The 225,911-nt window shown below is 68.8% G+C and carries 200 protein-coding genes, 2 tRNA genes and 1 pseudogene (2 of these 203 cut by a window edge); 92 read left to right on the top strand and 111 right to left on the bottom strand.

Annotated elements, in window-relative coordinates; all coding sequences use genetic code 11:
* The 4 genes from AB7878_RS05180 to AB7878_RS05165 all read right to left on the bottom strand — a co-directional run.
* Window positions 1–285: the 5' portion of a twin-arginine translocation signal domain-containing protein gene (locus AB7878_RS05180; RefSeq protein ID WP_369493332.1), read on the bottom strand. 222 nt of this gene lie to the left of the window's left edge; the window shows 285 of its 507 coding nt (coding positions 1–285); it begins with the start codon at window positions 283–285; the stop codon falls past the left edge of the window.
* Window positions 282–818 (bottom strand): (2Fe-2S)-binding protein, encoded by a 537-nt coding sequence (locus AB7878_RS05175; protein ID WP_369493331.1) that lies wholly within the window; start codon window positions 816–818, stop codon window positions 282–284. The genes AB7878_RS05180 and AB7878_RS05175 overlap by 4 nt, the downstream gene beginning before the upstream one ends.
* Before the next feature lie 51 nt (window positions 819–869).
* On the bottom strand, window positions 870–2,192 hold the full coding sequence (locus AB7878_RS05170) for an APC family permease (RefSeq protein WP_369493330.1): 1,323 nt from the start codon (window positions 2,190–2,192) through the stop codon (window positions 870–872).
* A gap of 340 nt (window positions 2,193–2,532) precedes the next feature.
* A complete protein-coding gene (locus AB7878_RS05165) occupies window positions 2,533–4,455 on the bottom strand; it encodes a S53 family peptidase (RefSeq protein ID WP_369493329.1) in 1,923 nt (640 codons plus the stop codon).
* A 317-nt stretch (window positions 4,456–4,772) separates the two neighbouring features.
* Here AB7878_RS05165 and AB7878_RS05160 point away from each other — a divergent pair, with 317 nt between their 5' ends.
* Complete coding sequence (locus AB7878_RS05160) at window positions 4,773–6,290, top strand: fumarate hydratase (RefSeq protein WP_369495720.1); 1,518 nt, start codon at window positions 4,773–4,775, stop codon at window positions 6,288–6,290.
* Window positions 6,291–6,482: 192 nt separating this feature from the next.
* On the opposite strand, the gene AB7878_RS05155 is transcribed toward AB7878_RS05160, so the two are convergent.
* Window positions 6,483–7,898, bottom strand: coding sequence for an FUSC family protein (locus AB7878_RS05155; protein ID WP_369493328.1), 1,416 nt, complete (start codon window positions 7,896–7,898; stop codon window positions 6,483–6,485).
* Window positions 7,899–8,078: 180 nt separating this feature from the next.
* Between AB7878_RS05155 and AB7878_RS05150 the strand changes: the two genes are divergently transcribed.
* The 5 genes from AB7878_RS05150 to AB7878_RS05130 all read left to right on the top strand — a co-directional run bounded on the left by AB7878_RS05150 (window position 8,079) and on the right by AB7878_RS05130 (window position 14,518).
* Window positions 8,079–10,706 (top strand): bifunctional aspartate kinase/diaminopimelate decarboxylase, encoded by a 2,628-nt coding sequence (locus AB7878_RS05150; protein ID WP_369493327.1) that lies wholly within the window; start codon window positions 8,079–8,081, stop codon window positions 10,704–10,706.
* A 130-nt stretch (window positions 10,707–10,836) separates the two neighbouring features.
* Complete coding sequence (locus AB7878_RS05145; RefSeq protein WP_369493326.1) at window positions 10,837–11,232, top strand: endonuclease domain-containing protein; 396 nt, start codon at window positions 10,837–10,839, stop codon at window positions 11,230–11,232.
* A 3-nt stretch (window positions 11,233–11,235) separates the two neighbouring features.
* The gene (gene murL / locus AB7878_RS05140) at window positions 11,236–12,618 is read left to right on the top strand and encodes a UDP-N-acetyl-alpha-D-muramoyl-L-alanyl-L-glutamate epimerase (RefSeq protein WP_369493325.1); all 1,383 of its coding nucleotides are present in this window, start codon (window positions 11,236–11,238) and stop codon (window positions 12,616–12,618) included.
* A gap of 123 nt (window positions 12,619–12,741) precedes the next feature.
* Complete coding sequence (gene murD, locus AB7878_RS05135; RefSeq protein ID WP_369493324.1) at window positions 12,742–14,100, top strand: UDP-N-acetylmuramoyl-L-alanine--D-glutamate ligase; 1,359 nt, start codon at window positions 12,742–12,744, stop codon at window positions 14,098–14,100.
* A 70-nt stretch (window positions 14,101–14,170) separates the two neighbouring features.
* Window positions 14,171–14,518 carry a RidA family protein gene (locus AB7878_RS05130; RefSeq protein WP_077485881.1) on the top strand — a complete coding sequence of 116 codons (348 nt, stop codon included), beginning with the start codon at window positions 14,171–14,173 and terminating at the stop codon, window positions 14,516–14,518.
* A 19-nt stretch (window positions 14,519–14,537) separates the two neighbouring features.
* Here the strand turns inward: AB7878_RS05130 and AB7878_RS05125 are convergent, their stop codons facing one another.
* The 4 genes from AB7878_RS05125 to AB7878_RS05110 form a co-directional block, all read right to left on the bottom strand.
* The gene (locus AB7878_RS05125; RefSeq protein ID WP_369493323.1) at window positions 14,538–14,915 is read right to left on the bottom strand and encodes a YciI family protein; all 378 of its coding nucleotides are present in this window, start codon (window positions 14,913–14,915) and stop codon (window positions 14,538–14,540) included.
* A gap of 157 nt (window positions 14,916–15,072) precedes the next feature.
* On the bottom strand, window positions 15,073–17,139 hold the full coding sequence (locus tag AB7878_RS05120) for a M13 family metallopeptidase (protein ID WP_369493322.1): 2,067 nt from the start codon (window positions 17,137–17,139) through the stop codon (window positions 15,073–15,075).
* Between the two features lie 109 nt (window positions 17,140–17,248).
* Window positions 17,249–20,995 (bottom strand): translocation/assembly module TamB domain-containing protein, encoded by a 3,747-nt coding sequence (locus AB7878_RS05115; RefSeq protein WP_369493321.1) that lies wholly within the window; start codon window positions 20,993–20,995, stop codon window positions 17,249–17,251.
* 22 nt (window positions 20,996–21,017) lie between these two features.
* The gene (locus AB7878_RS05110) at window positions 21,018–22,796 is read right to left on the bottom strand and encodes an autotransporter assembly complex protein TamA (RefSeq protein WP_369493320.1); all 1,779 of its coding nucleotides are present in this window, start codon (window positions 22,794–22,796) and stop codon (window positions 21,018–21,020) included.
* Between the two features lie 718 nt (window positions 22,797–23,514).
* Here AB7878_RS05110 and AB7878_RS05105 point away from each other — a divergent pair.
* The gene (locus tag AB7878_RS05105) at window positions 23,515–24,678 is read left to right on the top strand and encodes a hypothetical protein (RefSeq protein WP_369493319.1); all 1,164 of its coding nucleotides are present in this window, start codon (window positions 23,515–23,517) and stop codon (window positions 24,676–24,678) included.
* A 44-nt stretch (window positions 24,679–24,722) separates the two neighbouring features.
* On the opposite strand, the gene AB7878_RS05100 is transcribed toward AB7878_RS05105, so the two are convergent.
* The 3 genes from AB7878_RS05100 to AB7878_RS05090 form a co-directional block, all read right to left on the bottom strand.
* Entirely contained in the window at window positions 24,723–25,574 is an 852-nt protein-coding gene (locus AB7878_RS05100; protein WP_369493318.1) for an SDR family oxidoreductase, read from the bottom strand.
* Entirely contained in the window at window positions 25,574–27,316 is a 1,743-nt protein-coding gene (locus tag AB7878_RS05095) for a hypothetical protein (RefSeq protein WP_369493317.1), read from the bottom strand. Before AB7878_RS05095 ends, AB7878_RS05100 begins: the two co-directional genes overlap by 1 nt.
* Before the next feature lie 400 nt (window positions 27,317–27,716).
* A complete protein-coding gene (locus AB7878_RS05090; protein WP_369493316.1) occupies window positions 27,717–29,858 on the bottom strand; it encodes a RelA/SpoT family protein in 2,142 nt (713 codons plus the stop codon).
* 114 nt (window positions 29,859–29,972) lie between these two features.
* Between AB7878_RS05090 and AB7878_RS05085 the strand changes: the two genes are divergently transcribed.
* The gene (locus AB7878_RS05085; RefSeq protein ID WP_369493315.1) at window positions 29,973–30,188 is read left to right on the top strand and encodes a hypothetical protein; all 216 of its coding nucleotides are present in this window, start codon (window positions 29,973–29,975) and stop codon (window positions 30,186–30,188) included.
* Here the strand turns inward: AB7878_RS05085 and hrpA are convergent.
* Window positions 30,180–34,328, bottom strand: a complete 4,149-nt coding sequence (gene hrpA / locus AB7878_RS05080; RefSeq protein WP_439653767.1) for an ATP-dependent RNA helicase HrpA — start codon at window positions 34,326–34,328, stop codon at window positions 30,180–30,182. The genes AB7878_RS05085 and hrpA overlap by 9 nt on opposite strands.
* 125 nt (window positions 34,329–34,453) lie before the next feature.
* On the opposite strand from hrpA, the gene AB7878_RS05075 reads away from it, so the two are divergent.
* Entirely contained in the window at window positions 34,454–34,921 is a 468-nt protein-coding gene (locus AB7878_RS05075; RefSeq protein ID WP_369493313.1) for a Dps family protein, read from the top strand.
* 15 nt (window positions 34,922–34,936) lie between these two features.
* Here AB7878_RS05075 and AB7878_RS05070 read toward each other — a convergent pair whose 3' ends face one another.
* Window positions 34,937–35,989, bottom strand: a complete 1,053-nt coding sequence (locus AB7878_RS05070; RefSeq protein ID WP_369493312.1) for a class I SAM-dependent methyltransferase — start codon at window positions 35,987–35,989, stop codon at window positions 34,937–34,939.
* 133 nt (window positions 35,990–36,122) lie between these two features.
* On the opposite strand from AB7878_RS05070, the gene AB7878_RS05065 reads away from it, so the two are divergent.
* A complete protein-coding gene (locus AB7878_RS05065; RefSeq protein WP_369493311.1) occupies window positions 36,123–36,815 on the top strand; it encodes a helix-turn-helix transcriptional regulator in 693 nt (230 codons plus the stop codon).
* Between the two features lie 95 nt (window positions 36,816–36,910).
* On the opposite strand, the gene AB7878_RS05060 is transcribed toward AB7878_RS05065, so the two are convergent.
* Genes AB7878_RS05060 through AB7878_RS05030 form a run of 7 tightly spaced genes read right to left on the bottom strand, consistent with a single transcriptional unit; the run spans window position 36,911 to window position 44,602 of the window.
* On the bottom strand, window positions 36,911–39,577 hold the full coding sequence (locus tag AB7878_RS05060; RefSeq protein ID WP_369493310.1) for a M16 family metallopeptidase: 2,667 nt from the start codon (window positions 39,575–39,577) through the stop codon (window positions 36,911–36,913).
* Window positions 39,578–39,634: 57 nt separating this feature from the next.
* The gene (locus AB7878_RS05055) at window positions 39,635–39,958 is read right to left on the bottom strand and encodes a hypothetical protein (protein WP_369493309.1); all 324 of its coding nucleotides are present in this window, start codon (window positions 39,956–39,958) and stop codon (window positions 39,635–39,637) included.
* The gene (locus tag AB7878_RS05050; RefSeq protein WP_369493308.1) at window positions 39,955–40,275 is read right to left on the bottom strand and encodes a hypothetical protein; all 321 of its coding nucleotides are present in this window, start codon (window positions 40,273–40,275) and stop codon (window positions 39,955–39,957) included. The genes AB7878_RS05055 and AB7878_RS05050 overlap by 4 nt, the downstream gene beginning before the upstream one ends.
* Window positions 40,276–40,285: 10 nt before the next feature.
* Complete coding sequence (locus tag AB7878_RS05045) at window positions 40,286–41,824, bottom strand: hypothetical protein (RefSeq protein WP_369493307.1); 1,539 nt, start codon at window positions 41,822–41,824, stop codon at window positions 40,286–40,288.
* 3 nt (window positions 41,825–41,827) lie between these two features.
* Window positions 41,828–43,294, bottom strand: coding sequence for a hypothetical protein (locus AB7878_RS05040; RefSeq protein WP_369493306.1), 1,467 nt, complete (start codon window positions 43,292–43,294; stop codon window positions 41,828–41,830).
* A complete protein-coding gene (locus tag AB7878_RS05035) occupies window positions 43,291–44,184 on the bottom strand; it encodes an ABC transporter ATP-binding protein (RefSeq protein ID WP_369493305.1) in 894 nt (297 codons plus the stop codon). The genes AB7878_RS05040 and AB7878_RS05035 overlap by 4 nt, the downstream gene beginning before the upstream one ends.
* Before the next feature lie 34 nt (window positions 44,185–44,218).
* On the bottom strand, window positions 44,219–44,602 hold the full coding sequence (locus AB7878_RS05030) for a GntR family transcriptional regulator (protein WP_369493304.1): 384 nt from the start codon (window positions 44,600–44,602) through the stop codon (window positions 44,219–44,221).
* 118 nt (window positions 44,603–44,720) lie between these two features.
* Here AB7878_RS05030 and AB7878_RS05025 point away from each other — a divergent pair, with 118 nt between their 5' ends.
* From AB7878_RS05025 to AB7878_RS05010, 4 genes are all read left to right on the top strand, one after another.
* Window positions 44,721–46,211, top strand: a complete 1,491-nt coding sequence (locus AB7878_RS05025; RefSeq protein WP_369493303.1) for an alpha-L-fucosidase — start codon at window positions 44,721–44,723, stop codon at window positions 46,209–46,211.
* A gap of 159 nt (window positions 46,212–46,370) precedes the next feature.
* Window positions 46,371–48,968 carry a glycosyltransferase family 2 protein gene (locus AB7878_RS05020; RefSeq protein ID WP_369493302.1) on the top strand — a complete coding sequence of 866 codons (2,598 nt, stop codon included), beginning with the start codon at window positions 46,371–46,373 and terminating at the stop codon, window positions 48,966–48,968.
* Between the two features lie 229 nt (window positions 48,969–49,197).
* On the top strand, window positions 49,198–51,555 hold the full coding sequence (gene mrcB / locus AB7878_RS05015; protein WP_369493301.1) for a penicillin-binding protein 1B: 2,358 nt from the start codon (window positions 49,198–49,200) through the stop codon (window positions 51,553–51,555).
* A 2-nt stretch (window positions 51,556–51,557) separates the two neighbouring features.
* Window positions 51,558–52,088, top strand: coding sequence for a tetratricopeptide repeat protein (locus AB7878_RS05010; protein WP_369493300.1), 531 nt, complete (start codon window positions 51,558–51,560; stop codon window positions 52,086–52,088).
* An 18-nt stretch (window positions 52,089–52,106) separates the two neighbouring features.
* Here the strand turns inward: AB7878_RS05010 and AB7878_RS05005 are convergent, their stop codons facing one another.
* Window positions 52,107–52,496, bottom strand: a complete 390-nt coding sequence (locus AB7878_RS05005; protein ID WP_369493299.1) for an MAPEG family protein — start codon at window positions 52,494–52,496, stop codon at window positions 52,107–52,109.
* Between the two features lie 430 nt (window positions 52,497–52,926).
* Here AB7878_RS05005 and yoaA point away from each other — a divergent pair, with 430 nt between their 5' ends.
* From yoaA to AB7878_RS04970, 7 genes are all read left to right on the top strand, one after another.
* On the top strand, window positions 52,927–54,918 hold the full coding sequence (yoaA, locus tag AB7878_RS05000; protein ID WP_369493298.1) for a DNA repair helicase YoaA: 1,992 nt from the start codon (window positions 52,927–52,929) through the stop codon (window positions 54,916–54,918).
* 118 nt (window positions 54,919–55,036) lie between these two features.
* The gene (locus AB7878_RS04995; RefSeq protein ID WP_369493297.1) at window positions 55,037–55,405 is read left to right on the top strand and encodes a VOC family protein; all 369 of its coding nucleotides are present in this window, start codon (window positions 55,037–55,039) and stop codon (window positions 55,403–55,405) included.
* A gap of 26 nt (window positions 55,406–55,431) precedes the next feature.
* Window positions 55,432–55,824: a nuclear transport factor 2 family protein gene (locus tag AB7878_RS04990; RefSeq protein ID WP_369493296.1), complete on the top strand. Its 393-nt coding sequence runs from the start codon at window positions 55,432–55,434 to the stop codon at window positions 55,822–55,824.
* 7 nt (window positions 55,825–55,831) lie between these two features.
* Window positions 55,832–56,596, top strand: coding sequence for an ABC transporter substrate-binding protein (locus tag AB7878_RS04985; RefSeq protein ID WP_369493295.1), 765 nt, complete (start codon window positions 55,832–55,834; stop codon window positions 56,594–56,596).
* Window positions 56,597–56,642: 46 nt separating this feature from the next.
* Window positions 56,643–57,788, top strand: coding sequence for an FMN-dependent L-lactate dehydrogenase LldD (gene lldD / locus AB7878_RS04980; protein WP_369493294.1), 1,146 nt, complete (start codon window positions 56,643–56,645; stop codon window positions 57,786–57,788).
* A gap of 227 nt (window positions 57,789–58,015) precedes the next feature.
* Window positions 58,016–58,708, top strand: coding sequence for a tRNA (adenosine(37)-N6)-threonylcarbamoyltransferase complex dimerization subunit type 1 TsaB (gene tsaB, locus AB7878_RS04975; protein ID WP_369493293.1), 693 nt, complete (start codon window positions 58,016–58,018; stop codon window positions 58,706–58,708).
* Window positions 58,709–58,852: 144 nt separating this feature from the next.
* Entirely contained in the window at window positions 58,853–59,245 is a 393-nt protein-coding gene (locus AB7878_RS04970) for a hypothetical protein (protein ID WP_369493292.1), read from the top strand.
* Between the two features lie 50 nt (window positions 59,246–59,295).
* Here AB7878_RS04970 and AB7878_RS04965 read toward each other — a convergent pair whose 3' ends face one another.
* Window positions 59,296–60,321, bottom strand: a complete 1,026-nt coding sequence (locus AB7878_RS04965) for a YeiH family protein (RefSeq protein WP_369493291.1) — start codon at window positions 60,319–60,321, stop codon at window positions 59,296–59,298.
* 90 nt (window positions 60,322–60,411) lie between these two features.
* Here AB7878_RS04965 and AB7878_RS04960 point away from each other — a divergent pair, with 90 nt between their 5' ends.
* Complete coding sequence (locus AB7878_RS04960) at window positions 60,412–61,299, top strand: LysR family transcriptional regulator (RefSeq protein WP_369493290.1); 888 nt, start codon at window positions 60,412–60,414, stop codon at window positions 61,297–61,299.
* A gap of 60 nt (window positions 61,300–61,359) precedes the next feature.
* Here the strand turns inward: AB7878_RS04960 and ptsP are convergent, their stop codons facing one another.
* From ptsP to AB7878_RS04900, 12 genes are all read right to left on the bottom strand, one after another.
* Window positions 61,360–63,090: a phosphoenolpyruvate--protein phosphotransferase gene (ptsP, locus tag AB7878_RS04955; RefSeq protein WP_369493289.1), complete on the bottom strand. Its 1,731-nt coding sequence runs from the start codon at window positions 63,088–63,090 to the stop codon at window positions 61,360–61,362.
* A 5-nt stretch (window positions 63,091–63,095) separates the two neighbouring features.
* Window positions 63,096–63,365, bottom strand: coding sequence for an HPr family phosphocarrier protein (locus tag AB7878_RS04950; RefSeq protein ID WP_369493288.1), 270 nt, complete (start codon window positions 63,363–63,365; stop codon window positions 63,096–63,098).
* Entirely contained in the window at window positions 63,358–63,750 is a 393-nt protein-coding gene (locus AB7878_RS04945; RefSeq protein ID WP_369493287.1) for a PTS sugar transporter subunit IIA, read from the bottom strand. The genes AB7878_RS04950 and AB7878_RS04945 overlap by 8 nt, the downstream gene beginning before the upstream one ends.
* Window positions 63,751–63,793: 43 nt before the next feature.
* Window positions 63,794–64,696, bottom strand: a complete 903-nt coding sequence (rapZ, locus tag AB7878_RS04940) for an RNase adapter RapZ (RefSeq protein WP_369493286.1) — start codon at window positions 64,694–64,696, stop codon at window positions 63,794–63,796.
* Between the two features lie 4 nt (window positions 64,697–64,700).
* Window positions 64,701–65,651: an HPr(Ser) kinase/phosphatase gene (hprK, locus tag AB7878_RS04935; RefSeq protein ID WP_439653766.1), complete on the bottom strand. Its 951-nt coding sequence runs from the start codon at window positions 65,649–65,651 to the stop codon at window positions 64,701–64,703.
* 128 nt (window positions 65,652–65,779) lie between these two features.
* Window positions 65,780–66,103: a ribosome hibernation-promoting factor, HPF/YfiA family gene (hpf, locus tag AB7878_RS04930; RefSeq protein WP_369493285.1), complete on the bottom strand. Its 324-nt coding sequence runs from the start codon at window positions 66,101–66,103 to the stop codon at window positions 65,780–65,782.
* Window positions 66,104–66,525: 422 nt separating this feature from the next.
* Entirely contained in the window at window positions 66,526–67,992 is a 1,467-nt protein-coding gene (locus AB7878_RS04925; protein WP_369493284.1) for an RNA polymerase factor sigma-54, read from the bottom strand.
* An 84-nt stretch (window positions 67,993–68,076) separates the two neighbouring features.
* Window positions 68,077–68,796 (bottom strand): LPS export ABC transporter ATP-binding protein, encoded by a 720-nt coding sequence (gene lptB / locus AB7878_RS04920; RefSeq protein ID WP_369493283.1) that lies wholly within the window; start codon window positions 68,794–68,796, stop codon window positions 68,077–68,079.
* 2 nt (window positions 68,797–68,798) lie between these two features.
* Complete coding sequence (gene lptA, locus AB7878_RS04915) at window positions 68,799–69,383, bottom strand: lipopolysaccharide transport periplasmic protein LptA (RefSeq protein ID WP_369493282.1); 585 nt, start codon at window positions 69,381–69,383, stop codon at window positions 68,799–68,801.
* Window positions 69,349–69,957 carry an LPS export ABC transporter periplasmic protein LptC gene (gene lptC, locus AB7878_RS04910; protein ID WP_369493281.1) on the bottom strand — a complete coding sequence of 203 codons (609 nt, stop codon included), beginning with the start codon at window positions 69,955–69,957 and terminating at the stop codon, window positions 69,349–69,351. The genes lptA and lptC overlap by 35 nt, the downstream gene beginning before the upstream one ends.
* The gene (locus tag AB7878_RS04905) at window positions 69,954–70,496 is read right to left on the bottom strand and encodes a KdsC family phosphatase (protein ID WP_369493280.1); all 543 of its coding nucleotides are present in this window, start codon (window positions 70,494–70,496) and stop codon (window positions 69,954–69,956) included. The genes lptC and AB7878_RS04905 overlap by 4 nt, the downstream gene beginning before the upstream one ends.
* 70 nt (window positions 70,497–70,566) lie before the next feature.
* On the bottom strand, window positions 70,567–71,577 hold the full coding sequence (locus AB7878_RS04900; RefSeq protein ID WP_369493279.1) for a KpsF/GutQ family sugar-phosphate isomerase: 1,011 nt from the start codon (window positions 71,575–71,577) through the stop codon (window positions 70,567–70,569).
* Between the two features lie 176 nt (window positions 71,578–71,753).
* Between AB7878_RS04900 and AB7878_RS04895 the strand changes: the two genes are divergently transcribed.
* The 4 genes from AB7878_RS04895 (at window position 71,754) to AB7878_RS04880 (ending at window position 74,054) form a co-directional block, all read left to right on the top strand.
* Entirely contained in the window at window positions 71,754–71,996 is a 243-nt protein-coding gene (locus AB7878_RS04895; protein ID WP_369493278.1) for a BolA family protein, read from the top strand.
* 98 nt (window positions 71,997–72,094) lie between these two features.
* On the top strand, window positions 72,095–73,354 hold the full coding sequence (gene murA / locus AB7878_RS04890; protein ID WP_369493277.1) for a UDP-N-acetylglucosamine 1-carboxyvinyltransferase: 1,260 nt from the start codon (window positions 72,095–72,097) through the stop codon (window positions 73,352–73,354).
* A 47-nt stretch (window positions 73,355–73,401) separates the two neighbouring features.
* Window positions 73,402–73,740 carry a hypothetical protein gene (locus AB7878_RS04885; protein ID WP_369493276.1) on the top strand — a complete coding sequence of 113 codons (339 nt, stop codon included), beginning with the start codon at window positions 73,402–73,404 and terminating at the stop codon, window positions 73,738–73,740.
* A complete protein-coding gene (locus AB7878_RS04880; protein WP_369493275.1) occupies window positions 73,737–74,054 on the top strand; it encodes a hypothetical protein in 318 nt (105 codons plus the stop codon). The genes AB7878_RS04885 and AB7878_RS04880 overlap by 4 nt, the downstream gene beginning before the upstream one ends.
* A 6-nt stretch (window positions 74,055–74,060) precedes the next feature.
* Here the strand turns inward: AB7878_RS04880 and AB7878_RS04875 are convergent, their stop codons facing one another.
* From AB7878_RS04875 to purM, 3 genes are all read right to left on the bottom strand, one after another.
* Window positions 74,061–74,759 (bottom strand): DUF3108 domain-containing protein, encoded by a 699-nt coding sequence (locus AB7878_RS04875; protein WP_369493274.1) that lies wholly within the window; start codon window positions 74,757–74,759, stop codon window positions 74,061–74,063.
* 37 nt (window positions 74,760–74,796) lie between these two features.
* On the bottom strand, window positions 74,797–75,456 hold the full coding sequence (gene purN, locus AB7878_RS04870; protein ID WP_369493273.1) for a phosphoribosylglycinamide formyltransferase: 660 nt from the start codon (window positions 75,454–75,456) through the stop codon (window positions 74,797–74,799).
* Between the two features lie 117 nt (window positions 75,457–75,573).
* Window positions 75,574–76,608 (bottom strand): phosphoribosylformylglycinamidine cyclo-ligase, encoded by a 1,035-nt coding sequence (gene purM, locus AB7878_RS04865; protein ID WP_369493272.1) that lies wholly within the window; start codon window positions 76,606–76,608, stop codon window positions 75,574–75,576.
* Between the two features lie 148 nt (window positions 76,609–76,756).
* Here purM and AB7878_RS04860 point away from each other — a divergent pair, with 148 nt between their 5' ends.
* The 4 genes from AB7878_RS04860 (at window position 76,757) to AB7878_RS04845 (ending at window position 80,315) form a co-directional block, all read left to right on the top strand.
* The gene (locus AB7878_RS04860) at window positions 76,757–77,752 is read left to right on the top strand and encodes a DUF8605 domain-containing protein (protein ID WP_369493271.1); all 996 of its coding nucleotides are present in this window, start codon (window positions 76,757–76,759) and stop codon (window positions 77,750–77,752) included.
* Window positions 77,753–77,876: 124 nt separating this feature from the next.
* Window positions 77,877–79,070, top strand: coding sequence for an AI-2E family transporter (locus AB7878_RS04855; protein ID WP_369493270.1), 1,194 nt, complete (start codon window positions 77,877–77,879; stop codon window positions 79,068–79,070).
* Complete coding sequence (gene hda, locus AB7878_RS04850) at window positions 79,067–79,774, top strand: DnaA regulatory inactivator Hda (protein ID WP_369493269.1); 708 nt, start codon at window positions 79,067–79,069, stop codon at window positions 79,772–79,774. The genes AB7878_RS04855 and hda overlap by 4 nt, the downstream gene beginning before the upstream one ends.
* A gap of 46 nt (window positions 79,775–79,820) precedes the next feature.
* On the top strand, window positions 79,821–80,315 hold the full coding sequence (locus tag AB7878_RS04845) for a CYTH domain-containing protein (protein ID WP_369493268.1): 495 nt from the start codon (window positions 79,821–79,823) through the stop codon (window positions 80,313–80,315).
* Between the two features lie 19 nt (window positions 80,316–80,334).
* Here AB7878_RS04845 and AB7878_RS04840 read toward each other — a convergent pair whose 3' ends face one another.
* Window positions 80,335–81,153, bottom strand: a complete 819-nt coding sequence (locus tag AB7878_RS04840) for an inositol monophosphatase family protein (RefSeq protein WP_369493267.1) — start codon at window positions 81,151–81,153, stop codon at window positions 80,335–80,337.
* Window positions 81,154–81,220: 67 nt separating this feature from the next.
* The gene (locus AB7878_RS04835) at window positions 81,221–81,730 is read right to left on the bottom strand and encodes a hypothetical protein (protein ID WP_369493266.1); all 510 of its coding nucleotides are present in this window, start codon (window positions 81,728–81,730) and stop codon (window positions 81,221–81,223) included.
* 146 nt (window positions 81,731–81,876) lie between these two features.
* Between AB7878_RS04835 and AB7878_RS04830 the strand changes: the two genes are divergently transcribed.
* A complete protein-coding gene (locus AB7878_RS04830; protein WP_369493265.1) occupies window positions 81,877–82,686 on the top strand; it encodes an RNA methyltransferase in 810 nt (269 codons plus the stop codon).
* A gap of 103 nt (window positions 82,687–82,789) precedes the next feature.
* Here the strand turns inward: AB7878_RS04830 and AB7878_RS04825 are convergent, their stop codons facing one another.
* The gene (locus tag AB7878_RS04825) at window positions 82,790–84,115 is read right to left on the bottom strand and encodes a hemolysin family protein (RefSeq protein ID WP_369493264.1); all 1,326 of its coding nucleotides are present in this window, start codon (window positions 84,113–84,115) and stop codon (window positions 82,790–82,792) included.
* Between the two features lie 218 nt (window positions 84,116–84,333).
* Here AB7878_RS04825 and AB7878_RS04820 point away from each other — a divergent pair, with 218 nt between their 5' ends.
* Window positions 84,334–84,963, top strand: coding sequence for a DUF47 domain-containing protein (locus tag AB7878_RS04820; protein ID WP_369493263.1), 630 nt, complete (start codon window positions 84,334–84,336; stop codon window positions 84,961–84,963).
* 10 nt (window positions 84,964–84,973) lie between these two features.
* Window positions 84,974–86,098, top strand: coding sequence for an inorganic phosphate transporter (locus AB7878_RS04815; protein ID WP_369493262.1), 1,125 nt, complete (start codon window positions 84,974–84,976; stop codon window positions 86,096–86,098).
* A 37-nt stretch (window positions 86,099–86,135) separates the two neighbouring features.
* Here the strand turns inward: AB7878_RS04815 and AB7878_RS04810 are convergent, their stop codons facing one another.
* On the bottom strand, window positions 86,136–86,540 hold the full coding sequence (locus AB7878_RS04810) for a hypothetical protein (RefSeq protein WP_369493261.1): 405 nt from the start codon (window positions 86,538–86,540) through the stop codon (window positions 86,136–86,138).
* A gap of 81 nt (window positions 86,541–86,621) precedes the next feature.
* On the opposite strand from AB7878_RS04810, the gene AB7878_RS04805 reads away from it, so the two are divergent.
* Window positions 86,622–86,957 carry an MGMT family protein gene (locus AB7878_RS04805; RefSeq protein ID WP_369493260.1) on the top strand — a complete coding sequence of 112 codons (336 nt, stop codon included), beginning with the start codon at window positions 86,622–86,624 and terminating at the stop codon, window positions 86,955–86,957.
* Window positions 86,958–86,963: 6 nt separating this feature from the next.
* Here AB7878_RS04805 and AB7878_RS04800 read toward each other — a convergent pair whose 3' ends face one another.
* Window positions 86,964–88,217: a polyhydroxyalkanoate depolymerase gene (locus tag AB7878_RS04800; protein ID WP_369493259.1), complete on the bottom strand. Its 1,254-nt coding sequence runs from the start codon at window positions 88,215–88,217 to the stop codon at window positions 86,964–86,966.
* A gap of 285 nt (window positions 88,218–88,502) precedes the next feature.
* Between AB7878_RS04800 and AB7878_RS04795 the strand changes: the two genes are divergently transcribed.
* Window positions 88,503–89,525, top strand: coding sequence for a cupin-like domain-containing protein (locus tag AB7878_RS04795; RefSeq protein WP_369493258.1), 1,023 nt, complete (start codon window positions 88,503–88,505; stop codon window positions 89,523–89,525).
* Between the two features lie 3 nt (window positions 89,526–89,528).
* On the opposite strand, the gene AB7878_RS04790 is transcribed toward AB7878_RS04795, so the two are convergent.
* On the bottom strand, window positions 89,529–90,020 hold the full coding sequence (locus AB7878_RS04790; protein WP_369493257.1) for an RDD family protein: 492 nt from the start codon (window positions 90,018–90,020) through the stop codon (window positions 89,529–89,531).
* Window positions 90,021–90,064: 44 nt separating this feature from the next.
* On the opposite strand from AB7878_RS04790, the gene xerD reads away from it, so the two are divergent.
* The 6 genes from xerD (at window position 90,065) to AB7878_RS04760 (ending at window position 98,728) form a co-directional block, all read left to right on the top strand.
* Entirely contained in the window at window positions 90,065–90,979 is a 915-nt protein-coding gene (xerD, locus tag AB7878_RS04785) for a site-specific tyrosine recombinase XerD (protein ID WP_369493256.1), read from the top strand.
* A 104-nt stretch (window positions 90,980–91,083) separates the two neighbouring features.
* On the top strand, window positions 91,084–91,890 hold the full coding sequence (locus AB7878_RS04780; RefSeq protein WP_369493255.1) for a DsbC family protein: 807 nt from the start codon (window positions 91,084–91,086) through the stop codon (window positions 91,888–91,890).
* Between the two features lie 127 nt (window positions 91,891–92,017).
* A complete protein-coding gene (purL, locus tag AB7878_RS04775; protein ID WP_369493254.1) occupies window positions 92,018–95,905 on the top strand; it encodes a phosphoribosylformylglycinamidine synthase in 3,888 nt (1,295 codons plus the stop codon).
* The gene (locus tag AB7878_RS04770; RefSeq protein WP_369493253.1) at window positions 95,863–96,657 is read left to right on the top strand and encodes a hypothetical protein; all 795 of its coding nucleotides are present in this window, start codon (window positions 95,863–95,865) and stop codon (window positions 96,655–96,657) included. Before purL ends, AB7878_RS04770 begins: the two co-directional genes overlap by 43 nt.
* 72 nt (window positions 96,658–96,729) lie before the next feature.
* A complete protein-coding gene (locus AB7878_RS04765) occupies window positions 96,730–97,614 on the top strand; it encodes a glycosyltransferase (protein ID WP_369493252.1) in 885 nt (294 codons plus the stop codon).
* Window positions 97,615–97,831: 217 nt separating this feature from the next.
* A complete protein-coding gene (locus tag AB7878_RS04760; protein ID WP_369493251.1) occupies window positions 97,832–98,728 on the top strand; it encodes a DMT family transporter in 897 nt (298 codons plus the stop codon).
* A gap of 71 nt (window positions 98,729–98,799) precedes the next feature.
* On the opposite strand, the gene AB7878_RS04755 is transcribed toward AB7878_RS04760, so the two are convergent.
* The 3 genes from AB7878_RS04755 to AB7878_RS04745 form a co-directional block, all read right to left on the bottom strand.
* Window positions 98,800–99,336, bottom strand: a complete 537-nt coding sequence (locus AB7878_RS04755) for a DUF2127 domain-containing protein (RefSeq protein WP_369493250.1) — start codon at window positions 99,334–99,336, stop codon at window positions 98,800–98,802.
* A gap of 164 nt (window positions 99,337–99,500) precedes the next feature.
* Window positions 99,501–99,701, bottom strand: a complete 201-nt coding sequence (locus tag AB7878_RS04750) for a YbdD/YjiX family protein (RefSeq protein WP_369493249.1) — start codon at window positions 99,699–99,701, stop codon at window positions 99,501–99,503.
* 4 nt (window positions 99,702–99,705) lie between these two features.
* Complete coding sequence (locus AB7878_RS04745) at window positions 99,706–101,781, bottom strand: carbon starvation CstA family protein (RefSeq protein WP_369493248.1); 2,076 nt, start codon at window positions 101,779–101,781, stop codon at window positions 99,706–99,708.
* Between the two features lie 180 nt (window positions 101,782–101,961).
* Between AB7878_RS04745 and AB7878_RS04740 the strand changes: the two genes are divergently transcribed.
* Window positions 101,962–102,798 (top strand): DUF4197 domain-containing protein, encoded by an 837-nt coding sequence (locus tag AB7878_RS04740; protein WP_369493247.1) that lies wholly within the window; start codon window positions 101,962–101,964, stop codon window positions 102,796–102,798.
* A 143-nt stretch (window positions 102,799–102,941) separates the two neighbouring features.
* A complete protein-coding gene (gene def, locus AB7878_RS04735; RefSeq protein ID WP_369493246.1) occupies window positions 102,942–103,478 on the top strand; it encodes a peptide deformylase in 537 nt (178 codons plus the stop codon).
* Here the strand turns inward: def and AB7878_RS04730 are convergent.
* Both AB7878_RS04730 and AB7878_RS04725 read right to left on the bottom strand, forming a co-directional pair.
* Window positions 103,420–104,676 (bottom strand): MFS transporter, encoded by a 1,257-nt coding sequence (locus tag AB7878_RS04730; protein WP_369493245.1) that lies wholly within the window; start codon window positions 104,674–104,676, stop codon window positions 103,420–103,422. The two genes, def and AB7878_RS04730, sit on opposite strands and share 59 nt — an antisense overlap.
* Window positions 104,673–105,134 carry a YybH family protein gene (locus AB7878_RS04725; protein WP_369493244.1) on the bottom strand — a complete coding sequence of 154 codons (462 nt, stop codon included), beginning with the start codon at window positions 105,132–105,134 and terminating at the stop codon, window positions 104,673–104,675. The genes AB7878_RS04730 and AB7878_RS04725 overlap by 4 nt, the downstream gene beginning before the upstream one ends.
* A gap of 110 nt (window positions 105,135–105,244) precedes the next feature.
* On the opposite strand from AB7878_RS04725, the gene AB7878_RS04720 reads away from it, so the two are divergent.
* The 4 genes from AB7878_RS04720 to AB7878_RS04705 all read left to right on the top strand — a co-directional run bounded on the left by AB7878_RS04720 (window position 105,245) and on the right by AB7878_RS04705 (window position 108,335).
* Window positions 105,245–106,141: a LysR family transcriptional regulator gene (locus AB7878_RS04720; protein ID WP_369493243.1), complete on the top strand. Its 897-nt coding sequence runs from the start codon at window positions 105,245–105,247 to the stop codon at window positions 106,139–106,141.
* A 68-nt stretch (window positions 106,142–106,209) separates the two neighbouring features.
* A complete protein-coding gene (locus AB7878_RS04715) occupies window positions 106,210–107,403 on the top strand; it encodes an acyltransferase family protein (protein WP_369493242.1) in 1,194 nt (397 codons plus the stop codon).
* A 220-nt stretch (window positions 107,404–107,623) separates the two neighbouring features.
* Window positions 107,624–107,998: a hypothetical protein gene (locus AB7878_RS04710; protein ID WP_369493241.1), complete on the top strand. Its 375-nt coding sequence runs from the start codon at window positions 107,624–107,626 to the stop codon at window positions 107,996–107,998.
* A gap of 97 nt (window positions 107,999–108,095) precedes the next feature.
* Window positions 108,096–108,335 (top strand): hypothetical protein, encoded by a 240-nt coding sequence (locus tag AB7878_RS04705; RefSeq protein ID WP_369493240.1) that lies wholly within the window; start codon window positions 108,096–108,098, stop codon window positions 108,333–108,335.
* A gap of 109 nt (window positions 108,336–108,444) precedes the next feature.
* Here the strand turns inward: AB7878_RS04705 and AB7878_RS04700 are convergent.
* From AB7878_RS04700 to AB7878_RS04675, 6 genes and pseudogenes are all read right to left on the bottom strand, one after another.
* Window positions 108,445–108,565: pseudogene (locus AB7878_RS04700) on the bottom strand (uroporphyrinogen decarboxylase family protein); the annotation flags it as partial.
* Between the two features lie 5 nt (window positions 108,566–108,570).
* Window positions 108,571–109,074: a hypothetical protein gene (locus tag AB7878_RS04695; protein WP_369493239.1), complete on the bottom strand. Its 504-nt coding sequence runs from the start codon at window positions 109,072–109,074 to the stop codon at window positions 108,571–108,573.
* Window positions 109,075–109,194: 120 nt separating this feature from the next.
* On the bottom strand, window positions 109,195–110,280 hold the full coding sequence (gene hemE, locus AB7878_RS04690; RefSeq protein ID WP_369493238.1) for a uroporphyrinogen decarboxylase: 1,086 nt from the start codon (window positions 110,278–110,280) through the stop codon (window positions 109,195–109,197).
* A 1-nt stretch (window position 110,281) separates the two neighbouring features.
* Window positions 110,282–110,542, bottom strand: coding sequence for a hypothetical protein (locus tag AB7878_RS04685; RefSeq protein ID WP_369493237.1), 261 nt, complete (start codon window positions 110,540–110,542; stop codon window positions 110,282–110,284).
* A gap of 132 nt (window positions 110,543–110,674) precedes the next feature.
* Window positions 110,675–111,769 carry a 3-dehydroquinate synthase gene (gene aroB, locus AB7878_RS04680; protein WP_369493236.1) on the bottom strand — a complete coding sequence of 365 codons (1,095 nt, stop codon included), beginning with the start codon at window positions 111,767–111,769 and terminating at the stop codon, window positions 110,675–110,677.
* Complete coding sequence (locus AB7878_RS04675) at window positions 111,766–112,320, bottom strand: shikimate kinase (RefSeq protein WP_369493235.1); 555 nt, start codon at window positions 112,318–112,320, stop codon at window positions 111,766–111,768. Before AB7878_RS04675 ends, aroB begins: the two co-directional genes overlap by 4 nt.
* 292 nt (window positions 112,321–112,612) lie before the next feature.
* Between AB7878_RS04675 and AB7878_RS04670 the strand changes: the two genes are divergently transcribed.
* Both AB7878_RS04670 and AB7878_RS04665 read left to right on the top strand, forming a co-directional pair.
* The gene (locus tag AB7878_RS04670) at window positions 112,613–113,446 is read left to right on the top strand and encodes an NAD-dependent epimerase/dehydratase family protein (RefSeq protein WP_369493234.1); all 834 of its coding nucleotides are present in this window, start codon (window positions 112,613–112,615) and stop codon (window positions 113,444–113,446) included.
* A 31-nt stretch (window positions 113,447–113,477) separates the two neighbouring features.
* Window positions 113,478–113,822, top strand: a complete 345-nt coding sequence (locus tag AB7878_RS04665) for a YbjQ family protein (RefSeq protein ID WP_369493233.1) — start codon at window positions 113,478–113,480, stop codon at window positions 113,820–113,822.
* A 223-nt stretch (window positions 113,823–114,045) separates the two neighbouring features.
* Here AB7878_RS04665 and AB7878_RS04660 read toward each other — a convergent pair whose 3' ends face one another.
* The gene (locus AB7878_RS04660) at window positions 114,046–114,885 is read right to left on the bottom strand and encodes a kinase (RefSeq protein WP_369493232.1); all 840 of its coding nucleotides are present in this window, start codon (window positions 114,883–114,885) and stop codon (window positions 114,046–114,048) included.
* A gap of 136 nt (window positions 114,886–115,021) precedes the next feature.
* Between AB7878_RS04660 and pdxH the strand changes: the two genes are divergently transcribed.
* Together pdxH and AB7878_RS04650 are read left to right on the top strand one after the other, a co-directional pair.
* Complete coding sequence (gene pdxH, locus AB7878_RS04655; RefSeq protein WP_369493231.1) at window positions 115,022–115,609, top strand: pyridoxamine 5'-phosphate oxidase; 588 nt, start codon at window positions 115,022–115,024, stop codon at window positions 115,607–115,609.
* Window positions 115,610–115,622: 13 nt separating this feature from the next.
* Window positions 115,623–116,063 (top strand): secondary thiamine-phosphate synthase enzyme YjbQ, encoded by a 441-nt coding sequence (locus tag AB7878_RS04650; RefSeq protein ID WP_369493230.1) that lies wholly within the window; start codon window positions 115,623–115,625, stop codon window positions 116,061–116,063.
* A 490-nt stretch (window positions 116,064–116,553) separates the two neighbouring features.
* Here AB7878_RS04650 and AB7878_RS04645 read toward each other — a convergent pair whose 3' ends face one another.
* From AB7878_RS04645 to proC, 4 genes are all read right to left on the bottom strand, one after another.
* Window positions 116,554–117,069 (bottom strand): hypothetical protein, encoded by a 516-nt coding sequence (locus AB7878_RS04645; protein ID WP_369493229.1) that lies wholly within the window; start codon window positions 117,067–117,069, stop codon window positions 116,554–116,556.
* Between the two features lie 87 nt (window positions 117,070–117,156).
* On the bottom strand, window positions 117,157–117,459 hold the full coding sequence (locus tag AB7878_RS04640) for a hypothetical protein (RefSeq protein WP_369493228.1): 303 nt from the start codon (window positions 117,457–117,459) through the stop codon (window positions 117,157–117,159).
* Between the two features lie 601 nt (window positions 117,460–118,060).
* Window positions 118,061–118,636 carry a YggT family protein gene (locus AB7878_RS04635; protein WP_369493227.1) on the bottom strand — a complete coding sequence of 192 codons (576 nt, stop codon included), beginning with the start codon at window positions 118,634–118,636 and terminating at the stop codon, window positions 118,061–118,063.
* Window positions 118,633–119,460 (bottom strand): pyrroline-5-carboxylate reductase, encoded by an 828-nt coding sequence (gene proC, locus AB7878_RS04630; RefSeq protein ID WP_369493226.1) that lies wholly within the window; start codon window positions 119,458–119,460, stop codon window positions 118,633–118,635. The genes AB7878_RS04635 and proC overlap by 4 nt, the downstream gene beginning before the upstream one ends.
* 260 nt (window positions 119,461–119,720) lie before the next feature.
* Here proC and AB7878_RS04625 point away from each other — a divergent pair, with 260 nt between their 5' ends.
* Both AB7878_RS04625 and AB7878_RS04620 read left to right on the top strand, forming a co-directional pair.
* Window positions 119,721–120,758, top strand: a complete 1,038-nt coding sequence (locus tag AB7878_RS04625) for a type IV pilus twitching motility protein PilT (RefSeq protein ID WP_369493225.1) — start codon at window positions 119,721–119,723, stop codon at window positions 120,756–120,758.
* Between the two features lie 69 nt (window positions 120,759–120,827).
* Window positions 120,828–121,994, top strand: a complete 1,167-nt coding sequence (locus AB7878_RS04620) for a PilT/PilU family type 4a pilus ATPase (protein WP_077484864.1) — start codon at window positions 120,828–120,830, stop codon at window positions 121,992–121,994.
* Window positions 121,995–122,094: 100 nt separating this feature from the next.
* Here the strand turns inward: AB7878_RS04620 and AB7878_RS04615 are convergent, their stop codons facing one another.
* The 6 genes from AB7878_RS04615 to gshB all read right to left on the bottom strand — a co-directional run bounded on the left by AB7878_RS04615 (window position 122,095) and on the right by gshB (window position 127,853).
* Complete coding sequence (locus AB7878_RS04615) at window positions 122,095–123,888, bottom strand: hypothetical protein (RefSeq protein WP_369493224.1); 1,794 nt, start codon at window positions 123,886–123,888, stop codon at window positions 122,095–122,097.
* Window positions 123,889–124,021: 133 nt separating this feature from the next.
* A complete protein-coding gene (locus tag AB7878_RS04610) occupies window positions 124,022–124,948 on the bottom strand; it encodes an aspartate carbamoyltransferase catalytic subunit (protein ID WP_369493223.1) in 927 nt (308 codons plus the stop codon).
* On the bottom strand, window positions 124,945–125,403 hold the full coding sequence (gene ruvX, locus AB7878_RS04605; protein ID WP_369493222.1) for a Holliday junction resolvase RuvX: 459 nt from the start codon (window positions 125,401–125,403) through the stop codon (window positions 124,945–124,947). The genes AB7878_RS04610 and ruvX overlap by 4 nt, the downstream gene beginning before the upstream one ends.
* Entirely contained in the window at window positions 125,400–125,969 is a 570-nt protein-coding gene (locus tag AB7878_RS04600) for a YqgE/AlgH family protein (protein WP_077484858.1), read from the bottom strand. Before AB7878_RS04600 ends, ruvX begins: the two co-directional genes overlap by 4 nt.
* 49 nt (window positions 125,970–126,018) lie before the next feature.
* Entirely contained in the window at window positions 126,019–126,879 is an 861-nt protein-coding gene (locus AB7878_RS04595) for an energy transducer TonB (protein WP_369493221.1), read from the bottom strand.
* Window positions 126,876–127,853 (bottom strand): glutathione synthase, encoded by a 978-nt coding sequence (gshB, locus tag AB7878_RS04590; protein WP_369493220.1) that lies wholly within the window; start codon window positions 127,851–127,853, stop codon window positions 126,876–126,878. Before gshB ends, AB7878_RS04595 begins: the two co-directional genes overlap by 4 nt.
* 366 nt (window positions 127,854–128,219) lie before the next feature.
* Between gshB and AB7878_RS04585 the strand changes: the two genes are divergently transcribed.
* The 7 genes from AB7878_RS04585 (at window position 128,220) to AB7878_RS04555 (ending at window position 140,063) form a co-directional block, all read left to right on the top strand.
* Entirely contained in the window at window positions 128,220–128,630 is a 411-nt protein-coding gene (locus AB7878_RS04585) for a response regulator (RefSeq protein ID WP_077484853.1), read from the top strand.
* Window positions 128,631–128,652: 22 nt separating this feature from the next.
* Entirely contained in the window at window positions 128,653–129,024 is a 372-nt protein-coding gene (locus tag AB7878_RS04580) for a response regulator (RefSeq protein ID WP_369493219.1), read from the top strand.
* Window positions 129,021–129,566, top strand: coding sequence for a chemotaxis protein CheW (locus tag AB7878_RS04575; protein WP_369493218.1), 546 nt, complete (start codon window positions 129,021–129,023; stop codon window positions 129,564–129,566). The genes AB7878_RS04580 and AB7878_RS04575 overlap by 4 nt, the downstream gene beginning before the upstream one ends.
* A 128-nt stretch (window positions 129,567–129,694) precedes the next feature.
* The gene (locus AB7878_RS04570; protein ID WP_369493217.1) at window positions 129,695–131,725 is read left to right on the top strand and encodes a methyl-accepting chemotaxis protein; all 2,031 of its coding nucleotides are present in this window, start codon (window positions 129,695–129,697) and stop codon (window positions 131,723–131,725) included.
* Between the two features lie 337 nt (window positions 131,726–132,062).
* Window positions 132,063–137,999: an Hpt domain-containing protein gene (locus tag AB7878_RS04565; protein ID WP_369493216.1), complete on the top strand. Its 5,937-nt coding sequence runs from the start codon at window positions 132,063–132,065 to the stop codon at window positions 137,997–137,999.
* Window positions 137,992–139,557: a chemotaxis protein CheB gene (locus AB7878_RS04560; protein WP_369493215.1), complete on the top strand. Its 1,566-nt coding sequence runs from the start codon at window positions 137,992–137,994 to the stop codon at window positions 139,555–139,557. Before AB7878_RS04565 ends, AB7878_RS04560 begins: the two co-directional genes overlap by 8 nt.
* Window positions 139,554–140,063 (top strand): chemotaxis protein CheW, encoded by a 510-nt coding sequence (locus AB7878_RS04555; protein ID WP_369493214.1) that lies wholly within the window; start codon window positions 139,554–139,556, stop codon window positions 140,061–140,063. The genes AB7878_RS04560 and AB7878_RS04555 overlap by 4 nt, the downstream gene beginning before the upstream one ends.
* A 158-nt stretch (window positions 140,064–140,221) precedes the next feature.
* On the opposite strand, the gene AB7878_RS04550 is transcribed toward AB7878_RS04555, so the two are convergent.
* Window positions 140,222–140,959, bottom strand: a complete 738-nt coding sequence (locus tag AB7878_RS04550) for a 16S rRNA (uracil(1498)-N(3))-methyltransferase (RefSeq protein WP_369493213.1) — start codon at window positions 140,957–140,959, stop codon at window positions 140,222–140,224.
* Between AB7878_RS04550 and AB7878_RS04545 the strand changes: the two genes are divergently transcribed.
* The gene (locus tag AB7878_RS04545) at window positions 140,939–141,430 is read left to right on the top strand and encodes a hypothetical protein (protein WP_369493212.1); all 492 of its coding nucleotides are present in this window, start codon (window positions 140,939–140,941) and stop codon (window positions 141,428–141,430) included. The genes AB7878_RS04550 and AB7878_RS04545 overlap by 21 nt on opposite strands.
* A gap of 27 nt (window positions 141,431–141,457) precedes the next feature.
* On the opposite strand, the gene AB7878_RS04540 is transcribed toward AB7878_RS04545, so the two are convergent.
* A complete protein-coding gene (locus AB7878_RS04540) occupies window positions 141,458–142,837 on the bottom strand; it encodes an adenosylmethionine--8-amino-7-oxononanoate transaminase (protein ID WP_369493211.1) in 1,380 nt (459 codons plus the stop codon).
* A 57-nt stretch (window positions 142,838–142,894) separates the two neighbouring features.
* Here AB7878_RS04540 and AB7878_RS04535 point away from each other — a divergent pair, with 57 nt between their 5' ends.
* From AB7878_RS04535 to AB7878_RS04510, 6 genes are all read left to right on the top strand, one after another.
* A complete protein-coding gene (locus tag AB7878_RS04535) occupies window positions 142,895–143,689 on the top strand; it encodes a type II secretion system protein N (protein WP_369493210.1) in 795 nt (264 codons plus the stop codon).
* Entirely contained in the window at window positions 143,686–144,462 is a 777-nt protein-coding gene (locus AB7878_RS04530; protein ID WP_369493209.1) for an inositol monophosphatase family protein, read from the top strand. Before AB7878_RS04535 ends, AB7878_RS04530 begins: the two co-directional genes overlap by 4 nt.
* Window positions 144,463–144,492: 30 nt before the next feature.
* Window positions 144,493–145,050, top strand: coding sequence for an ADP compounds hydrolase NudE (gene nudE, locus AB7878_RS04525; RefSeq protein ID WP_369493208.1), 558 nt, complete (start codon window positions 144,493–144,495; stop codon window positions 145,048–145,050).
* Complete coding sequence (cysQ, locus tag AB7878_RS04520; RefSeq protein ID WP_369493207.1) at window positions 145,047–145,868, top strand: 3'(2'),5'-bisphosphate nucleotidase CysQ; 822 nt, start codon at window positions 145,047–145,049, stop codon at window positions 145,866–145,868. Before nudE ends, cysQ begins: the two co-directional genes overlap by 4 nt.
* 133 nt (window positions 145,869–146,001) lie before the next feature.
* Window positions 146,002–146,808 carry a nucleoside triphosphate pyrophosphohydrolase gene (gene mazG / locus AB7878_RS04515; protein ID WP_369493206.1) on the top strand — a complete coding sequence of 269 codons (807 nt, stop codon included), beginning with the start codon at window positions 146,002–146,004 and terminating at the stop codon, window positions 146,806–146,808.
* Between the two features lie 202 nt (window positions 146,809–147,010).
* Window positions 147,011–147,784, top strand: coding sequence for a DUF4097 family beta strand repeat-containing protein (locus tag AB7878_RS04510; RefSeq protein ID WP_369493205.1), 774 nt, complete (start codon window positions 147,011–147,013; stop codon window positions 147,782–147,784).
* 56 nt (window positions 147,785–147,840) lie between these two features.
* Here the strand turns inward: AB7878_RS04510 and AB7878_RS04505 are convergent, their stop codons facing one another.
* From AB7878_RS04505 to AB7878_RS04490, 4 genes are all read right to left on the bottom strand, one after another.
* Complete coding sequence (locus tag AB7878_RS04505; protein ID WP_369493204.1) at window positions 147,841–148,965, bottom strand: SLC13 family permease; 1,125 nt, start codon at window positions 148,963–148,965, stop codon at window positions 147,841–147,843.
* Complete coding sequence (locus tag AB7878_RS04500) at window positions 148,966–149,460, bottom strand: AmiS/UreI family transporter (RefSeq protein ID WP_369493203.1); 495 nt, start codon at window positions 149,458–149,460, stop codon at window positions 148,966–148,968.
* A gap of 55 nt (window positions 149,461–149,515) precedes the next feature.
* Window positions 149,516–151,999: an ABC transporter permease gene (locus AB7878_RS04495; protein WP_369493202.1), complete on the bottom strand. Its 2,484-nt coding sequence runs from the start codon at window positions 151,997–151,999 to the stop codon at window positions 149,516–149,518.
* 913 nt (window positions 152,000–152,912) lie between these two features.
* Window positions 152,913–153,614: an ABC transporter ATP-binding protein gene (locus AB7878_RS04490; RefSeq protein ID WP_369493201.1), complete on the bottom strand. Its 702-nt coding sequence runs from the start codon at window positions 153,612–153,614 to the stop codon at window positions 152,913–152,915.
* On the opposite strand from AB7878_RS04490, the gene AB7878_RS04485 reads away from it, so the two are divergent.
* The 3 genes from AB7878_RS04485 to AB7878_RS04475 all read left to right on the top strand — a co-directional run bounded on the left by AB7878_RS04485 (window position 153,613) and on the right by AB7878_RS04475 (window position 156,050).
* Window positions 153,613–154,230: an arylesterase gene (locus tag AB7878_RS04485; protein ID WP_369493200.1), complete on the top strand. Its 618-nt coding sequence runs from the start codon at window positions 153,613–153,615 to the stop codon at window positions 154,228–154,230. The genes AB7878_RS04490 and AB7878_RS04485 overlap by 2 nt on opposite strands.
* Before the next feature lie 88 nt (window positions 154,231–154,318).
* Window positions 154,319–155,050 carry a response regulator transcription factor gene (locus AB7878_RS04480; RefSeq protein ID WP_077484555.1) on the top strand — a complete coding sequence of 244 codons (732 nt, stop codon included), beginning with the start codon at window positions 154,319–154,321 and terminating at the stop codon, window positions 155,048–155,050.
* 13 nt (window positions 155,051–155,063) lie between these two features.
* Complete coding sequence (locus tag AB7878_RS04475; RefSeq protein WP_369493199.1) at window positions 155,064–156,050, top strand: histidine kinase dimerization/phospho-acceptor domain-containing protein; 987 nt, start codon at window positions 155,064–155,066, stop codon at window positions 156,048–156,050.
* Window positions 156,051–156,124: 74 nt separating this feature from the next.
* On the opposite strand, the gene AB7878_RS04470 is transcribed toward AB7878_RS04475, so the two are convergent.
* A complete protein-coding gene (locus AB7878_RS04470; protein WP_369493198.1) occupies window positions 156,125–157,483 on the bottom strand; it encodes a 3-oxoacid CoA-transferase in 1,359 nt (452 codons plus the stop codon).
* A 167-nt stretch (window positions 157,484–157,650) separates the two neighbouring features.
* Between AB7878_RS04470 and AB7878_RS04465 the strand changes: the two genes are divergently transcribed.
* The 3 genes from AB7878_RS04465 to AB7878_RS04455 all read left to right on the top strand — a co-directional run bounded on the left by AB7878_RS04465 (window position 157,651) and on the right by AB7878_RS04455 (window position 160,664).
* Window positions 157,651–158,016 carry a BlaI/MecI/CopY family transcriptional regulator gene (locus AB7878_RS04465; protein ID WP_369493197.1) on the top strand — a complete coding sequence of 122 codons (366 nt, stop codon included), beginning with the start codon at window positions 157,651–157,653 and terminating at the stop codon, window positions 158,014–158,016.
* The gene (locus AB7878_RS04460; protein WP_369493196.1) at window positions 158,009–159,559 is read left to right on the top strand and encodes a M56 family metallopeptidase; all 1,551 of its coding nucleotides are present in this window, start codon (window positions 158,009–158,011) and stop codon (window positions 159,557–159,559) included. Before AB7878_RS04465 ends, AB7878_RS04460 begins: the two co-directional genes overlap by 8 nt.
* Window positions 159,560–159,659: 100 nt before the next feature.
* Entirely contained in the window at window positions 159,660–160,664 is a 1,005-nt protein-coding gene (locus AB7878_RS04455) for an isoaspartyl peptidase/L-asparaginase family protein (protein WP_369493195.1), read from the top strand.
* A gap of 126 nt (window positions 160,665–160,790) precedes the next feature.
* Here the strand turns inward: AB7878_RS04455 and AB7878_RS04450 are convergent, their stop codons facing one another.
* The 6 genes from AB7878_RS04450 to AB7878_RS04425 all read right to left on the bottom strand — a co-directional run bounded on the left by AB7878_RS04450 (window position 160,791) and on the right by AB7878_RS04425 (window position 168,404).
* Window positions 160,791–161,258, bottom strand: coding sequence for a thioredoxin domain-containing protein (locus tag AB7878_RS04450; protein WP_369493194.1), 468 nt, complete (start codon window positions 161,256–161,258; stop codon window positions 160,791–160,793).
* A complete protein-coding gene (locus AB7878_RS04445) occupies window positions 161,258–162,427 on the bottom strand; it encodes a sialidase family protein (RefSeq protein ID WP_369493193.1) in 1,170 nt (389 codons plus the stop codon). The genes AB7878_RS04450 and AB7878_RS04445 overlap by 1 nt, the downstream gene beginning before the upstream one ends.
* A gap of 95 nt (window positions 162,428–162,522) precedes the next feature.
* Complete coding sequence (locus tag AB7878_RS04440) at window positions 162,523–164,769, bottom strand: TonB-dependent receptor (protein WP_369493192.1); 2,247 nt, start codon at window positions 164,767–164,769, stop codon at window positions 162,523–162,525.
* A gap of 88 nt (window positions 164,770–164,857) precedes the next feature.
* Entirely contained in the window at window positions 164,858–165,448 is a 591-nt protein-coding gene (locus AB7878_RS04435; protein ID WP_369493191.1) for a response regulator transcription factor, read from the bottom strand.
* 76 nt (window positions 165,449–165,524) lie between these two features.
* Window positions 165,525–166,799 (bottom strand): ATP-binding protein, encoded by a 1,275-nt coding sequence (locus AB7878_RS04430; protein WP_369493190.1) that lies wholly within the window; start codon window positions 166,797–166,799, stop codon window positions 165,525–165,527.
* Window positions 166,800–166,853: 54 nt separating this feature from the next.
* Entirely contained in the window at window positions 166,854–168,404 is a 1,551-nt protein-coding gene (locus AB7878_RS04425) for a peptide MFS transporter (protein WP_369493189.1), read from the bottom strand.
* A gap of 221 nt (window positions 168,405–168,625) precedes the next feature.
* On the opposite strand from AB7878_RS04425, the gene AB7878_RS04420 reads away from it, so the two are divergent.
* The 4 genes from AB7878_RS04420 to AB7878_RS04405 are packed head-to-tail and all read left to right on the top strand — an operon-like array spanning window position 168,626 to window position 171,072.
* On the top strand, window positions 168,626–169,000 hold the full coding sequence (locus AB7878_RS04420; protein WP_369493188.1) for a diacylglycerol kinase: 375 nt from the start codon (window positions 168,626–168,628) through the stop codon (window positions 168,998–169,000).
* A 57-nt stretch (window positions 169,001–169,057) separates the two neighbouring features.
* Window positions 169,058–169,678 (top strand): LemA family protein, encoded by a 621-nt coding sequence (locus AB7878_RS04415; protein ID WP_369493187.1) that lies wholly within the window; start codon window positions 169,058–169,060, stop codon window positions 169,676–169,678.
* 1 nt (window position 169,679) lies between these two features.
* Window positions 169,680–170,567, top strand: a complete 888-nt coding sequence (locus AB7878_RS04410) for a TPM domain-containing protein (RefSeq protein ID WP_369493186.1) — start codon at window positions 169,680–169,682, stop codon at window positions 170,565–170,567.
* Window position 170,568: 1 nt separating this feature from the next.
* Window positions 170,569–171,072, top strand: a complete 504-nt coding sequence (locus tag AB7878_RS04405) for a TPM domain-containing protein (protein WP_369493185.1) — start codon at window positions 170,569–170,571, stop codon at window positions 171,070–171,072.
* 127 nt (window positions 171,073–171,199) lie between these two features.
* Here the strand turns inward: AB7878_RS04405 and AB7878_RS04400 are convergent, their stop codons facing one another.
* Both AB7878_RS04400 and AB7878_RS04395 read right to left on the bottom strand, forming a co-directional pair.
* Entirely contained in the window at window positions 171,200–174,334 is a 3,135-nt protein-coding gene (locus AB7878_RS04400; protein ID WP_369493184.1) for a TonB-dependent receptor, read from the bottom strand.
* A gap of 689 nt (window positions 174,335–175,023) precedes the next feature.
* Window positions 175,024–176,976, bottom strand: coding sequence for an alpha/beta hydrolase family protein (locus AB7878_RS04395; RefSeq protein ID WP_369493183.1), 1,953 nt, complete (start codon window positions 176,974–176,976; stop codon window positions 175,024–175,026).
* A gap of 150 nt (window positions 176,977–177,126) precedes the next feature.
* Here AB7878_RS04395 and lgt point away from each other — a divergent pair, with 150 nt between their 5' ends.
* From lgt to AB7878_RS04375, 4 genes are all read left to right on the top strand, one after another.
* Entirely contained in the window at window positions 177,127–178,029 is a 903-nt protein-coding gene (gene lgt, locus AB7878_RS04390) for a prolipoprotein diacylglyceryl transferase (RefSeq protein ID WP_369493182.1), read from the top strand.
* The gene (locus tag AB7878_RS04385) at window positions 178,026–178,820 is read left to right on the top strand and encodes a thymidylate synthase (protein ID WP_369493181.1); all 795 of its coding nucleotides are present in this window, start codon (window positions 178,026–178,028) and stop codon (window positions 178,818–178,820) included. Before lgt ends, AB7878_RS04385 begins: the two co-directional genes overlap by 4 nt.
* Before the next feature lie 228 nt (window positions 178,821–179,048).
* Window positions 179,049–179,537 carry a dihydrofolate reductase gene (locus tag AB7878_RS04380; RefSeq protein ID WP_369493180.1) on the top strand — a complete coding sequence of 163 codons (489 nt, stop codon included), beginning with the start codon at window positions 179,049–179,051 and terminating at the stop codon, window positions 179,535–179,537.
* 8 nt (window positions 179,538–179,545) lie between these two features.
* On the top strand, window positions 179,546–180,499 hold the full coding sequence (locus AB7878_RS04375) for a Nudix family hydrolase (protein ID WP_369493179.1): 954 nt from the start codon (window positions 179,546–179,548) through the stop codon (window positions 180,497–180,499).
* A gap of 61 nt (window positions 180,500–180,560) precedes the next feature.
* On the opposite strand, the gene yjgA is transcribed toward AB7878_RS04375, so the two are convergent.
* Together yjgA and AB7878_RS04365 are read right to left on the bottom strand one after the other, a co-directional pair.
* Window positions 180,561–181,106 (bottom strand): ribosome biogenesis factor YjgA, encoded by a 546-nt coding sequence (gene yjgA / locus AB7878_RS04370; RefSeq protein WP_369493178.1) that lies wholly within the window; start codon window positions 181,104–181,106, stop codon window positions 180,561–180,563.
* A 28-nt stretch (window positions 181,107–181,134) separates the two neighbouring features.
* Complete coding sequence (locus AB7878_RS04365; RefSeq protein ID WP_369493177.1) at window positions 181,135–181,374, bottom strand: DUF1653 domain-containing protein; 240 nt, start codon at window positions 181,372–181,374, stop codon at window positions 181,135–181,137.
* A 107-nt stretch (window positions 181,375–181,481) separates the two neighbouring features.
* Here AB7878_RS04365 and pmbA point away from each other — a divergent pair, with 107 nt between their 5' ends.
* On the top strand, window positions 181,482–182,849 hold the full coding sequence (gene pmbA / locus AB7878_RS04360) for a metalloprotease PmbA (RefSeq protein WP_369493176.1): 1,368 nt from the start codon (window positions 181,482–181,484) through the stop codon (window positions 182,847–182,849).
* A gap of 371 nt (window positions 182,850–183,220) precedes the next feature.
* Window positions 183,221–183,595 (top strand): DUF4870 domain-containing protein, encoded by a 375-nt coding sequence (locus tag AB7878_RS04355; RefSeq protein WP_369493175.1) that lies wholly within the window; start codon window positions 183,221–183,223, stop codon window positions 183,593–183,595.
* Between the two features lie 51 nt (window positions 183,596–183,646).
* On the opposite strand, the gene AB7878_RS04350 is transcribed toward AB7878_RS04355, so the two are convergent.
* From AB7878_RS04350 to AB7878_RS04250, 21 genes are all read right to left on the bottom strand, one after another.
* Window positions 183,647–184,543, bottom strand: coding sequence for a polyprenyl synthetase family protein (locus tag AB7878_RS04350; RefSeq protein WP_369493174.1), 897 nt, complete (start codon window positions 184,541–184,543; stop codon window positions 183,647–183,649).
* Window positions 184,527–184,784 carry an exodeoxyribonuclease VII small subunit gene (locus AB7878_RS04345; protein WP_077481563.1) on the bottom strand — a complete coding sequence of 86 codons (258 nt, stop codon included), beginning with the start codon at window positions 184,782–184,784 and terminating at the stop codon, window positions 184,527–184,529. Before AB7878_RS04345 ends, AB7878_RS04350 begins: the two co-directional genes overlap by 17 nt.
* 94 nt (window positions 184,785–184,878) lie before the next feature.
* The gene (gene tilS / locus AB7878_RS04340; protein ID WP_369493173.1) at window positions 184,879–186,183 is read right to left on the bottom strand and encodes a tRNA lysidine(34) synthetase TilS; all 1,305 of its coding nucleotides are present in this window, start codon (window positions 186,181–186,183) and stop codon (window positions 184,879–184,881) included.
* Window positions 186,180–186,914: an NYN domain-containing protein gene (locus AB7878_RS04335; RefSeq protein ID WP_369493172.1), complete on the bottom strand. Its 735-nt coding sequence runs from the start codon at window positions 186,912–186,914 to the stop codon at window positions 186,180–186,182. Before AB7878_RS04335 ends, tilS begins: the two co-directional genes overlap by 4 nt.
* 59 nt (window positions 186,915–186,973) lie before the next feature.
* Window positions 186,974–187,930, bottom strand: a complete 957-nt coding sequence (locus AB7878_RS04330; RefSeq protein WP_369493171.1) for an acetyl-CoA carboxylase carboxyltransferase subunit alpha — start codon at window positions 187,928–187,930, stop codon at window positions 186,974–186,976.
* Between the two features lie 267 nt (window positions 187,931–188,197).
* Entirely contained in the window at window positions 188,198–191,830 is a 3,633-nt protein-coding gene (gene dnaE, locus AB7878_RS04325; RefSeq protein WP_369493170.1) for a DNA polymerase III subunit alpha, read from the bottom strand.
* Window positions 191,831–191,957: 127 nt separating this feature from the next.
* Window positions 191,958–192,506 (bottom strand): TlpA family protein disulfide reductase, encoded by a 549-nt coding sequence (locus tag AB7878_RS04320; protein ID WP_369493169.1) that lies wholly within the window; start codon window positions 192,504–192,506, stop codon window positions 191,958–191,960.
* Between the two features lie 68 nt (window positions 192,507–192,574).
* Window positions 192,575–192,781: a hypothetical protein gene (locus AB7878_RS04315; protein ID WP_369493168.1), complete on the bottom strand. Its 207-nt coding sequence runs from the start codon at window positions 192,779–192,781 to the stop codon at window positions 192,575–192,577.
* Window positions 192,782–192,975: 194 nt separating this feature from the next.
* Window positions 192,976–193,602 (bottom strand): ribonuclease HII, encoded by a 627-nt coding sequence (gene rnhB, locus AB7878_RS04310; protein ID WP_369493167.1) that lies wholly within the window; start codon window positions 193,600–193,602, stop codon window positions 192,976–192,978.
* A gap of 184 nt (window positions 193,603–193,786) precedes the next feature.
* On the bottom strand, window positions 193,787–194,998 hold the full coding sequence (gene lpxB / locus AB7878_RS04305; RefSeq protein ID WP_369493166.1) for a lipid-A-disaccharide synthase: 1,212 nt from the start codon (window positions 194,996–194,998) through the stop codon (window positions 193,787–193,789).
* 120 nt (window positions 194,999–195,118) lie between these two features.
* Window positions 195,119–195,907, bottom strand: a complete 789-nt coding sequence (lpxA, locus tag AB7878_RS04300; RefSeq protein WP_369493165.1) for an acyl-ACP--UDP-N-acetylglucosamine O-acyltransferase — start codon at window positions 195,905–195,907, stop codon at window positions 195,119–195,121.
* Window positions 195,904–196,377 (bottom strand): 3-hydroxyacyl-ACP dehydratase FabZ, encoded by a 474-nt coding sequence (gene fabZ / locus AB7878_RS04295; protein ID WP_369493164.1) that lies wholly within the window; start codon window positions 196,375–196,377, stop codon window positions 195,904–195,906. The genes lpxA and fabZ overlap by 4 nt, the downstream gene beginning before the upstream one ends.
* A complete protein-coding gene (lpxD, locus tag AB7878_RS04290; protein WP_369493163.1) occupies window positions 196,370–197,416 on the bottom strand; it encodes a UDP-3-O-(3-hydroxymyristoyl)glucosamine N-acyltransferase in 1,047 nt (348 codons plus the stop codon). The genes fabZ and lpxD overlap by 8 nt, the downstream gene beginning before the upstream one ends.
* 100 nt (window positions 197,417–197,516) lie before the next feature.
* Complete coding sequence (bamA, locus tag AB7878_RS04285; protein WP_369493162.1) at window positions 197,517–199,943, bottom strand: outer membrane protein assembly factor BamA; 2,427 nt, start codon at window positions 199,941–199,943, stop codon at window positions 197,517–197,519.
* 186 nt (window positions 199,944–200,129) lie between these two features.
* Entirely contained in the window at window positions 200,130–201,476 is a 1,347-nt protein-coding gene (gene rseP, locus AB7878_RS04280; protein WP_369493161.1) for an RIP metalloprotease RseP, read from the bottom strand.
* A 36-nt stretch (window positions 201,477–201,512) separates the two neighbouring features.
* Window positions 201,513–202,688, bottom strand: a complete 1,176-nt coding sequence (locus AB7878_RS04275; protein ID WP_369493160.1) for a 1-deoxy-D-xylulose-5-phosphate reductoisomerase — start codon at window positions 202,686–202,688, stop codon at window positions 201,513–201,515.
* Window positions 202,689–202,827: 139 nt separating this feature from the next.
* Window positions 202,828–203,646: a phosphatidate cytidylyltransferase gene (locus AB7878_RS04270; RefSeq protein WP_369493159.1), complete on the bottom strand. Its 819-nt coding sequence runs from the start codon at window positions 203,644–203,646 to the stop codon at window positions 202,828–202,830.
* Window positions 203,647–203,648: 2 nt separating this feature from the next.
* Window positions 203,649–204,377 carry a polyprenyl diphosphate synthase gene (gene uppS, locus AB7878_RS04265; RefSeq protein ID WP_369493158.1) on the bottom strand — a complete coding sequence of 243 codons (729 nt, stop codon included), beginning with the start codon at window positions 204,375–204,377 and terminating at the stop codon, window positions 203,649–203,651.
* Between the two features lie 209 nt (window positions 204,378–204,586).
* Complete coding sequence (gene frr, locus AB7878_RS04260; RefSeq protein WP_369493157.1) at window positions 204,587–205,144, bottom strand: ribosome recycling factor; 558 nt, start codon at window positions 205,142–205,144, stop codon at window positions 204,587–204,589.
* A 79-nt stretch (window positions 205,145–205,223) separates the two neighbouring features.
* Entirely contained in the window at window positions 205,224–205,943 is a 720-nt protein-coding gene (pyrH, locus tag AB7878_RS04255; RefSeq protein ID WP_369493156.1) for a UMP kinase, read from the bottom strand.
* Window positions 205,944–206,073: 130 nt separating this feature from the next.
* Window positions 206,074–206,667: a superoxide dismutase gene (locus tag AB7878_RS04250; protein WP_369493155.1), complete on the bottom strand. Its 594-nt coding sequence runs from the start codon at window positions 206,665–206,667 to the stop codon at window positions 206,074–206,076.
* Between the two features lie 111 nt (window positions 206,668–206,778).
* On the opposite strand from AB7878_RS04250, the gene grxD reads away from it, so the two are divergent.
* The 6 genes from grxD to AB7878_RS04220 all read left to right on the top strand — a co-directional run bounded on the left by grxD (window position 206,779) and on the right by AB7878_RS04220 (window position 214,092).
* Window positions 206,779–207,105 (top strand): Grx4 family monothiol glutaredoxin, encoded by a 327-nt coding sequence (gene grxD / locus AB7878_RS04245; RefSeq protein WP_077481523.1) that lies wholly within the window; start codon window positions 206,779–206,781, stop codon window positions 207,103–207,105.
* A complete protein-coding gene (locus tag AB7878_RS04240) occupies window positions 207,102–207,872 on the top strand; it encodes an SDR family NAD(P)-dependent oxidoreductase (protein ID WP_369493154.1) in 771 nt (256 codons plus the stop codon). The genes grxD and AB7878_RS04240 overlap by 4 nt, the downstream gene beginning before the upstream one ends.
* Before the next feature lie 43 nt (window positions 207,873–207,915).
* Window positions 207,916–208,515, top strand: coding sequence for a YhgN family NAAT transporter (locus AB7878_RS04235; protein WP_369495718.1), 600 nt, complete (start codon window positions 207,916–207,918; stop codon window positions 208,513–208,515).
* Between the two features lie 453 nt (window positions 208,516–208,968).
* Entirely contained in the window at window positions 208,969–212,325 is a 3,357-nt protein-coding gene (locus tag AB7878_RS04230; protein ID WP_369493153.1) for a TonB-dependent receptor, read from the top strand.
* Window positions 212,326–212,546: 221 nt separating this feature from the next.
* The gene (gene ppnN / locus AB7878_RS04225; protein WP_369493152.1) at window positions 212,547–213,947 is read left to right on the top strand and encodes a nucleotide 5'-monophosphate nucleosidase PpnN; all 1,401 of its coding nucleotides are present in this window, start codon (window positions 212,547–212,549) and stop codon (window positions 213,945–213,947) included.
* 68 nt (window positions 213,948–214,015) lie between these two features.
* Window positions 214,016–214,092, top strand: a tRNA-Asn gene (locus tag AB7878_RS04220).
* Between the two features lie 63 nt (window positions 214,093–214,155).
* Here the strand turns inward: AB7878_RS04220 and AB7878_RS04215 are convergent.
* Window positions 214,156–214,713, bottom strand: a complete 558-nt coding sequence (locus AB7878_RS04215) for a GspH/FimT family pseudopilin (RefSeq protein ID WP_369493151.1) — start codon at window positions 214,711–214,713, stop codon at window positions 214,156–214,158.
* A 152-nt stretch (window positions 214,714–214,865) separates the two neighbouring features.
* Between AB7878_RS04215 and uvrB the strand changes: the two genes are divergently transcribed.
* Together uvrB and AB7878_RS04205 are read left to right on the top strand one after the other, a co-directional pair.
* Window positions 214,866–216,884 carry an excinuclease ABC subunit UvrB gene (uvrB, locus tag AB7878_RS04210; protein ID WP_369493150.1) on the top strand — a complete coding sequence of 673 codons (2,019 nt, stop codon included), beginning with the start codon at window positions 214,866–214,868 and terminating at the stop codon, window positions 216,882–216,884.
* 77 nt (window positions 216,885–216,961) lie between these two features.
* Window positions 216,962–217,036, top strand: a tRNA-Val gene (locus AB7878_RS04205).
* Between the two features lie 319 nt (window positions 217,037–217,355).
* On the opposite strand, the gene AB7878_RS04200 is transcribed toward AB7878_RS04205, so the two are convergent.
* From AB7878_RS04200 to AB7878_RS04180, 5 genes are all read right to left on the bottom strand, one after another.
* Window positions 217,356–219,344 carry a PstS family phosphate ABC transporter substrate-binding protein gene (locus AB7878_RS04200; RefSeq protein ID WP_369493149.1) on the bottom strand — a complete coding sequence of 663 codons (1,989 nt, stop codon included), beginning with the start codon at window positions 219,342–219,344 and terminating at the stop codon, window positions 217,356–217,358.
* A gap of 99 nt (window positions 219,345–219,443) precedes the next feature.
* Window positions 219,444–220,958, bottom strand: a complete 1,515-nt coding sequence (locus AB7878_RS04195; protein WP_369493148.1) for a hypothetical protein — start codon at window positions 220,956–220,958, stop codon at window positions 219,444–219,446.
* The gene (locus tag AB7878_RS04190; RefSeq protein WP_369493147.1) at window positions 220,955–221,902 is read right to left on the bottom strand and encodes a YncE family protein; all 948 of its coding nucleotides are present in this window, start codon (window positions 221,900–221,902) and stop codon (window positions 220,955–220,957) included. Before AB7878_RS04190 ends, AB7878_RS04195 begins: the two co-directional genes overlap by 4 nt.
* 119 nt (window positions 221,903–222,021) lie before the next feature.
* Window positions 222,022–223,182, bottom strand: a complete 1,161-nt coding sequence (locus AB7878_RS04185) for a PstS family phosphate ABC transporter substrate-binding protein (RefSeq protein ID WP_369493146.1) — start codon at window positions 223,180–223,182, stop codon at window positions 222,022–222,024.
* Window positions 223,183–223,211: 29 nt separating this feature from the next.
* Entirely contained in the window at window positions 223,212–225,200 is a 1,989-nt protein-coding gene (locus AB7878_RS04180; protein WP_369493145.1) for a TonB-dependent siderophore receptor, read from the bottom strand.
* A 22-nt stretch (window positions 225,201–225,222) separates the two neighbouring features.
* On the opposite strand from AB7878_RS04180, the gene AB7878_RS04175 reads away from it, so the two are divergent.
* On the top strand, window positions 225,223–225,696 hold the full coding sequence (locus tag AB7878_RS04175; RefSeq protein ID WP_369493144.1) for a hypothetical protein: 474 nt from the start codon (window positions 225,223–225,225) through the stop codon (window positions 225,694–225,696).
* A gap of 133 nt (window positions 225,697–225,829) precedes the next feature.
* Here the strand turns inward: AB7878_RS04175 and AB7878_RS04170 are convergent, their stop codons facing one another.
* Window positions 225,830–225,911: the 3' portion of an MFS transporter gene (locus tag AB7878_RS04170; RefSeq protein WP_369493143.1), read on the bottom strand. Its footprint extends 1,319 nt past the window's final position; 82 of the gene's 1,401 nt are visible here — the last part of the coding sequence; the start codon falls outside the window, past its right edge; it ends in the stop codon at window positions 225,830–225,832.

The following is a 225,911-nucleotide window of genomic DNA, read 5'->3' as shown; positions in this document are numbered from 1 at the left end:
GTTCCAGTCGGCGTCCAGTTCGTCGGCGATGATCATCGGCAGCGCGGTGGCGACGCCGGTGCCGGTGTCGGGATCGCGCGCGCCGATCAGCACGTTGCCTTCGGCGTCGATGCGCACGTAGGCGCCGAGTTCCTGGAAATGGTTGCCCAGCCATTCCGGCGGCAGCGGCGGCTCGTCGGCACGGGCCATGCGCACGCCCACCACCAGCGCGCCGGCGGTGCCGGCGAGGACCTGCAGGAAGCGCCGGCGTGACAGCCGGATGCCGTTCGAGGCGTTCGCGCTCATGCCTGGCCCGCCTTGCCGGCGGCGGCGCGCTTGATCGCGGCGCGCACGCGGGTCTGGCAGCCGCAGCGGCAGGTGTTGGTCAACTGGTCGATGTCGGCGTCCGTGGGTTGCGGCTTGCGTTTCAGCAGGTCCACGCCCGCGATCAGCCAGCCCGGCGTGCAGTAGCCGCAACCGATCGCGTCCTCGTCGATGAAGGCCTGCTGCAGCGGGTGCAGGGCGCCGTCGTTCGCGGCCAGGCCTTCCACCGTGGTGATGCGCTTGCCGTCCAGCTTCACCATCGGCTGGGTGATCGCGGACACCGGCTTGTCGCCCACCAGCACCAGGTCGGAACCGTTCTCGCCGTGCGCGCCGCCGTACTTGGTGCCGGTGAGCCACAGCACGTCGCGCAGGTACCACAGGAGCGGCATCTGCGGGTCGCCGGTGTGGACGAAATGCTCGCCGTTGATCTCGACCGCGATGCCGCTGCGCACCGCCGCGGGCACGATGTTGTTGTCCGGGGTGACCGGCACACCGTGGGCTTGGGCTGGCGCCATGCGGGATCTCCTCAGAACCGTATCCGCGCATTGTGGCATTGCCGCGGCCGGCTAGGAACGCGTGGCGCTGAACAGGCGGCGCCAGCACCAGTAGACCGGCACGCCGGCCAGCATGATCAGCACGCCCATGCCGGTGTTGTACGGACTGTCGCGCAGGCTTTGCACCACCACGAGCGCAACGGTGGCGATGAACAGCAGGGGTGTCAGCGGGTAGCCGGGGACGCGGTAGCCGGGCTCGGCGAGGTCGCGGCGGCGGTAGAGGAACAGCGTGGCCACGCCGATCGCGCACGCCAGCCAGTCGCCGAACGTGGCGTAGTCCAGCAGTTGTCCGTAGCTGCCCGACAGCGCCAGCACGCTGGCCCAGCCGGCCAGCAGCAACAGCGCGAGGTTCGGGGTGCGGTGCCGCGGATGCAGGCGGCCCACCACGCGGAAGAACAGCCCGTCCTCGCCCATCACCTGCAGCACGCGCGCACCGGCGAGCAGGGTGATGTTGCAGAAACCCAGCGTGGAGATCGCGATGCCGATGGCGATCAGCCTGGCGCCCGTGCCGCCGGCCACGCGTTGCATCACGTCCGCCGCCGGCGTGCGGCTGGCGGCCAGTCCGGCGTGGCCGAGCACGGCGAGATAGGCCACGTTGACCAGCGCGTATGCGGCGATCACGCCCAGCATGCCCAGCAGCAGGGCGCGTGGCAGCGTGCGCTGCGGCTCGCGTACTTCGCCGGCGAGGTTGTTGAGATAGGTGAAGCCGGAATACGCGAACAGCACCGGCAGCGCCGCGCCCATGAAGCCCGCGCCGGCATGTGCGGGATCGCCGGCCAGCACCGGTGTGCCCGCGCCGGCGAGAAACAGGCCGCAGACCACCAGCACCGCCACGGCCAGCAGCTTGAGCACGGTGAACAGGTTCTGCAGCTGCACGCCCAGCCGCAGGCCGAACAGGTTGATGCCGGCCACGAACACCAGCGCGCCCACGGCCAGCGGTGTCGTGGCCGCCGCCGGCAGGTCGAACACGGCCGCCGCATAGCTGGCGAAGATCGTCGCCACCGCCGCGGTGGAACCGGAATAGATCACCAGCAGCATCGTCCAGCCGAACAGGAAACCCGCCAGCGGCCCGAACGCTTCGCGCAGGTATACATAGCTGCCGCCCGCCTGTGGCCGACGCGCGCCCAGCTCCGCGTAGCACAGCGCGCCGAGCAGGGTGAGCACGCCCGCGCCGATCCACACCGACAGCAGCGCCAGCCCCGAGCCGGTGCGCTGTGCGGCAATGCCGGGATTGAGGAAAATGCCGCCGCCGATGATGCCGCCCATCACCACCAGCGCGGCATCGCGCATGCCGAGACGGCGGACATAGCCGCCGGACGAAGTCGATACGCTCATGGAATCCCGCCGCGGGAAAGGACCGCGGCGAGCATGGCGGGAGCCCGGTCGTGCGGCAAGTCCCCGCCAACGGACGCGGCATCGGCGCCGCTGCGCAGGGCCCGATGTTCATGCCGAATGGCGGCTGCAAGTGTGCTGCCGCATTCCCGGGAATGCGCGGCCCGCGCGCATGGGGCACGCGGGCACACCATCGGAAAACATCAGACAGGGAAGCCATGAAGGCGAGAACATCGACATGTTCCCGGTGTTCGCCGAATTCCGCTTCTGGGTTTTTACCGGTGGAAAAGACAACGGCCGCTCGCGCGGCCGTTGTCCCGACGATGGAAGTCGTGCGTGGGTCTCAGCGACCGCCCAGGAACAGGTTGAGGTTGGCCACGTTGAGCGTACCGATGCCGGCGCCCGGCGTGTAGTTCGGTGCGCCGTAGTAGAACCAGTTGTCGCCTGCGTTCACGCTGTTGAAGGCCGACCACGGGCCGTAGCCGAAGATGTTCTGCAGCAGGTACACCTGCGGATTCCAGAAGCCCACGCGGTGGCCGGTGCTCTGCGTCAGCAGGGCGCTGATGCCGTTGAGCTGGGGCGCCACGAAGCTGGTGCCGCCCGCCGAACCCAGTCCGCCGTCGGTGGTGGAATACAGCACGTAGCCGGTTTCCGGATCGGCATTCAGCGCGATGTCCGGCACGTTGCGGCCGCGGAAGTTCGCGGGCAGGGCGAGCAGGGTGGTGGGGCCCGCGCTGGGGTCGTTGTAGACCAGCGCCTGCTTGCGCTCGCTGCGGCGGATGCCGCGGGTGAACCACTGGTAGAACGGTTCGTTCCAGTACACGCTCACGCCGCCGCCGCCGCCGACCGAGAACAGCTGGGCGCGCCAGCCGCCGGGGATCGGGGCATAGGCATCGAGATAGACCTGCAGATAGTCCCAGCCCCACACGCTCTCCTGCGTGATGGAGGTGGTGGGGTCGCCCTGGATGCCGAAGGTGAACGGCACGGTGGTGCCGCCGGCGGCCGTGATGAACGGATCGGAGGCCGGCGAATCCACGGTCAGCGGCGCGCTGAACTCACCCGGGCCGGTGCCCGTGCCCAGTCCGCGCACGGTGTCGTAGGCGCCCGAATCGCCGGAGGCGGCGAACACCGACTGTCCCTGCACGGCCGCTTCGAGGAAGATCTGGTGGAAGGCGCGCAGATCGCCGACGTCGGTGGTGTCGGTGTCGCTGGCGCCGTTCACGTTGAGCGCGGCGAAGTTGAAGATTTCCGGCGCGCCCCAGCTGGTGGAAATGCTGTCGGCCTTGTTGTCGGAAACGGCTTGCGCGAACGCGTCGGTGAAGCCGTTGCCGGCGTTCGGCGCGTCGTAGACGACGATGTTCGCCCACGGCGCGATGCCGCCGGACTGCTCCACGTCCAACGCCGTCTCGCCGCTGCCGCCGTCGAAGACGCCGCCGCCGTCCACGTGCACCTGGGTGATGCGGTTCGGCTTGGTGGCCAGGCCGATGTCGCTCCAGTAGGTCTGCGCATCGGACGGATAGAAGTTGGACAGGGTCACGATCGCCACCGTCGAACCCTTGCCGTTGATGCCGTGCTGGTACAGCGGATTGATGTTGTAGAAGTTCGCCACGTCGCCCACGGTGTAGTCGCCCGGTATGCCGGTGGCGGTGGGGTTGCCGCCGGGCGTCTTGGCGAGCGCCTTGAGCGTGAAGGTTCGCTGCGCCGTCGCCGGCAACTGGGGCAGGTTGATGCGGTGTGACAGGAACTGCCGCTCGTTGCTGAGGCCGCTGACGAAGATCACGCTGCCGGCCAGCGCGGCGGGCATCCGTGGCGCGGTGGCGGGGCGATGGAAGCGCCGGCCGCTGCGCGCGGAGACGTACTCGTGGATCGGCGCCTGGAACATCGCGCCGAGCTGGGCCGGCGTGGCGCTGGTCTCGATCGCCAGGTGGCTGGCCAGCACCGTGCTGGAGAGGCCTTGCTGGCGCAGGAAGGCCTGCACCCGTGCGATGTCCGCATCGCTGGCGCCGTACTGGCTGGCGAACTCGGCGGTGCCGAGGAACTGGCGGTAGTGCGCCGAGCCGGGAGTGATGGTCTGCCGGATGTAATCCTCGAGCGCCGCCTCGTGGCGCAATTTCAGGATCAAGGTGACGTGCACGGGCTGGTTCGAAGCGGCCAGGCCCATGTCGACGTTCGGCCGCACGTCGGCGGCCCACGCGGCGGTGCCCACGCCTGCGAACAGCAGGGCGAGGCAGGTGGCCAGGGATTTGCGATGCAGTTTCGCGAACATTGCGCTTCCTCCTGATGGCAAAGATTCGGGCGTGCACGGGCGACGACGCGTCGCCGCCACGCCTTACGGTTGATCCGCAAGAGCGTTTCGTCGAGATGAACTGATGAAGGGTTGCCCCAGCGACGTCGTCGGTCTCCCCTGACGACTGGCGTTGCGCCGCCCGGCGAGCCTACTCCGGAGCCTACGGCGCCGATAGCCGTGCAAGAAATTGCGAGAAGATCGCAAGTTTGGGTGCGCGTGCGGGCTGCGGCACAATAAGGGGTTCGCGCCATGGATTCATCGCCATGGCGTCCCTCATTCCCGCCCAAGCCATCGCCATGACCGCCATCAAGCAAGCCGACCTGATCCAGTCCGTCGCGGACGCCCTGCAGTACATCAGCTACTACCACCCGGTGGATTACATCAAGGCGCTGGCCGCCGCGTACGAGCGCGAGGAATCGCCCGCGGCGAAGGACGCGATGGCGCAGATCCTGATCAATTCGCGCATGGCCGCCGAAGGCCACCGCCCGCTGTGCCAGGACACCGGCATCGTCACCGTGTTCCTGAAGATCGGCATGGGCGTGCGCTGGGACGACGCCACCATGGGCGTGGAAGACATGGTCAACGAAGGCGTGCGCCGTGCCTACATGGACCCGGACAACAAGCTGCGCGCCAGCGTGCTGGCCGACCCGGCCGGCCGTCGCCTCAACACGAAGGACAACACGCCATCGGTGGTGAACGTCTCGGTGGTGCCCGGCGACACCGTGGAGGTGATCGTGGCGGCCAAGGGCGGCGGCTCGGAGGCGAAATCGAAGTTCGTGATGCTGAACCCCTCCGACTCCATCGTGGACTGGGTGCTGAAGACCGTGCCGACCATGGGCGCCGGCTGGTGCCCGCCCGGCATGCTCGGCATAGGCATCGGCGGCACCGCGGAGAAGGCGATGCTGCTGGCGAAGGAATCGCTGATGGAGCACATCGACATCCAGGAGCTGATTGCGCGTGGGCCGTCGAACCGCGTCGAGGAACTGCGCATCGAGCTGTACGAGAAGGTCAATGCGCTGGGCATCGGCGCGCAGGGCCTGGGCGGTCTCACCACCGTGCTCGACGTGAAGATCAAGGACTATCCCACCCACGCGGCGAACCTGCCGGTGGCGATGATCCCGAACTGCGCCGCCACCCGCCATGCGCACTTCACGCTGGACGGCTCCGGTCCGGCGACGCTGGAGCCGCCCTCGCTGGAAGACTGGCCCAGGCTCACCTACAACCCGCAGAACGCGCGCCGGGTGAACCTCGACACCATCACCCAGGAAGAAGTCACCAGCTTCAAGCCGGGTGAGGTGCTGCTGCTCAACGGCAAGCTGCTCACCGGCCGCGACGCCGCGCACAAGCGCATGGTGGAGATGCTCAACAAGGGCGAGCCGCTGCCGGTCGACTTCAAGGGCCGCTTCATCTACTACGTGGGCCCGGTCGACCCGGTGCGCGAGGAAGTGGTCGGCCCCGCCGGCCCCACCACCGCCACCCGCATGGACAAGTTCACCGAACAGGTCTTGGCGCAGACCGGCCTGCTCGGCATGGTTGGCAAGGCCGAACGCGGCCCGGCCGCGATCGAGGCGATCAAGAAGCATCGCTCCGTCTACCTGATGGCGGTGGGCGGCGCCGCCTACCTCGTGTCGAAGGCGATCAAGGCTTCGCGTGTCGTCGGTTTCGCCGACCTCGGCATGGAGGCGATCTACGAGTTCGAGGTGAAGGACATGCCGGTCACTGTGGCCGTAGACAGCGCCGGCACCTCGGTGCACCAGACCGGGCCGAAGGAATGGCAGGCGCGAATCGGGAAAATCCCCGTCTTTGTTCAATAAAGCAGTGCGCGTAGCGCACTCGTTCGTCTCCTCTCCCGCTTGCGGGAGAGGATTGAGGTGAGGGGCCAAGGCTTGCGCAGAGTCCCTCACGCGCGCAGCGCACGCCTTCGCCTCCTCTCCCGCTTGCGGGAGAGGATTGAGGCGAGGGGCGGGGCTCGCGAGAGCGCCACATCGAAGCCACGCGATGCTTCGTCAGAGGCTTTCGCCGGATTGCCCCCTCATCCCAACCCTCTCCCTGGCGGGGAGAGGGAGTGCATCGCGTAGCGCCCTCAGCGCATCGAGCAGCCGCTCCGGCTCCCGCAGTGCCTGCCTTGCCGCACCCACCGCACGCCGCACGTTCCCCGGCGTAGCGCCTTGTTCGATCAAGGCCAGCGCAGGCGCACGACAAGCGGACAGCGCATCGATCCAGTCCGCCGGCTGGCGCAGCCCGAGCACACGTGCCGCGCGGAACGCCGGCGTCAGCGATTCCACATCATTGAGTGCACGCACGAAGGCCGTCGTCCCGCGTCGTTCGATCGTCGGGTCCAGCGCCTCGCCCAGCGCGGCCAGCGCGTCGGCCAAACGCCGGCGCAACACATCGGTGGAACGCACCGGCACGACCAGCCACGCGGTGGCCACGCCGATGGCCGCGCCGGCCGCGATCGCCGTCAGGCGCAGTGCCATTTCCGAAGTTGCGGGCAAGCCGGCGTAGTTCTGCAGCAGGGCCAGCGCCACGGTGACGAACAGCGCCCACCATGTGTAGTTGAGCTGGCGCAGCCAGGTGCCGAGGAACAGCGCGAGCAGGATCAACGCCACGCTGCCGTGCGCACCGGCCGGCGTGACGAGCAGGGCCGCGGCGACGCAGCCGCCCGCTGCACCGGCCAGGCGCAGCAGGCTCTTGTACGCCACCTCCAGCCGGCCGCGGTTGCCGCTGTGCACGATGAAGGCAGTCAGCACCACCCACGGCCAGTGTTCGCCGAAACCGAGATGGCCCACGGCGAACGCGAGCGCCAGCGCCACCATCATCTGCAACGCCATGCGCGTGGTGGCGGAAAGCCGCGCATGGGTGGATGGGGCGCGAACTGGCGCAGTCGCGTGGTGTGTGCGCCCGTCGGCCAGCCAGCCCATGCGCCGGCCCAGCACGTCGAGCAACGACACCCATGCCAGCGCCAGCAGTGCCACCAGTATCGGCACCACGGCGGCAGGCAGCCGCCCGTGCTGCGTGCCGGACAAATGCGGCACGGTGAGCACGGTCACGAAGGGCAGGGCAATCAACCGGCTGGCGCGTCGCGCCAACTCGCCGAACTGGCGCAGCCACACCGATGCCGCCACGCCCGCGGTGAACGCCGCGGCGCCGATCCACGGAGCGTGCAACAGCAACCAGCCGACGCCGGTCGCAGCCAGTCCCACCACGGGCAGCGCGATGGCCGCTTCCAGGCGGCCGCGACGGTCGCGGTCGAGCCGGCTGCGCGCCAGCGACAGGCTCAGCACCACCGCCAGCACGGCGCTGCCGGGGCCGGGCGCGAACCATTGCGCGCAAGCCAGGGCGAGCAGGGCGGCTGCCATTGCCACGACCGCCTCGGGCAGTGCCCGCAGCACGGTGGGCAGGACGGATGGCGCGGCAGTCATGCGCTGGCGGGTTCCTGGTCGGCAGCGCGCAGTCTAGCAGCGCGCCGGCAAGCCGCCGGGTGGCTCGACAAGTGGACGTCTGGACGTCCAAACGAAGTCACTTGCAAAAAATCTTGCAATCGCTTTGACGCGGCGCAACACTGGCGGGATCGTTTCCTCACCAGCCACCCATAGAGACCCGTGAATCCCAACGCCCCCGCGCCGCTGCCTGCGGACGCCCCCTGGATCGTGATGAAGTTCGGCGGCACCAGTGTCGCCACCCTGCCGCGCTGGCAGAACATCCGCGAGCTGGTCGCCAGCCGCCGCGCCGAAGGCGCGCGCGTGCTGGTGGTCGTGTCCGCGCTCACCGGCATCACCGACGCGCTGAAACAGCTGTGCGGCGAGGGCGACCAGGGCAAACGCAAGGCGGCGGCCGGCGCGATCGCGCAACGCCACTACGACCTGCTTGCGCACATGCAGCTGCCGCTGCCAGCCACGCTGGGCGCGCGCCTGGACGAACTGGCGGCGCTGGCCGCGGAAGGTCCGGCGCGGTTGGGCGAACTGGCCTGGTCGGCGCGGGTACAGGCGCATGGTGAATTGATGTCCAGTGCGCTGGGCGCGGCCTTCCTCAGCGAGAGCGGCCTGCCCACGCAGTGGGTGGACGCGCGCGATTGCCTCGCCGCGGCCGCGCTGCCGAACCAGAACGAGCGCACCCGCCTGCTGTCGGCGATGGTCGAGGCCCGCCCCGATCCCGCGCTCAACGCGCGCCTCGCCGCACGGGGCGAGGTGTTCATCACCCAGGGCTTCATCGCGCGCGAGCCCATCTCCGACCAGGGCGGTGGCCGCACCGTGCTGTTGGGCCGCGGTGGCTCGGACACCTCGGCGTCCTACTTCGGCGCGCTGCTGAAGGCGGCGCGGGTGGAGATCTGGACCGACGTGGCCGGCATGTTCACCGCCAACCCGCGCCAGGTGCCGGGCGCACGCCTGCTGCAGAAACTGGATTACGAGGAGGCGCAGGAAATCGCCTCCACCGGCGCCAAGGTGCTGCACCCGCGCTGCCTGTCGCCGCTGCGCGAGCCGCGCGTGCCGCTCTTGGTGAAGGACACCAACCGTCCCGAGCTGGAAGGCACCGTGATCGGTCCCGAGGTGCGCGACCACGCGCCGTCGGTGAAGGCGATCAGCGCGCGCAAGGGCATCACCCTGGTGTCGATGGAATCGGTGGGCATGTGGCAGCAGGTCGGCTTCCTCGCCGACGTGTTCGCGCACTTCAAGCAGCACGGCCTGTCGGTGGACCTGATCGGCTCGGCCGAGACCAACGTCACCGTGTCGCTGGATCCCACCGAGAACCTGCTGGACTCCGACGCGATCGCCGCGCTGGCCGGCGACCTCGCCAAGGTATGCCGGGTCAAGGTGATCGCGCCGTGCGCCGCGATCACCCTGGTCGGCCGCGGCATGCGCTCGATGCTGCACACGCTGTCCAGCGTGCTGGCCGAGTTCGACCAGCTGCGCGTGCACCTGATCTCGCAGTCGTCGAACAACCTCAACCTCACCTTCGTGGTGGACGAGGACGTGGTGGACGAGCTGCTGCCGCACCTGCACGAGCTGCTGATCGCCGCCGGCGCGTTGCGTACCGACGACAGCGTGCTGTTCGGCCCCAGCTGGCAGGCGTTGTACGGCAGCGGCGAGGCGCTGGCGCAGCCCTCGTGGTGGCGCGACGGCGAACGCCAGCGCCTGCTGGCCATTGCCGCCGAGGCCACGCCGCGCTACGTCTACCACCTGCCCACCGTGCGTGCGCAGGCGCGTGAACTGAAGGCGCTGGCGGCGGTGGATCGCTTGCACTACGCGGTGAAGGCGAACACGCATCCGGCGATCCTGCGCGCATTGGCGGAAGAAGGCTTTGCGTTCGAATGCGTGTCGCCGGGCGAGCTGGAGGCGGTCTCCGCGGCGGTGCCGGCAAGCGCACCGCTGCTGTTCACGCCGAACTTCGCCTCGCGCGCGGACTTCGAGCATGGCCTGGCCACCCGCGCCACCATCACGCTGGATGCGCTGCACCCGATCGAGCACTGGGGCGAGTTGTTCCGCGGCCGCGAGATCGCGCTGCGCGTGGACCTCGGCCGCGGCCTGGGCCACCACGAGAAGGTGCGCACCGGCGGCAGCGGCAGCAAGTTCGGCCTGCCGCTGGAACAGCTCGACGCGTTCCTCAGGCATGCCGATGCCCACGGCGTCACCGTGCGCGGCCTGCACGCGCACCTCGGCTCCGGCGTGCTCGACGCGAGGCACTGGGGCGAGGTGTTCAACCAGCTCGCCAGCCTCGCCGAGCGCATCGGCAGCATCGCCTTCCTCAACATCGGTGGCGGCCTGGGCGTGCCCTCGCACCCCGGCGAGGCGAAGCTGGACATCGCCGAGCTGGACAAGGTGCTGCGCGAGGTCAAGGCGGCCTACCCGCACTACCAGCTGTGGATGGAGCCGGGCCGCTACCTCGTGGCCGACGCCGGCGTGCTGCTGGCGCGCGTCACCCAGACCAAGGGCAAGGGCAGCTGGCGCTACCTCGGCGTGGACACCGGCATGAACAGCCTGATCCGCCCCGCGCTGTACGACGCCTGGCACGAGATCGCCAACCTCACGCGGCTGGACGAGGAAGCCACCGGCCTGTTCCAGGTGGTCGGCCCGATCTGCGAATCCGGCGACGTGCTGGGCAGCGACCGCCGCCTGCCGGAGCCGCAGGAAGGCGACGTGATCCTGATCGCCCAGGCCGGCGCCTACGGCAAGGTCATGTCCTCGCGCTACAACCTGCGTGGCGAGACCGAGGAAGTCGTGATCGACGCCTGAAGCTCTGCTCCCTCTCCCCTTTGGGACGCGGGGAAGGGCCATGGATGGCCCTGCTCTGAGGAGCGAGGAAGAGGGCTGGGGTGAGGGGCGGGTGCTCGCGATGGATTGCCAACGGAGCGAGGTTTCAAGGATGAAGCGTCTGCATGTGGATCGAGCGCGGCGGCTGAGGGTTGGGCAAACCGACGCCGAGCGGAAGCTCTGGTTCTTTCTGCGCAATCGCCAGTTGCAAGGCTGGAAATTCCGCCGCCAACACGAGATAGACCGCTACATCGCTGATTTTGCCTGTCCGGATGCAGGCGTGATCGTGGAGCTCGACGGCGCACAGCATGGCGAGCAGGTGGCATACGACGAAGCACGAACGCGCGAGCTGGCATCCATGGGATACCGCGTGCTGCGTTTCTGGGACAATGATGTACTGACGAATATTGATGGCGTGTTGGAGGTGATCGTGGAGGCTTTGGCAAGCTCCGGCCCCTCACCCCAGCCCTCTCCCCAGCGGGGAGAGGGAGCATGCGATGGAGACTGAGGCGTGACGACGATCCACAACCCCCGCCTGACCCAGGTGTTCCGCTTCCTCCACGCGCGCTATGCCGACGGCGTGGCCGAGCTGGCCTATGCCTTCGACGATGGCGAGGCCATGGTGGAGCGCATCCGCTTTCCGCACGCGCCGGCGCTGCCGCGCGAGCGGCAGGCCGCGTTCGACGCCGCGCTGAAGCTGCTGCACCTGATCGCCGGCGTGAGCTACTACAAGGCCGGCGTGCCGCCGAAGATCGAGGTCGCCGATGGTTCGCTCGACGCCGCCACCGCCGATCTGCTCGACGCGTTGTATCTGCACGGTTTGGCCGAGTTCGCCTACCGCAATGGGCTGGATCTGCGTGGGCGCATCGCCTTCCCTCGCCACACTCCCTCTCCCCTGGGGGGAGAGGGTCGGGGTGAGGGGGCAACCCCGCCACAAGCTCCATCGCTCGGCCTCCCCAAGCGCACCCTCGTCCCCATCGGCGGCGGCAAGGATTCCCTCGTCGCGGTGGAGGCGATCAAGTCCATCGGGGGCGACGGCACCGCGGTGTGGGTCGGCAACTCGGCGCTGATCGCCGCCTGCGCCGAGCGCACCGGCCTGCCCACGCTGAACATCCAGCGCGAGCTGGCGCCGGCGCTGTTCGAGCTGAACCAGCGCGGCGCGTGGAATGGCCACATCCCGGTCACCGCGGTGAACTCGGCGATCCTCGCCGTGGCGGCGATCCTGTACGGCCACGACTCCATCGCCTTCGCCAACGAGCGCTCCGCCTCCGCCGCCACGCTGGAATACGAAGGCCAGCAGGTGAACCACCAGTGGAGCAAGGGCTACGCCTTCGAGCAGTTGCTGGGCAACTGGCTGCACACGCACGTGGCCGCCGACCTCGACTACTGCTCGCTGCTGCGGCCGTACTCGGAACTGGCGATCACCCGTGCGTTCGCGAAGCTCACGCCGTACTTCGACGTGTTCTCCAGCTGCAACCGCAACTTCAAGCTGCTCGGCCCCAAGCCGGCCGACCGCTGGTGCGGGCAGTGCCCGAAATGCCACTTCGTGTTCCTCGCGCTGGCGCCGTTCCTGCCCAAGCCGCGGCTGCTGGGGATCTTCGGCCGCAACCTGCTGGACGACGAGACGCAGGCCGCCGGTTTCGATGCGCTGCTCGAATACCAGGACCACAAGCCGTTCGAATGCGTGGGCGAGGGCGCCGAGGCGCGCGCGGCGATGCGCGCGCTGAGCCAGCGGCCGGAGTGGCAGGAAGACGCGCTGGTCGAACGCTTCCGCAGCGAGATCCTGCCGCAACTCGATGCCGCGCAGTTGGCGCTGGAGCCTTGGCTGGAACCCTCCGCCGAGCATCGCGTACCGGCGCGTCTGCAGGCGGCGCTCAAGGCCATCGGCGCATGACGGCCGGTGACCCACGCCATGGCCATGTCCGTAGGAGCGGCTTCAGCCGCGATTCCTCCGCCATTGCCGTCCCGGCCAACGTGCGCTGGTCGCGGCTGAAGCCGCTCCTACGGGGCGCACGTCATGCGCATCGCTGAGCTGGCGGGCAAGCGCGTCGCGGTCTGGGGTTTCGGCCGCGAAGGCCGCGCCGCGATCCGCGCGATCCGCGCGCAGCTGCCGCAACAGCCGCTCGCGCTCTACTGCGGCGAGGCCGAAGCCGGCGCCGCGCGCGAACTCGATGCCGCGCTCACCGTCTACGCGCACGAGCCCGACGCGGTGGCGCTGTCCGCCTACGACGTGGTGGTGAAGTCGCCGGGCATCTCGATCTACAAGCCGGCGGTCACTACCGCGCAGGCGCAGGGCACCGTGTTCACTTCCGGCACCGCGCTGTGGTTCGCGGAGCATCCGGATGCGCGCGTGGTCGCGGTCACCGGCACGAAGGGCAAGAGCACCACCACCGCCCTCGTGGCGCATCTCGCGCGCGCGCTTGGCGTGCGCACCGCGCTGGCCGGCAACATCGGCCTGCCCATGCTGGAGCTGCAAGGCCAGGCGGCCGACCTGTGGGCGATCGAGCTGTCCAGCTTCCAGACCGGCGAAGCCGGTCCGCTGGAGCTGGGCGTGGTCACCAGCCTGTACGAGGAACACCTGGACTGGCACGGTTCGCGCGAGCGCTACGTGGCCGACAAGCTGAAACTCGCCGATGCGGCGCGCACCTTGCTGGTCAACGCCACGCAAGCGGCCTTGCTGGAGCGCGTGCAGCGGCATCCGCGCCTGCTGCGCTTCGGCCACGACGCGGGCTGGCACGTGGCCGATGGCCACATCCGGCGCGGCACGCAGGCGGTGTTTCCGCTGGCACGCATGGCGGCGCCGGGCGAGCACAACGCGCTCAACGCCTGCGCCGCGCTCGCCGCGCTGGCCGATCTCGGCATGGACGCGCTCGCCGCCGCCCCAGCCTTGGCCACGTTCCGCCCGCTGCCGCACCGCCTGCAGCCGCTGGGCGCGCACGACGGCATCGAATGGATCAACGATTCCATCAGCACCACGCCGCAGGCCACGCTGGCCGCGCTGGACAGCCTCGCCGGGCGCGAGGTCACGGTGATCGTGGGCGGCCACGACCGCGGACTGGACTGGTCGGTATTCGTGGCGGCCGTGAAGGATCGCAGCGGCCTGCGCATCGTCGCGCAAGGCGCCAACGGCCCGCGCATCGCGCAGGCGTTGCGGCAGGCGAAGACCGAGCTGCCGCTGGGCGAAGCCGAGAGTTTCGACGAGGCCGTGGAGATGGCCCGCATCGTGACGCCGCAAGGCGGCGTGGTGCTGCTCTCGCCCGGCGCGCCCAGCTTCGACCAGTTCAAGGATTACGCGGAGCGCGGCCGGCATTTCGCCGAGCTGGCCGGCTTCGATGGCGCGGCCATCGCGGGCATCGAGGGGCTGGGGGTGGCATGACGGCCCCGCCGAGTGGCCGACCCGCGTTGCGCGACGAGGCGCGGCGCGACATTTTCGAGGAGGTATTGTCGTGATCCAACGCATCGAACCCGGCCCGCGCATGTCCGAGGCCTGCATCCATGGCGGCATGGTCTATCTGGCGGGGCAGGTGCCCGAAACCGCGGGCGCCGACATCGAGACCCAGACCGGCGAGGTGCTGGCGGCGATCGACGCGCTGCTGGCGCAGGCCGGCAGCGACAAGACGCGCATCCTGCGCGCGCAGATCTTCCTGGCCGACATCGCCGACTTCGCGGGCATGAACCGAGCGTGGGATGCCTGGGCGACGCCGGGCCACGCGCCAGCACGCGCCACCGTGGAGGCGCGCCTCGCCAACCCGGCGTGGAAGGTGGAGATCGTGGTGACGGCGGCGCAGGCGTAGCCGCCACCCTCGCCCAAACTCAGGCGCCGGTTTCGCGCTCCTTGCGTCGGCGCGGTTCCTCTTCCACGTCCAGGGGCCAGTACGGCCGCAGCTCGATGCTGCCGAAACGCGCCATCGGGTGGCGCGCGGCGATCGCGATCGCCTCTTCGACGCTGGCGCAGTCCAGCAGGTCGAAGCCGGCGATCCATTCCTTCGTCTCGGCGAACGGGCCGTCGCTGACCAGTGTCGTGCCGGCGCGCACGCGCACGGTCTTCGCGTGTGACGGCGGCCGCAGCCGGTCACCAGTGATTCGCGTGCCGCCGACCGTGGTGTCGGCCACCCATTCCGCGATGTTGTCCTGCTCGGGGACGTAGGGCTCGGCCGCGGGGTCCGACACCACGAACATCATGAACTGCATGGGCTGCTCCTCTCCGGTGGGCTGTGCCGATGCGACGAACGGGAGAGGACGGGATCGACATGCCGGAGCCGGCGTCCGCTGCGCCCCTTGCATGTACGCAAGGGGCGCGCCTCGTGCGAAGCAAACGCCTGCTTCCCGGCACGATGACCGGCAGTTCCTACCAGATCTTCACCCGCTGGTCCGGCGCCAGGTACAGCTTTTGCCCCGGCTGCACGTTGAACGCCGGATACCACGCGTCGAGGTTGCGCACGGTGAGCGCGCGGAATTGCGCGGGTGCGTGCACGTCGGTGGCGAGGCGCTGGCGCAGCGCGGCGTCGCGCATCTTCGAGCGCCAGGCCTGGCCGAAGGCGAGGAAGAAGCGCTGGTCGCCGGTCAGTCCGTCGATCACCGGCGCGGGCTTGCCGTCCAGCGACTTGTGGTAGGCCAGATACGCGATGGTGAGGCCGGAGACGTCGGCGATGTCCTCGCCCAGGGTCTGCTCGCCGTTGACGTGCAGGCCGGGCAGGGCTTCGTACTGGTCGAACTGCTTGGCCAGCTGGGCGGTGGCGGACTTGAAGTGGGCCTCGTCGGCCGGCGTCCACCAGTTCTCCATCTTGCCCTGCGCGTCGAAGTCGGCGCCGGTGTTGTCGAAGCTGTGGCTGATCTCGTGGCCGATGATGGCGCCGATCGCGCCGTAGTTCGCGGCGGCGTCGGCCTTCGGGTCGAAGAACGGCGGCTGCAGGATCGCGGCGGGGAAGTTCAGCGCGTTTTGCAGCGGCAGGTTCACCGCGTTCACCAGTTGCGGGGTCATCCACCACTCGCCGCGGTCCACCGGCTGGCCGAGCTTGGCGAGCTGATATTCGTACTCGTGCTTCACCGCGCGCAGGTGGTTGCCGAGCGGATCGTCGGCGCCGATCTTCAGCTTGGAGTAATCGCGCCACTTTTCGGGATAGCCCACGCCGACCTTCAGCGTGACCAGCTTTTCCTTGGCCTTGGCGCGGGTGGCCGGTGTCATCCAGCTCAGCGTGTCGAGGCGCTCGTCGAAGGCGGCGATCAGGTTCTTCACCAGCTGCTGCACTTCGGCCTTGGACGAGGCGGGGAAGTACTTCTGCACGTAGAGCTGGCCCACCGCGTCGCCGAGGTCGACGTTGGTGGCGCCCACGGCACGCTTCCAGCGCGGCTGCTGCTGCGGCGTGCCCTGCAGGGCGTGGCCGTAGAAGCCGAAGTGCAGGTCGGCGTAGGCCTTGGGCAGCAGCGGCGCGGCGTTGTCCAGGGTGTGGAAGACGAGCAGGTCCTTCCAGGCATCCAGCGGTTCGCTGGCGACCAGCGCGGCGAGGCCGGTGGTGGCGGCGGGTTGCCACGCGTCGATCGCCTTCTGGCCGTCCAGCCCGGCGGCCTTGAAGTAGGCGGCCCAGTCGAGGCCCGGCGCCTTCTGCGCGAAGTCGGCCATCGTCCACAGGTTGTTCGCCTTGTGCACGTCCTGGCTGTCGATCAGGCTTTCCTGCGCCTTGGCGATCTTGGTCTCCAGCGCGATCACGGCGTCCGCCTTCGCCGCGGCGTCGGCGATGCCGGCCTGCTTCAGCAGCGCCACCACGTAGGCGTGGTACTGCGTGCGGAACGCCGCCATGTGCGGATCGGTGGAGAGGTAGTAGTCGCGGCTGGGCATGGCCAGGCCGCCCTGCAGCAGGTAGGCGATGGTGTGCGAGGGATCTTCCAGGCCCTGGGTCACGAACAGGCCGAACAGGTTTTCGGTGTGGAAGTTGGTGGCGTTGACCGGGTCCACGTCGGCGCGCAGGCGGCTGCCCAGCACGCGGGCGAGGTCGCCCTTCGAGGCGATCGCGGCTACCGCGGCCAGCTCGGGCTTCAGCGGCGCGAGGCCGTGCTTGGTAATTGCGGCTTCGTCCATGAACGCGGCGTAGTAGTCGGCGATCTTGCGCGTGTTGCTGCCCGCGGCGGGATGGCTGGCGCCGGCGTGCTGGATCAGCTCGGCGGTGTGCTTCTCGGTGAGCTCGAAGATCTTCAGGAAGGTGCCGGTGCTGGAACGGTCGGCGGGGATCTGCGCGGTCGCCAGCCACTTGCCGTTCGCGTAATCGAAGAAGTTGTCGCCCGGCTTCACCGCGTGGTCGATGCCGGCGAGGTCGATGCCGATGTCGGGGCCGTGCGTGGCGGGCGTCGCCGCCAAGGCAGGGGAGCCGCAGAGCACGGCGGCGATCGCCGCGGCCAGGATCCATCGGGTGCGTTGCATGGGATCACCTCGTCAGTGTCAGGGAAGTGGCGCGGCCGTGGCCGACGCGCCAGCATGCCACCGCGCGGCGCGGCGGGCATGCGGCGTTGCAGGATGGCGGCGCAGGTTTTTACTTTTCGAGCCGGTAGTTGAAGCTGGCGCGGCTGAATTCGGTGGCGCTCTGCGCCTCGAAGTTCCAGCGGTGGCTGAGCCGGTAGCGCAGGGTGACCACCTCGCCGGGTTCGAACAAGCCCACGCCGTAGCTGAGGTAGAGCCGCGGCGAGAGGTACTTGCCCACGGTGAACGCGGAGTTGCCGCCCAGCGCCGCGTTGCTGGAGACGCCGATGTCGTCCACGCCGATCTTCGAGCCGATGCTCTTGGCCAGCAGGTTGCCGGCCGCCGAGCCCAGTGCCTGCGCGGCGGCGCCCAGCATGTCGCCCTCGCCGCCCTTCACCTGCGACAGCGGCTTGCCGGTGACCAGGTAGGACAGTGCGTCGGACTGCTCCATCAGCGGGTTCGAGAACACCGTGAGCACCGGCCGCTGCGCGGTGCCGGAAATCTGCAGGCCCACTTCCTGGCCTTCGTCGATGGTGGCGTTGGGGTAGAGCTTGCGGATCGCGCGGATGTCCAGGCCGGGGTTGTCGATCGGCGTGCTGGCGAACAGCAGCTTGCCGCGCTGGATCGCGAGGTTCTGGCCGTAGGCCTTGTAGGTGCCGCTCACGGCGACCTGGCCCTGGCCGGTGGCGGCGCGGCCGGGGCGCTCGTTCACTGTCAGCGTGCCGGCGAGGTGGCCGTCCAGGCCCATGCCGACCAGGTGCGTCTTGCGGCCCAGGTCCACCTTCACCGTGGCGGTGAACGGCAGCGTGCTGCCGGGTTCGGGCTGCGGGCGGTCGACCACCACCACGTCAGGCGAGGCCTTGCTGGCCCCGCCGCCGGGCAGCTTGTCGAGGTTCACGTCGGCGCTGTCCAGCAGCACCGAGCCGCCGAGGGCCAGGCCTTGCGCATCGCGTTGCAGGCGCAGGTCGGGCGTGATCACCACCTTGGCGGCGGGAATGTCGGCGGCGGTGAACTGCTTGCCGGTGATCGCGAGGTCGGTGAGCACGTCACCGCCCAGGCCGGCGACGCCGTTCACCGCGAGCGTGCCCGCGCCGGACTGCACGCTGCCGTCGACGCGCAGACTGCGCATGTCGAGCGCATTCACAGTCAGCCGGCCCTGGCTGAGCTTGAGTCCGGCGGCCGGCACTTCGGTGGCGAAGTCGCTCAGTGTTGCCCCACCCGTCACTGACGGCTGCGCCAGCGTGCCGCCAAGGCGGAAGCTGCCGCTGGCCTGGCCGTGCACGTTCGCCAGCGTGTTGCCGAACAGTTCGAGGAAGGCGAGGCTGTTGAGGCGCAGGTCGAGCTGGCCGGCCAGCGCCTGCTGCTTGCCGCTGAGGCTCAACTGGCCGTCCAGCCGTCCGCCGTGGTCGAGGCCGGCGCGCAGGCTGAAGCGCTGGCTGCCCGCGCCGAGCTGGGCATCCAGCGCGAAGCCGTCGTAGCTCAGCAGCGGCGCGTCGGCATGCTCGGTGTACGTGATGCTGCCGCGCGCGGGGCCGAGGCTGGCATGGCCGCTGAGCACGCCCGCGGCGCTGCGCCGCAGTTGGCCATCGCCTTGCAGGTTGCCGTCCACACGCAGCGGCAGGTCGGCTTCGCCGGCAGCATTCAGCAGCAGCGCCAGCGGCAGTGCGCGCAAGCGGTAACTGGCGTCGAGGTTGCCGGCCTTGTCCTGCTTCGCGCTCGCGCACAGCAACGGATCGCCCGCCGTTAGGCACAGTTCGCCGAGGCTGAAGGCGCCGTCGCGCCACGCCAGCTGGCTGGGATGCTGCAGGCGCCAACCCGGCAGGCCTTGCGGTTCGAGGTTCAGCGCGGTGAGCGTGCCGCTCCACGCGTCGTTCTTCAGCGCGCCGTGCAACGCCAGCGTGCCGGAGAGCTGGCTGCCGCGCGTGTCCAGTTCCAGCCGGTGGTCGCCTTCGCTGCCTTCGGCCAGCAGGTGGATGCGCTGGAACGCGAGGCCGCCCAGGTGCGCGCCGCCGGTTGTGAGTTCCAGCTTGCCCGCGAGTCGGCTGAGGTCGGGCAGGCCCGCGATCAGCTGCAGCGTGTCCACGCGCTGCTGCTGCCAGCTCAGCGTGCTGCCGCGCAGATGGCCGTTGACGGACAGTTTCGGCAGCAGCCCGCGTATGGCGAATTGGCCGTCCAGACGTCCGCCGGCATCCGGCAGCCAGTCGCCCAGCGAAGCGATTGCGAGCTTGAGCTCGGCGTCGTTGCTGCGGCCCGGCTTGGCATCGAGTTGCACCGTGCTGCCGCCGGAGACCAGCCGCAGCCGGCCGTCGATCACCTTGTCGGGCGACAGGTGCAGCTTCGCCTCGCCGCCGACGTTGCGTTCGCGCAGGCGGCCGGCGAGCTGCGTGAGGTCCAGCGTGGCGTCGGGGCCGGCCGGCGTCAGCTTGCCTGTGCTCGCCAGCGCGAAATCCAGTGCGCCGCTCCAGCCCGCGAACAGCTGGCCGGGATCGAAACGTTTGGCCTTGGCGTCGAGCTGCCAGCCCAGTGCGGGCTGCAGCTGCAGCGTGCCCTGCGCCTGCAACTGACCCTGCGGCTGCTGCAGGGTCAGCGAGTGCAGGGCGATCGCCTGCGGCGTGCCATCGAGGTTCAACGTGAGGTGCGCGGGCTTGCCGGGCGGGCCGAGCGTGACATCGCCCGTGGCGTGGAAACGCTCGGCATTGCCCTGGGCATCGAGCTTGCCGGCGCTGGCCAGTGGTTGGCCGACCAGGTCAGCAGGCAATTGCAGGCCGCTCCATTGGATCGCCAGCTGGCCGCCCAGCGGTTTCGCGTCCAGCTGCAGCGTGCCGTTGGCGTCGAGCCGGCCCGGGATCTGCGGCGAGCTCACGGCGAGTTGCTGCAGTGTCAGCGTCTTGCCGTCGTCGCTGAGGCGCGCGCGCAGCGGTTGCAGCAGCACGCGGTATTGGTTGAGATCCAGCGTGCCGTCGAGTTCGCCGCCGTGGCGGTCGCCGTGGCCTTGCACGGCCAGCGCCAGCGATTTCAGTGTGCCGTCGCCCAGCCATGGTTTCGGATCGAAGCGCGGTGCGCTCAGCGTGGCCTTCCAGTCGTAGCTGCGGTTCTGGCTCAGCTCGAGATGCAGGCGCGCGGTCATCGGCTGCTGCAGGCTCAAATCCAGTTGCGCCTGCTTGCCGTTGCCGCTGGCGACAAGCTGGCCCGCATACGTGGCGTCGCCCAGCTTCCACGCGAAGTCGGCCTTGCCGTCGCCGCGCTCGCGGCGCGCGAACACGAGCCGGCCTTGGAGATCCGCATGACCGTCCGGCGCGCGCAGTTTCAGCGTGTCGATGGCGATACCCGCCTGCGTCCATTGCCCGGCGAGGTCGAGGCTGTCGGAGGCGAACACGGGCTGGCCGCCCTGGCTCACCTGCACCGCGCCCACGTGCACGCGGTCGAGCAGCAGGTCGATCGGCGGCTTGAGCGAAAAACCGCCGGAGCTTGTCTCGCTGCTGGCCGCGCTCTTCGGCAGCGCGATGGTGACGCCTTCCACGTCGAGATCGCGCACGTGCACGCGGCCCGCCAGCAGCGGCCAGAAGCGCAGGTCGAGTCGCGCCTGTGCCGCAGCGATCACGGTGCCCTGGCCGTCGTCGTAGCGCAGGCCGGTCAGTTGCAGCGGCCCGATCAGCGAACCTTGCGCCTGCTTCCACTGCAGCGCGCCGTGCGTGGCCGATTGCGCCCGCGCCAGCGCGAAACGCAGCCCTGCGCCGGTGGCCAGCAACCACCACACGGTGGCGGCCACGATCAGCAGCAGGATCGCGATGGCGATGGCGAGGCGCTTCAGCCACTTCATGCTGGCGGGGTCCTCCACGGGGTCATAGGTCGGGTCCTATCACCAGATGCAGCACGACGCCGTGCCGCTGCGAGTCGTGGATCGGCGTGCCCAGATCCACCCGGATCATGCCCACCGGCGAGCGCCAGCGCACGCCGACGCCGGTGCCGAGCTTCGGGCGGTAGTCGATGGCGTCGAACGCGTTGCCGGCGTCGATGAAGGTGGCGATGCCCCAGTTGCGGGTGAAGTAGTGCTCCACCTCGGCGCTGGCGACCAGCAGGTTCACGCCGCCGAGCACGCGGCCGTAGCTGTTCTCGGGGCCGATGGACTGGTAGCCGTAGCCGCGCACCGAGCGGTCGCCGCCGGCGAAGAAGCGCAGCTGCGGCGGCAGCGCGGCGAAGTCGTCGGTCCAGGTCTTGCCGGCGCTGCCGCGCAGGATCAGCCGGTTGCGCCGCTTCGCGCCGAACGCGTGGATCCACTTCGCGTCGGCGGTGAGCTGGCTGAAGCTGGCCGAGGAGAGCAGGCCGCCCGCCGTGCTGCGCGCCGCGAAGTTCAGCGACCAGCCGTCATGCACGAAGTCGTAGTTGTCCGCCTGCTTGCGCGACAGCGAGCCTTCCGCGAACACCAGCGTGCTGCTGCCACGCTCGATGCCGGGCGTCGAGTCCGGCTCGTCGCCGCGCTTGCCCACCGTGAAGGTGCCGGACAGCGCGTGCAGGCCCACGGTGCGCGTCCAGCCGTGCCACAGCCGCGTCTCGTTGCCCACCAGCTCCAGCGTGCGCGACTGCGAGGTGCTGGTGTTCGCATCGCGGAAATTCGCGCCGACGTTGAAGCTGCGCTGGTCGTCGCCGGGCATCGGGATCGAATACAGCGTGGACAGCGTCTTCAGCCGCTGCGCCACCACCAGCTCGTTCTTCCACTTGTGGCCACGCCGGTTCACCCAGCGCCGCTCCATGCCGGCGCGTGCGCCGAAACCGGTGTCGGTGCCGATGAACGGGCCGCCGGTGTAGATCGTGCGCTTCGCCGGCGCCAGCTCGACGTTGATGTCGACCCGGCCGTCGGCCTTCTCGTCGAACTGCGGCAGCACGTTGACCACGGCGAAGTAGTCCGCGCCGTTCAGTGCCTGCTGCAATTGCAGCAGCTGGCCCTGGTCGAACCAGTCGCCGGGCTTGAACGGCACGTAGCGGTCGAGGAAGCCCTCGTTGAACTGCGAGCCCTCGAAATGCACCGCGCCGTAGCGATAGCGCTGCCCCACCTGCCAGGCCAGCCGGATCGCCGCGCTGTGCTGCGCCGCGTTCACCTCCACGCGATGCGTCACCAGCTTCGCGTCGAGGAAACCGCTCGCAGTGAGCGCGGCGGACAGAGCATCGCGCGCGGCATCGTAGCTGGCATCGTCCAGCTGCTTGCCGCGCATGCGCACGATCGCGTTGCGCGCGCGGCGGATAGCCGGCAACGCGAGCGCAGTGGCGTCGAGCTGCACGTCCACCGTGGCGACCTTCACCGGCTCGCCGGCGCGCACGTCCAGCGTCACCTTCCAGTCCTTGCCCGCCGCTTGCAGCTGCGCGGTGACATCCGCCGCGTAATAGCCGTAAGGCTCCAGCGCCGCCTTCGCCTGCACCGGCGCCTGCGCGACCAGGCGCCGGATCTGCGCCTCGCTGACCTCGCGATGCGCGTACTGCGACAGCCCCACCGACGCCGTCACCGCCTGCTGCAGCGGCTCGTCCACCCCGCGCACCACCAGTTGCACGCCCGCCTGCGCCAGCGTTGCGAACAGCAGCAACGGCAGCACGGCAAGCAAGGCCAGGCGTCGGTGGGGGCGGCGCATGCGGAGGGGATCCATCCTCGGGTGGGGGCGAAGCTGAGGACAGCTTACCGAAGGGGGATGGGTGGCGGATGAATCCGCGACGTGTTCGTGGCTCGCGATGCATTCACGAGCGCACCAGATTCTTCCCTCTCCCGCTTGCGGGAGAGGGGTTAGGGGAGAGGGGCTCTTCTTGCACGATTCGCGAGATTCAAAGCGTTTCGTGCGCCTGTCGGCGCCCGAGTTACTTCTCCTTTGCTTGTCCAAAGTAGAAGTAACCAAGAGGAAACGACACCCCGATGGCGCGCCCTCCGGGCATCCTGCCCTGGGGTGCGCGGGCGGGTTCCGGGGTTTTTCGACGGCACGTCCCTGTACCGGCGAAAAACTGGCCGGCATCCCTGCCGGCCATCCTGCGGACTTTCCTCCACCCACCCGCCGCGCCATAGGGGCCCCGGGTAAAACAGCGCGCTCCCGGCGCGCACTCGGACGCAGCCGCTGCGCGGCTGCGGAAACACGAAGATTCTAATTGCCTTCGTCCCCTTTACGAACATGTACCCTCATCCCGCTGTATCCTCCCTGCTGCATCCTTAATTAGCGGGGGAAGGCAATGTGGGACGAGAAGACGCCGTGTGCCATAGTGCGTGCCAGACTGTTACGAATGCCGCCACACAGGGTTTACGACGAGCTAAGGGAATATGGCACTTACATTAACTCTCGTGGCTGGTTATTCGGGAACGATGACTTGGAACAGGCGCTGTACGGTCAGGCTGAGCCTCTGATCGACTTGGGCCTCGCCCAGTTCGGAGTAAATCGAAAAGTCACGTCAGAGCTTTATGCACGTTCCTTTTTGAAGGCCAGCGATCCAGATTACAGTCGTGCGATCCGGCTTGCGGTGCTTGGCAATCAAGGCTTGGCGCGTTCGAGCTGGGCTGCCAGCCATTGCCCCGTCGACGACTATGAGTTGGCACGCCTCATTTCGACGGATGGCCAAGACAGATTGGATGAGTTGGACGTACTGTTACGTAATCCGGGCGCAAAGGCGACACTGGCACGCTTGTTCAATCGGGGCGCACCCTTCGACCGGGCGACCCACGAACGCCAGTCGTGGATGATCGGAGTCGCCGCCTACAATCCGTGCATTAATGAGGATGAAAGCAGTCCGGATGGCCCCGACCTTGCTGCTTGGGACCTGCAGAATGGGATCTGGAAACTGGTGCAGACACTGCCGGTCAGCCAAGCTTCCATCGGGGCGCTTTGCCAGCTTCTAGTGGTGGTCGACCCGCGACGAACGCACTCTCCAGACGAAGATCCCATCCCGGCAGTCAAACGGTGGCAGGCGGTCGCACTAGACGATCAGTTCAAGGAATATCACGCCGGTTACACGACTCTTAACTATGCCGAGGAATTTTGTTGTCTTGCCGCCGCGTTATTTGGGCGCTGGTACGACCGGACAACCAAAAAACTAGTTTACGCAGGCGCAATCGACAGTCCTGAACTTACCCGACGCTGCGCGTATTACGGCCACGCGGTACTTACCATCGAACAGATGAGACAGGCACACGACAAGGATGCGGCCGCATTCACGCTCGCTGCTCTATGTAACGCGCAACTCATCCAAAGCCAAAAAACGCGAGAAGTTTTCGAGAACACCTCGATGCTGGAAAACAGCGCACTTTGGGATCTTTACCACCAACGTTGCAAGGAGCTGCTTGGCATGAAGCCTCCGGCAGAAGAGTGCGCGTCACTGTCGACGTCAGAGCAGGCAAGCTTGGAACGAATTGAGAGCGGGTTCGCGAGTCTTGCAGCTGATCTCGCACAGCGGCTCAAGGCGCAATCGACGAATGCATGGTGGGTGCTCGCGTTGCTTGTCGTGATCTTGATCACGGTGTGGTCGCGACATTCCTAAGTTTTCCCACGCTGCGAAATCCGTCTGGGAAGATCAGCGTCGCGTTATCTCTTCACCGGAAACCACATCTCCGCCTCCGGCCGAAACGCCCGCGGCGTCACGCCGAGCAACCGCTCCAGCTCGCCGTTGTCGGCGATCAAATCCGCATCAAGCCTCGCGAGCGGCCCGCGCAGCTTCGCGGGCGCGAAGCGTTGGCCCGCGTGCAGCAGCCACGAAGGCAGCGGCAGCAGGAGATTGGCGTGGGGCAGGGTGTTCCGGACGCGAGCGAACATCTCGTGGGCGGTGAGGCGTTCGCCGCCGCCGATGGGGAGGATGCGGCCGGCGCTGGCGGGGCAGGCTAGGGCGGCGAGTACGGCGAGGGCGATGTCGTCGGCGTGCACGGGTTGGCGCAGGCCGCGGCCGGCGGGGAGCGGGAAGACGCGGGTGCGCCAGGCGCGGCGGGCGATGGGGCTGAGGCTCTTGTCGAGGCCGGCGCCGTAGATCAGGGTGGGGCGCAGCACGGTCCACGGCGCGCCGTGGCGGGCGCAGGCGGCGGCGAGCGCCTGTTCGCCGTCGCGCAGCTGCTGGGCGAGCGCGCGTTCGGCGGGCATGGCGGAGTCGCGCTTGGTTTCCGCGCTCATCGAGCTGGTGGCGATCACGCGCGGTGGTTCGCTGCCGAAGTCGGTGCGGGCCAGCCACTGCGCGAACGGGCCTAGCGGGCCGAAGCTGATGATGGCCGCGGGGCGGGGCAGTTCGCGGGGCAGGGCGTCGGGCAGGCTGCCTTGCAGCCAGCGCAGACCGGTTTGCGAGGTGCGGGCATGGCGGCTCAGCGCCGTCACCGTGGCGCCGTGGGCGAGCAGGCGCGGCAGGAGGAAATGGCCGATCTGGCTGCTGCCGCCGAATACCAGGACCGTCATCAGGTCCCCGACTGCAGGCGGGCGGTGAGGTCGAGCACGCGGGGGTGGTTCGGCGCGAGCTTGCGCGCCTGTTCCAGCGCTTGCATGGCGCCGGCGCGGTTGCCGCTGGCGAGCTGGCGGTCGGCCTGGTCCAGCCAGGCGCCGGCGAGGCGCTGGCGCAGGATGTTCTGCGAGGCGTCGCCAGGGGCGAGGTCGGCGAGGTTGTCCAGCATCTGGCCGGCGCGCGCGAGGTCGCCGGCGGCCAGTGCGCGGTTGAACAGTTGCAGCACTACGCCCGGCAGGGCTTGCAGGCCGTGTTGCGCGACGGCGCTGTTGCCGTCGATCGCCAGTGCGTTGCGGTAGAGGTCGTAGGCACTCTTGCCGGGCGGCAGCATGATGTCGCCGCGTTGCGTGGCGGCCTGCGCCTGCTGCAGCAGGCTGGCGATCTGCTCGCTCTGCTGCGGCGTCAGCGCGGGATGCAGCAGGCCGGCGTCGGCGGCGGAATCTTCGTCGGCGGGGGCGGTGGCTTTCGGCGCGGCGCCGGGCTTGATGCCGGTTTGGGGGCTGGACTTGGCTTGCGCCATGCCTTGCAGGCGTGCGCGGGCGGCGGCGAGGTCGGCGGATTTCGGCGCCAGCGCCGCGGCATGGTCGAGCAGGGTGCCGGCCTGCGCGGCGTCACCGGCGTCCATCGCCGCGTTGGCCTGCACGGTCAGCGCCTGCGCCACCTTGCCCAAGCCGGCTTCGGCCTGCGGGTTGTCGGGGGCGAGCGCGAGCGCGGCCTTGTAGTGCGCCAGCGCGGTGTCGTCGCCGGGGCCGTCGATGCGGCCGGCGCGCAGCGCGTCGTCACCCTGCTGCAGGGCGGCGTCGAGCGCGGCGCTGTCCTGCTGGCGTACCTGTGCGCGGGCGGCGCGCAGGCCGGGCAGGGCGGCGTTGTTGGGCTGCAGCGCGGCGAGTTGTTCGATGTCGGCGTCGGCGGTGGTGCCGTCGTTCGCGTCCAGCGCCTTCTGCGCCTGCGCGGCCAGCGCGTCGCCGACCTGGTCCAGGCCGTGGCGCGCCACCGCGTTGCCGGGATCGGCCGCGAGCACCTGCCGGTACAGCGCGCCAGCGCCGTGCTCGCCGCCGTACTGGCCGGCGGCAAACGCCTGCTGCGCCTGATCCACCAGGGTCGAGACCTGCACCTGCGAGCCGCGTTTCGCGGCGATCATCTTGTCGAGCCGGTCGACGTCGCTGCCGCCGCCCAGCAGTTCGCGCGCCACCGCGGCTTTCTGCGCGGCCACGTCGAGCTGGCCGGCTTGCAGCGCGGCGTCGGCCTGCGAGACTTCGGCCATGCCGACCTGGTGCAGGCCGTTGCGCGCGGCGTCGTTGTCCGGCTCCAGCGCCACCGCGGCCTGGAACAGTTCGCGCGCGCTGTTGCCGTCGTCGCCGTCCAGATGGCCAGCGGCCAGCGCCTGCTGCGCGCGGCTGAGCACGTCGTTGAGTTCGGTGCGCGGCAGCAGGTTGCGCAGGCGGTTCTGCTCGATCCACGCGCCACCCACCACGCCGATCAGCGCCAGCACCAGCACGGGCACCAGCCAGCCGCGACGACGGGAGCGGCGCGGCAGCTTCGAGGCACGGCGCCAGCCGCGCGGCTCGGCGTCCACCGAGGGCAGGTCGTCGGGCGGTGCGGCGCTGCGCGGCGGTTCGTCGAGCCCGCCCAGATCGCCCAGCGTGGGCTCGGTGCGTCCGCGGTGGTCGGATTCGTGCTGGTCGCGGCGTCTGCTCATGGGGTTGGGAAGTTCAAATGAACCATATTGAAGAGTGCGGCCATGGATGGCCGCCCGTGTGACTCATGCGATCAAGGATGATCGCAGTGAAACCCGAGTGCGGCCATGGATGGCCGTCCGTGTGACTCATGCGATCAAGGGTGATTGCAAGGAAACTTCCTGATTGGCAACATGGATCAGCCGGTACCTCCACCGTTCACCCCCGGATCAAGTCCGGGGCAGGCTCTGAGCGTAGGCCCGCAGGGCCGAAGTCGAAGGGTTGCAGTTGGGCGCTTCGACTTTGCTTGCTGTCGCAAGCTACGCTCAGCGCGAACGGAACTTTCTGGCTGAGCGTCGCGGCTCATCGTGGGGAACTTTAGCATCGTGTTGCCGCGGTGCCGCATCGCGCGGGAACACGCGTTCAGGCTGGCGTGCGCGAGCCACCGATGCGCCGCGCCTCCAGCACGTTCGGCAGCGCCAGCAGACGGCCCAGCAGGGTGGAGAGCTGCTCGAAGTCGCGCACGCGCAGCGCGAAGCGCATCCCCACCTCGCCGCTCCTGGCGTCGGCGCGGCTGGAGGAGGCGATGATCGGGATGTTCGCGTTGCTGATCGTGCCGGTGACGTCCTTCTGCAAGCCCTTGCGGTCGTAGCCGCGCAGCTCGATGTCCACCTCGTAGGCCTGGGCGCTGGCCTTGCCCCAGTTCACCTCGATCACCCGGTCCGGATCGCGCCGCGCCAGCCGCGCGAGGCTGGCGCAGTCGGCGCGGTGCACCGACACGCCGCGGCCCTTGGTGACGTAGCCGCGCACCGGGTCGCCGGGCAGCGGCTGGCAGCAGCGCGCCAGCGTGGTGAGCAGGTTGCCGATGCCCTCGATGCTGAGCGCGCCGGGATCGCGCGCCGGCGCCGGGCGCACGGGCGCCAGCGGCAGTGCCGGCTCGGCGTCCTCCGGCTGGGCGATGTCCTGCAGCGCGCGGGCGATCTGGCCGGTGCTGATCTCGTTGAGCGCCAGCGCCACCAGCAGCTCGTCCTGGTTCTTCAGGTGGAAGTGCGCGGGCAGTTTCGTCAGACCCACCTCGGCCAGGGCGAGGCGCTTCAGTTCGCGCTCGAACATCACGCGGCCCACCGCGAGATTGGCGTCGTGCGCCAGCCGGCGGAACCACGCGCGCACCTTGTCGCGCGCCCGCGAGCTGTTGAGGTAGCCGTGGTGCGGCGACAGCCAGTCGCGGCTGGGCTCGGCCTGCTTTGCGGTGAGGATCTCCACGCGGTCGCCGCTCTGCGGCTGGAAGGTGAGCGGCACGATGCGGCCGTTGACCTTGGCGCCGCGGCAACGGTGGCCCACCTCGGTGTGCACGTGGTAGGCGAAGTCCAGCACGGTGCCGCCGTGCGGCAGGTCCACCACCTCGCCCTTCGGCGTGAGCAGGTAGACGCGATCCTCCATCAGCGCGGTCTTGAGGTCGGCGGCCAGCGCGCCCTCGTCCTCGCTGCGCGTGTCCAGCAGCTTGCGCATCCAGGCGATCTTCGCCTCGAACTCGGCATCGGCACCGCCGCCTTCCTTGTAGCGCCAGTGCGCGGCCACGCCGAGCTCGTTCGCGCGGTGCATCTCGTGGGTGCGGATCTGCACTTCCAGCGTGCGGTCGCGCGGGCCGATCACCGCGGTGTGCAGCGAGCGGTAGCCGTTGCCCTTGGGACGCGCGAGGTAGTCGTCGAATTCGCGCGGCAGGTGCGGCCACAACGTGTGCACCACGCCCAGCGCGGCGTAGCAGTCGGCCACCGAATCGACCAGCACGCGCACCGCGCGGATGTCGTACAGCTCGGCGAACTCAACGCCCTTTTTCTGCATCTTCTTCCAGATGGAATAGATGTGCTTGGGCCGCCCGGCCAGCTCGGCGCGGATGCCGGCGGCCACGAGCGCGTCGCCCAGCATGGCCAGTGATTCGCGGATGAAGGCCTCGCGGTCGGCGCGGCGCTCGTCCAGCAGCTTCGCGATGCGCCGGTAGGTATCCGGCTCCAGGTGGCGGAAGGCGAGATCCTCCAGCTCCCACTTCAGCTGCCAGATGCCGAGGCGGTTCGCGAGCGGCGCGTGGATGTCGCGGGTGAGCCGCGCCAGTTCCAGCCGCTCGGCCTCGGGCAGCGCCGCCGCCGCGCGCATGCGCGCGAGCTGGCGCGCCAGCAGCACGAACACCACGCGCAGGTCGCGGATGATCGCCAGCAGCAGCCGGCGCAGGCCTTCGGAGCCGCCGTCCCTGGCGTGTTGCGCGTGCAGCGCCCATACCTGCTCGGCGGCCTGCTGGCCTTCCACCAGCCGGCGCACGTCTGCCGGCAACCGCGGGGCCTCGGCCTGCCACAGCGCGGGATCGACGCGCGACAGCGCGAACCACAACGCCGCCGCCTGGGTGGGCGCGTCGCAACCCAGCATCGCCAGCAGGTCGAGCACGTCGGCGCATTCAGCCTGGTCCACCGGCCGCGCCAGGCAGGCTTCCAGCGCCGCGGCCAGCGCGGGCGGCAGCGTGCCGGCGCGGTCGCGCCAGGCTTGCAGGCGAGCAGATTGCGGGTGCGTGGTCATGGCCGGGACCGTATCGGGTGCATCCATTTTAGGTGGATTGCCGGCGCTTGGCTTTGCCGGCCACCGGCCACAGAATCATGCCGATCCACCTTTCGGTTTCGGCAGGACTTGTCCATGCGCTGGTTGCGTTCCCTGTTGGCGGTATTGCTGGCCGCCGGCGTCACCCTGGTGGGTGCGTGGCTGCTGATGGCGTGGAGCGACGCGGGCGCGCCGTCGCTGCTCGACTTCACGCAGCAGCATCCGGTGTTGGGCGCCGTGTTCGGTGTGCTGTCCACCGTGCTCGTGCTGATGTCGGCGCTGTGGCAGCGACGCAAGCGCAAGTCACGCTGAGGCGATCGCTTCCAGCGCCTTCGCGAGGCGCTTGGCCGATACCGGCTCGGCGGTCTTCAGTTCCTGCGCGAACAGCGACACGCGCCATTCCTCGATCAGCCAGCGCAGTTCGCCGAGGCCTTCGTCGCCGGCGGCGCGGTGCTTCAGGTACTCGCGCCAATACGGCAGCACCTGCAGCATGCGCTGCTGGTCCTTCGCGGGGTCCTGGCGCAGGCGTTCGCCGCGCAGGCGCATCGCCTTGAGGTAGCGCGGGTAGTGGGCGAGGCGATCCGGCGGCAGTTCGCGCAGGAAGCCGGGCGCGAGCAGGGCGTCGAGCTGCTCGCGCAAGTCGTCGTAGCTGGCGCGGGCGAAACCCAGCAGCGGCGGTTGCAGCCAGGGCCGCAGTTCGGCCTGCGCCTCGATGATCGGTTCGGCGAGTTTCAGCCGTTCGATGGCGCCGGCGAACAACTCGCGCGCAGCCTGCGTGTGCAGTGCGGCGAACGCGCCCGCGCTGCACACGTCGAGGTCGAGCCGCGCCACGAGATCGGCGAGGCCGCCTTCAACCAGGTCTTCGCGCAGGCCGTCCACGCCGCCCAGCGAGGCGTATTTCAGTGCCAGCGGGTTGCTGATCGGCAGGCGGCGGCGCGCCTGTTTCAGCTCGCTGGCCAGCGCGTTGCGCAGCAGGCGCAGCACGCCGTCGAGGTGGGCGGCAGCGGCCTCGTCGCGACGCTCGAACACGCGCAGCGCCACGGCGTCGCCAAGGTCGACCAGCGCGGGGAAGGCGAGCAGGTTGCCCTTGGAGCGCACCTCGCGGGGGATCTCCTCGAAGTCCCACGCGGTGACGTCCTCGCGGGTGAGCTCCACGTCGGTCTTCTTCGAGAACGCTTCGCGCGCGCGGCCTTCCCATTCGGCGCGCAGCGCGGCGAGGTCGCGGCTGGCGGCGAGCGTGCGGCCGCTGTCGTCGTGCACGCGGTAGCGCATCAGGAAGTGCGGCGCGAGTTCCACCGCAGCGAATTCGCCGGCGTCGATGGCCACGCCGGTGGCGCGCTTCAGGAACGCAGCCAGCGCCGTGGCCAGCGGCTCGTCGCGCGGCGCCTCGGCTTCGGCGAAGGCGCGCGCGAAGTCCGGCGCGGGCACGAAGTTGCGGCGCAGCGCCTTGGGCAGGCCGCGGATCAGTTCGGCGGCCTTGTCGGCCAGCAGGCCCGGCACCAGCCATTCGCAGCGTGCGGCGGGCAGGGCGTTCAACATCGCCAGCGGCAGGTGCAGGGTGACGCCGTCGGCCTCGTCGCCGGGCACGAAGCGGTATTCGAGGCGGTAACGTTGCGCTGCCCCACCCTTCGGTGCGATCTCCAGCGTCGCGGGAAACGCTTTCGGATCGAGCCCCGCGCCGCCGACCATCACGTCATCCAGCGACCAGCGCAGCGCGGCCTGCTCGGCGGGACGCGCGTGGCGATACCACGCATCCAATGCACGGCTGGATGAAATGTCTTCCGGCAGCTTGTCGCGGAAGAAGTCGACCAGCTCGTCCTCGTGGCGGATCAGGCCCTCGCGGCGCTGTTTCGCTTCGATGCCCTGGGCGTCTTCGAGCACGCGCTGGTTCGCGCGCACGAAGTCGGCGCGCGCCTCGATGTCGCCGCGCGCCAGTGCCTCGCGCAGGAAGATCTCGTGGGCCAGCGTGGGATCCTGTTTCTCGAATGTCACCGCCCGGCGCTCGACCAGGTTCAGGCCAAACAGACTCACCTGCTCGTAGGCCACCACGCAGCCGCGCTTCTTCGACCAGTGCGCGTCGCGGCAGGAGGATTTCAGCAGATGCGCAGCCTGCTGCTCGACCCATACGGGCTCGATGCGTGCGCACATCATCGCCCACACCTTGCCGCCCACATCGAGGATCTGCGCGGCGAAGATCCAGTTCGGCGGCACCTTCGCCAGCGCCGAGCCGGGGAAGACTTGGAACTTGCGCTCGCGCGTGCCCTGGTAGATGCCGCGCTCGTCCTTGCGGCCGACTTGGGTGGGCAGGCCGGCGAGGAGGGAGCGGTGAATGTTTTCGAATTGGCGCGCCGCCTCATCCTCACTCCCTCTCCCCTCCTGGGAGAGGGTTGGGGTGAGGGGTTGGGGCTTGCGTGAGCGTCCGTGCGAAGCGTCTTTGTTCTTGTCAGTTCTCCGCGAGCTTGCCCCCCTCACCCCAGCCCTCTCCCCCAAGCTCTGCTTGGGGGAGAGGGGGCCAAGAGCAGGCGAGGGAGAGGGAGCTTGAGCATCCAGCTTCCACCCCAACTCCTGCACCACCAGCAGCAACTGCCGATGCAGCTCGCGCCATTCGCGCATGCGCATGAAGCTGAGGAAATGCCGCGAGCACCAGTCGCGCAGTTTCGATTGCGTCAGTTCCTCGTGTGCCTTGTGGTAGTCGCGCCACAGGTTCAGTACGCCGACGAAATCCGACTTGGGATCGGCAAACGCCGCATGCGCCTGATCGGCCTGCTGGCGCGCGTCGGCGGGGCGTTCGCGCGGATCCTGGATGCTGAGGAAGGAGACCACCGTCAGCAGCTCGCGCAGCGCGCCGAGTTTTTCCGCCTCCACCAGCATGCGCGCGAGCTGCACGTCGATCGGCAGCTTCGCCAGCGTGCGGCCGGTGGCGGTGAGCGCGCGCGCCGCGTCGATGGCGCCGATCTCGGCGAGGCGGCGGTAGCCGTCGGCGACCACGCGCGGATCGGGCGCGTCGAGGAAGGGGAAGTCGTCCACGTCGCCCAGCTTCAGCGCCAGCATGCGCAGGATCACGTTGGCCAGCGAGGAGCGCAGCAGTTCGGGGTCGGTGAAGGCGTTGCGCACGGCGAAATCCGCCTCGTCGTAGAGGCGATAGCAGATGCCCGGGCCGATGCGGCCGCAGCGGCCCTTGCGCTGGTCGGCGGCGGCCTGCGAGATGGGCTCCACGTGCAGGCGTTCCAGCTGGCTGCGCTGGCTGTAGCGCTTCACCCGCGCGCTGCCGGTGTCGACCACGTAGCGGATGCGCGGCACGGTGAGCGAGGTCTCGGCCACGTTCGTCGCCAGCACCACGCGACGCTTCGGGCCGGGCTTGAACACGCGGTCCTGGTCGGTGGCGGACAGCCGCGCGTACAGCGGCAGGATCTCGGTTTCGCGGTACTGGCGGCGCGACAGCAGCAGGTGCGCGTCGCGGATCTCGCGTTCGCCGGGCAGGAACACCAGCACGTCGCCGGGGCCGCCGCCCAGGCTGCGGTCGGCGATGATCTCGTCCAGCACGGCGGCGATGTGTTCGGCGCTGCCTTGCTGGAAAGCAAAACCGGGGTCAGAGTGGCCTTTCGCCTGCGAAAGGCCACTCTGACCCCGGTTTTGCCCTGCCGGCCGCCAGCGCAATTCCACCGGATACGCGCGCCCCTCAACCGACACCACCGGTGCGCCGCCGAAGTGCTCGGCGAAGCGCGCGGTGTCGATGGTGGCCGAGGTGACGATGATCTTCAGCTCGGGCCGCTTCGCGGCGAGCCGCTTGAGATACCCGAGCAGGAAGTCGATGTTGAGGCTGCGCTCGTGCGCCTCGTCGATGATCAGCGTGTCGTAGGCTGACAGCCACGGATCGCCCTGCGTCTCGGCGAGCAGGATGCCGTCGGTCATGAACTTCACCAGCGTGCGTTCGCTCACCTGGTCGGTGAAGCGCACTTGGAAGCCCACCTGGTCGCCGAGTGGCGTGCCCAGTTCCTCCGCCACGCGGCGCGCCACCGAACGCGCGGCGAGCCGGCGCGGCTGGGTGCAGCCGATCAGTCCCGCCTCGCCACGACCGGCGGCGAGGCACAGCTTGGGCAACTGCGTGGTCTTGCCCGAACCGGTCTCGCCGGCGATCACCACTACCTGGTGCTCGCGGATCAGCTTGACGATCTCGTCCGCACGCGCGGTGATCGGCAGCGATTCGTCCAATCGGATCGCGGGCTTGGCCGCGGCGCGGGTGCGGCGTTTCGCGGCGGAGATTTCGATATCCGCGGCGAGCATCGCCAGCTTGTCCGCGTCCGGCCGTTTCGACAGCCCGCGCCAGCGCCCCAGCAGGCGACCGAAGTCGTGGCTGCACACGCCGTCCAGCGCCCGGCGCAGTTCGCGCAGGGGGCGGTCGGCGGCGGGCGCGGGGCGCTGGCGGTTCGGGTCGTTCATGGGACCGCACATGATAGCGGCAGGCCGGTGGCGGCTCGATAGCCTGCCGCTATCGACAGCATCGCAAGGATTCATTTCACCGGCACGCGACGTATCGCTACCGTAAGCCCATCCACTCACGCCACGAGGAGCACACCATGGCCACGAACATCGGTATCGCCAGGAAGGATCGCGAAGCCATCGCCAGGCAGTTGTCCAAGCTGCTGGCCGACACCTATTCGCTGTACCTCAAGACGCACAGCTTTCACTGGAACGTCACCGGCCCGCAGTTCAACAGCCTGCACGCGATGTTCGAGACCCAATACAACGAGCTGTGGCTGGCCGCCGACGAGGTGGCCGAGCGCATCCGCACGCTGGACATGTTCGCGCCCGGTTCCTACAGCCAGTTCGCCAAGCTCGGCTCGATCAAGGAGGAGGCCGGCGTGCCGGAATGGAAGGTGATGGTGGGCCAGCTGGTGGAAGGCCACGAGATCGTGGCGCACACCGCGCGCAGCGCGATCAAGCTGGCCGACAAGGCCGGCGACGAGGGCACCGCCGACATGCTGACCGGCCGGTTGAAGGCGCACGAGAAGACCGCGTGGATGCTGCGCTCGCTGCTGAAGTGAGCCCGCACGGCGCGGCTACGGCCGCGCCTCCAGCACGATGTTGAATGGCGTCTCGGTGGCGCGGCGGAAGCGGCGGAAGCCGCCGCCGTCGACCATCACCGCGCGCAGGCGCGCCTCGCCGGCCTGCGCGCCCAGCGCCGGCCCCTTGCGGGCCAGCGAGACCGGCACGCAGATCTGCGAGGAGGCGCCGTAGTACACGCGCCCGACCGGGTTGAGGTTGTCCTGCACGCGGTCGCCCGCGAACGGCTCCACCAGCATGCAGTTGCCATCGTCCTTCAGAGCCTGCCGCGCGTGCCTGGCCGCGCCCACCGGGTCGCCCATGTCGTGCAGGCAGTCGAAGAAGGTGATCAGGTCGTAGTCCCGGCCCGGGTAGCTCGTGGCATCGGCTACTTCGAACGAGGCGTTTGCCACGCCCGCCGCCTTGGCGCGGTCGCGCGCCACGTCGATCGAGGGCGCGTGGTAGTCGTAGCCGACGAAGCTCGAATGCGGGAACGACTTCGCCATCAGCACCGTGCTGGCGCCGTGGCCGCAGCCGATGTCGGCCGCGCGGCCGCCCTTGCCGAGCTTGTCCATCACACCATCGAGTGCCGGCAGCCAGCTGCCGACCAGGTTCGCGTTGTAGCCGCCGCGGAAGAAACGTTCGCAGCCGCGGAACAGGCAGGGATGGTGCTCGCCCCACTCCATACCCTCGCCGTTGCGGAAATGTTCCAGCGTGCGCGACTTGGCATGGAATACCGCCTCGACGAGTTCGTACGCCCCCGGCAGGTCGGCCGGTCCGTTCGGGTCGGCCAGGCACAGCGCCTGTTCCTCATTGAGGCCGTACTTGTCGTTCGCGGCGTCGTATTCGACGTAACCGCCGGCGGCCTGGTTGCCCAGCCACTCGCGCACGTAGCGCTCGGCGGTGCCGGTGCGCTTCGCCAGTTCGGCCGCGGCAAGTGGTCCGGCGGCCAGCGCCTTGTAGAAACCGAGTTCGTCACCGATCAGGATCAGGCTGGCGCTGATCGCCGCCCCGAGATCGCCGACCGCCTTGCCCAGAAAGGCATGCAAACGCTCTGTATCGACAGCCATGGGACCGCTCCGGATCGCTGCCGCCACGGCGGCAGCGGAGTAGGATGAATGCCCTGTTTACGCCGTCGTTCGTGCCGCAGCCTGTCCCAAACGGGATGGGGCGAATGAGGGCAGCGGTGGCCGCGAAGTCATCATGGGCAAGCGCCCGCAACAGCTGGTTGCCTGGGAAATTCCCGCATCGCCGTTCGATGCGCCGGATTTTTCCGTGCCAGCGATTCCCGCCACCGTCCTGCAGCAGGTGCTCGACCGACTGGTGACCGGCGTGATCCTCGTCGACGCGGCAGCGCGTCCCCGTTACCTGAATCGGCAGGCGCGCGCGATCCTGGCGGAACACGACGGCCTGGTCGTGCGACCCGGCGGCTTGCACGCCGCCACCGCCGGCGACACGCAGCGCCTGCGCCGTGCCGTGGCGCTGGCCGGATGTGGCCTGCCGGACGACGGCAGGCTGCTGCGAGGCCGGATGCGGCTCGCGCTGCCGCGCCCTTCGGCGCGGTTGCCGCTGCTGCTCAATCTCAGCTCGCTGACTTCCCGGCCACCGTCGTGGGTGGCGATCTTCATCACCGTCCCCGATGGTCGCCTCTCGATGTCCCGTGAGGCGATCGCCGAGGCGTTCGGACTGACTCCGCGCGAAGCCGCACTGGCCGGTCTGCTGGCCGAAGGCCATCCGCTGCGCGACTGCGCCCGCCTGCTGCGCTTGGGCGAGGGCACCGCCCGCAACCACCTCAAGCACGTGTTCGAGAAGACGCTGATGCACAGCCAGATGCAGCTGGTGACCCGGCTGCAGCGCTGCGCCGCACCGTGCCGTCAGCCTCGCGGGTCGGGATGAATCCCGACCTGCGTCAGCCATCCCCGTGGGTCGAGATTCATCCCGACCGTGCATGAGGAGTCGGGACAAATCCCGACCCACGTCATCAGAAAGGGTCAGCCCTTCGGCGCCGGCCCCTTCACCGCGGTGACCAGTCCATCCGGCCGCAGGTATTTCGCGAACGCCTGCTGCACCTCGGGCGCGGTCAGCTGCAGGTAGTGCTGGCCGGCGATGGTCATCGCATCCAGCGGCTTGCCTTCCTGCGACAGCGTGAGCAACTGGCCGCCGATTGCGCCGAAGCTGGATTCGCCCAGCGGGATGCGCCGCAGCAGGATGCCCTTGGCCTGCTTCAGCTCGGTGTCGGTCACCGGCTGCTGCTGCATCTGCCTGAGGTTCTGCACCACCAGCGCGCTGGCGGCGCCCACCTTGTCGGGATCGCAGCCGAAGAACACCTTGTAACTGCCGCGGTGCTTGCGTGCATCCAGACCCACGCCCACGGTGTAGACCAGGCCGTGCTTCTCGCGCAGGTCGCGGGTGAGCCGCGAGGCGTAGAAGCCGCCGCCCAGCACCTGGTTGCCAAGGTTGATCGCGAAACGGTCCGGGTTATCGAAGGTGATGGCGATGGTCTGCGCCATGTCCACGCTGTCCTGCACCGCGCTGGCGTCGGGCACGTGCAGCTTGCCGGGTTTGTTCGCGGGTACGGCGGCGTAGTTGGTATCGGGCTTCGGCCCTTGTGCCTTCCAGTCGCCGAAGGCCTGCTCGATCACGTTCTTTGCCTGCGCCGGATCGACCTTGCCGACCACCACGATGATGGTCAGGTCGGGGCGGAAGGTCTGCGCGTAATACGCCTTTACCTTGTCCAAGGTCAGCGCCATCACGTTCTGCGGCGTGGGATGGCGCAGTGCGGGATCATTGGCCGGCAGCAGCGCCTTGTCCAGCCCCTGCTCGAACAGGAAGCCGGGCGACTGCAAGATGCCGGCCGCCGCACCTGCGACTTGCCGCTGCACCACCGAGAAGGCCTGCGCGGGCAGGGCGGGACGCAGTTCGTTGTCGGCGAGCAGCTTCACGCCCTCGGCGAAGTGCGCGGACGGCACCGCCAGCGAGAAGCTGGCGCCGGCGCTCTCGTGCGCGCTGATCGCATCCAGCGCCTGCTGGAACGCGAGCCGGTCCAGGTGTTCGGTGCCGAACGGAAACAGGCCTTCCAGCACGTCGGCCACGCCTTCCTCGCCCTTGGGCGCCTGCAGGTCCTGGTTGGTCTGGACGGCGCCGTAGAGTTCCACCGTGTCGCTGATCGTTTCCGGCTGCACGATCAGCTTGAGGCCGTTCGGCAAGGTGTAGGCGACGGGCTGCAGTGAGGACTTCGGCACTTCGAGCTTCGCGAACGCCTGCTCGGCCCAGGCCGGCAGCTGCACCGGCTTGTCGGGTGTCGAAGCGAAGCTCTCGGCGCCGCCGAAGCCCTTGCCCGCCACCGGCTTGCCCGAGCTTTCCGGGGTGAGGATTGCGGTGATCGCATGCGCGTGGTCGAAGGTCTGCTTCGCCAGCGCATCCACCGCGGCAGGCGTCACCGCCTCGATCGCGGCCTTGATCGCGTCGGGCGATTCGGCGTCCTGGAACGCAAGCGCGTGCGACCACGCGTTGGCGAGGCCGTCCACCGAATTCTTCTTGAACTCCAGGTCGGCGATCGCCTTGCGCTTGGCCGCGTCGACCAGCGCGGGGTCGATGCCCTTGCTCGCCGCGTCGGCGAGGATCGCCTGCATCTTCTTCAGGATCGGCGCGGGATCGCCGCCCTTGGGGAAGACGCCCACCGCCATGCCCACGCCGGCCTGCGGCATGCCCTGGTCGAAGAAGCCGCCGTACAGCGCGGTGCCGTCGAAGCCCATGCCGGCCAGCGCGGCGCGCTGCGAGCCCAGCGCCTGGCTCATGACCAGCGCGGTGGCGTAATCCTTCGAGGTGAGGCCGGGCATGCGGTAGCCCAGATAGACCGAGCCGTAGGGATTGTCGGTGGGCAGCTGCACCGTCTTCGCCTGCACCGGCTTGAACGCGAACGCCGGCCGCGCGGGCAGCGTCTTCTTCGCGATGCCACCGAATTCCTGCTTCACCTTCGCCAGCGTGGCGGCGGGATCGACATCACCGGCGATCACCAGGATCGCGTTGTTCGGCGCGTACCAGGTGTCGTGGAAGTCCTTCAGCATCGCCGCCGTGGTCTTGTCGAACGAGGGGCGCGTGCCCAGCGGCGTGTGCGCGTACGGCGTGCCGGAGAACATCTGTTCCAGCATCTGCGTGTAGAACTTGAAGTCGGGGCTGGAGAGGTCGCGCGAGACTTCCTGCTCGATCGCGCCGCGCTCCTTGTCCCATTCCTTGGCGCTCATGTCCACGCCGCGCATGCGCAGCGCCTGCACGTGCAGCGCCACATCCAGGTCCTGCGTGGGCGCCACGAAGTAGTATTGCGTCACGCTTTGCGTGGTGTCGGCGTTGAACGCGCCGCCCATGTTCGCCGCGATCGCCGCGAGCTGGTCCTTCGACAGGCCCGGACTGCCGCGGAACATCATGTGCTCCACCGCGTGCGCGGTGCCGGGGAAGCCCGCAGGCACCTCGTCGGAGCCCGCGAGGTAGTTCATCTCCGTGGTGACGACCGGCGCCAGCGTGTCGCGCACGATCACCACGCGCAGGCCGTTGTCCAGCGTGGCGCGGGTGACGTCGGAGTCGTTGGTGGCAGCGAACGCGCCGCCGGTGGCCAGGGCCAGGCCGATCGCGGCGGCCAGTCGCAGTACTCGCTTCTTCATCGTGCTTCCTTGGATCGTTCGAGAAGGCGGACGCGGGCCTCGCGTCCCGAGGTGAAATCATTCGTCGGGTTTGCTCGTCGCGCCGTCGCGCCATGCGCGTGCTGCCGCGAGTATCGGCGCACGCGCATCACGGTGAATGAGGTATAGCGTCAGGAAGACCAGCACCAGCCCCGCCAGCCAGAGCGCTTCGACCATGGCTGTCGGCCAGTGCAGGTCGGCAATGATTGACGCACCCGACGCCAGCACGCACGCCGTCGTCGCCAACCGCAGCAGGCGGTGGCGTCTGGATGCCGTACTGCGCTGCGACGCGATGAGGGTGGATGCCTCGAGAACCGGCATGCCGAACTCTTGCTGCAGTTGCCTGACGGTGATGAATCTCATGGGGCGTTGCCTGCGTCGGTGGTGTCGGCTGCGCGCTGGCGGCTTGGCATGCCCGGCTGCATCGCGGCCCAGACGAGGCCGAGGCTGGCTCCGAGCACCAGTGCGTGCCAGGCTGCCAGCGCAGGCCACAGCAAGGGCAAGCCTGCGCCCAGCAGCGCGCCGATCAAGGCGAAGCAGATGCCGTGTAGCAGGCGCTCACCGTGCCGGCCGCCATGGCGACGTGCCAGCCAGCGCAGACCGGTGATCAGCGCGGCTGCCAGCAACGCGGCCAGCACGCACGATACAGCGCCGCTCACGATGGCCAGGATAGGGCTCATGACTTCCTCCTCAATTCACCAGAAACGGATGCGGCCGCTGCTGCATGCCCAGCCAGCCGCGTCGCCCCAGCCACAGCAGCAGCGTGGCAGCGCCGGCCCACGCGATGGCCAGTCCTGCGACGATGCCTTCGCCCAGCGGCTGCGGGTGGCGTCCCAGTGTGGTGAACATCGGCACGAAAGTGCTTGCGGATACGAGCAGGCCCATGCCGGTCATCAGCACGGCCAGTCCCCAGCCCGGTAGCGGCGAGCCGCCGAACACGCCCAGCACCAGCGCAACGACGGTGGCGGCGCAGCCCAACTGGGCCAGCGCCACGAACAACAACATCAGCGGGCCGGTATGCATGGCGAGCGCCGCGCCCAGCACCAACGCCAGCAGCAGGGCCTGCAGCCCAAGCGGCCGGCCCAGCGCCGCGCGCAACAGGTGGCGGCGCAGCGGGGCGGCCTCGCCCAGGCCAGGCAGCAGGGCGAGCAGGGGCAGTTCGGCATTCGCGCGGTGCCAGCGCGCCCAGGGCAGCAGGCTACCCATCGCCATCAGCGCCAAGCTGCCCATCACACCCAGCCAGCCCACCACGTTGACGCCCACGCCAAGCATCAGCTCGCGCAGCACGTCGCCATGCGCCTCGCCGGCCTGCATGACCGCCATGAGCGGGATGAACAGCAGCAGGGGCAGGCCGAGGCGGGCGAAGCGCCGCCAGTGACCACGCAGGTTCTGCGGCGCATAGCCTTCGCCCAGCGCCACGCGCAGCGCGAGCACCGGCGAGTTCGGGCCGACGCCATCGAGGCGCACCGATGGCGCGGCCCTGCCCTGTCGCAGGCGGGCCGCTGCGGCATCGTCATGCCGCAGCGTGTTGCCCCAGGCTGCGCCCAGCACGCCGTAGCTCCCAGCCATCGCGCCGTTGCGGCGGTACTGCATCACCATCGCACTGCCCATGCCCGTCTCTGCGGTCGTTTCGGCGTGCAGCAGTTGCCGCCAGCGGATCGCGCACACCGTCACCAGCACGGCGAGTATCACCAAGCCCGGTGGAATGAAACCCGATTGGCCGGGAAATGGAATGTGCACAAGATGCCGCGCACCAATGGCCAGCGCCGGCAGGAAGCCGAGCACCATGGTGAAGTAGCGCGGCAGCAAAGGTGAGGCCAGGCCGATGCTCGCCGCCAGCGCCGCCACCAGCGCAATGGTGGTGGCATCGCCACCCATCGGCACGAAGAGCGCCAGCGGCAAGGCCATCGAGGCGAGGCCGTACAGCAGCAAACTTCCCGCGATGGACCGCCCGATGCCGGGCAAGCGCATGCGCCGCGCGTCGATGTCCACCAGCAGCAGGCACGCCATCACCGTCATCCAGAAATATCCCGCTCCGAAGGCGTAGAGCGCCAGCCCGAAATGCCAGCCGTGCGCGCCGCCCACGGTGAAGGCGACGCCCATGGCGGCCACGCATAGCAACAGACTGAATACGCCACCCAGCCAGCGCAACGAGCGGTGCACGGTGCGCCACGGCGTGATGAAGATGGTGAACGGAGACACGCCTGAGTACGGGTTCGTCTTGGTCATGGCTCAAGCCACCGGCAGGAACGGATGCGGCCTGTTTCGCAGGCGATGCCAGCCGAGCACGCCAAGTCGCAGCAGTGGCACGAACAATCCCGCCCATGCAATGGCGGCGGCCCATGCAACGGCGGGCTGGTGTATGAATGGCTGGTTGTCGACCATCGGCAGCGCGAGGACGACGCTGATGTTGACGAGCAGGTAGCCACAGGTGCACAGCACCATCAGCCAGCCATCGCGGACATGCACGCCGCCCAGCGTGACCAGAGCCAGGGTTGTCAGCATACCCATGCCGGTGAGCTGGCCCAGCAGCAACATGATGTCGGAGCCGGCATCCAGATGCAGGCTGGCGGCGAGTCCGAGCATGGCCAGTATCAGCAACGCCTGCACGCCGAGCGTGGGAAGCAGGTTGGCAAGCAGCAATTCACGCTTGATACGCATGGCGTCGCCCAGTCCCGGCAGCAAGGCCAGCAGCGGCAATTCCGCGTTGTGGCGGCTCCAGCGGCGCTGCAGCGTCTGCACCTGGGCCAGCGCCAGTACCGCACCCACGATGCACAGCGCGAAGACCAGTACGTTGGCGTTGTCGAAAATGCTGCGCAAGACGTCGTCGCCGTGCGAGGCCACCGCCATGACGAAGATGGGCAGGAGCATGCTGGCGAGCAGGATGCCAAGTTGCCGCCATCGACTGGTGGATGTCTGCGGCATGCTCCAGCCACCCATCGCGATGCGCAGGCTGTACATGGGGCGATCCGGGCCGCAATGGCGCAAGTCGGCCACGGGCTGCGCCCAGCGCCAGCGTCGGCGGATCTGCTGGACCTCCAGGTAGCTGCCGCGGCAGCGGCCGTACCACGCCAGCGTGCGCAGGTTGAGCATGATCGGCTTGCGCGCGCCGCTCAGGCCGAAATCGCGTCGCACGGCGCTGCGCCAGAAACCACCGATCAGCAGCCACAGCAGGACCGCGCAGGGCACGGCCCATGCGAGAAAGCGATCAGGCGAGGCCGAAGGCATGGGCAGCCACGGCCCCGCATGGTCGCTCAACATCGGGGTGAAGCAAACGATGATGCCGAGGTACGGCGGCAAGGTGGCGTAGGCCATGCCGAGGCCGGCACCCATCCCGATTTCGGTCAACGTCACGGCGACATTGCCGCCCAGCCATGCCAGCAACAGCGCGGGCAGGGCGATGGTGAGCAAGGCATACAGGGTCAGGCTTGCGGTGACCTCGCGGTCCAATACAGGCAGGCGCAGGCGATGGGCCTCGCGCGCCAGCAGCAGCGATTGCGACAGCACGCCGGCCCAGAAGATACAATCGATGAAGGCCATGGCGTGTCCGATATGGAACAGCCAGGTCGAGCGCTGGCGAGCGATCATGCCGCTGATCGCCACCACGGCGAGCAGGATGGCGAAGCAGATGCCGATCCCCTTGCGCCATGGCCTGGACAGCGCCATCCACGGCAAGGCCAACAGGCGCGCGAGTTTCATTCCGCGATCTCCACGAACAAGTCTTCCAGCCCCAGCGCATCGATGCGGGCACCAAGCAGGCTGGCGGCTTCGGGCCAGTGGTCTTGCGCGTCGCGTTCCACCACCAGGCTCAAGCTGCCGTCCTCATGGCGGCGACGGCTCAGCGCCTGGGTGGGCGCGGCGGCGCTCTTCGCTGCGGGCAGCCACAGCCGCGCGTAGCGTTCCTTGGTGTCGTCCACGCCGCAGCGCAGGATCAGCCGGCCTTCGTGCAGGAAGGCGATTTCCGAGGCCACGCGTTCCAGGTCCGAGACGATATGCGTGGAGAACAGCACCGTGGTGCCGCTCTCGCCCGCGCGCAGCGCCACCTCGCGCAGCAGTTCGCGGCGGGCCACCGGGTCGAGCGCGGCGGCCGGTTCATCCAGCACCAGCAGTTCGGGCTGCGAGGCGAGCGCGCGGATCAGGTCCACGCGCTGGCGTTCGCCGGGCGAGAGCTTGGCCAGCAGCTTGTTCGGCTGGAGCTTCCAGCGCTCCAGCGTCCTGTGCGCGAAGTCGGCGTCCCAGCGCGGGTAGAAGCGGCCCACGTAATCCAGCATCTGTTGCGCGGTGAGCCAGGCCAGCGCCTCGGGCTGTTGCGGCACGTAGGCGAGGCGGGCCTTGGCGTCATCGGAAAGTTTCAGCGCCGGCTCGCCGAATACACGTGCCTCGCCGGACAGGGGTTCGAGCAGGCCCAGCATGGCGCGGATCAGGGTGGACTTGCCTGCGCCGTTGCGCCCGATCAGGCCCAGCACGCTGCCGGGCTCCAGCGCGAGATCGACGCCGCGCAGCACGTTGCTGCCTTCATAGCAGTGGGTGAGGCCGCGCGCGGTGAGCGGCGCGATGGTGCTGGCGGTTTCCTTCAGTATGGCGTTCATGATCTTCCCCGGTTCCGTGGTGATGCGTTGAATGTCAGTCGTCCAGCAACCTGGTCAGCCGCCGCAATACCGGTTCGGCCGACAGTTCCAGTTCGCGCGCATGGCGGGCGAGTTCCAGCAGCTGCGGTTCGAGCAGGGCGAGGCGCTGGTTCTCGCTCTGGCTGGCGCGGCGCGTGGCAGCCACGGCCATGCCCTTGCCGCGCAGGCGTTCCAGCAGGCCTTCCGCCTCGGCCAGGCCGTAGGCGCGCGACACCGTCATCGGGTTGATCGCGTGGAAGCCCGCCACGTCGCGTACGGAAGGCAGCAGCTCGCCCGCGGTGAGTTGGCCGCCGGCGATCAGGCGGCGCAGCTGCTCCACGATCTGCCGGTAGATCGGCTCAGGCGCAGTGGGCTGGATCGTGAGCAGGGAGGCATCCATGTGTATCAATACAACAATACACTTGGACTGGCGTCAAGCATGACCGTTGGCAGGGGCCGCCGTCCGCGTGGAGCCTGTGCAAGACTTGGAGCCTGTCTGCAATCGTGAGGAATTGCCCATGGTCACCCGTCGCCGCATGCTGCAAGGGGCCGGAGCGCTGGCCCTGCTGTCGCCCTTCGGCAAGGGCTTCGGCCATGAGCAGGCCAAGGACGCGGCGCAGGTCGCGCAGCAGGAACATGCCAAGCCCGTGGGCGACGGATACGTGCCGGTCACCGATCCGCTGGTGCAGAAGAAGCTGGCGCAATGGTCGGACTGGAAATTCGGCCTCATCCTGCACTGGGGCCTCTACAGCGTGCTGGGTATCGTCGAGTCGTGGACGCTGTGCTCGGAGGACTGGATCAAGCGTCCTGGTGGCGTGCGGTACGTGGAGTGGAAGCGGCGCTACGAGCAGTTGCGCACGCAGTTCAACCCGGTGAAGTTCGATCCGGCGCAGTGGGCGGAGGCCGCGCACGCCGCCGGCATGCGCTACCTGGTGTTCACCACCAAGCATCACGACGGCTTCTGCATGTTCGACACGGCGCAGACCGGTTACCGCGTCACCGCGCCCGATGTGCCGTACCACGCGAACCCGCGCGCGAACATCGCCAAGGCGGTGTTCGATGCGTTCCGTCGGCGCGATTTCGGCATCGGCGCGTATTTCTCCAAGGCCGACTGGCACCATCCGGACTACTGGTCGCCGCTGTGGGCCACGCCGGACCGCAACAACAATTACGACGTGCGCAAGTACCCGGATCTGTGGAAACGCTTCGTAGCTTTCACCCACGCGCAGATCAACGAACTCACCACGCAGTACGGCGGCATCGACCTGATGTGGCTGGATGCCGGCTGGGTGAACGCGCACGAGCACCCCGACGCCAAGGCCCATGGCATGGAAGTGCCGTGGGCGCAGGACATCGACATGCCGGGGCTGGCCGCGATCGCGCGCCGCAACCAGCCGGGCATCGTGCTGGTCGACCGCGACGTCAGCGGTCCGTACGAGAACTACCGCACGCCCGAGCAGGCCGTGCCGGACCAGCCGCTGCCGTATCCGTGGGAAACCTGCATGACGATGGGCGGCTCGTGGTCGTGGAACCCGCACGACACCTACAAGTCGCCGCGCGAACTGGTGCACACCCTGGTCGGCATCGTGGCCAAGGGCGGCAATCTGCTGCTGGGCGTCGGCCCGCAGCCCGACGGCGAGTTGCCCGCGGTGGCGCTGGAGCGCCTGCGCGCGATCGGCGCATGGATGCAGGTCAACGGTTCGGCCATCCACGGCAGCCGGGTCATCGCGCCCTACAGCGAGGGCCGGTTCCGCTTCACTCAGGGCAAGGACGGCAGCGTCAACGCGATCTGGCTTGCCGACGAGGGCGAACAGGGGCCGCCGGCCAGCGTCGTGCTGCGCGCGTTCAAGCCGGCGCCGGGCGCGCGCCTGCAGGTGCTGGGCGCGGGTGGCGAACTGACGTGGCAGCAGCACGACGATGGCGTCCACGTCGACTTGCCGGAGGCCGTGCGCCGGCAACTGGCGGGTTCGCCTGCCTGGACGCTGCGCATTTCGGCCGTGCGCGCCTGATCCCCGGCGAGGCGTTTCCGGACGGAGCAGCTCGCCACCCGAGGCCTGGCCTGAGCTTGCGCTGACCGCCGTGGCCGGTATTTATTGAGGCCGCCGCCGTGCATTGGTTAAGCTCACGAGGCTTGGCCCGCCTCTGGAGAGGCACCCACGGGGACTTTCTTGAGCGCCGACCCTTCCAATCTTCACCGCCGTCCTTCGCTGTTTGCCGCTGTCGTGCTGGCCCTGGTGGTGGCCGCGCTGAACATCGGCCTGTGGTGGTGGAGCAACCGCCCGCACGGCCCCGAGGATTGGCACGGCCCGATCGGTGGTTTTGCGTTGTCGGCGTTCCAGCGCTACCAGAGCCCGCTGAAGAACGATTTCCCCAGCGACGAGCAGCTTGACGGCGACCTCCGCCTGCTGCGCGGCTACAGCTCGAACATCCGCACCTACTCGATGCTGCAGAACCCGCAGATCCCGCGGCTGGCCGAGCGCGAGGGGCTGAAGGTGCTGGCCGGCGCGTGGATCGACACGCGGCTGGACAACAACGACAAGGAAATCGCCGCGCTGATCGCGCAGGCGCGGCGCTACCCCGGCACCATCAACCGGGTGCTGGTGGGCAACGAGGTGCTGTTCCGCAACGACATTCCCCCCGAGCAGCTGATGGCCTACCTGGACCGGGTGCGCGCCGCGCTGCACCAGCCGGTGTCCACCGCCGAGCCGGACTACATCTGGGTGAAGTATCCCGAACTGGCCGAGCACGTGGACTTCATCACCGTGCACCTGTTCCCGTACTGGAACGGCATCCCGCGCAAGGACGCGATCGGTGCCGCGCTGGGCAGCTACGAGAACCTGCAGCGGCTGTTCCCGAACAAGCACATCGTGATCGGCGAGATCGGCTGGCCGTCGAACGGCGACCGCCACGAATACGCCTATCCGTCGGTGTCCGACGAGGCGATCTTCCTGCGCCAGTGGTTCAACGTGGCCAAGCAGCTGCACCTGGACTACTACGTGATGGAGGCGTTCGACCAGCCGTGGAAGGAGCAGCTCTCGGGCCGCACCGAGGCGTACTGGGGCATGTTCAACGCCGATCGCCAGCCGAAGTTCCCGTTCACCGGCCCGGTGACCGAGGACACCGCCTGGCCGTGGAAGGCGCTGGCGGCGAGCCTGCTGGCGCTGCTGCCGATGGTCTGGTTCGCGCGGCGCTTCGCGCGCTTCAAGCTCACCGGGCGCTTCTTCTTCGCCGCGCTGATCCAGCTCGCCTGCGGCCTGATCGTGTGGTCGGCCACGCTGCCGTTCCAGTTCTACCTGAGCTGGGTGGACTGGACGATGCTGGTGCTGCTGTTCCCGGCGCAGATCGCGATCCTCGCCATCCTGCTGATCAACGGCTTCGAGTTCACCGAAGTGTTGTGGCGGCGCGGCTGGGTGCGCCATGCCGGCATGCTGCGGCCGGACATCCCGGAGAAGCAGCCGTTCGTATCGATCCACCTGGCCTGCTACAACGAGCCGCCGGAGATGGTGATCGCCACGCTGGATTCGCTGGCCGAGCTCGACTACCAGAACTACGAAGTGCTGGTGATCGACAACAACACCAAGGACCCGGCGGTATGGGGCCCGGTGAAGGACTACTGCGAGAAGCTGGGCAAGCGCTTCCGCTTCTTCCACCTGGAGCCCTGGCCCGGTTTCAAGGCCGGCGCGCTGAACTTCGGCCTGAAGGAGACCGCACCCGAGGCCGACGTGGTGGCGGTGATCGACGCCGACTACGTGGTGCGCCCGGACTGGCTGTCCACCCTCACCGGCCACTTCCACGACCCCAAGGTGGCCGTGGTGCAGTGCCCGCAGGCGCACCGCGATTTCGAGCACAACCGCTTCCGCCGCATGACCGCGTGGGAGTTCGACGGCTTCTTCCGCATCGGCATGCACCACAGGAACGAGCGCAACGCGATCATCCAGCACGGCACCATGACCATGGTCCGGCGCAGCGCGCTGGAAGGCACCGGCGGCTGGTCGGAATGGACGATCTGCGAGGACGCCGAGCTGGGCCTGCGCCTGATGCATGCCGGTTACGAGCTGGTCTACGTCGACGAGCTGATGGGCAAGGGCCTCACGCCGGCCGACTTCAAGGCCTACAAGAGCCAGCGCTACCGCTGGGCGTTCGGCGCGATGCAGATCCTCAAAGGGCGCTGGCAGTGGATGACGCAGAAGGGGCCGCTCTCGGCCGGCCAGCGCTTCCACTTCCTCACCGGCTGGTTCAGCTGGTTCGCCGACGCGCTGCACCTGATCTTCACCCTGATGGCGCTGTTCTGGACCGCCGGCATGGTGGCGTATCCGCAGTACTTCAGCCTGCCGATGCAGCTGTTCCTGATCCCGGTGATCGGCTTCTTCTTCGCCAAGGCGATCTTCGGCATCGTGCTGTACCGCGCCCGTGTGCCCTGCAGCTGGTACGACACCTTGATGGCCTCGCTGGCCAGCATGGGCCTCAGCCACGCGATCGCGCGCGGCATCCTGCACGGCCTCACCCGCGAGAAAACCTCGTTCGTGGTGACCGCCAAGAGCCGGCGCATGGGCGGGTCGAGCTTTGCCGCGTTCGCGCCGGTGCGCGAGGAGCTCCTGATGGCGATCGCCCTGGTGCTGTGCATCGTGGGCATGGCGCTGGGCTACGGCACGCGCTACATCGAAGGCACCTTGTGGATGTTCATCCTCGCCGCGCAGTCGATACCCTACGTGTCGGCCGTGGTCGGCGCCTGGATCGCGCACACGGCGGGGGACAAGGCTGGCTGATCCCGGCGTCGCCTTGGCGACGCCGGAAAATCAGGCACGGCGCTTTTCCGCTCTTCGCCACCCTAGGTCGGGCTTCAGCCCGACTTGCCGGGTCAGTCGGGATGAATCCCGACCCACGGGCACGGCGCGGGGCACTGCCGCCCCGGATTGCGCCCCATTCGTTCATATCCGCGCCGGGTAGCACGCCCTATCATCCCGTGCTTATGACCGTCATGACCCCACATCGGCCGTGCTGACCCGAACCCGCTCGTTCCTGCGTGCTGCGTGGCCGTGGCTGCGCATTCCGTTCTGGATCTGCCTGGGCCTGCTGGTCGGCTTCGTGCTGCCGTACACGCTGGTGCTGAACAAGCGCGTGCAGGAGCGCTTCAACGACCTGGTGTTCGCGGTGCCCACGCGGGTGTTCGCGCGGCCGCTGCCGCTGGAGGCGGGCGAGCCGATGACCCCGGCCGCGCTGCAGCTGGAGCTCACCTTCGCCGGGTACAGCGACGACGGCCACGGCCAGGTGCCGGGCAGTTGGGCGAAGCAGGGTACGCGCTACACGATTTCCTCGCGCGGCTACGCGGGGCCGGAAGGCGGCGAGTTGCCCAAGCGCATCGAGGTGCGCCTGGGCAACGGCACGATCGCGTCGGTGCGCGACCTCGCCACCGGCAAGGCTGTCGAGCTGGCCCATCTCGACCCCGCGCGCATCGCCACCGTGTACGGCGCCCAGCAGGTCGACCGGCGCATCGTGCGCCTGGCCGACCTGCCGCCGCTGCTGGTCAGCGGCCTGCAGGCGGTGGAAGACCGCACTTTCAAGCACAACATCGGCATCGACTTCGGCGGGATCCTGCGCGCCGCGTTCGCGAACCTGCGTGCCGGGCGCACCGTGCAGGGCGCCTCCACGCTCACCCAGCAGCTGGTGCGCAACCTCTACCTCAGCCGCCAGCAGACCTTCACGCGCAAGATCAACGAGGCGTTGATGTCGCTGCTGCTGGAGCTGCACTACAGCAAGGACCGCATCCTGGAGGCCTACGTCAACGAGGTCTTCCTCGGCCAGCAGGGCGGCCAGGCGGTGCACGGTTTCGCGGCCGCCTCGGAGTTCTACTACGGCCGTCCGCTGCGCGACCTGCGCCCGCAGGAGATCGCGATGCTGGTGGGCCTGGTCAAGGGGCCGAGCTACTACGATCCGCGCCGCTCGCCGGAGCGCGCGCTGGCGCGGCGCAACCTGGTGCTGCAGGAGTTCGTCGACACCGGCCTGCTCTCGGCCGCACAGGCCAAGGAAGCGCAGGCCGCGCCGCTGGACGTGATCAGGAACGGCCAGCTGCCGCATGACCGCTTCCCCGCCTTCATGCAGCTGGTGCGCCAGCAGATCACCAGCGATTTCGACGAGGACACGCTGCGCGCGGGCAACCTGTCGATCTTCACCACGCTGGACCCGGCCGCCCAGCTCTACACCGAGCAGGCGGTGACAGAGACGGTGAACAGCCTGGGCAAGCGCGGCGACGACCTGCAGGCGGCCGGCGTGGTCACCGATGCGCATGACGGCAGCGTGCTGGCGGTGGTGGGCAGCAAGATCCCCGGCGACCAGGGCTTCAACCGCGCGCTGGATTCGCAGCGGCCGATCGGCTCCACCATCAAGCCTTTCGTCTATCTGGTGGCGCTGACCGATCCCTCGCGCTGGAACCTCGCCACCGCGCTGGACGACAGCCCGATCAGCATGCGCATGCAGAACGGCACGCTGTGGGAGCCGCACAACGACGACAACCAGAGCCACGGCATGGTGCCGATGGTGGACGCGCTGGCCAAGTCGTGGAACCTCGCCAGCATCCGCCTCGGTCTCGCGGTGGGCTTGCCGCGGATTCGCGCGTTCCTGCAGTCCTTCGGCCTCACCGACGTCAATTCCGGCCCCTCGCTGCTGATCGGCGCGCTGGACCTCTCGCCGCTGCAGGTGGCGCAGCTGTACGAGTACATCGCCTCCGACGGCCATGCGCTGCCGCTGCTCGCCGTGCGCGGCGTGGTGGACGGCAACGGCCGCACCATCAAGCGCTATGAGGTGCAGAGCGGCAAGGGCGAATACCAGGAGGCGGTGCGCCTGGTGACCTGGGCGATGCAGCAGGTGGCCACCTACGGCACCGCGAGCTCGCTGGGCAATTCCAGCCTGGCGTCGCTGCACGTGGCGGGCAAGACCGGCACCAGCAACGACTTGCGCGACAGCTGGTTCGCCGGCTTCACCGGCGAGCACCTTGGCGTGTTCTGGATGGGCCGCGACGACAACAAGCCCGCCCACCTGTTCGGCGCCACCGGCGCGCTGCGCGTGTGGCGCAACCTGTTCGCCAAGCTGCCGACCCGGCCATTGTCCGCCGCGCCGGGCGACGGCCTGCAGATGGCGTGGGTCAACCCTGCCGACGGCAAGCCTACCGAGCAGCAGTGCTCGGGCGCCAAGCAGGTGCCGGTGGTGACCGGCTCGCTGTCCGGCGACATCGAAGGCTGCGGTTTCTGGCAGAGCCTGTTCGGCGGCGGCAGCCCGGCGTCGTCGTCGTCGAGCGGCGCCCCGGTCAATCCCGGCACGGCCCCGGTGGCCATTCCCTCCCTGTCCAGCGGAAACTGAGCATGTTCCTCGTACGTCGATTCCTGCGCGCATGGCCGCTGCCCGTGGCGGCGGCCATGCTGGCGGCCTGCACCACGCCGGCGCCGATCGAGTCGCCGAAGCGCCCCGCGCTGGCGCCCACCGCCATGATTGCGGCGATCCGCGCCGCCGGCGAACGCGAGCAGTCCGTGATCGCGGTGCAGCCGCTGGCTGATCCCGGCATCAGCGCCTGGAAGCAGGCCGCCCAGGCCGACAGCGACGCCGGCCATTACGACGCGGCTGCGGCCAAGCTCGACCAGGCGCTCAAGCACAGCCCGGATTCGCCCGAGCTGCTGCAGGATCGCGCCGAGGTGGCGGTGTACCAGCGTGATTACGCGTTGGCGCAGAAGCTGGCCCAGCAGTCGTGGACGCTGGGCCCCAAGCTCGGGCCGCTGTGCGCGCGCAACTGGGAAACCATCACCCAGCTGCGCCAGGAAGCCGACGACGAGGCCGGCGCCGCCACCGCGCAGAAGTGGCTGGCGAAGTGCCACGTGCAGGGCATCAACCGGTACTGAGCCGGGGCCGGCATCCGCTCAGAACAGCGCGCCGAGCAGGATCACGATGCCGACGAGGCTCGCCGCCCACACCAGCGTGCGCAGGTACGGAATGCCCGCCGCGTAGATCGGCACGTAGGCCAGCCGCGCCCAGAAATACAGCTGGGCGCCGAGCGCGGTCGTCGCATCGTGCCGTTGCAGGGCGATCGTGGCGAGCACCACGGCGACGAAGAACGGGAACGTCTCCAGGAAGTTCGCGCGGGCGCGGTCCAGCCGCCCCGCCAGGCCGGCGAGCGCGGGCGGAGTCGTGTCGCGCGCACCGGCGGCCCAGCCCAGCCCGCGCTGGCCGAGCAAACCCAGGGTGGCGATGCCTATCTGCACCAGTCCCAGCACGACGCTCCAGGCCAACATCCGCAGCTCGATGCTCACGACGCGTCTCCCGATGGCGATGTGGCGGCATGGTGAGCCCGAAACGCCCGCCACGCCAGACGCCTGTGACGCATGACGGCCGCCATTTCAATTTTCCGCCGCTCGAACGTCTGACTATCCGAGACGGGCCGGAACGCCTGTCGTGGCTGGCGATGGTCCGGGCGTTCCGGAGCCGTCGCGGCGGCCCGTGGCGTTCCGCGGCGTGCCGGCGTGTCCGGGACACGCCGCCGGCCCGGCAGCTTGGAGTGGTATGCATGTCTTGCCTGCAAGCATGCAGGTCTGCGCCGGGAGGGCGCATTCCGGCAACCCGGTGGTGCCCCCGCGCCACCGGGTTGTCGGAGGGTTTTCGCCGGGCAGGGGCGCTGGCTGCCATCACGCAACTGGCACGAAACGGGTTTGCCGCGTGCAGGCGCTGGGCGATACTGCGGCGATGATCGAATTCGACGATACGCAGCCGGACAGTGTCGCCGCGCTGCTGGGCGCCGACGGCCCGTTCGCGCGCGAGCTGCCGAACTTCGCGCCGCGCGCCGCGCAGCAGGCGATGGCCGCCGCGGTGGCCGAGGCCATCGCCGGGCGCGAGACGCTGATCGCCGAGGCCGGCACCGGCACCGGCAAGACCTACGCCTACCTCGTGCCCGCGCTGCTGTCCGGTGAACGCGTGATCGTCTCCACCGGCACCAAGGCGCTGCAGGACCAGTTGTATTTCCGCGACCTGCCGAAAGTGCGCTCGGTGCTGGATGCGCGCGTCAAGACCGCGCTGCTGAAGGGGCGCGCGAATTACCTCTGCCTGTACCGGCTCGACCAGACCGTGCGCGAGGGGGCGAGTTTCGACAAGGCGCAGGCCGCGCAACTGGCGACGATACGCGCGTGGTCCGCGCGCACGCGCCGTGGCGACCGCATGGAGCTGGCCGAGGTGCCGGAGGAATCTCGGCTGTGGCCGCGCGTCACCTCCACGCCGGAGAACTGCCTGGGCGTGGAGTGTCCGTTCTACGACGACTGCCACGTGGTGAAGGCGCGCCGCGAGGCGCAGGAGGCGCAGCTGGTGGTGGTCAATCATCACCTGCTGTTCGCCGACCTCGCGCTGAAGCAGGAGGGTTTCGGCGAGATCCTGCCGGGTGCCTCGGCCTTCATCCTCGACGAGGCGCACCAGGTGCCCGAGCTGGCCGGGCAGTTCTTCTCGCAGAGCGTGAGCGCGCGCCAGCTTGCGGAACTGGCGCAGGACGCCTTGCGCGAATGCAGCGGCGTCACCGGCGCGATCGGCCTGCTGCTGGAGCCGGTGGAGGCGCTGCAGGACGCGCTGAAACGCCTGCGCCTGGCGATGGATCCGCTGCCGTCGCGCGGCGCGTTCGGTGCGCTGGAAGCTGTCGACACGGTGCGCGAAGGCCTGCACGAGGTGGGCGAACTGCTGGCCACGCTGGCCGACCTGCTGGCCTCGCAGGCCGAGCGTTCGCGCGGCCTGGCCAACGCGCACGAGCGCGCCGCGCTGCTGGCCGAGCGGCTGGAGCGCATCGTCGAACGGGGTTCCGAACGCGACGTACGCTGGTACGAGCTGTTCCCGCGCGGCTTCGCCCTGTACGCCACGCCGCTGGATCTCGCGGCGCCCTTGCGTGCGATGCGCGAGCGCAGCGGAGCCGCGTGGGTGTTCACCTCGGCCACGCTGTCGGTGGCCGGCCGGTTCGAGCACTTCGCCCGCCAGCTTGGCCTGGACGAGCCGCAGGCGCTGCTGCTGGAAAGTCCGTTCGACTACGCGCGGCAGGCGTTGTGCTACCTGCCGGAAGGCCTGCCCGATCCGGCCGCGCGCGACTACACCGAGCGCGTGCTCGACGCCGTGCTGCCGGTGCTGCAAGCCTCGAACGGCCGCGCCTTCCTGCTGTTCACCTCGCACCGCGCGCTGCGCCGCGCCGCCGAGCTGCTGCGCGCGCGCGTGCCGTGGCCACTGTTCGTGCAGGGCACGGCGCCGCGCCACCAGTTGCTGGAGGAGTTCCGCCACTCCGGCCACGGCGTGCTGCTCGGCGCGGCGAGTTTCTGGGAAGGCGTGGACGTGGCCGGCGATGCGCTCAGCGTGGTGGTGATCGACAAGCTGCCGTTCGCCGCGCCCGACGATCCGGTGCTGGTGGCGCGGCTGGAGGCGCTGGAGCAGCAGGGCATCAACCCCTTCATGGGCTGGCAGGTGCCGGCCGCGGCGATCGCGCTGAAGCAGGGCGCCGGCCGGCTGATCCGCAGCGTCACCGACCGCGGCGTGCTGGTGCTGTGCGATCCGCGCCTCACCGGCAAGAACTACGGCAAACTGTTCCTCGCCAGCTTGCCGGCCATGCCGCGCACCCGCGCACTGGCCGACGTGCAGGCATTCTTCGGGAATGCCCTCCCGCGTGCCGCGATTGATCCCCTCTCCCCCATCGCTTGCGATGGGGGAGAGGGTTAGGGTGAGGGGGTAGCTCTTGCTCTTCAGAAACTTCAAGATCAAGTGCGCCCCCTCACCCCCAACCCTCTCCCCCGACAAAGTCGGGGGAGAGGGAGCACAACCCAGCGAGGATTGAACGATGGCAAAGGTCACCGGACTCGGCGGCATCTTCTTCAAATCGCGCGACCCCGCCGCACTCGGCGCGTGGTATGCGCAGCATCTGGGCCTGGACGTCGAGGAGTGGGGCGGCGCCCGCTTCGCCGAGGACGAACGGCGCGCCGGCTATACCTTGTGGTCGCCGTTCGCCGCCGACACCGGCTACTTCGGCGGCGGCCCGCAGTCGTACATGCTGAACTTCCGCGTCGACGACCTCGACGCGCTGCTGGCGCAACTGCGCGCCGCCGGCGTCGCGGTGGACGAACGCGTCGAGCAGAGCGAGTTCGGACGCTTCGGCTGGATCACCGACCCCGAAGGCAGCCGCGTCGAACTGTGGCAGCCGCCGGCCTGATGCACCGCCGCCGGGAGGAAGTCGACGTGGAACCGAACCTGGTCACCGATCCCCGGCTCGCCGGTGTGCTGGACGAGCTGCGCCGGCGCGAGCCGATCTTCCATCGCCCGGAATGCGGGAGCAGCCGCGCCGATCATCTGGTGATGACGACGGAGGATTTCTGGGAAGTGGGCGCCTCCGGCCGCCGCTACAGCCGCGAGCATGTGCTCGATGTGCTGGACGAGCGCCAGCGCGATCCGTCGCCCGACCCGTGGGAAACCAGTGATTTCCACTGCCGCCAGCTTGCCGGCGCGGTCTACCTGCTCACCTACACGTTGCGGCAGGGCGAGCGCGTGACGCGCCGCGCCACGATCTGGCAGCGCGATCCGGACGGCTGGAAGATCGTGTACCACCAGGGCACCGTGGTGGCCGATGCCTGATCCAGCCATGCGCGTCTTCTCCCACACCTGCTCCAACACCGAGATCGTCTGCGCGCTGGGCTGCGGCGGCATGCTGGTGGGCGTGGATGCGGATTCCGACTATCCGCCCGAGGTCGTGGCCGACTTGCCCAAGACCGGGCGTGATCTCGACCTCGATATCGAGGCCGTGCTGAAGCTCGAACCCGAGCTGGTGCTGACTTCGCTCACCGTGCCGGGCCACGAGCGCGTGGTGGCGGAGCTGGAAGCCGCGGGGCTGCGGACGCTGGTGTGCGATCCGCAATCGCTGGCCGACGTGTACGGAGATATCCGTCGCATCGCCGCCGCGCTGGGCGTGGCGGCGCGCGGTGAGGCGTTGGTGGCGAAGATGGAGGCGGCGATGCCGACGGTGGAGCCGACGGGACAGCGGCCGCGCGTGCTGGTGGAGTGGTGGCCCAAGCCAGTGATCGCCGCGGCGAGGCGCTCCTGGGTCAACGACCTCATCCAGCGCGCGGGCGGCAGCAATCCCTGGGGCGACGTAGATGCCAAGAGCGTGCCGCTGGAGCTGGCGGACGCAGCGGCGCAGCGGCCCGACATCGTGGCGATGAGCTGGTGCGGGGTGAAGGTCGAAAACTATCGCGCCGACAAGGTGCGTGCCCGCGAGGGTTGGCGCGAGGTGCCGGCGGTGGCGAACCATCACATCCACGCGATCAGCGAAGCCTTCCTCGGCCGGCCCGGCCCGCGCCTGGTGGAAGGCTACCGGCAGCTGCGCGCGGCGATCGCCGCGGTGGAGTGATCCGCGGCGTTGCGTGCCATGGCGCGGCGGTGCAGAGTGGCGAACCATGATCATTTCCTCCGCGATGGATTACCGCGCCGCCGCGCAGCGCCGCCTGCCGCCGTTCCTGTTCCACTACATCGACGGCGGCGCCTACGACGAGGCGACGCTGCGTCGCAACGTCGAAGACTTGCGCAGCATCGCCTTGCGCCAGCGCGTGCTTGGGGAGGTCGGCACGGTCGATCTCTCCACCGAGTTGTTCGGCGAGAAGCTGGCCCTGCCTGTGGCGCTGGCGCCGGTGGGTCTCACCGGCATGTACGCGCGCCGCGGCGAGGTGCAGGCGGCGCGAGCGGCGGCGAGCCGCGGCGTGCCGCTCACCCTGTCCACGGTGTCGGTGTGCCCCATCGAGGAAGTGCAGCGCGCGGTGTCGCGGCCGATCTGGTTCCAGCTCTACGTGCTCAAGGACCGCGACTTCATGCAGAGCGTGCTGGAACGCGCGTGGGTGGCCGGCGTGCGCACCCTGGTGTTCACCGTGGACATGCCGGTGCCGGGCGCGCGCTACCGCGACGCGCATTCGGGCATGTCCGGCCCGCATGCCGGCTTGCGTCGCATCTGGCAGGCCATGTGTCATCCGCGCTGGGCGTGGGACGTGGGCCTGCGGGGCCGTCCGCATGACCTCGGCAACGTGTCGGCCTACCTCGGTCATCGCATCGGGCTGGAGGATTACATCGGCTGGCTGGGCAAGAACTTCGACCCCGCGATCGGCTGGCGCGATCTGGAATGGATCCGCGAATCGTGGAAGGGCTCGATGGTGCTGAAGGGCATCCTCGATCCCGCGGACGCGAAGCAAGCGGTGCGCTTCGGCGCCGACGGCATCGTGGTGTCCAACCACGGCGGGCGCCAGCTCGATGGCGTGCTGTCCTCGGCGCGCGCGCTGCCGGCCATCGCCGATGCGGTGAAGGGTGAGTTGAAGATCCTCGCCGACTCCGGCGTGCGCTCGGGGTTGGACGTGGTGCGCATGCTGGCCTTGGGCGCTGACGGCGTGCTGCTGGGCCGCGCCTTCGTCTACGCGCTGGCCGCGGCCGGCGAGCAGGGCGTGGCGCACTTGCTCGACCTGATCGCCAGCGAGATGCGCGTGGCGATGACCCTGACCGGCGCGAAGTCCATCGCCGGCATCACGCGGGACAGCCTGGCCGCCGTGCAAGCGTCGTAGCGACCCCCCGCTTCCCGGGCCATGCCATCGTGCCGACCCCGAACCGGCCGTTGCCGCCTCCCGCAGCGCCCTTCCCGCTGATGTGATGGGCACTCCCTGGCGAGGTGCGCGCACATGATCCTTCCGGCATGCGGGTGCTGGCCCACGCGAATGGCGGCCAGCCGGCGAGGCACGACGGCCGGAGTGCCGGCGTCGCACGTTCCGTCAACGGCTATCATGGAGCGGCCATGAACCTGCTTGCGATCGAAACCGCCACCGAAGCCTGCTCCGTCGCCCTGATCCACGGCGACGAAGTGATCGCCCGCAGCGAACTGGCGCCGCGCCGTCACGCCGAGCGCGTGCTGCCGATGGCCGACGAGCTGCTGGCCGAAGCGGGCCTGGGCAAGCATGCGCTGGACGTGATCGCGGTGGGTCGCGGCCCCGGCGCATTCACTGGCGTGCGCCTCGCGGTGTCGCTGGCGCAAGGCATGGCGCTGGCGCTGGACCTGCCCGTGGTCACGGTGTCTTCGCTGGCCGCGCTGGCGCTGGAAGCACCGGGCGACGCCGACACCGCCATCCTCGCCGTGATCGACGCGCGCATGGGCGAAATCTACGCCGCCAGCTACCGCCGCGACGGCGCAGGCGGACTCGTTGCGCTGGACGACGAGCGCGTCTGTACCGCCGAATCCCTGCGGCTGCCCGAAGTCCGTGCCTGGCAGGTGGTTGGCAGCGGCTGGGCGACCTACGAAGCCGCGTTGCGCACGCGGCTGGGCGTGGCGCCGCGCTACGCCGACGGTGCGCGTTATCCCCAGGCCGTGCACGTGGCCGAACTCGCCGCGCGCGAGTTCAAGGCCGGCCGCGCGCTGCCGCCCGAACAGGCCTTGCCGGTGTACCTGCGCGACAAGGTGGCGTTGACGCTGGTGGAGCAGGGGAAGGCCTGAAAGCCGTCTCGCTGCATCCTGCAAGGTAGGTGGGCCAGCTTCCTTGATGCTGTGATCCAAGGTTCTGCACGCACCGTGCGGAATCCGAAAGATTGTGCGATATGCTCCGTCCGAAGATCATTTTGCATCAGGGGATACGGGCATATGCGTTGGATCGCTTTCTGCATTCTGGCGGTAGCGATGCAGCCTGCCTTGGCTGCATCACTCGGCTTCAGCGAGGCCAAGGCGCTTGCTGACCGTGACGAAGCTTCGATACATGGGGCGAGAGCCCAAACGCTGCTCGAATCCCAGGGCAAGGCGATCAGCCAGATATTGCCGCAATGCCTCTCTGGGGCGAGGTCGAATGACCTGCCGCCATTTGTCGTCGTGGCGAAGCTTGACTCGAAAGGCAAGGTTGTCGCCACATGGCGCGACGGGGATTCAGATCTTGCGGTCTGCTTTGAGGAAAAGGTGGCGCACCTGGTTTTGTTTCAACCACCGAGTGCGCCTTTCTTCACCTCATTCGAAATGGATCTTCACGCGATGCCGGGGCAGTAGCCGCGCTTATTCCTTGATTCCTACTCCCGGACCATGTCTTGGAATCGGGTTCAAAGCCTCCCGATCAACAACTGCACCGCGAGACTGCTCACCGACACCGCCGCCCACACGCCCAGCCCCAGCAGGATCGGCCGCGCGCCGCTGGCGATCATCCTGCGCAGGTTCGCGGAAAGACCTATGGCGGTGAGCGCGACGATGATCAGGAACTCGGCGAGGTCGTGCAGCATGGGCAGCAGCGCGGCGGGAATCAGGCCGACGGTGCGGATGCCTGAAGCGACCAGGAACCACAGGATGAACCACGGGAAGATGCGGCGCAGGCTGAAGTCGGCGGCGCCGTTCTTCTTTTCGCGCGCGGCCACCGCGAAGGCGAGGATCAGGCAGATCGGGATGATCAGCGTGGCGCGGGTGAGCTTGACGATGGTGGCGTAGTCGCCCGCCGCGCTGCTGTAACTGTAGCCGGCTGCCACCACCGAGGAGGTGTCGTTGATTGCGGTGCCGGCCCACAGGCCGAAACCGAGGTCGCTGAGGTGCAGCAGGTGGCCGAGCAGCGGGAACAGCAACACCGCCACCACGTTGAACAGGAAGATGGTGGAGATCGCGAACGCGGTGTCGTGCTCGTCGGGCTTGATGATCGGCGTCACCGCGGCGATCGCCGAGCCGCCGCAGATCGCGGTGCCCACGCCGATCAGGATCTTCAGCTTGTCGTGCACGCCCAGCCAGCGGCCCAGCGCCCACGCAGAGAGGAAGGCTACGGTCAGCGTCACCAGGGTCACCGACAGCGATTCCAGACCGGTCTTCGCCACCTGGGTGAGGCTGAGGCCGAAGCCCAGCGCGATGATCGACCACTGCAGCACCTGCTTGCCGCCGAACGCGATACCGGGCGTGAAGCGCGCATCCGGCGAGACGGTGTTGCGCACCGCGATGCCGAGCAGGATGCCGAACACCGGGCCGCCGATCAGCGGCACCAGTCGCCCAAGCCACCATGCCAGCAGCGCGATGGCGACGGCGAGCAGCAGGCCGGGTGCGCGGCTGCGCAGGGTGGGGCGGGCGAGGGCGGCGGCGAGTGGGGTATTCATGGGGCGGCGCATGGTGGGGATGCGTCATTGTCCTCGTCGCCATCAATCAGCAAAACTTGGAAAATCTGATCGTTCGTATAAGATCGAATGATGAACAACATCAGCCCGCGCCAGCTCGAGGTGTTCGTGCAGATCGCGCTGCTGGGCAGCGTGCGCGCCGCGGCCGAGCGCTTGTACATGACCCAGCCGGCCGCCAGCATGGCGCTGGCCGAGCTGGAGCGGCAGCTTGACGCGCCGCTGTTCGCGCGCGAGCGCGGCCGGCTGCGGCTCAACCCGCGCGGCCGCGAGCTGCTGCCGCTGGCGCAGGAACTGCTGGAGCGCCACGCCGAGTTCGGTCGCCGCGGCCGCGAGGACGGTGATGCGCTCTCCGGCGAGTTGCGCATCGGTGCCAGCAACACGGTGGGCAATTACCGCGTGGGCGAGCTGCTGGGTGCGTTCGTGCGCGCGCATCCGCAGGTGGCGATCCGGTTGCGTGTGGCAAACACCGACGCGATCGCCGCGGCGATGCTGGAGCACAGCCTGGACCTCGGCTGCGTGGAGGGGCCGGTGACGCACCCGCAGCTGGAGGTGCGGCCGTGGCGCGACGACCTGCTGGTGGTGTGCGCGCCGCCGGATCATCCGCTGGCGCACAAGCGCACGCTGAAGCCCGCCGATTTCGCCGGCGCGCGCTGGGTGATGCGCGAACCGGGCTCGGCCACCCGCGCCACCAGCGAGCGCGTGCTGTCGCAGCTGCCGCCCGGCGAGACCGTGCTGGAGCTGGACCAGATCGAGGCGATCAAGCAGGCGGTGATCGCCGGCCTCGGCATCGCCTGCCTGCCGCAGGTGGCGGTCACCGACGCGCTCGCCACCGGCCGGCTGAAGGCGCTGAAGACGCCGTTCCTCGACCTGCGCCGCAAACTCTCGATGCTGGTGCATCGCCAGAAGTACCGCGGCGCGCTGCTGGATGCGTTCATCGCGCAGGCGGGCCTCAGTCGCTGAAGCTTCGCGCCCTCTCCCCCAGCCCCTCTCCCGCAAGCGGGAGAGGGGCGCAAGGCGGAATCACTGCGCCAACTGCGCCAGCAGCTCGGCGACCTGCTCGTGGGTGGTGGCGCGCAACAGGCGGGTGGCGTGGCCGCGCAGCGCGGCATGGTCGAGCGTAGCGAGGCGGTCGCGCACCTGCAGCAGCTGGCTGGGGTGCATGCTGAATTCGTTGAGGCCGAGCGCGAGCAGCATCGCGGTGAAGTTCACGTCGCCGCCGATCTCGCCACACAGGCTCACCGGCTTCTTCGCGCGCCGGCCGGAGCTGATCACGTGCGAGAGCAGGCGCAGCATGGCCGGCTGCAGCGGGGTGTAGATGTTGTCCAGCGCGTCGTTGCCGCGATCGGCGGCGAGCACGTACTGGGCGAGGTCGTTGGTGCCGATGGCGAGGAAGTCGGCATGTTCGAGCAGGGCGCGCACGTTGATCGCGGCGGCGGGCACCTCGATCATCGCGCCCAGCGGCAGCTTCTCGGGTAGGTCGATGCTCTCGCGCTTCAGGTCCTGGCGCGCCAGCTTGAACAGCGTGCGTACCGCGATGAGTTCGTCCGGCTGGGTCACCATCGGCACCAGCACGCGCATCGGGCCGTAGCAGGCGGCGCGCAGGATCGCGCGGATCTGCGTGGTGAACACCGCCGGATAACGCAGCGACAGCCGCACGCCGCGCACGCCCAGCGCGGGGTTGTCCTCGCCGCGCAGCACCAGGCCCGCCGCGTCGGCCTTGTCGGCGCCGAGGTCGAGCGTGCGGATCGTGACCGGCAAGCCGCCCATGCCCAGCACCAGGTCGCGGTAGGCGATGAACTGCTCGTCTTCCGACGGCAGCCCCTTGTGGCGCAGGAACAGGAACTCGGTGCGGTACAGGCCCACGCCGTCGGCGCCGCGGGTGCGTGCCAGTGCCACGTCGGCGGGAGTTTCCGCGTTCGCCAGCAGGCGGATCTCGATGCCGTCGCGGGTGCGCGTGGGTGCGTTCGCCAGGGTGGCGAGGCGGCGCCCTTCGGCGGCGACCTCGCGCTGCCAGGCGCGGTAGCGGGCGAGGTCCTGCGCGGTGGGGTGCACGATCGCTTCGCCGCGCTCGGCGTCGAGCAGGATCAGGTCGTCGTCGTGCAGCAACGCCAGCGCGTCGCGCGCGCCCACCAGCATCGGCAGGCCGAGACTGCGCGCGAGGATCGCGCTGTGCGAATACGCGCTGCCGGAACTGGTGACCACGCCGAGCAGGCCGTTGCCGGCGAGCTGGGCCATGTCGGCCGGCGCGATGGTGTCGGCGACGAGGATCTCGCCCACGCGCGCGGCCAGCTTGCGCTCCTCCGGCGTGGTGTGGCGCTGCAGCGCGGAGACCACCCGGGCGATCACCTGGTCGATGTCCTCCTTGCGGCTGCGCAGGTAGGGATCGTCCATCGCCTCGAACACCGCGGCGAGGCGATCACGCTGCTTCTTCAGCGCGGCGCCGGCGCGGTAGTGGCCGATCTTCACCAGGTCGTCGAGGCCGCGCAGCAGTTCGGCGTCATCCAGCAGCAGGCTGTGCGCGTCGATGAACTCGTTGACCTCGCGTGCCAGCGCGCCGTGCAGCTTGCCGCGCAGCTCGCGCAGTTCCTGCCGTGCGGTGTCCAGCGCGCGGTGCAGGTGTTCCAGCTCGGGCCCGATCTCATCCTCGGCCAGTGGCCGGGTGTCCACCGCGTAGCGGCTGGGCTGCACCAGCCGCGCACGGCCCAGCGCCATGCCGCGCGAGGCGAGGGTGCCGGGCAAGACGTGCCTCATCGTGGTTACGCTCCCTCGTCGAACTTGCGCTCGAACAGCGCCACCACCGCGTCGAGCGCGGCCTGTTCGTCCGGGCCGTCGGCGCGGACGGTCAGCGGCGTGCCGATGCCGGCGGCGAGCATCATCACGCCCATGATGCTCTGCGCGTTCACCTCGCGCCCCTTGCTGACCAGCAGTACGGTGGACTTGAAGCCCTGCACCAGCTGCACCAGTTTGGCCGAGGCGCGGGCGTGCAGGCCCAGCTTGTTGGACACCACGATTTCTCTTTCAAGCATGGTCAATGAAGATCCCCCCGCGGCCGCCGCTTGCCGCGATCTCGGCCAGTTCGTCCAGTGGTTTTTCCGCGTAGTTGAGCACGCGCAGCAGCATCGGCAGGTTGAGCCCGGAGACGCAGCGCAGGCGCACGCCCAGCGAGCCGAGCGACAGTCCGATGTTGCATGGCGTGGCGCCGTAGAGATCGGCCAGCACCAACACGCCCTCGCCCTGGTCGAGCGCGCGCGCGTGGCGGGCGGTGAGCGTGCGCATCACGTCGGGGTCGGCCTGTGGCGGCACTTCCACCGCTTCCACCTGCAGCGGCAGCTTCGGCATCACGTGGTGGGCGGCGGAGATCAGCGCCTGGCCGACCGCCTCGTGGGTCATCAGCATCACGCCCACGCTCATGGCTGTGCACCTGCCTGTTCTGTTCGTTGTGTCGACATGCCGATCAGTCCAGCTCGCGGTGGAAGGTGAGCACGCCTTCGCGCGTTTCGCGGTAGTGCGCGGCGAGCTGCTCGACCAGGTACACCGAGCGATGGCGGCCGCCGGTGCAGCCGATCGCGATGGTGACGTAGCTGCGGTCGTCCTGCTCGAAGCGCGGCAGCCACGTGTCCAGCCAGCGCGTGGTGTCGGCGAGGTATTCGGCGACCAGCGGCTCGCCGTCCAGGTACTCGCGCACCGGCGCGTCCTTGCCGGAGAGCGGGCGCAGCCGCGGTTGCCAGTGCGGGTTGGGCAGGCAGCGCGCGTCGAACACGAAATCCGAATCCAGCGGCAGCCCGCGTTTGAACGCGAAAGACTGGAACATCAGGGTCATGCCCTCGGTCGCCTGCGCGTAACCGGTGGCGACCAGCCGGCGCAGCTGGTGCACGTTGAGCTCGCTGGAGTCGATCACCTTCTCGGCGATCGCCATCAGCGGGCGCAGCAGGCGGCGCTCCTTGCCGATGGCGTCAGCCAGCGACATGCCGCGCGTTGCCAGCGGGTGGCGGCGGCGGGTTTCCGAGTAGCGCTTGAGCAGCACTTCATTGCTGCAGTCGAGGAAGATCAGGTGCAGCTGCACGCCGGTGGCGGCCAGTGCGGAGAGCACCTCGGGCAGGTGCTCGAAGTCGTCGCCGCGGTTGCGCACGTCCACGCCCACCGCGATGCGCCGGCGCCGGCCGGCGCCGCGGCACACCGCGTCCACCAGCTGCGGCAGCAGGGCCGGCGGCAGGTTGTCGACGCAGTAGAACTCCAGGTCCTCCAGTGCGCGCAGTGCCACCGTCTTGCCGCCGCCGGACATGCCGGTGAGCACGATCAGGTGCGTCTCGTGCGGGTCGGTATAGGGGCTGGGCGGCGGCGAATGGTCTTCGTTCATGGCATCACCAAGGCGGCAGTCGGCGCAGCTGGTGCGCCTGGCGGTCGATGAAGGTCTGCGCGGGGTCGATGCCCTTGCTCTTCAGCGCGTGGCTGCGCACCGCCGCCTCGACCAGCACGGCGATGTTGCGGCCGGGCGCCACCGGGATGGTGATCATCGGCACCTTGACGTCGAACACCTCGCGGTGGCCGATGTCGCCGGTGAGGCGGGTCAGCGCGTCGATGTCCTCGCCCTCGCGCAACGGTTTCAGGTGGATCACCAGGCGCAGGTACTTGGACGGCTTCACCGACATGTGGCCGAACATCTCGCGCACGTTGAGCACGCCGAGACCGCGCACCTCCAGCAGGTCCTGCAGCAGCTCGGGACAACTGCCGTCGATCACGTCCGGCGCGATCAGGGTGAACTCGGTGGCGTCGTCGGCGACCAGGCGGTGGCCGCGGCTGATCAGTTCCAGCGCCAGCTCGCTCTTGCCGGAGCCGGGCTCGCCGGTGATCAGCACGCCGATCGAGAACACTTCCAGGAACACGCCGTGCAGGGTGGTCTTCGCCGCCAGCTGGCGCGCGAGGTGGTATTGCAGGAAGGTCAGCAGCTCGTGGCCGCGCTTGGTGCTGACCCACAGCGGGGTGTCGGTTTCCTCGGCCACCTCGCGCAGGTCGGAGGGCACCGACTGGTCCTTGGTGACGATCAGCGCCACCGGCCGGGTGGCGGCGATCTTGTGGATCACCTCCCAGCGCTGGCGCGAATCCAGCCCGTCGAGGAAGTTCAGCTCCTCCGTGCCGACGATCTGAATCTTGTTCGGGTAGATGACGTTGAGGTAGCCGGTCAGCGAGGGCCGGCGTGCCTGCGCGGCGCCCGGTTCCAGCACGCGCGATTCGCCGCGCATGCCAGCCAGCCAGCGCAGCCCCATGCGTTCGTTGACGCCGTCGTAGAGTTGTCGTGCGGTGAGCCGGTCCAAGCCTTCGGTCCTTTGCGTCGCGCCGCCGGTGGGCTTCGCGGCGGGGCAGGGCCATTGTGCCAGCTTGGGCGGCGTGCGTGTTTCGGCGGGGCAGGCCGCCCGGCAACGGGCGGCCTGCGGGGAACGGATCAGCCGTACTGGCGCTCGTCGCGCACGGCGCGCTGATGCTTGTCGACAATCTTCTCGCGATGGCGGCGCAGCTGGTTGACCAGCTTGTCGAACAGCATGTCGATGGAGGCGTACATGTCGGCCTCGGCGGCCTGCGCGTGCAGGGTGGCGCCGGTGACGCCGAGCGTGGCGTCCGCGCGGTGCTGCAGCTTGTCCACGGAGAGCACCACGGCGAGGCTGATCAGCTTGTCATCGAGGCGTTGGAGGCGGTCCAGCCTGGATTCGACATGGGCGCGCAGCGCCGGGGTGACTTCGATCTGCTGGCCGCTGAGTTGGAATTGCATGGTACGCCTCCTCTGGTGGTGCAGTGCCGCGTTTGGCGGCGGGATGGACACGTTGCGGACGGGGTCCGAACGCGTCGTCGATCATCCTTCACTACAGGTAATGGGAGCGTTTTCCCGGTGGGCAAGTTCCCTTTGGATGCTCCGATCAATCCCAGTGTAGGCGTCACCGGTCTGTCTGCGCGCAGCCCGCAGGACCGTCGTCGAAGGCAGACTGGCTGTCTGTCAAGACGGCGGGCCGAAGGGATGCGCGCAGACAGACCGGCCTCAACTGCTTGAATTCAAATGACGAGGTGATGCCCAGAAGGTCCGCATATCGCCGCGCGCGTCTTGCCCAGACAGCCAGTCTGGGCGGCGCCACGCACGACAATCTGCGAACCTTCTGGGCATCATGACGCCTGCACTGGGATTGATCGGAGCATCCTTCAGACTATCCGCTGGCGTTCGCTGGAACTGGGGATGCGCAACCCCTCCCGGTACTTCGCCACGGTGCGCCGGGCGACCTGGATGCCCTTGCCCTTCAGCTCCTCGGCCAGCGCCTGGTCGGACAGCGGCTTGCGCGGGTCTTCCGCCTCGATCAGCTTGCGCAGCATGGCCTGGATCGCGGTGGCCGAGGCGCTGCCACCGTCCTCGGTGGACACGCCGCTGGAGAAGAAATACTTCAGCTCGAAGGTGCCGCGCGGCGTGTGCAGGTACTTGCGCGTGGTGACGCGCGAAATGGTGGATTCGTGCATGCCCACCTCCTCGGCCACCTCGCGCAGCACCAGCGGATGCATCGCCTCGGGGCCGTAGTCGAGGAAGGCGCTCTGCCGCCGCACGATCGCGCCGGCCACCTTCAGCAGGGTCTCGGCGCGCGATTCCAGGCTCTTCAGCAGCCAGCGTGCTTCCTGCAACTGGCCCTTCATCCAGCTGGCGTCGTCGCCGCGGGCGCGGGCGATCAGGTTGCAGTAGTGCTGGTTCAGGCCCAGCCGCGGCTGGGCGTCCGGGTTCAGGCGTACCTGCCAGCGGCCGCCGTCCTTCACGGCATAGACGTCCGGCGCCACGTATTCCACCGGGGTGGTGTCCAGCGCCGCGCCGGGGCGCGGGTCGAGGCTGCGGATCAGCGCGGCGGCGGCGGCCACCTCGTCCTCGCTGGCGCGCAGCTTGCGCGCCAGCTTGCCGATGTCGTTGCGCGCGAGCAGTTCCAGCTCGCCGTCGACGATGGCGAGCGCCAGCTCGCGCTGCGGGGTGGCGGCGTCGAACTGTTCCAGCTGGCTGCGCAGGCAGTCGCGCAGGTCCAGGCTGGCCACGCCCAGCGGGTCGAAGCCCTGCAGGCGGCGGCGCACCGCCTCGATCTCGTCGAGGTCGGCGGCGAGGTTCGCCGGCAGCGCCGCGCGCACGGCCTCGATGCCGTCGGCGAGGTAGCCGTCGGCGTTCAGCGCATCGATCAGCACGGTGGCGATCGCGGTCTGGCGCGGGTTGAAGCCGGCGAGGTTGAGTTGCCACAGCAGGTGTTGCTGCAGGGACTCGGGTGTGACGTTCTGCGGCTCGAAATCCTCGTCGCCGCGCGTGGCGCCGCTGCCGCCGCTCCCGTTGGAGAAGTCGATCGGGGTTTCGACGCTGCCGCCGCCATCGTCGGCCCAATCGGCGGTGTCGCCACCGTCGACATCGCGATCGGCGGCGGCCTCGGCGGGGCCGGGCGCCTGCACGTAGTCGGCTTCCGGCGCGGCCTCGTCAGCGGCGACCTCGTCCTCGCTCTCGTCGGCGAATTCCAGCAGCGGATTGCTTTCGGCAAGCTGCCGCAGCTCGGCCTCCAGCTCCAGTTGCGACAGTTGCAGCAGGCGGATTGCCAACTGCAGTTGCGGCGTCAGGGTGAGCTGTTGATGGAGGCGGAATTGCAGTGCGGGTTTCATGCCGGCCTGTGGGGAGGACTGGGTTCCAATCCTACCCGCAGCCGGCGGGGGCGGCCATAGCCCGACGTCCCCGCCGGAACGGCGTCACAATCGGAATTCGCGGCCGAGGTAGACCTCGCGCACCTTCTCGTCGGCGAGGATGTGGGCGGGCGTGCCGCGCGACAGCACTTCGCCCTCGTTGAGGATGTAGGCGCGGTCGCAGATGCCCAGCGTCTCGCGCACGTTGTGGTCGGTGATCAGCACGCCGATGCCGCGTTCCTTGAGGTGGCGCACGATGCGCTGGATCTCGCCCACCGAGATCGGGTCGACGCCGGCGAACGGTTCGTCCAGCAGCATGTAGCGCGGGTTGGCGGCCAGCGCGCGGGCGATCTCCACGCGGCGGCGCTCGCCGCCGGACAGGCTGATGCCCTTCTGGCCGGCGATGTGGGCGATCTTCAGTTCGTCCAGCAGGCTTTCCAGTTCGCCGTCGCGCTGCTGCTGGGACAGGCCCTCGCGCAGCTCCAGCACGGCCAGGATGTTGTCGGCCACCGAGAGCCGGCGGAATACCGAGGCCTCCTGCGGCAGGTAGCCGATGCCCAGGCGCGCGCGCAGGTGCATCGGCAGGCCGGTGATCTCCTGCTTGTCCAGCTTGATCGTGCCGGCATCGGCCTCGATCAGGCCCACCACCATGTAGAAGCAGGTGGTCTTGCCGGCGCCGTTGGGGCCGAGCAGGCCCACTACCTCGCCCTCGCGGATGGAGAAACCGAAATCGCGCACCACCTGCCGCGACTTGAAACTCTTCTGCAGACCTTCGGCTGACAGCATGCTTACTTGCCGCCCGCCGGTGCGCTGTGGGCGGGAGCGGGCGACGCCGGCTGGCCCGGCTTCGGCTTGGGCAGGAAGGTCATGTGCACGGCGTTGTCGCCGCTGCTGCTGCCGGTCATCTCGCTGGTCTGGGTGTTGTAGGTGAGCTTGTCGCCGTGCGCCTCGCCGCGGCCCTGCTGCTTGACCACCGCGTTGCCGGTGAGCACGGCGATGCCTTTGATGTTGTCGTAGTCGAGTTGCGCCGCGTCCCCGGTCATCAGGTTGCCGGCGTCGTCCAGTTCCTGGATGTGCGCGGGCGCGCCGGTGACCTGCACGTGGTCGACGTTCTGGTCGGCGTCGAAATGCACCGTGGCCAGGTCGCCGGTGATCTTCATGGTGCCCTGGGTGATCACCACGCGGCCGCGCAGCTTGACCGTGCTGTTGGGGGCGTAGGTGCCGTCGAACGAGTCCGCGTGCTCGACGTTCATCGGCTGCTGGCGGTCGGACTTCTTCGCCAGCGCCAACGTGGGCAGCAGCGCCAATGCCGCCGCGGCGAGCAGGCCGGCGACGAACTTACGACTTGCGCTTGCGCGGCGGGAACGTGGCATGGACATTGTCGAGCAACTCCAGGTGATTGTCGTTGAGGTTGGCACGCATGCCGACCCCGTCCATTCTACTGTCGCCCTGTGTCATCTGCGCCGGCGCGGCGGTTTCCATGCGGTTCTCCTTCGGCCACACGGTGACGTCCGAGGAGACCAGGTCCGTCGCTGTGGTATCGGCCCAGGCGGGGCGGTGCATGGTCACCGGGCCCTGCAGCTTGATCAGGCTGCCGCTCTTGTCCACCCAGCCGTACAGCGACTGGCCGTGCCAGTCCGGCACGCCGGGCTTCTTGGACGCGAGGTCGAACACGGGCGAGTTGATGTACAGCGACTCGTCGCCTTCGCGGCGCTCCAGCTGCGGTGCCTGCATGCGGAAGGCGAGTTGGCCTTCCGGGCTGTAGGACCAGAGCTTGAAGTCGGTGAGCGTGTAGCCGGAGCGTGGCGGGCCCACGAAGTCGTTCGGTTTCGGCGCCGGTCCCATCCACCACAGCAGCAGCTGGGCGAGGCCGACACCGAGCGCGACCACCACGATCGCGCTGGCCAGCTTGCGGTCGCGCAGCCAGCGGCGCAGGCGCGCGATCAATGCCAGCGCTCCCGTTCGGCGGCGCTCTTGCCCTGCGCATGCAGGATCAGGTCGCAGACCTCGCGCGCCGCGCCCATGCCGCCAGGCAGCCGGGTCTGCCAGTGCGCGGCCTCGGCCACCCAGGGGTGAGCGTTGGCCACCGCCACGGCGAGGCCGGCGATGCGCATGGCGGGCAGGTCGGGCAGGTCGTCGCCGACGAAGGCGGCCTGTTCGGGCGTGAGGTTCAGCGCTTCCAGCAGGGTTTCCAGGCAGGCGCGCTTGTCGCCCTGGCCCTGGTAGACGTGGGCGATGCCCAGCTCCTCGGCGCGCAAGGCCACCGGGTGGCTGATCCGCGCGGTGACGATCGCCACCGCGACGCCGTTGGCCTGCAGGCGCTTCAGACCCAGGCCGTCGTGCACGTGGAACACCTTGGCCTCGTGGCCGTCCTCGCCGTACCAGAGGCGACCGTCGGTGAGCGTGCCGTCCACGTCGAAGGCGGCCAGGCGGATGGCGCTGGCGCGGGTGAGGATGTCGGCGGGGATGTTGGCGAGATAGGGCATGAAATTTTGTCGCGAAGAGCGTCGAAGAGCGGGCTTGCCTGATTTTCCGATTTGCCAAGGCAAATCGGGATCAGACCACCCTCGCCCGGAGCAGATCATGAATGTTCAACGCGCCGACCACGCGGCGTTCGTCGTCGACCACCAGCAGGGCGTTGATCTGGTGTTTTTCCATCAGCTGCGCAGCCTCGGCGGCCAGCTTGTCCGGGCCGATGGTCTTGGGGCCGCGGGTCATCAGTTCGGCCACGCGGGCGCCGCGCAGATTCACGTCCTCGTCGTCCAGCGCGCGGCGCAGGTCGCCGTCAGTGAACACGCCGAGCAGGTGCTGCTCGGCGTCCACCACCGCGGTCATGCCCAGCCGCTTGCGGGTCATCTCCACCAGCGCGGCGGTGAGGCTGGCCTCGGGCGGCACGCGCGGCACGTCGTCGCCGCCGTGCATCACGTCGCTGATCCTGAGCAGCAGGCGGCGGCCCAGGCTGCCGGCGGGGTGCGAGCGGGCGAAGTCGTCCGAGGTGAAGCCGCGCGCCTCCAGCAGGGCGATCGCCAGCGCATCGCCCAGCACCAAGGCGGCGGTGGTGCTGGTGGTGGGCGCCAGGCCCAGCGGGCAGGCTTCGCTGGAGATGCTGCCGTCGATGTGCACGTCGGCCTGGCTGGCCAGCGAGGACGCCGGCTTGCCGGTGATCGCGATCAACGGGATGCCCTGGCGCTTGATCATCGGCAGGATGAACAGCAGCTCGTCGGTCTCGCCCGAGTAGGACAGCGCCAGCACCACGTCGTCGGGCTGGATCATGCCCAGGTCGCCGTGGCTGGCCTCGCCCGGGTGCACGAAAAAGGCCGGAGTGCCGGTGGAGGCGAGCGTGGCGGCGATCTTGCGCGCCACGTGGCCGGACTTGCCCATGCCGGTGACCACCACGCGGCCGCGGCAGGCCAGCAGCAGCCGGCAGGCGTCCACGAACGCGCCGTCGATGCGCGGGCCCAGCTCGGCGATCGCGGCCGCCTCGGTGGCGATCACCGCACGGGCGCTGCGCACGATGGCGTCAGGCTGCGGTTCGATGGCGGCATGCGGGGCGGGGCGTGGGTTCATGTCGGCTCGGTGCGGGACGGCGGGAGGCCCGTGGCGGGGGCGTTGGCGGCCAGGCGGAGGGCGCTGTCGTTACTGCGACAGGGGATTTCCATTACCATGGCATATTCGCATTTTAACGTCACACGTCGACGCAATGCCGTTCCGGCCGCGTCGCCGCCCCTGCCCGTGGAAGCCCGATGGACCCAGCACGCATCCAGACCCTGATCGAAACCGGCCTGCCCGGGGCCAGGGTCGAGGTCAGCGGCGACGATGGCGTGCACTTCGAGGCCACCGTGGTCGCCGGCCAGTTTGCCGGCAAGCTGCCGCTGGCGCGGCACCGGCTGGTCTACGCCACCCTAGGCGAGCTGATGGGCGGCGCGATCCACGCGCTGGCGCTGAAGACATTGACCCCCGAGGAAGCCGCGGCGCGCCAGCAGTGATGCCCGTCCGTGATGACCGCCTGAATTATTGAAAAGTCCGGCATGGATGCCGGTTCTTCTTTGCGCTCATGGAGGAGCGCACCAGTTAGGACCGCAAGATGGCCAAGATCCTGATCAATGGCGGCGTGCCGCTCCAGGGCGAGGTAGGCATTTCCGGCGCGAAGAACGCCGTGCTGCCGATCCTCGCCGCCTGCCTGCTGGCCGATGCGCCGGTGAGCATCGGCAACGTGCCGCACCTGCACGACGTCACCACCTTCATCGAACTGCTGGGCCAGATGGGCGTGCAGCTGGTGCTGGACGACCGCATGAAGATCCATGTCGATCCGCGCACCACCAGCACCTGCATCGCGCCCTACGACCTGGTGCGCACCATGCGCGCCTCGATCCTGGTGCTGGGCCCGCTGGTAGCGCGCTTCGGCCAGGCCGAGGTGTCGCTGCCCGGCGGCTGCGCGATCGGTTCGCGCCCGGTCGACCAGCACATCCGCGGCCTGCAGGCACTGGGCGCGGAGATCAGCGTGGAGAACGGCTACATCAAGGCGCGCGCGAAGCGGCTCAAGGGCGCGCGCATCGTGATGGACATGGTCACCGTCACCGGCACCGAGAACATCATGATGGCGGCCACGCTGGCCGAGGGCACCACGGTGATCGAGAACGCCGCGCAGGAGCCCGAGGTGGTCGACCTCGCGCACTGCCTGATGGCGATGGGCGCGCAGATCGAGGGCGAGGGCACCTCCACCATGGTGATCCACGGCGTGGACCGCCTGCATGGCACCGACTATCGGGTGCTGCCCGACCGCATCGAGACCGGCACCTTCCTGGTCGGCGCGGCGATGACCGGCGGCAAGGTGCGCGCCCGCGGCGCCCGCGCCAGCACGCTGGACGCGGTGCTGGCCAAGCTGGAGGAGGCCGGCGCGCACATCTCCAGCGGCGAGGACTGGATCGAGCTGGACATGGGCGGGCGCCGGCCGAAGGCGGTCAACATCACCACCGCGCCGTACCCCGCGTTCCCCACCGACATGCAGGCGCAATTCACCGCGCTCAACTGCGTGGCCGAGGGCACCGGCGTGATCACCGAGACGGTGTTCGAGAACCGCTTCATGCACGCGCACGAGCTGCAGCGCCTCGGCGCCGACATCCAGCTCGAAGGCAACACCGCGGTGATCAAGGGCGTGGACCACATGAGCGGCGCGCCGATCATGGCCACCGACCTGCGCGCCTCGGCCTGCCTGGTGCTGGCCGGCCTGGTGGCGCAGGGCGACACCGTGGTCGACCGCGTCTACCACATCGACCGCGGCTACGAGAACATCGAGGAAAAGCTCGGCACGCTGGGTGCGCGGATCCGGCGCTTGCCGAACTGAGTGCCTCCACCGCAGACTGCCCTCCGTTGCGCAACGGAGGGCGGAGCATGGCGTACTACTGGTTCGCGAAGAACATCCCGGAACTGCAGGAAGTCGCCGTCGTGGATCGGCGCGAGTGGTTGCGCGCGGCCGAGGAGCGCAGCCGCCCACGATATTTCAGATGGGTGTCTGTTCTGATTGTCACGCTTGTCGTGCTCGTGTCTGGACAATTTCAGGTTTGGTTGCATCTGGGCTTTCTGTCCGTGGTGCCAGTAACGGCGTTTGTCGCTGCCGTCGCATTGATATGGGACGTCGCGTACCAGCAGCCGCGAGCCAGGCAATGGCTGCGCGAGCATCTGCGCGAGTTCCGCACCGACGATCCACCAGTGGCGGGGGCAAAGCCATGATCCGCTTCTGGCGTCTGGACGATGTTCCCGAATTGCGCGGCTTGCCGACGCATCGGCAGCGCACGTTGTGGAGTGAGGCGACCACGCGCAGCAACACGCCTCGCTGGTTGCTGTTGCAGATGGTGGCGCGTATCGCTGGAACAGTCGCCGTGCTGGCGCTGCTATGGGTCAAACCGGACTGGCTGGGGACGGCGCTGGCCTTGTCAGGAGTACTGCTTGTGCAGCTCGTGGTTGATGGTCTGGTAATTGCCCCGAAGACCCGCCAATGGCTGCACGAGCACGCGCACGAACTGGATCGCTACGTGCCGGCGTAGTCGCCGTTAAGGCTGGGAATAGCTCACCAGCTCCAGCACCAGGTTGCCGCCGTCGCTCTGCGCCAGCTTCACCGGCAACGGGTAGCGGCCGGGCACGTACCAGGCGCTGAATGTCTTGGCGGCGTCGCTGCGCTCCACCCGTTCGGCCTGGAAACTGCCGGCGGGTACCTTGACGGTCTCGCTGCCCGCGACCTTGAAGTTTTCCGTCTCCACCGTCTGGCGCACGCCCACGGGCAGGCTGATCTGCTGCTTGCCATCGCCCAACGCCAGCCCGACCGCCAGTGGCACGGTATTGCGCTCGACCATGCCGGGCTGGGCCGGGTAGGTGTCGGCATGCTTGCCGTCCTGCACGCTCACCTGTCGCTTCGACCAGTCCACCTGCAGGTGGCGCTGCTTGTCCTTGCCGGCGGCGACGAGGTGGTAGTCGTAGCTGATCGCCTCGGGCACGGCGCCCCGCCAGCGGAAGCGCGAGGCCTCCTGCGTGCTGGCGCCGAGCAGGGCGGCGAGGCCGGCGGTGCCCTTGGTGTCCTTGCGCAGGATCCAGCTGCCGTCCGGGCCGGGGCGCAGGGTCACGGTGGCCTCGCCCATAGGCTGGCCATCCTGGGATACCTGATAGCGGGCGGTGAAGGGCTTGGGCGTCGTGGCCGCGGCGGCGGCGAGCGGCAGCAAGGCGAGGGCGACGGCGAGCAGGATGCGTGGGTTCATGAAGGCCGAGTCTGCCGGCGGCCAACTGAACCGGGCGTCACTGCAGGCCGTGTTCGCCCAGTTGCAATGGCGCGTGCAGCGGCTGTCCGTCCAGCAGCACGCCGGCCTCGCCCAGCGCGAGGCGGTGCGCGGCGACCAGCGCCACCACGGCCGGCAGCAGACGGTGCTCCAGCGGCAACAGGCGGCGGGCCAATGTTTCTTCGTCGTCGCCGGTTTCGATGGCCAGCCGCGCCTGGGCGATCAGTGGGCCACCGTCGAGTTCCGCGGTGACGAAGTGCACGCTGGCGCCATGCTCGGCGTCGCCGGCCTCCAGCGCGCGGCGGTGCGTGTGCAGGCCGCGGTACCTGGGCAGCAGCGAGGGATGGATGTTGAGCACGCGCCCCGCCCACGGCGCCAGCGCGGAGCCGTCGATCACCCGCATGAAGCCGGCCAGCACCAGCAGGTCGGCGCCGCTGGTGGTTATGCGGCCGAACAGCTCGCGGTCGAACGTCGGGCGATCGGGGTAGCTTTTCGGGTTCAGCGCCAGCGTGGGGATGCCCGCCGCTTCGGCCAGCCGCAGCGCGCCGGCGGAAGCCTTGTCGCTGGCCACCAGCACGAACTCCACCGGCAGCGTGCCGGCGTCGCGCGCGGCGATCAGCGCGGCGAGGTTGCTGCCGCGGCCGGAGGCGAGCACGGCGATGCGCAAGGGAGTGGGCATGGATTCGTTGGTCTGCGGCCGTTCGCCCTGAGCGCAGGCGCTTCGCGCCGGAGTCGAAGGCCCTTCGACTTCGACCCTGCGGGTCTACGCTCAGGGCGAACGGTGTGTGATTGGAGTTCAGCCGATATGGACGCGCTCGTCGCCCGCGGCCTTCACCACTTCGCCGATCACGCGGCTGGCGAGGCCGTGCTTCGCCAGCAGGGCCGAAGCCGCGGCCACCGCGCTCTGCGGCAGGATCACGGTGAAGCCGATGCCGCAGTTGAAGGTGCGCCACATTTCCTCGCGGGCGACCTTGCCTTCACGCTGCAGCCAGTCGAAGACGGGCGGCAGGGCCAGCGCGCCGGCGTCGAGCGCGAGGGCCTGGCCGTCGGGCACCACGCGGATGATGTTTTCCTTGAGGCCGCCGCCGGTGATGTGCGCCATGCCGTGCACTGCCGCGCCCTGAGTGGCGAGCAACTCCAGCATCGGCTTCACGTAGATCGTGGTGGGCGCCATCAGCGCGTCGGCGAGCTTCACGCCGCCGAGGTCGAGATCGAGCGGGCGGCCGGCGCGGTCGAGGATCTTGCGGATCAGCGAGTAACCGTTCGAGTGCGGGCCGCTGGAAGCCACGCCCAGCACCACGTCGCCGGCCACGATGGCGTCGCCGGAAAGCAGGTCGGACTTTTCCACCGCGCCCACGGTGAAGCCGGCGAGGTCGTATTCGCCGGGCGGGTACATGTCGGGCATCTCGGCGGTTTCGCCGCCGATCAGCGCGCAGCCGGCCAGCTCGCAGCCCTTCGCGATGCCGCCCACCACGGCCGCGGCGGTGTCCACGTCCAGCTTGCCGGTGGCGAAGTAGTCGAGGAAGAACAGCGGCTCGGCCCCCTGCACCAGCACGTCGTTGACGCACATGCCGACCAGGTCGATGCCGATGGTGTCGTGGCGACCGAGCTGCTGGGCCAACTTCAGCTTGGTGCCCACGCCGTCGGTGCCGGAAACCAGTACCGGCTCCTTGTACTTGCCCCCCAGGTTGAACAGGCCGCCGAAGCCGCCCAGCCCGCCCATCACCTCGGGGCGAGCGGTGCGCTTGACCAGCGGCTTGATGCGTTCGACCAGGGCATTACCGGCGTCGATATCGACCCCGGCGGCGCGGTAGGTAAGGGCGTCGGACATGGCGGGAACCGGCGGTGGGAAACGGGCAATTCTACCGCATGCGGGTTGTTGCCGGCGCGGCCGCCGTGCCGGTTCCGTGGCCCGCGGCATGGACGCCGGGAGGGCGATTGGGCAGACTTCCGCGGTATCCCCCACCAGTGTCCCGCCGATGCGCCTGCCCTCGTTGCGTCTGCTCCGCCTGTTCACCATCGCTCTGCTGCTGGGCTTCGCCGCGCTGCCGCCGCTGCACGCGCAGGGCGCCTCGCCGTACTCGGTGACGGTGCCGGTGCCCGACACCAGCGACACCCAGCGCGGCGACGCCTTCGCCACTGCGCTCAGCCAGGTGCTGGCGCGGGTCGCCGGTGGCCAGGATCTGCGCAGCAAGGCGGGTTACGACGACGCGCTGAAGAACGCCGCCGCGCTGGTGCGCCGCTTCCAGTACGCGCGCGCCGCCACCGGCATGAGCCTCACCGTGGATTTCGAGCCCGGCGCGGTGCGCCACCTGGTCTCCACGCTGGGCGTGGTGGGCAGCGTGGGCGCCAAGCCGCCGGTGTTGCTGATGGTGCGTGGCAGTGACGGCCAGTTGCTGGACAAGGACGCGCTGGCCAGTCTCGCCAAGGCCGCCGCTGCGCGCGGCTACGGCGTGGCCTATGCCGACCCCGCGAGCGCGCCGGACCCGGCCAAGGTGGACGCCGCCGATCCGGCCACGCTGGCCGCGATCAACCAGCAGTACCACACCGGCCTGGTGCTGCTGGGCAGCCTGCACGACGGCAGCGCCGACTGGACCCTGGTCTCCGGCGGCAAGGCGCAGCGCTGGACGGACAAGGCCGCCACCGAGGACGCGCTGCTGGTCGACGCCGGCAACGGCACGGTCGACCGCATCGGCAAGCAGCTCAACGTGATCGGCGCCACGGTCAGCGACGAGAAGCTGTGGGTGAGCGGACTGAACAGCGCGATGGACTACGCCAGCCTGCTCAACGTGCTGCGCGCCGATCCCTCGGTGCGCAGCGTCGCGACGCTGGGTGCGGAGAACGACGGCATGCTGATCGAAGTGAAGTCGGCGATGCCGGCCGATGCGCTGGCCGCGAACCTCGCCGCCAGTGGACGGCTGATCCGCGCCGCCGCGCATCCCGGCACCGACGCCAGCCTGCGCTGGCTGCATTGATGGATATGCAAGTCCCTCGCAATGGCCCGCACATCCATGTGCGGTCATGTGCGAGTCCCTCGCAAAACCCCGCACATCCTTGTGCGGACTCTTCAGAAGAGCCGGCTTTCCACAGGATGTTCGCATGCTGACGCAGGAGAACCAGCGTCGCTGGCAGCTGCTGGCGATCCTCGCGGTCATCGTCTTCCTGCTGTGGCGGCTGGCGCCGATGCTGATGCCGTTTGTGGTGGCGGCGATGCTGGCCTACCTCGGCGATCCGCTGGCGGACCGGCTGGAGCGCGTCGGCATGGGGCGCACGCTGGCGGTGAGCATCGTGTTCCTGCTGCTGGCGCTGCTGCTGACCGGCGCGCTGCTGCTGCTGATTCCGCTGATCTCGCACCAGATCGAGAACCTGATCCAGAACGTGCCGCGCTACGTGGACTGGGCCGAGCACACCGCCTGGCCGTGGCTGCAGGCGAAGCTGCATCTCGATCCGCGCACCTTCGACAGCGACCGGTTGATCGCCACGATCAAGACGCACATCGGTTCCGTGGGCGGCATCGCGGGGCAGGTGCTGGGCAAGGTCTCGCGCTCCGGCCTGGGCCTGGTGCTGTGGCTCACCAACCTGGTGCTGATCCCGGTGGTGGCGTTCTACCTGCTGCGCGACTGGGACCGGCTGGTGGCGGCGATCGACCGCCTGCTGCCGCGCTCGATCCAGCCCACCATCGCCCACCTCGCGCGCGAATCGGATGCGGTGCTCGGCGCCTTCGTGCGCGGCCAGCTGCTGGTGATGCTGGCGCTGGGCGTGTACTACGGCGGCACGCTGTCGCTGGTGGCGGGGCTGTCGGTGGGCGTGCTGATCGGCATGATCGCGGGCCTGCTGAGCTTCGTGCCCTACCTCGGCTTCATCACCGGCTTCGGCGCCGCGATCATCGCCGCGCTGGTGCAGTACGGCGACTGGACGCACGTGCTGATCGTCTGCGGCGTGTTCATCGTCGGGCAGTTGCTGGAAGGCTACGTGCTGGTGCCCAAGCTGGTGGGCGAGAAGATCGGCCTGCATCCGGTGGCGGTGATCTTCGCGGTGCTGGCCGGCGGCGAGCTGTTCGGCTTCATCGGCGTGCTGCTGGCGCTGCCGGCCGCCTCGGTGGTGATGGTGCTGCTGCGCTACCTGATGGAGCGCTACCGCCAGAGCGACCTGTACACCGAAGAGGGCGAGGCCGATCCCGCCCTCCACGAGACGGTCGCCGAGGTGGACGTCGCGGTGAGCACCGCCACCGGCACGGTGGAAACCACGGCGGTGATCGAGCCGCCGTCGCACGAGCCGCCCGCCCAGCCATGATCCCGCAGCTGCCGCTCGCGCTGCGCTGGCCGCGCCGCCAGCGCTTCGAACATTTCCACGCCGGCGCCAACGCCGCTGCGCTGGCCGCGGTCGAGGCGCTGGCGCGCGAGCCGGACGCGCCATGGCTCTACCTGCACGGCCCCGCCGGCAGCGGCAAGAGCCACCTGCTGATGGCCGCCTGCCAGGCTGCTGGCGAGGCAGGCCGCGGCGTGCAATACCTGCCGCTGGCGCGCATCGCCGATCGCGCCGCCGCGATCCGCGGCGTGGCCGGCGGCGCGCTGCTGGCATTCGATGATCTCGACGCCATCGCCGGTGAGCGCGAGGCCGAGCACGCACTGTTCGACCTCTACAATCGCGCCAAGGCCGAAGGTGCGGCCTTGCTGTTCGCCGCTGAAGCCACACCGACGCAGTTGGGCCTGGGCCTGCCCGATCTCCGTTCGCGTCTCGGCGCCTGCACCCGCTTCGCGCTGCAGCCGCTGGACGACGCCGAGCGCCGCGAAGTGCTCAAGGCCCAGGCCGGCCTGCGCGGCATCGAACTCGACGAAGGCGTGCTGGACTGGCTGTTCGCCCGCCACACCCGCGACCTCGGCGCGCTGCTGGATCTGCTGGATCGGCTCGACCAGGCCTCGCTGGCGGCGCAGCGGCGGGTGACGATTCCGTTTTTGCGCGGTTTGCTGCGCGAGGCGGAGTCCTCCGCGCCGTGAACCGCTCCGTCGCTGCACCCGCGCGTCATCTGCGCCACGGCCGGCGATGAGCGGCGGCACGCCCAAATACGCGCAAGCCGAGATCGAGCGCCGCTGGCTGGCCGATTTGTCGGCTGCGGGCCCGCTCGACGGGTTGCCGTGCCGCACGATCGAGGATCTCTACATCGCCGGCACGCGCTTGCGCCTGCGCCGGGTGGAAGACGACGCGGGCGCGGCCGTCTTCAAGTTCTGCAAGAAATACGGCGGCGACGGTTTCTCGGAGCCGATCGCCAACTTGTACCTGGCCGAGGCGGAACACCGGGTGCTCTCCGGCTTGCCGGGCCACTGCGTGCGCAAGCGCCGCTACGCCATTGCCGGCGGTGCCTTGGACGTCTATGGCGGCGTGCCGCCACTGGCGATCTTCGAAATCGAATTCGCGACGGTAGCCGAAGCGGCCGGCTATCGGCCACCGGCTTTCGCGCGTGCCGAGGTCACGCGCGACCCGGCGTATTCGGGTGTCGCGCTGGCGGTGTCACGAGGGAGGCAGCTGTCGGCACGCTAGAGGCGCGTCGCCGGCCTGGTCAGGCCTTCAGCAACTCCGGCGTCGCGTGCGCGCCGATGGCATCGGTCATCGCCTTCGCCACGTTGAGGTTGCCGGCGATGATGTTGCCGCTGGCCGGGATGCCGTCGCGGCCGGCGAAGTCGCCGTAGCGACCGCCCGCCTCGTGTACCAGCAGCACGCCGGCAGCCATGTCCCAGGGCTTCAGGCCGATCTCGAAGTAGCCGTCGTAGCGGCCGGCGGCGGTGTAGGCGAGATCCAGCGCGGCGGAGCCGGAGCGACGGATGTCCTCGGCCTGGCCGAGCAGGGCGCGGGTCATCGCGAGCTGGGTGTCCAGATGCGCGCGCTGGCGGTACGGGAAACCGGTGGCGATCATCGCGCCGCCCAGGTTCTCGCGCTTGCCGACGCGGATGCGGGTGGGGCCGGTGCCCTTGTCGAGATAGGCGCCGTCGCCCTTGCTGGCGGTGAACAGCTCGCCGCGCAGCGGATCGAACACCACGCCGTAGACCGGCACGCCCTTGTCGAGCATGGCGATGGACACGCTGAAGTGCGGGATGCCGCGCAGGTAATTGTGGGTGCCGTCCAGCGGATCGATCACCCAGGTGAGCGGGCCCTTCTTGCCGATCGCACCGCTTTCCTCGGCGAGTATGCCGTGGTCGGGGTAGGCGCGGCGCAGTTCCTTGACGATCTCGGCCTCGGCCAGCTTGTCGACCTCGGAGGCGAAGTCCATGCGCTGCTTCTCGACGACGGTGAGGCCGTCGATGCGGTTCATGTAGCGCAGGATGACGTTGCCGGCGGCGCGCGCGGCGCGCACCGCGATGGTGATGGCGGGTCGGGTCATGGCTTCGGCTGTCGAAAGAACGGGTTGCGGCCGGCGATTCTAGCAGAGCGACCAAGACCGGCGGAGATCATGGCGGAGACTTGCCGGATTCCTTGGGGTCGGGCAGGGAGAAGCGAGCCCTGACCGACCAAGGCGGGAGGAGGGGCCACTCGCCGGCGATCGGGTAGCCGGTCACATGGACCTCGTAACGGTGGCCAGGCGTCAGGTGAATTGGCTGCACGCTGGCTGGATAGATGACCTTGAGTTGCGCTTCGGGAGAAACGCCGAGGCGGTACGGGTTGTCTCCGGCGTGCAAGTGCACTTCCCACAGGCCCATTTGTCCATCGACCGGTCCGGCCTGCCAGACCAGCCGATTCGCGGTCAGATCGCGAATCTCGAAGACCCGCAGATCAGAGACGTATTCGCCCAATCGCCGAACGTCGATGTCCACGTCGTCGGCCGAAATGTGGACAGCCAAAGGCGGGGCGCAGAGCCATCCCAGGATCGCAAACAAGGCTGGGGCCGACAGACACAGCAAGACAACAAACAGCAGCGCATTGGTAGAAGCAAGCAGGGCAAGCTTGTGATGGCGACGCATCTCGTGTCCTTGCAGTCTGGCCTTGACTGTCAGAACGTAGCTTTGGCTGCGGTTGACGGAAGGGCTGGGCAAGGGCGTGCGACGGGCGATGCACTATCCTTTGCCCCTTTGCCCCTTTGCCGCTCGACTTCGTCGGTTGCCTGCCCATGACTGTTCTTGATCTCGCCTCTTTGTTCCGCTTCGTGCTGGTGCGCACCTCGCACCCCGGCAACATCGGTGGCGCGGCACGGGCGATCCGCACGATGGGGTTCACCCGGCTGGAGCTGGTGGCGCCGGCGCGTTTTCCCGACCGCGAGGCGGATGCGCTGGCGGCGAACGCGGTACAGGTGCTGGCCGAGGCGGGTGTGCACGAGACGCTGGTCGACGGATTGGCCGGCGCGAGTTTCGCGCTGGGCCTGTCGGCGCGGCGGCGCGGGGTGAACCTGCCGGAGCTGTCGCCGCGCGAAGGCGCGCGGCAGGCGTTGGCCGCGGCCGCGCGCGGCGAGCAGGTGGCGCTGCTGTTCGGCAACGAGCGCACCGGGCTGGAGAACGACGAGCTGGCGACCTGCCATGCGATGGTGCGTATCCCCAGCGTGGACGATTTCAGCTCGCTGAACCTCGCCCAGGCCGTGCAGGTGATGGCCTACGAGTTGCGCCTGGCGATGCTGGGCGACGAGTTGCCCGCGCCGCCGCCCGAGCACGATGAACCGCCCGCCGACGCCGGGCAGATGGAGCGTTTCTACGCCCACCTCGCAGAGACGCTGGACGACATCGACTTCCACAAGGGCCGCTCGCCCGAGACGATCATGTTGCGGCTGCGCAAGCTGTTCCAGCGCGCGCAGCCGGACCAGCGCGAGCTGCGCGTGCTGCACGGCATCCTCGCGGATGCGCAGCGGATGGCGATGCTGGCGCGGGCCGCGCCAGCATCGCCGCGATCCACGGAGGGATCGCACGTCAATCAGGCTGAGCCTGATTGACGGAGCCCGATCCGGCCAGGGCCGGATCGGGCGAGTCAGGAAAGGGCAGGAAGCCCTTTCCTGACATCAAGCCACGCTTTTGCTCTGGCTTTACGCGCCGCCGCTACCCCTCCGCCTCGTCCGCGTTGTCCTGCTGCGGCGCACGGGTGACCAGCAGCTTGTCGATGCGGGCGCCGTCCAGGTCCACCACCTCGAAACGGAAGCCCTGCCAGGCGAACACCTCGCCGGTCTGCGGGATGTGGCCCAGCGCGGCCGTCACCATGCCGGCCGCGGTGCGGAAATCGTGCTCGTCCTCGCCAGGCAGGCGGTCAACATGCAGCAGTTCACGCAGGTCGTCGTTGGCCAGACTGCCGTCGACCAGCCAGCTGCCGTCGGCGCGCTCGACGATGGGTGCGTCGGTCGCGGCATCGCCGTGGCCGAGCTGGCTGACACCGACCACGGCGGCGAGCAGGTCGTTGACGGTGACCACGCCCTCGATGTCGCCGTATTCGTCCACCACCAGGGCCAGCGGCGTCTCGGCGTCGCGAAATTCCTCCAGCAGGTCCAACGCGCGCGCGGTGGCGGGCACGAACAGCGGCTTGGCGAGGTGGTCGAACAGTTGCGGGCGACCGTCGGCGAAGGCCTGCAGCAGGCGCTTCACCTCGACCACGCCGACCACCTCGCTCTCGTCGCCGCGGTAGACCGGATAGCGCGAGTACGGCGTCTGCCGTAGTACGGCTACGTTCTCCTCGCGCGGCGCGGCCATGTCCAGCCAGGCGATGCGCACGCGCGGCGTCATCACGCTGTCCACGCTGCGGTCGCCCAGGCGCAGCACGCGGTTGACCATGTTGTGTTCGTCGGCGTCCAGCACGCCCTGCTCGGCGCTCTCGGCCACCAGCAGGCGGATCTCCTCCTCGGTGGCGGCGGCATGGCCGCGGCTGCGCACGCCGAGCAGGCGCAGCAGCAGACTGCTGGCGGCGTTGAGCAACCACACGAACGGCGCGGTGGCGCGCGACAGCAGCAGCATCGGGATGGCCACGATGACCGACACCTTCTCCGGCGCGGACAGCGCGAGGCGCTTGGGCACCAGTTCGCCCACCACGATCTGGATGAAGGAGATCAGCGCGAAGCCGAGCACCACGCCGAGCACTCGCGCATAGGGCTCCAGCCATGCGGCGCGGCCGCCGTGCAGCAGGGTGGCGATGTGCGTGCCCAGCGCATCGCCGGCGACGGCGCCGGTGACCAGCATCAAGAGGGTGATGCCGACCTGGATGGTGGAGAGGAAGTATTCCGGCTTCTCGGCGTGCCGCAGCGCCAGCGCGGCGCGGCGGCTGCTGCGCGCCATCTGCTTCAGGCGGCTCTTGCGCGAGGCGACCAGGGCCATCTCGGACAGTGCGAAGAAGCCGTTGCACAGGGCGAGCACGAGGACGAGCGCGATTTCGGTCAGCATCGCGGGGATCGCGGGGAGGGGCGCATGGGCCGGAGTGTAGCGGCAGCGTGGTGCGACGCTCCACGCTGGCGGTTCGCGCGGCACAAGTGCCTGATCGTGCTGGTGGATGCGCGCGTTTTCGGCCGGCGCATGGCGAGGACGCGGCTATCCTTGTGCTGCGATGCGGGGTAGCTGTCCTGTAACATTGCTGTCATTTGGACCCCTCAGGCGCGACCCGCATGTTTTCACTGCAGACGATCTTCGGCAAAGGCGACAGGTTCTACGGCCTGCTGGAGCAGAGCGCCGATGCGGCGCACGAGAGCGCCAAGGCGCTGCAAGCCCTGGTCACCCAGACCGACCATGCGCCGGTGATGGCCGCGTTCGCCGCCACCCGGGCGCGCGAGAAGGCGCTGGCCGCGCAGATCAGCGAGGAGCTGGTGAACACCTTCGTCACCGCGCTGGACCGCGAGGACATCGAGGCGCTGAACTCGGCGCTGTACAAGATCCCCAAGACCGTGGAGAAGTTCGCCGAGCGCTACGAGATCGTGGCGGTGCGCCTGCAGGGCGTGGATTTCGCCCAGCGCGCGCTGGTGCTGGAGCGCTCCACCACGGTGGTGTCCGAGATGATCGGCGAGCTGCGTCGCGGCTTGCGCATCGATCCGGTGAAGAAGCTGCAGGACCGCCTGCAGACGCTGGAATCCGAAGGCGACCGCATGCTGCTGGCGCCGTACCGCACGCTGTACGTCGAGGGCAACGACGCGATGAAGGCGATGCTGGCGAAGGACTTGTTCGAGCTGCTCGAGAAGGCCATCGACAAGTGCCGCGACGTCGGCAACATCGTCTATTCGATCGTGCTGAAGCACTCGTGAGTCTGCCCGCATGAGCCTCGGACTGGTCGCGGCGGTAGTGCTGATCGCCCTCGTCTTCACCTACATCAACGGCTTCCACGACACCGCCAACTCGATCGCCACCGTGGTGGCGACCAAGGTGCTCACGCCGGGCCAGGCAGTGCTGCTGGCCGCGGTGACCAACCTGATCGGTGCGCTGTGGGGCACCGCGGTGGCGGCCACCATCGCCGCCGGCATCGTCAACACCGGCGTGGTCGACGCCGGCCCGCAGCTGCTGATCTGCGCGCTGCTGGCGGCGATCGTGTGGAACCTCATCACCTGGTGGCTGGGCCTGCCGTCCAGTTCCAGCCACGCCCTGGTGGGCGCCCTGGTGGGCGCGGCGATCGCCGAGGCGGGCGGCCACTTCAACGCGGTGATCTGGGCCCAGGGCGGCGCACACTGGTGGACGGGCAAGGGCGTGGTCCCCAAGGTGGTGGTGCCGATGGTGGCCTCGCCGATCATGGGCATGCTGCTCGGCTTCGCGCTGATGGGCGGGTTGTATGCGCTGCTGGCGTGGTTCTCGCGCCGCAGCGGCTGGCTGCACCGGCTGGGGCGCACCCCGTTCGTGAACGCGTTCTTCGGCAAGGCCCAGATCGCTTCGGCCAGCGCGATGGGCCTGGCGCATGGCATGAACGATGCGCAGAAGAGCATGGGCATCATCGCGCTGGCGCTGGCCAGCGCCACCGCGGCGGGGCAGTTCGATCACCTGCCGGCGTGGCTGCACTTCCTGCGCATCAACGGCTCGGAGCACGGCGGCTTCGTGGTGCCGGCGTGGGTGGCGGTGGTGTGCGCGCTGACCATGGCCGGCGGCACCGCAGGCGGCGGCTGGCGCATCATCAAGACGCTGGGCCACAAGATGGTGAAGCTGCACCCGATCAACGGCTTCGCGGCCGAGGGCAGCTCGGCCATCGTGATCCTCGCCGCCTCGGCCTTCGGCCTGCCGGTCTCCACCACCCACGTGGTGTCCTCCGCGATCATGGGCGTGGGCTCGGCCAAGCGCTCGAACGCGATCAAGTGGTCGGTGGTGGAGCGCATGGTGTGGGCGTGGATCCTCACCTTGCCGGTTACCGCGCTGATCGCGTGGTGTTTCGTCGGGCTGGCCCACCTGTGGAACTGATCTGGCGGCAGGCTGTTTCTCGGCAGCCTGCTGCGCGCTAGAACGCGTCGCTGCCGCTGGCGACCAGCTGTTCGAGCTGGTCGCCCAGGCGGCCCAGTTCCACGATCACGCGCTGCAGCTCGCCCTCGTCGAGCAGTTCGTAGGGGCGGTTTTCGCACAGCTGCAGGTAGGGCGCTCCGTCCAGGTCGGTGACGGCGAGGAAGCCGCAGCGCTGCTCCCAGTTGAAGCGCAGGCAGCGTTGGGGGTCGGTGCCCGCGAGCGGCCCGATCGGGGTGGAGATGCGCAGGTAGCGGCGGCCGATCTCGTCCTCCAGCTCGGCCAGGTAGATGCCCTGGTGGCGCCCGCGCGGCAGGCTGAGGTCGAAGCTGATCAGGTAGGGGTCGTTCTGGCGCAGCCCGTGCAGGCTGCCCACGTGGGAACGTACGGCTTCGAAGTGGTGCATGGGACGCCCCCCGAGACTGGCCGATGGCGCTGCTACTCTGACACGTCCGCACCCCGCCTTGGTCAAGGCCCTGTTATCGCCATGCAAGACAGCCACGCCCGCGTCTACGCCGCCATCGCCGCGATCCCGCCGGGCCGCGTGGCCAGCTACGGCGCCATCGCCGCCCGCGCCGGCCTGCCGGGGCGCGCAAGACTGGTCGGCAAGCTGCTGGGCGAGGTGCCCGACGGCATGGAATTGCCCTGGTTCCGCGTGCTGCGTTCCTCGGGCGAGATCGCCCTGCCCAAGGGCAGCCGCGGCTTCCGCGAACAGGTGCAGCGGCTGCGTACCGAAGGCGTGGAGGTGAAGAACGGCCGCGTGGCGCTCAGCGCCTTCGGGCTGGACGCGAACCTCGATCGGGCGCTGTGGGGGATGCCTTGACGGCGGTCAGGCGACGGTCTTGTCGAACCGCCGGATGAAATCCCGCACCTGCGGATAGACCACCTCGCGCCAGCGCCGACCGCTGAAGATGCCGTAGTGGCCGGCGCCTTCGATCACCTTGTGCGCGCGGCGCTTCGCCGGAATGCTGCTGCACAAGTCGTGCGCGGCCTGGGTCTGGCCGAGGCCGGAGATGTCGTCCAGCTCGCCTTCCACGGTGAGCAGGGCGCTCCGGGTGATCGCGGCGGGGTTCACCCGCTCGCCGCGCACGTCCCATAGCCCGCGCGGCAGCAGGAACTGCTGGAACACGGTGGCGATGGTGTCGAGGTAGAACTCCGCCGGCAGGTCGAGCACGGCGTTGTATTCGTCGTAGAACTTGCGGTGCGACTCGGCGTCGTCGAGGTCGCCGCGCAGCAGGTTCTGGTAGAAGTCCCAGTGCGACTGCAGGTGGCGGCCGGGGTTCATCGCGATGAAGCCGGCGTGCTGCAGGAAACCCGGATACACCTCGCGGCCGCGGCCGGGATAGTTCGGCGGCACGGTATGGATCACGTTGCCCTTGAACCAGGCCAGCGGCTGGGTGGTGGCGAGGTTGTTGACGCTGGTGGGACTGCGCCGCGGGTCGATCGGGCCACCCATCATGGTGAGGCTGCGCGGCGTGGCCTCGCCGCGCGCGGCCAGCAGCGACACCGCGGCCAGCACCGGCACGGTGGGCTGGCAGACCGAGATCACGTGCAGGTTGTCCGCGCCGATGTGGCGGATGAAGCGCTCGACCAGCGCCACGTAGTCGTCCAGCCCGAACGGGCCGGCCGTGGCCGGCACCATGCGTGCGTCCACCCAGTCGGTGACGTAGACCTTGTGCTCGCGCAGCAAGGTGCGCACGGTGTCGCGCAGCAGCGTGGCGTGGTGGCCGGACAGCGGCGCCACCACCAGCACTACCGGGTCGGTCTTCATCGTCTCGACGGTGGCCGGGTCGTCGCTGAAGCGCTTGAAGCGCTTCAGCTGGCAGAACGGCGTGTCCAGCGCCACGCGTTCGATCACCGCGATCTCGTGGCCGTGCGCCTCGACTTGGTGGATGCCGAAGATGGGCTTCTCGTAATCTTTGCCAAGACGATGGACCAGCTCGTAGCCGGCGGCCAGCCGTTGCGTGCCGGGCCATGCGGCGAGCGGATTGTTCGCATCGTTGAGCATCTGCGCGCTGGCGTCGGCGAAGTGGCTGAGCGGGCCGAGGAAGGCGCGTTGCCACTCGTGGATCTGATAGAGCATGGGGCGACCGGTATGGGCGAAAACGCGCCATCTTAGCGCCGTTCACGGTTTCTTGTGTTGCAGTGCCGCAGGCGCGATCGTCAAGACGATCAAGGGTTTGGCTTGCACCGCCTGGTGTCGCCCGGCGGCGCGTCGTGGCGATGCCGGCCGGCTGCGCCAGCCGGCGCACGGCTGCGTTGACGCCGTCCGACGGCGCGCGTAGCGTCGCGCTCCGGCGTCGGGATTTCGTGGCGCGGCGCACCGGCAGGTGGCCCGCGGCTGCTTCGCACAGGGGAGCGAATCGACATGGGCGCAGTGGACATCGATACGCAGGCGCGTCCGGAAATCCGGGCGCAGCGCCGGGTCGCGCTCGAGCGCCGGAGCGCCGCCGAGTTGCCGTATCCGGACTTCGTGCGCGACTACGTTGCGCGCAATCGTCCGGTGGTGGTGGAGAACGCGCTGCAGGCCTGCCCGGCGCGGCAGCAGTGGACGCCGGAGTATTTCCGCGAACGCTTCGGCGCGAAACGCATCCAGGTCAGCCCCAGCGAGCAGATGACGTTTGCCGACTTCATCGACGCGGTGCTGGCCTCGCGCGAGGATGCGCCCGGCCCGTACATGTACCGCCTGTTCATCGGCCCGCACATGCCGGAGCTGTTGCCGGACCTGGAGCCGCTGAATCCCTATGCATTCCCGCGACGGCTGGCCAGCCCGCTGATGCCGCGGCAGTGGCGGCGGCCGGACGGTTATCTGAAGCTGCTGTTTGGCGGCATCGGCGGCCGCTTCCCGTTCCTGCACTACGACCTCGAGAACTCGCACGCGACGATCACCGAGATCCACGGCGACAAGGAGTTCATCCTGTATCCGCCGGAAGACGCCGCGTTCCTGTATCCCAAGCCGGGCATGCCGAACCAGTCGACGATCCCGGACGTGCGCCAGGTCGACGCGCAGCGCTTCCCGCTCTACGAGCGCGCCACCCAGTACCACACCGTGCTGCATCCGGGCGACATGGTGTTCGTGCCCTCGCGCTGGTGGCATGGCGCGCGGGCGCTGTCGCCGTCGATCTCGATCTGCCAGAACATGCTCGATGGTTCGAACTGGGGCGGCTACGTCGACGAGCTGTGCTCCCGCGCCAGCGGTCTGCCGGAATCCAAGCGTTACGCCAAGCGGGCGTACCTGAGCGCGCTCGGCGGCCTGCTGTCGATGCTGGAACGCTGGCCGCGCCGCTCCGGTGCGGGATCGACGGGGCGCGTCGCGCGGCTGGCGCCGGTCACCTGTGCCGAAGCCGGCGATTCCAGCCGCTGGCCGGTCGCCAGTTGGAAGGTGCGCTGACGCTCAGTCGATGCGCCGCAACTCGGTATCCGCGGCGAGGTCGTGCAGGGCGCGGCGGCGCGGATCGAACAGCGCCACGACGAACCACAGCGCCCATGCGCCCAGCACCGTCCACAGCGTGGCGTGCAGGCCGAGCACCGGTTCCAGTGCCAGAAGAAGCATCGGCGCAGCGGCGACCAGCACGCGGACCACGGCCTGCTGCAGGCTGATCGTGCCGCCGTCGTCGCGGCTCACGCGGATGCGCCACGGTCGCATGCCCAGGGTCTGTCCGCCGCGGCGCCATGAGGCGACGAAGTAGGCGGCCACCACCACGCCTTGCAGCCACTGGTACCAGAGCGGGACCACGGCGTGCGCGCCGGTCTCGATCAGCCGGCCGCCGGTGGCGAGCTGGCACAGCAGGCCCACCACCATCACGATCGCCACCACGATCAGCAGGTCGTAGACCAAGGCGACCAGGCGGCGCCACAGCGGGCAGGGCAGGTTGGCGGCGTTCATCGGGCGGCTTGCACTCGGTTGGCGCCATGCCCAGCATGGTGCGCATGCAGAAAGAAGATTCGCCCAGTATCACCGAAGCGGACGCCGCGAGCATCGACGCCTTCCTGGAACGCGTGTGGTCCGAGGACGGCCTCGCCGATCGCACGCTGGAAGCCTATCGCCGGGATATGGAAGCGCTGGCGCGCTGGCTGGCCGGGCGCGGTCGTTCGCTGCGCGACGCGCGGCGCGAGGACATCTCCGCCTACCACGGCACGCAGCATGCGGCGGTGCGCTCGATGGCGCGGCGGCAATCGGCGTTCCGGCGCTACTACGCGCACCTCGCGCGCGAGCAGGCGGGCTTCGAGGATCCCACCCTGCTGATCGAGCGTCCGCGCATGCCGCGCAGCCTGCCCAAGGCGCTGGCCGAGCGCGAGATCGAGGCGCTGCTGAACGCGCCGGACACCGACGGCACGCTGGGCCTGCGCGACCGCGCGATGCTGGAGCTGATGTACGCCTCGGGCCTGCGCGTGTCCGAACTGGTGGAACTGCCGCTCGCCGCACTCAACCCGCGGCAGGGGGTACTGCGCGTCACCGGCAAGGGCGGCAAGGATCGCCTGGTGCCGGTAGGCGAGGTGGCGCTGGGCTGGATCGAAAGCTATCTCGCCGGTGCGCGCCCCGTGTTGGCGAAAGGCCGCCAGCCCGCGGCGCTGTTCCTCAGCCGGCGCGGCGCGGGCATGACGCGGCAGATGTTCTGGACCCTGGTGAAACGCCACGCGCTCAAGGTCGGCATCCAGGCCAAGCGCATCTCGCCGCACGTGCTCAGGCACTCCTTCGCCACCCACCTGCTCAACCATGGCGCCGACCTGCGCGCGCTGCAGATGCTGCTGGGTCACAGCGCGCTCAGCACCACCCAGATCTACACCCTGGTGGCGAAGGAAGGCCTGAAGCGCCTGCACGCGCAGCATCATCCGCGCGGCTAGGCCAAAAGAGGGTCAGAGTGCAGTTTTCGAGGATGCCCGGCATTGCCAGAAGCGTCGTAAAACTGCACTCTGACCCTCTTTGGGCCCGGCCATCGAGGTGCGAGATGTTGAAGAAGCTGTTGCTGGCCGTGTGCGTCAGCGGAATCGCCCTGACCGCCTGCGCGGCCGACAACACCGCCACGGCTGTCCCGGCAACGGACGCGCCGGCGCCCGGCCCGATGCTCGGCGACGGTGTCGACGCCGCCGCGCTGAAGCTGGTGCAGCAGTCGCTGGCGAAGCTGGCGCCGGGCGTGCAGGTGGCCGTGGTGAACCGCGCGCCGCTGCCGGGCTTCTACCAGGTGATCGCCTCGGGCCAGCTGGTCTACGTGAGCACCGACGGCAAGTACCTGCTGAACGGCGACCTGGTCGACCTGGGTGCGAAGAAGAGCCTCAACGACGCCGCCTGGGCGGCCTATCGCAAGGCCGAGCTGGCCAAGGTGCCATCCTCCGCGCGCATCGAATACGCGCCGGCGAACCCGAAATACCGCGTCACCGTGTTCACCGACGTCACCTGCCCGTACTGCAAGGTGTTGCACGAGCACATCGCCGAGCTCAACAAGGAAGGCATCGCGGTGGATTACCTGGCGTGGCCGCGCGAGGGCGTGACCAACCCGCTCGGCCATCCCACGGCGACCTACAAGACCATGGTTTCGGCCTGGTGCGCCGCCGACCGCAAGGCCGCGCTCACCGAGGCGTTCGCGGGACATGAGCCCAAGGCCGCCAGCTGCTCCAACCCGGTGCGCGCCCAGTTCGAGCTGGGCGAGAAGCTGGGCGTCAGCGGCACCCCGGCGATCTTCACTCCCAGCGGCCGCATGGTGGGTGGCTATCTCACGCCGGCGCAGCTGCTGCAGGTGCTGCAGAAGGAAGGCTGAGTCGGTTCAGGCGGCGCCCCGCAAGAGCCTGCGCCTGCACGGCCGGCAGCGGTCATGCCGTGCCGCAGCATCGGCCGGGTGCATCGGCTAGAATAGGCGTTCCCATCAGCTTGGCGCCGTTCCCCGCATGATCGCACTCGACGGGCAGAACGCCCTTTCGGCCTTCCGCCTCGAACGCCTCAACGCCCGCCTCGACGCCTTGCATCGCGGCAGCCGTGTGCAGGCCGCCTGGTTCGTGTATTTCCTCGATGCCGCCGCCGCGCCGGAAGGCACGCTGCGCCAGCGCCTGCTGGAGGTGCTGGAGGCGAAGGACACCGCGCCCCAGCCCGCCACGCTGTGGGTGGTGCCGCGGCTGGGCACGATCTCGCCGTGGTCGAGCAAGGCCACCGACATCCTGCACGGCGCCGGCTTCGAAGTGCGCCGGGTGGAACGCGGCACGGCCTGGCAGCTCGCCGGCATGCCGGCGGCCGGCACGCCCGCGCACGCGGCGGTGCTGGCCCTGCTGCACGATGCGATGACGCAGTCGGTGCTGGCTTCGCTGGACGAGGCGCGGGGCCTGTTCCTCGCCGGCCAACCGGGCGACCTGGTGCACGTGGCGCTGGGTGGCGACGCCCGTGGCGCACTGGCCAAGGCCAATGCCGAACTGGGCCTGGCGCTGGCGGCCGACGAGATCGACTACCTCGCCGAGCGCTATGCCGAGCTGGGCCGCGATCCCACCGATGCCGAGCTCTTCATGTTCGCGCAGGCGAACTCCGAGCATTGCCGCCACAAGGTGTTCAACGCGAGCTGGACGGTGGACGGCCAGGAACAGGACAAGAGCCTGTTCGCGATGATCAAGCACACCCACCAGCGATCGCCCGCGCACACGCTGTCCGCCTACCACGACAACGCGGCGGTGATCGAGGGCAGCACCGGCAAGCGCTTCTTCGCCGATGCGAACGGCGTGTGGCGCAAGCACGAGGAACAGATCGACTACGCGATCAAGGTGGAGACGCACAACCATCCCACCGCGATCGCGCCCTGGCCGGGCGCGGCGACGGGCGCCGGCGGCGAGATCCGCGACGAGGGCGCCACCGGCCGTGGCGCCAAGCCCAAGGCGGGGCTGACCGGCTTCTCGGTGTCCGACCTGCGCATCCCCGGCCATCCGCAACCGTGGGAAGTGGAGCGCCCGCTGCCGCCGCGCATGGCATCCGCGTTCGAGATCATGCGCGACGGCCCGCTGGGCGCCGCCGCGTTCAACAACGAATTCGGCCGCCCCTGCCTGGGCGGCTATTTCCGCAGCTACGAGCACGAGACCGGCGAAGCCGGCCTGCGCCGCGGCTACGACAAGCCGATCATGCTGGCCGGCGGCCTCGCCAACATCCGCCGCGACCACGTGCAGAAGCGCGCGGTGCAGCCCGGCCACGCGGTGATCGTGCTGGGCGGCCCGGCGATGCTGATCGGCCTGGGCGGCGGCGCCGCTTCGTCGGTGGCTTCGGGCGCGTCCAGCGCCGAGCTGGACTTCGCCTCGGTGCAGCGTGACAACGCCGAGATGGAGCGCCGCTGCCAGCAGGTGATCGACGCCTGCTGGGCGCGCGGCGACGCCAACCCCATCGTCAGCATCCACGACGTGGGCGCGGGCGGCCTCTCCAACGCGATCCCGGAAATCCTCAACGACGCCGACGTGGGCGGCGAGATCGATCTGTCGAAGATTCCTTGCGACGATCCCTCGCTGTCGCCGATGCAGGTGTGGAGCAACGAGTCGCAGGAACGCTACGTGCTGGCCATCGCGCAGGAAAACCTGCCGGAGTTCGAGGCGTACTGCGCACGCGAGCGCTGCCCGTATGCCGTGGTCGGCACGGCCACCGAGGCGCGCGTGCTGCGCGTCGCCGACCCGCGCCGCAACCTCACCGTGATCGACCTGCCGATGGACGTGCTGTTCGGCAAACCGCCGCGCATGCACCGCGACGCCAAGCGCATCAAGCCGCGCGTGGACCTGGTGCCCGACCTCACTGGCATCGGCATGGACGAGGCGTTGCTGCGCGTGCTGCGCCTGCCCGGCGTGGGCAGCAAGAGCTTCCTGATCCACATCGGCGACCGCACCGTGGGCGGCCTCAACCATCGCGACCCGATGGTCGGTCCGTGGCAGGTGCCGGTGGCCGACTGCGCGGTGACCCTGGCCGACTTCGACGGCTACCGCGGCGAGGCGATGGCGATGGCCGAGCGCGCCCCGGTGGCGCTGCTCTCCAGCGCCGACGCCGCGCGGCTGGCGGTGGGCGAGGCGATCACCAACCTCGCCGCCGCGCCGATCGCCTCGCTGGGCGAGATCCGCCTGTCCGCGAACTGGATGGCCGCGGTGAACCACCCCGGCGAGGACGCCGCGCTGTTCGACGCGGTGAAGGCCGTGGGCATGGAACTGTGCCCCGAGCTGGACATCTCCATTCCGGTCGGCAAGGACTCGCTGTCCATGCAGACCGTGTGGAAGGACGGCAGCGCGTCGGAAGAAGGCAGGCCGCAGAAGACGGTGGCGCCGGTGTCGCTGGTGGTCACCGGGTTCGCCCGCGTGGACGACGCGCGCCGCACGCTCACGCCGCAGCTGAAGCTGCACCGCGGCGACACCGACCTGTGGCTACTCGACCTCGGCGCGGGCCGCGACCGCCTCGGCGCCTCCGCGCTGACCCAGGTGTTCAACCGCAGCGGCGGCGTGCCGCCGGACCTGGACGACGCGAAGCGCCTCAAGGCGCTGTTCGAGCTGGTGCAGGAAGCGAATCGCAGCGGCCTGCTGCTGGCTTACCACGACCGTTCCGACGGCGGCGTCATCGTCACCTTGCTGGAGATGGCCTTCGCCGGCCATTGCGGCCTGGAGATCCAGCTCGACGGCTGGGCCGACGCCGCGCTGCGCGCGCTGTTCAACGAGGAACTGGGCGCGGTGCTGCAGGTGGCAGTGGCCAATCGCGAGGCGTTCGAGGCGCTGCTGGTGAAGCATGACCTCGCCGGCATGAGCTACCGCATCGGCCGGCCCAAGGAGAAGCTGGGCATCAAGCTGTACTCGGGCAACGAGACGCTGTTCAAGTGGAACTGGAGCACGCTGTACCGCGCCTGGAACGAGACCAGCCACGCGATGCAGCAGCTGCGCGACAACCCGGCCAGTGCCGACGCCGAGCTGGAGTGGCGCATGGACGACGCCGATCCTGGCCTCTCGCCCAAGCTCACGTTCGACCCGGCCGAGGACATCGCCGCGCCGTTGATCCATGCCGCGATCGCCGGTGGCGCGAAACCGCGCGTGGCGATCCTGCGCGAGCAGGGCGTCAACGGCCAGGTGGAGATGGCCGCCGCGTTCACGCGCGCCGGCTTCGAGGCGGTCGACGTGCACATGTCCGACCTCGCTTCCGGGCGGGTGAAGCTGGCCGACTTCCGCGGCTTCGCCGCCTGTGGCGGTTTCTCCTACGGCGACGTGCTGGGCGCCGGCCGCGGCTGGGCCACCTCGATCCTGTACAACGACTATTTGCGCGCCGAATTCACCACGTTCTTCGCCGACCCGACGAAGTTCGCGCTGGGCGTGTGCAACGGCTGCCAGATGATGAGCCAGCTCAAGGACATCATCCCCGGCGCGCAGCACTGGCCGAAGTTCCTGCGCAACACCTCCGAGCAGTACGAGGCGCGCGTGGCCACGCTGGAAGTGCTCGACTCGCCCAGCCTGTTCTTCAAGGGCATGGCCGGTTCGCGCATCCCGGTGGCGGTGGCGCACGGCGAAGGGCGTGTGCATTTCCCGAACACCTGCAGCCCGTCCAAGGCACAGGCGGCGCTGCGTTTCACGGACAACCGCGGCAAGCCCACCGAGCACTTCCCGCTCAATCCGAACGGTTCGCCCGGCGGCCTCACCGGCTTCACCGCCGCCGACGGCCGTGTGACCATCCTGATGCCGCATCCGGAGCGCGTGTTCCGCAGCGTGCAGATGAGCTGGGCACCGGAAACCTGGGGCGAGGACTCGCCGTGGCTGCGCATGTTCCGCAACGCGCGGGTGTGGTGCGGCTGAGCTCGCTTGTGCCGTGGCGCCGGTGCCTGACCTGGCTGCCGGCGCTCGCCTGGTTGCTGCTGCTCGCCGTCCTGCCGTGGTGGCTGGACCTGCCGTTGCTGGTGGCCTGCGTGCTGGCGCTGCTGTGGCGCACGGGACCGCTGCAGGCGCAGGCGCGGCTGTTGCGGCAGGCGCTGCGCTGGGGCCTGCCGGGCCTGCTGCTGGCGGTGCTGCGCGCGTTGGGCGCGGATGCGCTGGCGTGGCTGCTGACCCTGCTCGCCGCGCTGGCCGGCTTCTCGTTGCTGATGCTGCTGGAGTACTGGCTGGATCGAGGCCGGCTGGATCGCGGCCGGCGGCGCGAGCCGTCGTCCTCGGCCACGGACGAATGGCCCGCGTTGGCGCTGGCGCCGATCGGCCCGGCCGGCGCGATCATCGAGCTGCAACCGCCGCAGTGGCGGTCGCTGGAAGTGGGCCTCACCGATCCGCTGGGCGGCGAACTGCGCTGGTGCGATGAGGCCGCGCAACTGGCCGACGGCAGCCGGCTCGACGGTGTGGAACCGCGTTGCGACTTCGCCGCCGATGGCCGCTGGCTGGTGTTGCCGCTGACCGCTCAACGCGGCCTGCTGCTGCTGGATCGCCGCCGCGATCGCCGCCATCGCCTGCGTGGCTGGCAGCTGGCCGGCTGGCACGAAGGCCAGCCGTGGCTGAGCCGCGACGAGGAACACGTGCCGCTGGCCATCGCCCACGTGCTGGGGCATGACGAGGACGATTGAGCTGCCGCCCTTCCGAACCGCCGACCCGCAACCCATGCAACTGTCTCACGCCACCTGCCGCATACTTGCCCCGTGAATACACCGTTCTCCTCCTCGCCACTGCCACTCAGCGTGATCGTGGTGTCCGCCGACAGCGGCCAGGGCTTGCGCGATTGCGTGCACCGGGTGCTGGCCTGCAGCACGTCGCTGGAGCTGCTGCTGATCGACAACGCCTCGGCCGACGGCGTGCCGCAGGCGTTGGCGCGTGCCTACGAACACGAGCCGCGCTTCCACCTGATGCAGAACCACGGCAACCTCGGCTTCGGCCCCGCGGCGAACCGCGCAGCGGCGCAGGCGAAGGGGCGGATCCTGCTGGTGCTCAATCCCGACTGCCTGCTGGACCAGGCCAGCCTCGACCGCCTGCTCGCCGTGTTCGACGACGAGCGGCAGGTCGGCCTGCTCGGCGCCGTGGTCTGCGACGCGCAAGGCGTGCCCGATCCCGCCTCGTACCGGCGCGACCCGCTGCTGCGTCGCGCGCTGGCCAGCCTGTTCGGCGGGCAGGGCGAGCGCGTCGAGGTCGGCGGCGCGGTACCGGATCACCTGGTCGAAGCCGAGGCGGTGTCCGGCGCGCTGATGCTGCTGCCGCGCCACTTGTTCGAGCGGCTGGGCGGTTTCGACGAAGGCTATTTCCTGCATTGCGAAGACCTCGACCTGTGCCGCCGCGTGCGCGACGCCGGCTGGCGCGTGCTGCTGGCCGGCGACGTGCGCGTGCTGCACGGCAAGGGCGGCTCCAGCCGGCACCGCCCGGTGTTCGTGAGCCGCCACAAGCATCGCGGCATGTGGCGCTGGTTCCGCAAGTTCGACCCGGAAGCACGCCGGCCGCTGGTGGCGGCCACGGTGTGGCTGGGCATCTGGGCGCATTTCCTCCTGCAGATTCCCGGGCAGTTGCTGCGTAAAGCGCGAAACGCAGCCCGATGAGTCGGGCTGCGTTTGCGGGCCAGGGATGGCCCGCCGCGTCAGGTACGCCAGTACCTGGCGGCGGAGGCGCATCCGGCGCATGCCGGACGCGCCGACTCGAACAACCGTCAGGATGGCGGTTTTCGAGATCCGATAAACAGAACCGGGAACATGAGAGAGTGCGAAGGTTTGTTGCGCTGCTCTTTTCGCTCGCCCCATTCTCCACTCACTCCTCCCCATGACCTCACGCACCACGACCCTCCCCACCCTGGGCCTGCTGGCGATGACCGCCGTGTGGGGCTCGACGTTCTTCATGATCAAGGACGTGGTGGCGCGCATGCCGGTGGCGGATTTCCTCGCCGTGCGCTTCGCGATCGCCGCGTTGGCGATGCTGGTGCTGTTTCCGCGCCATGTCTGGCGGCTGGGCCGCACGGGCATCGCGCGTGGCCTCGCGCTGGGTGGGATCTACGGCATCGGGCAGTTGCTGCAGACCTGGGGCCTGCAGCTGATCGCGCCCAGCGTCAGCGGCTTCGCCACCGGCATGTACGTGGTGTTCACCCCGATCCTGGCCACCTTGCTGCTGCGCCAGCGTATGCCCGGCGTGGTGTGGGTCGCGGTGGGGCTGGCCACCGCCGGTCTCGCGCTGCTCTCGCTCAACGGCGTGTCGGTGGACCTGGGCGTGTGGCTCACGCTGGCTTCGGCGGTGCTGTACGCGCTGCACATCGTGCTGCTGGGACAGTGGTCGCGCTCCGGCGAGGCGTTCGGCCTGTCGGCGATGCAGATGGTCGCCATCGCGCTGGTCTGCCTCCTCGCCACGCTGCCGCACGGCGGCCCGGTGGCGCCGCCGGATCGCGCCGCATGGCTCGCCGTGTTCTACATGGCGCTGATCGCCGGCGCCGGCGCGATGGCGCTGCAGACCTGGGCGCAAGCACATATGCCGGCCACCCGCGCCGCGATCGTGATGACCACCGAACCGGTGTTCGCCGCCGCCTTCGCGGTGGCCTTCGGCAGCGACCTGCTCACCTGGCGCATGCTCGCGGGCGGCGCGCTGGTGTTGGGGGCGATGTACCTGGTGGAACTGGCGCCGCGGCGATCGGCGGCGATTGCCGCGGAGGCAGGGCATCACGAGGTGTGAGGGGCGGCATTCGCACGGTTGCCGCGTGTGACGCTCCCCTCTCCCGCTTGCGGGAGAGGGGCAAGTTGCTCTCAGTGCGCAGGCCCGCGCGCCGCCTTGCGCGACTCGTGCGTCTGCAGCGCCACGCGTACCAGATACACCACGATCGCCACGTTGCCGACCAGCGCGGCCAGCTTCAGCCAGCCGAAGCGGTGCAGGGTTTCGTACAGCTCGATTGGGATCAGCGAGGCGGTGGCGATCACGGTGAACCACTCGGCCCAGTACTTGCCCATCAGCAGGCCCACGCCCTCGATGCCGAACAGCACGGCATAGCCCAGCGCCACCAGGCCCACCGCCACGAAGCGGCTGGGGCCGAATTCCTGCAGCATCGACACCATCCGCCAGCGCAGGCCGTTGCTGTCGGACAGCGACAGATGTTCCAGCCAGTGCACCAGCCGCTCGAAATTCTGTTCGCGGTCGAGGTGGAACGCCGCCGCCGCGACCAGCAGCAGGCACACGGTCTTGATGATCTCGTAGGTCGCGATCACGCGCAGGCCGGTGTGGTGCGACGCCCGCGGCGCGGGGCGCGCGGCAGCCTGGACGGCAACGATGTTCTCGATCTCGGACATGGGATGTTCTGGCAAACGCTCGGACTATTGTCCCGGCCGCGACATGAACGGCCAGTGCGCAAAGACATGGGGGCTGCCCGGGAAATCCCCAGACGGCAGGGCGGCGCGAAAAGCACGCGGCCATGCCGGTCGGTGCCGGCATGGCCGCGGCGGCGACTCCGGGATCAGCAGCAGCGCCCGCCGCCGCCCTTGTAGCGGGCTTCCTGGCGTTCGCGGAAGAACTCGGCGTAGCTCGGCACCTTGCGCTCGGGGTGATGCTCGCGCAGGTGCTGCACGTAGACCTCGTAGTCCGGCACGCCGCAGCAGAGGCGGGCGGTCTGCACCGCCCGTTTCCGGAATGCCTGCAGTCGCGTCTTGAGGTCCATGACGTCAGTGTACCGCCACGTCCGCCAGCGCCACGTAGGGTTCCTCGATGGCGGTGGGGTGGTTGGTGCGCCAGGCCTTGACCAGGGCGTTCAGGCAGAACAGCACCATCACCACCACCAGCGCCATGAACAGCCCGGTCATCACCATGTCCACGCGGTTGTTGGTGATGATCTGTTGCATCGCCGCCGTGGTCTTGGCCGGCGCCAGCAGCTGGCCGTTCGCCAGCGCGTCGGCATACTTGTCGGCGGCCGCGGTGAAGCTGATCGGGCCCGTCAGCTTCTCGTAGCCCGCGACCAGCGTGCACACGATCAGCCAGATCGCGGGGATGCCCGGCACCCACACGTAGCGCTCGCGTTTCAGCTTCACCACCACCACCGTGGCCAGCATCAGCGCGATCGCCGCCAGCATCTGGTTGGCGATGCCGAACAGCGGCCACAGCGTGTTGATGCCGCCCAGCGGGTCGACCGCGCCCTGGTACAGGAAGTAGCCCCACAGTGCCACGCAGATCGCGGTGGCGAGCAGGTTGCCGGTCCACGACTCGGTACCCTGCAGCGGCTTGTGGATGAGGCCCACGATCTCCTGGATCATGAAGCGGCCCACGCGCGTGCCGGCGTCCACCGTGGTGAGGATGAACAGCGCCTCGAACAGGATCGCGTAGTGGTACCAGAACGCCACCATGCCCTCGCCGGGCATGATGTTGTGCAGCAGTTGCGCCATGCCCACCGCCAGGGTGGGCGCGCCGCCGGCACGGGACAGGATGCTGTTCTCGCCGATCTCCTGCGCGGTGCGGGTCAGTTCGTCCGGCGTCACCACGAAGCCCCACTGGCTGATCACCTGCGCTGCGTGCTCCACCGTGGTACCGATGATCGCGCCCGGCGCATTCATCGCGAAGTACACGCCCGGGTGCAGCGAGGCGGCTGCGATCAAGGCCATGATCGCCACGAAGGCCTCGCACAGCATGCCGCCGTAGCCCACCATGCGCGCCTGGCCCTCGTTGGCCAGCAGCTTGGGCGTGGTGCCCGAGGCGATGATCGAGTGCCAGCCCGACACCGCGCCGCAGGCGATGGTGATGAACAGGAACGGGAACAGGTTGCCCGCGAACACCGGGCCGGTGCCGTCGATGAACTTCGTCACCGCCGGCATCTGCAGCATTGGCGCGGCGAGGAAGATCGCCAGCGCCAGCAGCGCGATGGTGCCGATCTTGAGGAAGGTGCTGAGGTAATCGCGCGGCGCCAGCAGCAGCCACACCGGCAGCACCGAGGCCACGAAGCCGTAGGCGATCAGCCACCAGGCCAGCGCCTTGGCGTCCATGTCGAAGATCGGCGCCAGTGCGGCCGAATCGGCCACGAACTTGCCGGCCCAGATCGACAGCAGCAGCAGCACCAGGCCGATGATCGACACCTCCAGGATGCGGCCCGGGCGGAACCAGCGCAGGTAGGCGCCCATCAGCAACGCGATCGGGATCGTGGCGGCCACGGTGAACGTGCCCCACGGGCTGTGCGTGAGCGCCTTCACCACCACCAGCGCCAGCACCGCCAGCACGATCATCATCAGCACCAGCACGCCCAGCATGGCGACGAGGCCGGGAACGGGGCCCAGCTCCTCGCGCAGCATGTGGCCCAGCGAGCGGCCGTCGCGGCGCAGCGAGAGGCCGAGGATCATGAAGTCCTGCACCGCGCCGGCGAACACCACGCCGAACAGGATCCACAGCGTGCCGGGCAGGTAGCCCATCTGCGCCGCCAGCACCGGGCCCACCAGCGGGCCGGCGCCCGCGATCGCGGCGAAGTGGTGGCCGAACACCACCCACTTGTCGGTGGGCACGTAGTCCAGGCCGTCGTTGCGCAGCACCGAGGGCGGTGCGCGGCTGGGGTCGAGCTGCAGCACCTGCCACTCGATGAACTTGCCGTAGAAGCGATAGCCGATGGCGAAGATCGCCAGCGCCGCGGCCACCATCCAGATCGCGTTGATCGGCTCGCCGCGGCGGAGCGCCACCACGCCGAGGCACCAGGCGCCGACGATGGCCACGACGACCCAGGCAAGTTTTGCCACCGGGCCGGATTTGACGGTTGCGCTGTTCATGGGGTCTCTCCCGGAAATTCCCGGCAAGGGTTGCGCCGGACGTGGCAGGGGTCAATGCCGCACGGCTTAGCCTTTGGTCGAATGCCGACAGATGCGGCGGGCGGCCATCGCCGGGCCCCGTGCACGGAGACAACACGGGTGCGGCGTACACTGCTTGAACCCTGGCCGCCGGAGTTTCTCATGCGCACGCATCCGCACTCTGCCTTGTTCGTCGCCCTGTTCGCCGCCGTGACCTTGCCGGCGCTGGCCCTGCCGGCGGCGGGCACGGGGCAGTTCAAGGATCTGCTCGACAAGGCCAAGCAGGCCACGCACATGTCGAATACCTCGACGGCCGCCGCGAGCCTGCCGACCAGCGACATCGCCGCCGGCCTCAAGGAGGCGCTGGCCAAGAGCACCACCAGCGCGATCAACAGCCTCGGCCGCGACGGCGGCTTCTGGAACAACAGCAAGGTACGCATTCCGCTGCCGGGAAAGCTTGAAGAGGCCGGCAAGCTCGCACGCAAGCTGGGCCAGGGCGCCAAGGTCGACGCGTTCGAGCTGAGCATGAACCGGGCCGCCGAGAAGGCCGTGCCGCAGGTGGCGCAGATCTTCGGCGACGCGATCCGCAAGATGACGCTGAGCGACGCGCGCGGCATCCTCAGCGGCGGCGACCACGCCGCCACCGACTACTTCCGCCGTGTTGCCGGCCCGGCGCTGACCGCGCGGATCGAGCCGATCGTGGCCAAGGCCACCAACAGCGTGGGCGTCACCCAGAAGTACAAGGCATTCACGTCCGGCAGCGGCGGCGGTGCGCTGGGCGGCGCACTCGGATCGCTGGGCTCGCTCGGATCGCTGGGTGGCCATCACGCCGAGAGCGACAGCAACGGCAGCAGCGGCAGCCCGTTGAATCTGGACGACTACGTCACCCGCAAGACGCTCGACGGCTTGTTCACCACGATCGGCGATCAGGAAAAATCGATCCGAACCAATCCCGCCGCGCGCACCACCGACCTGCTGAAGAAGGTGTTCGGCGGCTGAACGCGCTGTTGAACCCGCTTGCGGGTTCAACAAAATAGGCGCGGCGCCGTTGCTCGGCCTTTTGTGGTTGAAGTCGCTGGATGCTTGCATTGCCCGGCATCGACCCTATTCCAACCGGTAACGCGTCCACCCACGAGGCATCCATGATCCGCGACATCCTGAAGATGGGCGACCCGCGCCTGCTGCGTATCGCACCTCCGGTGCCCGACGCGATGCTCGGCAGCGCCGAATTGGACGCCCTGATCGCCGACATGTTCGACACCATGCACGCCGCCGACGGCGTGGGCCTCGCCGCGCCGCAGATCGGCGTGGACCTGCAACTGGTGATCTTCGGCTTCGAGCATTCCGAGCGCTATCCCGACGCGCCCGAGGTGCCGCAGACCATCCTGCTCAACCCCGTCATCACCCCGCTGTCGCAGGACATGGAGGAGGGCTGGGAAGGCTGCCTCTCGGTGCCCGGCCTGCGCGGCGCAGTGAACCGCTACAGCCTGATCCGCTACCAGGGCGTCGATCCGCACGGCGCGCCCATCGACCGCCGCGCCGATGGCTTCCATGCCCGCGTGGTGCAGCACGAGTGCGACCACCTGATCGGCCGGCTGTATCCCTCGCGCATCACCGACTTCAGCAAGTTCGGTTACACCGAAGTGCTGTTTCCGGGGATGGACGTGGCAGCGGAATAGCGTCGGCTTCCTCGCGTCGCAGTCCGCCACCCAGTGCCGCCAGCGCGAAGCCCAGCACCACCAGGCACACGCCCAGCCAGCCGGCATGTGCCCAGGCCAGACCCGCCACCGCCGAGCCGGCCGCGCCGCCGAGGAAGAACACGCCGGTGTAGATGCCGTTGATGCGGCCACGCGCCTCCGGACGGATCAGGTTCACGTCGCGGCGCCCCAGGGTGATGTCGCCGATGGTGCCGGCGTCCAGCAGGATCGCCGCCAGCACCAGAGGCACCAGCCCCCACGACGAGGCGTGCATCACACCGCCCAGCCACGCCAACCCTGCCGCGAGCACGACGCAGGCGTAAAACGCGCGCTCGGCGATGCGGGCCTTGCCGGCGTCGCCCAGCCGGCCGGCCAGCGGCGCGCTGATCGCGCCGCTCACGCCGACGAGGGCGAACAGCGCGATGCCATCGGCGTCGAGATGGAACGGCGCCAATGCCAGCCGCAGTGCGACCAGCGCCCAGAACGCGCTGAACGCGCCGAAGCAGAGCGCGGCCGAGATCGCGCGCCGGCGCAGCAACGGTTCCTCGCGCCACAAGCGCGCCATCGAGAGCAGCAGCGCGGGATAACTCGTGCGATGCAGCGGCGGCAGACGCGGCATCGAGCGGCTCAGCAGCAGCGTCAGCGCCGCGATGGCCAGCGCCAACACGAGATAGCTGGCGTGCCAGCCCCAGTGGCCGCCGATCACGCTGGCCAGCGGACGGGCCAGCATGATGCCGAGCATCAGGCCGCTGGTGATGTTGCCGATCACGCGGCCGCGTTGCGCTTCGTCCGTCATTGCCGCGGCCATGGGTATCAGCATCTGGATCACCGCAGCGGTGAGCCCGGTCAGCAGGCTCGCGGCGAGGAACGCAGAGGCGGGAATCGGCAGCGCCGCAGCCAGCAGGGCCAGCGCGTTGGCGGCCAACGTGAGCAGCACCAGCCGGCGACTCTCGATGAGGTCGGAGAGCGGCACCAGCAGGAACAGGCCCAGCGCGTAGCCGAGCATCGCCAGCGTGGAGACCAGGCTGACCTCGGCGGGCGCCAGGCCCAGCGAAGCGGCGATCGCGCCCACCAGTGGTTGCGCCGCGTACAGGCCTTGCACGATCACTGCGGTGGCCAGCGCGAACAGCAGCACCGGCGCCCGTGTCATCGGCGCGACGGAAGCGGTCGTCGCGTTCACCGCACGGCCTCCTGATAGGCGGCGAGCAGGGCCGCGTCGTCGAACGAGCCGTGGTGGTGCACCTGCCGCCAGGCGCCGTCGATGCGACGGAACAGCCGGCTGGTGCGGATCGCCGGTTCCAGCCGCAGGCCGTCGCGTTCCAGCGCGCCGCGCTCGCGGCCCACTGCGTAGAACATGTCGCCGGCCTCGTGCAGCGTGTAGTCGTGGAACTCCACGTGCACCCGCGCCTTGCCCTCGAAGATGCGCTGGTACACCGCGCGGATCGCCGGCCAGCCGCGTGCGATGCCGCCCAGCGGGTTGCTCATCGCCACGTCGGCGCCGTCGTGCCAGTTGCGCGCCATCGCCTCGAGGTCGCGGCTGTTGAAGGCGCGGTAGAACGCGCTCAGCGCGGCCAGCGGCGAGGCAGGGTCGAGGTCGGTTTCGTGGCCGTTGATGGCGGTGGGGAGTGGTGCGGACATGGTTGTCTCCGGCTGGGATGGAGGAGCGACGGGGCCATTCTTCGCCTGAAGACGGTTCGGGAGAATAGGCGTTAGCATGGACTGACTATCACGCCAATCGGGAGAATGCCATGGCCAGCCTGGACGACTACCGCGTCTTCGTCGCCATCGTGGAGCAGGGCAACCTCAGTGCAGCCGCGCGCCACCTGCATCGTTCCCTGCAGGCGGTGAGCCGTTCGCTGCAGGGGCTGGAACAGGAGCTGGGCGTGGAGCTGATCCAACGCACCACGCGCCGGGCGCAACCTACGGCGGCGGGGCTGGCCTTCCATGCGCGGATCAAGGCGGCACTGGCCGACATCGACCTGGCCCGCTCGGAACTCGCCGAGCATGGCGCACGCATCGACGGCCGCTTGCGCATCGCCGGCTCCACCCAGTTCAGCGCGCCGCACGTGGTGCCGATGGTGGCGGCGTTCATGGAGCGCTACCCCGATGTGGACGTGGAGCTGGTGGTGGCCGACCAGCATGTCGACCTGCAGCGCGAGAAGCTGGACGTCGCGATCCGCCTCGGCGAACTGGCGGACAGCCGCCTGCATGCGCGCCAGCTCGGCCTGCTGCGGTTGGTGACGGTGGGCGCGCCCGGCTACTTCGCCCGCCATGGCCGCCCGCGCAGTCCGGTCGACCTGCGCGGCCACAGCTGCGTGCTGCGCGACTGCAACAGCGAAGCGCAGCGTTGGCATTACCGCCGCGGCGAGCGCCGGCAGACGGTGGAGGTGCATGGCCGCTTCAGCTCCGGCAACGCCGCGGTATGCAATGCGGCGGTGCTGGCGGGGCAGGGCGTCGGCATCGCCGCGCTGTGGCAGGTGCGTGCCTTGCTCGACCAGGGGCGGCTGGAAACCGTGCTGGACGACTGGCAATTGCCGGGGCAGCCGGTGCACATCGTGTGGCCGCCGGGCAAGCAGTTGCCGGCGCGCACCCGTGCCTTCATCGACTTCGCGGCGGCGCGCTGGACGGCCGAGCCGCCGGGTTGAGGCGGCGCGTCTTGCCTGCCATCCATCGTGCCGCCACCATCGCGCTTCGACACGGCAGGGCAGGCGATATGCGCGAGGCGGTTCATGCGGCGGGGACGAAGGTGATGGGGGCGGGGGATGCGGGCTCCCGCAACCCCGGCATCGACGCGCTGCGCGGCCTGGCGATCGTGCTGGTGGTGTTCAACCATCTCGGCCTGCGCATCCCGCTGGAAAAGACCGCGCTGGCTGGCGTCCTGCCGACGTGGCTGCTGAACCGGCTCAACTGGAACGGCTACGAGGCCGTGTACGTGTTCTTCGTGATCTCCGGCTTCCTGATCGCGGGCAATGCGTTGCGCCGCTGGGGCAGCCTCGCGGCCATCGACGTGCGCGCGTTCTACGCGCGGCGCTTCGCGCGCATCGTGCCCTGCCTGCTGGCCTTGCTGGCAGTGCTGAGCGTGCTGCATCTGCTCGGCCTGCCGGACTACGTGATCCATCGCGCTGGCCAGTCGCTGCCGCGTGCGCTGCTGTCGGCGCTGGGCCTGCACCTGAACTGGTACGAGGCGCGCACCGGCTATCTGCCGGGCAACTGGGACGTGCTGTGGTCGCTGTCGATCGAGGAGGCGTTCTACCTCGGCTTCCCGCTGGCCTGCCTGTTGCTGCGCCGGCGCACGCTGCTGGCGCCGCCACTGGTGCTGCTGGCGTTGTCGCTGCCATGGACGCGCGCGGCGTTGCACGGCAACGAGATCTGGCTGGAGAAGGCTTACCTGCCGGGCATGGCGGCGATCGCCACCGGTGTGCTCGGCGCGTTGCTGGCCGATGCCTGGCAGCCGCCGCGGCGTACCGTGATGCTGTTGGGCTGGCTGGGTGCCGTGGGCCTGGGCGCGGTGCTGCTGGATGGCGGCGCGCTGTGGCACTGGCTGCGCGACGGCTACATGCTGGTGCTCACGTTGTCGTCGCTGTGCCTGCTGCTGTGCTTCCGATGGCGTGCCGAACTCGGGGCGGTGTCGCCGCTGCGCGGCCTCGGCTGGCTGCGGGCCTGGGGGCGGATGAGCTACGAGATCTACCTCACCCACATGTTCGTGGTCTACGCCGTGGTGCGCGCGTACCGTGCCTGGGGCGGCGATCCGGCGCAGGGCTGGCTGTGGTACCTGCCGGCGCTGGGGCTGTGCTGGCTGCTGGGCGCGACGGTGGAACGCTGGTTGTCGGTGCCGTGCGAGCGTTGGCTGCGCTCGCGGCTGGTCGGCGTCGCGCCACGCGGTCGCATGGGCATGCAGCCCGGCTGAGCCGCCTCGCAGATGCCGGTCCCGGCGCGAAAGGCGCGGCGTGGCTGAACGCCGCAGGGCGGGCACGCCTCAAGCATGGGCTGCTTCTGCCGACAGCATGACCGTGGCATTGCAAGAATTTCATCCTTGTGCGGGTACGGTGGCGGGTGCCCGTGAGGGCGCGCGCCCGTCCGCGTGCACGGAACATCCTGCGAAACCGGTGTCTGGCCAACGATCCATCATGAATATGAGCCGCTACGACAAACCGCCATCCGGCAACACCGTGGACTGGAGCAACCCCGAACTCCAGTCGCTGCTCACCCGGTCCGAAAGCTGGAGCCTCGACAACCGCGGCGTGCACGCGCCCGTGGCCTGCGAGGTGCACATCGGCTGGGGTGCCGGTGTCGGCCGGCTCGCCACCCTGGTCTACCAGCGCGAAGGCGTGATGGTAGTCGAGACGCGCTTCGCCATCCCCAAGGGCGAGCACGTGCGCGTGGACCGCGTCCAGGCCGGTGCAATGCGCTCGAGCTGGGGCACCGTGGTGGACGGGCGCGAGGGCTTTCGCGCCGAGGACCGTGCCAACGGCGTCCATGTGCACTGGGTGCACGTGCGCTGAGCTTGCGCATCGGTTGACCTGGATCAGGGGGCTGCGGGCGGGCCCCCTGCATCATGGCGCGCCGGCGCGTGCCGGCGATCCCGACACGGTGCCCACGATGCAGTTCGAACTTTCCGCTTGCCCGCACGACGCCGCCAGCATCGCCGTCGCGATGCGCGCGCTCGACGCCCACGCCACCGTCACGCTGGACGCCGCCCACGGCCGCCTGGAAGTGCTCACCCAAGCAAGCGCCGCGCAAGTGCTGGAGAAGCTGCAGTGGCTGGGTTGCGCGGCGAGGCTGCTGGAGCAGCCGGTGCACATCAGCGGCGGCAGCACCTGCTGCGGATCGTGCGGTTGAACTGAGGCAAGCGCCGGGCCGTACACGGTCGATGGGTCAAAGGTTCCGGATGGCGTGATCGTGTTGCGCGAGGAGCGGGCAGCCGGGGCGACTCCCTGACGCGATGGCATCAACCGCCGCGCAACACCCGTCCGTAAGCATGCACCTCGTCCACCAGCACGCGCACGTGCTCGGGGTCGACCTCCGGCGTGATGCCGTGGCCGAGGTTGAACATGGTCGGGGTCGTTGCCTCGGATCAGCCGCCGCCCAACCCGAAGTTCCATATGGCTTGCAGAGTCAGCATCACGACGGCGATGACTGCCACGCCGCCTCGCACGGGACGGCGCAAGTCGGGCGAGCTGGCGTACATGGTCAAGCCGATGGCGATGGTGCCGGCTTCGAGCAGGAAGTCCGCCCAGGGCGTCGCGTAGAGATGCAGGCCGACCATCGGGCCATGTCGCCATAGCGGCAGTCGGCTGGTGAGGTAGTCGGCGGCGATGTGCGACAACACCAGCAAGCCGGCGCCAAGCGCCAGGCCGGCGCGATGGAAGACCAGTGCGGTAATGACGGCGATGGCGATGGCGGCCACGCATGCGCCGGGCAGCGTGTGCGTGTCCGGTCCGATGCCCAGTCCGGGGATCATGCTGCCGAGCACGTCGTGCAGATCAGGCTCGATGGAGGCGAACAGCAGCCATGCCATGGGCAGCGGCCGTAGCCAGCGGCGTGCGCCCAGCGCGATGGCGTAATGGCCCATATACATCAGCGTGGCCTGCGCGTGAGGTGGCGATGGATCAGGCAGATGATGGCGCCGGGCAGGGCGAAGCCCAGCAGCATCAGCCATTCGAAATGTCCCATGCCTGCCCCCCTCGGTCCCGGTTGCTCAGATACGTGCCGTACCCTCGCCGCGCAATGTCCGCCCGTAGGCATGCACCTCGTCCACCAGCACGCGCACGTGCTCGGGGTCGACTTCCGGCGTGATGCCGTGGCCGAGGTTGAACACGTGGCCGGGATGATTGCCGTAGCTGTCAAGCACGGCACGGGCTTCGCGGCGGATCACCTCGGGGCTTGCGCGCAGGATCGCCGGATCGAGGTTGCCCTGCAGCGCCACCTTGCCGGCCACCGCGCGGCGCGCGTCGGCGAGGTCGATCGTCCAGTCCACGCCCAGCGCGGCGCAACCGGAATCGGCCATCGCCGCGAGGCTGGCGTTGGCGCCCTTGGAGAACAGGATCACCGGCAGTTCGCGTGCATGCGCGTCGTCCTTCAGTTCGGCGACGATCTGCGTCAGGTAGCGCAGCGAGAATTCGCGGAACGGCGCGGGGCCGAGCATGCCGCCCCAGCTGTCGAACACCATCAGCGCCTGTGCGCCGGCCGCGGCCTGGGCGGCGAGATACACTGCCACGCTGCGGGCGAGCACGTCGAGCAGCTGGTGCGCGAGCTTCGGTTCGTTCCAGCACAACGCCTTGAGCCGCGCGAAGTCGCGCGAACCCTGGCCTTCCACCATGTAGCAGGCCAGCGTCCACGGGCTGCCGGCGAAGCCGATCAGCGGCACGCGGCCGGCGAGTTCCTGGCGGATCAGCCGCACCGCATCCGTCACGTAGCGCAGCTCGCCGTCCATGTCGGGCACGGCGAGCCTGGCGATGTCGGCGGCGCTGCGCACCGGGCGCGCGAACTGCGGGCCTTCGCCATGGGCGAAGGACAACCCCAAACCCATCGCGTCGGGGATGGTGAGGATGTCGGAGAACAGGATCGCGGCGTCGAGGTCGAAGCGTTCCAGCGGCTGCAGCGTCACCTCGCAGGCGAACTCGGGGTTCTGCGCCAGTCCCATGAAGCTGCCGGCGCGCTCGCGCGTGGCGCGGTACTCGGGCAGGTAGCGGCCGGCCTGGCGCATCACCCAGATCGGCGTGGTGTCGACGGGTTCGCGCCGCAGCGCGCGCAGGAAGCGATCGTTCTTCAACACTGCAGTCATTTCATCGTCCGTAGGGGCCTTCCAGGCCTTGGGCGAACATCAGGCGGTAGCCGCGCTTGAGCTGGGCGTCGCGCGCCTTCTCGAACGCGGCGATCGCCGCGTCGCGCTCCAGGAACTGCTCGCGGCGCAGCGTGGCCTTGCCGCCCTGCTGGCCGGTCTCGCGGTACAGCGTCCAGCCGCCGAGCAGATCCTGTTCCAGCACGATCTGGACGTAGCGTGGCGGCTCGGCGCTGCCGGGCAGGTTTTGCAGGTAGAGGCGCATGGCGTCCGTGGCGTCGTGCGTGAGCCGGGATCCACAGTTTACAGGCGAGCCGCGGGCTTTGTAGGAGCGCACCCTGTGCGCGAATGCTTTTGCTCCGATTGGCACCAGGGTATTCGCGCACAGGGTGCGCTCCTACGCAGTAGCCTCGCGCAGCACGGCCAGCACGTCGTTTTCGTTCACGCCCGCCACGATCTCGGCCTTGCCGATGCCGCACCACAGGATCAGCCGCAGCGTGCCGGCGGTGTTCTTCTTGTCCAGCCGCATCAGGGCGAGCAACTGTTCGGCGTCCATGCCGGGCGGGATCGCCACGGGCAGGCCGATGCGTACCAGCAGGCGCTGCAGGCGCGCGGTGTCGGCGGCCGCGCTCATGTCCAGCCGCTCGGACAGCCGCGCGGCGAGCAGCATGCCGACGGCCACGCCCTCGCCGTGCAGCAAGGTGGTGTAGCGGCCGGCGGTTTCCAGCGCGTGGCCGAACGTATGGCCGAGGTTGAGCAGGGCGCGCTCGCCCTGTTCGGTCTCGTCGCGCGCCACCACGCCGGCCTTGTACGCCACCTTGCGCGCGATCGCCTCGATCACGGCGGCCTCGTCGCGGGCGGCCAGCGCGTCGGCGTGGGCTTCCAGCCAGGCGAAGAAGGGTTCGTCGCCGATCGCCGCGCCTTTCACCACTTCGGCGAGGCCCGCGCGGTATTCGCGATCGGGCAGGGTGGCCAGCGTATCGATGTCGGCCACCACCGCGCGCGGCTGGTGGAAGGCGCCGACGAGGTTCTTGCCCGCGGGCAGGTTCACACCGGTCTTGCCGCCCACCGAGGAATCCACCATCGCCAGCAAGGTGGTGGGCATCTGGATGAAGTCGATGCCGCGCATCCAGCAGGCCGCGCTGAAGCCGGCGAGGTCGCCCACCACGCCGCCGCCCAGCGCGATCACGCAGGCGTCGCGGGTGGCGCCGAGTTTCGCCAGCGCTTCCAGCACGCGCTCCACGTTCGCGAAGCTCTTGTGCGCCTCGCCGTCGTCGAGCTGGAAGCTGGCCCACGCGAGGCCGGCCAGGCCTTGCGCCACGCGTTCCAGGTACAGCGGCGCCACCGTGGTGTTGCTGACCACCAGCGCATGGCGGCCGCGCAGGCGTGCGCGCCAGCGGGTGCTGTCGCCCAGCAAGCCGCGGCCGATCCAGACCGGGTAGCTGCGCTCGCCGAGGGTGACGTCGATGGTGGTGGGGCTGCTTGCGTTCATGCGGCGGGCGAGGGCGTGGGGAGGGAGTGGCGTTGCCAGTGCCGGTCGATCAGCACGATGGCCTGGGTGCAGATTGCCGCGATGCCGTGGGTGGCGGGCAACGCGAGGTCGGCGGTTTCGCGGTACAGCGGTTCGCGGATCACGGCCATCGCCTCGAGCTGGGTGCGGCGATCCGTGCCGGCCAGCAAGGGGCGCTGGTGATCGTGCGCGAGCCGCTCCAGCTGTTGCTCGACGCCGGCCTGCAGCCACAGCACGTAGCCGCGGGTGGCGAGCAGGGCGCGGTTGTCGGCAGCCAGCACCGCGCCGGCGCCGGTGACCAGCAGCACGTCGTCGCCCGCGCTGAACTCGTCCAGCAGCGCGCTCTCGCGGCGCCGGAAGCCGGCTTCGCCCTCGACGGCGAACACGGTGGCGACATCCGTGCCGGTGCGTCGCTCAATCTCGTGGTCGAGATCCACGAAGGCAAGGCCATAATGCGCGGCGAGGCGTCGGCCGACCGAGGTCTTGCCCGCGCCGGTCGGGCCGATCAGGAACAGGTTGCGCGACGGGTTCATCCCGTCACTTTAGAGCCTGTTCACGATCTCCGCATGGCTCGCGTTACCTTGCCGTGGTCGTCAGGTGGTGGTACGAGGCGCAGCGCTTGCCTGGTTGGCAAGCCAAGCCGCGTGCTGCCGCCTGGCGGCCACGGCAAGGCAACCCGAAGGGCCGGGTCTGTTTGCCCCCATGCCGGCGTCATCACTCGGTCGTGGACGGACGTCCACTTCCTCGTTCTTCCTTGGCCTGCGCGCAAACAGCTCCCGGCGCGGGTCATGCGGAGATCGCGAACAGGCTCTTACAGGTGTTTGGATGGCTGAACGAATCTTGCTGGCCGGTTGCGGCGATCTGGGTTTGCGCGTGGCCGCGCGTCTGCTCGCGCAGGGCGACGAGGTGTGGGCGCTGCGCCGCCGGCCGCCGCCGGGGAGTCCGCCTGGCCTGCGCTGGCTGGGCGCCGATCTCACCGCGCCGCACACCCTGGCTGGCCTGCCCGCCGGCATCACGCGGCTGGTCTACCTGCCCGCGCCGGAGGCGCGCGACAAGGCGGCCTACCGCGCGCTGTTCGTGGACGGCCTGCGCCTGCTGCTGGAAGCGCTGGACGGGCGCGCGCTCCGGCAGGTGCTGCTGGTGTCCTCCAGCGCGGTGTATGGCGAGCACGACGGCGACTGGGTGGACGAGGCCACGCCGCCCGCGCCGCCGGGTTTCAACGGCGCGCTGCTGCTGGAGGCGGAGCAATGGCTGGCCGTGCAGCCCGTGCCCTCCACCGTGCTGCGCCTCGCTGGCCTGTACGGGCCGGGTCGCCTGCAGCTGGTCGAGCGTCTGCGCGCCGGCGCGGTGCGCGTGCCGCGCGAGGCGCCGCACTGGGCCAATCGCATCCATGTGGACGACGCGGCGGCGGCGATCGTGCACCTGCTGCGCCTGCCGTCACCCGCGCCGCTGTACCTGGGCGTGGACGACACACCACTGCCGCTGGACGAGCTGTACGACTTCCTTGCCCAGTTGGTCGACGCGCCCTTGCCCGCCGAGGGGCCGCCGCCGACCGGCGTGGGCAGCAAGCGGCTCAGCAACGCCCGCCTGCGAGCCAGCGGCTGGGTGCCGCGGTGGCCCGACGCACGCGACGGCTACGCGGCGCTGCTGGATACTTGAGCGGTCCGTCTTTCCATCGAGGAGAACCCGCATGGCCAGTTTCCCGATTCCGCACGGCATGGTCACCACCGGCAACGAGCTGCACGGTTACCGCGTCACGCGCACGCTGGGCATCGTGCGCGGCATCACCGTGCGTTCGCGCAGCGTGGTGGGCAACATCGGCGCCGCGCTGCAGACCCTGGTGGGCGGCAACATCACGATCTACACCGAACTCTGCGAGAAGGCGCGCGAAGAGGCGTTCGAGCTGATGCTGCAGCACGCCGCCGCGATGGGCGCGAACGCGGTGGTTGCGATGCGCTACGACGCCAACGACGTGGCCGAGGGCGTCACCGAGGTGCTGAGCTACGGCACGGCGGTGCAGGTGGAGCCGGTGTAACAGGCCGCTGCTGCGGCCTGTTACACGCGATCCACGGATGGATCGCACGCAGGGCAATCGCCACGGCGATTGCCCGGCTCGTCCGGCCCGGCTTTGCTGGGCCGGACGAGCCGGGAAAGTGCAGGAAGCACTTTCCCGGCATCAGGCAAGACGGTTGCTGTATTTCGAGTCAGCCGAACCCTCGCCCCCGACCCCTCTCCCGACGGGAGAGGGGAGCAAAACGTCACGAATGCGTGAGCCCGGTCATGTGCCGGTCGTCGTCGTATTCCACGACGCTGTCGGCGAGCGCGGGCAGGGTGGCCAGTGCATGACGGCTGAGCCGTTCGTAGTGCTGCAGGAAGCGCTCCAGCGTGGCCGCGTCCATCGCCAGCGGCGCATGGCGCGCCAGCAGTTCTTCCTCGGTCTCGCCGCGCCAGCGGCGCACCACGTCCCAGTTCGGCGCCTGCAGCACGATCAGCGCGTCGAACTTGCGCCACAGCGGCTGGTAGCCGCGCAGCTGCTTGTTGACCCAGTGGCGCCAGCTGCCGTCGGCGTCCTCCTCGCGTTCCAGCCGGTTCACCGGCACATCGAGTTCGGACTGCAACTGCGGCCGGAGGCCCAGCGCCCAGCCTTCCACGATGACCAGCCGCGGCGGCCGGACGACGCGCGGCCAGCGCGAGGGCGGCATGCGCGTGTCGCGGCCCTTGTCGAAGCGCGGCCACGTCACCGGCAATTTCTCCGAGGCCTGCGGCAGCGCGGCCAGCACCGAGAGCAGCAGCTCGATCTCGTGCGTGCCCGGCACGCCGCGGGTGCGCAGCAGCGGATGGATCTGCTGGGCGATCAGCTCGCGCTCGCTGCGCGAATAGTAGAAATCGTCCAGCGACAGCACCTCGGTGGGCCAGCCGCGCGCCTCGGCCTGCGCCTTCATCTCGCGCGCCAGCGTGCTCTTGCCGCTGCCCTGCAGGCCGGACAGGCCGATGATGTAGGGCCGCCGCGAGCGGGCGATGCGCCCGGCGTACTGGTCCAGCAGATGGCCGGCCAGCGAGGCGTTTGGCGCCGGCGGATGCGGCTTGGGCATGCTCATCGGCGGGCTTCCGCTTCGGGTGGGCGCAGCCGGCCGTGGACCCGGGCGGGGTGGGGGATTGGGTTAAGATGTGCCGGTTTCATCCGCGACATGATGGCGCGCGCGCGCCACGATTCAAGGGAAAAGTTTCGCCGCCATGCTGAGCCCCGAAATTCTCGACACTTTCCGGCAGTTGCTGGAGGAGGCGAAGGCCTCCGGCGACCCCGAGCCCACCGCGATGAACCTGGCCACGGTGGACACCGACGGCCGCGTCGCCTCGCGCATCGTGCTGCTGAAGGGCGTGGACGAGCGCGGCCTGCGCTTCCACACCAACTACGACAGCGACAAGGGCGGCCAGCTGGCGGCGCATCCGCAGGTGGCGCTGTGCTTCCACTGGAAGCAGCTGCGTCATGGCGTGCAGGTGCGCGTGGAAGGCGTGGCGCGCAAGCTGCAGGCGGAGGAATCCGACGCCTACTTCGCCACCCGGCCGCGCGGCAGCCAGCTCGGCGCCTGGGCCTCGCTGCAGTCGCAGAACCTGCCCAGCCGCCAGAGCTTCGACGAGCGCGTGGCCCGTTACGAGCGCGAGTTCGAAGGCCGCGACGTGCCGCGTCCGCCGCACTGGGGCGGCTACCTGGTCGAGCCGGACACGGTCGAGTTCTGGTACGGCGCCGAGTTCCGCCTGCACGAGCGCGTGCGCTGGAGCCGGCACGGCCAGACCTGGACGCACCGACTGCTGTATCCATGAGGGGAGTCGTGCCATGAGCCGTTCCGTGCCCGCCGAACATGCAGGACAACACGGCTTCACGGTGCACACGCGCGGCCGCGGCTTCACCGAAATCACCAACCAGGTCGCCGACGTGGTGGCCGCCAGCGGCGTGCAGCTCGGCATCGCCCACGTGTTCACCGCGCACACCAGCTGCTCGCTGCTGCTGAGCGAGAACGCCGACCCCACCGTGCGCGAGGATCTCGAACGCTGGCTGGCGCGCGCCGTGCCCGACGGCGACGCGATCTTCCAGCACGACGCCGAAGGCCCCGACGACATGCCCGCCCACGTGCGCGCCGTGCTCACTGGTGTGAGCCTCGTGGTGCCGGTGCATGGCGGCAAACCGCAGCTGGGGACCTGGCAGGGGTTGTTCCTGTGGGAGCATCGTCGCGACCCGCATCAGCGCAGGGTCACGGTGACGGTGTTGGGGCATTGAGCGCGCAGTACTGACGCGGTGGTCGATTCGACACGCGAGGGTTGCGGGTTAACTGTTCGTTTTGTTTGCTTCGTTCGGCCCGTTCACCCCGTTCGTCCTGAGCGTAGCGAAGCGGAGTCGAAGGACTCGCTCGGTGAATTTCTACGCAAGCGACAAAGCGGTTTCGTGCGCCTGCCGGCGCCCGAGCTACTTTCTCTTTGCGTGCCCAAAGAGAAAGTAGCCAAAGAGAAATGGCACCCCGATGGCGCGCCCTCCAGGCATCCTGCCTTCCGGGTACGCGGGCGGGTTACGGGGTTTTTCGACGGGACTCCTGTCCCGGCGAAAAACTGGCCCGCATCCGTGCGGGCCATCCTGCGGACTTTCCTCCACCCACCCGCCGCGCCATAGGGGCCCCGGGTAAAGCAGCGCGCTCCCAGCGCGCACTCGGGCGCAGCCGCTGCGCGGCTGCGAGAGCGCGAAGATTAATTGCCTCCGCCCCATTTAGGGCCATTTAGGGGCGCGCAAGAATGTCTAGAATATTTACAATAGTTTGAGACGCTTTATCTTTACAAAACTGAGGATTTGCGACTTCAAATGTAATTGTGTGCCCGTTTATCGCGGCATCTATGAGAACTGATCCGCCATCCATCACGCCGCACGATATGAAGGCCTTGTCGTAAGGCTCCAGCTTAGCAACGAGTTCCTTCAACTCTGCTAACTTCGTTACGGGCCTCGGTTTGCTCAGCCGTGCCGCTTTTATAGTGATATTGCCGTCATTGTAAGATGAGCTGCTTTCGAACGATTTCTGGGTGTCATGGAAAATTACGGTACCCGCAACCGCCCCAGTCATGTAATCCTGTGTCCACACACGTAGCTCAAAGCCTCCAGCCGCTTCAATCGGAGAAAGTCCGGTTGCGCGCGCGTAGGCATTTGCAGCAACTTCGGCATCCAGCGGCGAAGTGCTGAAAGTCTCGTCCGCGTGAGCGAGCGGAATGAGCGTCAAGAGTAGAACGAGCAGACATCTCATGGGTCAAGTCTCGCTGAGGCCTAGCGCTGGAGTTAAGCGGCGGCGTAGCCGTCCGCCTTGAACGAGTGGTTAGCTGACGCGAGCCCGCTACTTGGGCAGAGACGCGACATAAGGCTTTACTAGCTCCCAGCAGTTGAATGGCGCGACAAATTTTCTCGCTTTTACATCGTCGGCATGAACCTCCGCGCACTTGTACGCGCTGCCGCTTTTTTGAAGAAAAAAGGTCTCGCCAGAATTCGGATCGTTTGTTACTGCGACGATGTTGTAACCGCTCTGTACAAGCTCGAAGAGGGAGAGCTCACTGCTTTTCCATTGACTCGAAGGGAAGTCGTTCGCAAATGCGGAAGTTGTGGAAATAAGTAAACACAGCGCAAATGTGAGGCCTTTCATTGCGAACCCCCTTGTGTTTCAGCTAACGTTTAGTAGACCCCGCATCGGGGCATATGCACTCCATGCTCCATCGCCGAAGTTCCAGCGTCAAGTGAGGGAATCCTGCGTGCTGACAGAGGGTTGGCCAGCTCTTCCTGCTGGCAGCCATGCACATGCTGGCGTGCGTATCGCGCGAAACGAGGTAGATATGTTTTATCGCCTCAAAAGCTCCGATATGCACGCCGCGTCAGTGTCGCGGTGTGTCAGTGCTTTGCTTCTGGCGCGCAGGATGCGCGCTGCTTTTCCGGGGCCTGGGCGGCGGTGAGGTGGGGACGATCAGGCCGCGCAGCGGGCGTTGCCAGGGAAGGCAACGCCTTTTCGCGCGGACAGGAGTCCGCTCGAAAAGCCCGGCACCGCCTCACGGACTTTCCGTCCATGGACGGACGGAAAGCGCCAACCGGGGTGGCCTTCTCTTTTGGTTACTTTTCTCTTGGCCACGCAAGAGAAAAGTAACTCGGGCGCCGGCAGGCGCACGAAACTGCTTTGAAACGTGCGAAACGAGCGAGCAGAGCCCCTCTCCCCCAGCCCCTCTCCCGCAAGCGGGAGAGGGGAGCACATAGGCTCAGCCCACCACCGCCAACCGCATCCCGAGATCCAGCAACGGCGCCGCCACCAAAATCCGCGCCAGCAGCAAACCAATGATCACCACGGTCGGCGAGAAGTCGATCATCCCCACCACCAGCCGCCCCCGCAGCGGCCGCAGCAGCGGATCGACGATCACGCTCAGCAAGCGCTGCAGCGGCTGGCGCTGGTCGGGGGCGAACATGCTCATCAGCGACCAGCCGAACACCAGCACCAGGTAGAACAGCAGGGTGAAGTCGAGCAGCTCGGCCAGCGACAGCACGAGCAGGCCGAGGACGTGTGGCAGCAGCCCCATCAGCGCGAACAGCACCAGGCGCTTCAGCAGCATCGCCAGCCACGCCACCAGCAGGGCGGCGAGGTTGATGCGGCGCCAGTTCGGCAGCACGCGGCGGATCGGCGCCAGCACCGGGTTGGTGTATCGGTAGATGAACTGGCTGAGCGGGTTGTGGAAGTCGGCGCGGCAGGCTTCGGCGGCGGCGCGCAGCAGGAACAGGGTGGCGACGGCGTCGAAGGCGAGTTCGACCAGCAGCGCGAAGGCGTTGAGGAGGTAGCTCACGAATGCGATTCCTGATCCAGGGCGGCGGCGAGTTCCGCGCCGCGGCGGGTGGCGGCGGCGACGGCGCGCGCGGTGATGCGCGGCAGGCCGTCGGCGGCGAAGCTTTCCAGCGCGGCCTGGGTGGTGCCGTTCGGCGAGGTGACGCGGCGGCGCAGTTCGGCGGGGTCTTCGCCGCTTTCGGTGAGCATGCGGCCGGCGCCGAGGCAGGTCTGCGCGGCCAGCGCGCGGGCGGTGTCGCGCGGCAGGCCTTGCGCCACGGCGGCGTCTTCCAGCGCTTCGACCAGGGCAAAGAAGTAGGCGGGGCCGGAGCCGGACAGCGCGGTGACGGTGTCCATCAGCGCCTCGTCGGTGATCCAGCGGGTGAGCCCGGCGGCGGCCAGGATGTGCTGCGCCTGTGCCTTCTGCGCGGGGCTGACCCGTCCGTTCGCGCACAGGCCGGTGGCGCCGGCGCCGATCAGCGCCGGGGTGTTCGGCATGCAGCGCACGATCGGCAGCGCGCCCAGCCAGCGTTCGAGCTGGTCCAGCCGCACGCCGGCGGCGATCGAGATCATCAGCGGTCGCCGCCCCTGCAGGGCGTGGCGCAGTTCGCCGTGCACCTTGGGCATGGCCTGCGGCTTCACCGCCAGCAGGATCACGTCGGCGTCGGCCACCGCGAGCCGGTTCTCGGCGAAGGTGGCCACGCCGAAGTCGCGGCCCAGCCGTTCGCGCGTTTCGGCCAGCGGGTCGGCCACGCGGATGTCGGCGGCCGCATGGCCGGTGGCGAGCAGGCCGCCGATCAGGCTGCGGGCCATGTTGCCGCCGCCGATGAAGGCGATGCGTGTCATGGGGAAAATCCTGGATGGAGGAGACGGCCGCATACCTTACCGGAGGCCGTGCCGCCGTGCGTCGTGGCGGTTTCGGTGACGAAGTGCGCAAACCGCCGCGAAGGCTGGCCGCGCGCCCCGTGCCGCGAGTAGTATCGGCTCGCTGCAAGGGGGAGCCGGATGGCCGGGTCGCATGCGTGCAACGCGCGCGGCGACCGCACCTCGCCTTTCCGCCGCAGCCATCGCCACAGCATCCGACGACGGGTCGAGGGGAACCACAGATGGATATCGCCGAACTGCTTGCCTTCTCGGTGAAGAACAAGGCTTCGGACTTGCACCTGTCCGCCGGCCTGCCGCCGATGATTCGCGTGGACGGCGACGTGCGCCGCATCAACATCCCGCCGCTGGAACACAAGCAGGTGCATTCGCTGGTGTACGACATCATGTCGGACAAGCAGCGGCGCGATTACGAGGAATTCCTGGAGACGGACTTCTCGTTCGAGATCCCGGGCCTGGCGCGTTTCCGCGTCAATGCATTCACCCAGAACCGCGGCGCCGGCGCAGTGTTCCGCACGATTCCCTCCGAGGTGCTCACGCTGGAGGATCTCGGCTGCCCGAAGGTGTTCAAGGAGCTGATCGAGCAGCCGCAGGGCCTGATCCTGGTGACCGGCCCGACCGGCTCGGGCAAGTCCACCACGCTGGCGGCGATGGTCGACCACATCAACAAGAACGAATACGGGCACATGCTCACGATCGAGGACCCGATCGAGTTCGTGCACACCTCGCAGAAGTGCCTGGTCAACCAGCGCGAGGTGCACCGCGACACGCACGGGTTCAACGAGGCGCTGCGCTCGGCGCTGCGCGAAGACCCGGACTTCATCCTGGTGGGCGAGTTGCGCGACCTCGAAACGATCCGCCTCGCGCTGACCGCCGCGGAAACCGGCCACCTGGTGTTCGCCACCGTGCACACCAGCTCGGCGGCCAAGACCATCGACCGCATCATCGACGTGTTCCCCGCCGGCGAGAAGCCGATGGTGCGTTCGATGCTGTCCGAATCGCTGCGCGCGGTGATCTCGCAGTCGCTGCTGAAGAAGACCGGCGGCGGCCGCCTGGCGGCGCACGAGATCATGGTGGCCGTGCCGGCGATCCGCAACCTGATCCGCGAGGACAAGGTGGCGCAGATGTATTCGGCGATCCAGACCGGCCAGCAGTTCGGCATGCAGACCCTGGACCAGTGCCTGCAGGACCTGGTCAAGCGCGGCCAGGTGTCGCGCCAGGAGGCGTATGGTTACGCCAAGAACAAGGATCTGTTCCGCTAGGCGCGGGCAGGCAAGATCACGATACCGCAGCCGTTCCACTGATTCGCGTCTCCCGGAGGAGACCAGACCATGAGCGAATTCGACTTCACCTCCTTCCTCAAGCTGATGGTGCACAAGCAGGCCTCGGACCTGTTCATCACCGCCGGCGTGGCGCCGTCGATGAAGGTGCAGGGGCGCATCGTGCCGATCACGCAGAGCCCGCTGTCGATGCAGCAGTCGCGCGACATGGTGCTCAACGTGATGACGCCCTCGCAGCGCGAGGAGTTCGAGAAGACCCACGAGTGCCAGTTCGCGATCTCCGCGCAGGGCGTGGGCCGTTTCCGCGTGTCGTGCTTCTACCAGCGCAACTGCGTGGGCATGGTGCTGCGTCGGATCGAGTCGAAGATCCCCACCGTCGAGGAACTGAACCTGCCGCCGGTGATCAAGCAGCTGGCGATGACCAAGCGCGGCATCATCGTCTTCGTGGGCGGCACCGGCACCGGCAAATCCACCTCGCTGGCGTCGATGATCGGCTACCGCAACCAGAACTCGACCGGCCACATCATCACGATCGAGGACCCGATCGAATACGTGCACAAGCACGAGGGCTGCATCATCACCCAGCGCGAGATCGGCATCGACACCGACAGCTGGGACAACGCGCTGAAGAACACCCTGCGCCAGGCACCCGACGTGATCATGATCGGCGAGGTGCGCACGCGCGAAACGATGGAGCACGCGATCGCGTTCGCCGAAACCGGCCATCTGGTGCTGTGCACCCTGCACGCGAACAATGCGAACCAGGCGATGGACCGCATCCTGCACTTCTTCCCCGCGGATCGCCGCGAGCAGCTGTTCATGGACCTGTCGCTGAACTTGAAGGGCGTGGTGGCGCAACAGCTGATCCCCACGCCGGACGGCAAGGCGCGCCGCGTGGCGGTGGAGATCCTGCTGGGCACGCCGCTGGTGCAGGACTACATCCGCCAGGGCGAGATCCACAAGCTGAAGGAAGTGATGAAGGAATCCACCCTGCTCGGCATGAAGACTTTCGACCAGAGCCTGGTCGAGCTCTACCACGCCGGCGAGATCAGCTACGAGGACGCGTTGCGCCACGCCGACAGCGCGAACGAGGTGCGCCTGCGCATCAAGCTGGCCCAGGGCGGCGACGCGCACACGCTGTCGCAGGGCCTGGAGGGCGTGGAAGTGGAGCAGACCCGCGGCGGCGACAACTTCGGCGGCGGCTTGCTGCAGCGCTGATTCGCATAAGGAACGCCGGAAGCGGCCCGCTCCTGCAGGTTCATCGAAACGAAGAAGGCGCCCATCGGGCGCCTTCTTCGTTGAGGCCGTGTGGCTTGGCTTATTTCAACGTGGTGTGGCTGGTGATCACCAGGCCGCTGTCGTCCACGTGCGCCTCGGCGTCGATGCTGTCCACGCGCTGCGCCTGGGCTTCCATCGCGGTGAACTGCGCCTTGGAACGGGCGGCGTCGGCGGCGGCCTGGGCGGCCTCGTCGGCGGGCGTGGTGTCGCCGTTGATGGTGGGCTCGTCGCTCTTGCTCATCTCGGCGGCAGCGGCGGCGAGGCTGTCGGACTTCATCTCCATGAACTTCAGCCAGTCCAGGTACATCGCGCCGGAGAGGTGCATGCGCAGCATCTGGCCGGGGCCGCCTGCCGGATCGTGCAGCGTGGCGGCGAGCTTGGCGTCCTCGCCGGCACCGATGCCGAGCGCGAGGGCCTTGTCGCCAGTCGCCAGCCAGGCCGGCTGGCCGAGCATGGTGGCCATGTCCTTCGGCAGCGCCACCGGCGCGCCGCCGGCGGCGGGTTTCAGCTTGGCCAGCGCGGGCACCATCATCTGCCCGGTGGCGAGCAGGCCGCTGGGGTCGCTGGTGCCGAGCACCACGCGGCCGCTGAAGTTCGGCAGGCTGCTGGTCTTGTCCGCGCTCAGGCTGTCGAGTGCGAGGCGCAGGCCGAGCAGGTTGCCGAACGGCGGGAGCGCCGCCTTCGGCATCGCCTCGCCCAGCTTGGCGAAGCCGTCGTTGAGGTCGACCAGCATCGGGCAGGTGAACGGCTTGGCCGCCACCGCATCGGCCTGGGCCGACCAGAACGTGCGCAGCGCGACCACCGGCAACGCGAGGCTGAGGTCGAACGGCGCCGCGCTGCCGCCTCCGAGGCCGGGCAGCTCCACCTTGAGTCCGCTGAAGGCCTTGGCGATGTCGTCGGCCAGCGCCACGTCGAGGCGGCCGTCCTGGTGTTGCGCGTCCAGCCGGGTGTAGCCGAAGCTGATCGACGGCACGCGCGCGGCGATGCGGCTGGCCTCGGGGGCGCAGCTCGGCGAGGTCTTCAGCAGGTTCGCCACCGGCTCGCCGGTCTTCGCGGATTCCGCGCCGGCGTGGGCGTGCTCGATCGCGGCGATCAGCGGGTCGCTGCCGGAAATCACCAGCGGCAGCGAGCGGGTGAGGTCGAGCTGGCCGACCAGCCACTTCGCGTAGCCCTTGTCCTTGGCCAGCGCGGCGAGGCGGCCGTCGTCCTGCAGGCTTTTCGCGGGGCGGTCCAGGCCCAGGGTCTGGCGCAGCAGCGGCGTGGCGGCGTCGGCCGGGAGGATCGCCGCCACCATCTGCTTGCCGACCACGGCGAGCACCAGCTCGGTGCCGGAGGCGGGGAACAACTGCTTGCGGTAGCTCTGCGTGCCGATGGCGGCGGTATCGAGCTGCTTGCCGTAGGCGGTTTCCAGCCGGCCCACGAAGCCCTCGAAAGCCTTCGGGTCGGTCAGTTCGAAGCGCAGCACCGGCGCCATGCCCTCGCCGTAGAGCGCGAAGCGGCCCTTGAGGTCGAAGCCGTTGGCCTGGGCGAAGGCCTCGATGGTCTTGCCCTTGAGTTCGGCGGTGAAGGCGCGCACCAGGCGCGCGGCATCGGGATCGTTGGGCTGCTCGCGCGTGGCGAAGGCTTCCATCTGGGCCACCTGCGAGGGCAGCTGCAGGTCGGCCTGGGCGAGCAGCGCCTGGCGCGTGGCATCGTCCAGCGCCGCCAGGTTGGCGGCTACGTACGGCGTGTCCGCCGGCACGAAGGCCAGCGGCGCGTTCTTGTCCTTGTGTGAACAGGCCGCCAGTGCGACGCAGGCCAGTCCCAGCGCGATGAAGCGCGTCCTCGATTGCATGGTGTTCCCCGATGGTGGATGCCGCTGCGCACAATTATGCCCGCTTTGCGGCTTGCTGCGGTGCAAGACGGACGGCCATCCGGCCGTCCGCGTGATGCGTGTCGCGCCGGTCGTGTCTCGACGGGAGCGGCACTCAGCGCGCCAGCAGCTCGGCCAGCACCGCCATGCGCACGAATACGCCGTTCGCCACCTGTTCGAGGATGCGCGACTGCGCGCCGTCGGCCACCTCGTCGGCGATCTCGATGCCGCGGTTGAGCGGGCCGGGGTGCATCACCAGGCAGCCCTTGGCGGCGCGCGCGAGGCGGCGGTTGTCCAGGCCGTAGCGGCTGAAGTAGGCGGCCTCGTCGGGCAGGTCGGTGGCGGCCATGCGTTCCTTCTGCAGGCGCAGCATGATCGCCACGTTGGCGCCTTCGATCGCGCTGTCGAAATCCTCGGTGAAGCGGCACTGCGGGAACTCGGAGGCCTCCGGCAGCAGCGCGGCGGGCCCGCAGAGGCGGATCTCGCCCGTGCCCAGCGCGGTGAGCGCGTGCACGTCCGAGCGCGCCACGCGCGAATGGCGGATGTCGCCGCAGATCGTCACCACCAGGTTCTCGAAATCCGGCCGGTGCTGGCGGATGGTCAGCGCGTCGAGCAGGCCCTGGGTGGGGTGGGCGCGGTTGCCGTCGCCGGCGTTGATCACCGACACGCCGCTCATCGCGTGGCGCACCAGTTCCTCCGGCGTGCCGGAGACCTTGTGGCGCACCACGATCGCGTCGAGGTGCATGGCCTCCAGCGTGTGCAAGGTGTCGTACAGCGCCTCGCCCTTGGCGGTGGAGGAGAAGCCGATGTCGAAGTTCAGCACGTCGGCGCCGAGCCGGCGCGCGGCCAGCTCGAACGAGGTGCGCGTGCGCGTGGACGGCTCGAAGAACAGGTTGAGCACGGTGCGCCCGGCCAGCGTGTCCAGCTTGCGGGTGCCGTGGGCGCAAGCGTCGCGCACCGCGATGGCGCGATCGAGCAGGCGCTCGATGCTGGCGCGCGGCAGGTGTTCCAGCGTGGTGAGGTGGCGCAGGCGTGTGGTCATGGCGGGGCGGCGGGAGTGGAAAGATCGGAAGTGGGCGCGGGTTCGGCGAGCCAGCGTTCGAGGATCACGGCGGCGGCCACGGCGTCGATCGCCGCTGCATCGCGGCGGCGCTTCAGGCCCGCGGCGCGGGCGGCGGCGAAGCGGCGTGCGGCCTCCCGCGAGCTGTGGCGTTCGTCGACCAGCGCCACCGGCAGGGCATAGCGTTGCTGCAGCGCCGCGGCGAAGCGGCGGGCACGCCGGCTGGCGGGCTGTTCCTCGCCGGCCAGCGTGAGCGGCAGGCCCACGACCAGGGTGTCGGGCAGCCATGCGCCGCGCAGCGCATCCAGTTGCGGCCATTCCGGTTCGCCGTCGCGCACCGCGAGCACGGCGAGCGCGCGGGCGCTGGCGGTGAGCGCATTGCCCACCGCCACGCCGATCAGCTTGCTGCCGACGTCGAAGCCGAAGGCACAACTCATGCGTGGCCCGCGTAGCCGGGAAGCTGCAGCGGGTCGACGCCGACCAGGCCGGCGGCGGCGCTCCAGCGGTCCTCCAGCGGGGTGTCGAACACCACCCGCTCGCAGGCCTCGGCGGTGAGCCAGGCGTTCGCCATCAGTTCCTGTTCCAGCTGGCCGGCATCCCAGCCCGCGTAGCCCAGCGCCATGATCGCCTGGCGCGGACCCTCGCCGGCGGCCATCGCCACCAGGATGTCGCGCGAGGTGGTCACCGACCACGAGGCATTGATGCGGTAGCTGGACTCCCAGTGGCCGGGCTCGCGGTGCAGCACGAAGCCGCGTTCCTGCTGCACCGGGCCGCCGATCAGCACCGGTGCGTCGGCCAGCTCGGGATCGCTGCACTCCAGCTTCATCTGCGCCAGCACGTCGCCGAGGCGGTACTGCGAGAGCTGGTTCACCAGCAGGCCCACCGCGCCTTCCTCGCTGTGCTGGCACAGCAGGGCCACGCCGCGCGAGAACGGCGGCTCGGCCAGCCCGGGCATGGCAATCAGGAAGTGACCGGTGAGGGTGGGCGGTTCGGTGCGGCTCATGCGCCCATTGTAAGCCCGTACCGTGAAGAGTCGGCAGTTGCGTTGCGGTCTATTTGCTCCGCAGCACGCCGCCCGGCAGGAACTGCCAGGTGCGGGTGATGTAGAGCTCGTCCACCTTGGCCTCGGCGGGCAGCGGCGGGAACGGCGCGGCCAGCCGCACGATGCGCTCGGCGGCGGCGTCCAGCAGCGGCTGGCCGGAGCTGCTGATCACGTCGATGCTGTGGATGCTGCCGTCGCGGTTGATGCCCACGGTGAGCAGCAGGTCGCCGTGCAGCTCGCGTCGGCGCGCCTCTTCCGGGTAGTTGAGGTTGCCCACCCGCTGCACGCGGTCGGACCAGCCGCGCATGTAGGCGGCATAGACATACTCTTTCGTGTTGGCCGAGATGTATTTCTTGCGCGGGCGCTTGGCGTAGGCCTGGGTCTGGTGGCGCAGTTCGGCGGCGAGCTGGGCCATCTCCTGCTGGCGGCGCAGCTCCTGCGCGCTGGGCGCGTCCTGCGGCGGCACCTCGGTCTGCGCGGTGTCGCTGGCCACGCTGAAACGGCTCTGGCCGCTGGTGGTGACCATGCGCTGCGGCGTGGCTTCGCGCGGCTGCGGCGTGGCGGCGTCGATGTTCCGCATCGCCGTGCCGGGATCGGGCTTGGGCAGGGCGCCGGAGAACGGCTGCGAGGGCCGCGCCGCGTGCTCGCTCTGGCCGCCGCCGCGGTTGTTCGCCTGGGCCAGGAAATCGGCCTGGTCCGGCGCCTCGCGGTTGGCCACGTTGACCAGGGTGACGTCCAGCGTGGGCAGGCTGGGCGTGGGCTTGGCGAAATGGAAGGTGATGCCCAGCAGCAGCACGCCATGCAGCAGCAGCGAGAACAGCAGGGTCGCGCCGATCGGGTCGGCGGCAGGGCGTGCAGCGGCGGAACTCACGGAGCGCGGCTTCCAGCAGGGCGCTGCTCGAGGGCATCGAACAGCAGGCCCGCGATATTAAGCCCGAATTGCGCATCCAGCTCGCGCGCGCAGGTCGGCGATGTGACGTTGATCTCGGTGAGGTAATCGCCGATCACGTCCAGGCCCACGAAGCGCAGGCCGCGCCGGCGCAGTTCCGGCGCCACCTGGGCGGCGATCCAGCGGTCGCGCTCGCTGAGCGGCACGCCTTCGCCGCGGCCGCCGGCGGCGAGGTTGCCGCGGAACTCGTCGCCCTGCGGGATGCGCGCCAGCGCATAGGGCACCGGCTCGCCGTCGATGAGCAGGATGCGCTTGTCGCCCGCGCTGATCGCCGGGATGAACTTCTGCGCGATCGCGAAGTGCCGGCCCTCGCCGTGCGGGCCGCCGGCCAGCAGGGTCTCCAGCATCGAATTCAGGTTGCTGTCGCCGGCCTTCACGCGGAAGATGCCGCGCCCACCCATGCCGTCCAGCGGCTTCAGCACCGCTTCGCCGTGTTCGGCCACGAAACGGCGCAGCTCGGCCAGATCGCGTGAAACCAGGGTGGGCGCGCAGCATTCGGGGAACTGCAGCGCGAACAGCTTCTCGTTGCAGTCGCGCAGGGCGCGCGGGTCGTTCACCACGTTCACACCGCCGCGCTGGGCCGCCTCCAGCACCATGGTGTCGTAGATGAACTGGGCGTCCACCGGCGGATCCTTGCGCATCAGCACGATGTCCAGCTCGCGCAGGTCGCGCCACTGCGCCTCGCCGAGGCTGAACCAGTCGTGCGCGTCGTCGCGTACCGCGAGCGGGCGCAGCCGCGCCCACGGCGCGCCGTCGCGCAACGCCAGGTCGCCCTGTTCCAGATAGTGCAGCGTGTGGCCGCGGCGCTGCGCCTCCAGCAGCATGGCCAGGCTGGTGTCCTTGGCCGGCTTGATCGCGCCGATGGGGTCCATCAGCACCGCGACCGAGAGGGGCATCGTGATTCTCCGCGAAAGGTCTTGCGGCGCGGAGCGCCGGCGACGGGAAGGACGATGTTCGCCCACGCCGCCGGTCGCGACAAGCCTGCACACCGCCCCTGGCTTGATCGGAGCGCCCCCTGTGCCGCGGAAGGTTCAAGCCTGCCGGTGAAGGTCACATTGCGCGCTCGCGGGGCCCCTCGCGACGCGAATGTTGCTTGACGCGCTGACAGGCAGGCAGTAAACAACGAGGCCTGTGCATCCCGCCGCAGAGCGGGTGTCGCGGATCGCGATGCTTGTCTTGTTTTGTCATGTGCACCGGCGGCATGCTTGTTGCCTGTCTTGGTGGTTGTCCTGGACCCGTTTTTGGGTGACAGGGGGGGAGTAATGAATCTGAACGCGAACGCGAATGGTCTGGCTGGCCTGCGGGTCATGGTGATCGATGACTCCAAGACCATCCGTCGCACGGCAGAGACCTTGCTGAAGAAGGAAGGCTGCGACGTGCTGACTGCGGTGGACGGCTTCGAGGCGCTGGCCAAGATCGCCGACCAGAAGCCCGCCATCATCTTCGTCGACATCATGATGCCGCGGCTGGACGGCTATCAGACCTGCGCGCTGATCAAGAACAACCCGCAGTTCCGCGGCACCCCGGTGATCATGCTGAGTTCCAAGGACGGCCTGTTCGACAAGGCACGCGGCCGCGTCGTGGGCGCGGAGCAGTACCTCACCAAGCCATTCACGCGCGACGAGCTGCTCGGCGCCATCCATCACCATGTCAGTACGGTTCCCAGCCGCTGACCGCAGATTCTCGGGGGAACCTGTGGCCGATATCCTCATCATCGACGACTCGCCGACCGACGTGCGCGTGCTCACCACGCTGCTCGAACGCGCGGGTCATCAAGTCGCCTCCGTCGGCAATGCCGAGGAAGGCATCGAGCGCGTGCGCAGCACGCCGCCCGCGCTGGTCATCATGGACGTCATCATGCCCGGCATGAACGGCTTCCAGGCCACCCGCACGCTCACCCGCGACCCGGCCACGTCCGAGGTGCCGATCGTGATGATCACCACCAAGGCGATGGAGACCGACCGGGTGTGGGGCCTGCGCCAGGGCGCGCGCGCCTTCATCACCAAGCCGGTGAACGAGGGCGAGCTGCTCGCCTGCATCAACCAACTGCTGTCGAGCGCGGCATGAACGCGACCGCCGGCCTCACCCCGTTCGAGATCCTGGCCCGCTACGAGCGGCTGTCGCTGGAGCATGCCTCGGACACCCGCGAGCGGATGGACGCGCCGGGCCTGTGGCGCGGCATCGGCTATCGCGTGGGGCCGCGCATGCTGGTCAGCGAGATCGGCGAGATCAACGAGCTGCTGGCGATGCCGCCGCTCACCGCGGTGCCCGGCACTCGGCCGTGGCTGCTAGGCGTGGCGAACGTGCGTGGCAACCTGATGCCGGTGGTGGATTTCGGCCGTTTCCTGTTCGACGAGCGCACGCCGCAGACCGACCGCGCCCGCCTGCTGGTGGTGCGCCAGGGCGGCGGCAGCGTGGCGCTGCTGGTCGACGAGGTGTTCGGCCAGCGCACGGTGGATGCGGAGCAGCGCCGTGCGGCCGGGCAGGAAGACGATCCGCGGCTGGCGCGTTTCGCCGAGCAGCGGGTGGGCGAGGGGGAGCAGCAGATGGCGATATTCAACATGGGCCGGCTGGTGCGGGCGCCCGATTTCCGCCAGGCCGCGGCCTGATCCCGCGGCGGTCGCATGCAGCAGGTCCGGCGCCGCCAGGGGCCGGAAACTCCAAGATGGCAGGTCCAGGATCCGTCCCCGCCCAGGCTGGCGGGGCCGATCCGGTGAAGTAGACGGACGAGGTGAACATGAGCACTACAGGGGGCGTCGGCAAGGAGCGTGGGAATACCGCACTCATTGTCCTGTTGCTGGTCGCGATCGGCTTCGCGGCACTGGATTTCTGGCAGCTCAACGTGAAGAACGGCGAGGACCGCCAGGCGGTCGCGCTGACCACGCAGATCCAGGTGCTGTCGCAGCAGACCGCGAAATTCGCGCTGGAGTCGTCCGACGGCAACGCCGATTCGTACAAGGAGCTGGAAAGCACCCGCAACGCGATCGACTCGGCGGTGCGCAAGCTGAACAAGGGTGATGCGGCCACCGGCATGCACGCCTATGCCGACAACAACGCCTCACCGGTCGGTCGTGCGGCCAGCGCGCTGGACGGCGCCTGGAAGCAGCTGGACGGCGACATCGGCAAGATCCTCCAGAACAAGGCCGTGGTGCTCGACTCCGGCCAGCGCGCGGCCGCCGTGTCGCAGCAGATGCCGCTGCTCAATTCCAGCATGGACCAGGTGGTCAACATCCTGCAGCAGCGCAACGGCAGTGCCGAGCAGATGCTCGGCACCTCGCGCCAGATGCTGTCGGCCGACCGCATCATCCGCCGCGTGCAGGAAGTGCTGCAGGGCGGCGACAACGCCCAGGCGGCCGCCGACGGCCTGCAGCGCGACGCCCAGCTGTATGGCAGTGTGCTGCAGGGCCTGATCGAGGGCAATCCGGGCAGCGGCGTGCGGCCGATCGGCGACGCCAATGCGCGCAAGATCCTCACCGGCATGCAGGACGACTGGGGCAAGCTGGCCGATCCGCTGGCCAAGCTGGTGTCCGCTTCCGGCAACCTCGCCACAGTGAAGCAGGCCGGCAACAAGGCCTCGCTGGATTCGCAGTCGGTGCTGCTGCGCGCGAACGACCTCGCCGAGCAGATCGGCAAGCTGCCGTTGCGCCGCCTGTTTCCGAACGTGTGGTGGGGCCTGCTGGCCGCGATCGGCGCGGTGGCGTTCGCCCTGCTGCTGGTGGTCAGCCTGGTGCGCGACCAGCGTCGCCGCTTCGCCGAGTCCACCTCGCTCAACCAGCGCAACCAGGAGGCGATCATGCGCCTGCTGGACGAGATGGGCGCGCTGGCCGAAGGCGACCTGACGGTGAAGACCACGGTGACCGAGGAGATCACCGGCGCGATCGCCGACTCGGTGAACTACGCCATTGACGAGTTGCGCACCCTGGTGACCACGATCAACGAGACCTCCGAGCAGGTCTCCTCGTCGGCGCAGGAAACCCAGACCACCGCCCGCCACCTGGCCGACGCGGCCGAGCAGCAGGCGCAGCAGATCAGCACCGCGACCGGCGCGATCAACGAGATCGCCAGCTCGCTGGACCACGTGTCGAAGAACTCCGCCGAGTCGGCCGACGTGGCCGAGCGCTCGGTGCAGATCGCCTCGCACGGCGCCGAGGTGGTGCGCGAGACGATCTCCGGCATGGACTCGATCCGCGACCAGATCCAGGAGACCTCCAAGCGCATCAAACGGCTGGGCGAGTCCTCGCAGGAGATCGGCTCGATCGTGGAACTGATCAACGACATCGCCGAGCAGACCAACATCCTGGCCTTGAACGCGGCAATCCAGGCGGCCTCGGCCGGTGAGGCGGGCCGCGGTTTCGCGGTGGTGGCGGACGAAGTGCAGCGACTGGCCGAACGCTCGACCAGCGCGACCAAGCGTATCGAGACCCTGGTGCAGACGATTCAGTCCGATACCAACGAGGCGGTGAACTCGATGGAGCAGACCACCGCCGAGGTGGTGGCCGGTGCGCGCAAGGCGGAGGACGCCGGCAGCGCACTGGGCGACATCGAGCGCGTCTCGCACGATCTGTCGGCGCTGATTCAGAACATCTCCAGCGCGGCGCGCCAGCAGTCGGCGGCGGCGACGGACATTTCGCAATCGATGAACGCGATCCGGGAAATCACCTCGCAGACCTCGCAGGGCGCCAGCCGCACAGCCGACTCGATCGGTACGCTGGCGCAGCTGGCCAGCGATCTGCGGCGTTCGGTGGCGCACTTCAAGCTGCCGGGATGATGGGACAGAGCCTGTTTATGATCTCCAAGCGCCCCGCGTTGTCATCGAGTGGCCGTCAGGTGGTGGCGCGTGGCGCAGCGCCTGACTGGCGGTCAGGTCAAGCCGCGCGCCACCACCTGACGGCCACTCGATGGCAACCCGCAGGGCCGAGTCTGTTTGCCCGCATTCCTGCGTCATCACTCGGTCGTGGACGGACGTCCACTTCCTCGTTCTTCCTTGGCCTGCGCGCAAACAGTTCTCGGCGCGGGGTGCTTGGAGATCATAAACAGGCTCTTACTGACTGGGGCAGTCTCGATGGTGGCGCGGCCCCGTGCCGCGCAACCGCTGAGGGAAGTGCATGAGACTTCAAGACCACATCGATTTCACCACACTGCAGTGGGTTCGTCCCGAGCTGGAACAGACGCTGGCGGATGCTCGCGAAGCGCTGGAATCCTACGTCGACAACCCGGCCAGCGACGAAGCCATGCGCGCCTGCGCGAGCGGCCTGCACCAGGTGCAGGGCACGCTGCGGATGGTCGAGTTGCCCGGCCCAGCGATGGTGGCGTCGGAAATGGAAGCGCTGGCGATCGCGCTGCTGGAAGGGCATGTCGCGCAGCGCGAGGAAGCCTATACCGCGCTGATGCGCGGCATGATGCAGCTGCCCGACTACCTGGAACGCCTCGCCGGCGGCCACCGCGACGTGCCGGTGGTGCTGCTGCCGCTGTTGAACGACCTGCGCGCCAGCCGTGGCCAGGAGGCCCTGCCCGAATCGGCGCTGTTCCGCCCCAACCTCGACGCCTTCCTGCCCACCCAGGCGCCCGCCGCGATGAGCGAGGCGCAGGCCGAGGCACGCCGCGGCGAGCTGGTCGAGCTGCGCCTGCAGTTCCAGCAGCACATGCTTGCCTGGTTCCGCGGCCAGTCGCAGGCGCAGCCGCTGGCCGGCATGCGCAAGGCGCTGCTGGCGATCGCCGCGCGCTGCTTCCACGTACATGGCCGGCGCCTGTGGTGGATCGCCGCCGGCGTGGTGGAAGGACTCGAGCGCGGCATGCTCGCGGCGCATGTGGCCGAACTGCGCCAGCTGATCGGCAAGGCCGACCGGCACATCCGCCAGCTGATCGAGCAGGGCGAGGACGGCCTGCGCGGCGGCGAGGCCGACGAGCTGTGCAACCGCCTGCTCTACATCGTGGCGCAGTCGCGCCAGCACAGCCCGCACATGGAGCTGCTGCGCCGCACGTATGCGCTGGACAACCTGCTGCCCGATGCCGAAGAACTGGAACATGCCCGCGGCTCGATGGCGGGGCACAACCGCGCCCTGCTCGATTCGGTGGCCAAGGCGCTGAAGGACGACCTGCTGCGCGTGAAGGAAGCGCTCGACCTGTTCCAGCGCCAGCCCGGCGCCGATGCGGCCTCGCTGGAGCCGCAGTGCGAACTGCTCGGCCGCGTGGGCGACACCCTGGGCATGCTGGCGCTGTCGGTGCCGCGCCGGGTGATCGAGGAACAGCGGCGCGTGCTCGACGAGATCGTCAACAAGCTGCGCCCCGTCGACGAGGACATCCTGCTCGACGTGGCCGGCGCGCTGCTGTACGTGGAAGCCTCGCTGGACGACCACATCGAGAGCCTGGGCGCGGGTGAGGAGCCGCACGACGGCACCGTCGCGCCGGGGCTGCCGCGCAGCGAGGCGCAGGGCATCCTCAGCACGGTGATGCAGGAGGCGATCCGCAACACCGAAAAGGTGAAGGAGGCGATCGTCGCCTTCGTCGAATCCGGCTGGGAGCACGCCGGACTGGCCGCCGCACCGGCCCAGATGAGCGAGGTCGCCGGCGCCGCGCGCATGCTGTCCGCCGAGCGTCCGGCCGAGTTGGCCGAGGGCATCGGCCGCTTCATCCACAACGAATTGCTGGCCGACCGCCGCGTGCCCAGCAGCACGCAGATGGATCACCTGGCCGACGCGCTGGCCGCGCTGGAGTACTACCTGGAGGCGGCGCGCGAGCATCGCGGTGGCCTAGCGCACATCATCGACGTGGCCGAGCACAGCCTCGGCCAGCTCGGCTACTGGCCGCTGCCGGCCGAGCGGCCGCTGTCGGCCGTGGAGGTCGACGCGCCGGCGGCCGAGGCGCAGGGCCGCGGCGAGGACACCTTGTCCGAGTCGGTGAGCCTGTATCCCGGCAGCGATGCCAGCCAGCTGTTCGTCGCGCCGGAAGTGCCGCGCGAGGCGCCGGCGCATGATGTCGAGGGTTTGCGCTATGCGCAGACCGAAGCCACCGCACCCCCGATGGCTGGCGACGACGCCGACTGGATCGAGATCGAGGAAGAGATCGAGGAGCAGGTGCCGGCGAACGCCGCGCAGGCCGGCGCGTTCCGTTTCGACCACCAGGCCGAAGGCATCGACGACGACATCCGCGAGATCTTCCTGGAAGAGATGCAGGAGGAGATCGACAACCTGCGCAGCGCCGAAGGCAGCTGGCTGGCCGATCCCGCGCGGTTCGACGAGCTGACCCCGATCCGCCGCTCCTTCCACACGCTCAAGGGCTCCGGCCGGCTGGTCGGCATCCCCGCGCTGGGCGAATTCGCCTGGCGGGTGGAGGACATGCTCAACCGCGTGCTCGATCACACGATCGAGCCGCACGCAGGCGTGCAGGCGCTGGTGCGCCGCGCCATCGATGCGCTGCCGCAGCTGCTGGCCTCGCTGAAGGGCGAAGGCGCGCCGCATGCGCCGGTCGAGGCGATCCAGCAGACCGCCAGCCGGCTCGCCGGCGGCGACGCGTCCGCACGGATCGAGGACCATGCGCCGACCGCGATGGAAACCGTGCGCCGCACCGTGCGCCGCCGGGTGCCGCGCCTCGACGCCGCCGCTGCGGCGATTCCGGCCGCCGGTCTCACCGACACGCACAGCATCCCGGCCCCGGAACCGGCCGAGCCGCCGGTGTCGCTGGCGATCTCGCCGCTGCCCTCGGTCGACCCGGTGTTGCTGGAGATCCTGCGCAGCGAGGTCGCGCAATACCTGCAGGCCATCCGCACCGCGATCCAACGCAGCAGCGGCGAATTGCCGGTGGGCGAGGACCTGCTGCGCGCCGTGCATACTCTGCATGGCGCGATCGCGATGGTCGAGATTCCGCTGCTCACCCAGCTGCTCTCACCGCTGGAGAGCCTGCTCAAGCGCGTGCGCGGCGTCGGACAGGCGCTGCCGGTGGAGGGCGTGCGCCTGCTCGACCGCTCGGCCGACGTGGTCGACCACGTGATGGCCCAGTTCGACGTGGCCACGCCGCAGCTGCCGAACGTCGACCTGCTCACCACCCAACTGGTCGAGTTGCGCGACCGCTATCCGGAGTCGCAGGTGGCGCATGTGGGCGCCGAAATCCACGCGGAGGCGGCGCCGTCGCCAGTCGATTTCGCGGCACTCGCCGACGCCACGGACGAGCCAGAGACGCCTGCCGCTGCGGAGCACGCGGCACCGGCGCCGCTGCCGGAGGATGGCGCGCACGACGACTACGCCAGCGAGCTGATGGCTGCGCTCGGCGCCTTCGAACCGCAGGCGCCGAGCCAGACCGAACGCGAAGCCGCCGAGCGTGCCGACGCCGAGCGCCTCGCGGCCGAGCATGCCGAAGCCGAACGCGCCGAAGCCGAGCAGCGTGCCCGCGCCGCCGCCGCCGAACAGGAAGCGGCCGAACGCGCCGCCGCCGAGCAGGCGGCACAGGCGAAGGTCGAACAGGAACGCCTCGAACAGGAGCGTGCCGAGCAGGCGCGACTGGCGCAGGAGCGCGCCGCCCGCGAAGCGGCCGAGGCGCAGATGCGCGCGGCGGCGGAAAAGGCCGCGGCGGAACAACGTGCCGCGGAACAGGCCCGGCTGGATGCGGAACGCGAGGCCGAGGCCGCTCACGCCGCCGCAGTCGATCGTGCGGCACCCGTCGCCGCCGTGGCGGCCGCCGACACGGGCTTGCCGATCGACGCCGACCTGCTCGAAGTCTTCGTCGAGGAGGCGCGCGAGATCCTCGACCACGCCGACGGTGTGCTGGCGCAGTGGCATGCGGAGCCGGCCGCGGCCGGACATCTGCCCGAACTGCAGCGCGACCTGCACACGCTCAAGGGCGGTGCGCGCATCGCCGGCCTGATGCCGGTGGGCGACCTGGCCCACGCCATCGAGACGCTGCTGGAGAAGCCGGTGGCCGATGCCGCCCAGGCGATCCCGCTGATCGGCGTGCTGGAGACCAGTTTCGACCAGTTGCACACCATGGTGCAGCAGGTGTCGCAGGGGCAGGCGCCGACTTATCCGCAGTCCACGATCGACCATCTGCTGGCGCTGGCCGGCGAGCAGCAGTTCGCCGACGACGCGGCGCTGGCCGCCCGGGTGGCGCCGCCGGCGCAGCCGGCCATGCCGCTGCCCGAATTGCTGCCCGCGGAAGCGGGCGTCGACGCGCCTTCCGCGCAGGAGCAGATCCGCGTCCGCGCCGAACTGCTCGACAACCTGGTGAACCATGCCGGCGAGGTGGCGATCTATCGCTCGCGCCTGGAACAGCAGGTGTCCGGCTACCGCTTCAACCTGGTCGAGCTGGACCAGACCGTGCAGCGCCTGCGCAGCCAGCTGCGCATGCTGGAAATCGAGACCGAGGCGCAGATCATCGCGCGCTTCCAGCGCGAGCACCGCGAGGCCGGCAGCGCCACCGTGTTCGATCCGCTCGAGCTCGACCGCTTCTCGCAGCTGCAGCAGTACTCGCGTGCGCTGGCCGAGTCGGTATCCGACCTGGTGTCGATCCAGGGCATGCTGGACGAGCTGACCCGCCAGGCCGAGAACCTGCTGGTGCAACAGTCGCGCGTCAGCACCGAGCTGCAGGAAGGCCTGCTGCGCACGCGCATGCTGCCGTTCGACACCATGGTGCCGAACCTGCGCCGCACCCTGCGCCAGGCCGCGCAGGAGGAAGGCAAGAGCGCCCAGCTGTACGTGGACGGCGCCCACGGCGAAATGGACCGCAACCTGCTCGACCGCATCAAGGCGCCGTTCGAGCACATGCTGCGCAACGCCGTGGCGCATGGCATCGAATCGCCGGCCCAGCGCCGCAAGGCGGGCAAGCCGGCCGAGGGCGCGGTGCGCATCCGCGTGGCGCGCGAGGCCACCGAGGTGGTGGTGCGCGTCAGCGACGACGGCCGCGGCCTCGACCGCGAGGCCGTGCGCAAGCGCGGCGTGGAGCGCGGCCTGATCCGCGCCGACGCGCGCCTCAGCGACGACCAGCTGCTCGCGCTGATCACCCAGCCGGGCTTCTCCACCGCCAGCACGATCACCCAGCTCGCCGGCCGCGGCGTGGGCATGGACGTGGTGGCGAACGAGATCAAGCAGCTGGGCGGTTCGCTCGCCATCGAGTCGCAACCGGGGCAGGGCACCACCTTCGTGCTGCGCCTGCCGTTCACCCTCGCGGTGACCCAGGCGATCCTGGTGCGCATCGGCGAGAGCACCTTCGCGATCCCGATGACCTCGGTGCAGGGTGTGGCGCGGATCGGCCCCGACGAGCTGGCTGCCAAGCTGGCCGAGCACGAACCGGCGTTCGGCTACAACGGCGAGCAGTACGGCATCCACGACCTGGCCGAGCTGCTGGGCCTGCCGCCCGGCGCGGTGCCGGAGGGCGAGCAACCGCCGTTGCTGCTCACCCGCGCCGGCGACCTGCGCGCGGCGATCCGCATCGACGCGGTGCTGGGCTCGCGCGAGATCGTGGTGAAGTCGGTCGGCCCGCAGGTGAGTTCGGTGCCCGGCGTGCTGGGCGCCACCATCATGGGCGACGGCTCGGTGCTGGTGATTCTCGATCTGGCGCCGCTGGTCCGCCACGGCGTCGTGCGGCGCGAGCAGCGCCTGGCCGAAGGCCTCAACGCGGTCGAACTGCCGACCATCGAGGAGCTGCGCACGCGTCCGCTGGTGATGGTGGTGGACGATTCGATCACCATGCGCAAGGTCACCGGCCGCGTGCTGGAGCGCCACGAATACGAGGTGGGCACCGCGAAGGACGGCGTCGACGCGCTGGAGAAACTGCACGAGCGCGTGCCCGACCTGATGCTGCTGGACATCGAGATGCCGCGCATGGACGGCTACGAGCTGGCCACCCACATGAAGGCCGACCCGCGCCTGCGTGACATACCGATCATCATGATCACCTCGCGTACCGGCGAGAAGCATCGCCAGCGCGCGTTCGACATCGGCGTGGACCGTTACCTCGGCAAGCCGTACCAGGAAGCCGAACTGCTGACGCAGATCGGCGAGGTGCTGGAGCAGCACGCCATGGCACTGCTTGCACGGGAGCCGCACCATGCTTGAAGCGCGGCCCGCGGTGGCGCTGCTGTTCGACGATGCCGAGCTGGGTGGCCACCTGCACCAGGTACTGCAGGAACACGGTGTGCGGATCGTGCATGAGGGCACCGTCGCGGGTTTCGATGCCGCCTTGCTGAGGCAGCTCGATCCCGACGTGCTGGTGGTGAACCTCGACGAAGAGGACGACGCGGCCTTCGATCGCCTGGTCGAGATGATCGATGGCGAGCGGCCGAGCCTGGTATTCAACGACGCCCGCGCCAGCCGTGCGCTGAGCGGCTGGGACCGTGCGCGCTGGGCCCGCCACCTGGCGGTCAAGGTACTGGCCAGCGGCGACGTGGACCCGCCGCGGCCACCGGATGCACTGGCGCTGGAGACGGCACCGGTGGCGGTTGCCGCGGCGGCCGTCGCTCCGCTCGCGACGCAGTCGGTCGAGCCTGAGCCCGTGCCCGGGTTCGAATCGGCCAGCCACGCAGCGGCCATGCCGGAAGCGGCCGTGCCGGACCGGCCGGAGCTGGTCGAGTCGCCGTTGCACGATGACGCACACGAGGCACAGAGCCGCGCCGCATCGGAAGATCTGGAGGCCGAACTGGCCGCCTTGCTCGCCGCCGACGAACCGTTGCCGGACGAGGACGCCGCGCCGTCCGCGCCACGTCAGGAACTGCCGCTGCACGACGGCGATTTCAGCTACGCCATGTCCCTGGACGACGAGCTGCCCGAGGTGCCGGTCGAGGCCGCGGCGCCGGTGGTGGCGGCGAAGGCACCAGCCGCCCCGGCAAGCTGGGCGCTGGTCGACGACGATGCCGCCGGGCACGCCGATCCTGTGCCTGCGGACACCGGGGATTTCGGCATCGAGAAGATGAGCGCCGCCGATTTCCTCGCGCCGGACGTCGAACCGGCGGCCGCGGAGTTCCAGCCGACGATGAGCCTGGAACTGGTGTCGATGGAAGAGGCGGTGGCGCCGCAGGCGTGGGAGCCGAACGAAATGCTGCTGGACGAACTCGGCAGCGTGCCCGGTCGCGTGGTGCTGCTGGGGGCCGCCACCGATGGCCTGGATGCGGTATGCGATTTCCTGGCGACCCTGCCTGCCTCCGCGCGGCACACCATCCTGCTGACCCAGCATTTCGGCGGCCAGCCGGTTGCCGCCGTGCTGCAGCTGCTGACCACCCATTCCAGCCTGCCGGTGCGGTTGGCCGCGCACGGCAGCCGCGCGCGCAGCGGCGAAGTGCTGCTGGTGCCGGCCGAGGGCCAGGTGCAGCTGCGCCGCGATGGCAGCGTCGAGCTGCGCAACCATGACGGCGCGCAGGAGTCGTCGATCGACGCCAGCTTCACCATGGCGGCGAACGTGTTCGGGTGTGACGCGCTGGGCATCGTGTTCGCCGGCAACTCCACCGATGCGGTGGCCGGTGCGCAGGCGATCCACGACCGCGGCGGCCAGGTCTGGGTGGAGTCGGCCGACGGCGAGCATTACGCCGACATGGTCAGCGGCATCTTCGCCGAACGGCTGGTGAGCTATTCCGGAACGCTGCACGAACTGGCGGCGCACCTGATCGAGGTCTATCCATGAGCGACACATTGCTGCCCCGCGAAATCCGCTGCGTACTGGTGCCGGCTGGCAGCCTGCGCCTGCTGCTGCCCAATACCACCGTGGCCGAGGTGATCACCCAGCCCGCCCACGAAACGGTGGAAGGCGCGCCCGACTGGCTGGTCGGGCGCATCACTTGGCGCGGCTGGCGCGTGCCGCTGGTCTCGTTCGCCCGACTCGCTGGCGCGGGCGAGGGCGACGCCGAGCTGACCGTGCGCGTGGCCGTGCTGAAGGCGCTGGGCGGCCATCCGAAACTGCCCTTCGTCGCCGTGCTCACCCAGGGCTTTCCGCGCCTGACCACGTTGAACGCCGAGCTGATCATTCCCACCCACGACGGCAACGCGCTGCCGCCGGGCGTACGCGCCCAGGTGCTGGTGCGCGACGACGTGGCGGTGATCCCCGACCTCGAAGGCATCGAGGCCGAGCTGGTGCAGTTGCTGGGGCTGGACGGGCCGGACGAACCGGCGACGCTGGACGGCGCGGCGTGACTTCACCTCTTTCGTGGCGCACCTCGTGTGCAACGGGCAGGAGTGAGTGAAGAGGAGTGAGTAGATAGAGAAAGCATGCGCGGCGGTGCGTGCCCTGCTCTTCTCTCACTTCTCACTCCTCTTCACTCACTTCATGCTTTCGCGCACAGGGTGCGTTCCTACGCGAGATCCCCGTGCAGCGCCTGCAACGCGGCCAGTGCCGCGAGCCCGGCGGTCTCGGTGCGCAGGATGCGCGGGCCCAGCCGCAGGCCGTGGAAACCGGCCTCATGCAGCAGGGCGATGTCGCGTTCGCCCAGGCCGCCTTCCGGCCCCACCGCGAGCAAGGCGCCGGCATCGCCCGGGCGCAGTTCCCGCGCCGACGATTCCGCCTCGGGCAGCAGGGCCAGCCGCAGCCCGCCTTCGTCGGCCAGTGTCGCCAGCCAGGCCGGCAACGCCTGCGCAGGGAGGATCTCGGGCAGGCTGGCGCGGCCGCATTGCTCGCAGGCACTGGCCGCCACCGCGCGCCAGTGCGCCAGGCGCTTCTCCGCGCGGGCGGGATCGAGCTTCACCTCCGAGCGTTCGGTGAGCAGGGGCACGATGCGCGCCACGCCCAGCTCGGTGGCCTTCTGCACGATCAAGTCCATCTTCTCGCCGCGCGCCACGCCTTGCGCCAGGGTCAGTCGCAGCGGGGATTCGCGCGCCACGGCCTGCCGCTCCAGCAGCTGCACCCGCACCTCGCGCTTGTCGACGCTGCGGATCGTGGCGGCGTAGTCGGCGCCGTCGCCGTTGAACAAGGTCAGCGGATCGCCTGGCGCGAGACGCAGCACCCGGGCCACGTGCTCGCCGGCCTGTGCCGGCAAGGCGACTTCCGCGCCGGTGGCGAGCGGCAGGTCGACATGGATGCGGATCGTGCGCATGCGGATGGCTTCGCGACAAAGCGCAAGCATAATCGAGCCGATGCGCAGGCTGAACGCCGGCGCGCCGCAAGGACGGCGGCGCTTGCCTGCCGCCGGAGGCGGGTACAGGATGAGCAGGTCACGGAGCGGCAGGAGGCAACCGCCATGCTCAAGACCACCATCCTTTCGTTGTCGGCGCTGCTCGGTCTCGGCCTCGGGGCAGCCGCGGCGGCGCAAACGGCACCGTCCGCGTCGCTCGCACCGCATGCCGTGTCGACGGCCGCGGCCACACCATCCACGCTGCAGCAGCATCCGCTGATCAAGCCGGGCGACCGCAACTGCCTCCGCGACACCGGCAGCCTGATCCCCCCGAAGAAGGGCCAGTGCCTGCAGGGTGCGTTCGGGCGCAGCTACAGCGCGAAGGAACTGCGCAGCACCGGCCAGCCGAATACCGCCGACGCCCTGCGCATGCTGGATCCGGCGATCCACTGATCGCCGCCGTCGAAGCGCCTTGGCGGTTCAGTCCGCCACGGCGCGCGCGACGCCCGCCGTCGCCACCGCCACCAGGTGGTCGAGTTCCGCCTCGCTCGTCACGTAGGGCGGCATGAAATAGACCACGTTGCCCAGCGGGCGCAGCAAGGCTTCGTGCTGCAGGCCGTGCAGGTAGACGCGCAGGCCGCGGCGATCCTCGGCAGGGAAGGGGCGGCGCGTGGCCTTGTCGGCCACCAGCTCCACCGCGGCGATCATGCCGGTCTGGCGCACCTCGGCCACGTGCGGATGCTCGCGCAGCGGCTCCAGCCGCCGCGCGAGGTGGGCGGCCAGCGCACGGTTGCGTTCCAGCACCGGCTCGTCGCGGAAAATCGCCAGCGTGGCCAGCGCCGCGCTGCAGGCCAGCGGATTGCCGGTGTAGCTGTGCGAATGCAGGAAGGCCTTGCCAGTGTTGTATTCGGCGTAGAAGGCCTCGTACATCGCATTCGTGGTGAGCACCGCCGACAGTGGCAGGGTGCCGCCGGTGAGGCCTTTCGAGAGGCACATGAAGTCCGGTGACACATTGGCCTGCTCGCAGGCGAACAGCGTGCCGGTGCGGCCGAAGCCCACCGCAATCTCGTCGGCGATGAAGTGCACCGCGTATTCGTCGCACAGCCGGCGCAGGCCGGCGAGGTAATCCGGGTGGTACATGCGCATGCCGCCCGCGCATTGCACCAGCGGCTCCACGATCACCGCGCAGGTCTCGTGGGCGTGGCGCTCCAGCAGCGCGCGCAGTTCGACCAGCCGGCGCGCGGCGACCTGCGCCGGCGATTCGCCCGGTTCGCCTTCGTAGGCGTCGGGCGAGGGTGCGAGGATGGGCGTCAGCAGCAACGGCGCATAGGTCTTGCGGTACAGCGCCACGTCGCTCACCGACAGCGCGCCCAAGGTCTCGCCGTGGTAGCTGCCGGTGAGCGCGATGAAACGGGTCTTCCCGCCGTGGCCCTGGTTGAGCCCGCTCTTGTTCAGCCAGTAGTGGAAGCTCATCTTCAGCGCCACCTCGACCGCCGCCGAACCGTTGTCGGCGAAGAACACCTTGTCCAGTCCCGGCGGCGTGATGCGCACCAGTTCCTCGGCCAGTTCGATCGCCGGCGGGTGGGTGAAGCCGGCGAAGATCACGTGCTCCAGCGTCCTTGCCTGCTCCGCCAGCGCGGCGGCGATGCGTGGGTTCGCGTGGCCGAACAGATTGGTCCACCACGAACTGATGCCGTCGAGGTAGCGTCGTCCTTCGGCGTCGTAGAGCCACGCGCCTTCGCCGCGCACGATCGGTACGAGCGGGATCGTCTCGTGGTCGCGCATCTGGGTGCAGGGATGCCAGATATGCTTGAGGTCCCGCGCGGCGAGCGCGGCATTGCGGTCGATGAGTTTCGTCATCCGGGTATGATCGTTCCGAGTAGACGAGCACTCAAGCGCGCGGGACCCGTCCGGAAAATGCGTTTGAAAACCCTGAAGAAAACCCTGGCGGCCGTGGCCGTGCTGTTGCTGGCCGCCACGGTCCTGCTGTGGTGGCTGCCCGCGCGCTGGGCGTTGCCGCTGCTGCAACCGTCGTTGCACGGCCTGCGCCTGCAGCAAGTGGACGGCAGCGTGTGGAATGGTCGCGCGGAGCAGGTGCTGGCACCGGACGGCCGGGACCTGGGCCGGCTGCAGTGGCAGCTGTCACATCGCGCCCTGCTCGGGCGGGTCGAGGTTCAGCTCGACTTCGACGGTCCGCAGTTCGACTTCCACGGCCAGCTGCGGAAATTGTCGGCGGCCCAGGTCGTCTGGAGTGGCGTGCAGGCCCGGGTGAATCTCGCCGCACTGACCGACCCACGCCTGCGCCTGCCGTTGGGCCAGCCGCAGGGCGAGCTCGACTTGAACGCGGAACATGCGCTGCTGCAGGGCGGCTGGCCGATGCAGTTGCAGGCCGTGCTGCACTGGCGACACGCTGCGCTGCGCACACCGGGCGGTGAAGTGGTGCTGGGCGATTGGGATGGCCAACTCGACGCGCAGAACGGCGTGATCCATGCACAATGGCAGGACGACGGCCAAGGCCCGCTGCGCACCACCGGCGAGTTGCAACTGAGCCCGCTGGGCTGGCGCCTCACGGCCGAGCTGCAAGCGCGGCACGATGATCCGATCTTGAGGCACTGGCTCGCTGCGCTGGGCAGGCCCGGTGCCGACGGCACGGTACACGTCGAACACCGCGGCGGATTGGCCGCATCCACCTTAGGGAACACCGCACGATGAAACCCGAACTCGCCGCGACCGCCCTGGCCGCCGCCCGCGAAGCCGCCGCCGCCGCCGCCGAGGTGATCCTGCATTACTGGAAGCGCGGCGTGGCGGTGGAGATCAAGGGCGACGCCACGCCGGTCACGGTGGCCGACCGCGAGGCCGAGCAGGCGATCCGCAGGATCCTCGCGGCGGCCTTGCCCGAGGCATCGATCTACGGCGAGGAATATGGACTGGATGGTGGACGCGACGGCTTGCTGTGGCTGGTCGATCCGCTGGACGGCACCAAGAGCTTCGTGCGGCGCACGCCGTTCTTTTCCACCCAGATCGCGTTGATGGATCGCGGCGAGCTGGTGCTGGGGGTGTCCAGCGCGCCGGTCTACGGCGAGACGATGTGGGCGAGCCAAGGCGACGGTGCGTGGTTCGAGGGCGAGCGCGTGCGCGTGGCCGATACCGCCGATTTCGCGCAGGCGTCGATCTCCACCGGCAACGTCAAGACGCTCACCGGCGATGCGCGCTGGGGCGCGCTGGGCGCGATGATCCGCGACTCCAACCGCATCCGCGGCTACGGCGACTTCTGCCACTACCACCTGCTGGCACGCGGTTGCGTGGACCTGGTGATCGAATCGGACGTGAACATCCTCGACATCGCCGCACTGGCGGTGATCGTGCGCGAGGCCGGCGGCGTGTTCACCGATCTGGACGGCCAGACGCCCACGCTGGACATGCGCAGCGTGCTGGCCGGCACGCCGGCGATCCATGCCGAGGCGCTGCGGCGCCTGCGCCGCTGAGCCGCGGACGCCACGCGCTACAATCGTCCGATGCCCAAGCCGCCCATCATCCACGCCACGCGCGACATCGAGCACAGCCGCTTCCTGCGCGCCGAGCAGGTCGATCTGGAATTCTCCAACGGCGAGCGCCGAACCTACGAACGCATGAAACCCGGCGGCCTCGGCGCGGTGATCATCGTGCCGATGCTGGACGCGGAAACCGTGCTGCTGGTGCGCGAATACGGTGTGGGCCTGGACCGCTACGAGCTGGGCCTGCCCAAGGGCCGGCTGGACCAGGACGAGACCGCCGAGCAGGGCGCGAACCGCGAGCTGAAGGAGGAGGTCGGCTATGGCGCGCGCAAGCTGAAGATCCTGCACAACCTCTCGCTGTCGCCCTCGTACATGACCCACATGGCGCACGTGGTGCTGGCGCAGGAGCTGTATCCCGAGCGCCTGCCCGGCGACGAGCCCGAGGAACTGGAAGTGGTGCCGTGGAAGCTCGCCGAGCTGCACACCCTGGTGGCGCGCGACGACGTCACCGAGGGCCGTTCGATCGCCGCGCTGTTCATGGCGCGCGAATACCTCGCCGGCCGGATGCAACTGTCATGAGCGCGCCATTCGAACATCCCCTGCTGTGGCAGATCGGAGCGCTGGCGCGCCGCGCGGGCGAGGCGATCCTGGAGGTCTACGCCCGCGACTTCGACGTCGAGTTGAAGGACGACCGCTCCCCGCTCACCGCCGCCGACCTTGCCGCGCAGCAGGTGATTGCCGAAGGCCTGGCGCGCATCGAACCCGCGCTGCCGCTGGTTTCCGAAGAAGCGAAGCAGGCGTCGTGGGAGCAGCGCAAATCGTGGGCGCGGCACTGGCTGGTCGATCCGTTGGACGGTACCCGCGAGTTCGTCAAGCGCAACGGCGAGTTCACCGTCAACATCGCGCTGATCGAGGACCACCGGCCCGTGCTGGGCGTGGTGCTGGCGCCGGTCACCGGCGATCTGTACGCCGCCGCGCGCGGCATCGGTGCGTGGTGGCAGGCGGAAGCGCACGGCGACTGGGAGCGCATCGGCAGCCGCGCGCTGGCGCAGCCGGCGATCGTCGCCGGCAGCCGCTCGCACGGCGGCGCGCAGGAGGACACGCTGCGCCGCCTGGTCGGCGGGGACCACGTGCTCCAGCCGCTGGGTTCCTCGCTGAAGTTCTGCCTGCTCGCACGCGGCGGCGCGGACGTCTACCTGCGCCGCGGCCCCACCAGCGAATGGGATACCGCCGCCGCGCAATGCGTGCTGGAGGAAGCCGGCGGCGCGGTGCTCGACCTGCATGGCCGGCCGCTGCGCTATGACCGTGGCGAATCGCTGCTCAATCCCGAATTCATCGCCGTGGGCGACGCCGGCCTGGACTGGCCCGCCAAGCTGCGCGACGCCGGCCTGCCGTGAGCGGACCTTCGGGACACTTCCTATGGCGTCATTCCCGCGAAAGCGGGAATCCATCTTGATCTTGCATGACAGCCACTTGGATTCCCGCTTTCGCGGGAATGACGGACAAAAAGACGGTCATTCGAGGTCCTGCATGAGCGATGTCTATCCGCACAGCCTTGACGAGTTGCTCGCGATCATGGCGCGCCTGCGCGACCCCGAGCGAGGTTGCCCCTGGGACGTGCAGCAGGACTTCGCCAGCATCGCGCCCTACACCATCGAGGAAGCCTACGAAGTGGCCGACGCGATCGACCGCGGCGACTTCGACGACCTGCGCGACGAGCTGGGCGACCTGCTGTTGCAGGTGGTGTTCCATGCGCAGATGGCGGCCGAGCAGGGCCGCTTCGACTTCGCCGACGTGGCGCAGGCGATCAGCGCGAAGATGATCCGCCGCCACCCGCACGTGTTCGGCGACGTGCAGTATGAAAACCTCGACGCGCAGAAGCAGGCATGGGACGAACTCAAGGCCGCCGAGCGCGTCGCCAGGGGCGAGGCGCACGACGCCAGCGCCCTGGCCGGCATCTCGCACGGCCTGCCGGAGTGGAAGCGTGCCGCCAAACTGCAGCAGCGCGCCGCCACCGTGGGCTTCGACTGGCCCGACCATCGCCCGGTGCTGGACAAGCTGGCCGAGGAAATCGACGAGGTGCGCGCCGAGTTCGACGCCGGCGCCGATCCGGCGCGGCTGGAGGACGAAATCGGCGACGTGTTGTTCGTGGTGGCCAACCTCGCCCGCCACGCCGGCGTGGATTTCTCGCGCGCGCTGCGCCACGCCAACGCGAAGTTCGAGCGGCGCTTCCGTCGCATGGAGCAGTTGGCCGCCGACGCGGGCGGCAGCCTCGCTGCGCACGACCTGCTAGCGCAGGAACAGCTGTGGCAGCGCGCCAAGCAAGACGAGCGGTAACGGACACAAGACTCTGCTTTTGCTTGTCATCCCGGCGAAGGCCGGGATCCAGTGACGGTCAAGCTCATCCGAGCCACGCCGCCACTGGATGACCAGCTCCGTTATCGTGAAGCGCCTCCGACCTTCGCCGGGATGACGGCGTGCAACCTTTTGCCCGCGGGTTGCATCAGAACCAGTCGACACCCAGACCAGGAGTTCCGCCATGCGCCGTGCCGCCCTTGCCCTGCTGCTGCTCGCCCCGCTCTCCGTCTACGCCGCCGACCAATGCAAGTACCAGGCGCCGCGCAACCTGCAGCTCGACCTCGCCGGCGTGCGCGGCGTGCAGATCGACGTCAACAGCTACGACCTGCACGTGAACGGCGCGCCCGGCGCGAGGCAACTGGTGGTGAACGGCCGCGCCTGCGCCTCCGACCAGTCGTTGCTGGACAAGCTGCAGATCACCCAGCGCCGCGAGGGCGACCAGCTCATCATCGAACTGGGTGGGCAGGACACGTTCTCGTTCCATCTGTTCGGCAGCTCCTACACGAATCTGGAAGCGAACGTGCAATTGCCGCCGGAACTGCCGGTGACGGTGCGCGTGGGCTCCGGCGACGCCACCGTGGCCGACGTGCAGCAGCTGCGCACCATGGTGGGTTCGGGCGACCTGCATGTCAGCAACATCAGCGGCGCCTTCAGCACCAGCGTGGGTTCCGGCGACGTCGACGCCAGCGACGTCGGCAGCCTGCAGGCCGGTTCGGTGGGCTCGGGCGACCTGAAGGCGAGCGGCATCAAGGGCGATGCGAAGGTCGGCAGCGTCGGCTCCGGCGACGTCACCCTGCGCAACGTCGGCGGCAGCGTGCACGTGGACACGCTGGGCTCGGGCGACCTCGGCGCGCACGACGTGGGCGGCGACCTCAGCCTCGGCGCCAAGGGCAGCGGCGACGTCAGCCACAGCGGCGTGAAGGGCAAGGTCAGCGTGCCGCGCGACGACGATTGATCCTGCTTTGCTCCCCTCCCCCGCTTGCGGGAGAGGGGTTGGGGGAGAGGGTGCTCCTACCCAAACCATCGCCACGCCAGATACACCAGCGGCGCGCACACCAGCAGGAACGGCACCGACACGCGGTGGAACAACCGCAAGCCCTGCGGTTGCTTCGCCAAGCGCAGCGCGATCAGGTTCGCCAGCGAACCGATCGCCAACCCGAAGCCCCCCACGTTCACCGCCACTGCCAGCGCGATCGCATCGTGCGCGCGATCCAGCAGCAGCACGGTGGCCGGCACGTTGCTGATCAGCTGCGAGGCCACGATGCCGGCGGCGTACAACGTCAACGGTCGGTCGAGCGCAAGCCGGTCCAGGCCGCGGCCCACCAGCGGCAACTCGGCGAAATGCCCGAGGCCGAGGAAGATCGCCGCAAAGGTGGCGAGCAGCAGCCAGTCGATGCGCGCCAGGCTGCGCCGCGCGAGCAGCGCGAACGCCAGCGTCAGTGCCAGCGCGCCGATCAGCGCATGACCGTATTCCATCGCCAGCACCATCGCCACCAGCGCCGCGATCGAGCCCGTGGCCAGCGGCGCGGAAACCGCGTGCCCGTCCACCTGTGCGGACTCAAGCAGCACCCGACCCTTCGGCAGCCATGCCAGCGTGAGCAGCGCCACCAGCGCGAACATCACTGCCGCCGCGGGCAGCATCGCCAACGCAAAGCGCAGGAACGGCAGTTGCGCGTGTTGCCACAGCAACAGGTTCTGCGGATTGCCGATCGGGCTCAACGTGCTGCCCGCGTTCACCGCCAGCGCCTCCAGCACCGCCATGCGCGCCACCGGCAGGTTGCAGATGCCACCGATCGCCAGCGTCAGCGGCACGATCAGGAACAGGCTCACGTCGTTGGTCAGCACCGTCGACAGCAGCGCGGTGCTTGCCACCAGCAGCAGGCCCAGCCCGCGCAGCGTGTGCACGCGCGCCACCAGCGCGCCCGCCGCATGCTGCACCAGCCCGCTGTCGCGGATGCCCTGGATCGCCACCAGCAGGCCGAGCAGGCCGGCCAGGGTGGGGATCTGCAACCAGCGGCGGTAGTCCGCCAGCGGCTGCGGGTCGAGCAGCGCCAGCGCCACGACCAGCAGCGCGAACGCCAGCAGCAGCCATTCCTGCCGCAGGCGCTGCCGCCAACCGATGGACGCTGCCGCCACCTACCAGCGTCCGAGCATCATGAGCAAGCCAGGCACCCAGCAAGTGACGATGCCCACCAGCACCGTGTACGGCGCGAGGAAGCGCTTCACCGCCACGCCGGTGCAGCCATCGACGAAGAACAGCAGCCACAGGCTGGACCAGACCAGCCAGATCGCGGCCATGCGTGCATCGCCGTGTGTCCAGGCGTCCCAGCCCACCGGCAGCGCGGTGATCGCCACGAACAGGCAGTACCAGCCCAGGCCAGTGCCACGCAGCCCAAACCAGTTCACCGCCGCCACGTAGAGGTAGGTGAACGCGAACAGCAGGCCCGAGCCTACCGCGAGGAAGTCCGCGGGTGTCTCGGCGCGGCTGGCGCCCAGCACCCCGGCCAATGCCGAGAGCAGGCCCACCAGCAGGTTGAACACGGCCGCCTCGCGCGCCTCGATGCGGCCGGCGAGGGTGAGTCCGTTGATGACCAGCACGAAACCGACGAACAGCAGCACGACACCGAGCATGGCGGGTCCTGGCAGCGAAGGAGCCGCCAGTCTCGCATGCGTGAGGCGCGGCGGCTCAGCCCTCCCGCAGCAGCCGCATCGGCGAGGTGCGCGTCACCTTGCGCGTGCCCGCGAGGCCTAACAGCATCACCACGAACGCGCAGCCCAGCGCGCCCAGCGCCAGCGGCCACGCCGGCGGCACGAACCCGTCGATGCGGAACACTGCGCGACCCAGCCACAGACCAGCGCCTGCGCTGCCGAGTGCCGCGGTGAGTCCGGCGATCAGGCCGAGCAGGGCGAACTCGCAGGCGGCGGCCACGCGCAGCTGGGCGCGGCGTGCGCCCAGCGTGCGCAGCAGGGCCGCTTCATGACGACGCTCGGCGGCGCTGGCGGCGAGCGACGCGGCCAGCACCAGTGCGCCGGCGAGCAGGCTGAAGCCCAGGATCCAGCGCACCGCACCGCCCACGCGGTCGACGATCTGGCGGATGCGGGCGAGCAGGTCATCCACGTCGACCAGGCTGAGGTTGGAATAATCGCGCGACAGCTGCGCCATCGCCTGCGCGTGGCCGGGCGGCAGGTGGAAGCTGGCCAGCCAAGTGTGCGGCAGCGCGCCGGCATGCGCGGGGTCGAGCAGCAGGAAGAAGTTGACCCGGAACGAGCTCCAGTCCACCTGGCGGAAGCTGGTGACCCTTGCATCGACGCGGCCTTCGCCCACGTCGAAGCTCATCGTGTCGCCCAGCTTCAGCGCGAACATGTCGCGCCACATGCGGTCCACGGATACCTCGGCCTGCGCCGGCTGCGACGCAAACCAGTGGCCGGCGATCACCCGGTTCGCGGGCGGCAGCGCGTCGGCCCAGGACAGGCGCAGCTGGCGGTCGGCCCAGTCTTTCGCGCGCGGGTCGGCGAAGTGCGATTGGTCGATGGGCTTGCCATCGATCGCGACGAGCTTGCCCACCGCCAGCGGCATCATGTTGAGCTGGTCGGCGCCGATGCCTGCCAGCGCCTGCGCGAAGCCGGCGCGCTGTTCGTCCTGCAGGTTCAGCGCGAACCAGTTCGGCGTATCGGCAGGCAGCTCCCGGCGCCAACCGTCGAGCAGCGCGGGCGCCACCACCGACAACAGCAGCAGCGCGGTGAGGCCCAGCGCGAGCGCGGTGGCCTGCACCACGCTCAAGCCCCGCCGCCGTGCCAGCGCGGCGAGTCCCAGCCGCAAGGCCGGATGCGCACCCGGCGCCACGCGCCGCGCCAGCCACAGCAGCAGCGCCGCCAGCAGCGCGGCCACCAGCGCCACGCCGGTAAGGCTGGCGGCGAGGATGCCGGCGAGTTTCAGCGAGCCGCTCTGGCTCCAGATCAGCGCCAGCGCCACCAGCGCGGGCAGCAGGTACAGCGCATCGAAGCGGCGCACCCGGCGCGCCAGGCTCTGGCGGAACACGGCGACTGGCGGCACCTCGGCCAGCCGCAGCAGCGGCGGCAACGCGAAGCCGGCCAGCACGGCCAGGCTCATCGCCGCGGCGCCCAGCGCGGGCAGCAGCGGCAGCTCGGTGGGAATGCCGCCGAACAAGGTGCTGGCGAACTGCCAGGCCAGCTGCGCCGCGCCCAGCGTGAGCAGCACGCCGGCCAGCGCCACCGGCAGCGCCAGCGCGGCAAGCGTGAGCAGCAGGAGGCCCAGCACGCGCCGGCGCGGCGTGCCCAGCGCGCGCAGCAGCGCCACCTCGGGCGTCTTGCGCCGCGCGTAGCGCTGTGCGGACAGCGCGATCGCCACGCCGGCGAGCAGGGCGGCCAGCAGGGCGGTGAGATGCAGGAAGGCGCCGGCGCGATCGAACGCGGTGCGCATGCGCTCCTGGGTCTGCTCCGGCGTGATCAATTCCGCGCCCTGCGGCAGGCTCTGCCGCTGCGCCCAGGTGCGCCAGCGCTGCACCGCTTCCGGCGTGCCGGCCAGCAGCAGGCGGTGCTGCGCGCGGCTGCCGGTGCCCAGCAAGCCGGCTTGCTCGGCGTCCTGCAGGCTCATCAGCGCGCGCGGCGCCAGCGTCACCAGTGCGCCACCGTCGGGCTGCTGCACCAGTTCCGCGGCGATGCGCAGTTCCCTGCCGCCCAGCTGCAGCGTGTCGCCCACTTGGAGCGCGAGCGCCACCAGCGCGCGGTGGTCGAGATACACCGTGCCGGTGGCGGGCCCATGGCCGTTGCGCTGGCGCCCGGCGGCATCGGCGAGCACCAGCTTGCCGCGCAGCGGATACGCACCGTCGGTGGCCTGTACGTCAAGCAATTGGCTGCGCTCATGGGCGAACGCCACACTGGGGAAACCGGCGGCGTGGCTGATGGTGAGGCCATCGCGACGCGCTTCGTCGGCGTAAACACCCGGCACGGCCTGCGGCGCCGAGACGCCGATGTCGCCGCCGATCAGCTCCGCCGCACTGGCGAGGATGCCGCGCTCCACCCGCGTGGCCAGCGTGGCCACCACGCCCAGCGCCAGCACCGCCAGCAACAGGGAGCCGGCCAGGGTGCGCAGTTCGGGCAGCCGCCATTCGCGGCGCAGGTTGCGGAGGGCCAGGCGCAGGAGCTTCATGGCTGCGCTCCTTTGGACGTATGCGCGACGTCCTGCGCTGCTTTGCTTCCTCCCTCTCCCCCAACGGGTTCATCGTTGGGGGAGAGGGTTGGGGTGAGGGGGGCTTCTGCGGTTCCGCAAGTTTCAAAGCGGTTTCGTGCCGCTGCCGCGGCCCGAGTTACTTCTCCTTTGCTTGTCCAAAGGAGAAGTAACCAAGAGGAAACGACACCCCGCGGCGGCGCTTTCCGCCCATCCGTGGGCGGAAAGTCCGTGAGTCGTGGCCGGGCTTTTCGAGCGGGCTCCTGCCCGCGCGAAAAGGCGAGGTCATCCATGACCTCGCCCGCTGCGCGGCCTTCTCGTCCACGGCTCACCGCCGCCGAGGGGGCCCGCAAGAGCGGGCGCGCATCGTGCGCGCCAGAAGCCGGAGCAAAAACCAGGCGCCGCGAGCCCGTAGTCACCCTCCCCTGCATGCAGGGGAGGGTTGGGGTGGGGTGCCGTTGCTTCTGCGCGCAGGAGCGCGCTGCTTTACCCGGGGCCCCTATGGCGCGGCGGGCGGGTGGAGGAAAGTCCGCAGGATGGCCCGCAGGGATGCGGGCCAGTTTTTCGCCGGGACAGGAGTCCCGTCGAAAAACCCCGTAACCCGCCCGCGTACCCGGAGCCCATGGATGGGCGGAGGGCGCGCCATCGGGGTGGCCTCTCTTTTGGCTACTTTTCTCTGGCCACGCAGAGAAAAGTAGCTCGCGCGCCCAAAGGGCGCACGAAACCGCTTTGGTGTCGTATCCAGCGAGAGAAGCAAAAGACCCTCTCCCCCGACCCCTCTCCTCGCTCCTCAAGGCCGACGCCATCCATGGCGCCTCCCGGCGTACCCGCAAGCGGGAGAGGGGAGGGATGTTTGCGTCTTCCCGTGTGCGGGAGCGGGGAGCAATGCGCGCGCTCATGCGCCCACCGCCGCCGCGTGCGCCAGCACGCGCCCCTCGTGCAACTCGATGCGCCGCTGGCAGCGCGCCGCGAGTTGTGCGTCGTGGGTCACCAGCACGAGCGTGGTGCGGTGGTCACGGTTCAGCGCGAACAGCAGGTCGGCGATGTGGTGGCCGGTGCGCTGGTCGAGGTTGCCGGTGGGTTCGTCGGCGAACAGCAGACGCGGGCCATGCACGAAGGCGCGGGCGATCGCCACGCGTTGCTGCTCGCCGCCGGAGAGCTGGGCGGGGTAGTGGCGTCGTCGCGCGGCGAGGCCTACCGCTTCCAGTGCTGCGCGGGCCTTGGTGCGCGCCTGCGCGTCGCCTTCCAGTTCCAGCGGCAGCATCACGTTCTCCTCGGCGCTGAGCGCGGGGAGCAGGTGGAAGGACTGGAACACGAAGCCCACCAGGCGCCGGCGCAGGTCGGCGCGCGCCTCCTCGTCCAGCGTCTCCAGCGCGTGGCCGTCGAGGCGGATGCTGCCGGAACTCGGCGTGTCCAGCCCGGCGAGCAGGCCGAGCAGGGTGGTCTTGCCCGAACCGGAGGCGCCGACGATGGCGAAGCTCTCGCCGGCGGCGACGCGCAGGCTCACGCGGTCGAGGATCTGCAGCCGCCCCTCGGGGCCGTCCACCGACTTGCTAACATCGTGCGCTTCCAGGACAAGGTGGGGCGTGTCGCTCATGCGTCGTTTCCTGTGCTTGCTGTTGTGGCTGGCCGGCGCCGTCGTCGCGGTGCAGGCCACGCCTGCGCGTACCGTGCTGGTGCTGGGCGACTCGCTGTCCGCCGCGCACAACATTGCGACGGAGCAGGGCTGGGTGCATCTGCTGGAAGTCCGTCTTGGCAAGATGGTGCCGCCATGGGCCGTGGTCAATGCCAGCATCAGCGGCGAGACCTCGCTGTCCGGGCGCAACCGCCTGCCGGCGCTGCTGGCGACTTATCGGCCCGGCGTGGTGGTGATCGAGCTGGGCGCGAACGATGGTCTGCGCGGCCTGCCGCTGAACCAGCTGCGCGACAACCTCACGGCGATGATCTCCGCCGCCCAGGCCACGCACGCGAAAGTGTTGCTGCTGGGCATCGAGCTGCCGGTGAACTACGGCCCGCAGTACCGCGACGGCCTGCGCGCGGTCTACGCCGATCTGGCGAAACAGAAGCACGTGGCCCTGCTGCCGTTCCTGCTCGACGGCGTGGCACTGGATCCGGCCCTGATGCAGGCCGACGGCCTGCATCCGACGGCGGCTGGCGAGCCGAAGGTGCTGGAAAACGTGTGGCGCGTGCTGCAGCCCTTGCTGCGCCCTTGAGCTGAACGTTTCCGGGCCGTTTTCACGCCGTCGTCACCGTGTGCCCGGTTAGCTCTTCACATTTGTGAAGCCACGCAGGAGGAGCGACATGAGCGGACACGACGAGCAGGCCGGCCTGATTCTGCTGGTGGAAGACAACCGCCAGATCGCCGAGACGGTGGGCGAGTTCCTGGAGCGTTGCGGCTATTCCGTGGACTACGCGGCCGACGGCGCCAGCGGACTGCACCTGGCGGTCACCAGCAGCTACGACGTGATCGTGCTGGACCTGATGCTGCCCGGCCTCGACGGCCTGGAGGTGTGCCGCAAGCTGCGCCGCGAGGCGAAGAAGGCCACCCCGGTGCTGATGCTCACCGCCCGCGACACGCTGGAGGACAAGCTGATCGGGCTGGAAGCCGGCGCCGACGATTACCTCGTCAAGCCCTTCGAGGTGCGCGAACTGGAGGCGCGGCTGCGCGCGCTGATCCGTCGCGACCGCCGCCAGGTCTCGGCCGAAGTGCTCAACGTGGGCGACATGACGCTGGACACCGCCACGCTGCGGCTCACCCGCGCGGGGCAGGAGCTCACCGTGTCGCCGATCGGCCTGAAGCTCCTAGCGATCCTGATGCGCGAGTCGCCGCGCGTGGTGAGCCGGCGCGACATCGAACGCGAGATCTGGGGCGACATGCTGCCCGACTCCGACACGCTGCGCTCGCACCTGTACAACCTGCGCCGGGTCATCGACAAACCGTTCGCGCGGCCACTGCTACATACCATCCACTCGGCCGGCTACCGGCTCGCGGACCTCGACGCGGAAGTGGCCACGGCTGCCCACATGGCGTGATGCACGAACGTAGATGAATGCGAAAGAAGTGGATGGTGCGGCGATCTTCCGTGCCGGTGCCTTCCGGCGCCGCATTGCCTGGGTGTTTGCGCTGCAGTTCGTGGCGGTGGCGATCGTCTGCGTGATGGGCGCCTACGACCAGGCGCCGCTGCCGGCGGCGATCGCGGTGATCGTGATCGTCACCGGCCTGGCCTGGCTGGCCACGCGGCGCGAATGGCGTTCGGTGAGCGCGCTCGCGCGGCTGATCCGCGAGTGGCACGACGGCCTGTCCGATCCGGCCGCGCTGCGGCCCGAGCGCCTGCCGCAGGACGCCGACGCCGATCTCGTCGCGCTGGCGTACGGCCTGCACGGCTTCGCCGCGCGCATCGCCGATTACGGCCAGCGCGAACGCAACTTCACCCGCGACGCCAGCCACGAACTGCGCACGCCGCTCACGGTGATCCGCATGGCGGTGGACATGCTGGCCGACGAGGACGGTCTCGGCGAATGCGGGCGGCGCTCGGTGCGGCGCATCCACCGCGCCACGCGCGAGCTGGAGGCGCTGGTCGAGGTGCTGCTGATCCTCGCGCGCGAATCCGATCCCGGTGGCACCGCGGAGCGGTTCGTGGTGAACGACGTGCTGCGCCGCGAGCTGGAAACCGCGCGCGACCTGATGTCCGGCTCGTCGGTGGAGCTGCAGTTGGAGGAACCGGCGCGCTTCGCGCTGCATGGTTCCGCGCGCGCGTTCTCGGTGCTGTGCTGGCAGCTGATTCGCGATGCCTGCCAGCATGCCGATACGGGCCGCGTGGTGGTCACCGTGCTGCCCGGCGCGATCACCGTGAGCCATGCGGCGGCTGGCGCCGCCCCGATCCGCCCCGGCGACGAACGGCTCAGCTTCGAGCTGGCGATCGCCCAGCGCATCAGCGACCGCTTTGCCTGGCCGCTGGAACTGCACGCGCCGGGCAAGCCGGGCGTGGCGCGTGTGCGTTTCCCGGAGACCTTGCCGGCGGCGGCCGCCTGAGCTGTATCTAGGGTAGGAGCGCACCCCCGGACTTGATCCGGGAGTGCGCTCCTACAGGTTTGCTGTAGCCGCGATTACTGCTTCAGCGCGGCGCCCACCGCGAACGCGCAGCCGGTCTTCGCCTTCACCTCGTCCACCGTCACGCCGGGGTTGAGCTCGACCAGGGTCAGGCCCTTGCCCTTGGCCACCTCGAACACCGCGAGGTCGGTGATGATGAGGTCCACGCAGGCCTTGCCGGTGATCGGCAGCTCGCACTGCTCCTTGATCTTCGGCGAGCCGTCCTTCGCGCAGTGCTCCATCAGCACCACCACGCGGCGCACGCCACTGACCAGGTCCATCGCGCCGCCCGGGCCCTTCACCATCTTGCCGGGCACCATCCAGTTGGCGAGGTCCCCGGTGACCGAGACTTCCATGCCGCCAAGGATGGCCAGGTCGATGTGGCCGCCGCGGATCATCGCGAACGAGTCGGCGCTGGAGAAGAAGCTGGAGCCGGGCAGGGTGGTGACGGTCTGCTTGCCCGCATTGATCAGGTCGGGATCGATCTGCGCCTCGGTGGGGAACGGGCCGATGCCGAGCAGGCCGTTCTCCGACTGCAGCACCACGTCCATGCCCTCGGGGATGTAATTGGCCACCAGGGTGGGGATGCCGATGCCGAGGTTCACGTAGAAGCCGTCGCGCAATTCCTTCGCGGCGCGCTGCGCCAGCGCGGTGCGCATGGGGTTTTCCTTGCCGGTGTTGGCACCGGCGATGGTGCGGAATTCGATGCGCTTCTCGTACTTCGCGCCCTGGATGATGCGGTCCACGTAGATGCCCGGCACGTGGATGTTGTTCGGATCGAGCGTGCCCACCTCGACCAGTTCCTCCACCTCGGCCACGCAGACCTTGCCGCAGGTGGCGATCATCGGGTTGAAGTTGCGCGCGGTCTCGCGGAACACCAGGTTGCCAAGGCGGTCGCCCTTCCACGCCTTGACGATGGCCACGTCGGCGGTGATGGATTCCTCAAGCACGTATTCCTTGCCGTTGAAGACCTTGGTTTCCTTGCCCTCGGCCAGTTGGGTGCCGAACCCGGTGCGGGTGTAGAAGCCGGGGATGCCGGCGCCGCCGGCGCGCAGCTTCTCGGCCAGCGTGCCCTGCGGGGTGAGGTGCAGCTCCAGTTCGCCGGCCAGGGTCTGCCGTTCGAACTCCTTGTTCTCGCCCACATAGGAGGCGTACACGCGCTTCACCTGGTGGGTCTTCAGCAGCGGTCCCATGCCGAAATCGTCCACGCCGGCGTTGTTGCCCACGATGGTGAGGTCTTTCGTGCCGGCCTCCAGCAGCGCGCCGATCAGGTTCTCGGGGATGCCGCACAGGCCGAAACCACCCGCCGCGATCGTCATGCCGTCGAACAACAGGCCGTCGAGAGCCTTGCTGGCGTTTGCGCAAACCTTGTCCATTGCCGTGCCTTCATGCAGGGGAACCAGCTGCCAAGGATACGACGGATTGCCGCCGGGCCGTCCTGTACCAAGGTCGCAAGTCCTTCCGCGGCGGTGTGGCAGTCGCTTGACGGCATGCATTTACGCATGTAAACATCAATTCACTTACGCATGTAAACGGTGGCGTCATGGCGATCAGCGAAGCCGAGTCGGTGGTGATGGAGGTGCTGTGGCGCGCGTCTCCGCGCAGCGCCGAGGAGATCCTCGCCGAGGTCGGCCCGGCACAGGATTGGCAGGAGGGCACGGTGAAGTCCCTGCTCAACCGCCTCTTGCGGAAGAAGGCGGTGAAGGCGGAGAAGGATGGCCGCCGCTATCTCTACACGCCGCTGCTGAGCCGCGAGAAGTACGTCTCGCAGGAGAGCAAGGGCCTGCTCGACCGCCTGTTCGACGGCCGCGTGGCGCCGCTGGTGGCGCACTTCTCCGAGCAGCGCAAGCTCACGAAGAAAGACATCGCCGAACTGCGCAAGCTGCTGAAGGAGCTCGACGATGAATGAGCTTCACCTGCCGGGTCTTGCACCACTGGCGGCGGCATGGGCCGCCCGTGGCTGGCTGGCGCTGCTGGCCCTCACCGTGGCGGTGCTGTTCGTCGCCGCGCTGCGCAAGCCGTGCCGTCGCTGGTTCGGCGCCGAGCGCGCGTTCCAGCTGTGGCTGCTGCCACCGCTGGCGTTGCTGGCCAGCCAGCTGCCGCATGCCGCCGCGGCTTCGGCGCCGTTGCCGCCGCTGGTGTACACGATCACCTCTGCGGCTGGGACGATGGCGCTGCAGGCGGGCGTTGCGAGCGGTTTCGACTGGCGCATCGGCGCCATGCTGCTGTGGCTGGCCGGTGGCGCCGCCGTAGTTGCGCTGGCCGCCCTGGCGCAGCGCGGCTATCGGCGTCGGCTGCGCGGGGCCACGCCGATGGCTGATGCGCGGTCGCGTCGGCCGGTGCTGCGCGCTGCGCATGCCGATGTCGGCCCGGCCCTGGTCGGCGCCTGGCGCAGCCGCATCGTGTTGCCCGCGGATTTCTCCGAGCGCTACGACACCACCGAGCAGGCATTGATCCTCGCCCACGAGGACGCGCATGCGCAGCGCGGCGACGGCTGGTGGTGCCTGTTCGCGCAACTGCTGGCTGCACTGTTCTGGTGCCACCCGCTGGCGTGGTGGGCGCTCGCGGCCCTGCGCCACGATCAGGAGCTGGCCTGCGATGCCGCGGTGCTGCGCGGGCACGGCGCGCAACGGCGCAGCTATGCGAATGCGATGTTGAAAACCCGGTCGGCCGCGTTCGCGCTGCCGGTGGGCTGCGCGTGGCCCCCTCGTCATCCACTCACGGAGCGTATTGCCATGTTGAAATCACCTGTACCGAATCGCCTGCGTCGATACGCCGGCATCGTCGCAATCGGCTTGTTGGTGGTGGCGCTGGCCGGTTCGGTCTATGCCGCGACCGCACCCATTGCGCCGACGCAGGCTGCGACAGGCGCGGCCGCGGAATATCAACTAGACATGACGGTCGACTTTTCCAGCGACAATGAACACCAGCGCCATGCCGAGACGCAGGCCTTGGCGTTGTGCAGCGCGCCCGGCGAGGTTGCCAAGGTGCGCATGCTCAGCGGCGGGGTAGACGCCACCATCACGAGTGCAGACAGCGGGCACCTTCGCATCGACATGACCGTTTCCGGGGCCGACGGCGCGATGTTGGAGCATACGCAGTTGCTGGGTGCGCCCGGCAAGGCAATGCACGTGGTCGGCACCGGAGCGGATGGCAAGCGCGGTTTTGCCATCGACTTCACGCCGCGAGTCGGTTGTCCGGCGCGTGTGATTGCCGAGGCGTCTCCCGTCAAGGTCACCGAGCACGTCAAGAACGGTGTGGCGCGCGCGGTCGCGGAGTCGGTGGCGGCGAAAGCGGGCTGGACGCTCGTCAATCCGGATGCGCTGGGCCATGCTGCGGTCACGTTGTCGTTCAACGACATGCCCGCAGGAACGGCCATGCAGCAACTGGCCAATCTCGCAGGCATGAAGCCGGTGTTTGAGGGCAAGCAGGTGCGCTTCGAGCCCAAGTGACGAAACCGGCTCGCTATACTTCCCCTGTTGTCCTCAGGGAAAGAGCCCCGTGAAGCCGCGCCGTCTGTTGCCTGTCCTCGCCGCCCTCGGAGTCGCCACGATGAGCCACGCCGCCGTGCCGCCTGTGCTGGTGATCCACGGTGGCGCCGGGGTGATCAAGCGCGAGCTCTCGCCGGCGAAGGAGAAGGCGATACGCGCGGCGATGACGAAGGCGCTGGAAAGCGGCTACGCGCAGCTCAAGGCCGGCAAGAGCTCGGTGGATGCGGTGAGCGCGGCGATCGTGGTGCTGGAGGACGATCCGAACTTCAACGCCGGCAAGGGCGCGGTGTTCACCCACGACGGCAGGAACGAGCTGGACGCGGCGATCATGGACGGCGACAGCCGCCGTGCCGGCGCGGTGGCCGGCGTCGAGCGGATCAGGAACCCGATCCTGCTGGCGCGTGCGGTGATGGAGAAGACGCCTTACGTGATGCTCTCCGGCCAGGGCGCCGAGGCGTTCGCGCAGAGCATCGGCATGCCGCTGGTCGATCCCGCGTACTTCCGCACCGAGGAACGCTGGCAGCAGTTGCAGAAGGCGCTGAAGGAAGACGGCGCCGGCAAGCCGCACGAGGATGAGGACGCCGCGAAGCACTTCGGCACCGTGGGCGCGGTGGCGCTGGACGCGCAGGGCCACCTCGCCGCGGGCACCTCCACCGGCGGCATGGTCGACAAGCGCTGGGGCCGCATCGGCGACTCGCCGATCATCGGCGCGGGCACCTATGCGAACAGCGACTGCGCGGTGTCCGGCACCGGCTGGGGCGAGTACTACATCCGCACCGTGGCGGCGCATGCGATCTGCATGCAGGTGAGCCAGATGCGCGTGCCGATCAAGCGCGCTGCCGCCGTCGTCATCAACCAGGAGATTCCCGCGCTGGGCGGCAACGGCGGCGCGATCGCGCTGGACGCGCACGGCAACATCGCGATCCCGTTCAACACCGACGGCATGTACCGCGGCTGGATCGACGCCAGCGGCGTGCCGCACGTGGCGATCTACGGCGACGAGGACGACGGCAGCTCCGCGCCCGCGCCGGCCGCCAGCGCGGACGATGCCGGCGATCAGCCGTAACGTGCGACAGAAGTGAGTGAAGAGGAGTGAGAAGTGAGAGAGGAGCAGGATGCGCCGCTTTCCATGCTTTCTCTATCTACTCACTCCTCTTCACTCACTTCTCGCTCGTCGCGCACAGGTGCGCTCCTACGGGCGCAGCTTTTGCAGCTGCGGTGCGGTGAGTTCGCCGCTGATCCCTTGCCGGCTGCCGTCGGCGCGGATGATCTCGGTGCGCGGCGTCTCGCCGCCCCAGTTCGGGTCGAGCAGGAAATCCAGCCGCTCAGGCGAGGCTTCGGCATAGGCCCGCGCCGGATAGCCGTCCATCCGCATGGCCTTGAGCCGTGCCGCGATCTGCGCGCCTTGCGCGATGCTGTCGGTGGCCACGGTGACCAGCTCGACCTCGCGCGGATGCGCACGCTGCAGCTTCGCCAGCACCTGCATGTTCGCTTCGCAATAGGCGCAGTCCAGCGCCCAGATCGCGAGGATGCGCACGCCGTGCGCGGGCGGCTTGAGCAGGGCGGGCACGTCACCCGCGGACAGCGGCACGGGCGTGCCGGCATGGGCGAGGGCCGGCAGCGCCAGCGCGAGCAGGGTGGCGAGCAGCACGCGGCGCATCACGGGGCCTCGGCGGGGACGATCCGGAATCCGTCGGTGGTATTCCACGCCACGAAGGCGCGGCCCTGCCGCGTCAGCAGCTGCGGCGAACCTACCGCAGCGCTGGAGTGGGCGATGGCGCGCGCCGCGTCGAAGTGCAGGCCGCCGTCGGCGGAAACGCGCAGCATCAGCGTGTAGCCGTTCGCGTCGACCTGGTTCCATGCCAGCCATACCGTCTTGCCGTGCACGGCCACGTCGGCGTGGCTGGCGCCGGGGTCGCCGAGTTTCAGCAGATGCTTCGGCGGATGGCCGGGATCGAGCTGGCCGTACCAGATCGCGGGGCCGTGCTTGGCCTCGTACCACACCGCGTGACGCACGCCGTCGGCGGCGATCGCGAGGCCGGGGCCGTGGTGCGGGCAGGCGGCGATCCGCCAGTCGTCGAACGTGGCGCGCTCGGGGTGCGGTGCCTTGCCGTCGGTGGGCAGCAGGGCCCAGGCGTGGTCGCGGATGTTGTCGCCGTAGATGCCGCGGAAGAACGCGGCGACCTCGCCACCCGGCGTGGGCGCCAGTGCGATGCGGCAGCACTCGCAGGAGTTGTCCATCAGCTTGTGTTCGGGCACGAAGCTCTTGCCCGCGTCGTCCGACCAGCTGTAGTACACGGCGGCGCCGAGGTAGGGCTGGCCCTTGGCCTGTGCCGCTTCCATGTCGCGCTTGTCGATCCAGGCGACCACCACGCGGCCGTGGCCGTCCACCGCCAGCGCGTCGAAGCGATGGGTGATCTCGGCACGATCGTGGTGCACGGTGATCGGCGCGGAGAAATGCGCGCCCCCGTCCGACGAGCGGGCGAAGCGCACGAAGCCGGTCCAAGGCTTCGCACGCGGCTGCGACCAGCTCACGTACAGCTCACCCCTGGAACCGAACGCGATCTTGGGCCGGTTCTCGCCCTCGTCGTAGATCGGTTCGGCCACGGCGTTGACGTCCAGCGGCGGGCTGAGCGTCTTGCCGAGATCGTCGGAGTGGCGCAGGCGCACGTGGCCGCCAGCCGCATCCACCACCCACAGCCGGCCGTGCGCGTCGAACACGGCGCTGGCGCCCAGCGCGGGTTCGCGGGGCATCTTCATGCCGGGCATGTCGTGGGCGAGGGCGGCGGACGAGAGCAGGCAAAACAGGGTAAGGATCAGTTGGCGCATGGCATGGCTTGAAGGATGGGAGGGAAAAGGTCGCGGCGCATTGCTTGCCCTCTCCCCGGCCCTCTCCGCTGGCGGGAGAGGGAGAAAGCGCGGGGCTACAACTCCCAGTGCAACTCACCAAACCAGGTGCGGCCGGCGTAGGGATGGTAGACCCAGTAATGCTCGTTGCCGAGGTTGTCCACGCCCAGCGAGGCGGTCCATTGCGGCGCGAAGCGCCAGCGCAGTTTCGCGTCGGCCACGGTGAAGCTGCTCACGGCGCCATAGGTGTCCACGAAGTCGCTGTTGTCCAGCGTGCCGTATTGGCGGCCGGAGCGGCGCAGGCCCAGCGAGGCGTCCCAGCCCGGCGCGAAGCGCCAGTCGGCGAACAGACTGGCGCGCAGGCGCGGGATGCGCGGGAAGGCCTTGCCGTCCGCCGCGGGAAACTGGCGGTCGCGCAACGTGGTCGCCTGGTTCCAGGCGGCGCTCGCGGTGAGGTCCACCGGGAGGCCGCCGATGTTCTCCAGCGTCAGTTCACCCTCGACGCCGCGCGTGCGCACCCGGTCGATGTTCTGCACGTTGGTCACCGGCACCGGCAAGGTGATGTCGGTCTGCGAGTACAGCGTGTCGGCCACGCGGTCCTGGTACAGCGACACGCGCCAGTGGCCGCGCGGCAGCGTGCGGATCAGGCTGAGGTCGGTGGACCAGTCGCGCTCCGGCTGCAGGTTTGGGTTGTTGTTGACGATCGCGTTGCCGGAAACCGAGCCCTGGAAGAGTTCCTCGACGGTGGGATAGCGCACGGCCTTGCCCCAGGACAGGCGCAACTGCCAGTCGCTGGCGAGATCCCAGTTCAGCGCGGCCTTGGGCGAGGCGTCGCTGCGTCGGCGCGAGGGGTATCCCAGCGCGGCATGGGCGTTCGCCAGCAGGCCGTCCCAGGCCCGCCACTGCTCCCAGCGCGTGCCCAGGGTCAGCGCCCAGGCTTCGGCGAAGCTCCATACGTCCTGCAGGTAGAGCGCGCGGGTCTGCGTGCGGCCGGCGTAGGCGCTGAGCAGCGGGCCGTCGGCGGCGCCCAGCCAGTCGCTGGCGGCGTGCACGCGCGAAGTCAACCGGTAGCGATCGAGGTGGACGCCGGCGTACAGCATGTTGTCGTCGCCCAGCGGGCCGGAGCTGCGCAGGTCGAGCGTGCTCCAGCCGGAGCCGCTCATGTCGGCCACCGAGCCGGGGCCGCTCCGCGCGTTGCTGGCGGACGAGCCGGCCGCATCGTGTTCGAGCTGGTGCCGGTAGTCGTAGCGGCTGGCCACGGCGTCCCAGTGCCAGCCGTTGTCGAGATGGCCGTCCAGCTCGGCGCCGTAGAGCACGTGGGTCTGGTCGTAGGCGCTGGGAGCGAGGCCGCTGGCGGGCAGGGTCCAGACCCGGCCGCCGGCGAGGATGGCGCCCGCGTACACCGGTTGCCCGGCGGCGTCGCGGATCAGGCTGCGGGTGGTGTCGAACGCGTGGTTGTGCCACCAGCCCAGCGAGAGCAGCGCGTTGACCGCGGGCGTGATGTCCACGCCGACCTGCAGCGCCGCCTGGGTCTGCCGGGTGTGCTCGATGCTGTTGGCGCCGTAGACCAGGCGCGGCGTGCCGTTGGGGTTGCGGTCCGGTGTGGCGCCGCCCACCGGCACGGCGGCGGCCGCGTTGCCGCCGGCCTTGGCGGTGGCGTACTGCATCGGCTGGCCGTGGTTGTCGAGCTGGTTGAGCGCGAGCAGCCAGCGCCAGCGGCCCTGCCGGCCGCCCAGCTGGGCGGCAAGGCGGTGGCCGTCGTAATGGCCGCCGGCGCCGTAACGATCGCCGTAGTCCTGGCTGAAGTACTGCGCGTCGGCGCTGGCGACCAGGCGATCGGGCAGGCGGGTGTGGATCAGCACCGTGGTGCCCATCGCGTTGCCGGGATACAGCGCCGAGTACGGGCCGTACAGCACGTCCACCGCGCCGATCTGCGCGGGCGCCACCATGCCCCAGCGCGGCGCACCGTCCCAGCTGTTGCTCATCAGGTTGGAGAGCAGCAGGCCGTCGACGTAGAGCAGGCTGCGCGCGCTCTGCAGCGTGCCGCCGTTGCGGCCGCTGATGGTGGCGTTGGGGTCGCCGATGTAGCGCTGGCGCACCTGCAGGTTCGGCGCGTAACGCAGCGCGTCGGCGCTGTCCACCAGGTTCTGCTGCTGCAGGCGCTCGCGCGGGATGTGCACGGTCACGCTGGGCGTGTTCAGCACCGCGGTGTCGCTGGCGTGCACGTGCACCGGCGTCAGCGTGGTCGATTGCGGCGGTTCGGCGGCGAGCGCCGTGCCGACGGAGACAGCCAGCAGCAGCGCGACGGGAAAACGGACGTCCAAGCGAAAACCCTTGACCATGGTCCAAGGTTTCCAGCTTAGCCGTTTCCGGTGACCGCGCCAGACGGCGCGTTGTCGCAGATGACGTGGCTTAGGTTTCGCCGTCGGGCCGTTCGCGCACCGGGTGCTTGCCCAGCTTGCGCTGCAGGGTGCGCCGGTGCATGCCGAGCCGGCGCGCGGTCTCGGAGATGTTGCCGTTGCACTCGGTGAGCACGCGCTGGATGTGCTCCCACTCCAGCCGGCGCAGCGCCAGCGGGGCCTCGGGGGCGTCGGGCAGATCCTCGTCGTCGCCTTCCGTGCCGCCGTCGCCATCGAGCAGGACGCGCACCACCGCGTCGGCGTCCACCGGCTTGGCCAGGTAGTCGTGCGCGCCGCGCTTGATCGCTTCCACCGCGGTGGCGATCGAGGCATAGCCGGTGAGCAGCAGGATGCGCATGTCCGGCACCAGCGTGTGCAGCTCGGGGATCAGCCGCAGGCCGTTTTCCTCGCCGAGCTTCAGGTCGAGCACGCAGTAGCGCGGCTGATGGCGGCGCGCCAGCATGCGCGCATCGCCGAGGTTGGTGGCCGAGATCACCTCGAAACCGCGCGAGGTGAGTGCGCGGCTCAGCACGCGCACGAAGGTGGCGTCGTCGTCCACCAGCAGCAAGGGGCGTGCGGAGGTGGGGTAGGCAGGCTCGTTCATGAGGGAATCCGGGTGGGGCGGCTGCGCCCATTCTTGCCGCATGCGACGCAAGTTGCACGCGCGCGGTGCGTGATCCTCAGCGCCCCGAAATCACCGCCAGCGGCAGGCGCAGGCAGACCACGGCGCCGTCGTCGGTATTGCGCGCCTCCAGCTCGCCATTGAGGCGTTCGGCGGTGGCCACGGCGAGGGTGAGGCCGATGCCCAGGCCGCTCTGCTTCTGCGACTGGCCCAGTCGCGCGTTGCCCTCGGTGCTGGCGAAGCCGGGGCCGCGGTCGATCACCAGGAACTGCAGCCACTCGCCTTCGCGCGCCACCTGCAGCAGCACCTCGCGCGAGTCGCGCAGGGCGGAGGCGTCGGCGGCGTTGTTCAGCAGGTTCAGCAGCGCGTGGCGCAGGCCGGGCGGCACGCGCAGCGGCAGGCGTGCGGTGTCCTCGTCCAGTTGCTGCTCCAGCTCGGCCTCGGGGCGCAGCAGCTGGAAGCGCTCGGTGCAGCTGTGCAGGAACTGCGCCACGTCCATCCGCTCGGACTCCTGCGAGAGTTGGGCCTGGCCGAATGCCACCATCTCGCGCAGGATGTCGCGGCAGCGGTCCACCTGGCCTTCGAGCAGGCTGAGATCCTCGGCCAGTTCGGCGTCAGCGGCGTGTTCGCGGCGCAGCTCGGGCAGCAGGGTGCGCATGGTCGACAGCGGCGTGTTGAGCTCGTGCGCCGCGCCCGCGGCCTGGGTGGCGATGGCGAGGATGCCCTCGTCGCGCAGCGCGCGCTCATGCACGCGTTGCATCGCCAGCTGCTGCATGCGCAGCGCGCGTGCCAGCCGGTTGGTGAAGAAGCCCAGCAGCAGCGCCATGATGACGAAGTTCACGCCCATGCCGATCACGTGCAGCGAGAAGCCCTGGTCGTGCACGCCGTCGAGCATCGGCAGCGGCACGTACCAGCGCAGCAGCAGCAGGTAGGCGGCGCCGGCGAGGGTGGCCACCGCGAGGATGGCGCGGATCGACAGCGTCGCCGCGGACAGCGCGATCGGCACCAGCAGCAAGGTGACGAAGGGATTGCTGGCGCCGCCGGTGAAGTACAGCAGCACGCCCAGCACCAGGGTGTCGACGCCGATGTGGGCGATCGTCTCGCCTTCGCCGATCGGCCATGGGCGACCCAGCCGCCATGCCGCCAATACCGAGAACACCGCGAGCAGGCCGATGCAGGCCAGCAGCGGCAGCAGCGGTATCGCCAGGCGCAGCCAGAGCGCGCAGACCAGCACCGCCACGCTCTGCCCGCCGATCGCGCACAGACGCAACCAGGCCAGCGCGCGCGCCAGCGCGAACGGGCCGATGCGGTTCTTGATCGGGCGATGCGACATGCGGTCCCTCCCGTTGCCACGGGCCCGCCGCCGTGCGGCGACGGGCCCGCCGGATCAGGGCGTGTCGAACTCCTCGCTGCGCACGGCGGGCAGCGGTTCGCGGGCCGACGCCACGTCGGCATGGCTGGCGGAGAGCTTTTTCATCAGCGGCAGCATGGCCAGCGCGATCGCGGTGCAGACGACGCCGGCGAAGCCGAGCTTGTCGAACAGGTCGATGTAGATCGGCAGCGACACCACCGGGTCGACCACGTCCTTCGGCACGTGCGCGAAGTTCGCCACCACGCTGCCGAGGTACTGCGAGATGCCCGAGGCCACGTAGTACGCGCCCATCATGAAGCCGCCCATGCGCGCGGGCACGTAGCGGGCGATCATTGCCAGGCCCAGGCCCGACACCAGCAGCTCGCCCAGCGAATAGAAGCCGTAGCCCCACACCATGGTCCACGAGGACACCTGGCCGGCCACCGCGAAGCGCGCGCCCAAGCCGTACATGAAGTAGCCGATCGCCACCGCGGCGAAGCCCCAGGCGAATTTCGCGGCGATCGAGGGATCCTTGCCCAGCCGGCCCAGCGTGTTGTACGCGAACACCAGCACCGGGCTCAGCACCACGATCCAGATCGCGTTGAGGTTCTGGAACTGCTCGGGGATCCAGTTGAACAGGTGCAAGCCGAACAGACTGAATGACAGGTCCACGTTCTTCTGCGCGAACAGGTTCAGCGAGGTGGACATCTGCTGGTAGAAGATGAAGAAGAAGATCGTCTGCACCACCAGCACCAGCGCCGCGATCAGGCCGGCGCGCTCGTCGCGATGACTCCTGGAGATCAGGTAGCCGAAGATGAAGAGCAGCACCACGCCGGCCGCGTAAACGCAGATGCGCGCCACCAGCTCGTTGTGCAGGATGAAGGCGGACACGAACACCATGGCCACCGCGCCAGCGAGCACGCCGGCGAGGCGCTTCAGCTTCATCGGCTCGTGGTCGGCGGGTGAGCCGATGTGCTTCAGCGCGCGGCTCATCAGCGCGTAGTTCGCCAGGCCCAGCAGCAGGCCGATCGCGCACACGCCGAACGCGGTGTGCCAGCCCCAGTCGTCGCCGTAATGCTCACCCACGTAGTCGCGGATCCACGGCGTCAGCGTCATCGAGATCATCGAGCCGATGTTCACCGCCATGTAGTAGATCGTGAACGCGCTGTCGATCTTGGTGTCGTCGCCCTCGTAGATCTTGCGCACCAGGTTGCCGGCGTTCGGCTTGAACATGCCGTTGCCGACGATGATCACGCCCAGCGCAAGGTACAGGAACGAAGCGTTGTCGGTGGGAATCCACAGCAGCGCATAGCCCAGCATCAGCACGATTGCGCCGATGCGCATGGTGCGGCGGGTGCCGATCAGCTTGTCGCCCACCCAGCCGCCGATCGCCGGCGTCACGTAGATCAGCGCGGCGGCCGCGCCCCACACCAGGTTCGCCTTGATGTCGACGAAGCCCAGCTTCTTCATCATGTAGGTGACCATCAGCACCTGCATGCCGTAGAAGCCGAAGCGCTCCCACATCTCGATCAGGAAGACGGTACTGAACGACCGTGTTTGCGAAACGGGTGGATTCTGGATTGCCATGCATCGATTCCGTGCTGAGGAGTACAACGGCCGCGCAAGCGCGACCGGCGAGTCGCGGCGCTGAACCGCGCCACAACCGACGAAGCGTAACCCATCCGTCATGCCCGCTTCGCTGCAGCGCAATATCCGGCGTGGAGGCACGAAAGCGCGGGGCCTGCCTGTGGCATCATCGGCGTTTGGCCTCGCGCGGCGGGGCATCACTCGCCGGAGACCCGCTCCCCATGCCAGGCCACGGATTCCGCGGCAACCCGCGCCAGCTCTGGAACGCCTTCCGCTGGTCGATGCTGGGCCTGCGCGCGGGCTGGCGTCACGAGGCCTCGTTCCGACTGGAGGCGATGCTGGCGGTGGTGCTGATCCCGCTGGGCCTGTGGCTGGGGCAGGGCGCGCTGGAGAAGCTCGCGCTGGTGGCGCCGGCCTTCCTGGTGTTGTCGGCCGAGCTGCTCAACTCCGCGATCGAGGCGGTGGTCGACAAGGTCAGCCCCGAGTTCCACGAACTGGCCGGCCGCGCCAAGGACATGGGCTCGGCCGCGGTGTTCCTGCTGCTGGTATTGATGGTGCTGAGCTGGGTGCTGGTGCTGGGCGCAAACTGGTTCTGATTGCACCGTACGCGGCGGGATGCTGCAATGGCGCCCTCACCGGAACGGAGCCCCGCCATGAAACTGCTGCGCAATCTCGTGCTGTTGCTGCTCGCCGTCAGCCTCACCGGTTGCGGCTACAACGCCATGCAGAGGCAGGACGAGGCGGTCAAGGCCGCGTGGTCGGAAGTGCTCAACCAGTACCAGCGCCGCGCGGATCTGGTGCCGAACCTGGTCGCCACGGTCAAGGGCTACGCCCAGCACGAGGAGAAGGTGTTCACCGAGGTGGCCGACGCGCGCGCCAAGGTGGGCAGCATCCAGGTGACGCCGGAGCTGGCGAACGATTCTGCCGCGCTGGCGAAGTTCCAGGCGGCGCAGGGCCAGCTCGGCAACGCGCTGTCGCGGTTGATGGCGGTGAGCGAGAACTATCCCAACCTCAAGGCCGATGGCCTGTTCCAGAACCTGCAGGCGCAGCTGGAAGGCACCGAGAACCGCATCACCGTGGCGCGCCAGCGCTATGTGCAGGCGGTGCAGCAGTACAACGGGCTGATCCGCACCTTCCCCAACAACCTTACTGCGAAGATGTTCGGCTACACCGTGAAGCCGAACTTCAGCGTGCAGAACGAGCAGGCGATTTCCAGCGCGCCCAAGGTCGACTTCGGTGGTGTCGCGCCGGCGCCCACCGCCTCGGCGCATTGAGATGACGCCGCACCGCCCGCGGATGCGGTGGGCGCTGCTGCTGACGGTGGCGTTGCTGCTGCCGGCCCTGCTGCACGCCGATGCCGCCGTGCCGAAGCTGGCGCGGCATGTCACCGACCTCACCGGCACGCTCAGCGCGCAGCAGGTCGACCAGCTCGACGCCAAGCTGGTGGCGCTGGAAAAGGCCAAGGGTGCGCAGCTCGTCGTGCTGATGGTGGGCAGCACGAAGCCGCAGGACATCGACAGCTACTCGCTGGACGTGTCGATGGCGAACAAGGTGGGCCGCAAAGGCATCGACGACGGCGTGCTGCTGCTGATCGCCAAAGACGACCGCCAGGTGCGCATCGAGGTGGGTGCGGGGCTGGAAGGGGCGATCCCCGACGCCGCCGCGGCGCGCATCATCCGCGAATACCTCGCGCCGAAGTTCCGCACCGGCGACTACGACGGCGGTATCAGCGACGCGGTGGGCGCGCTCACCCTGCTGATCGACGGCGAACCGCTGCCGCCGCCGGTGCAGGGTACGCCGCACGAACGGCGCGGGCTGGATCTCAACAGCCTGCTGGGGATCGGTTTCTTCGCGTGGATCTTCCTGCGCGGCGTGCTGGGTCGTTCGCATGCGCTGGTGCGCGCGCCACTCGGCGGGCTCGTCATCGGCGGCCTGTTCTGGCTGATGGCTTCCGTGGACATGGGCATTTTCGGCGGCATCGTGGGTGGCCTGCTGATGCTGCTGCCTGCCGGCGCCGGCCGCTCGATCGGTGGCGGCGGCTGGGGTGGCTTCGGCGGTTGGGGTGGTGGCGGCTTCGGTGGCGGCGGTGGCTTCGGCGGCGGAGGCGGGTTCAGCGGAGGCGGCGGCAGCTTCAACGGCGGCGGCGCCTCGGGGAGTTGGTGAGATGGCCCGCCTGCAACGCCTGCTGATGAACCTCGGCGAAGGCTGGTTCCAGCTGCATCGCCGCTTTCCTGCCGGCCTGCTGGACGAGATCGCCACGGCGGTGGCCGAGGGCGAACGTACCCATCGGGGCGAAGTGCGCCTGGCCGTGGAATCGAGGCTGTCGCCGCTGGCGGTGCTTGCCGGACTCGACGCGCCCAGACGCGCCCGCCAGCTGTTCGGCCAACTCGGCATCTGGGACACCGAACACAGCAACGGCGTGCTGCTCTACGTGCTGCTCGCCGAGCACCGCATCGAAGTCGTCGCCGACCGCGGCATCGCCCGCCATGTGGCGCCCGACGAGTGGGCGGAAGTCTGCACCCACATGCGCGACGCCTATGCGCGCGGCCAGTGGCGCGAAGGCAGTTTGCAGGGCATCGCCGACGTGCATGCGCTGCTGCAGCGGCATTTTCCCAGTGACGGCAAGGCGCGGCCTGATGAGCTGCCGGATCGGCCGGTGTTGTTGTAACGGACAGTGGATCGCCGGTCCGACACCGGCAGCAGGTACCGACAAAAAAACCGCCGGCTTGCGCCGGCGGTTCTCTTGTTGGCGACTTCCGGCGATGCTTGCATCGCCGGAAGCTGCGCGGCTTCCCTTACAGCGAGAAGTCGTAGCGTGCCGACAGGCGCACCGAACGCGGTGCGGTGAAGCCCAGTTCCTGGCCGTAGAACTGACTGCGGGTGACGGTGTCTGTCGCGTACTGCGGGTTGTACGCCTGCGGTACCTGCTGGTTGAACACGTTCAGCACGTCCGCCTGCAGGGTCAACTGCTTGTTCGCCCACTCCGGGGTATAGGCCACGTTGAGGTTGACCGTGTACACCCACGGCGTGCTGCCCTTGGAGCCGCGCGGCGAGAGGCCGTAGTCCGGCGACGGTGGCTGATAGGCAAGGTTGGGTTGGCCGTTGGGCAGGGTCGGCGAAAGCGTGATCGTGCCCGGCGTCCCGCAGTAGTGGTAGTACGCACCGGTGTACAAGCCCGCGTCCGGCGTCGGATAGAAGCTGGTGCAGGTCTTCGGGCGACCGGAAGTGATGTAAGCACTGGCGCCCACGCGCCATTCCGGGGTGATCTGGTAGTAGCCGAACGCCTTGATCTGGTGCGTGCGGTCGTTCGGCAGGCGGCCGTTCGAACCCACCATCAACTGCGGCAAGTCCCAATCCTGGGTCTGCGAGACGTCGGCCTGACCGCCCGAACCGGTATCCAGATCCGAAGCCAGCTGGCCCTCGGTGTCGCCGTAGCTGCGCGAGAACGTGTACATCAGCTTGCCGTACCAGTTGTCGTTCTTGTACGTAGTAAACAGATCCAGTGCGTAGTACTGACGCTTCAGCTTGGGCATGCCGAGTTGGGCGTTGCTGTAGGTCACTTCCTTGAAGCTGCCGTCGGCCTGCTCTTCCAGGAACGTGTTGGCTACGCCCGGGTTGAACAGGAAGCACGCGCCGCCCAGGGCCTGGGTGCAGGTGTCGTCGATCGCGCTGCGCAGGTTGCGGTAGGTCAGCTTGGCGCCCCAGTTGAGGGCTGGGGTGAGCTGCTGCTCCATGCCCAGGATGTACTCATCCTGGAAGTGCGACTTCATCCCCTTCGCCGCCACCGTGCGCGGATCGGGCGCCGTGCCGCACTCGAGGTTGGAGGACACCGCGTTGCCCGGGCCCGGGCAAACGTGGCCCTTCGACTTGTCGACGGCGATTGGCGTCAGGCCCGTCGGCGCACCGGTACGCGGATCGGTGCCGGTGTAGGTGAAGTATTCCTGCGTGTACAGCGAGGCGGCCGCACCACGCACGGCCACGTTGTTCGGCGGCGCGAGGTGGTAGCGGCCGGCGTTGGCGAACACCTTCAGCGAGGAGTCGCCGAACACGTCCCACGAGAAGCCCAGGCGCGGGGCGAGCTGGTTGCGCTGCGAGACGAACGGGACGCCGTCACCGGTGTAGTTGGTGAACTGCTCGTTGCGCAGGCCCAGCACCAGCAGCATATTGTCGTTGAGCTGCCAGCGGTCCTCGATGAACTGCGAGGACTGGTCCACCTTCACGTCGGCGAAGTGGGTGTAGTACTGCCGGCGGGTGAAGTAACCCTTGTTCGGGGTCGGGCCGGGTACGCCCAGGCCCGAGTTGCCGCCCGTCGCCGGCGCACCCACGCCGAGGCCGGCGTTGATCGGGTTGTTCTTGTTGGCGGTCTGCTGGAACACCCAGACGTAGCCGCCGGCGTACTCGTCGCCGGTGATCGAGTGCGCCTGCTGGTAGTCGGCACCCACGTGCAGGGAGTGGTCGGAGATGCGGTATTCCACGTCCAGGCGCCAGCCATGGGTTTCGTCCTTGGCGCCGAGCGGCAGCACGGTGGTGGCGAACTGGCAGGCCGGGTAGTAGGTGATGCCCGGCATCTGGTTGATGGCGGTCGTGTTGCCCGAAATGCGTGGGCAGGTCGGGTCGTAATGCCACGGCGTGTTGACGTGCTGGATCGTCTGTTCGCCGTACAGCGCACTCACCGTCAGGCTGTCGGTGATGTAGCCGGTGTACTTGCCGATATACAGCTCGCCGCCGTCCTTGGTGTACAGGCCGCCGGCCTGCACGTCGTCATGCGTGTAACCGTTGTAGTTGAAGCGCGACAGGTCGCTGAAGTACTGGGTCTTGTCGGAGACGCCGGTCAGCTCGAGGATGTTGCTGTCGTTGATGTTCCAGTCGATCTTTGCGTTCCAGCGCGGCATCTTGTAGCTGTACTCGTTCCAGCCGTTGGCGATGGTCGGCGTGCTGATCGCGTTGCTGACGCTGGTGCCGTTCCGCTTGGTGATCTCGCCGGTGGCGTAGACGAACAGGCGGTCCTTGATCAGCGGGCCGCTGACGTAGGCACCGTAGTCGACCACCGAGTACTGGTTCTTGTTGCGGTAGGCGTACAGCGTACCGTCGGTGGCCGGGTAGGCACCGGTGTTCGGGTAGCGCTGGTTGATCGGGTTGGCGCGCAGGCGCTCGGGCGACCAGTAGGTGAACACGCCGGCCTTCCACTCGTTGGTGCCGCGCTTGGTGATGATGTTGATCACGCCGCCGGTGGAGCGGCCGAACTCGGCACCGTAGCCGCCGGTGAGCACCTGCTCCTGTTCAATCGCATCGAACGGCAGCGTGCTGAAGCCCAGCGCGGTGAGCGGGTTGGTCACCGCGTAGCCGTTGATGTAGTACGCGTTTTCGGACGCCGCCGAACCGCCGAAACTGGGTGCGGCAGTGTAGGACGAGTTGTTGATCACGCTGGGCGCGAGCAGCGCCACGGAGGACAGGTCGCGGCCCATTGGCAGCTTCGCGAGTTCGCTGGCGGTGAACACCGTCTTGGTATCCACCGACGAGACGTCGATCGAGGGCAGCGCCGAGGCCACCACCGACACGCCTTCCAGATTCTTGGCGCCTGCGGCCGAACCGAACGACACTTCCACGCCGCCGGCGATGTTCACCAGCACGTTTTCGCGGGTGCTGACGGCTTGGCCGTTGTCCTGCAGCGTCACGGTGTAGGTGCCGATCGGCAGCGAGGTGATGCGGTAGCGGCCGGCGCTGTCGACCGGGATCGAGCGCTCGAAACCGGTGTTCACGTTGCGGATGCTCACCGTGCCGCCGTGCTGGCCGGTGACCTGGCCGAAGATCGAGCCGGACGCCTGCTGCGCGATCGCGCCGGTGCCGACCAGACCGAGACCCAAGCCCAGGCTCAGCGCCAGGGTCGTGCGACGCAGCTGGCGCGTCGAGAAGATAGTGCAGTTACTCATTTAATGCGTACTCCCCAAGTGGTTCCGGCAAGGCCGGAGGACTTCCCCAATGCTGAAAACGACGCAGGTTCATGCGCCTGCTGCACGCCTGACGCTGCGCTAACCCAGACCGGCTGCGGGGAGCAGGCCAATCGGGTACGGGCGAAAATCGTCGATCTAAGCCGCACGTTTTTGCGCCAGCGTTGGAACATAACTTGCCCGTAACAAACATTCAACAATATCTTGCGATGCGCTGGCGTATGTATTTGCGCTTCGTGTCCGGGTAGAGCCACCGTCATGGCCAACTCCTGGCGCAGCGGCATTCGCCGCGTGAGTTGCGGGGTGTGCGGTCTGGAGAGAGGTGGTGGCTCGCCGCATCGCGCGAGCGCGCTGGATCGGACGGGCCGATGGCATTTGATCCAGGCATGGCGCGCTGCTGCGAACCTCGAACAGCTGCCACCGTCGACTATCGCGGGGAGGTTGCATCGGGCCGTGGTTTGCGCCTCCCCGAACTTTTCGCTCATGCGCGGCAGCGGTGCGAAATTTCGCGAGGCGCGCGAGGCGCGCGGTGAACGATGGGCGGGGCGTTCTGCGGCCCGGGCAGGCGGTGCCGGACGGCCGCCCGGCGGCGCGGCTCGGCGCCATCCGGCTGCGCGAAACGAGGAAGGCGCCGAAGCGCCTTCCTGTCGCGGATCAGGTCGGGTGTGGGATCAGGGCGGGGTGGCGCCCTTGCCGATGTACTTGGCCAGGAAATCCTGCATGCGGTTCAGGCGTTCCACGTTGTTGGCCTCGGTGTAGAAGCCGTGGCCCTCGTTGGGTTTGGCCATCCATTCGTAGGGCTTGTGCGCGGCATCCAGCGCGGCGCGCATCGCCTTGGCCTGGGCGAACGGGGCGCGCTGGTCGGCCTCGCCGTGGATCAGCAGCACCGGCACGTCGATCTGCGCCGCGAGCTGGTCGGGCGAGTTGGCGGCCAGTGCGGCATCGTCCTTGCCGATCACGTTGGCGAGGTAGTTCCGGCCGGAAGCGCGCGTGCGAACGTCGCCCTTCTTGTACATCATCGCCAGGTCGTAAACGCCGGCGTAGCCGATCGCGCACTTGAACAGCTTCGGCGCGCGGATCACCGACATCAGCGCCGAGTAGCCGCCGAAGCTGCCACCGTACACGCAGACGCGGTCCGGATCGGCGTACTGCTGCTGCTCGGCCCACTTCACGCCGTCGATCAGGTCCTGCTGGATGCGCGTGCCCCACTTGAGATAGCCGTCCTGCTCGAAGTTCACTCCGCGGCCGCCGGAACCGCGGTAGTTCACCTGCAGCACCAGGTAGCCACGGCTGGCGAGGAATTGCGCATCCCAGTCGAAGAACCAGTCGTCGCTCACGCCGTGCGGGCCGCCGTGCGGCAGCAGCACCATCGGCAACTTCTCCATCGGCACGCCGTTCGGCACGGTGAGGATGGCTTCCAGCTCCATGCCGTCGCTGGCCTTGAAGCGCATCGGTACGCGCTCGGCCATCTTTGCCGGGTCGATCCATGGCGCCGCCGTGAACAGCTTGACCACCTTGTAGTGCTCGGTGTCGATCAGGTAATACGTACCCGGATCGCGGTCGCTGCTCACGGAGAACAGCAGCTCGCGGCCGTCCTCGCTGAAGTTGATGAAGTCGACGAACTCGCCGGGGAATTTCTGGCTGATCGCCATGTACAGCTTCGCCGCCGGCAGGGACGGATCGACGTAGATCGGGCGTGGCGTGCCGGTCGTGGTGATGACCGCGAACGGCTGCAGCGGCGGAGCGGTCCACTGCGCATTGCCGACGCTGCCGAAGTCGTCCTTCGCCAGCAGCTTGCGGTCGGCGCCATCCAGGCGCTGCTCGACCAGTTCGGTGGGGCCGCCGCTGGCGCTGTACTTCGCGTAGATATGCTGGCCGTCCGGCGCCGTGGCGAACGGGGCGAAGAGCTTGCCGGTTTGCGCCTTGCCCAGTTGGGCCCAGCGGTCGCCGAGGCGCTGGTAGGCCACGTACTCGAAATCGGTATTCGTGCCGTAGGCGAACTCCACCTTGCCATCGGGCCCCACCATGAAGCTGAGTCCGCCCACGCCGATGTCGCCGATCAGGTGGCGCACGTTCTTCATGGCGTCCACGTCGAACAGCCGGCTGTGGTTCTCGTCGTTCCAGAGCTGGGCGCCGAGGTAGAAATGGCCGTTGGCCTTCGCCGGCAACCCGTCGATCGAGCCCCAGCCGTCATCGGCCTGGCGGGTGTCGCCGCGAGTGCCGTAACCGGACTGGTAGCCGAACAGGTAGTCCTGGTGGCTGCCGTCCACATTGGTGGCGAGGATCTCGCCGGTGCCCACGGGCCGATCGATGGAGCCGAGCATCTTGCCCTTCTCCACGACCAGCCGGGTCGGGCTGACCCATTGCACGTCGACCGGCATTTCGAACTTCGGCATGCGCAACATGCTGACCGGCTTGCTCATGTCGGCGACGTCGTAGATCACCAGCGCGTGGTTGCCGCCGTCGTCCATGCGCACCGCGATGTGCTGGCCGTCGGGCGACAGCCGTGGCATCGACATGCTGGCGTGGCGGGCGAAACTTTCCACCGGAATCAGGTCGGCTGCCGCCGCGACGGCAGGCAACCCCAGGCACGCCGCGACCAGCGCGGCTCGCAACTTGCGCAAAGACATCATCCTTGCTCTCCCCTGTTGGCGTGATCCGGTCGTGGCGGATGCTCCCCTGCACCTTGGCTGACCGGATTCGCGGCAGTGTAGCCGCCGTGCCGCGCCTTGTCCCGGTACACTGAGGGCCTTGCCTGCCTGATCCCCGACCGCATGACGCAGCCCCTCGTCGTCGACATCAATCCGATCGCCTTCCACCTCGGCCCGGTGCAGGTGCACTGGTACGGGTTGATGTACCTGGTGGGCTTTTTCAGCGCCGCGGTGCTGGGCGAGTACAGGCGGCGCAAGGGCCGCCTGCCGGTGACGCGCGACGCGCTGGGCGACCTGTTCTTCTACGGCATGATGGGCGTGATCGCGGGCGGGCGGATCGGCTACATGCTGTTCTATTACGCCGGCGGCCTGCGCTGGATCTGGACCGATCCGCTGGCGCTGTTCAAGGTGTGGGACGGCGGCATGAGCTTTCACGGCGGCTTGCTCGGCGTGCTGGTGGCGGGGCTGTGGTGGTCGCGCAAGCAGCAACTGCATTTCTTCGACACGGTGGATTTCGTGGCGCCGCTGGTGCCGATCGGCCTGGGCCTCGGGCGGCTGGGCAACTTCATCAACGGCGAGCTGTGGGGCAAGCCCACCGACCTGCCGTGGGGCATGATCTTCCCGCACGCGCATGGTGAGGACGTGGCCTACGTCGCGGCGCATCCGGCCTGGCAGGCGCAGCTGGCGCAACTCGGCGGCCTGGTGCGCCAGCCTTCGCAGCTGTACGAGATGGCGCTGGAAGGCGTGGTGATGTTCGTCGTGCTGTGGCTGGTGTCGATGAAGCCGCGGCCGCGCTATCTCATCTCCGGCCTGTTCGCGCTGATGTACGGCGGCTTCCGCTTCGCGGTGGAGTTCGTGCGCCTGCCCGACATCCAGCTCGGATACCTCGCGTTCGGCTGGGTGACGATGGGGCAGATCCTGTCGCTGCCGCTGATCGCCGTGGGCCTGTGGCTGCTGTGGCTGTCGCGGCGTTCGCCCACCTTGCGGTTGTACGAAGTGGCAATGCCGATCGAGGACGGAAAATGAAGGCCTACCTCGACCTGCTGCGCCACGTGCTGGAGCACGGCACGGAGAAGGCCGACCGCACCGGCACCGGCACGCGCAGCGTGTTCGGCTGGCAGATGCGCTTCGACCTGGCCGAAGGCTTCCCGCTGGTCACCACCAAGAAGCTGCACCTGAAGTCCATCGTCCACGAGCTGATCTGGTTCCTGCAGGGCGACACCAACATCGCCTACCTCAAGGAACACGGCGTCAGCATCTGGGACGAATGGGCCGACGCGCGCGGCGAGCTCGGCCCGGTCTACGGCAAGCAGTGGCGCGCGTGGCCCACCGCCGACGGCGCCGCGGTGGACCAGATCCGCTGGGTGGTGGACGAGATCCGTCGCAATCCGGATTCGCGCCGCCTGATCGTCAGCGCCTGGAACGTGGGCGAGCTGCCGAAGATGGCGCTGATGCCCTGCCACACGCTGTTCCAGTTCTACGTCGCTGACGGCAAGCTGAGCTGCCAGCTCTACCAGCGCTCCGGCGACATCTTCCTCGGCGTGCCGTTCAACATCGCCAGTTACGCGCTGCTCACCCACATGGTGGCCCAGGTGTGCGGGCTGGGCGTGGGCGATTTCGTGCACACGTTGGGCGACGCGCACCTGTACAACAACCACGTGGAGCAGGCGCGGCTGCAGCTGTCGCGCGAGCCGCGCCCCTTGCCGAAGCTGGCGCTGAATCCCGAGGTGCGCGCGCTGGAGGATTTCCGCTACGAGGACATCGCCATCGAGGGCTATGCGCCGCACCCGGCGATCAAGGCGCCGGTGGCGGTATAGCGGGCTGTCGAAGACAGCCCGCTATACCGCGATTCACGGAGGGATCGTGTGACGGAGCCAGGCCCGGCGATGCCGGACTTGGCGAGTCTGGAAAGGGCAGGACAGCCCTTTCCAGACATTGGCAAAGGTCTTTGACAGGCTCCCGCCATCGTCCCCAATCGCTACAATCGGCGTGTGGCAAGACACCCGCGTCATCCCTTCGACTTCCGTATTTTGCAAGGAACCCAGATGGCCATTTCGCTGATCGCCGCGCTCGACGAGAACTTCGCCATCGGCCGCAAGGGACATCTGCCCTGGCATCTGCCGGACGACTTGCGCTGGTTCAAGCAACTCACCGTGGGCAAGCACGTGCTGATGGGCTACAACACCGCGGTGTCGATCGGCCGCGCGCTGCCGGACCGCACCAACCTGGTGTTGTCGCGCCGGCACGAGGCGCCGTTCCCCGGCCAGGTCACCGTGCGCTCGATCGACGAGGCGCAGGCGCGCTGCGACCACACCGGCCTGATGGTGATCGGCGGCGGCCAGGTGTTCCGCGAGGCGCTGCCGATGGCGCGCCGGCTGTACCTGACCTGGGTCAGCGCGGCGGTGGACGGTGCGGACACCTTCTTCCCCGGCGTGCACTTCACCGACTGGACCGAGGTCTCGCGCGTGCACCACAAGAAGGACGCCGAGCACGCCTACGACTTCGACATGGTCGAGTACGTGCGCGGCAGCTGAGTCCGTCCGTGGATCAGGCGCCGCTGCATGTGCTGGCCGGCGCGCTGTGCGATCGCGAGGGTCGCGTGTTGCTGGCCGAGCGCCCCGCCGGCAAGCATCTGGCGGGCCTGTGGGAATTCCCCGGCGGCAAGCGCGAGCCCGGCGAGACGCCGCTGGTGGCGCTGGCGCGCGAGCTGGACGAGGAACTGGGCATCGCGCTGGTCGAGGCCGCGCCGCTGATCCGCGTGCCTTGGCGCTATCACGAGCGCGCGCTGCTGCTGGACGCTTGGTGCGTGACGCAGTGGCGCGGCGCGCCGCGTTCGCTGGAAGGGCAGGGCCTGCGCTGGTGTTTGCCGATGCAGGCGGATCCGGCCACGCTGGCGCCGGCCGATCGAGCGATCCTGCAGGCATTGCGCCTGCCGCCGCATTACCTCATCACGCCGGCGGAAGTGCTGCCGGCTGAACGTGACTTCTGGTTCGAGCGGATCGGACATGCCATCGAAGCGGGCGAGCGCATGCTGCAGTTGCGCCTGCCGCTGTGGCCTCGCGAAAGCGTGCGAGAGTTCGCCGCATCATTGCTGCCGCTGGCGCGCGCACATGCCGCACAACTGCTGCTCAATGCGGATATCGAGGGCGCGCGGGTGCTGGGCATCGGCGTGCACCTGACCGGCGCGCAGCTGGCCACGCTCGGTGAACGTCCGCTGCCGTTGCAGCAGATCGTCGGCGCCAGCTGCCACGATGCCGCGCAGTTGGCGCAGGCACTGCGGCTGGACGTGGATTTCGCCACGCTGTCGCCGGTGGCGGCCACCGCCAGCCACCCACAGGCGCAGCCGCTGGGCTGGTCGAATTTCCAGGAGCTGGCCGAGGCGGCCGCGATGCCGGTGTATGCACTGGGCGGCATGGTGCCGGCGCAGTTGGCGCAAGCGCAGTTGGCTGGCGCGCAAGGCGTGGCCGGTATACGCGGTTTCTGGTCTGCGTCGTAGGAGCGGCTTCAGCCGCGATCGTTTGATCTGCGCGGTGCGGTGGTCGCGGCTGAAGCCGCTCCTACGCGTTGCTTTCCGACAGCGATTTGAGCAACTGGAACAGCTCGCGGAACGCGCGCGGTGGTTTGTTCGGCGTGGCCTGCTCGACGCGCGCCTGGCGGATCAGCGCGCGCAGGTGCTGGCGGTCGACGCCCGGATGCTGCTCGATCAGCGCGGAGACCGCCTCGTCGCCGTCCTCGCCCAGCAGGCGTTCACGCAGCGCTTCCAGCCGGTGCATCGCGGCGGTTTCCTGGCGCTGCTTCTCGCGGTTCTCGCCCAGTTCCGCGCGCACCGCGGCGAAGGCTTCGTCGTCGTGGCGGCGCATCACCTTGGCGAGGAAGGCGAGCTGGCGCTTGTGGGCGATGTGCGCGGTGATCTTGCGGGTGATCTCGACCTCGCGGCGCACGTCGTCGGGCAGTTCGAGTTTGGCCAGCCGGCTCGGCGGCAGTTCCACCAACTGGCTGGCGAGCGCGAGCACGGCCAGCGCGTCGCGGCGCTGCTGGGTACGGCTGGGGCCGTAGTCGGCGTCATCGAGTTCGGTCTGGTTGCGGCTGCGGCTCGGGCTCACGGTTTCGGTTCCGGAAGAAAAGGTTGCGTCAGGCAGGCGTGCCGCCGTCGACGGGAGCGGCTTGTTCGAGCGCAAAGCGCGCGATCGGTTCGCCATCCAGTTCGATGGTTTCGGCGAACATCGCCGCCGGGCGCACCCACAGGCCGTGTTCGCCGTACAGCGCCTGGTACACCACCAGCTCTTCCAGCGTTTCGCTGTGGCGGGCGGTGCCCAGCACGCGGTAGCGCTGGCCCTTGTAGTGGCGGTAGACACCGGGGACGGTCGCCATGCGCGTACTCCGCGATGCGTTGCAGTTGGCCGCGGCGCCCCCATCTGGGCAGACGGCACGGCGCGGATCGTGCATTCTACCCGTTTGATCTTCCAGAGACTTCATTCGTGAGCGAAACCGCCCTCAGCACCGACCGCAGCCAACAGGACCTCGATCGCCTGGCCCAGCTCGCGGAAGACGTGATCCGCCGTGCCCGCGCGGCCGGTGCCAGCGCCGCCGAGGTGGCCGCCAGCATCGACACCGGGCTCAGCGTGAACGTGCGTCTGGGCGAGGTGGAGACGGTGGAGCACACCCGCGACCGCGGCTTCGGCCTCACCGTGTACTTTGGCCAGCGCAAGGGCTCGGCCAGCACCGCCGACCTGCATCCCGATTCGATCCAGGCCACGCTGGACCAGGCCTGCGCCATCGCGAAGTTCACCGAGGAGGATCCCGCCGCGGGGTTGGCTGACGCCGCGCGCATGGCGACGGATTTCCCCGACCTCGACCTGTGGCATCCCTGGGCCGTCGATACCGCGGACGCCATCGCGCTGGGCCAGCGCATCGAGGCCGCCGGCCGCGCGCACGCGGGCATCAGCAATTCCGACGGCGCCGGCGTGCAGGCGGGCGAGAGCCTGGCGGTGTACGCGAACTCGCACGGATTCGTCGGCCGCGAGCGCGGCACCCGGCACTCGCTGTCGCTGTCGCTGATCGCGGGCGAAGGCGAGCGCATGCAGCGCGACTACTGGTACGACAGCGTGCGCGATGCCGGCGATTTCATCGGCGCCGAGGCGCTGGGCGACAAGGCGGCCGAGCGCACGCTGGCGCGGCTGGATGCGCGCAGCCTGTCCACCCGCGAATGCCCGGTGCTGTTCGCGCCGGAGATCGCGCGCGGCCTGATCGGCCACCTGGTCGGCGCGGTGAGCGGTGGTGCGCTGTATCGCCGTGCCAGTTTCCTGCTCGACCACGCGGGCAAGGCGATCATGCCGGCGTGGCTGCATGTCGACGAACAGCCGCACCTGCGGCGCGGCCACGGCTCGGGCAACTTCGACGCGGAAGGCGTGGCGACCCGCGACAGCGCGCTGGTGGAAGGCGGCGTGCTGGCGCGCTACGTGCTGGGCAGCTATTCGGCGCGCAAGCTGGGACTGGTCTCGACCGGCAATGCCGGCGGCATCCACAACCTGTGCGTGGCGCCTGGCGCGACCGACGGCGAAGCCAGCGATTTCGCCGGCATGCTGCGCCGGCTGGGCACGGGCCTGCTGGTTACCGAGGTGATGGGGCAGGGCGTGAACACCATCACCGGCGACTATTCGCGCGGCGCGGCCGGCTTCTGGGTGGAGAACGGCGTCATCGCGTATCCGGTCGAGGAGATCACCATCGCCGCGAACCTGCGCGACATGTACGCAGGCATCGTGGCGACGGGCGCGGACGTGGATCCGCGTTCGCACATCCTCTGCGGCTCGATCCTGGTAGGCCGGATGACAGTGGCGGGCGAGTGATTCCTGCGGCATGCTGTAAGAGCCTGTTCAATGTCTCCGCATGGCTCGCGCCGGGAGCTGTTTGCACGCAGGCCAAGGAAGAAGGAGGGAGTGGACGTCCGTCCACGACCGAGTGATGACGCAGGGGGGCGGGCAAACAGACCCGGCCCCGGAATTGATGGGTGCAGGGTTGCCTTGCCGTGGCCGCCATGCGGCAGCGCGCGGCTTGACCTGCCGGCCAGGCAGGCGCTGCGCCACGCGCCACCACCTGGCGGCCACGGCAAGGCAACGCGGCCCATGTGGAGACATTGAACAGGCTCTAAAGCGTTTGACCAGTCCGCGCAAGGCCGGCTGCCCGCGGCGCGCGGTCCACTCACCGGGGAGGATTGCTCATGAGTACACCGTCGGACCAGATGCCACCGCCGCCCGCCACCACCGAGGCAAGCAGCGACGACCGCAACGTGGCCATGCTCACCCACCTGTCGGGCTTCATCCTCAGCGTGATCGTGCCGCTGATCGTTTGGCTGATGCACAAGGACCGCGCCGACAAGGCCTATCTCGTGAAAGAGGCCAAGGAGGCGCTGAACTTCCAGATCTCCGTGTTGATCGGCTACGTGATCTGCTGGATCCTCACCATCATCATCATCGGCGTGCTGCTGACCTGGCTGCTGTGGCTGGCGAACCTGGTCTTCTGCATCGTCGCCGCGGTCAAGGTCAGTTCGGACGGCAGCTACCGCTACCCGTTCGCGTTGCGGCTGGTGAATTGAGCCTCGGCTGCATCGAAGCGAAAAAGCCCGCATCGCGGGCTTTTTCGTTTTTCAGCGATGGCGTTGCGCGGCGTAGCGGGCCAGCTCGGCCAGCAGTTCGGTGCGCGGCCCCAGCGGCGCGATGGCATCGAGGGCGATGTCCGTGAGTTCGGCCAGCCGTGCGCACGAAGCGTCGAGGCCGAGGATCGAGGGGAAGGTGGGCTTGTCGGCGGCGGCATCCTTGCCGGCGGTCTTGCCGATCACCGCGGATTCGCCTTCCACGTCGAGGATGTCGTCGCGCACCTGGAAGGCCAGGCCCACCGCGGAGGCGTAGCGATCCAGCGCGGCGAGCGTGGTTTCGTCGGCGCCGGCGGCGAGCGCGCCCAGCGCCACCGAGGCGCGGATCAGTGCGCCGGTCTTGCAGGCGTGCATGTGTTCGAGTTCGGCAAGAGTGAGTTTGCGGCCCACTGCGGCGAGGTCCAGCGCCTGGCCGCCGGCCATGCCTTCGGCGCCGCAGGCGCGGCCCAGCGCATGCAGCATGCGCATGCCGGTGGCGGCATCGGGCGCGGCGGCGGGCGCGGCGAGCAGTTCGAAGGCCAGCGCCTGCAGCGCGTCGCCCGCGAGTATCGCCATCGCCTCGCCGAACACGATGTGGCAGGTGGGGCGACCGCGGCGCAGCGCGTCGTCGTCCATCGCGGGCAGGTCGTCGTGCACCAGCGAGTAGGCGTGGATCAGTTCCACCGCGCAGGCGGCGGCGTCGAGTGCGGCCTCGTCATGGCCCAGTGCATGGGCGGTAGCGTAGACCTGCAGTGGGCGCAGTCGCTTGCCGCCGCCCAGCACGGCGTAGCGCATCGCGCGGTGCAGTTCGGCGGGGGATTGCTCGGCGTGCGGCAGGCTGCGATCCAGTGCCTGCTCGGCACGGGCGATCAACGACTGCAGGGCAGGGCCAAGCTCAGTGTTCGGGTTCAAACGGTTCGGCGCTGTCGGGGGCTTCGGGGTCGAGCAGCAGGCGCACGCGCAGTTCGGCCTGTTCCAGCGCCTGCTGGCAGTGACGGTACAGACCGATGCCGCGCTCGAAGGAGGCCAGCGATTCGTCCAGGCTCAGCTCGCCGCCCTCCATCTTCGCCACCAGCTGTTCGAGCTCGTCCAGCGAGTGTTCGAAGTCGGCGGCGGGCGGGGTCTTGGCGGCGGGGGAAACGGTCTTGGCCATGACCCGCAACGCTAGCGCAGCGGCGGTAGGGAATCAATGCGACAGCTTGCCATTGCGGTGCCTGGAGCGCGGTTTTGCAGGCGTTTCGGCAATCTCAGGCGCCGGCCTGCCAGCGCGGCTGACTGCCGGCGGCGGCGAACAGTTGCCGGCCGCGCATGCTGCACCAGCGGTCGGCCACCGCGACCAGCGTGTCGTCTTCGTACAGCAGCGGGCAGGCCAGACGTTGCCATGGCGGCAGCGCAGCCTGCTGGAACAGGTCGCGCAGCTCGCGGGTGTGCGCGTCGCCGACGGGTTTGAGGCGTTCGCCACCCCGGCGCAGGCGCACGACGAGCGGCGCGGGCAGGCGCGCATGTTCGTCGTGCAGCGTCAGCTGGCCGCCGTCGGGCAACGCGAGCGGCTCGCCCTGCCAGTGCGCTTGCCAGGAAGGATCGATGGCGAGCCGGGGGGCGCGTGCCCACAGCCGCCCCTTCCACACGTGCAGTTCCGCGCCGGGCCAGCGGATGCACGGCGACTGGCCTGGGCGGGCGGCGCACTGGCGTTCGACCTGTGCGCGCTGCGCGGTGGTGGGTGCGGGCAGGCCGCGCGCATGCAGCCAGTGATCGAGCAGGGGTTCGCGCAGTGCGGGAGCAAGCGCCAGCCAGTCGGCGGCGGCCAGGCTGCCGTTGGTGGTGTTGTGCAAGGCTTCGAAGGCGGCGAGCCAGTGTGTGCGCAGCGCGTCGGCGGCGGCGCGGCTGAGCGCGGCGCTGTGCAGGATCGAGTCCGTTGCCTGCGGCCAGTGCGCCGCGAGGCGCGGCAGGATCTCGTGGCGCAGCTGGTTGCGGGCGAGCCGGGTGTCGGCATTCGAGGGATCGTCGATGCAGGGCAGGCCGTGCACGGCGACGTAGTCGTGCAGTTGTGCGCGTGTGATGTCATGCAGCAGCGGCCGCCACAGCGTGCCCGCACCCAGCGGCCGGCGCTCGCGCATGCCGCCCAAACCTTCCGGGCCGGCGCCGCGCAGCAGCTTCAGCAGCACGGTCTCGGCCTGGTCGTCGCGGTGGTGGGCCAGCAGCAGGGTTTCGCCGGTGCGCAGCTGCGCGGCGAAGGCTGCGTAGCGGGCGTGGCGGGCGGCGGCTTCCAGGCCTGCGCCGCGATGCGTCTCGACCTGCACGCGCACGACTTCGCAGGGCACACCCAGCCCGGTACAGAAACGGCGGCAATGTTCGGCCCAGGCCGCACTGTCCGCGCGCAGGCCGTGGTCGACGTGCAGGGCGCGCAAGCCGCGTTCGCGCGCCGCGGGCAGTTGCGCCAGTGCGTGCAGCAGGGCGGTGGAGTCGGGGCCGCCGCTGTAGGCCACGCAGAGCGATGAAGGCGGCGCGACTTCCAGCGCGGCGGCAAGATGGCGAAGCAGCGGGTCGCTCACTTTTTGTCGGTGCGCAGGCGCATGTACATGTGCTTGCCGTTGCCGATGTGGCGTTCCTCGGTCTCGAACAGGCCAATGCCCTTGATCAGTCCGCTCAGCTTGGCATAGCCGTAATTGCGCGAGTCGAAGTCGGGCGACTGTTTGTTGATGATGCTGCCGATCGCGCCCAACCCGGCCCAGCCGGTGTCGTCGGAGGCGGCCTCGATCGCGTTGCGCAGCAGGTTCATCAGCTGACTGTCGCCGCGCAGTTCCTTCGCGGTGCGCCGTTTCACGCCGGCGCTGGGTTCGGCCTCGGAGGCCTGCACCAGCACCTCGGTGTAGATGAACTTGTCGCAGGCGGTGCGAAATGGTTCGGGCGTCTTGCGTTCGCCAAAGCCGTACACGGTGAGTCCGGATTCGCGGATGCGCGAGGCGAGTCGGGTGAAGTCGCTGTCGCTGGAGACGATGCAGAAGCCGTCGAAGCGCCCGGCGTAGAGCAGGTCCATTGCGTCGATGATCATCGCCGAGTCGGTGGCGTTCTTGCCCACGGTATAGCGGAACTGCTGGATCGGCTGGATCGAGTGGCGCAGCAGCACCTCTTTCCAGCCGTTGAGGTCGGGCTTGGTCCAGTCGCCGTAGATGCGCTTGACGTGCGCGGTGCCGTACTTCGCGATCTCGGCGAGCAGGCCTTCGACGATGGCCGGGCGCGCGTTGTCGGCGTCGATCAGTACGGCGAGCTTGTCGTGGGCCATGGCGGTTCCCGGCAGTCTGTGTGCCGTCGATGGTAGCGCCGGGCGTATCGCGACGGCGGTTATTCCTGGAACGCGCCGTAGCTGCGCAGGCGGCGGTAGCGCTGTTCCAGCAGGTCGGTCGTCGGCATCGCCTGCAGCTCGTCGAGCTGGTTCATCAGCACGGCCTTGAGGCGGATCGCCATCGAGCGCGGGTTGCGGTGGGCACCGCCCAGCGGCTCGCGGATCAGCTTGTCGATCAGGCCCAGCTCCAGCAGGCGCGGCGCGGTGAGGCCCAGCGCCTCGGCGGCGTCCTTGGCGCGCTCGGCGCTGCGCCACAGGATGGTGGCGCAACCTTCCGGGGTGATCACGGAATAGGTCGAGTACTGCAGCATGTTGGTGCGGTCGCCCACGCCGATCGCCAGCGCGCCGCCGGAGCCGCCCTCGCCGATCACGGTGCAGATGATCGGCGTCTTGAGGTCGGCCATCTCCAGCAGGTTGCGCGCGATCGCCTCGCTCTGGCCGCGTTCCTCGGCGCCGATGCCGGGGTAGGCGCCCATGGTGTCGATCAGGGTGAGTACCGGCAGGCCGAAGCGTTCGGCCATCTTCATCAGGCGCAGCGCCTTGCGGTAACCCTCGGGGCGCGGCATGCCGAAGTTGCGCCGGAGCTTGCCCTTGGTGTCGCGCGCCTTCTGGTGGCCCACGATCATCACCGCGCGGCCGTTGATGCGGCCCAGGCCGCCCACGATGGCGCCGTCGTCGGCGTACATGCGGTCGCCGGCCAGCTCGTGGAACTCCTCGCACATCACGCCGATGTAATCGAGCGTGTACGGCCGCGCCGGGTGGCGCGACAGCTGGGCGATCTGCCATGAACTGAGGTTCTTGAAGATGTCGTTGGTCTTGAGCTTGAGCTTCTCGCGCAGCCGGCCGACTTCCTCGTCGATGTTCAGCGCCTGGCCGTTGCTGGTATGGCGCAGCTCCTCGATCTTCGCCTCGAGCTCGGCAATGGGTTGTTCGAAATCGAGGAAGTTGGGATTCATTCGCCGAGGTTCATGGCACGGAAGCCCGGCAGTATACCGGTCACGTAAAAAAGGCGGGAACGGGCGCGTATGGGTATCCCGGCACTCCGGGCGGAGCGAGGTTGCGGCACATGGATGTGCCGCCCGTGCGCAGGCGCTTCAGTGCCTGCGCAGCGGAGGTGCAGTCGGCCTGCGGCCGGCTGTACCGACTCGAAAGCCGCCAGGAAGGCGGCTTTCGAGATCAGCAAAAGCTCTGGCTCTGGCGTTGGGGGTCTCAGAGCAGATGTTTCACTTTTCGCTGCGGACGAGCCGCAGCTTGGCCGCCGTCACCCCCGGCAACGCCCGCACCGCGCGCAGCAGGTCGGGAATGGCCTCCACCCGCCACTCCTCGCCGAGCTCCAGGTCGGCCTGCGCCGTGCCGTTGTGGTAGCCGTGCAGGCTGACGCTGGCGCGGCCACCGCGGTAGCCGGCCAGGGTCTGGCGCAGCTGTTCCGCGAAGCCGGGGCCGATGCCGTTCACTTTCACCTGCAGCAGGCGCGCATGGCGCCGGCAGGCATCGGCCAGGGTGGTGGCGCTGCGTGCACGGATCTGGAAGCCGCCGCCGGAGAATTCGTCGATGCGCAGGCCGCCCTCGACGATCAGCAGCTCGTCGCGCACCAGGAGCGGCGCCACCTGCTGGTACAGCTCGCCGAAGAAGCTCACCTCGATCGCGCCGGTGCCGTCCTCCAGCCGCACGAAGGCGTCGCTGTCGCCGCGCTTGCGCACGGCCACCACCATGCCGGCCGCGGTCCACGGCGTATCCGGGCCGCGGCGGAAGCGGTTGCCGTCGTCGCCATCGCTCTTGCGCGGCCGGGGTGGCTGGTAGCGCTCGACGATCTCGCCCAGGGGGCAGGTGGCGAGCTGGGCCAGTTCCTCGCGCCAGGGATCGACGGGATGGCCGGAGAGGTAGTGGCCCAGCGTGTCGCGTTCGCCTTGCAGTTTTTGTTCGAGCGGCCAGTCGGGCGCGGTGGACAGCTCGATCTGCACCACCGGTGTGGTTGCGCCCATCGCGGCGCCGAACATGTCGTTCTGGCCGGACTGGCGATCGCGCAGGTGCTGCTCGGCGGCCTTGATCGCGTCGGGCAGTTGCAGCATCAGGCTGGCGCGGTTGGGCGCCAGCGCATCCAGTGCGCCGGACAGGATCAATGCCTCCAGCACGCGCCGGTTGAGCTTGGTGGGATCGACGCGGCGGCAGAAGTCGGCGAGATCCTTGTACGCGCCGTCGCGCTGGCGTTCCGCGACGATGGACTCGCAGGCGCCCTGGCCCACGCCCTTGATCGCGCCGAGGCCGTAGCGGATTTCCTTGGGCTTGGTCGCCACGAACATGTAGTCCGAGGCGTTCACGTCCGGCGGCAGCACGGCGAGGCCGATCGCCTTGGACTCCTCGATGAAGGTCACCGCCTTGTCGGTGTTGTCCATATCCGACGAGATCGTCGCGGCCATGAACTCGGCGGGGTAGTGCGCCTTCAGCCACGCGGTCTGGTAGGAGACGAGTGCATACGCGGCGGCGTGCGACTTGTTGAAGCCGTAGCCGGCGAACTTCTCCATCACGTCGAAGATTTCGTCGGCCTTGTCGCTGCCGACGCCATCCCTGGCCGCGCCCTCGCGGAACTTGGCGCGCTCCTTCGCCATCTCCTCGACTTTCTTCTTGCCCATCGCGCGCCGCAGCAGGTCGGCGCCGCCGAGCGTGTAGCCGCCCACGATCTGCGCCATCTGCATCACCTGTTCCTGGTAGACCATGATGCCGTAGGTCTCTTTCAGGATCGGCTCGACGCGCGGGTCGGGGTACACCACGTCCTCGCGGCCGTGCTTGCGCGCCACGAAGTTGGGGATCAGGTCCATCGGGCCGGGGCGGTACAGCGCGCCCAGCGCGATGAGATCGTCGAAGCGGTCGGGCCTGGCGTCCTTCAGCATGCGCTGCATGCCCGAGGATTCGAACTGGAAGATCGCCACGGTCTTCGCCTTGGCGAAGATCTCGGCATAGGTATGCGCGTCGTCCAGCGGCAGCTTGGAAATATCCAGCGGCTCCTCGCCCATGGAATCGTCGTCTGCCGCTGGCAGACTCGAACTTCCTTTCCCCGTTTGCGGGGGAAGGTGCCCGGAGGGCGGAAGGGGGCGCTTCTCGGCGCGACGCGCGTTGATCGCCTTCACCGTCCAGTCGATGATGGTGAGCGTGCGCAGGCCGAGGAAGTCGAACTTCACCAGGCCGACCGCTTCCACGTCGTCCTTGTCGTACTGGGTGACCACGCCGCCGCCGCCCGCTTCGCAGTACAGCGGTGCGTATTCAGTGAGCGTCTTCTGGCCGATCACCACGCCACCGGCGTGCTTGCCGACGTTGCGGGTGAGGCTTTCCAGCTTCAGCGCGAGGTCGATCAGCGGGCGCGCCTCGTCCTCGTCCTGCGCGTACAGCTCGCAGAATTCCTTGACGACGCGCTCGGGCTCCTTCTTCGATTTCTCGGTGCGACCCAGCGCGTCGGACAGGGTGAGGTCGAGCGGGCGCGGCGGGATCAGCTTGGCGATCTTGTCCACCGCGCCGTAGCCCATGCCCAGCACGCGGCCGGAGTCGCGCAGCACCGCTTTCGCCGCCATCGAACCGTAGGTGATGATCTGGCTGACGTGGTCGCGGCCGTACTTGCGCGAGACGTAGTCGATCACCTCGTCGCGGCGGTCCATGCAGAAGTCGATGTCGAAGTCGGGCATCGACACGCGTTCGGGGTTGAGGAAGCGCTCGAACAGCAGGTTGAACTGCAGCGGATCGAGGTCGGTGACCTTCAGCACCCACGCCACCAGCGAGCCCGCGCCGGAACCGCGGCCCGGCCCCACCGGGATGCCGTTCTGTTTGCCCCAGTTGATGAAGTCCGCCACGATCAGGAAGTAGCCGGGGAAGCCCATCTTGATGATGACGTCCAGCTCGCGTTCCAGCCGCGCCTCGTAGTCGGCCAGCGTGTGGCCGGGCGCGAGCGGCGAGGCGGCGAGGCGTTCCTTCAGGCCCTGCCGCGCCAGTTCGCGGATGTAGCTGTCGAGGTCGTAGCCCGCGGGTACGGGGAAATCGGGCAGGTAGTAGGCGCCGAACTTCAGTTCGAGGTTGCAGCGCCTGGCCAGCTCGACGGTGTTTTCCAACGCCTCGGGGAGGTCCGCGAACAGCTCGGCCATTTCCTCCGGGGATTTCAGGTACTGCTGGTCGCTGTAGTCGCGCGGACGCTTGGGATCGGCCAGCACGCGGCCCTGGTGGATGCAGACGCGCGCCTCGTGCGCCTCGAAATCGTCGCGCTTGAGGAAGCGTACGTCGTTGCCGGCAACCACGGGCAGCGCGAGTTCGGTGGCCAGCGCCAGGGCGGCCTGGTTCCAGGTTTCCTCGCCCTCGCGACCGCAGCGGGTGAGCTGGAGATACAGGCGATCCGGGAACAGCCGCGCCAGCGGGCGCAGTTTCGCCAGCGCGGCATCGTGACCTTGCGACAGGGCGATGCGCGCCGTTTCGCTCTCGCGGCCGAGCAGGGCGATCAGGCCATCCGTCGCGGCGGCGGTGAGCCAGCCCGCCTCGACCAGCGCGCGGCCGCCGTGCTGGCCCTCCTGCCAAGCGCGCGAGACGAGCCGCGACAGGTTGAGGTAACCCTCGCGGTGCTGGCACAGCAGGGTGAGTCGCCACGGGCGCGGATCGTCCGGCGCGGCTATCCACAGGTCGCTGCCGCAGATCGGCTTGATGCCCGCCGCGCTGCAGGCCTTGTAGAACTTCACCAGCGCGAACATGTTGCATTCGTCGGTGAGCGCCACCGCCGGCATGCCTGCCTGAACGCAGGCGGCGACCAGCGCCTTGATGCGGATGGTCGAATCGACCAGCGAATACTCGCTGTGCAGGTGGGTATGGACGAAGCGTGCGGGCATGCGGATCGACGCGGTGAATCCATGCAGGCTAACCGGCACCCGGGCCAGCGGCAAGATTGACTTCCGCGCGATGCGCCTGGCGCGGGGCGGCGGCTGGATTCCGGCGGTCGAAAGTCCGCCGAGGGCCCTACAGGCTGCCGCCGGCGTTGCCGGCGGCGGAGGTGGCTGCGGTCCCGGCGAGCAACTCGTTGATCTCGCCCACCAGGGTGTCGAGCATGTCTTCACCGTAGCCGACGTGGACGTGCGCCACCGTGCCGTCGCGACGCAGCATCACCATCACCGGAATGCCCTTGTCGCTGCCGTAGGGCCTGCCCAGTGCGCCATCGCGATCCCAGGTCATCAGCAGGCCGGGCAGGCGCGGGCGTAGGGCGCGCACGGCGTTCACGAAGACGCGCCGATCCTCGCGATAGTTGACGGTGACCACCTGCAATGGCAGGCCACGCTGGGTCGCCAATGACTGCAGGTTCGCCAGCACCGGCATTTCCTTCATGCAGTAGCCGCACCAGGTGGCCCAGAAACTGACCACCACGACCTTGCCGTGCAGCGACGAAACCGTCACCGCCCGGCCGTCCTGGGTCGTGCCCAGCGCGTCCGGCGGCGTGTCGCCCGGTTGCACGTGCGCGTGGGCGGCCACGCAGAACATCAGTCCGAGCAATACGGCGGCGATACGGCGCATGTCATCCCTTTTCCCCGGATAGCGTCGCCAGCGTAGCGAGCGGCGTGGGGCAGGGGAAGCATCGCCGCTCAACGGACATGGAAGCGCTCTTCCTCCGGTTCCTCGCTGGACGGCAGGTAGTGGCCGAGTCCGTCCACCTTCAGCGGATGGAGGTTGTAGTCGGCATGCAGCGGCAGGTTTTCATCGGCGCCGCCGGTGGCGAGTTCAGCCTGTGCCGGCACGGGCATGCCGGCCGGCACGGGAGAAGCGGTCGAATGGTTGGACGGGAGCATCATGGCACGACTCCTGCGATGGGCGATGCGCGTTGTGCGCAACGGTGGCAGCAATCGGCGGGTCTGATCTGGCGGGACGTCGCCGCTGCTGCGGACGCGTCCATGCGGACGGGGCTTCCTGCAGTGAATGATGCTCCCGCGCGGGGAAAAGTTGCATAGACCGATGGCCTATGCCGATCCATTTCGCCGGCGGGCGATCAGCAACCGGGGTCGTCCGGGAACAGCGTTGCCTGATCCAGCAGCAGGCGCACCGGCGCGAAGCTGCGCCGGTGCTGCGTGCAGGGGCCGAGCCGCTGCAGCGCGGCCAGGTGGGCCGGCGTGGGATAGCCCTTGTGCACGGCGAAGCCGTAGCCGGGATGGCTGGCATCCAGCGCCACCATCAGGCGGTCGCGGGTGACCTTGGCGAGGATCGAGGCGGCGCTGATCGCCGGCTCCAGCGCGTCGCCGCCCACGATGGCGCGGCCGGGGCAGGGCAGGTCCTTCGGCAGCTTGTTGCCGTCCACCAGCGCCTCCTGCGCGGCGGGCGCGAGGCCGGCCACGGCGCGGCTCATGCCGGCCATGGTGGCCTGGAAGATGTTGAGCCGGTCGATCTCCTCGGCCTCGACCACGATCACGCAGTGCGCCAGCGCGCATTCGACGATCTGCGGATACAGCGCTTCGCGGCGCTTTTCGCTGAGCTTCTTGGAATCGTCGAGGCCGGCGATGGGACGCGCGGGATCGAGGATCACCGCAGCCACCACCACCGGGCCGGCCAAGGGCCCGCGACCGGCCTCGTCCACCCCCGCTCTTAAAGAAATGTTGTTGGACGAAGTCGAAATATTCATGTTCGCAAAGACGTTGGAGAATGCGGGCCCGCTCGGCGCGTTCGCCTCCTCTCCCGCTTGCGGGAGAGGATTGAGGAGAGGGGTCGGGGCTTGCGATGGGTTGGATCAGAGCGTGCTCCGGTCCAGCCTAGTTGCAACGTGTCCCCTCACCCCAACCCTCTCCCCAAAGGGGAGAGGGAGAAAGTCATGCATGCCCTGGCTCTATCAACTCCCCAATCGCCCCGGCCGCCGCTTCCGCCGCACCGCCCTCCAGCTCCGCGCGCAAGGCCCGGTGCAGCTGCTCGAACGCGGCCACGATGGCGCCGCGGCGTTCGCTGTCGTTGAACAGCGCAAGCACGGCGTCGGCGAGTTTCGCGGCGGTGCAGTCGTCCTGCATCAGTTCGGGCGCCAGCACGACATGCTCGCCCATGCCGCAGGCGCGGGCGAGAATGTTCGGCAGCGCGTAGACGTCGGTCTTGAGCATGCGCAGCAGCCTGGCGATGCGGTAGCTGGCGGGCGCGACGCGGTAACCCACCACCATCGGCCGCTTGGCCAGCATCGCCTCCAGCGTGGCGGTGCCGGAGGCCAGCAGCACCACGTCGGCGGCCTGCATCGCCTCGTGGGCCTGCCCGTCCAGCAACTGCAAGGCGGCGGCGTCCTGCGGTGTCCTGGCGATCAGGGCGCGCAGCCGTTCCAGCATGCGCGGGTTGGCGGCGGGGATCACCACGCGCAGGCCGGGCAGGGCGGCGGCCACGCGCCGCGCGGCGTCGAGGAAAGGTTCGCCCAGCCGGGCCAGCTCGCTGCCGCGGCTGCCCGGCAACACGGCCAGCACCGGCGCATCCTGCGGCAACTGCAGTGCGTCTCGGGCGGCGGCGCGGTCGGACACCAGCGGGAAGCGGTCGGCCAGCGGGTGGCCGGTGAAGCGCGCATCGACGCCGTGTTTCGCATAGATCGCGGGCTCCATCGGGAACAGGCACAGCACGCGGTCGGCCGAACGGCCGATCTTTTCGGCGCGCTTTTCGCGCCACGCCCACACCGAGGGGCTGACGTAATGAACGGTGCGCAGGCCGGCCTGCTTGAGCCGCTGCTCCACGCCAAGGTTGAAGTCCGGCGCATCGATGCCGACCACCACGGCGGGTTGCGCGGCGAGCAGGCGCGCGACCAGTGCCTTGCGCAGATTCAGCAGGCGCGGCAGGTGCGACACCACTTCGGCGAGGCCGAACAGCGACAGTTCGCGGATGTCGAACCAGGATTCGAAACCCTGTGCCTGCATGCGCTTGCCGCCGATGCCGACGAAGCGGGCGTGCGGGTAGCGTTGGCGCAGCGCGGCGATCAGGTCGGCGCCGAGCTGGTCGCCGGAGTCTTCGCCGGCGAGGAGGGCGATGAGGGGGGATTCGGTTGGCGCGGCGCTGCTCATGCGGGGGAGTGTAATGCCCTGCCTGTGAACTACGGGCGCGCAACGCTTTGCCGAATCCCGGCTCCAAGAGCCAGAGCGCGTACCTGATTTGCCGATATGCGGGGCGCATATCGGCGGCGCTTATCGGGCCAATGCCCTCTCGCTGCGGTCGATGAAGTCGAGCATCGCGCGCACGTCGGCGCTGTCCTCAGCCTGCGCGACGAGCTGCTCGCGCGCCTCGGGCAGGGAGAGGCCGGCCATGTACAGGGTGCGGTAGGCGCGCTTGATCGAGGAAATGCGCGCGCCGTCGAAACCGCGGCGCTTCAGGCCCTCGCTGTTGATGCCGCGCGGGCGGCCGTGCTGCTCGTTCGCCATCATCAGGAACGGCGGCACGTCGGAGCCGACCAGGCAGCCCATCGCGATGAAGGCGTGCGCGCCGACCTTGCAGAACTGGTGCACGCCGGCGTAGCCGGAGATGATCACCCAGTCGCCGATCTCCACGTGCCCGGCCAGCGCCGAGTAGTTGGAGAACACGGTGTGGTTGCCTACCTGGCAGTCGTGCGCGATGTGCACGTAGGCCAGCAGCCAGTTGTCGTCGCCGATGCGGGTGATGCCGCCGCCGTCGCCGGTGCCGCGGTTGATGGTGACGAACTCGCGGATCAGGTTGCGGTCGCCGATCACCAGTTCGGTGCGCTCGCCTTCCCACTTCTTGTCCTGCGGCGAGTTGCCGATCGAGGCGAACTGGGAGATACGGTTGTCGCGCCCGATCCGGGTCGGCCCCTCGATCACCACATGCGGGCCGATCACCGTGCCGTCGCCGATCTCCACCTCGGCGCCGATCACGCTGTAGGCGCCGATGCCGACGTTGGCGCCGATCTTCGCGGCGGGGTCGACCTGCGCAGTGGGGTGGATCGAGGCGGCTTGGGTCATTTGTCCGACCTCGCCGCGCACATCAGTTCGCAGCTGGCCACTTCCTTGCCGTCCACCAGGGTGCGCGCGGCGAACAGACCCATGCCGCGCATCACGCGCTTCACCGACACTTCCAGCCGCAGCTGGTCGCCCGGCACCACCGGCGCGCTGAAGCGCGCGTTGTCCACCTTGACCAGGTAGAACAGCGGGCTGGCAGTGTTGCCCCGCATGCGGTTGCTGAGCTGGGTGAGCAGGCCGGCGGCCTGCGCCATCGCCTCCACGATCAGCACGCCCGGCATCACCGGGTGGCCGGGGAAGTGGCCGTTGAAGAACGGCTCGTTGATGGTGACGTTCTTGATCGCCACCACGCTCTGGTCGGGCACGATCTCGACCACGCGGTCGACCAGCAGGAACGGATAGCGATGTGGCAGCAACTGCTGGATCTGTTCCACGTTCACCGGCAGGATCACGGGGGCGGGGGCGTCACTCATCGTTGTTGTCCTTCTCCAGCGCCGAGAGACGGCGCGCGAAATCGTCCAGGTGCTTGAAGCGGGCTGCGCTCTTGCGCCACTGGCGGTTGTCCTGCAGCGGGGTGCCGGAGGAATACTCACCCGGCTCGCGTATCGAGTGCGTGACCAGGCTCTTGGCGGTAATGGTAACCCGGTCGGCCAGTTCGAGATGGCCCAGCACGCCGGCATTGCCGCCGATCTGGCACCAGCGGCCGATCCTGGCGCTGCCGGCCACTGCGGCGCAGCCGGCCATGGCGGTGTGCGCACCCACGTGCACGTTGTGGGCGATCTGGATCTGGTTGTCGAGGCGCACGTCTTCCTCCAGCACGGTGTCGTCCAGCGCGCCGCGGTCGATCGTGGTGTTCGCGCCGATCTCGCAGTCGTCGCCGATGCGCACGCCGCCGAGTTGGGGGATCTTCAGCCAGTGGTCGCGCTCGAAGGCGAGGCCGAAGCCGTCCGAACCGATCACTACGCCCGGGTGAACCAGCACGCGCCGGCCCAGCGTCACCCGCGTCACCAGGGTCACCCGCGCCACCAGGCGCGACTGGGCGCCCACGATGCAGTCTTCGCCCACGATGCAGTGCGGGCCGAGCACGGCGCCGTCCTCGACTGTCGCGCCGCGTTCGATCACGCAGCACGGGCCGATGCTGGCGCCGGGGGCGACCTTCGCGCCGACGTCCACCACCGCGCTGGGATGGATGCCGGGAGCGGCAGCCGGCAGGCGCTCGTACAGCGCGGCGATCTTCGCGTAGGCCACGTAGGGATCGGCGGCGACCAGCGCGTCGACCGGGCAGTCGGCCAGGTGTTCCTCGCGCAGGATCACCGCGCCGGCGTTGGTGGCGGCCAGTTGCGCGGCGTACTTGCCGGTGGAGAGGAAGCTGATCTGTCCAGCCTGCGCATGCGCGAGCGTGGCGACGCCCTCGATGCGGCGGCCGCCGTCGCCCTGCAGGCGCAGGCCGAAGCGTTCGGCCAGCTCTGCAAGGGAATGGCTGGCGAAGGTATGGCTGGGATGCTGGCTCAAGGGCGTCTCCGCGTCGGGCTCGTGATTGTATCGGCCGGGACCAACAAGCGAAAAGCGCGGCAAGCCGCGCTTTTCGCTTGTGCGACGTGGTTCCGCCCGGTCAGAACGTGGAGCCGAAGGTGAACTGGATGCGTTCCTCGTAGTGGCCGTCGTCAGCCTGGGTGCGGAACGGCAGCGCGAAGTTGATGATCATCGGGCCGATCGGCGCCTGCCAGTGCAGCGACAGGCCGGTGGAGGCGCGCAGCGTGCTGGCGCTGAAGCTCTGCCAGTTCGCATAGGCGTTGCCCACGTCGACGAACCAGGACACGCGAGCGGTGTTGACGTCCTTGAGGAAGGGCAGCGGCAGGTACAGCTCGGCCGTGCCCAGCACCTTGAACGCGCCGCCGACCGGCTGCGCGTAGGAGTAGTAGCTGCCGTTGCAGATGCCGCTCGCATTGGGTGTGCCGGTGCCGGAGCAGATGCGCGGGCCCAGCGTGTTGTCCTGGAAGCCACGCACGTCGCGCACGCCGCCGGAGTAGAAGTTCTCCCAGAACGGGAAGTCGTTGCGCACGTCGGTCAGGGTCTGGCCGTTGGCGGCGTAGGCGGCCTTGAGCTGGTCGAACTGCGTGTCGCTGATGCCGTTCTGGCCGTAGGTCTTGCCGTAGCCCACCTGGCCGTCGAGGTAGAGCACGAAGCCGTGGCCGATCGGCCAGTAGTGGTTCGCCTCGCCGGTCAGCTTCCAGTACTTCACGGTGGAGCTCGGCAGCGCCACCTCGGCGTTCAGCGACAGCACGCCGCCGCGGGTGGGCGCCCAGTAGCCGTTGCGGGTGTCGAGGTTCCAACCCAGCGTGCCGATCGTCGAGTGGATCGTGTAGTTGCCGATCTCGTTCTGGTAGTCGACCAGCTGCTGCGGCGTGTAGCCGGGGATCGAGTTGATCTTGTTGCTGCTGAGGCCGATGCCGGCGCGGATGCTCTGGAAGTCGGTGATCGGCAGGCCGAGGTAGGTGGAGAACGCCTTCTGGCTGGTGGAGTAGTTCGCAAACTCGCTGTTGTCGACGTTGCCGTAGTCGGTCTTGGAGTAGGTGGCGCTGTAGCCGATGCCCACGCCGTTGTCGGTGAGCGAGGGGTTGTAGTAGTTGACGTTGAACTTGGTGTAGTAGCTGCTGCGCTCACCGCTCACCGACACGCTGTCGCCGGTGCCGAACAGATTGCGCTGCGACACCGAGGCGGACAGGATGATGCCCGAGTACTGCGAGTAGCCGACGCCGAACTGCAGGCTGCCGGCGGACTGCTCCTCGACCTTGACGGTGACGTCGACCTGGTCGTCGGAGCCGGGCACCTTCTTCTTGTCGATGTCGACCTTCTTGAAGTAGCCCAGCTGCTGCAGGCGGATCTTCGAGCGGTCGATCGCCGCCTGCGAGTACCAGGAGCCCTCGAGCTGGCGCATCTGGCGGCGCAGCACGTCGTCCTCGGTGCGTGTGTTGCCCTCGAAGACCACCCGGCGCACGTACACGCGCTGGCCCGGTTCGATGTAGAGCGTAAGGTCGACGGTGCGCTTGTCCTTGTCGAGCTTCGGGTACGGCGTGACCTTGGCGTAGGCGTAGCCGATGTTGGCCAGCAGCGCCTTGATCGCCTTGGTGCTGGCCTCGATCGCGCCGCGGTTGAACACCTCGCCCGGCTTGACGAACACCAGCTGGCGCAGCGTGGTTTCCGGCAGCACCAGGGTGCCGAGCAGCTTCACGTCGGAGATCTTGTAGATCTCGCCTTCCTTGACGTCGGCGGCGAGGTACATCGACTGCTTGTCCGGCGCGATCGTCACCTGGGTGGAATCGACGCCGAAGTCGGCGTAGCCGCGGTCCATGTAGTAGGACTGCAGCTTCTCCAGGTCGCCGGAGAGCTTCTCGCGCGAGTACTGGTCGTTCTTGGAGTACCAGGACATCCAGTTCGGCGTGCCCAGCTCGAAGCCGTCGCGGATCTGCTTGTCGGTGAACGCGTGGTTGCCGACGATGTTGATCTCCTTGATCTTCGCCACCTGGCCTTCGCGGATCTCGATGTCGATCGCCACGCGGTTGCGTTCCAGCCGCACCACGTGCGGGATCACCGAGACGCTGTACTTGCCGCGGTTGTAGTACTGGTGGATCAGCTCCTGCTGCACGTTGTCCAGCGCCAGCCGGTCGAAGGTCTCGCCCTCGGCCAGGCCGATCGACTTCAGGCCCTTCTTGAGGTCGTCGGTCTTGATGTCCTTGTTGCCGCGGATGGTGAGCTTCGCGATCGACGGCCGCTCCACCACCTTGATCACCAGGATGTTGCCGTCGCGCTCCATCTCCACGTCGCTGAAGAACTTGGTCTGGTACAGCGCGCGGATCGCCCGCTGCGCGGTGGCGTCGGTCATGCGGTCGCCGCGGCTCATCGGCAGGTAGTTGAACACCGTGCCGGCGGAGATGCGCGAGAGGCCGTCGATGCGGATATCCGAGATCACGAACGGATCGAAGGCGAACGCGTTGGCGGAGAGGGAGGCAAGCAGCAGCAGGGCGGCGATACGCTTCATCGTCGATTCCGGTGGAGGGTTTCGATCAGGCCGCCGGCCCGATCAAGGCACGCGGCAGGGCAGGGCCCTGTCGCGAGAAAGAGCAGGTGCCCGCGAGGGGCACCGGATGCAACAAGCCGCCGCGCGATGGCGCGGCCGGCACGAACGTTTGCGGCGTCGACGAACCGGGAGCACGGATCATCGGCGTCACGACAGCAGCAGGCGATGGATGTCGTTGTAGAACACCAGGCCCATCAGGCTGAACAGCAGCACCAGCCCGATGTATTGGCCGATCGCCATGGCCTGCTCGCTGAGCGGGCTGCCCTTGAGCAACTCGATAAGGTAATACAGCAGGTGGCCGCCATCCAAGACGGGGATCGGCAGCAGGTTCAGCACCGCCAGGCTCAGCGACACCATGGCGAGGAATTGCAGGAACCAGGCCAAGCCCATGTGGGCGCTGGCATTGGCCATCTGCGCGATGCCGATCACGCTGGACAGGTTCTTGGTGGAAGCCTCGCCGCCCAGCATCTTGGCTATCATGCCGAAGGTCTGGGTGACCTGGCGCCAAGTGCCGGCCAACGCTTCGCGCAGCGCGCGCACGGGCCCGTAGCGCAGCGTGGCGGTTTCCATCGGCGGTGCGCCGATGCCGATCATCCAGTCGGCAGGCTGGCCCTGCAGCGACTCGCGTTTCGCCACGACTTCCAGCGGAATCGTCCGGCCGTTGCGCTCGACCACGATCGCCAGTTTCGGCGACTCCACCGCACCTTGTTGCACCAGCTTGCCCAGCGTCTCGAAATCCGACACCGGCTTGCCGTCCACGCTGAGGATGCGGTCGCCGCCCTGCATGCCGGCCAGCGCGGCGGGCTGGTCGTCCAGCACGGTGGCGGCCACCGCGGCCGGCGACGCCAACCGCAGGCCCAGGGTAGTGAAGTACTGATCGATGGTCTGGCCGGGCGGCAGCTTGTCCAGCGGCAGCACGAGCTGTCGCTGCGTGCCGTCGGGGTCGCGCACGTCCAGCGGCAGCGGGGTGCGGCCCAGCAGGCCGTTGGCCACCGCGTCCAGCGAATCGCTCCAGGTATCCACCTCGCGGCCGCCGACGCGGAGGATGCGGTCGCCCGGCTGGATGCCCGCCAGCGCCGCCATGCTCTGCGGCTTGGCGGTGACGATCGGCGCCGCGTCGGGCCGGCCCAGCATGAACATCAGCCACAGCGCGGCCACGGTGAAGATCAGGTTGAAGCCCGGTCCGGCCAGCACGATCAGGATGCGTTTCCACACCGGCTGCGTGGTGAATTCCTGGTTCTGGAACTGCGGCGGCACCACGCCCTCGCGGGCGTCCAGCATCTTCACGTAGCCGCCCAGCGGGATCGCGGCGATCTGGTACTCGCAGCCATCGCGGCCGATGCGCTTCCACACCGCCTTGCCGAAGCCCACCGAGAAGCGCAGCACCTTCACGCCGCAGCGGCGCGCGACCCAGTAATGGCCGAACTCATGGAAGGTCACCAGCACGCCCAGCGTGACCAGCAACCAGAACACCGAGCCGAAAAAGGAAGTCATCAAGCGCCGTGGCAGGAAATCAAGGGTGACAGGATATCAGCAAGCCCGCCGCAGCATGCGCCGGGCCGCGGCCCGCGCCTCGCCGTCGCGTGCGACCAGAGACTCCACATCGACCACGGCAAGCGGCGGCAGTTCCGCCAGCACACCCTCCACCACCTCGGCGATGGCGAGGAACGGCAGGGCGCCGGCCAGGAAGGCCTCCACCGCCACCTCGTTCGCCGCGTTCAGGATCGCCGGCGCGTCGCCACCCGCGCGCAGCGCCTGGTAGGCGAGGGCGAGGCAGCGGAAAGTGTCCAGATCCGGCGCCTCGAATTCCAGTGCGCCGCAAGTGGCGAGGTCCAGCGGCGTCACGCCCGATGCCACGCGTTCGGGCCAGGCCAGCGCATGGGCGATCGCGGTACGCATGTCCGGGTTGCCGAGCTGGGCCAGCACCGAGCCGTCCACGTATTCCACCAGCGAGTGCACCAGGCTCTGCGGGTGCACCGCCACCTCGATCGCGTCGGCGTCCGCGCCGAACAGGTGGTGCGCCTCGATCACTTCCAGGCCCTTGTTCATCAGGGTGGCCGAATCCACCGAGATCTTGCGGCCCATCGACCACTTCGGATGCTTGCAGGCCTGGTCCGGCGTCACCGTCGCCAGTTCGGCGCGTGTGCGGCCGCGGAACGGGCCACCGGAGGCGGTGAGGATCAGCCGGCGCACGCCGCTCTTCGCCAGCTCCGGACGACCGCCGGGCAGGCACTGGAAGATCGCGTTGTGTTCGGAGTCGACCGGGATCAGTTCGCCGCCACCGGCGCGCAGCGCCTCCAGCAGCAGCGGGCCACCGAGCACGATGGATTCCTTGTTCGCCAGCAGCAGGCGCTTGCCTGCCCGCGCGGCGGCCAGCGTGGAGTCCAGCCCCGCGGCGCCGACGATCGCGGCCACCACGGTGTCGCACAACGTGCCGGATGCGGCGGCGGTGAGCGCGTGATGGCCGCTGGCCACCTCGCAGCGCACGCCGGCTGCGGCGAGCCGGCGCGCCAGCTCGCCTTCCAGCGCGGGCTCGGCGATCACCGCCAGTTCGGGGCGATGCGTGGCGCACAGCGCCGCCAGCGCATCCACGTTGCGGTGCGCGCTGAGCACGCTGGCGCGGAAGCGGTCCGGATGCCGCGCGATCACGTCCAGCGTGCTGGCGCCGATCGAGCCGGTGGCGCCCATGACGGCGACGCGTTTCATGGCCTGTGTCTCTTGCGGGGGAATCGGGAGTCGGGAATGGGGAACAGGAAAAGCGGATTATTGGCGAGTTTGCTGGCGCGCGGCACGAGCCGCGCACCGCGGTTCGATTCCCTGCTCCCTGTTTCCGACTCCCGGCCTTTCATATCCCCAGCAGCCACAGGCCCAGGGCGAACACCGGCAATGCGGCGAACACGCTGTCCATGCGATCCAGCAGGCCGCCGTGGCCGGGGAAGATCGTGCCCGAATCCTTCACCTGCGCATGGCGCTTCATCAGGCTTTCCAGCAGATCGCCCACGATCGAGGCGGCAACCGTGAGCACGGCCAGCACGGCGAGGCCGAGCAGGGCGCCGCCGCGCACGCCCAGCAGCCAGCCGCCGACGAGGCAGACCAGGGTGCCGGCCACCAGCGCGCCGTAGGCGCCGGCGCGGGTCTTGCCGGGGCTGATCTGCGGCGCCAGCTTGCGCTTGCCGAACCGGCGTCCGCTGAAATACGCGCCGATGTCGGCGGCCCACACGATGAGCAGCGCCAACAGCATCCACCCGTGGCCGTGCGGCTCGCGGCCGTGCAGGGCGATCACGGCGATCCAGGCGGGGAACATCACGAAGGCGCCGGCCGCGAGCTTCAGCGCGCGGTTTTCCGGCGTCGGCGCCGCGCCGAACGCGAAACGCCCCAACCACAGGCAGGCCAGCAGCCACCACGCCACGCCCAGCACCAGCAGCAGCGGCACCAGCGCGCCGGCATGCGCGAACCACAGCAGCACGAACAGCGCGGCGGCGACCACCAGCAGGGCGATGCGCATGGATGCCTTGTGCACGCCGGCGAGGCGCGCCCATTCCTCCAGCGCGCCCAGGAACAGTGCGGCGCCGACCACGGCGAGCCACGGCGTGGGCAGCAGCAGGATGATCAGGATCGCCAGCGGCGCGAGCAGCAAGGCGGTGATGACGCGCTGGAACAGCATGCTTACCCCTGGGAGTCCGTGGCGATCTGATCGCCGGTGCGGCCGTAGCGGCGTTCGCGTCGGCCATAGTCCTCGATCGCCCGGTGCAGGCAGGCCTGGTCGAAGTCCGGCCACAGGGTATCGGTGAAATGCAGTTCGGCATAGGCCGCCTGCCACAGCAGGAAGTTGCTGAGCCGGCATTCGCCGCCGGTGCGGATGAACAGGTCCAGCGGTGGCAACTCGGCCAGGCACATGAAGCGGTCGAGCGCGGATTCGTCGATGGCCGCGACGGTCAGCTCGCCGCGTGCCACCGCGGCGGCGGCCTCGCGCGCAGCGTGGGCGATCTCCCAGCGGCCGCCGTAGTTCACCGCGATATTGAGCTGCAACTTGCGGTTGCCCGCGGTGCGCGCCATTGCGGCCTGCATGCGCTCGCGCAGCGGCGCGTCGAACGCGGCCAGGTCGCCCACGAAGCGCAGCCGCACGCCCTGGGCATGCAGCTCGTCGGTTTCCTTGTCCAGCGCACGCACGAACAGCGCCATCAGCGCGCCGACTTCCTCCGCGGGCCGCTTCCAGTTCTCGCTGGAGAACGCGAACAGGGTGAGCGCCGCGACGCCTTCGCGCAGGCAGCCTTCCACCACCTCGCGCACCGCCTTGCGGCCGGCGTTGTGGCCGAAGCTGCGCGGCCGGTGGCGCGCCTTCGCCCAACGGCCGTTGCCGTCCATCACGATGGCGATGTGGCGGGGGATGGTCATGAGTGCCTGTGGCTGGTTCCTTCTCCCCTTGGCGAGAAGGCAGTGCTTCGGACTTTCGGGCCGTCATGCCCGCGCAAGCGGGCATCCATGTTGGCTTGAGAGGCTCGAAGCGGATGGATTCCCGCTTTCGCGGGAATGACGTCATCGCAACGTTCCGGGAGTTGGCAGATGAACTGGCGCGGTGCTGGGCGGCTTCGTCGCGACGCCCATTACATGGACATCAACTCGTCTTCCTTGGCCTTCACCACGCCGTCGACGTCCTTCACGAAACGGTCGGTCAGTTTCTGGATCTCGTCGTCGGCGCGGCGCTCCTCGTCCTCGCTGATCTGCTTGTCCTTGAGCAGATCCTTCAGCTTCTGCAACGCGTCACGGCGCACGTTGCGGATCGCGATCTTCGCGCTCTCGCCCTCGTGCGACACGTGCTTGGCCAATTCCTTGCGGCGCTCCTCGGTGAGCGGCGGCATGTTGAGGCGGATCACGGTGCCGGCGGTGGTCGGCGTGATGCCGATGTCCGAGGCGAGGATGGCCTTCTCGACCGGGCCGACCAGGCTCTTGTCGAACGGCGTGATGATGATGGAGCGCGAATCGCCCAGGGCGACCGAGGCCACCTGGTTCAGCGGCATCTCCGAACCGTAGGCGGGCACCTTGATGCCGTCCACCAGCGCGGTGCTGGCGCGGCCGGTGCGCAGGCGGGTGAGCTCGTGCTTGAGCGCATCGATGCTCTTGCCCATGCGGGTCTGGGCATCGGTCTTGATGTCGTTGATCATGGGCGTGTCCCGGTGGATCTGGCTAGCCGGCGAGTATAGCAGCGCCGGCCGTGGCGGCCGGCGGCGCGCCCCGGGCGCGTCAGTTGCGCACCAGGGTGCCCACCGGTTCGCCGCGCATGATGCGCAGCAGGTTGCCCGGCACCGTCATGTCGTAGATGCGCAGCGGCGTGTTGTGGTCGCGGCACAGCGCGATCGCGGCGGTGTCCATCACCTTGAGGTTGCGCTGGATCACCTCGTCGTAGGTGAGCTGGTCGTAGCGGGTGGCATCCGGGTGGCGGGCGGGATCGGCGGTGTACACGCCGTCGACCTTGGTGGCCTTGAGCAGCAGGTCCGCGCCGATCTCCACCGCGCGCAGCGCGGCGGCCGAGTCGGTGGTGAAGAACGGGTTGCCGGTGCCGGCCGCGAACAGCGCGATGCGGCCCTTCTCGATGTGGCGGATCGCGCGGCGGCGGATGAAGTCCTCGGCCACGTCGTGGATCTGGATCGCGCTCATCACGCGGGCGTAGCCGCCGCGCTTCTCGATCGCGTCGGCCATCGCCAGCGCGTTCATCACGGTGGCCAGCATGCCCATGTGGTCGCCGGTGACGCGGTCCATGCCGGACGCGGCCAGGCCCTCGCCGCGGAAGATGTTGCCGCCGCCGATCACCACGCCCACTTCCACGCCGGCCTTGCGTACCTCGATGATCTCCTCGGCCAGCCGCCCGATCACCTTCGGGTCGATGCCGTAGTCGGCCTCGCCCATCAGCGCTTCGCCGGAGAGCTTGAGCAGGATGCGGCGGTACAGGGGCTGGTCGCTCATGGGGGCTCCGGATTGTGATGGCGCAAACCGACGCATTGTAGCGATTGCGGTCGGGTGCGGCGAGCGCACGGCGGTTCCCGGGCATGAAAAAGGCGGAGCCGCGCGGCTCCGCCTTGGTGCGGCGCGGGGCTCAGGCGAGGTTCTTCGCCGCGAATTCCCAGTTGACCAGGTTCCAGAACGCTTCCAGGTACTTCGGGCGGGCGTTGCGGTAGTCGATGTAGTAGGCGTGTTCCCACACGTCCACGGTGAGCAGCGGCTTGTCGCTGCCGGTGATCGGCGTGGCCGCGTTGGAGGTGTTGACGATGCCCAACGCGCCGTCCGGGCGCTGCACCAGCCAGGTCCAGCCCGAGCCGAAGTTGCCGGCGGCGGACTTGCTGAACTCCTCCTTGAACTTCTCGAACGAGCCGAACGCCTTGCTGATCGCGTCGGCCAGCTTGCCGGTGGGTTCCTTGCCGCCCCGGCCTTGGGGGGAGCTGGGGCTCAGCGAGTTCCAGTAGAAGGTGTGGTTCCAGATCTGCGCGGCGTTGTTGAACACGCCGCCGGAGGACTTCCTGATGATGTCTTCCAGCGCCGCATCCGCGAACTCGGTGCCCTCGATCAGCTTGTTGAGGTTGGTCACGTAGGCCTGGTGATGCTTGCCGTAGTGGTACTCCAGCGTCTCGGCGGAGATGTGCGGTTCGAGCGCGTTCTTTTCGTAGGGCAACGGGGGGAGTTCGATCGCCATGAGAGGCTCCTTGACGGTGGCTGGGGGAAGGTATCGCGGCGGCCGGCGACGGCCGGTGGTCGACTGATACAATACCGATCTGCCCGCATTGTAAAGATGAAACACCCAGCCATGGACGTAAACGAGCGAATCAAGTCGCTGCTCGCCGCGCACCCGATCGTGCTCTTCATGAAGGGCACGCCGGAGTTTCCGATGTGCGGTTTTTCCAGCCGCGCCGCGCAGGCGTTGCAGCGGGCCGGTGCGCCGTTCCACGCGGTGAACGTGCTGGCCGATCCGGAGATCCGCGCCGCGCTGCCGCACTACGCGAACTGGCCGACCTTCCCACAGCTGTTCATCGAGGGCGAGCTGATCGGCGGCTGCGACATCGTGGTGGACCTCGAGGCCTCCGGCGAACTGGCGCGCATGGCCGGCGACGTGACCGGGGCGGCGCAGGAATGATGCTGCCGACGATGCGGCTTCCCGCGGGCGGGGTGCCTGCGCGTACCTCGCTGGCCGGTCGCGTGGTGCTGGTCACCGGCGCCTACGGCGGCCTCGGCGGTGCGGTGGCGCGCGCGGCGAGCCGCGCCGGCGCCACCGTCATCATCAGCGGCAAGCGCAAGCGCCAGCTGGAGCAGTTGTACGACGCGATGCTGACCGAGGGTCTGGCCGAGCCGGTGATCCATCCGCTGGACATGGAAACCGCCACGCCGCGCGAGTACGCCGCGCTGGCCGACGGCCTGCGCCACGATTTCGGCCGGCTCGACGGCATCGCGCACTGCGCCGCCAGTTTCGCCGGGCTCACTCCGCTCGCGATGCACAAGCCCGACGACTGGCTGCGTGCGATGCACGTGAACGTCAACGCGCCGTTCGCACTGACCCAGGCCTGCCTGCCGTTGCTGCAGGAAGCGCCCGACAGCGCGGTGGTGTTCGTGCTGGACGATCCGGTGCGGCTGGCGCGCGCGCACTGGGGTGCCTACGGCGCCTCGAAGGCGGCGCTGGAGCGCTTCGCCGCCATCCTGCACGAGGAAACCGACGAGAGCCCGCTGCGCGTGCACGCGCTGCTGCCTGCGCCGATGCGCACCCGCTTGCGCCGGCAGGCGTATTTCGGCGAGGACACGATGCAGCACCCGTTGCCGGACGCCGCGGCGGAAGCCATGGTCTGGCTGCTCGGCGCGCAGGCCGCGTCGGCGCGCGGCCATGTGCTCGATCTGCGGGAAACGGCGTGACGGACTGCCATCGTCAAACAGGGGCGTGCTGATGGAAACGCAGATGACCACGTTGTCGGCGGGAATCATGCTGTTCCTGATCATGGACCCGCTGGGCAACATCCCGATCTTCCTCAGCCTGCTCAAGGACGTGCCGCCCAAGCGTCGCCGCCGCGTGATGGTGCGCGAGCTGCTGATCGCGCTGGGCGTGCTGCTGGGTTTCCTGGTGGGCGGGCAGGTGCTGCTGAGCCTGCTGCAGCTCAAGCCCGACTCGATCAGCATCGCCGGCGGCATCGTGCTGTTCCTGATCGGCATCCGCATGGTGTTCCCGCCGGCGGATGGCGGCGGCATCTTCGGCAAGTCCGGCGGCGGCGAGCCCTTCATCGTGCCGATGGCGATTCCCGGCGTGGCCGGCCCCTCGGCGATGGCGGCGCTGCTGCTGCTCACCAACACCCAGCCGGGACGCACCGCCGACTGGGCGATCGCGCTGATCGGCGCGTGGCTGGCCACGGCGGTGATCCTGCTGTGCTCCACCTACCTGTTCCGCTGGCTGGGCGAGAGCGTGCTGACCGCGCTGGAGCGCGTGATGGGCATGCTGCTGATCGCGCTGTCCGTGCAGATGTTCCTGGGCGGCGTGGCCGCGTATCTGCACCTGCACATCTGATCGCGCGCGCCGCACGCCGGATCACCGGCTTGTCATGATCGCCGGCCCCGGTGGGGAAAACCCGGCGTGGAGGCGGCCATGCTCAGCATGGAACGGATGCCAGTAGTCGAACGTCTGGCTTGGCTGGCCACGCGTACCGTGTCGTGGCGCCCATTGACGAAGGCCTGGCGGCTGCTGGCTGCACGATTTCAACGCCGTGTTGCGGGGCCTCGGCGCGCTTGGGGGCGCTATCTCGGCTGGCAGTGAGGCTTGCGTGAAGATATTGCGAAACTGTCATACAATGCCGTTAAAGTCCGCTTAACAACTGATTGGCAGGCGGGATGGCCCCGTCACCGTCGTATTCCGGACCAAAAAACACTGGGGAAACCACGAGTTCGTCCGCCCGGACTGCCGGGAGGCGTTCTGTTCGGTTTCATCCGCAAGAAATTTCGTCGTGAACTTGAGGGAAACATCATGAACAGCCGAATTCGCGCCAGCGTCCTACCGCTGGCGATTGCCTCCCTGCTTGCCACGGCCACCGTGCCGGCGCTCGCCCAGGACACCTCCTCCTCGATCAGCGGCCGCGTGCTCGACGCCAGCGGCCAGCCGGTCGCCGGCGCCACCGTGCAGATCGTGCACGAGCCGTCGGGCACCACCAAGATCACCACCACCGGCCCGGACGGCCGTTACGCCGCGCAGGGCCTGCGCGTGGGCGGCCCGTTCGACGTCACCGCGTCCAAGGCCGGCATGGCCCAGATCGAGCAGAAGAACGTCTACCTGCAGCTGGCGCAGGACACCTCGGTCAACCTGACCGTGGGCGCCGAGCAGGCCAAGCAGGTGAAGGATCTGGGCGCGGTCACCGTGTCGGCCAGCGCGCTGATGCAGACCTTCACGCCGGACAACAAGGGCATCGCCACCAACATTTCGCAGCGTGAGCTGGAGGCCACGCCGGCACCGGACCGCTCGATCCAGAACATCGTGCGCCTGGACCCGCGCGTGGTGATCACCGACCGTGCCCGTGGCGAGATCTCCGCGGTGGGCCAGAACAGCCGCTACAACAACATCACCGTCGACTCGATGAGCGCGAACGACCCGTTCGGCCTCAACGCGAACGGCCTGCCCACGCTGGGCACGCCGATCTCGATGGACACCATTGCCGAATACAACATCTCCACCGCGAACTTCGACGTGGCGAACCGCCGTGGCCTCGGCGCGGCGGTGAACGCGGTGACCAAGAGTGGCACCAACGCGTTCCACGGCTCGGTGTACTACGCGTTCCAGAACGACAAGATGATCGGCGACAACGAGCAGGGCGTCAGCTACAACGGCTTCTCGCGCCAGTGGACCGGCGGCGCCACGGTGGGTGGCCCGATCATCAAGGACAAGCTGTTTTTCTTTGCCTCACTGGAAAAGAGCACCCAGGTGGCGGCGGGCAGCCCTTACGGCCCGGCCGATTCCGGTGTTGCCAGCCCGATCGCCGGCCTGACTTCGGCCCAGGTCGACCAGATTCGCCAGATCGCCGCGCAGAAGTACGGCATGACCGACATCGGCAACGTGGGCGGCGGCAACTCCAACCTCGAGGACAAGCGCTACCTCGGCAAGATCGACTGGAACATCAGCAACAACCACCGCGCCAGCGTCACCTTCAGCGAGACCAAGGAAACCAAGCCGATCATCACCGGCAGCACCACCAATCTGCGGCTGTCCAGTGGCTGGTACACCACCAAGGTCGACAACAAGAGCTACGCGCTGCATTTCTACGACGACTGGTCGGAGGTGTTCTCGACCGACACGTCCGTGTCCTATCGCGACTTCGACCAGCACCGCGGCCCGTACAACGGCGTGCCGATGCCGGACATCACCATTTATCCGACCACTTACTCGGCTGGTCCTTCGGTGGAGTTCGGTACCGAATACTCGAGCCAGGCCAACGTGCTGAAGGTGAAGACCTGGAACGCTGCCTGGGCGGGTACGCTGTTCCTCGGCGACCACACCGTGAAGGGCGGCGTCGACTTCGAACGCAACGAGTACTACAACCTGTTCGTGCAGAATCTGTACGGCAGCTACGTCTTCGAGGACCTGAGCGGCAACCCGGGCAAGAACGCGAACACCGGCATCGACAACTTCAACTCAGGCCTGTACTACAGCTATCGATACAACCGTCCCTCCGACGGCTTGTCGCTGGCCGACACGGCCGCCGCCTACAACCTGAACCAGTGGGGCATCTTCCTGCAGGATACCTGGCAGGTGAACAACAACCTGTCGGTGCAGTACGGCGTGCGTGTCGACATCCCGTTGATGAGCGATCGGCCGCTCTACAACCCGACCTTCGCGGCTGCGCCGGGCGTTGGCGTTGCGGCCAATCCGAACCAGGCCACGGGCGGTTTCGGCCGCAGCAACCAGACCACGATCAACGGCAACCGCGTGGTGCAACCGCGCATGTCGTTCAACTACAGCTTCGACACCGAACGCATGACCCAGTTGCGCGGCGGCGCGGGCCTGTTCGTGTCAAACACCCCGGGCGTGTGGGTCGGCAACATTTTCTCCAACTCCGGCATGACCCAGAAGCAGTACTTCTGTGGCCCGGGCGGCACGAGCCCGTGCAAATTCGCTTGGCCGAATGCGAATCTGCCGAAGTTCAGCGCGGACCCCTTTGCCCAGAACAACGGCACATCCGGGCAGATGGCGGTGAATACCATCTCGCCGAACTTCACGATCCCGACCGCATGGAAACTCACCCTGGGCTTCGACAAGGAGCTGCCGTGGTGGGGCCTGATCGCCACGGTGGACTACCAGCACATCAAGCAGCGTGACGCGATCTGGTACCAGAGCATGAATCTCGGCGCTCCCACCGGTTACCTGCCGGACGGTCGCGTCACCTACTACAAGCTCGTCAACGCCGATCCGAAGGCCAGCGGCCAGGGCATCAAGGCCAATGCCAATCCGGCCTTCTCGGATGTCATCAATCTGGACAATTCCAGCAAGGGCAGCGCGGACAGCCTGACTCTGGCGCTGAAAAAGCCCTTCTCGAACGAGTGGTCCGGCACGTTCGGCTTCACCTGGAGCCGCGCGACCGAGGTCAATCCGGGTACATCGAGCGTGGCGCTGTCTAACTGGCGTTACAACCAGGTCAAGAACGCGAACGAGAATGTCGCCAGCACCTCGAACTACTCGATTCCGAAGCGCGTGATCGCCGGGCTGAACTGGCAGCATCGCTTCTTCGGTGACTATGCGACCAGCGCCAGCATCTTCTACGATGGCCACTCGGGCTCCCCGTACAGCTGGACGTTCGGCAACGACGCCAATGGCGACGGCTACGTGAACGACCTGGTCTATATTCCGAAGCCGGGGGATGTCGAGTTCCGCAAGGGAACCAACCAGAAGTACATCGACCAGTTCTACGAATACATCCAGAGCGACAAATACCTGAAGGATCACCAGGGCGGGACTGCCCGTCGCAATGGTGCCCGCGCGCGCTGGCTCAATCAGGTCGACCTGAGCTTCAGTCAGGAAATTCCCGGGATCTTCAAGGGCAACAAGGGTGTCGTGCGCCTGGATGTCTACAATTTCACGAACCTGCTCAACAAGCACTGGGGCATCGAGAAACGCCAACCGTTCTCCAGCAACGGTCGTTATCTTGCGGACTTCTACGGTGTCGATCCGGCGACTGGCAAGTTCATCTACGACATCTCCTGCGGTGGCGCGGCGACTTGCGCCAACTACATCCAGAGCGGCAACTATCACCCGAAGGATGTCCCGACCTACATCAACAACAACGACGACCTGGCCCAGCGCTGGTCGCTCATGCTGACGCTGCGTTACAAGTTCTGATCAGCCGGAGTCAGAAGCCACGCATCAGGCCGGCGCCCGAACGGGCGCCGGTTTTTTTGGGTGGCGCACATCCCGGCGCGCCACCTTGCAGGCGTCGTCCGGGCATGCAGGGCGATCGTCTTTTCGTTTCTTCTTGACGCGGCTTCCGTCGAGGCAGGAAGCTTCGGGGTCGCCGCATCCGCGCGGGCGTGTGCCCGCGGGACAGTGGCATGGAGATGTTGATGAACGATGCAGGTGCCGGCACCGCCGGTCGCAACGCCACGGTGAGCGCGCGCATTTCGCCCGCCGGTGGCCTGGACATCCTTTCCCGCCACGAGGTGGTGCGCCTGCGCGGCGCCAGCGACTCGGGCCTGCACGCGCTGTTGCGCCGCTGCGCGCTGGCGGTGCTGACCTCGGGCGCGATCAGCGACGACCCGCGGGCGATCCTCGAGCAGTATCCGGACTTCGACATCCAGGTGCTGCAGCAGGACCGCGGCATCAAGATCGAACTGACCAAGGCGCCGGCGCAGGCCTTCGTGGATGGCCAGATCATCCGCGGCATCAACGAGCTGCTGGTGGCGGTGGTGCGCGACATCGTCTACGTGTCCACCCAGCTGGAGCAGATCGGCACCGACCTCGAACCGTCCGACGCGCTGACCCAGGTGGTGTTCGAGATCCTGCGCAACGCGCGCATCCTCAAGCCTTTCATCGACCCGAACCTGGTGGTGTGCTGGGGCGGCCACTCGATTTCGCGCGAGGAGTACGACTACACCAAGGCGGTGGGCTACCAGCTCGGCCTGCGCGGCATGGACATCTGCACCGGCTGCGGCCCGGGCGCAATGAAGGGGCCGATGAAGGGCGCCACGATCGCGCACGCCAAGCAGCGCCGGCGCAACAACCGCTACATCGGCATCACCGAGCCGGGCATCATCGCGGCCGAGTCGCCGAACCCGATCGTCAACCAGCTGGTCATCATGCCGGACATCGAGAAGCGCCTCGAAGCGTTCGTCCGCATGGGCCACGGCATCATCGTGTTTCCCGGTGGCGTCGGCACGGCGGAGGAGATCCTCTACCTGCTGGGCATCCTGCTGCATCCGGACAACGCCGGCGCACCGTTCCCGCTGATCCTCACCGGGCCGAAGCAGTCCGCCGCCTATTTCGAGCAGATCGACCGCTTCCTGCGCCTCGCGCTGGGCGACGCGGTGGCCGCGCACTACCAGATCATCGTGGACGATCCGGCTGCGGTGGCGAAGGCGATGGCCAGAGGCATCGACAAGGTGCGCAACAACCGCCTGGACACCAAGGACGCGTTCTTCTTCAACTGGGCGCTGCGCATTCCGCTGGAATTCCAGACGCCGTTCCGCCCCACCCACGAAGCGATGCGCGGCCTGCAGCTCCGCCACGGTCGCCCGCTGCACGATCTGGCGGCGGACCTGCGCCGCGCGTTCTCCGGCATCGTGGCCGGCAACGTGAAGGAGGAGGGCGTGCAGGCGATCGAGCAGAACGGCCCGTTCGACATCGACGGCGACCGCGACATCATGCAGGCGCTGGACAAGCTGCTGCGGGCCTTCGTGGAGCAGCACCGCATGAAGCTGCCCGGCGGCGCGGCCTACGTGCCGTGCTATCGCGTGATTACCGGCTGAAAAGCGGCACCGGCCACGGGGCGGCGGCTTGACAGTCCGCCGCCCAATCTACAAACTACGCAGCTCCCGCCCGAATAGCTCAGCTGGTTAGAGCACTTGACTGTTAATCAGGGGGTCGCTGGTTCGAGTCCAGCTTCGGGCGCCAGACAAATGAAAAGGCCGGCAGCGATGCCGGCCTTTTCGCGTTCATGCTTTCGTGATGTCGCGATTACTGCGCTGCGGCGCAACTGGCGGCCTGTTCCGCGCTGGCCTTCGCACCGCGGACGCGACCGGAGTTGGCGATCACCACCACCAACGCCTCATTCGGCCGGTCGCGGCGGCAGAAGCGCCAGGTGTTGGTCATGCCGCTGGCGCTGCCGTCGCTCTGGAAGCGCACGAGCCGGCGCCCGCTGTCGCCGAGGATGACGATGCCGGCATAGCCGGCCCGGGTGCGCAGCGGGGTCGTGTCGGGCTGGCCCTTGCGGGCCGGGTCGTGGCCGATGAGCCAGCCGGATTCCCAGCGCGCGTCGTTGCTGCAGCTCCGGCTGTCGCGGCTGGGGCAGAACAGGGTGGGTTTGCCGCTGACCGCCGCGGTACCGCGCGCGTGCTGCAGGGCGGCGATGAATTCCGTCTGCGCCAGTTGCACCTGGTTGCGCTGGAGCAGCGGCGCCAGCGACGGCACGGCGATCGCCGCCAGCACGCCGATGATGGCCACCACCATCACCTGCTCGATCAGGGTGACGCCGCGCTGCCGGTCGCACGGGCCGCAAGCCTGTTGCATCGCCATCGCGCGTTCCTGCATTGACGGAAGGACCATGCTAGGAAGCCGTGCACGCGCGGCCAGCCGTCCAGCGGATGGCCGCGGCGTCGGCTTCTGCTGACAGGAGTTGTCAGCAGTGGCGATTTAATATGCGGGTATCCGCCCGCATATCGTCCGCCATGACCGACCGCTTCGAACTCGTCGCCCCCTACCAGCCCGCCGGCGACCAGCCCGAGGCGATCCGCCGCCTCAGCGAGGGTTTCGAGGCGGGCCTCGCCGCGCAGACCCTGCTGGGCGTCACCGGCTCGGGCAAGACCTACACCATCGCCAACGTGATCCAGCAGGTGCAGCGGCCGACCATCGTGATGGCGCCGAACAAGACGCTGGCGGCGCAGCTGTACGGCGAATTCCGCGAGTTCTTTCCGAACAATGCGGTGGAGTATTTCGTCAGCTACTACGACTACTACCAGCCGGAGGCCTACGTGGTGGCCTCGGACACCTTCATCGAGAAGGACGCCTCGATCAACGAGCACATCGAGCAGATGCGACTGGCCGCCACCAAGACGCTGCTGTCGCGGCGCGATGCGATCATCGTGGCCACGGTGTCGGCGATCTACGGCCTTGGCAACCCCGAGGATTACCTTTCGCTGCGCCTGATCCTGGCCAAGGGCGAGCGCATCGACCAGCGCCAGCTGATCCGCCAGCTCACCGAGCTGCAGTACGCCCGCAACGAGATGGAACTGCGCCGCGGCACCTACCGCGTGCGCGGCGAGATCATCGACGTGTTTCCCGCCGAATCGGAGACCGAAGCGCTGCGCATCGAGCTGTTCGACGGCGAGGTGGAAGGGCTGGCGCTGTTCGATCCGCTCACCGGCGAAACGATCCGCAAGGTGCCGCGCTACACGGTCTACCCGCGCACGCATTACGCCTCTACGCGCGAGAGCGTGCTGAACGCGATCGACACCATCAAGGACGAGCTGAAGGAGCGCCTGGAGGTGCTGTACCGCGACAACAAGCTGGTCGAGGCGCAGCGGCTGGACCAGCGCACCCGCTACGACGTGGAGATGATGGCCGAGGTGGGTTACTGCCAGGGCATCGAGAACTACTCGCGCCATCTTTCCCGGCGCGCGCCCGGCGAGCCGCCGCCCACGCTGTTCGACTACTTGCCGGCCGACGGCCTGCTGGTGGTGGACGAGTCGCACGTCACCGTGCCGCAGATCGGCGCGATGTACAAAGGCGACCGCTCGCGCAAGGAAACCCTGGTGGAGTTCGGCTTCCGCCTGCCGTCCGCGCTGGACAACCGGCCGCTGCGCTTCGAGGAGTGGGAGGCGCGGGTGCCGCGCGCGATCTACGTCTCCGCCACGCCGCGCGAGTACGAGCTGAAGAAATCCGGTGATGCCATCGTCGAGCTGGTGGTGCGGCCCACCGGCTTGGTCGACCCCGAGGTGGAAGTGCGCCCGGTGCGCACCCAGGTGGACGACTTGCTGGGCGAGGCGAACAAGCGCATCGCGATGGGCGACCGTGTGCTGGTCACCACGCTGACCAAGCGCATGGCCGAGAACCTCACGGAATACCTCTCCGAGCACGGCGTGAAGGTGCGCTACCTGCACTCGGACATCGAGACGGTGGAGCGTAGCGAGATCATCCGCGACCTGCGCCTGGGCGAGTTCGACGTGCTGGTGGGCATCAACCTGCTGCGCGAGGGACTGGACATGCCCGAGGTGTCGCTGGTGGCGGTGCTTGACGCCGACAAGGAAGGCTTCCTGCGCTCCACCGGTTCGCTGATCCAGACCATCGGTCGCGCCGCCCGCAACGTGCGCGGCAAGGCCATCCTCTACGCCGACGAGGTGACCCGCTCGATGCAGGCGGCGATGGACGAGACCGGCCGTCGCCGCGAGAAGCAGCTCGTGTTCAACGCGGCCAACGGCATCACCCCGAAGACGGTCGAGCGGCGCATCGCCGACATCATGGAGGGCGCGCGCAGCGAGTCGCCGTCGCGCGGCCGTGGCGGCAGGAGCCGGCAACGCGCCGTGGCCGAGCCGGCCGCCAGCTACGAGGCGATGGACCCGGCCAGGGCCGCTGCCGCCATCAAGAAGCTGGAAGCGCTGATGTACAAGCACGCCCAGAATCTGGAGTTCGAGGACGCGGCGAAGCTGCGCGACCAGATCCATCAATTGCGCGAGCAGGCGCTGCGCTGAGTGGGGCTGGGCGGCTTGTGGCCGGCCCGGGAGTCGCCTATACTGCGCGGCTCGCGCGGCCTGCTGCCGTGCGAATCGGGCGGTTAGCTCAGCGGTAGAGCACTACCTTGACATGGTAGGGGTCACAAGTTCGATCCTTGTACCGCCCACCAATTGACCATTTTCAGCACTTCCACAGAGTTTTTGTAAGTGCTTGGAAAATCTGCCTTGACACGGTTAGTTGAGGCTTCCAAAGGGACCCGAAAGGGTTCCTTTTTTATTTCTCACACCTGAGAACGTTCACAAAATTTACCTCCATTCACTGTGAACAGTGTGAACGCCGCGAAGAGCAAGGCGGTACGCTCCATGACCTCACGGGTGGCTGACCGTCTGCGGAAGGGGAGGCGTACCGTTCTGCGACATCTGGATTGCGGCCACTCCCTTTTGTCCGCGGCGACCGTCGTTGAACTCAGGGAAGGATCTCAGAAGATCTCACCGGCATAAGGACGCTTCGAGTCGGCGACGCTCGACGCTTCTCTCCGCCTCGCTCAAGGGCAGATAGCCCGGCGCCGCCGCGGCGATGGCTTGTTGTCCGCCGTCGGACAGCACCAGGCGCAGGTAATCGCATGCCAGCGCATGGTCGTCGCGGGCGTCCGGCTTTCTGGCATAGATGTAGAGGAATCGATCAAGCGGGTAGCGGCCTGCAACGATCTCCTGGCGGGAGCCTGTGAATGTCTCCCGCGCATCGCCCGTGCCCGTTCGAATGCCGAGGACGTGAACCGCGTCGCTGGCTTGATTGAGGTCGGCGAAGCACAGTGCCGCCGGATCGAGCGCCACATGTCGGAGCACCGCTGCCGATTCTCGAAAGCCGCGATAGCTCCTCGCATAACCGGCGCCGCCCAGGTGATGCCGATTCATGAACACGCCCAGCGCGGTGTCCTGGGCGAGACCGCATGGCTCGATGCGCCAATGCGCCCATGCACCGCTAAGTCCCAGTTGCGCACCCTCGAGCAGTCGTTGTGGTGCAGCGAAGATGCCGCGCAGTTGCCTCATGCTGATCACCGCCAGCGGATTGGCGGGATTCACGTAGATCGCCAACGGCGACGAGCGTGCGCGCGGATCGAGCGCGGCGTGCGCAACGCGGAACTTGAGTGGACTAGTGCCGACACGTTGTTGATACCGGGCGAGTGCCTGATCCGTGAACTCGGCACCCATCGGCGCGAAAAGACTGCTGCCTTCGGCCAACGCAGCCGGCGCCGTGCGGGTTCCCTTGAGCACGAGATCGAAGCGGATGCTGGGATGCGTCGACTCGAACCGGCGATCCAGGGCTTCGAGCATCCAGCGCATGTCGTTGTAGCCAACGATCCGCACCGCGCCGTTGTCGTCGATGTAGGCGGGGCGCGGATGCGGCGGCCTGGCATCCGCGGACGGCAGGGGTGCATCGCAAAGCCCCTCGCGCGCCAGGGCGGTGCGGGCAGTGTGATCCTGTGCGGGCGTGAGCGGATCGAAGTGCATCCGATCTTGCGCGATCAGTCGCTGTCCGTCGGCGCCCAGGACGAAAGACAGGAATTGGCAGGCCGCGGGACTCAGCCCGCCGGTGCTGGAACGGGGAAAGCCCAGATAGATCGTCCTGGCCAGCGCATAGCGGCCTGCGGCCACCTCGCCCAGCGTGCCCGCATGGAATGGGGTGCCCTGCGCCACGGCGAGCGGCAACGCCCGCACGGCGCCGCTGGCGTAGTCGAAGCCGCTGTAGCCGATGCCGTCCGGATCCGCGCCTACCTGCCGCACGATCGCCGCCAGCGTGCTGGTGCCCGGCGTATCGACCTGCACGCGCAGGTCGCTGCGCCAGCTCCGTCCGCCCAGGACGCGCCGGTCCAGGAAATTGACGATGCCGGGCGGATTGCCCGAGGCGCGGCGGGGCGTCATGCCATAGAGGTGGATCGGACGCGCGGCCCAGTCTCCGCGCAATCCCAGTTGCCCCCACGAGGCCAGTGGCCGGTGCCGGCCCGGTGCGGGCGCGCCGGAGAACACCGCGGCCAGCTGTGCCAGCGTCAGCCCGCGCAGCGGGTTCGCGCGGTTGACGTAGATGGCCAGTGCGAACGTGCCGTGTGGCGTTGCATAACTTCCGCCAGCGACGGGAATCACGATCGGCGCCTGCCCCAGGCGGCGTTTGAATGCGGCCAGTTCCGCCGGAAACGGTTCCCGCGCGAAGCTGATGCAGTTCACCTGTCCGGCGAGCGTGGCGGCCACGCCTTCGGCCGAGTAATGGCTGCTGTCGCCGATCTCGACCGAGGCCTGCGGCCGGTGCGCGCGGAAGGCGCGCGCCCAGGCCGCCAGCAGCGGCTGCATGGTACTGGCGCCCAGGCAGCGCAGGCCGCCATCGGTTGCGATCGCGACCACCGGCTGGCTGCCGGCGTCCGGCGCGGGCGTGGCGTTCGCCGGAATGCTTCCGGCAACCGCCACGCCCAGCGCGATCAGCATCCGCGTTGCGGTGGCCCTGCCGAAACGCTGGAGGGGGGACGCGCACATCGAGGCGCCCTCCAGCGTCGACAGGACACGGCGGGGCTTCACGGCCTGCGGCTACGCACCGCCGCCGATCGACCACAACACGACGGCATCGAACAGCGCCTTGCCCTGGACGGTGAGGTCGTCATAGGAGGGGTTGTCCAGCGGCAGCAGGGCGCGTCGGGCCGGGGCGACGAAACCGTCCGCCATCACCGAGCCCTTGGGGTATCCGAAGATCGCACGCTCGGCAGACGCGTTGGGCAAGGTCGCAATCACGATCGCATCGGGCGTCGGCCTGGCCCACTTCAGTACGCCGGGATGCTGGGTGAACTCGACCAGGCCGGGGGGCAGGCCGGCTGCCATCGGGCTCGAGGCGCCGACGATGTCCAGGTAGCTCTCGGGCGGGTCGTCGCTCTCTTTCTCCTCGCCGTGCTCGCCGTAGTCGACGTAGCGCTGGCGCCCGGCAAGATGCATGGCGTCGGCGTACAAACCCTCCAGCGAGATCACCGGCACCTTCACGTCGACGTACTTGTTGGCGAGTTTGTACTTCGAGCAGGTCGAGGAAATGATCACCAGGTCTTCGCCGTCGGCGCGTGTCTGCGGGTCCATCTGGTCGGCGATGTCGACCTCGAAGCCCAGGCTGTGCAGGTGCGCCACGATGTGCTCGTCCGCCTCGCGCCCCTCGCCGGCGTTGACGCGCTCCACGAAGAGCAGCTTCTTGCCATGCGCCGCGTGGCCGAGCCGCGCGTCCAGCGCGGCGGGGTCATAGGGCGCGACCGGCGGCGGCGGACTCGCGGCCCAGCGCACGGCCGCATCGAACAGTTTCAGTCCGATCGCCCAACTGCGCAGTTGGGGATCGCTGGCGGCCGGTCCGTGCACGGCGGTGAGCAGGTGGAAATTGCCGTTGGCCAGAAAGAAGCCTACCCGGCGCGCGGGCGCCGTCCGGCGATCCAGCATGCTGGCGTTGCGCTCGTAGGTGAACACCGCCGCCATGTCCGGCCGGCCGTCGAAGTCGGCGATCACCGTGCCGCCCGGGCCAGGCTTGCCCCAGCCGGCGTTGCCCGGCTCCAGGTAGAGCGTGCCGAACAGCTGCGGTTTGAGCCCGACCGCCTTGCTGATGTCCGAGGTGGTGTTCGCACCGTAGCCGTAGAGGATCATGAAGCTGTCAGCGTAGTGCTGGACCGGATCGATCACGCCGAAATCATGGTGAAGCTCCTGGCCGGTCATGCCCAGATTGGGGTAGTCGAAGGTGTTCCAGGTGAATAGGGGGATGGCGACGTCGGCGTAGCGATCGCCCAGGCGATGCGCGTTGGCGGTCGAGGAAATCACGATCAGGCTGGCGCCTTTTGCCGCGCTCTCGGGCGTGGCATCGTCGACGGTCTTCACGGTGAAGCCAAGCGCCTCCAGATGCTGGCGCACCAGGGCATCGTCGTTGGGCTCGTCGGCGGGTGTGGCGCCGGTCACCAGCAGCACCGTCTTGCCCTTCAGCGTCGACGGCGGCAGCATCGCCGCGCATGCCGTCGACAGGCCCAGTGCGCAGGCGAACAGGAAACCGCCGGCAGCCATCGACAAACGGATGGGGCGCTTCATTTCGACACCTCCGCCGTTGCGCCCAGGGTCCACAGCTCGATGGGTCTGGCCGCTTTCTCTGCGGCGGATGGCTGCCCGAGGGCCAGCCACAACTGGTGCGTGTCTTGGTCAAGTGCCATCGCTTCGAAGCTTCCGTTGAGGGGGTAATCGCCGGCTGCGCTGTAATTCACGAAGGCGTTCATCCTGACCAGCGCGAGGCGGCCGTTCTCGCTCGCACCGATGGCGGCACCTTTCCAGCCGGCGGAACCGAATGGGTGGAAGGCAAACACCATGCGCGACGTGCCGCGCAGCGACGAAGGCAGCCGTTCGAAAGTGAAGCCCAGGTCGGTGTCGACGACGTAGCGCATGCCATCGGTACAGCCGACGAACAGCCGGCGGCCGACCTGATCCATGGCAAGCCCGGTCGGATCCTTGCAGCCCGTGACCGGGATGGCGCCCAGGTATTTCATCTGCGCCTCGTCCACCACGTCGATGGCGTCGTGCGCCATGTCAGCGACGTAGAGCGTGCCGCGGCCATCGGCCGCCATCTGCCGCAGGCTGCCTTGCATCCGCAGGGAGGCGAGGCGCCGGCCCGTGGCCGCATCGAACTTGGTGACCGTCGCCGCCTGGGTGCTTTCCACCAGCAGGGCGTGCGTGGCGGCGTCGAACAGCAGCGCCGAAGGCGATCCGTCGGTCAGCGCGGTCGATGCGGCGACCTTCAAGGGCTGCAGCCGGAAGATCACGAGTTTCGCCGGTGCAGCCAGCGCGGCAAAACCCGTGCGGCTGGGGGTGTCGATCACCATGTCGGCGACAGGCGCGGGCAGCGCCAGCGTGTCGGCCAACTGCGCCGTGGCCACGTCGTAGTCGCGCAGCTCGCTGCCGGTGGCCACGTATGCCTGCGTGCCGCCGGGTCCGAAAGCGATCGCGCGCACCGGTGCCGCGCCCTGGATCGAGAAGCGATGCACGAGTTGCAGCGAGGCTTCGGCAGCGAGGCTGGCGCCGCTGGCGAGGCACAACGCGAGCCATGAGGCGCCCAGCCCCGCGCGGGTCCAGGCGCTCGGCGATTTTCCCATGCGGGCCGGCCTCATGAGCGGTCACCGTGTGCGGGCGCGCCGAGCAGCGCGCCCGCACTCTCGGCCTGGAATCCGCGCAGCGGCAGGAAAACGGCCTGGTCCAACACGATCTGCTGACCCTGCCGGCTCAGCACGAAACGGAGAAACTCTCTCATCGGCGGTGTCATGGCAGTACTTGGCTTCAGATTGACGTTGGCATAGATCAGCCGGCTCAGCGGGTAGGCGGCTGAGGCGACATTCGCATAGGTCGGTGCGAGGTAGTGCCCGTCGCTGCCGATGGCGAGCATCTTCACTGGCGCGTCGACGAAGGCCAGCCCCGCATAGCCGATGCCGTCCGGGTCCGCCGCCACGCGTCGGGCGATCGGGAAGACAGTGGGGTCATAGTGCAGGTCCGTGCGCCAGTGGCCGCGCTGCGCTCCCACGTCCAGCACGCGCTGCCGCACGAATTCCTCGAACCCGTTCCAAGGCTTGATCGCGTACACGTGGATCGGACGAGCGGCCCAGGCGCCGCCGGCACCGAGGTCGCCCCAGGTGACGGCGGCGTGCTTGCCCCTGAGCAGGGATCGCGACAGCACCGCGTCAAGCTGGGCCAGGCTCAGGCGTTCGACGGGGTTCTGCGGATTGACGAAGAACACCACGGCGTCCAGAAATCCGAACTGCCGGTACGATCCGCCCGAGACCGGCACGCTGAGCGGCGGGTAGCCATGGCGCGCACCGAACGCGGTGATGTCCGTGGGCTTCAATTCGCGCGACACGAACGCGATGTCGATCTTGCCGTTCGCCAGCTCCATGGCGCCGTGGCTGCCTTCGTACGGCGGCCCGAAGGATATGCGCACGTCCGGGTAGAACTTGTGGAACGCGTGTATCCACGCTCCCACCAAGCCCGGCAGGGTGTCCGACGCCGCCATGCTGATCGAGCCCTTCAGGCCGGCGTCGTGGCTTGGCTTGAATGACGGCAGCGCGGCATCCAGTGTCGGCTGCAGAAACTCGGGCGTGGGCAACGGCCTTCCGGATTGCTTGCCCGCCTCGTCCTGGGCGTGGGTCTGCACGGCGTGGGTTTTCGCCGTCGGCAGCAGCCATTCCACACTGGCGGAGGTCTGCCCGGCCATGGCCGGGCCGGCCGCCGCGCCCGCCAGCACCATGGCCAGCACCTTCCCGCGCAGGTATCGCATATGCGCTCCTTGTCCTCGCTTGTTCCGGTTCATTCGAAGAAAGCCCTCACGGAGAGGGTGAACAGACGCGGGTTGCCGGGGAGCAGGTTGATGTCGCCGTTGAATCCCGCGCTCTGGTAGTAGGTCTTGTCGAACAGGTTCTCGACCTTGAACGTCACTACGTACTGCTGGTAGCTGTAGTAAAGCGCCGCATCGACCCGGGTGTAGCCGGGCAGCCGCAGCATCGGGCTGCCTGCCTTCGTCGGCGTGAAGCCCTGGCGCTCGCTGTTGTAGATCACACCGAGGCCGAACCCGAGCCCCTGCAACGCGGGCGCCGTGAAGTCATAGCGCGACCAGACATGCGCACTGTTGTACGGCACGTTGGGCAGGCGGCTGTTCAACTGCGCCAAATTGTCGGACGCAGTGATGCGCGCATCGGTGTAGCCGTATCCCGCTGTCAATTGCCAGTTGTGCAAGGGCCGCGCGTTGATCTCGAATTCCGCGCCCTGCGAACGCGCCTTGCCGAGCTGCTGGTAGCAGGTGCCGTAGGCGCAGGCGAAATGGCTGAAAGTGTTTTTTTCGTCGATGCGATAGAACGCCAGGGTGGCCGACAAGCGCCCCTGCAGGAAGTTGGCCTTGCTGCCAAGCTCGACCTGCTTGGCCGAAGTGGGCACGAAGCTGTTCACCCCGTTGACGTCGATCGCGTTCGCGGCGGGCGGAACGTACGAGGTGCTGTAGCTCGCGTAGTAGCTCCAATGGTCGTTCGGCTGGTAGACCAGGCCCAGCATCGGCAGGACCTTGCTGTTGGTCTTGCTGCTCTTGGGAACGTTGGGGACCCTGAGCTCGGTGATCGCCTGGCGGTCGCGCGTGTAGCGCAGGCCGATGGTGGCTTTCCAGTGCGGCGACAGCGTCATCAGGTCGGCCATGTAGGCGCCGTAGCTGTCGGTCACGGTGTAGCGGTCGGTCAACAGCGAGGTGTTGCCCTTCGCCACCAGCGGCAGGTCGGCGAGCGGCGGAGCCACGCCGTAGACCGGATCGTAGATGCTCATGTCCAGCGAATCCGGCCCAGTGGCCGGGCCGTTGAAGAACTGCAGCCGGTCTTCGTCCGCGGTGTCCCTTCCGGCGGTCAGGCCGAGCACCATCTTGTGGCCGATGCCGAACGTGTCGAACGGCATGTGCAGGTTCGTGTCCAGGTAGTCGTAACGTCGCTTGTTGGTCTGCCCTCGGGCCCGGCGCGCGACGTGCAGCAGGTCCGGACGGATCGCAGTGACGTCGAATCCGTGCGCCTCGTCGGTGTGCCAGACGTCGCGGGTGTCGAGGTTCCAGCTCATGCCGTTGTCGAAGCGATGGTTGAAGAGCAGCGTCAGCACGCTGCCGTGTTCCTTCTCGTAGTCGCTCGGCTCCTGGTAGCGCGTGGTGATCGGCGGGACCAGGTGGATGTTGCTGTCCGGTGCGACCAGGTAGGTGTCGTAGCTGTAGCGCAGGCGCTGGTATTCGTAGGCCGCCGTGAGGTCGGTCGCGTCCGAGATCTTCCAGGTGAGACTGGGTGCGAAATAGACGTCGTGGTCGTAGCTGGCGTTGCGGAACGTGTCCTTGTTCGAATCATCCATGACCAGCCGGTAGAGAAAGCGCTTGTCCTTGTCGATCGGCCCGGTCAGGTCGGCTGCGGCATCGAAACCGGGCCGGTCCGTCAAGCCGACGCCGGCGCCGTCATAGGCGGTGGCGGTGGTGCTGAATTCGTAGAGCGGATAATCCTCGGGTTTCTTGGTGATCAGGTTGACGAAGCCGCCCGGCTGCTCTTCGCCGTTCAACACCGACGCGGGCCCCCGCACCACGTCGATGCGCGATATGCCGATCGTCGCCGGCGAGCCGAATCGAGTCGCCAGGCCGGGCAGTCCATCGACCAGGATGGAGTTCTGGTCGTTCGCGCCACTCTGGAAGCCCCTGAAAACCAGGTCGTAGCCGGTGATGCCGGCGCTCTGGATGCCGGTCATGTACGGATACAGCGCATCGACCTTCTGCGCTTCGACGGCATGCATGAAGCTGCCGGTGTAGGTCGAAATGGAAAACGGGGTGTCGCGCGAGGGCGCATCCATCTTCAATGCGCTGTGGCCGGCGGCGGAAATGAAGCGCGCCTTCACCGAGACCGCCTTGAGCTGGACGACATGTTTCGGAGGTGACTTCGCCGCGGTGGCTGGTGCAGCAGCCTGCTGGACGCCGTTCGGTACCGCCGCAGGTGCATTCGGGGCGCTCGTGGCAGGGGCTGACGTTGCAGCCGGGGCCGGCCGGGCGGCCACCGTGGCAGGGCAGGCGAACGCCATCAGGATGATGCCGGATGCCGCAGCAGGCGCCAGCCGCAGGCCAAACGGTGTGCGCCAGACACTGGCCCGAATCAGCCGCGCCACCGGTTTGATCTTGCAACGAGCCAGCTCGTGCGCTGCCGCGCACCAGACATGCGGGCGCTGGTTTGCCAACGCCGAAGCGGCAGCGATGGCACTGGGCATCGGCCTCTTGTTTTGCTTGTACATGTCGTAAAACCCCCTCGAGTTTGTGCGCGATAGGCGTGTGACGGTGTTTCGTGGATCTCCCCATGTCACGGCTTGCTGGATCCATAGGCTTTAAGCGAGACGAAGTCCCTCTGAAGTCTGCTCGGGCGGTGAACGCGGTCTCAGCGGCTGATTTCCTCCAGTGCCACACCCTTGGTCTGCGGGCCGAAAATGCCGATCATCGCGATGCCGACCGCCATGGCG

This window comes from Rhodanobacter humi, from assembly GCF_041107455.1.
Classification (GTDB): Bacteria; Pseudomonadota; Gammaproteobacteria; order Xanthomonadales; family Rhodanobacteraceae; genus Rhodanobacter_A.
Note: the sequence above shows the minus strand (reverse complement) of the source record. Positions and strands in the feature narration are given on the sequence as shown.

Excerpts from the sequence above, each read along its gene's own strand:
- AB7878_RS05175 (WP_369493331.1), bottom strand. The coding sequence starts at position 818 with ATGGCGCCAGCCCAAGCCCACGGTGTGCCGGTCACCCCGGACAACAAC.
- AB7878_RS05170 (WP_369493330.1), bottom strand. The coding sequence starts at position 2,192 with ATGAGCGTATCGACTTCGTCCGGCGGCTATGTCCGCCGTCTCGGCATG.
- AB7878_RS05165 (WP_369493329.1), bottom strand. The coding sequence starts at position 4,455 with ATGTTCGCGAAACTGCATCGCAAATCCCTGGCCACCTGCCTCGCCCTG.
- AB7878_RS05160 (WP_369495720.1), top strand. The coding sequence starts at position 4,773 with ATGACCGCCATCAAGCAAGCCGACCTGATCCAGTCCGTCGCGGACGCC.
- AB7878_RS05155 (WP_369493328.1), bottom strand. The coding sequence starts at position 7,898 with ATGACTGCCGCGCCATCCGTCCTGCCCACCGTGCTGCGGGCACTGCCC.
- AB7878_RS05145 (WP_369493326.1), top strand. The coding sequence starts at position 10,837 with ATGAAGCGTCTGCATGTGGATCGAGCGCGGCGGCTGAGGGTTGGGCAA.
- murD (WP_369493324.1), top strand. The coding sequence starts at position 12,742 with ATGCGCATCGCTGAGCTGGCGGGCAAGCGCGTCGCGGTCTGGGGTTTC.
- AB7878_RS05125 (WP_369493323.1), bottom strand. The coding sequence starts at position 14,915 with ATGCAGTTCATGATGTTCGTGGTGTCGGACCCCGCGGCCGAGCCCTAC.
- AB7878_RS05120 (WP_369493322.1), bottom strand. The coding sequence starts at position 17,139 with ATGCAACGCACCCGATGGATCCTGGCCGCGGCGATCGCCGCCGTGCTC.
- AB7878_RS05115 (WP_369493321.1), bottom strand. The coding sequence starts at position 20,995 with ATGAAGTGGCTGAAGCGCCTCGCCATCGCCATCGCGATCCTGCTGCTG.
- AB7878_RS05110 (WP_369493320.1), bottom strand. The coding sequence starts at position 22,796 with ATGCGCCGCCCCCACCGACGCCTGGCCTTGCTTGCCGTGCTGCCGTTG.
- AB7878_RS05100 (WP_369493318.1), bottom strand. The coding sequence starts at position 25,574 with ATGACGGTCCTGGTATTCGGCGGCAGCAGCCAGATCGGCCATTTCCTC.
- AB7878_RS05095 (WP_369493317.1), bottom strand. The coding sequence starts at position 27,316 with ATGAGCAGACGCCGCGACCAGCACGAATCCGACCACCGCGGACGCACC.
- AB7878_RS05090 (WP_369493316.1), bottom strand. The coding sequence starts at position 29,858 with ATGACCACGCACCCGCAATCTGCTCGCCTGCAAGCCTGGCGCGACCGC.
- AB7878_RS05085 (WP_369493315.1), top strand. The coding sequence starts at position 29,973 with ATGCGCTGGTTGCGTTCCCTGTTGGCGGTATTGCTGGCCGCCGGCGTC.
- hrpA (WP_439653767.1), bottom strand. The coding sequence starts at position 34,328 with ATGTGCGGTCCCATGAACGACCCGAACCGCCAGCGCCCCGCGCCCGCC.
- AB7878_RS05075 (WP_369493313.1), top strand. The coding sequence starts at position 34,454 with ATGGCCACGAACATCGGTATCGCCAGGAAGGATCGCGAAGCCATCGCC.
- AB7878_RS05070 (WP_369493312.1), bottom strand. The coding sequence starts at position 35,989 with ATGGCTGTCGATACAGAGCGTTTGCATGCCTTTCTGGGCAAGGCGGTC.
- AB7878_RS05065 (WP_369493311.1), top strand. The coding sequence starts at position 36,123 with ATGGGCAAGCGCCCGCAACAGCTGGTTGCCTGGGAAATTCCCGCATCG.
- AB7878_RS05060 (WP_369493310.1), bottom strand. The coding sequence starts at position 39,577 with ATGAAGAAGCGAGTACTGCGACTGGCCGCCGCGATCGGCCTGGCCCTG.
- AB7878_RS05055 (WP_369493309.1), bottom strand. The coding sequence starts at position 39,958 with ATGAGATTCATCACCGTCAGGCAACTGCAGCAAGAGTTCGGCATGCCG.
- AB7878_RS05050 (WP_369493308.1), bottom strand. The coding sequence starts at position 40,275 with ATGAGCCCTATCCTGGCCATCGTGAGCGGCGCTGTATCGTGCGTGCTG.
- AB7878_RS05045 (WP_369493307.1), bottom strand. The coding sequence starts at position 41,824 with ATGACCAAGACGAACCCGTACTCAGGCGTGTCTCCGTTCACCATCTTC.
- AB7878_RS05040 (WP_369493306.1), bottom strand. The coding sequence starts at position 43,294 with ATGAAACTCGCGCGCCTGTTGGCCTTGCCGTGGATGGCGCTGTCCAGG.
- AB7878_RS05035 (WP_369493305.1), bottom strand. The coding sequence starts at position 44,184 with ATGAACGCCATACTGAAGGAAACCGCCAGCACCATCGCGCCGCTCACC.
- AB7878_RS05030 (WP_369493304.1), bottom strand. The coding sequence starts at position 44,602 with ATGGATGCCTCCCTGCTCACGATCCAGCCCACTGCGCCTGAGCCGATC.
- AB7878_RS05025 (WP_369493303.1), top strand. The coding sequence starts at position 44,721 with ATGGTCACCCGTCGCCGCATGCTGCAAGGGGCCGGAGCGCTGGCCCTG.
- AB7878_RS05010 (WP_369493300.1), top strand. The coding sequence starts at position 51,558 with ATGTTCCTCGTACGTCGATTCCTGCGCGCATGGCCGCTGCCCGTGGCG.
- yoaA (WP_369493298.1), top strand. The coding sequence starts at position 52,927 with ATGATCGAATTCGACGATACGCAGCCGGACAGTGTCGCCGCGCTGCTG.
- AB7878_RS04995 (WP_369493297.1), top strand. The coding sequence starts at position 55,037 with ATGGCAAAGGTCACCGGACTCGGCGGCATCTTCTTCAAATCGCGCGAC.
- AB7878_RS04985 (WP_369493295.1), top strand. The coding sequence starts at position 55,832 with ATGCGCGTCTTCTCCCACACCTGCTCCAACACCGAGATCGTCTGCGCG.
- lldD (WP_369493294.1), top strand. The coding sequence starts at position 56,643 with ATGATCATTTCCTCCGCGATGGATTACCGCGCCGCCGCGCAGCGCCGC.
- tsaB (WP_369493293.1), top strand. The coding sequence starts at position 58,016 with ATGAACCTGCTTGCGATCGAAACCGCCACCGAAGCCTGCTCCGTCGCC.
- AB7878_RS04970 (WP_369493292.1), top strand. The coding sequence starts at position 58,853 with ATGCGTTGGATCGCTTTCTGCATTCTGGCGGTAGCGATGCAGCCTGCC.
- AB7878_RS04965 (WP_369493291.1), bottom strand. The coding sequence starts at position 60,321 with ATGAATACCCCACTCGCCGCCGCCCTCGCCCGCCCCACCCTGCGCAGC.
- AB7878_RS04960 (WP_369493290.1), top strand. The coding sequence starts at position 60,412 with ATGAACAACATCAGCCCGCGCCAGCTCGAGGTGTTCGTGCAGATCGCG.
- ptsP (WP_369493289.1), bottom strand. The coding sequence starts at position 63,090 with ATGAGGCACGTCTTGCCCGGCACCCTCGCCTCGCGCGGCATGGCGCTG.
- AB7878_RS04950 (WP_369493288.1), bottom strand. The coding sequence starts at position 63,365 with ATGCTTGAAAGAGAAATCGTGGTGTCCAACAAGCTGGGCCTGCACGCC.
- AB7878_RS04945 (WP_369493287.1), bottom strand. The coding sequence starts at position 63,750 with ATGAGCGTGGGCGTGATGCTGATGACCCACGAGGCGGTCGGCCAGGCG.
- rapZ (WP_369493286.1), bottom strand. The coding sequence starts at position 64,696 with ATGAACGAAGACCATTCGCCGCCGCCCAGCCCCTATACCGACCCGCAC.
- hpf (WP_369493285.1), bottom strand. The coding sequence starts at position 66,103 with ATGCAATTCCAACTCAGCGGCCAGCAGATCGAAGTCACCCCGGCGCTG.
- AB7878_RS04925 (WP_369493284.1), bottom strand. The coding sequence starts at position 67,992 with ATGAAACCCGCACTGCAATTCCGCCTCCATCAACAGCTCACCCTGACG.
- lptB (WP_369493283.1), bottom strand. The coding sequence starts at position 68,796 with ATGCTGTCAGCCGAAGGTCTGCAGAAGAGTTTCAAGTCGCGGCAGGTG.
- lptA (WP_369493282.1), bottom strand. The coding sequence starts at position 69,383 with ATGCCACGTTCCCGCCGCGCAAGCGCAAGTCGTAAGTTCGTCGCCGGC.
- AB7878_RS04905 (WP_369493280.1), bottom strand. The coding sequence starts at position 70,496 with ATGCCCTATCTCGCCAACATCCCCGCCGACATCCTCACCCGCGCCAGC.
- AB7878_RS04900 (WP_369493279.1), bottom strand. The coding sequence starts at position 71,577 with ATGAACCCACGCCCCGCCCCGCATGCCGCCATCGAACCGCAGCCTGAC.
- AB7878_RS04895 (WP_369493278.1), top strand. The coding sequence starts at position 71,754 with ATGGACCCAGCACGCATCCAGACCCTGATCGAAACCGGCCTGCCCGGG.
- murA (WP_369493277.1), top strand. The coding sequence starts at position 72,095 with ATGGCCAAGATCCTGATCAATGGCGGCGTGCCGCTCCAGGGCGAGGTA.
- AB7878_RS04885 (WP_369493276.1), top strand. The coding sequence starts at position 73,402 with ATGGCGTACTACTGGTTCGCGAAGAACATCCCGGAACTGCAGGAAGTC.
- AB7878_RS04880 (WP_369493275.1), top strand. The coding sequence starts at position 73,737 with ATGATCCGCTTCTGGCGTCTGGACGATGTTCCCGAATTGCGCGGCTTG.
- AB7878_RS04875 (WP_369493274.1), bottom strand. The coding sequence starts at position 74,759 with ATGAACCCACGCATCCTGCTCGCCGTCGCCCTCGCCTTGCTGCCGCTC.
- purN (WP_369493273.1), bottom strand. The coding sequence starts at position 75,456 with ATGCCCACTCCCTTGCGCATCGCCGTGCTCGCCTCCGGCCGCGGCAGC.
- purM (WP_369493272.1), bottom strand. The coding sequence starts at position 76,608 with ATGTCCGACGCCCTTACCTACCGCGCCGCCGGGGTCGATATCGACGCC.
- AB7878_RS04860 (WP_369493271.1), top strand. The coding sequence starts at position 76,757 with ATGCGCCTGCCCTCGTTGCGTCTGCTCCGCCTGTTCACCATCGCTCTG.
- AB7878_RS04855 (WP_369493270.1), top strand. The coding sequence starts at position 77,877 with ATGCTGACGCAGGAGAACCAGCGTCGCTGGCAGCTGCTGGCGATCCTC.
- hda (WP_369493269.1), top strand. The coding sequence starts at position 79,067 with ATGATCCCGCAGCTGCCGCTCGCGCTGCGCTGGCCGCGCCGCCAGCGC.
- AB7878_RS04845 (WP_369493268.1), top strand. The coding sequence starts at position 79,821 with ATGAGCGGCGGCACGCCCAAATACGCGCAAGCCGAGATCGAGCGCCGC.
- AB7878_RS04840 (WP_369493267.1), bottom strand. The coding sequence starts at position 81,153 with ATGACCCGACCCGCCATCACCATCGCGGTGCGCGCCGCGCGCGCCGCC.
- AB7878_RS04835 (WP_369493266.1), bottom strand. The coding sequence starts at position 81,730 with ATGCGTCGCCATCACAAGCTTGCCCTGCTTGCTTCTACCAATGCGCTG.
- AB7878_RS04830 (WP_369493265.1), top strand. The coding sequence starts at position 81,877 with ATGACTGTTCTTGATCTCGCCTCTTTGTTCCGCTTCGTGCTGGTGCGC.
- AB7878_RS04825 (WP_369493264.1), bottom strand. The coding sequence starts at position 84,115 with ATGCTGACCGAAATCGCGCTCGTCCTCGTGCTCGCCCTGTGCAACGGC.
- AB7878_RS04820 (WP_369493263.1), top strand. The coding sequence starts at position 84,334 with ATGTTTTCACTGCAGACGATCTTCGGCAAAGGCGACAGGTTCTACGGC.
- AB7878_RS04815 (WP_369493262.1), top strand. The coding sequence starts at position 84,974 with ATGAGCCTCGGACTGGTCGCGGCGGTAGTGCTGATCGCCCTCGTCTTC.
- AB7878_RS04810 (WP_369493261.1), bottom strand. The coding sequence starts at position 86,540 with ATGCACCACTTCGAAGCCGTACGTTCCCACGTGGGCAGCCTGCACGGG.
- AB7878_RS04805 (WP_369493260.1), top strand. The coding sequence starts at position 86,622 with ATGCAAGACAGCCACGCCCGCGTCTACGCCGCCATCGCCGCGATCCCG.
- AB7878_RS04800 (WP_369493259.1), bottom strand. The coding sequence starts at position 88,217 with ATGCTCTATCAGATCCACGAGTGGCAACGCGCCTTCCTCGGCCCGCTC.
- AB7878_RS04795 (WP_369493258.1), top strand. The coding sequence starts at position 88,503 with ATGGGCGCAGTGGACATCGATACGCAGGCGCGTCCGGAAATCCGGGCG.
- AB7878_RS04790 (WP_369493257.1), bottom strand. The coding sequence starts at position 90,020 with ATGAACGCCGCCAACCTGCCCTGCCCGCTGTGGCGCCGCCTGGTCGCC.
- xerD (WP_369493256.1), top strand. The coding sequence starts at position 90,065 with ATGCAGAAAGAAGATTCGCCCAGTATCACCGAAGCGGACGCCGCGAGC.
- AB7878_RS04780 (WP_369493255.1), top strand. The coding sequence starts at position 91,084 with ATGTTGAAGAAGCTGTTGCTGGCCGTGTGCGTCAGCGGAATCGCCCTG.
- purL (WP_369493254.1), top strand. The coding sequence starts at position 92,018 with ATGATCGCACTCGACGGGCAGAACGCCCTTTCGGCCTTCCGCCTCGAA.
- AB7878_RS04760 (WP_369493251.1), top strand. The coding sequence starts at position 97,832 with ATGACCTCACGCACCACGACCCTCCCCACCCTGGGCCTGCTGGCGATG.
- AB7878_RS04755 (WP_369493250.1), bottom strand. The coding sequence starts at position 99,336 with ATGTCCGAGATCGAGAACATCGTTGCCGTCCAGGCTGCCGCGCGCCCC.
- AB7878_RS04750 (WP_369493249.1), bottom strand. The coding sequence starts at position 99,701 with ATGGACCTCAAGACGCGACTGCAGGCATTCCGGAAACGGGCGGTGCAG.
- AB7878_RS04745 (WP_369493248.1), bottom strand. The coding sequence starts at position 101,781 with ATGAACAGCGCAACCGTCAAATCCGGCCCGGTGGCAAAACTTGCCTGG.
- AB7878_RS04740 (WP_369493247.1), top strand. The coding sequence starts at position 101,962 with ATGCGCACGCATCCGCACTCTGCCTTGTTCGTCGCCCTGTTCGCCGCC.
- def (WP_369493246.1), top strand. The coding sequence starts at position 102,942 with ATGATCCGCGACATCCTGAAGATGGGCGACCCGCGCCTGCTGCGTATC.
- AB7878_RS04725 (WP_369493244.1), bottom strand. The coding sequence starts at position 105,134 with ATGTCCGCACCACTCCCCACCGCCATCAACGGCCACGAAACCGACCTC.
- AB7878_RS04720 (WP_369493243.1), top strand. The coding sequence starts at position 105,245 with ATGGCCAGCCTGGACGACTACCGCGTCTTCGTCGCCATCGTGGAGCAG.
- AB7878_RS04715 (WP_369493242.1), top strand. The coding sequence starts at position 106,210 with ATGCGCGAGGCGGTTCATGCGGCGGGGACGAAGGTGATGGGGGCGGGG.
- AB7878_RS04710 (WP_369493241.1), top strand. The coding sequence starts at position 107,624 with ATGAATATGAGCCGCTACGACAAACCGCCATCCGGCAACACCGTGGAC.
- AB7878_RS04705 (WP_369493240.1), top strand. The coding sequence starts at position 108,096 with ATGCAGTTCGAACTTTCCGCTTGCCCGCACGACGCCGCCAGCATCGCC.
- AB7878_RS04695 (WP_369493239.1), bottom strand. The coding sequence starts at position 109,074 with ATGTATATGGGCCATTACGCCATCGCGCTGGGCGCACGCCGCTGGCTA.
- hemE (WP_369493238.1), bottom strand. The coding sequence starts at position 110,280 with ATGACTGCAGTGTTGAAGAACGATCGCTTCCTGCGCGCGCTGCGGCGC.
- AB7878_RS04685 (WP_369493237.1), bottom strand. The coding sequence starts at position 110,542 with ATGCGCCTCTACCTGCAAAACCTGCCCGGCAGCGCCGAGCCGCCACGC.
- aroB (WP_369493236.1), bottom strand. The coding sequence starts at position 111,769 with ATGAACGCAAGCAGCCCCACCACCATCGACGTCACCCTCGGCGAGCGC.
- AB7878_RS04675 (WP_369493235.1), bottom strand. The coding sequence starts at position 112,320 with ATGAACCCGTCGCGCAACCTGTTCCTGATCGGCCCGACCGGCGCGGGC.
- AB7878_RS04670 (WP_369493234.1), top strand. The coding sequence starts at position 112,613 with ATGGCTGAACGAATCTTGCTGGCCGGTTGCGGCGATCTGGGTTTGCGC.
- AB7878_RS04665 (WP_369493233.1), top strand. The coding sequence starts at position 113,478 with ATGGCCAGTTTCCCGATTCCGCACGGCATGGTCACCACCGGCAACGAG.
- AB7878_RS04660 (WP_369493232.1), bottom strand. The coding sequence starts at position 114,885 with ATGAGCATGCCCAAGCCGCATCCGCCGGCGCCAAACGCCTCGCTGGCC.
- pdxH (WP_369493231.1), top strand. The coding sequence starts at position 115,022 with ATGCTGAGCCCCGAAATTCTCGACACTTTCCGGCAGTTGCTGGAGGAG.
- AB7878_RS04650 (WP_369493230.1), top strand. The coding sequence starts at position 115,623 with ATGAGCCGTTCCGTGCCCGCCGAACATGCAGGACAACACGGCTTCACG.
- AB7878_RS04645 (WP_369493229.1), bottom strand. The coding sequence starts at position 117,069 with ATGAGATGTCTGCTCGTTCTACTCTTGACGCTCATTCCGCTCGCTCAC.
- AB7878_RS04640 (WP_369493228.1), bottom strand. The coding sequence starts at position 117,459 with ATGAAAGGCCTCACATTTGCGCTGTGTTTACTTATTTCCACAACTTCC.
- proC (WP_369493226.1), bottom strand. The coding sequence starts at position 119,460 with ATGACACGCATCGCCTTCATCGGCGGCGGCAACATGGCCCGCAGCCTG.
- AB7878_RS04625 (WP_369493225.1), top strand. The coding sequence starts at position 119,721 with ATGGATATCGCCGAACTGCTTGCCTTCTCGGTGAAGAACAAGGCTTCG.
- AB7878_RS04620 (WP_077484864.1), top strand. The coding sequence starts at position 120,828 with ATGAGCGAATTCGACTTCACCTCCTTCCTCAAGCTGATGGTGCACAAG.
- AB7878_RS04615 (WP_369493224.1), bottom strand. The coding sequence starts at position 123,888 with ATGCAATCGAGGACGCGCTTCATCGCGCTGGGACTGGCCTGCGTCGCA.
- AB7878_RS04610 (WP_369493223.1), bottom strand. The coding sequence starts at position 124,948 with ATGACCACACGCCTGCGCCACCTCACCACGCTGGAACACCTGCCGCGC.
- ruvX (WP_369493222.1), bottom strand. The coding sequence starts at position 125,403 with ATGAGTTGTGCCTTCGGCTTCGACGTCGGCAGCAAGCTGATCGGCGTG.
- AB7878_RS04600 (WP_077484858.1), bottom strand. The coding sequence starts at position 125,969 with ATGAGCCGCACCGAACCGCCCACCCTCACCGGTCACTTCCTGATTGCC.
- gshB (WP_369493220.1), bottom strand. The coding sequence starts at position 127,853 with ATGCCCCTCTCGGTCGCGGTGCTGATGGACCCCATCGGCGCGATCAAG.
- AB7878_RS04585 (WP_077484853.1), top strand. The coding sequence starts at position 128,220 with ATGAATCTGAACGCGAACGCGAATGGTCTGGCTGGCCTGCGGGTCATG.
- AB7878_RS04575 (WP_369493218.1), top strand. The coding sequence starts at position 129,021 with ATGAACGCGACCGCCGGCCTCACCCCGTTCGAGATCCTGGCCCGCTAC.
- AB7878_RS04570 (WP_369493217.1), top strand. The coding sequence starts at position 129,695 with ATGAGCACTACAGGGGGCGTCGGCAAGGAGCGTGGGAATACCGCACTC.
- AB7878_RS04565 (WP_369493216.1), top strand. The coding sequence starts at position 132,063 with ATGAGACTTCAAGACCACATCGATTTCACCACACTGCAGTGGGTTCGT.
- AB7878_RS04560 (WP_369493215.1), top strand. The coding sequence starts at position 137,992 with ATGCTTGAAGCGCGGCCCGCGGTGGCGCTGCTGTTCGACGATGCCGAG.
- AB7878_RS04555 (WP_369493214.1), top strand. The coding sequence starts at position 139,554 with ATGAGCGACACATTGCTGCCCCGCGAAATCCGCTGCGTACTGGTGCCG.
- AB7878_RS04545 (WP_369493212.1), top strand. The coding sequence starts at position 140,939 with ATGGATGCGGATCGTGCGCATGCGGATGGCTTCGCGACAAAGCGCAAG.
- AB7878_RS04550 (WP_369493213.1), bottom strand. The coding sequence starts at position 140,959 with ATGCGCACGATCCGCATCCATGTCGACCTGCCGCTCGCCACCGGCGCG.
- AB7878_RS04540 (WP_369493211.1), bottom strand. The coding sequence starts at position 142,837 with ATGACGAAACTCATCGACCGCAATGCCGCGCTCGCCGCGCGGGACCTC.
- AB7878_RS04535 (WP_369493210.1), top strand. The coding sequence starts at position 142,895 with ATGCGTTTGAAAACCCTGAAGAAAACCCTGGCGGCCGTGGCCGTGCTG.
- AB7878_RS04530 (WP_369493209.1), top strand. The coding sequence starts at position 143,686 with ATGAAACCCGAACTCGCCGCGACCGCCCTGGCCGCCGCCCGCGAAGCC.
- nudE (WP_369493208.1), top strand. The coding sequence starts at position 144,493 with ATGCCCAAGCCGCCCATCATCCACGCCACGCGCGACATCGAGCACAGC.
- cysQ (WP_369493207.1), top strand. The coding sequence starts at position 145,047 with ATGAGCGCGCCATTCGAACATCCCCTGCTGTGGCAGATCGGAGCGCTG.
- mazG (WP_369493206.1), top strand. The coding sequence starts at position 146,002 with ATGAGCGATGTCTATCCGCACAGCCTTGACGAGTTGCTCGCGATCATG.
- AB7878_RS04510 (WP_369493205.1), top strand. The coding sequence starts at position 147,011 with ATGCGCCGTGCCGCCCTTGCCCTGCTGCTGCTCGCCCCGCTCTCCGTC.
- AB7878_RS04500 (WP_369493203.1), bottom strand. The coding sequence starts at position 149,460 with ATGCTCGGTGTCGTGCTGCTGTTCGTCGGTTTCGTGCTGGTCATCAAC.
- AB7878_RS04495 (WP_369493202.1), bottom strand. The coding sequence starts at position 151,999 with ATGAAGCTCCTGCGCCTGGCCCTCCGCAACCTGCGCCGCGAATGGCGG.
- AB7878_RS04485 (WP_369493200.1), top strand. The coding sequence starts at position 153,613 with ATGCGTCGTTTCCTGTGCTTGCTGTTGTGGCTGGCCGGCGCCGTCGTC.
- AB7878_RS04490 (WP_369493201.1), bottom strand. The coding sequence starts at position 153,614 with ATGAGCGACACGCCCCACCTTGTCCTGGAAGCGCACGATGTTAGCAAG.
- AB7878_RS04480 (WP_077484555.1), top strand. The coding sequence starts at position 154,319 with ATGAGCGGACACGACGAGCAGGCCGGCCTGATTCTGCTGGTGGAAGAC.
- AB7878_RS04475 (WP_369493199.1), top strand. The coding sequence starts at position 155,064 with ATGAATGCGAAAGAAGTGGATGGTGCGGCGATCTTCCGTGCCGGTGCC.
- AB7878_RS04470 (WP_369493198.1), bottom strand. The coding sequence starts at position 157,483 with ATGGACAAGGTTTGCGCAAACGCCAGCAAGGCTCTCGACGGCCTGTTG.
- AB7878_RS04465 (WP_369493197.1), top strand. The coding sequence starts at position 157,651 with ATGGCGATCAGCGAAGCCGAGTCGGTGGTGATGGAGGTGCTGTGGCGC.
- AB7878_RS04460 (WP_369493196.1), top strand. The coding sequence starts at position 158,009 with ATGAATGAGCTTCACCTGCCGGGTCTTGCACCACTGGCGGCGGCATGG.
- AB7878_RS04455 (WP_369493195.1), top strand. The coding sequence starts at position 159,660 with ATGAGCCACGCCGCCGTGCCGCCTGTGCTGGTGATCCACGGTGGCGCC.
- AB7878_RS04450 (WP_369493194.1), bottom strand. The coding sequence starts at position 161,258 with ATGCGCCGCGTGCTGCTCGCCACCCTGCTCGCGCTGGCGCTGCCGGCC.
- AB7878_RS04445 (WP_369493193.1), bottom strand. The coding sequence starts at position 162,427 with ATGCGCCAACTGATCCTTACCCTGTTTTGCCTGCTCTCGTCCGCCGCC.
- AB7878_RS04435 (WP_369493191.1), bottom strand. The coding sequence starts at position 165,448 with ATGAACGAGCCTGCCTACCCCACCTCCGCACGCCCCTTGCTGCTGGTG.
- AB7878_RS04430 (WP_369493190.1), bottom strand. The coding sequence starts at position 166,799 with ATGTCGCATCGCCCGATCAAGAACCGCATCGGCCCGTTCGCGCTGGCG.
- AB7878_RS04425 (WP_369493189.1), bottom strand. The coding sequence starts at position 168,404 with ATGGCAATCCAGAATCCACCCGTTTCGCAAACACGGTCGTTCAGTACC.
- AB7878_RS04420 (WP_369493188.1), top strand. The coding sequence starts at position 168,626 with ATGCCAGGCCACGGATTCCGCGGCAACCCGCGCCAGCTCTGGAACGCC.
- AB7878_RS04415 (WP_369493187.1), top strand. The coding sequence starts at position 169,058 with ATGAAACTGCTGCGCAATCTCGTGCTGTTGCTGCTCGCCGTCAGCCTC.
- AB7878_RS04410 (WP_369493186.1), top strand. The coding sequence starts at position 169,680 with ATGACGCCGCACCGCCCGCGGATGCGGTGGGCGCTGCTGCTGACGGTG.
- AB7878_RS04405 (WP_369493185.1), top strand. The coding sequence starts at position 170,569 with ATGGCCCGCCTGCAACGCCTGCTGATGAACCTCGGCGAAGGCTGGTTC.
- AB7878_RS04400 (WP_369493184.1), bottom strand. The coding sequence starts at position 174,334 with ATGAGTAACTGCACTATCTTCTCGACGCGCCAGCTGCGTCGCACGACC.
- lgt (WP_369493182.1), top strand. The coding sequence starts at position 177,127 with ATGACGCAGCCCCTCGTCGTCGACATCAATCCGATCGCCTTCCACCTC.
- AB7878_RS04385 (WP_369493181.1), top strand. The coding sequence starts at position 178,026 with ATGAAGGCCTACCTCGACCTGCTGCGCCACGTGCTGGAGCACGGCACG.
- AB7878_RS04380 (WP_369493180.1), top strand. The coding sequence starts at position 179,049 with ATGGCCATTTCGCTGATCGCCGCGCTCGACGAGAACTTCGCCATCGGC.
- AB7878_RS04365 (WP_369493177.1), bottom strand. The coding sequence starts at position 181,374 with ATGGCGACCGTCCCCGGTGTCTACCGCCACTACAAGGGCCAGCGCTAC.
- AB7878_RS04355 (WP_369493175.1), top strand. The coding sequence starts at position 183,221 with ATGAGTACACCGTCGGACCAGATGCCACCGCCGCCCGCCACCACCGAG.
- AB7878_RS04345 (WP_077481563.1), bottom strand. The coding sequence starts at position 184,784 with ATGGCCAAGACCGTTTCCCCCGCCGCCAAGACCCCGCCCGCCGCCGAC.
- AB7878_RS04335 (WP_369493172.1), bottom strand. The coding sequence starts at position 186,914 with ATGGCCCACGACAAGCTCGCCGTACTGATCGACGCCGACAACGCGCGC.
- AB7878_RS04330 (WP_369493171.1), bottom strand. The coding sequence starts at position 187,930 with ATGAATCCCAACTTCCTCGATTTCGAACAACCCATTGCCGAGCTCGAG.
- dnaE (WP_369493170.1), bottom strand. The coding sequence starts at position 191,830 with ATGCCCGCACGCTTCGTCCATACCCACCTGCACAGCGAGTATTCGCTG.
- AB7878_RS04320 (WP_369493169.1), bottom strand. The coding sequence starts at position 192,506 with ATGCGCCGTATCGCCGCCGTATTGCTCGGACTGATGTTCTGCGTGGCC.
- AB7878_RS04315 (WP_369493168.1), bottom strand. The coding sequence starts at position 192,781 with ATGATGCTCCCGTCCAACCATTCGACCGCTTCTCCCGTGCCGGCCGGC.
- rnhB (WP_369493167.1), bottom strand. The coding sequence starts at position 193,602 with ATGAATATTTCGACTTCGTCCAACAACATTTCTTTAAGAGCGGGGGTG.
- lpxB (WP_369493166.1), bottom strand. The coding sequence starts at position 194,998 with ATGAGCAGCGCCGCGCCAACCGAATCCCCCCTCATCGCCCTCCTCGCC.
- lpxA (WP_369493165.1), bottom strand. The coding sequence starts at position 195,907 with ATGACCCAAGCCGCCTCGATCCACCCCACTGCGCAGGTCGACCCCGCC.
- fabZ (WP_369493164.1), bottom strand. The coding sequence starts at position 196,377 with ATGAGTGACGCCCCCGCCCCCGTGATCCTGCCGGTGAACGTGGAACAG.
- bamA (WP_369493162.1), bottom strand. The coding sequence starts at position 199,943 with ATGAAGCGTATCGCCGCCCTGCTGCTGCTTGCCTCCCTCTCCGCCAAC.
- rseP (WP_369493161.1), bottom strand. The coding sequence starts at position 201,476 with ATGACTTCCTTTTTCGGCTCGGTGTTCTGGTTGCTGGTCACGCTGGGC.
- AB7878_RS04275 (WP_369493160.1), bottom strand. The coding sequence starts at position 202,688 with ATGAAACGCGTCGCCGTCATGGGCGCCACCGGCTCGATCGGCGCCAGC.
- AB7878_RS04270 (WP_369493159.1), bottom strand. The coding sequence starts at position 203,646 with ATGCTGTTCCAGCGCGTCATCACCGCCTTGCTGCTCGCGCCGCTGGCG.
- uppS (WP_369493158.1), bottom strand. The coding sequence starts at position 204,377 with ATGACCATCCCCCGCCACATCGCCATCGTGATGGACGGCAACGGCCGT.
- frr (WP_369493157.1), bottom strand. The coding sequence starts at position 205,144 with ATGATCAACGACATCAAGACCGATGCCCAGACCCGCATGGGCAAGAGC.
- pyrH (WP_369493156.1), bottom strand. The coding sequence starts at position 205,943 with ATGAGCGACCAGCCCCTGTACCGCCGCATCCTGCTCAAGCTCTCCGGC.
- AB7878_RS04250 (WP_369493155.1), bottom strand. The coding sequence starts at position 206,667 with ATGGCGATCGAACTCCCCCCGTTGCCCTACGAAAAGAACGCGCTCGAA.
- grxD (WP_077481523.1), top strand. The coding sequence starts at position 206,779 with ATGGACGTAAACGAGCGAATCAAGTCGCTGCTCGCCGCGCACCCGATC.
- AB7878_RS04240 (WP_369493154.1), top strand. The coding sequence starts at position 207,102 with ATGATGCTGCCGACGATGCGGCTTCCCGCGGGCGGGGTGCCTGCGCGT.
- AB7878_RS04235 (WP_369495718.1), top strand. The coding sequence starts at position 207,916 with ATGACCACGTTGTCGGCGGGAATCATGCTGTTCCTGATCATGGACCCG.
- AB7878_RS04230 (WP_369493153.1), top strand. The coding sequence starts at position 208,969 with ATGAACAGCCGAATTCGCGCCAGCGTCCTACCGCTGGCGATTGCCTCC.
- ppnN (WP_369493152.1), top strand. The coding sequence starts at position 212,547 with ATGAACGATGCAGGTGCCGGCACCGCCGGTCGCAACGCCACGGTGAGC.
- AB7878_RS04215 (WP_369493151.1), bottom strand. The coding sequence starts at position 214,713 with ATGGCGATGCAACAGGCTTGCGGCCCGTGCGACCGGCAGCGCGGCGTC.
- uvrB (WP_369493150.1), top strand. The coding sequence starts at position 214,866 with ATGACCGACCGCTTCGAACTCGTCGCCCCCTACCAGCCCGCCGGCGAC.
- AB7878_RS04200 (WP_369493149.1), bottom strand. The coding sequence starts at position 219,344 with ATGCTGATCGCGCTGGGCGTGGCGGTTGCCGGAAGCATTCCGGCGAAC.
- AB7878_RS04195 (WP_369493148.1), bottom strand. The coding sequence starts at position 220,958 with ATGAAGCGCCCCATCCGTTTGTCGATGGCTGCCGGCGGTTTCCTGTTC.
- AB7878_RS04185 (WP_369493146.1), bottom strand. The coding sequence starts at position 223,182 with ATGCGATACCTGCGCGGGAAGGTGCTGGCCATGGTGCTGGCGGGCGCG.
- AB7878_RS04180 (WP_369493145.1), bottom strand. The coding sequence starts at position 225,200 with ATGCATGCCGTCGAAGCGCAGAAGGTCGATGCGCTGTATCCGTACATG.
- AB7878_RS04175 (WP_369493144.1), top strand. The coding sequence starts at position 225,223 with ATGGAAAACGGGGTGTCGCGCGAGGGCGCATCCATCTTCAATGCGCTG.